We start from the raw sequence: 230,686 nt of genomic DNA on the forward strand, positions 1-230,686 counted from the left end.
CCATGCGTGCGTCCGCCGCACGTATGGGGGCCATGCGGACAACACGGCGGTGCGGCGAGTCACCAGGGGTAGTCACTCGATATCGTCGACCAGACATGGCGGTGGGGGACGAGCAAGCGGTACGGGAGGACGCCAGTGGTCTTCATCCTGGCCGCGGTGGCGATCATCTTCGCCGTCGGCGGTATCGCGCTCGCCTACCCGACGGGGGTGTTGCGCGGCTCGATCACCGCCCATTCGGACCAGAAACAGCGCCGCCGGCACGCTCTGGTCGGCCTGCTGTCCGCGATCGCGGTGGTCCTGGGGGGCGCCGTCGCGGCCAGCGCACTCGGCTTCTACCTGCACCAACGGACCAACCTGGCGATCACCCTGCTGGCGGCCATCCCGGCCGGGATCGTGCTGATCATCCTGTTGCTGTTCATCAGCAGCAAGATCGCCGAATCCTCCGAGGATAAGGCCCGCAACCAGTCACTGTCCTGGCGAGGCGCCGGCGCGCTGGCCAGGGCACGGGCGTACAACGCGGCCGCGGTGCAGCCCGCATCGGCGTATCAAGGCTCGTACGAGCCGGTCTCCGGCGGCCCGTCCTCCCCGATGCCGGGAAGTCCCGCGGGGATGCCGGCGCAGCTGCCAGTCGACATGCGGCCCGGCTGGGTCTATCACGCCGGCGGTGAGCACTACGTCCTCGCGCTGGGGCCCTCCCCGAGCTATCCGCAGGGAGCCGTCGTCGAGCTGCCCGGCTTCACGGTGGCCCGGATGCCGGCCACCGCGCTGGTGCCGGTCGGACCGATCGAGATCCAGGTGCTCACCGAGGAAGAGTAAAGGCCCGACATGGGCTCAGAATGGCCATCCTTAGCCTTACCTCTGGTCAGGCAAACCGGACACTCGTATCCTGATGCACATGCACCGGTACGTGAAAAGATAATGGCGAAGAAGATCTTGTTCCAGCCGAGGAGAAGTCCGTTACACTAGGTTTCTCCATCGGTTACTGTGCGTTAATCGACACGAAGACCGGGAAGGTCCGAAACGATGCTTAAGAAGGTTCTGACCTACGGGATCATCATCCTGCTGATCTTCTGGGTGGCTACCCGTCCGGATTCAGCGTCGCACGCGGTCAGCGCGATTGGTCAGGGACTCGCCAATGTCGGCAACGGACTGGCGAACTTCCTTTCCAACCTGACTTAGTTTTCGGCGTCACCGGCGATGGGAAGGACTCTGTCGCATCGCCGGTGCGGAGCACGATCTTCGCCACAGCTTCCGACGGTTTCCCGGCAGGCGATATTTGCCGACAAAGTCATCGTCAAAGCGTCAAGTACGCATTTCCACTGTCATTACGTACGGTAATGGCGGCTAGGCCGGAAACAGTCCCGCCGGGCGTCCCTTTCCAGGTGCGCCGGCGAATGCCTGGGCAATCGAAAGCCATTCGGTGGCGACCGGCCCGTGCACTGAGATCCGCGTGTCGGCGAGGTGCCGCCGCTGGGTCACGAGCAGGCAGAAGTCCAGCGCCGGACCCGTCACCCGGTCCGCCGCATCCTCCGGGCCCCAGGCCCACAGGCCATCCGACCATTCCAGCTCTACCCGTACCGGCTCGGTCGGTGCTGGTCGATCCCGTAGCAGAAAACTGAAGCCCATCGTGCGTACGCCCAGGTGGGCGACGTGCCGGAGGCGTTTGGTCGGGACCCGCGAAACGCCCACCGCGTCCGCGACATCCTGGCCGTGCGCCCAGGTTTCCATCAGCCGAGCGGTCGTCATCGACGCGATGCTCATGTCCGGGCCGTACCAGGGCGCCCGTTCCTTCGGGTCACGGACGGCCAACTCCTGGACCAACGCGGCTCGGGAGCGGCCGAACCACTCGAGCAACTGCTTGGCCGTACGGTCGCGGAGCTGTTCGGCGATGGTGTCCGGGTCGATCGTCCCGGCGGCCAGCATCTTCGCGAACTCGGCGCGGAAGGCGTCGGGGTCGGTGATCGCCCGCATGGCCGCGTCGTCGAAAAACGCCAGGTGGCTGACCTGGTCGCGGATGGCCCATCCCGGCGCCGGCGTCGGCAGCTCCCAGTCCCCCGTCGGCAACGGCTCCAGCAACGCCACTAGGTCAGCCGTCTCGGCCGCCAGATCATCTGCCAACTCCTGACTGCTGACCATTCTCCACCTCCACTCTTAGTAACCGCATTTTTGCCGCATCGACGCGACTACTCAGGGTGGGTTAGGCGGGGTCGCCGACGACGGCGAGGACCTGGCCGGTGTCGACCTGCTCGCCGGCGGCGACGCTGACCTCGGTGAGGACGCCGTCAGCGGGAGCGGCCACGGTGTGTTCCATCTTCATCGCCTCCAACACCAGGAGCGGCTGGCCCTTGCGGACCGAGCTGCCGGCCTCCGCCAACACCCGCAACACCGAGCCAGGCATCGGCGCCCGCAGCGAGCCGGTGTGCTCGGCCGCCTCCGGATCGCCGAACCGCGGCACCTCGGTCAGTGCGGTCGAGCCGACCGCACTGTCCACATAGGACACGTCAGCGATCCGGCGGACGGCGAACCGCCTGCGGACGCCGGCCACCTCCAGATCGACGGCGGTGGCGGTCGCGCCATGCACTCGTACGTCCACGACCGGCTGGCCGTCCGCACTCACCACCAGCCCGCCCCGGCCGAACCGGTAGCCGACCTCGATCGCCGTCTCGCCGGACCGGTAGGTGACCAGCTGTGGCTGGGTCACCACATTGCGCCAGCCGGACGGCACCGTCGGCAGCACTGTCAGGTCGCCGCGGCGGGCGGCCTCATCGGCGAGTGCCGCCGCGATCGCGTGCGTACGCACCACCTCCGGGCCACCCACGGGCTCGCTCAGCACGGCCGGGTCGTGCCTGGTCAGATAGCCGGTGTCGATGCGGCCAGCGAGAAACTCGTCCTCCCGCAAGATCGCTACCAACAGATCACGGTTCGTCGTGACGCCATGGATCCGGGCACCGGCCAGCGCGGTCGCGAGCAGCCGGGCGGCTTCGGTGCGATCCCGGCCGTACGCGATGACCTTCGCGAGCATCGCGTCGTAATGCACCGACACGACCGACCCGGACCGGACACCGGTGTCCACTCGTACGCCAGCGGCCTCCGGCACCTCGAAGGTGTGCAAGGTGCCGGTAGAAGGCAAGAAGCCGGCCGGCACGTCCTCGGCGTAAAGCCGGGCCTCGATCGCACTGCCAGTGATGCCCGCCCCGGTGGCCTCCGCCGGCAGTGGGCTGCCCTCGGCGACCCGCAGCTGGAGCGCGACCAGGTCCAGGCCGGTGACCAGCTCGGTGACCGGGTGCTCGACCTGCAGCCGGGTGTTGACCTCCAAGAAGAAGAAGTCGCCGGCCTGGTCCATCACGAACTCGACCGTGCCGGCGCCGACATAGCCGATCGCCTTGCCGGCCGCGACTGCCGCCTCGCCGAGCTGAGCCCGGAGTTTGTCGTCGACGACCGGCGACGGCGACTCCTCGATGATTTTCTGGTAGCGCCGCTGGATCGAGCATTCCCGCTCGAACAGCGAGATCACATTTCCCTGCTGATCACCGAAGATCTGCACCTCGATATGTCGCGGTGACTCGACATAACGCTCGATGAAGACCGTGCCATCGCCGAACGCGGACGCCGCCTCGCTGGTGGCCCGCTCCACCGCTTCGACCACCTCGGCCGGCTCCCGGACGATCCGCATTCCTCGGCCACCGCCACCAAAAGCGGCCTTGACCAGCACCGGGAAGCCGATCTTCGTGGCCACCGCTGCTAAATCCGTGTCACTGTCCACTGTGGAGCTCGGCAGCACTGGTACGCCGGCGTCGGCCATCAGCTTCTTGGCGGTGAGCTTGGAACCCATCGCGTCGATGGCAGTAGCCGGCGGGCCCACGAAAATCAGCCCGGCCTGCACGCATTTACGCGCGAAGCCCGCGTTTTCGGAAAGGAAACCATAGCCGGGATGGACGGCGTCGGCGCCCGTCGCGGCGGCCGCCGCGATGATCTTGTCGGCGTCGAGATACGTCTGCCGGGGACTCGAGCCAGGCAGCCGTACGGCTTCGTCGGCCTGCGCGACAAACGGCGCGTCGGCGTCCGGATCGGAGAAAACCGCCACCGTACCCATGCCGAGCGCGGATGCCGTACGCATCACCCGCGCGGCGATCTCGCCCCGGTTGGCGACCAACAACTTGTGGATTTGCGGCATGTTTTTGGTTCTCCTACATCCGAAAGACGCCGAAGTTGTGGCTGCCCCGCACGGGAGCCGAATGCACCGCCGACAGGGCGATGCCCAGCACCGTACGAGTGTCCCGCGGGTCGATGATCCCGTCGTCGTACAGCTGCGCGGTGACCGCCATAGCCTGCGACTCGCGCTCTATCTGCTCCTCGATCGCCTGCCGGCGTTTTTCGTCGGCCTCGGCGTCAAACGGCCGGCCAGTCGACTCGGCGGCGTTCTTCGCGACGATCGACATCACCCCGGCGAGCTGCTGCGCACCCATCACCGCGAGCCGCGAATGCGGCCACGCGAACATCAGCCGCGGGTCGTACGCGCGCCCGGACATCCCGTAGTTGCCGGCGCCAAAGGACGCGCCGATGTTGATGGTGATGTGCGGGACCTCGCTGTTGGCCACCGCGTTGATCATTTTGGCGCCGTCCTTGATGATCCCGCCCTGCTCGTACGACTTGCCGACCATGTAGCCGGTGGTGTTCTGCAGGAAGATCAACGGTGTGTCGTAGTGGTTCGCCAGCAGAATGAACTCGGACGCTTTCTTGGCTTCCTCACTGAAAAGGACACCCCGCGCGTTGGCCAGCACGCCGACCGGATAGCCGTGCACGGACGCCCAGCCGGTCACCAGGCTGGTGCCGTACGTTGGCTTGTACTCATCAAAAACCGAACCGTCCGCGACCCGTGCCAAGACCTCGCGGGGATCGAACGGAATGCGGAAGTCCGGCGAGATCAGGCCGAGCAGCTCTTCCGGGTCGTACACCGGCTCAATCGACGATTTCGCCGGTGCGGGGCCAAGTTTGCGCCAACCGAGGTCGGCGACGATCTGCCGACCTATCCGGATCGCGTCGAATTCGTCGATCGCGAAGTAGTCGCTAAGACCCGACACCCGCGAATGCATGTCGGCGCCGCCGAGCTCCTCGTCGTCGGCGTCCTCACCAGTCGCCATCTTCACCAGCGGCGGACCGCCGAGGAAGACCTTCGCGCGTTTGTCGACCAGCACGGCGTAGTCGCACATCGCCGGCACGTACGCACCGCCCGCGGTGGAGTTGCCGAAAACCAACGCGATCGTCGGAATGCGCTTCGCCGAAAGATCCGTCAGGTCGTGGAAGATCCGGCCGGCCTGGACGAAAACCTCGCGCTGGTTGGGCAGGTCCGCGCCGCCGGACTCGACCAGGTTGATCAGCGGCAGCCGGTTGAGCCTGGAGATCTCCATCGCCCGCAGGATCTTGCGTACCGAGATCGGGTTCATAGTGCCGCCGCGCACGGTCGGATCGTGCGCGATCATCACGCACTCCACCCCGGAGACGACGCCGATGCCGGTGATCACGCTGGCGCCGACGGTGAACTCGGTCCCCCACGCGGCCAGCGTCGACAGCTCCAGGAACGGCGCGTCACGATCCAGCAGCAGCTCGATCCGCTCGCGAGCCAGCAACTTGCCACGGTCACGGTGCCGCTGCACGTACTTCTCGCCACCACCGGCCACCGCGAGCGCCTGCTGTCGCTCGACCTCGCCAATCATCGTCAGCAACGCGGTCCGGTTGTCCCGGAAGACCTCCGACGACGGGTCCAGCTGGGAGCGCAGGACGGGCACGGCCGCTCCTCTCGTACGAAGACTCGAACGCCGTCACCTTAACGCACGTTAAGGAGGTGGTGGCCAGTCAGTGGCCCACCAGACAGCGTTGCGCCTGCCGGCAACAGGCATAGGGTTGGTTTCCGTGACCAACACCTACACCAAGCCAGTGCGTATCGGTGTCCAGCTGCAGCCGCAACACGCCGACTACGCGGAGATCCGCCGTGCGGTGGCCGAAGCCGAGGAAATCGGTGTCGACATCGCCTTCAACTGGGACCACTTCTATCCGTTGTACGGCGAGCCAGAGGGCAAGCACTTCGAGTGCTGGACCGTGCTCGGTGCCTGGGCCGAGGCCACCACCAAGGTCGAGATCGGCGCGCTGGTGACGTGCAACAGCTACCGCAACCCGGAGCTACTGGCGGACATGGCCCGTACCGTCGACAACATCTCCAACGGCCGGCTGATCCTGGGCATCGGATCCGGTTGGTTCGAGAAGGACTACGACGAGTACGGCTACGACTTCGGCACCGCCGGCGGCCGCCTGGACAACCTGGCCGAGTCGCTGCCGCGGATCGAGAGCCGGCTGAGCAAACTCAACCCGGCGCCGACCCGCAAGATCCCGGTGTTGATCGGCGGCGGCGGCGAGAAGAAGACGCTGAAGCTGGTCGCCAAACACGCGGACATCTGGCACGGCTTCGGTGATCCGGAGGTCATCGAGCGCAAGCACCAGATCCTCGACCAGCACTGCGCCGATGCCGGCCGCGACCCGGCCGAGATCGAGCGCTCCGCCGCGGTGAACGCGGGTATGACCCTCGGCGAACCGGGCGACCTCGGCGAGAAGCTGCATGCACTCGGCACCCGACTGTTCACCGTCGGCGTTGGCGGCCCGAGGTACGACCTCAGCCCGCTGCGCGACTGGGTCGCCTGGCGCGACGAGAAGAACAAGTAACCTTGGGCAGGTGACCGAGGTACTGGAAAAAATCAACCCGCCGGTGCGCGCGGTGCTGGAAATCTGCGCGCTGGTGTCGCTTGGGCTGGTGGGTTTCCAGTTCGGCCCTGGACTGATCGGCAGCCTGGTCTTCGCGGCGCTGCTGCCGGTGGCGGCGGCGGTCGCCTGGGCGATGTTCTGCTCGCCCAAGGCGACCATGCCGCTGTCGCTGGCCGGCCGAATCACGGTGGAGGCCGTCATCTTCGGTTGCGCGGCAGTAGGGCTCGCGCTGACCGGACGCCTGATCCTCGGCGGCCTGTTCGCGATTGTGGCGCTGTTGAGCGGCGCCTTCAAGCACTACATCGACGGCTAGCGCTACTCTCCGCTGGCCAGCTCCAGCAGCTGTTGAACCGTGCACGCGCATTTGCACGTTCATCGCGGATAACAAATGGGAAAAGATCGAAAACGACAGCTTTTCCAGTTACTCCTGGTTCTTTTCCGATTCCAGAGTGTTTACGCAGGTCGCACTCTACGGAAAAGTGAAAAGAGGTCTGACCACACACAAGTGTCGGATCATCAGTGACCTGTAGAAGGATGCGAACCGACGGTTCGGTCTGGCACAGTCTAGGCAGTCGGTGACGACACCGGAACAAACCGTCGCCAAACGTGTCGTTTCGCCCCGCACCCAGGGCCATCCCGGAGGGACACTGTCACCCATGCGAGTCGGCCGAGCCAGCAGCCACATCGACGGGGACGTCATCGAGTTCACCCCGAGCGCCGACCAGTACGCGTACACCTTCGGCGGCGCCGCGCCGGTGCTGGAGGTGCCGCCGGGCAGCGTGCTGCGGCTCTGGAGCGAGGACGCCTTCAACGGCAAGCTGCAGTCGACCGAGGACAAGCCCAGCGAGATGCTGAACATGGCCGAGGTCAACCCGCAGACAGGACCGTTCTTCATCACTGGCGCGGAACCCGGTGACACGCTCGCGGTGCACGTCGTCGATCTGGAACCGGCCCGGGACTGGGGAGCCTCCAGCGCGATCCCGCTGTTCGGCGGACTGACCAGCACCCCACTGAGCCCCACCCTGCAGGACCCGCTGCCCGAAGCGACCTGGATCTATCAGGTCGACGCCGAGCGACGGATGGTCCGGTTCGACGCCGTTTTCGGGGATTTCCAAGTGGATCTGCCGCTGGCGCCGATGCTCGGCACCATCGGGGTCGCGCCGCCGTCCCGGGAGGTGCGTACGTCGCTGGTCCCCGGCTCGTACGGCGGCAACATGGATTCGCCGGAGATCCGGCCGGGCGCTACCTGCTATTTCGCGGTGAACACGCCAGGCGCGCTGTTTTCCATCGGTGACGGGCATTACCGGCAGGGCGAGGGCGAAGCCTGCGGCACCGCCGTCGAGGGCGCCATGAACAGCACAGTGATCGTGGATCTGCTCAAGACCGGCGCGGCGCCCGCGTGGCCGCGGATCGAGACTGACGACGCGCTGATGGTGATCGGCTCGGCCCGTCCGCTGGAGGACGCCTGGCGGATCGCGCAGTTCGAGATGGTCAACTGGATCAGCGAGCTCTACGGCCTGGCGCCGATGGACGCGTACCAACTGGTCAGCCAAATCAGCCTGGCGCCGCTCGCGAACGTCGTGGACACCAACTACAGCTCGGTGGTCAAGGTCGAGAAGCATCTGCTGCCGGCGGTGCGGACGTACGGTGGGATGCATGACCACCTGCGCGACCGGGCGGCTCAGATCCGCGCCACCGGGCCGCGCGGCTTTCGTCCCGGTCCACTCGACCTGACAGACTGACCCTTCCTTTGGGGGAACCGTGGATCTGCGGCTGACCGGCACGCGGGCGATCGTCACCGGCGGCACCAAAGGCATCGGCAGGGCAATCGTCGAGCTGCTCGCCGCCGAAGGTGCCTCGGTGGCTTTTTGCGCCCGTACGGAGAAAGATGTCCAAGCCGCGACCACGCGGCTGTGTGCCGACGGCGCGACGGCGACCGGGACGGCCGTCGATGTCTGCGACGCCGCAGCGTTGCGAACGTGGGTCACGCAAGCCGCCGGCGAGCTCGGCGGCATCGACATCGTGGTCTCCAACGTCAGCGCGCTGGCCATCGGCGACGACGTGGACAGCTGGCAGAAGACGTTTCAGACCGACGTTCTTGGCACCGTTGGCCTGATCGCGGCGGCCATGCCGGAGCTGGAGAAGAGCACGGCCGGCTCGATCGTGACCATCGCCAGCGTGTCCGGCCGCGAGGTGGACTTCGCGGCCGGTTCGTACGGTGCGGCCAAGGCCGCGATCATTCACTACACCCAGGGGCTGGCTTTCCAGCTGGCTGGGAAAAACATCCGCGCGAACAGCGTTTCTCCTGGCAACACCTACTTCGACGGCGGGGTGTGGCAGCACATCGAGGCCACCAACCCGCAGCTGTACGCGCAGGCGCTCGCACTCAACCCGACCGGCCGGATGGCCGGACCAGACGAGATCGCGCGAGCGGTGGTGTTCCTGGCCAGCCCGGCCGCCAGCTTCATCACCGGCACCAACCTGGTCGTCGATGGAGCCCTCACCCGTGGAGTGCAGTTCTAAGCCTTACGCGATCAGTGCGTGACAGGGTTTAGCGCGGCAGCAGGCAGGGCGGTGTCGCCGGCCTTACGCAGCTGGAAAACGCCCCACCCGATCAGGGCCACCATCGCGACCACCAGGAGGACCTGGCCAACCACGTCCGCCGGGGTGACCTTCAGCGGCCCGATCACGTCGCCGGTGGCCACTCGCTCCACCCCGATCCACGCGTAGTTCAGGATCGCGCCAGTGGCAAGCGCCAGCACATGCCGGCCGTTCCAGCCGGGTTTGGCCGACCAGAAGGCGACCAGGACGAGGAATCCGACCCACAGAACCACGAACACCAGCGTCAGGCCCCAGGCGGGCAGGAGAGCCTGTGCATACCGCTCGACCAGCTGGAAGGCCAGTGCGGCGAGAGTTCCCACGACCCCGACCAGCCACGGGCTCGGCGCGGACCCGGCCAGCACCGTGCGCGGGCCGGCCAGCCGCGGCAGGAAGATCGCCAGCAGGATCAGCGCGACCAACACGACCACCACACCGGCGAGCTGCGGCAGCGAGGCGACGAACGGATACTGGTAGAGCGAGGACGCCGTCGTCACGGCCACGCCGACCACGAAGAACGCGGCCACCACCGAGAACCCGATCTTCCCCAGCCACGGGGTCGTCCGTCGAGTGCCGGCGACCGCCTCGACCATCGCGATCGGCGTTCCGATGCTCCACACCACGTGCAGGCTGAGCACGTAGATCGTCCACACCGGGGACATTCCCACCGCCGGAATCAGCCCGTACGCGAGGAGATGGTCGCCGGCGTAGTTCGGGTTGAAGAGCGACATCGTGGTGATGCCCTCCTCCAGCACGGCATACGCGAGCGCGAGGACCAGCATTGTTGGCCAGCCGCGGCCGGTCCGCCGGACGATCTCCCGGATCAGGATCGCGCCGCAGCCGTACATGGGCAGGACGAACAGCAGGAAGGCCACCTTGGTGATGGGGAAGTCACCCAGCAGGAACTCCGCCACCAAAGGGGAAAGAACAAGCAACAGCAATGCTGGAGCTACCCGGCTTAACGTACGCACGAATGCCTGCCCTCGACGTGATGAATAGGACTCCTGAACTTTCGCTGACCTTCGGCTTTCCCGCCCATGCCCAATGGCGACGGCCAGCCATGACATTTGTCCCGGCCGGCCGTCATCGATTTCGTTAGTGCTGCGACAAGATCGCGTTGTCGACCGGATCGGCCACTGCCTGACGGGCGTCCTTACGCAGCCCGAGGCCAATGCCGGCGAGCAACGCGACCATGAACACCACCAGTGCCGCCCAGCCGAGCGTCTCGCCCAGGCCTTGCTGATTGATCAACAGGTAGCCCACCCAGCCATAGACCAACACTCCACCGGCGGCGGCCGCGAACTTGTGCACCTGCGACCACCCGGCGGCCCGCGACCACCAGAGGATCAGCGCCACCAGCGCGACCGCCAGCACTACATTCAGCAGCACCTCGATCGCCGCCGGCACACCATACTGACCGCCGAACCTGATCAGCGCGTGGAAAATAGAACCGGCCACGAAGGTGGTCACTCCGACCAGCCAGGGACTCGGCGCGGTTCGGGCGGCGTCCGGCTGGGTCGTCCGAGCAGCGGTCGGCCGGAACAGCATGAAGGCCAGCACGACCAGCACCGCGGCGACCGACCCCGCCGCGACCAGCTGCGCGGGAGAGGCGAGGAAATGGTCCGCGGACAGCTTGATCGAGAACACCGCTGTCAGCGACACCCCGAGCACGAACAGCACGCCAATCACCACCAGACCGACCCGGCCGAGCCATGGCTGCGAACCGCGGTGGCGGAACATCGTCTCGGTCAGCAGCAGCGGAACCGAGATGCTCCAGGCGGTGTGCAGGCCCAGCATGTACGCCGTCCAGGGACCCGCGATGCCCAGCGCCGGCACGAATCCGTACGCCAGCAGATGCAGGCCGACATAGTTCGGGTTGAACAGCGACTGGGTGGCAATGCCCTCTTCGATCACCGCATACGCCAGTCCGAGCAGCACGATCGTCGGCCAGCCGCGACCGGTGCGCCGGGTCACCTCACGGATCAGCACCGCGCCGGTGCCGTACAGCAGGGCCATCATCGGCAGCAGGAACAGCCGAGACGGGGGGATATTGCCCAGCACATACTCGGCGACGAACGGCGCCAGAAGGAACAACACCAGCACCGGAACCAACCGGCGGACAACGCTCACAACGCGCCTCCATTCACAGCGGGCAGGTGACCGACTGTGCGCACGAGCGCCTGCCTTCAAAGTGACTAATCGGACACCTGAACTATGGCCGACCCAGCGCTTTCGCACACATGCGCAACGACGGTGACCGGCGGTTACATTTGTCCCGCCAGTCGCCGCCCATTCGTCATCGCCGGATCGACAGGTCACCCTTGCGCCAGGCGTTCATCGGATGCGAGTCCTTGGGCAACCACAGAAACGGCTGCTTGTTCCGGAAAACCCGGTCAAATCCCGGGTCGGGCGGGAACAGGCCGTCGTGATCGGACCACAACACCTGCTCGACCGGGACCGCCTCACTGCCGTAATGCAGCTCAAGCTGCGCGAGCAGATCAACCCGCCAGTTGTCGTGCACCGGCCGCAACACCACCTGATGCGGTGGCGGCACGATGCCCTCGATCGGCGTGTGGACCGGCATCACTTCACCGTCCCGCCGGCGGCCGCCGATGTGATTGAGCCAATGACAGGCATCGTCCGCTTCCAGACCGCCGACGAACAGCTCCGGCAGCCGGTAGCTCTGCCACAAGCCGACCGTGTACGACCAAGGAGGCGACTTCTTCCCACCGATCACGCTGACCACCTGCCAGCCGTAATCAGCGATCGCCGCGGCGATCTGAGCCCGCGCCCAGGCCGTCGGATCCACGATCTCCGGATGCGCGCACAAATAGCAGGAACAAGATGAGTTCGGTTCTTTCGTCATGCCCCAAACGCTAGAAACCACCCCCGACAAAACCGCGCCCCACGGCCCAACGGACCCACCCCGCCGCCCTCGCCCGCGCGGGACCGTCACCTCTAACCCAAAGTTGGCCCACTTCGACGAGACCCAGCCCCGCGTACCCACCCCGTGCGCAAACCACGACCTTCACCATCAAGTTGGTCAACTTAGACGGAACCCAGGCCCCGTCCGGCGCCATCGGCCGCCAGGCCGATGTTGTCGCCCCTCCGGCAGGAGCGTCCGCCTTCAAGGCCCCGCGGTCTTTGCGGGGCCTGGAAGGCGGACTTTCGTAGCCGTAGTCGACAGCGCCCGCGCCGAAGGCGCCAGAAACACAGGGCGGCATGGGCAGTAACCCCAAGAAAAACCCCGCCCCGCCACCAAAGACCGGTGGCGGGGCGGGGTTTTTCTTGGGGCTGGTAGAAGAGACGCCGCACCCTCACAGAAAACGCCCTTAACCAAGGCGCTCACCTCCACGGCAAACAACGCTTCTAACCAGCGCCCTCGCCCCCGCAGCACACACTGCTTTAACCAAGGCCGGTGCCTTCACGCTAACTACCTGACAGCCACCGGAAGCACCTCGGGGCCGCGGAGGTTGATGCGCCCATTCCACTCGACATCGCCGTCCAGCCGCAGGTCAGGGAACCGTCGTACGAGACGCCCCAGGGCCGTACGCCCCTCCAACCGTGCCAGCGCGGCACCCAAACAATGATGGACACCGCCACCAAACGACGTGTGGTGTCGTGCGTTGGCACGTTCGATCAAGACTTTGTCAGCATCCAGACCAAAAACAGCGGGGTCGCGGTTGGCGCTGGCGATGCTCAGAAGGACGGCGGTGCCGGGCGCGATGACGTTGCCGTCCACCTCGTACGGCTCGAGGGTGACGCGGCGGGACATCTGCACCGGCGAGTCAAAGCGGAGCAGCTCTTCGACGGCGTTGCCATCCAGGTCTGGGCGGGACGCGAGGAGCGCGCGCTGATCAGGGTGGTTGAGCAGGGCGAGGGTGCCGTTGCCGATCAGGTTGACGGTGGTTTCGTGGCCGGCCACGTAAAGCAGCACGACCTGGCTGACGAGTTCCTGCTCGCTCAGCTTGTCGCCGTCGTCCTCGGCGGCGATCAGCGCGGTGAGCAGGTCGTCGGCCGGATGCTGGCGCTTCCAGTTGATCGCGTCGATGGTCAGCTCGGTGATCTGTCGGTCCGCGTCAGCGATCTGCTGGAGCAGCTCCGGGTCGTTCACCGGCTCCAGCGAGCGTACGAGCGTGCCGGTCAGCTCGCGCAGCCGCACCTCGTCGGTCTCCGGCATGCCCATCATCTCGGTGATCACCCGGAACGGCAGCGGGAAGGCCAGTTCCTGGACCAGGTTGAACCGGCCGGCGTCGGCCATCCGGTCGAGTGCCTGGTCGACCAGCTCGACCACCCGCGGCTCGAGTTTTTCGATGGTACGCATGGTGAAAGCCTTGGTGACCAACTTGCGCAGCCGGTCGTGGTCGGGCGGGTCGCGGTCCAGCATGGACAGCCCGTCGGACCGCGGCGCCCCGTCGCCGTACGCGGCCTCGCGCAGCTCACGGATCTGCCCGACCGTGACGTTGTGCTCTTCGACGGACAGTTTCGCCCGCAGCAACTCGGTCACGTCGGCGTGCCGGAGCAACAGCCAGAAACCCATCGGGTGCTCGTGTACGGGCACCTGTTCGCGCAGCGTTTTCAGGTGTGGGTAAGGATTATCGGTGAAACCCGGCTCGAACGGGTTGAACATCACCGGCTGGTCGGTCTGGGTCATCGCACGCCTCCTGGTTGCGACTTTGCGAATTATGCGTGGAGAACGCGCCGGATCCGCCGGTCCGCCATCCCAATCAGCCACTGGCCGAGGGGGCAGTGGGTACGCCGGCCGTCCTCCCGCATGACGGGCATCGCCGGCATCGTGGTCACCCCGGTCGCGGCGACCAACTGACGCCACTGCCGGTCCTCGGCGGCGGCGAGCGCTGGGTTGTCGCTGTAGTAGTCCAGCAGCGTACGAAGACCCGGCCGGAGCGCCCGGAGCTCGGCGCAGATCCGCGCCAACCCGGTCGCCATGTCGTCGGGCGCCTCCTCCAGCAGCCCGTCCAGCCGGGCCGCGTACGCGGTGGACCAGCGTTGATGGGCGGCCAGCAGGAACTCGTCGAACCCGCCGAACTCTGCTTCGATCGCTGCTATGTGTACGGCCGGAACCTGCGCGGAACCGGTGCCGGTGATCTCGTCCAGCACCAGGTTCAGCAGGTCGGTGCGCCGATGCACCTGCTGCCAACCGGTCATCGCCTTCTCCCTGTCGGTCACATACACTGGGTACGTACTCTGAGTATGTCTTAGACTCGACGTATGTCAACCGTGAAAAGCCGCCGCGCGGAGTACTCGGACGCCACTCGCGCAGCCCTGCTGGATTCGGCCACCGAACTGTTCAGTGAGAACGGCTATGTCCACACCTCACTGGATGACGTGGCCCGTGCCACTCGGATGACACGCGGTGCGGTCTACCACCACTTCAACGGCAAACAGGCGCTCTTCGAGGCTGTTCTGGAAAACCAGGAGATCGCCATGCAGGTGGCGGTCGGTGAGGCGGCGGCGAAGGCGACCGGCCCGTGGGAGGCCTCGCTCGCCGGTCTGGACACCTTCCTGGACTTCTGCTGCGACCCGGTCTATGGCCGGATCGTCATGCAGGAGGGCCCTGTCGCACTCGGCTGGCATCGCTGGCGCGAGTGTGAGCAGTTGTACGCGTACGGGCTGACCGAGCAGTTCATCGTGCTCCTGATCGAGGCCAAACTGGTTGATCCGGTACCGCTGCCCAGCGCCACCCAGGTGATTTTCGGGCTGCTCAGCGGATCAGCATTGGCGCTGGTAGAGGCGCTGCCGGAGGACCGCCCACGGGTGCGCGAAGAGTGTGGCGCGCTGATCCAGAGGATCCTGGTCGGGCTGCATCCGAGGTTCACCCAGGCTGGCCCTGTCAACTGAGTGTGCGACACAAATACTGTGACGATTAACTCCCCCAATCGCGCGACTCGTCCTCTACGGTTCCGTCATGAGAGTCGCCGTACGGAAGGAACGGCGGCCCGGTGAACGCCGGGTCGCGCTGCTCCCACTACATATCGAACCGCTGGTCAAGGCTGGTTTCGACGTAGTCATCGAGTCAGGTGCCGGGCTAGCGGCACTGGCCAGCGACGACGCGTACGTCCAGGCCGGTGCCTCGGTCGTGGACCGCACAGCGCTGGCCGAAGCGGACGTGCTGTTGCACGTCAGACCCCTGGAGCCGGACGACATCGCGGGCCTGCGCCAGGGCATCGTGACGATCGGTTTCGCCACCCCGTCGGCCGAGCCGGACGGCGTACGAGCGCTCCGGGACGCCGGCGTGACATCGTTCGCCATGGAGCTGGTGCCACGGATCTCGCGGGCGCAGTCGATGGACGCGCTGACCTCGCAGGCGCTGGTCGCGGGCTATCGGTGCGTGCTCGAGGCGGCCATGCGGCTGCCGCGGTTCTTCCCGCTGTTCATGACCGCCGCTGGCACGATCCCGCCTGCCAAGGCGCTCATACTCGGCGCCGGAGTGGCCGGCCTGCAGGCGATCGCGACGGCCAAACGCCTCGGCGCGGTGGTCGAGGCGTACGACGTCCGGCCCGCTTCGGCGGACGAGGTCAAATCGATGGGCGCCACTTTTATCAAGCTGGAACTGGAAGCGATCGAGGGCACCGGCGGGTACGCCCGGGAAATGACCGAGGACCGCGCCAAGAAACAGCAGGAGCTGCTCACCCCCTACATCACCAAGTCGGACGTGCTGATCACCACCGCCGCGGTGCCGGGCCGGCCGGCGCCGCAGCTGGTGACCCGGCAGATGCTCGAGGGCATGGCGCCGGGGTCGGTGGTCGTGGACCTGGCGGCCGAGTCCGGCGGCAACGTCGAGGGTTCGGTGCCCGGTGCGGTGCTGGACGTGAACGGCGTGCAGCTGGTCGGGATGGCGGACGCGAGCTCGACCATGCCGGTGGACGCCAGTCGGCTCTACGGCAAGAACGTCACCGAACTGCTCAAACTCCTGGTCAAGGAGGAAAAGCTGGACATCAACCTGGACGACGAGGTGGTCGCCGGCGCATGCCTCACGCACGACGGCGCCATCAAACACGAGCCGACCCGGCAACAGATAGAAGGAGCCGACAGCTGATGGACGGCATCACTCTGCTGACCTTCTTCGTACTGGCCGTGGTGATCGGCTTCGAAGTGGTCTCTAAGGTGTCCACCACCCTGCATACCCCGCTGATGAGCGGCGCGAACGCCATTCACGGCGTGATCCTGGTCGGCGCCATCGTGGTCACCGGGCGTACGACCAACGTCTTCACGCTGATCCTCGGGTTGCTCGCGGTCATCCTGGCCACTGTCAACATGGTCGGCGGTTTCGTGGTCACCGACCGGATGTTGGAGATGTTCAAGGGCAGAGCACCCAAAACGGCTCCGGCGAAGAAGCGGGAGGACTCGTGAACCTGCTCTCGCCGGCCGCGACCGCATTGATCTACCTGGTCGCGGCGATCTGCTTCATCATTGCCCTGAAAGGCCTTTCGGCCCCTGGTACGGCCCGGCGCGGCAACCTGATCGGCGCCGCCGGCGCGGTCGTCGCCGTCCTGGTGGCGTTCTTTTCGGCCAATCTCAGCAACGTTCCGTGGATCGTGCTGGCGATCGCGGTCGGCACGCTGGTCGCCGTACCGACCGCCCGCCGGGTGGCGATGACCGCGATGCCGCAGCTGGTCGCGTTGTTCAACGGCGTCGGCGGCGGCGCGGCGGCCTTGGTCGCCGGCCTCGAGCTGACCGACAGCGCGCACGGCAGCGGCGCGATCGCCGCCATCGCCGCCGCGGCCGGTGCCTTCACCGTCCTGGTCGGCACCGTCTCGTTCTCCGGTTCCGTTGTCACGTACGCGAAACTCCAGGAACTGATGACCACCCGGCCGGTCACTTTCCCGGGCGGCCAGTACGTCTTCGGTGCCTCGCTGGTGGCGGCTGTCGCGCTCGCGGTGTCCGCGGTCGTGGTCGGCGCCAACGGCGGCTCGAACGGCCTGCTGCTGGGTGTTCTCGCGCTGGTCTCACTGGCGGTCGGCATCCTGTTCGTACTGCCGGTCGGCGGCGCGGACGTGCCGATCGTCATCTCACTGCTGAACGCCTTCACCGGCCTCACGGTGGCGGCCAGCGGGTACGTGCTGTCCAACACCCTGCTGCTGGTGGCCGGCACGCTGGTCGGCGCGAGCGGCACCATCCTGACCCGACTGATGGCGGCCGCGATGGGCCGCAGCATCACCAGCATCCTGTTCGGCGCGTTCAAACCGTCCACCATGGTGGCGGCCGGCTCGGGCGGCGATCGCCCGGTGCGGTCCGGCAGCCCGGAGGACGTGGCGATCCTGCTCGGCTACGCCCGCAAGGTGATCATCGTGCCCGGCTACGGCCTCGCGGTGGCGCAGGCGCAGCACACCATCCGGGAGCTGGCTGATTTGCTTGAGGCCCGGGACATCGAGGTGCTCTACGGCATTCACCCGGTCGCCGGCCGGATGCCCGGGCACATGAACGTGTTGCTGGCTGAGGCGAATGTGCCGTACGAGGTGCTGAAGGAAATGGACGAGGTGAACCCGGAGTTCAAGACCGCCGATGTCGCGCTGGTGGTCGGCGCGAACGACGTGGTCAACCCTGCGGCCAAAACCACACCGGGGGCACCGATCTACGGGATGCCGATCATGGAGGTCGACGACGCGCAGCAGGTCGTCTTCCTTAAGCGGTCGATGCGGCCGGGATTCGCCGGCATCGAGAACGAGCTCCTGTACGAGCCCAAGACGATGCTGCTTTTCGGCGATGCCAAGGAATCCCTGAGCAAGGTCGTGGCGAGCGTCAAATCTCTCTAGGAAAGACAACGAAACGGCGCCGGGATTTCCCGGCTCCGTTTTCGTTTGCTCGTACGATCAGCCCTCCTGCAGGCCGGCCTCGATCTCCAGGGTGATGGAGATCTTGTTGGCGACCATCAGCACGTCGGTGCCCGGGACCGAGCCGGTGAAGTTGACGCCAAAGTCGCGCCGGTCGATCTCGGTGGTGGCGGTGAAGCCGGCCACCGTGCCGGCCGGGCTCGGGCCGAAGCCGTTGACCTCCAGCTTGAGTTCGACCTGCTTGGTGACGCCCTTGATGGTGAGGTCGCCGGCCACGATGAAGTCGTCGCCGTCCTGGCGTACGGCGGTGGAGGCGAAGGTCAGCGTGGGGTGCTTGTCGGTTTCGAAAAAGTCGGCCGACTTCAGGTGCCCGTCCCGGCCCTCGTTGTTGGTGTCGATCGAACCCAGATCGATGGTCGCGGTGACGCTGGAGTCCAACGGGTTCTCGGTGGTGACAATCTCGCCAGAGAAGGTCTTGAACTCGCCCCGCACCTTGCTGACGGCCAGGTGCCGTACCGAGAACCCGACGTGCGAGTGCACCGGGTCGATTGCCCACTTGCCCGCGACGAAGCCGGGGATCTGCACAGATGCCGAGGTCATTGCACTTTCTCCTGTTCAGCCAGTTCCACAACCAGCGTCAGTTCCGATTCGTGTCATGGTTCCTATTGAGAACCAATAGGAACTGTAGGAAGGTTGAAGGATCAATGACAAGACGGCACTTTCACATACCTGAGTTACACGGAGGTAACCAATGAGCCTGCCGACCGATACTGCCGACGTTTATGTCGGAAATAGTACCTTTTCGGATCTTTCTCTGCCGGATATTCCCGACCAGCCAGTGCCGATGACCACGAACTGTAAGGCACGCGAGGTGGTCGGCCGGATTGGCAGCAAGTGGGCCATCTACGTGATCTCCAGCCTGGATGAGCACACGATGCGCTTCGGTGACCTCAAGAAGACCATCGACGGCATCAGCCAGCGGATGTTGACGGTCACCTTGCGAAGCCTGGAACGCGACGGCCTGATCCGTCGTACGGTCTATCCGGTCGTGCCGCCGCGGGTCGAGTACGCCCTTACCCCACTGGGCAGGACCCTGCTGGAGGTGGTCTCGACGATGGTGCACTGGACCGACGAGCACATGGCCGAGATCGGCGCCGCCCAGTCGGCCTACGACTCCCGCCCGGAACCCGAGCCCATCGAGCAGTAGTCCGGAACCGAACGCCTCACGCTCTCGTTGACCTTCTGACTTACCGGCCAGCGCCGTCCGTTTTGCTCTAGCTATCGGGCCCACTGACCGGCAAGATCAAGGCGCACGATGGCCCACGATCGAAAGGTGTGACGTGACTCTCGTACGAGATTTCGGTAGCCACCGTCACACCCAGAGGGCCAGCGCAGATACCCGAAGACCCGCGTTACCAACCGGTCGAGAACAACTATCGACGACAGCTTCACCCGGTACTTTTTTCCAAGCCCACACCCACAAACTCCCGGTACAACTACGAAAGCCGCATCGCGACCAGGGCGACCCGCAGCAATCGAGTTTGTTATCGGGGGGTCCAGGGGAACTCCCCTGGCGTGGGGGTCTGGGGGCTCAGGCCCCCAGGCGGCATCGCCGCCAGAACCCGGTCCGCGCTCTCCACGGACAGGGAAACCCCATTCTGGTGGGCAAGGGGGGAGTTGAACCCCCACGTCCTTTCGGACACACGGACCTGAACCGTGCGCGTCTGCCATTCCGCCACTTGCCCTCAGCGCTCGATCACCGTAGCAGACGGGCTACTGCGGACCTGACGGGTGTGCCGGGTCCGGATACCATCACTCCTGGTCAATAATCGGGAGGGCGATCGTGGGGGTGCTGCAGCGCTTCGAGAAGCGGCTCGAGGGCTTGGTCGAGGGGGCTTTCGCCAAGGTCTTCAAGGGTGTCGTGCACCCGGTCGAGATTGCCAGCGCGATGCAGCGGGAGGCTGACGCGCACCGGTCCATCCTGGGTGGTGGCCGGACGCTGGTGCCGAACCGCTACATCATCGACCTGTCCGCTTCGGATCATGACCGGCTTGAGCAGTACGCGGCGGCCTTGGCCCAGGAGTTGGCACAGGCGCAGGCGGAGTTCATCGGTGAGCAGGGGTGGACGGTCTACGGCGACGTGATCGTCGAGATCGAGCGCGGCGACGGGCTCGACACGGGCATGTTCCGGGTGGTGAGCGAGGTCTACACCGGCAGTGTGGAGCCGGAGCCGCCACCGTCGTACCAGCAGGGCGGCTATGGCGGCGGGCCCGCGCCGTACGCGCCGACCGGGCCGGTTCCGCCGGCCCAGTCGTCCGGCGCGCCGAACTCCGCGGTGCCCTATAGTCCGCCGCCACAGGGCGGCGGGTACGGTCAGCCGGTCGGGGCAACCGCGCGGCTGGTGGCCTCCGACGGCCGGCAGTACTCGCTGTCGATCGGTTCCACCGTGCTCGGCCGTGGCGAGGCGGCGCAGGTGCGGGTCGCCGACGTGGGTATCTCCCGGCAGCACGCCCGACTGGATTTCGACGGTTCCCGGGTGGTCGTCACGGACCTCGGGTCGACGAACGGCACGGCGGTGAACGGCTCGCGGATCAACGCGGTGGCGTTGCAGCCGGGTGACGTGATCCAGGTCGGTACGACGACCCTGACCCTGCGACTGGACAGCTAGGACACATGCCTGAGGTCGTACTCGCCGTCGCCCGTTTCGGGTTCCTGGCGCTGCTGTGGATCTTCGTGTTCGCGGTGATCGGTGTCGTTCGCCGCGACCTGTTCGGGACCCGGCAGGCCAGGTTGGTGGCGAGTCCGCGGGGCATCCCGTCGGCGTCCGCACGACCTGCGAAGGTCAAGCGCGGCAAGACGGCACGTACTGTGGTGGTCACCGAAGGTGCTCTCGCCGGAACTCGGATCACGCTAGGAGACAGCCCTATCACCATCGGCCGGGCGGACGACTCGACGCTGGTACTGACCGATGACTACGCTTCCACCCGGCACGCCCGGTTGGTTCCTCGGGGCGGTCAATGGCTGGTGGAGGATGTTGGTTCGACCAACGGGACGTACCTCGACCGAGCCAAGGTGACCGGTCCGACCCCTGTCCCCCTCGGTGCGGTCGTACGCATCGGCCGCACATCGTTCGAGTTGAGGTCATGACTCAGACTTCCCAGAGGCAGCGCAGCCTTGAGATCGTCCGAAAGATCGGACTGACCTCATGAGTCTGACCCTGCGCTACGCCGCCAAGTCCGACCGCGGACTGATCCGTGAAGGCAACGAGGATTCGGTCTACGCCGGACCCCGGCTGTTGGCGGTCGCCGACGGCATGGGCGGCATGGCCGCCGGCGAGGTGGCCAGCAACATCGTGGTCGCCGCGCTCGCGCCGCTGGACGAGGACGCTCCCGGCGCGGACCTGGTGGATGCCCTCAAGAACGCGGTGGCCGACGCCAACGACCAGCTCCGCCGGGCCGTGGAGGACAACTCGGCACTGGAGGGCATGGGCACCACGCTGACCGCGATGCTGTTCTCCGGCAACCGGCTGGCGGTCGTGCACGTCGGCGACTCTCGCGCGTACGTGTATCGGGACGGCGACGTCAACCAGATCACCCGCGACGACACGTACGTGCAGATGCTCGTCGACGAGGGCCGGATCACCCAGGAGGAGGCCGGCACCCATCCGCAGCGCTCGCTGCTGACCCGGGCGCTGGACGGCCGGGACGTGGATCCGGACTTCTCGGTTCGCGAGGCCGTGCCGGGCGATCGCTACCTGCTGTGCAGCGACGGCCTTACCGTGGTCGTCAGCGAGGAGACGATCGGCGAGACCATGGGCCTGCAGACGCCGGCCCAGGTCGCCGACCGGCTGGTGTCGCTGGCACTGCGGGCCGGCGCGCCGGACAACGTCACGGTGATCGTGGCGGACATCATGGAGCGCGAGACCGGCGACGACGCCCCAGTGGTGGGCGGTGCGGCGGCCCGGGACCGCGGCCGGGCCTCCGGCGCGCGACCGGACTCGGCGGCTGGCCGGGCGGCACTGGCCCGCCCGCATCCCGCGGTCGAGGAAGACGACGAAGAGGACGACGACCCGGCACCGCCGCGGCACCGCGTTCGTACGACCCTGCTGGTGGTCGCCGCGCTGATCGTGGTGGCCGCGATCGGTTTCGGCGGCTGGACGTACACGCAGAACCAGTACTACGTCGGCGCCACCACCGACGGGCATGTCGCGATCTTTCGGGGCGTACGGGGAACGGTGGCCGGGATAGGTCTGTCCCGGCTCTCCAGCGAGAGCGACATCGTGCTCACCGATCTGCAGCCAGTGGCCGCCCGTTCGGTGTCCGAGGGCATCACCGCGCAGGACGCCAGCGACGCCGAAGCGATCGTGAAGCGGCTGCGGGACCAGCTGAAGCCGTTGTGTGCCCCGATCGGGCAGACCGGCACCGACCCGGTCCGGCCGGGCGGCTCGCCCAGCCCACACCCCGGCGGCACGCCCAGCCCACATCCCGGTGGCTCGCCCAGCCCGCATCCGTCCGTGTCGCAGTCCCCCTCCCCGACTCCCAGCCCGAGCACTCCGCCAGCCGACTCGACCTGCCGACCACGATGAGCTTGCGATGAGTACGACCACCGCGTCCGCACCGACCGCCCGCCCGGCCGGTCGACGGCAGCCCACCCGGCGCAACGCCGAGCTGTTGCTGCTGCTCGTGGCGATGGCGATCGTGCTGATGGTGTCCGCGTCCATCCAGGCGGCACTTCAGGGCACCATCAACCTGAACTGCGTTTACATCCCGGCGGCGCTGACCGCGGTCTTCCTGATCGCGCACGTGGTCGTGCGGTTTTTCGCCTCGTACGCGGACCCGATCATCCTTCCGTGTGTCGCGCTGCTGAACGGCATCGGCGTGATCTTCATCCAGCGGCTCGGGCTGGTCTCGGCCACCGGCAGCGGCACGCTGCCGGAGACGTACGGCGGCCAGGGCCTGCGGCAAGTCATCTGGACACTGGTCGGGATCACCGCGTTTTGCGTGGTCCTGCTGTTCATTCGGGACCACCGGGTGCTCTCCCGGTATTCGTACACGCTGGGCATCGGCGGCCTGCTGTTCGTGATCCTGCCCGCGGTGCTGCCGTCCCGGATCAGCGACCCGAACAACAACGGCGCGAAGATCTGGCTCGCACTGCCCGGCGTCGGGCAGATCCAGCCCGGTGAGTTCGGCAAGCTGGCGCTGATGGTCTTCTTCGCGTCATATCTGGTCAGCAAGCGGGACGTGCTGTCACTGGCGAGCAAGCGGTTCGTCGGCATCGACCTGCCCCGCGGCCGCGACCTCGGCCCGGTGGTGACCGCCTGGCTGGTCTCGCTGCTGGTGTTGATGTTCGAGCGGGACCTGGGCACCTCGCTGCTCTACTTCGGCATTTTCATCACGATGCTCTACATCGCCACCGAGCGGACCAGTTGGCTGCTGATCGGCCTGGTCATGTTCATCGGCGGGTCGGTCTTCGCGTGGTCCGTGGTGGCTCGCGTTCAACTGCGAGTGGACATCTGGCTGCACCCGTTCGCGGACGCCGCCGGCACCGGCTACCAACTGGTCCAGTCACTGTTCGCACTGGGCAGCGGCGGCCTGTTCGGCACCGGGCCTGGAGCCGGTCATCCGGCCATCGTGCCGGTCGCCTCCAGCGACTTCATCACCACCACGTTGGGCGAGGAGGTCGGACTCTTCGGTCTGACCGGGATTCTGATGCTCTACGCGATCATCAGCCTGCGCGGCATGCGGACCGCCCTGGACGTACGGGACTCGTTCGGCAAGCTGCTCGCCGGCGGCATGGCCTTCTCGATCGGCCTGCAGGTCTTCGTCATCATCGGCGGGGTCTCCGACCTCATCCCGCTGACCGGCGTGACCACCCCATGGCTCTCGTACGGCGGCTCGTCCCTGCTGGCCAGCTGGATCCTGGTGGCCATCCTGCTACGCATCTCGGACACCGGCCGGCGGCCGGCCGTGACGGCCGCGCCCGCGGTGCAACTGCAAAGCGCACCGACGGAGGTGGTCCGGCTGTGAACGCTCCCATCCGCCGGGTGGCGGTGTCAGTGATGGTCCTGTTCGCCCTGCTGTTCATCAACCTGAACTACGTCCAGTTCATCAAGGCCGGGGCATACCGTACGGACCCGCGGAACCCGCGCACGCTGATCCAGGACTTCAACCGCAAGCGCGGCCAGATCGTGAACGCGGACGGGCAGGCGATCGCGTCGGTCCAGCAGACCTCCGGCAAGTTGAAGTACTTGCGGACGTACCCGGCCGGCCCGCTCTACGCGGCCGTCACCGGCTACGACTCGGTGAGCTACGGCAAGACCGGCCTGGAGGCGGATCAGGACCCGATCCTGTCTGGCGACTCCGACCAGTTGTTCGTCCGGCGGCTGTCGGACCTGGTCACCGGGCGGCAGCCGCAGGGCGGCAACGTGATCGTGACCGTCAAGCAGAAGGTGCAGCAGGCCGCCTTCGACGGGCTGGCCGCGCAGTCCCAGTTCCGCGGCGCGGTCGTCGCGCTGGACCCGCGGACCGGCGCGATCCTGGCCGAGACCTCCAGCCCGTCATTCGACCCGAACCAGCTCTCCACTCACGACTCCGCATCCGAGAAGAGCGCCTTCACCCGGCTCAACAGCGACGAAACCAACTCACCGCTGCTGAACAAGGCGCTCAAGGAGAGCTACCCACCCGGGTCGACGTTCAAGACGATCGTCTCGGCGGCCGCCCTCGCTAACGGCTTCAACCCGCAAACCAAGGTCCCGGCCGGTCTGCAGTACGTCGCGCCCGGCACTAGCACGCCGATCAAGAACGACGACGGAACGGCCTGCACCGGCGACCCGACCACGCTGCTCGACGCTCTGAGAGTTTCCTGTAACACTGCGTATGCGCATCTTGGGGTAACTTTAGGTACGGACAAAATACGCAAACAGGCCAACGCGTTTGGCTTTGACGCCGATATCTCCAATGATTCGATCCATGCGGCACAGAGCAAGCTCGGCGCGATCGTGGACCAGCCCTCGTTGGCACAGTCCTCGATCGGTCAGCGGGACGTCCGCATGACGCCGCTGCAGGGTGCCATGATTGCCGGCGCGGTGGCTAACAACGGCACCGAGATGAAGCCGTACCTGGTCAGTGACGTGCAGGGCCCGGACCTGTTGTCGCTGGGCAAGACCAGCCCGTCGCAGTACGGCCAGCCGATGACCCCTGCGGTCGCACAGCAGCTGCAGCAGATGATGCAGTCGGTGGTAAGTGACGGCACCGGCAAGAAGGCGCAGATCTCCGGGGTGACGGTCGGCGGCAAGACCGGCACGGCACAGAACGGCGACGGCAAGCAAGACACAGTGTGGTTCATCGGATACGCGATCGACGGCGGCAAGCCAGTGGCGGCGGTAGCCGTCGTGCTGGACCAGGCCGGCGGGTCAAGTTCGGTCCCGACTGCGATCGGCGGCAAGGTTCTCCAAGCCGCTGTTGAGGCTGCGAGGCAGTGATGAATGTGACCATGGGTGCGTTACTGGGTGGCCGTTACCGGCTGGACTCGCGGATTGCCGTTGGCGGCATGGGCGAGGTCTGGCGGGGACACGACGAGGTGCTGGGCCGCTCGGTCGCACTGAAGATCATGCACGCCCAGCTCTCCACCGATCCGGGCTTCGTCGACCGGTTCCGGGCCGAGGCGCGGAACACCGCGCGGCTGCACCACCCCGGCATAGCCGCCGTGTACGACTACGGCGAGACCTCGGTTGAGGGTGGCCCCCCACAGGCGTATCTGGTGATGCAGCTGGTCGACGGCGAACCGCTGTCCGACCTGCTGGCCCGGGTCGGCAAGCTGCCGGTGGACACCACTCTCGAGCTGATCGCGCAGACCGCCGAGGCGCTGCAGGCCGCGCACCGGGCCGGAGTCATCCACCGGGACGTGAAGCCGGCCAACCTGATGGTCCAGCACGACCCGGCCACCGGCGCAAACACCATCGTGGTGACCGACTTCGGCATCGCTCGTACGGTCGAGTCCAGCCACATCACATCCTCCGGTCAGGTCTTCGGTACGGCCGCGTACCTGCCGCCCGAACAGGCCGCTGGCAAGCGCGCCACTCCGGCCAGCGACCAGTACTCGCTCGGCGTGGTGGCGTACCTGTGCCTGTCCGGCCGCCGGCCGTTCACCGACGAGAACCCCACCCGGGTGGCGCTCGCGCACTTGCGGGACAAGCCGCCGGCACTGCCGTCGGACATCCCACCGGCGGCTCGGGCGCTGGTCACCCGGGCGATGGCCAAGGAGCCAGGCTCCCGGTTCGCCTCGATGGACGTGCTGTCCAGCGCGGCCCGGGCGGCCATGTCCGGGGTCGTCACGTCGTCCGGCAAGGCGCCGACCCCGCGGATCCCAAAGCCGGGCCGCGGCACGGTCGTACTGGCCTCCCCGACGGTGGCCAACGCGGCCGCGCTGGGCACCACCATCCGGCAACGCAGGGGCGGTCGCCGTACGGGTGCGTGGGCGATCGGCATCGCCGCCGCCTTCGCGCTGGTCCTGTTGGTCGGCGCCGGCTACGCGATCACGATGCACAACGTGAACCCGCAGGTGGTGAACTCGCAGAGCAAGGTGACCGGCAACCCGAACGGGAACGGCTCGGACACCGCGCCGCAGGGCGCCGGCACGGGCAGTGCCCCGGCCAGCCCGTCCGCCAAGGTCTCCTCACCCACCGGCCAGGCGCCGGCCGCGGGCCACTCGGTCGGCCCGGTCGTCCAGCCACCCTCCCAGCCCGGCGTGCCCGGTGGCGGCCACGCCGGCTCCGCGCCGCCGCAGCCCATCGTGCTGAACCCCGCCGACTATGTGGGCAAGCCGTGCGCGCAGGCGGAGAGCCAGATTCGCGCCAAGGGCCTGGCCACCCAGGAGGTCCTGAACGACAACCCGAACGGCACTCCGGGCACTGTCAACTCGGTCACGCCTACCCAGGCGATGCGCGGCCAGACAGTGACGGTCTACTGCCAGAAGGCGGCCCCACCGCCACCGACCAGCGCCCCACCGGCGTCTCCGACGCCGCCGGCTACGACGAATTCGTAGGAACTGTAGAGAGGTCAGGAAGAACGCAGATGTCCGTGCCAGCCAGGCGGCGTTCCACGCCCCGCGCCGGTGAACCAGACCAGCGGGGAGCCGTCTGCTGTCAGCCGGCAGATGAGATCCTTTCGGGGCAGTGGCATGACTGAGGCACGTCTGCTCGGCGGTCGTTACCAGCTCGGAGAGATTCTCGGCTACGGCGGCATGGCCGAGGTGCACCGCGGCAACGACCAGCGGCTGGGCCGTGACGTGGCGGTCAAGGTGCTGCGCGCGGACCTGGCCCGCGACCAGGGCTTTCAGGCCCGGTTCCGGCGAGAGGCGCAGAACGCCGCTTCGCTGAACCACCCGTCAATCGTGGCGGTCTACGACACCGGCGAGGAGACCAGCGCCGACGGCGTCCCGCTGCCGTTCATCGTCATGGAGTACGTCGAGGGCCGCACCCTTAAGGAAGTGCTCGCCGACGAGGGCCGCCTGCAGCCAGAGCGGGCCATGGAGATCACCGCCGACGTGTGCTCGGCGCTGGACTTCAGCCACCGCAACGGCATCGTGCACCGGGACATCAAGCCGGCCAACGTGATGCTGACGACCACCGGCGCGGTCAAGGTGATGGACTTCGGCATCGCCCGCGCGGTGGCCGGCGGCACGTCCACGATGACCCAGACGTCGGCGGTCATCGGTACGGCCCAGTACCTGTCGCCCGAGCAGGCCCGCGGCGAGACCGTGGACGCCCGGTCGGACGTTTACTCCACCGGCTGTCTGCTCTACGAGCTGCTGGTCGGGCATCCGCCGTTCACCGGTGACAGCCCGGTCGCGGTGGCGTACCAGCACGTACGGGAGAACCCGATCCCGCCGGGCCAGCTCAACCCGGACGTCACGCCGGACGTGGACGCGATCGTGCTGAAGGCGATGGCGAAGAACCCGGCGAACCGCTACCAGTCTGGCGCCGAGATGCGGTCGGACCTGCTCCGGGCCGCCGCTGGCCGGCCGGTGTCGGCAACCCCGGTGATGAGCGACGACGAGCGTACGCAGCTGATCAGCGCGCCGCCGCTCCAGCAGCAACACCATCGCCGGGTCGAGCCGGAGGAGGAGCACCGGCGCCGCCGTGGGCTGATCATCACCGGTGTGGTCTTCGCGGTGATCATCGTTTTCGCGGTCGCGGCGCTGGCCACCACCTTCCTGCTCAGCGGCTCGACTGTAGAGGTGCCGAGCGTGGTGGGACAGCCGAAGGCGCAGGCCGTCTCGACCATGAGCCAGGCCGGCTTCACCAACTGCGACACACCGACCGCCGCGGACCCCGCGGTCCCCGCCGGCAACGTGACGAAGCAGAGCCCGGACGGCAAATCCCAGGCGAAAAAGGGCGCGAGCTGCAGCCTGACCATCAGCACCGGCCCGGCCCCGGTCACCGTTCAGGACTTCACGGGGCAGCCGGTGACGGCCCTGCAGACGTGGGCAACCGGCAAGGGTGTGCATGTGGTGCAGACCGCGGACAACGCCTCGAACGCCACCGCCGGAACGATCACCTCGCAGGACCCCAAGACCGGCACGATCCCGGCTGGCGGCACCATCAACGTCAAGGTCGCCGGTGGCCTGATCCCGGTGCCGGACGTGGTGGGCAGCGCCCTCGTGGACGCTCGCAGCCAGCTCACCCAAGCCGGTTTCAAGGTGAGCGTGAGTTACAAGAACACCGACGACCAGTCCAAGGACAACACGGTCGCCAGCCAGACGCCGGACGGCAACTCCAACGCGGCCAAGAACACCACAGTCAAGTTGGTCGTCTGGCGCCACCAGCAAGTGACGCCCAGCCCCACGACCAGCTCCGGCACTCTCGTCGGCGGCCCCGGTGGTGGCACCACGACCAACCCGACCCCACCGACCACCACGACCGCCGGCGGCACGGGTACGAACACCAACTGATCGCCCGCAGGACAGTGGCCCATCGAGCGCGGACAGCGCCCGGTGGGCCACTGTCGTACGCCGCCAAGGTCGGTGGGTCCGTCGTACGGCAGGAAGCCCCTGAAAGCTGTCTGAGGCCGGTTTACGCACTTGCCCGCACGCGCCACAGCAGACGGAAAAGGGCCCCTCGCGCTGGCGAAGGGCCCCTGACCGACTGCGGGTGGCTCAGTTGACCGTCACGTCTCCGAACGGCAACAGCGGCTCCAGCAGTGGGAAGACCACGAGCCACAGTAACGCGATCGCGACCGCGAGCAGCACGATGGTGCCGATGATCTTGCCGGGCAGGCCGCCGGGCAGAACGCGCCAGATCCAGGTGTACACGGCGATCAGCTCCCGGTGATCTCGGGCGGCTGGCCGGCGGAGGTCGGCTGGGTGCTGGCCAACACCCCGTGGATGATCAGCCGCTGGTAGTTGTCCCACTTCGGGTTGCAGGTGGTCAGGGTGATCATCTTCTGAGTCGGCGTGGCACCTGGGTGGTGCGGCACCGGGTCGACCACCGACACCTCGTGCGGGCTGACGATCTCGGTCAGGCTGACCTTGTAGATGAACCAGTCCGTACGGGTCTGGACGACGATCTCGTCACCGTTCTTGAGCTGGTCAAGGTCGTAGAAAATGGCCTTGATCCGGTGACCGGCGACCGCGAAGTTGCCGACCTGGCCGGGCAGCTGGGATTTCGGGTAGTGGCCCGGCGCCAGCCTGATGTCGTGCGGGGTGACACCCTCCACCACGACCCAGTCCTTCTGCAGCCGGGGGATGTAGATCCGGGCGAGGCCCTGGCCGGGAATCGGGGTGCTCGCGGCCGCGCCGGTCTGGTGGCTCCACTGCTGGTTGAGCTGCGAGTTCAGGGTGTCCTTGTTCCCATCGACCTGCAGCTCCTTGCCATAGACCTCGTACCCGGCGAAGAGCATCACCACCAGGCCGAGGGTGATCAACGTCTGGCCGAACCCGCGGATGATCGCCCGCACGATGGTGCCCAGGCTCGCCGAGGCGGCCGCGTGGCTGCCGCCCTGTTGGTTCGTATGACTGCTATATGGACTTCCCCCGAGCGCAGCTGAGCTGCGATACACGGTCATTTCGTTCCTCCGGTCAGCGGCAAAGACACCTGGCCGATATAACCCGGCACCTTGAGATCGGTCTGGCTGGTGACCCGGTAGCCCAGACCGAAGTCCCTGGCCGCCTGGGTGAAGGCGAGCACCGCTGGAGCGCTGTTCAGCGCCGCCCGCATGCTCTCCGGTGGCCCGATCGCGGAGATCACGAACGGCGGTGAGTACGTACGACCGTACAGAAGCAGGACGTTGCCGACGCAACGCACTGCCCCGGTGGAGATCAACCGCTGCCCCATGACGCTGACCGCTTCGGCTCCGCCAGCCCACAATGCGTTGACCACCGCCTGCACGTCCTGCTGGTGGACGACCACGTCATTGACGGTGGCGCCGGGCGGCAACTGGCCGTCCGCGGTGTGCGGCGCGTCGTTCAGGCTGACGGTGAGGCCAGGTCCGGCCAACGCCGTCAGCCCGGCTGGCTGCTCCAGCCCGCCGGACTGTGACTGGGCCGCCGCGATCCGGCCGTCGGTGTGCGCGCGAGTGGCGGTGGACTGCTGGATCTGCCGGCGCAGCTCGCGGGCGGTGGCTTCCTGTGAAGTGACGGTGGCGTTGCGCGAGTTGATGAGTTGCTGCAGTTGCAGCTGGCGGCCGGACCGCAGGTCAGTGCCGTTGGCGGTCTCGGCGCTGGCCGCAAACAACATGCCGCCGCCGATCATCACCACCGGCACCACCACCGACCAGCGGGCCTGCCGGCGCCGCTCGGCCTTGCGGTCAGCGCTGCGAGTCCGCCCCGATGGCGCACCCGAGGACGCCGATTTAGGGTCGATTTGGCCCCGTTCGGCCCCAGGCTGAGATGACCCAGATGTGTTGTTAACACCACCTGCGGACACGTTGCCTCCTCATCGGCGCGAGATGTTGTCTACGCTAGCTGGCGAGGATCGCCTGAGGAGAATCCAGTGCCCAAGTCTCGTGTTCGTAAGAAGAAGGTCTACACCCCGCCGACGGAGTCACGTCCGTCAGCGATGGCGCGGGCCCGAAAGCGCCGGCCCAGCTCGCGGTGGGTGCCGATCACCGCGTTGACGCTGATCGCAGTGGGGATCGCCTGGTTGGTGACGTATTACATGTCCCAGGGCAGCTACCCGGTGGCGGCCTGGTCGTACTGGAACCTGGCGGCCGGTTTCGGCCTGTTGGTGGTGTCTCTGGGTGTCCTCACCCAGTGGCGCTGAGCAGCGGAAACACAGCTTTGTAGTTTTCCCCAGGAGTTATCCACAACTGTGGATGAGGACGGTGTGGACAACGTGCCCGAGGGTCTGACCACCCGGTGGAGGGTGCCGGTCCGTTTCACCGTCCTCAAGGCTGCCCTGACGGTGGTCTTCGTGGCGGCCGGGGTGCTGCTGACCGGCGGCGACCGGGCCGCCCTCGCGCTGGTGGTGATCGGTACGGTCGCGTTGGCCGCCTTCACGCTGCGGGATCTGCTCGCCCCGGTCCGGCTCTCCGCAAGCCCCGAGGGCGTCCGGGTGGTCACCGGCTTCTGTGGTCACCGCGAGCTGCCATGGTCGGCGGTCGAGCGGGTACGGGTGGACGTGCGCAAGCGTCTTGGCCTGCGGACCGAACTGCTCGAGATCGACACCGGCGAGACACTGCACCTGTTCAGCGCCAGCGAGCTCGGCGCGGACTGCACCGCGGTGGCCGAGCGGCTCAGCTCGCTGCGAACCGGTCGCTAAAAACACTTCAGGGCCTCCTCCCGCGTACGGGAGAAGGCCCTGATCTGTGCTGCCGTCAGCCTAGAAAATGCTGGAGGCGAGGGTTTTGCCGGCCACCAGGACGAAGAGCAGGATCGCGACCGCGACCATGGTGCCGACCTGCACCGGCAGTCTCATGGGTCCACGCGGCGCGTACGCCAGCCCGATTCCGAGCAGCGCGCCGGAGGCCATGCCGCCCAGGTGTCCCAGGATCGAGATCCCCGGCACGAAGAATGTGATCCCCAGGTTGATCACGATCATCCCGACCAGGCCGCCGAGGTTCGCCTTCAGCTTGCGGAAGAAGAAGAACATCGCGGCCAGCAGGCCGAACAGCGACGCGGACGCGCCGGCACTGCTGACGTTCTGGAACAGGTAGACCAGCGTGCCGCCACCAATACCGGTCAGTAGGTAGAGGACCAGGAACCGCCAGCGGCCCAGCAGCCGCTCGCACTCCCGGCCGAACAGGAACAACGCGTACATGTTCACGGCCAGGTGCAGGATGCCGATATGCACGAAGTCGGAGGTCAGCAACCGCCAGAACTGGCCGGTGTCAATCCCCCCGAACTGGCCGTTGTTCGCAGCACCCGCCAGGTAGTCCAGGTCCGGCCCGCCGCCGAAACCGGCGATCTGGATCAGCTGCTGCACCGACGCACCGGCCGCGGCCGACCAGATCAGGTTCGCCACGTACACGCCGATGTTGAGCGCGATCAACACATAGGTGACCGTGCCGCGCTCCCCGCTGAGCGACCCACCGAAGACAGTCTGGCCTGATCGGACGGTCCGGCTGCCCTCTCGTACGCAGTCGGGGCACTGAAAGCCGACCGAGGCGGCGTTCATGCAGTCCGGGCAGATGGGCTTGTTACACCGGATGCACCGGATATGGGTCTCCCGCGACGGGTGCCGATAGCACATCGGCGGCGACGAGAGACCCGACGGCGGCTGCATCGTCATGGGAGCGCCAATCGCAGGGTCAAGACGAGACCCGCTCGATGACGACCGACTCCAGGACCTGCTCGGTGGCCGGCCGGTCGCCGCCGCCGGTACGAGTGGTGGCGATCGCGTCCACGACCTTGCGGCTGTCGTCGTCCACGACCTCGCCGAAGATGGTGTGCTTGCGGTTCAGGTGCGGGGTTGGGCCGACCGTGATGAAGAACTGCGAGCCATTCGTGCCGCGGCCGCCCTGGATGCCAGCGTTCGCCATCGCCAGCAGATACGGCCGGTCGAAGACCAGGTCGGGGTGCGGCTCGTCGTCGAACTGGTAGCCCGGGCCGCCGATGCCCTGGCCCAGCGGGTCACCGCCCTGGATCATGAAGCCGGCGATCACCCGGTGAAAGACCGTTCCGTCGTACAGCTTGCGGTTCGTCTTCTGCTTGGTCGCCGGGTCGGTCCATTCCCGGGTGCCCTCCGCCAGCTCGACGAAGTTGCGCACGGTCTTGGGTGCGTGGTCTGGGAACAGCCGGAGCCTGATCTGACCCGATGTGGTGGTCAGGGTTGCGTAGAGTTCCTCGGCCAACGGTCTGCTCTCCTTGGGTTGAGTGAGTGTCGGACGCTGGCCGCGGTTGGGATTGGACCGCCCGATGCGGTCTCACCACTTGGACAACCTGGCACATCGCCAACTGATTACATTCTTCCACCCGGCCCGGCCAGCCCCGATGCGGCCCATGACCAGGCCACTGCCCCGTGTGGTGGCGCTGCTTGACTGGGTGGAAGATGGAGAATAGGACAGCCAGCGATCCGGCACCGAGGGGAGCAACGGATGGCTTTCGGTAGGAAGGCGACCGCGAGCAAGGACGAGATAGTGGCCGAGTTGGGCGAAGGCCTGGACCACTTGCGTACGGCGGCGGGCACCGCGACCGAGGTGGCCCGAGACGCCATCGCACCCAAGGTGGAGCAGGCCCGCGACGCGGTGCTGCCGACGGTAGAGAAGGCGCTCGCCGGGCTCGCCCCGATCGTCGAAGCGGCTTTGGAGGCCAGCGGTGACGCCCGCAAGGCGGGCAAGAAGGCCGGCAAGAAGCTGGAGAAGCAAACCCGCGGCGCCCGCAAGGACGCCAAGCTCGCGGTGGCCGAGGGCAAGCGCCGGGCAAAGGACGCCACCCTCGCGCTGCGCTCCGGCAAGCCGCGCCGCCGCTGGCCACTGGTGATCGGCGCGCTCGCGGTGGGCGCCGCGGTGGGTGCGGCCGCCGGCCTGCTGGCCCGGCGGACCGAGGAACCGCGCTGGGAAGACTACGACGCACCCTCGACCGACCCGGTCGGTACGCGGGTCGCCGACGTGCCGACGGCAGCGGCCCAGAAGCCTGTCGACGCACCCTCTGAGACCCCAGTCGCGAAGCCGGCCGCCGCGAAACCCACCCCGAACGGGACTCCCACTCCGAACGGCAGCCCGGCCGCCACCGGTTCGGCGAAGACCGCCGCGAAAACGCCGCGGTCCACGACCCGTACCAACGGCAGCACACCCAAGTAACTGGCCCGAAAGGGCGGCCGACCTACCTGGGGCGGCCGCCCTAACGGCTGTGCGGCCTCACAGCCAACCGCTGCGCCGGAACATCCGGTAGAGCAGCAAGCACACACCCGCCATCACCAACAGGATGGCCGGATAACCGTACGCCCACCGAAGTTCGGGCATGTGGTCGAAGTTCATACCGTAAATACCGGCGAGCATTGTTGGTACGGCGGCGATCGCCACCCAGGCGGAAATCTTGCGCATGTCGTTGTTCTGCTGAACCCCGATTTGCGCCAGGTCGGCCTGCAACGCGGAATTGAGCAGGTCGTCGAAGCCGAGCTGCATTTCGGTCACTTGCCGGACGTGGTCGGCGATGTCCCGGATATAGCGGCGAATTTCCAGCGGCACCCCGCCGACCTGGCCCGAATGCAGCGCCTCCAGCGGCCTGGCCAGCGGAATCACCGCGCGTTTGAACTCGATCACCTCGCGCTTGAGGTTGTAAATCCGTCGGACATCGGTGGCACCGGACGAAAACACGTCCGCCTCAATCTCGTCGATGTCGTCCTCGATCGCCTCGGCGACCTCCACATACCGGTCCACGATGTTGTCGCAGACCGCGTGGAAAACCGCCCATGGCCCCTGTTTCAACAGGTCCTCATGACTGTTGTCGAGGTCGGCCCGTACACCGGAGAGATGGCACGCGTCGCCATGCCGGACGGTGAGCACGAAATGCTTGCCGATAAACAACATCACGTCACCGGTCTCAACCACCTCACTGGTCGCGGTGAGCGCCGGATGCTCCACATAGCGGGCGGTTTTGAGCACGACGAACATGGTTTCGCCATAACGCTCCAGTTTTGGCCGCTGGTGCGCGACCACCGCGTCCTCAACGGCCAGCGGGTGCAGGCCGAAAACCTCTGCCAGTTCGTCCATATGCGCCTCGGTCGGCTCTTTCAATCCGAGCCAGACAAACGAGTTGTGGTGTTTTTCGGCTTCCCGCAAGGCTTCGCGGTAGTCCACAGTGCCCGGTTCGCGGACGCCCTCAATGTAGAGACCACAGTCGATAATCGGCAGCTCGGCCGATTCTTTCGGCTCGGTGCCGTGGTGATGGCCCGCGTTCGTACGCGGCAGCACCCTGCTGATGGCGCGCACCGGCACCCGCAGCGTGTGGGCGACGCTGCGACGGCGCGGACGCGTTGCCCTTGCGTTGCCAGTGGGTTTGGGCTCCGCCATGGCGCTCACCTCACATTCAGCTGTCGGCTTACGGCCGCGTTCAGGTTACGCCGCCGAGATGGCGACGCCAGGTCGCATCATGGCTGGGTGAGCCGCATCCGGAGGGTGACCCTGGGCGAGTACGTACGGCCGCCGATCGAGGTCGACGGTGTCCACTCGCGCACCGAACCGGTCTTGGGCTACCTGGTCGATCACCGCGATGGTCTGCTCCTGTTCGACACCGGCATCGGTGCGGTCGATCCGGAGACCGAGGCGCACTATCAGCCACGCCGGCGCCCACTCGGGCAAGCGCTGGCAGCGGCCGGTGCGACCAAGGACGACATCGCGCTGGTCGTCAACTGCCACCTGCACTTCGACCACTGCGGCGGCAACCCGGCGCTGGCCGGGCGGCCGATCCTGGTCCAACGGGCCGAGCTGAACACGGCCCGGACCAGCGGCTACACGATCCCGGAGCTGGTGGATTTCACCGGTGTCACGTACACCGAGCTGGACGGCGAGGCCGAACTGGGAGACGGGGTGTGGCTGCTGCCGACGCCCGGGCGCTCGCCCGGCCACCAGTCGCTGGTCGTACGACAGGCCGACGGCACGGTCGTGCTGGCAGGTCAGGCGCACGATTCGGCCGCCAGTTTCGGCCGCCAAGTCGGCGACGGCGGTGGTTCACCGTGGCTGGACCGGTTGCTCGCCCTCGATCCGGCCCGGGTGCTGTTCGCTCATGACGCCTCGGTGTGGACACCGTCGATGCGTACGCCCAACCCGGGATAGTCGATCACCAAGCCATCCCGGTCAAGGCGCAGGGAGGCCTGGAAGGTTCCGCTGCGAAAGTCGGCGTAGGCACCGCCGTCCGGAGCCGGGCCGCGGGTGACGTACGTCTGTGGTGAGACATGGACAGCGAGGTCCGGCACCGAAATCCACGCCATCGTGAAGTCCGCGGAGGTACCCGGCCCGGCCGCCACCAGGTCGTGTCGAAGCACCGGCATGGTGTTGGTCAGCGGGCAGAACGCCAGGTCACAGTCCAGCGCGCCGGCCAGCCCTGCCGGATCCAGAACACCGGCCGGGCCGAGGTGATCGTCCCGCTCCCCGGCCACCGTTGCCGTCCACCGGCCGTCGCCGTCCCGGCGAAGGTCGAGGGAACGCCACCAGCGGCGGGCCTCGACCCGTACCCGGATGCGGTCCGTAACCCAACTCGCGACGGTCTCCAGCTCGTACGACAGCGCGTAGTCCGCGGTAAGGCTCGTCCCGCGCGCTGACATCCGGCCGTCGCCGAACAAGACCGCGGCCGCGTCGATCCGGTCCGGGTCCACCCCGTGCCACACCACTAGCTGACCTGCCATAACCGCCTCCTCGTTACCGGCTAATCTCTTTACTGGTGAACAGCGAGTGTGTCGGGCAGATGTTCACCAGTCAAGAGTTATGCTGGTGAACATGGCAGAGGAAGCCGCGCCTGGCGGGCTCGAGGTGGTGAGGACGTTCCTCAACAGCTGGGTGATTCCGAACGACACGCGGGAAGCCGAGGACCAGCTGGAGACCGTCGACTGGGCGGCCACCTATCCGGATCTCGCGCCGCCGACCGACTTTCCCGAGCTGCGCGCTTTACGGGACGATTTGCGCGCAGCACTTGGCCAGAGCCATCCGGTGAGCCTCACCGACCAGCTGGCCCGGCACCGGCTCGTACCGATGCTGGCGCCGGCCGGCTCCGCGCGACCCGTCGAACTGGTGGCCGCCGCACCGACGGCCAGTGGTCAGCTGCTCGCGCGAGTGATCACCGCGATTGCCGATGGCCGATGGCGCCGGCTGCGAGCCTGCCCGGACTGCCGGTGGGTTTTCTATGACACGTCCCGAAACGGCAGCCGCACGTGGTGCGCGATGACCGCCGGCGGACCGTTCGGACGGGGTTGCGGCAGCATCGCGAAGACGCGCGCTTACCGCGCCAGGCACTGAAAAAGGAGCCGCCGGGAAATTCCGGCGACCCCTTTTGGTGGTACGTCTTACGGAAGCGGCCGCTTGGACGCGTAAAGATCCCCGTGCCCGGCATAAGAGGTGGACACGTGGATCAGGGTCCCGGACTCCAGCGCTTCCACGATGTATCCGCCGCCGAGCGCGATGGCGACATGGTGGATATTGCCCGCCGACGAGCCGTAGAACAGGTAGTCCCCGGCCCGGACATTCGCCGGAGCGATGTTCGGGAAGCCGCGATTGGTCAGGATGCTGTACTGCCCGGCCGCGGTCGCTCCCAGCAGGTCACTGCCGGTGGCCGCCCAATACGCCCAGCGCGAGAAACCCGAGCAGTCGAAACCCTTTACATGGCAATCGTTGGGGGCACCATTGCTTGGGTCGCAGATGCCGTATGTCTCGCCCGGCCCGGAACCAGCGTGCCCGCCGCCCCACGAGTACGGGACGCCGATTTTCGTACAGGCATTGTTGACCAGATTCACCGCGGCAGCCGAGGCGCCGCCCTCTTGTACGCCACAGGCCGGCATCGCGGATGCGGCGGTGGTCGTGCCGCCGATCAGCAGAACCGAGAAGGCCACCGTTGCCACCGCCAGAATCGCCGCACCGAAAATCCGAGGTCTGCGCATTTTTCCTTCTCCTCTCGGAAAACGCGCGGAGCCGTGATGGACCCGCACGAAAACACGCGGTGCCTACGAAAGGGCGCGGTGCCCTTTCGTACGTACCGACCGATTACTCCGCCTTTGGGCCCGAACGGGAGGCTACGAGGGATCCTGTGAGAAAGCAATGAAATCTCGCGCGCAGGTCGATTTTCGCGCCAGTTGACGGTCCCGCCTACCCAGTGAAGCGCGGCCGGCCGCCAGCTCCGTGCGACACCACACGCCCAGCAAAATTCCGCGGGGAAACGCTACAGACCCAGTGACCTGGCAATCAGCATCCGCTGCACCTCGGACGTGCCTTCGCCAATTTCCAGGATCTTGGAGTCACGCCACATCCGGGACACCGGGTATTCGTTCATGAAGCCATAGCCGCCGTGGATCTGCGTCGCGTCCCGCGCGTTGTCCACCGCGATCGTGGAGCTGTAGAGCTTCGCGATCGCCGCTTCTCGCTTGAAATCCTGGCCGGCGAGAAGTCGCTGGGCGGCGTCGTAATAGGCGGTACGGGCGACGTGTGCGCGCGTCTGCATGTCGGCGATTTTGAAGGCGATGGACTGGTATTTCGCGATCGGCTGGCCGAATGCGCTGCGCTCCTGCGCGTACTTCACGCATTCGTCGACGCAGCCCTGAGCCAGGCCAACGCCAAGCGCCGAAATCGCGATCCGGCCTTCGTCGAGGGTCTGCAGGAACTGCGCGTATCCGCGGCCGCGCTCGCCGAGCAGGTTGTCCGCTGGCACCCGTACGTCATCGAAAGAAAGCGCGTGGGTGTCCGAGCAGTTCCAGCCGACCTTGGAGTATTTCGGCGCCACCGTCAGGCCAGCCGTGCCGGCCGGCACGATGATCGCGGAGATTTCCTTGCCGCCGTTGGCTTTCTGCCCAGTCACCGCGGTCACCGTGATGATGCTGGTGATGTCCGTGCCGGAGTTGGTGATGAAGGCCTTCGACCCGTTGATGACCCACTGGTCACCGTCGAGCCGGGCGGTGGTCCGGGTGGCGCCGGCGTCCGACCCACCGTCGGGCTCGGTGAGGCCGAAGGCGCCGACCGTACGCCCAGCCACCAGGTCGGGCAGCCACTGTTTCTTCTGCGCGTCGGTACCAAAACGCATCAGCGGCACCGAGCCGAGACCGACCGCCGCCTCCAGCGTCGCGGCCACCGACGAGTCGATCCGGGCGATCTCCTCGATGGCGAGGCAGAACGCCAGGTAGTCGCCACCCTGGCCGCCCCACTCCTCACCGAAGGGCAGCCCGAAAATCCCCAGCTCGCCAAGCTGGGCGACGATCTCGTACGGGAACTCCTCCTTCACGTAGAGATCGCCGATCTGCGGCGCGATCACCTCGGTGGCGAACCGGCGGACCATCGCGGTCAGCGCCTGATGCTCCTCAGACAGCCCGTACTCAGACATCGCCACTCCCGGTCCACGCATCGAATGCCTTAACGATCGTTAAGGGTATCCGATGCAAGGCTCCACGACTAGGAGGCACTGGCTACCAAAGCGTCGGCGGTGGGCGTACGCATGTGAATGGCGCCCCGGCCGCGCCGGTCGGTGGTGACCAGGCCGGCGCCACGCAACACTCCGAGGTGCTGGGAAACGGCCGCCGGAGTGACCTCGAGCCGACGGGCCAGGTCGCCGGTCGAGGTCGGCCCGGCCAGCGCCACCACCAGGTTCGCGCGGGTCTCGCCGAGCAGCCGGGACAAGCCGTTCGGCGCCACTTTCCCGGTCTCCCAGAGCGTCGCGACCCCGCGCGGCGGATAGATCAGCGTCGGCTGCCAGGGCGGCGGCATGATCATCGCGCTCGGCCACGCCATCGCGCTGGGCACCAACACCAGCCCGCGGCCGGCCAGCTCGATGGAGTTCTGGTATTTCTTCTCGATCCGCAACACGTTGCCGGCCCACTCGATCTGGGAGTGCAGGTCCGCGAACAACAGGGTCGGGCCACCGCGGGCGAGCCGGCCGGTCCGGTACGACAGGTCCGCGTCGAGCAGCGTCCGGATCCGCGGCCAGTGTTCGGCCAACACCAGGTCCCAGTACGTGCGCAAAGTGCCAACGAGGTGCCGCAGAGTCCGCTGCGGATGGTCGTAGAAGGCACCGACCCGCTCTCCCATCCCGGCCCGGGACCTGCACTGCAACGGGGCGACGCCGACCGGCCGCAGGTCAGCGCGGATCACCGCGCTCGGGGTCTCCAGGACGGCCGCCAGCTCGTCTTGCAAGTTCGGCAGCGGAGTGGTCGGCGGCGGAGTGAGAAAGTCCGGGATATAGCCGTTCGCCGGCACCAGCGTGCGCATCAGTTCCAGGTCCGGTGACCCGGCCAGCTCGCTGTCCGCGATGAGTCGACGGGCGTGGGTGATCCAGGGTGCGTGCAGCGCGTGCCGGGCTGGCGTGTTCAGCACCCGGAAACTCGCGACCAGCTCCCATAACGGCGAATATGCGAACCGCAGCTGGGAAAGATCGGGCACGGTGAATACCAGCTCGAGCATCGGCGGACCTCCAACCATTAAGCGTACGCTAAACAGTTGGTAGAAGTGGACCTTGCTCGCGAGGCTTCAGGGGTGACTCAACTCGAACCCCGCGAGCAGGTGCCGGCGGTGACCCAGCGGACCAGCGACAGCCGGCTGCGGCAGGTCTTCACCAACGCGTACGGCGGCCTGCCGCGGGCCTTCTGGGTGCAGTGGGTGGGCGTGCTGGTCAACCGGCTCGGCACCTTCGTGGAGCCGTTCCTCGCGCTTTACCTGACGACCGCGCGTGGCCTCAGCATCGGCCAGACCGGCCTGATCCTGGCCATCCACGGCGCGGGCTGCCTGGTCGGCCCGGTGCTGGGAGGTTTCCTCGCGGACCGGCTCAGCCGGCGGGTCGCGCTGGCCGGCTCGATGGTCGCCGCCGCACTCGCGATGGTCGGGCTCGGTCTCGCGACGACTCCGGTCGCGATCACCGCCGCCGGTTTCGTGGTGGGCCTGACCGCCGACCTCTACCGACCGGCATCCGGCGCGATGGTGGCGGACCTGGTGCCGCTGGCGCACCGATCTCGCGCGTACGGCCTGCTGTTCTGGGCGATCAACCTCGGCTTCGCGATCGCCGCGGTGGGCGGCGGTTGGCTGGCCGAGCGCGGCTATGGCCTGCTCTTCGGGCTGGACGCGGCCACCTGCCTGGTCTTCGGCCTGCTGATCTTCTTCCTGGTCCGCACCCCGGAGCAGCCTCGAGCGCGGACCGACGAGCCGGCGGTGGGCTACCGCAGCGCCCTACGCGACCCGCTGGTGGTGGCCCTGATCGCGCTGACCGTCCTTTACTCGACGATCTACACGCAGGCGTACGTCACGCTGCCGCTGAGCATGCACATGCACGGCTTGTCGGCGGCCCAGTTCGGCGCCGCGATCGCCCTGAACGGCGTGGTCATCGTGTTGATCCAGCCGTTCGCGGCGGTCTGGTTCCAGCGGTTCCAGCCGCTGCACGTGCTGGCAGTCTCCGGGCTGGTGGTCGGGATCGGCTTCGGGCTGACCGCGTTCGCGCAGTCGCAGTGGGCGTACGCCGGCACCGTGGTGGTCTGGACGCTCGGCGAGATCGGGATGGCCGGCTATGCCCAGTCGCTGGTCTCCGAGCTGGCCCCACCGGCCGCCCGCGGCCGCTACCAGGCGCTGTTCACCCTCGGCTTCAGCTCGTCGATGATCCTCGCGCCGGTCGCCGGCACCACCCTGCTCGCCACCGTCGGCCCAGCTGGCCCATGGATCGGTTGCGTGGTTGGTGGGGTGGTGCTCTTCGTCGGTCATCTGATGCTCTCCGGACCGGTCAACCGTCGGCGGGAAGCCGCGAACAGCCGGACTGTGACCACCACCGCGTGATGGCACTCATAGTCATGACGGAAACACACGACGCCCGCCAAACGATTTAACTAGTGAAGACATCGAATTTGAGGAGAGTTCACCACATGCGTCGCCAGCTGATCCGGGCCGCCGCCGTCACTCGGAGCATCGGCCGCCGGTTCGACCACTGGACCCTGCACCACTACAACCCGCAGCCCCCGCTGCGGGTCTCCCTCTGGAACCGCGACTAGTCGTTCGAATCCGCACTGAGTGGTCGAAGCCACGCCCACAGCAGGAAAAGTCCGGCCAATACGAGCATCGAGATCCCGAGCCAGAGATTGATGCGGATGCCCTGCGCCTTGCTCAGCGCGGCTGAGCCGTCCAGGGCACCCACAATCACCAGAATCACGCCGTAGACGGTGAACAGCGCGCCGATCAAATAGCGCAGGTCGAAAAGCCTGTGAGGCTTGGCCTGCTGCTCGTCCTTCTCCGCCATCAGAACCACTCCCCTACAAGAAGAACAGAGTTAGGGCGATCGTCAACCCGAGTGCGGAGAAGCCCAGCAGCCGGGGCGACTCCCACCATTTGGGGGTTCGCTCGGCAGCCGCAGCAGCATCCGCCTCGGCGTCCGGAAGTCCCCAGACGAGCCCGCGCAACTCGGCGTCGGGCTTGGACTTGGTCACCATCGTCACCGCCACCGTGACCACCGCGTCGACCACGAAAGCGGCGATCGCGCCGTAGAAGTTCTGCGACTGGGTCGACTCGATCACGATCAGCGGTTTCCCACCGAAAAACCCGGTGAGGCAGAAATGCGCGACCGCGGCTCCGGCCGTACCGCTGACCAGGCCCCAAAAACCGGCCCATGGCGTCGTACGCTTCCAGAACAGCGCGATCAGGAACGTGGCGAACAGCGGCGCGTTGAAGAACGAGAACAACAACTGGATGTAGTTCATGATGTTGTTGAAACCAGCGGCGATAAAGGCCGTACCGACGCCGATCACCACCCCGGCCACGGTGGCCAGCCGGCCGATATTCAGGTAGTAGCGGTCCGGCCGGTCCTTGGCGAAGTAACGCTGCCACAGGTCGTACGTGAAAACTGTGTTGAACGAGCTGACATTCGCCGCCATGCCGGCCATGAAAGAGGCCATCAGGCCGGTCAACGCGATGCCGAGCACCCCGTTGGGCAGCAGTTTTCCCATCAGCGAAGGAATGACGTAGTTGTAGTCGGCACCGGCCTTCTGCAGGCTCGGCACCAGGACCAGCGCCAGCAGGCCAGGGATGATCGTCAGTGCCGGAATGAAGATCTTCGGGAAGGCACCGATCAGCGGCGTACGCTGTGCGGCGGACAGGTTCTTGGCCGACAGGGCCCGCTGCACCTCGGAGAAGTTCGTGGTCCAGTAACCAAAAGACAGCACGAACCCGAGACCGAAGACAATACCGATCCAGTCGCCGAGCGGATTGGTCGGATGCCCGACCGCGGTGCCGGCCCACTGGGTGAAGGCGGCGCCGCCGAGGGTGGTGCCGTGGGTGACCTTGTCGACCAACCCGTTCCACCCGCCGACCGCGACCAGGCCGACGATCACGATCGGAATCAGCCCGGCGATGATCACGAAGAACTGCAGGACCTCGGTGTAGATCGCGCCGGACAGACCACCGAGGGTGATGTACGCCAGCACGAAAGCCGCCGACACCAGGATCGCGATCCACAACGGCCAGCCAAGCAGGCTCTGGATGACGATGCCCAACGCATAGAGGTTGACGCCGGCGGTCAGCAGCATGCCGACCGCGAACGACAGCGCGTTGAAGAAGTGCGTCGGCCGGTTGAACCTGCGGAGCAGGAACTCCGGCACGGTGTGCACCCGGCTCTTGTAATAGAACGGCATCATGACCAGGCCCAGAAACACCATCGCCGGGACCGCGCCGATCCAGTAGAAATGCACCGTCGCCACGCCGTACTGAGCGCCGTTGGCCGCCATCCCAAGGATCTCGGTGGCACCCAGGTTCGCCGAGATGAACGCCAAACCCGTCACCCACGCCGGCAGCGACCGGCCGGACAGGAAGAAATCCTCGCTGGTGGTGATCGCCCGCCGGGCCAACAGCCCGATCGCGAGCACCACCAGGAAGTAGATCGCGAGGATTCCGTAGTCAAGACCGTTGACGCTGAGGCGGTCCACCGCCAGGCCGGTCACCGAGTCATCACCGTGTCACCAATGTGGCCCATGCCCCACCCCATTCCAGAGGGAACTTACGGACTTCAACCTTGGCAACCCTAATGCCCGTTAGCGGTTGGTACGACCTGATGCGTCGGTACTTATGCGAGGCTTACGCGAGCCCTTACGCAAGCAGAGTGGTGTCGTACCGGCCCAGCACGAACCGCTCGTTCTCCAGCAGCCGGGCGAAGAACGGGCCGGTGTGCCGCGGCCCGGTCAGCCGGAAGCCGCCGATCGCGGCCCGCGCCCGTACGATCGCGCTGGCCCGGTCGGCGCCGAGCGCGGAAATCGTGCCGATGGTTGTGTCGTCCGCGCTGATCACGCTGCCCGGCGCATAGCCGGCGTCCACCCGCACGCCGTCACCGCGAGGTGCCGTCCAGTCCGCGATCGGCCCCGGCTCTGGCGAGAACCGGCGCGGGTCCTCAGCTAGTACGCGCATGCCAATCGCGTGCCCAAGCGGCGCGAGGCCGCCCAGATCGAAGCCGGGCAGGTGGCCGGCGGCGACCCGCAGCTGCGCCTCCACCAGGTCAATGCCGAACACCTGCTCGGTGACCGGATGGAAGCCCGTCAGGTGCGGAGTGAGCTCGCACAGGAAGAACTCGTCGCCGGTCAGCAGGAACTCAGCCGTACCCACCCCCCGGAAGCCGACTGCCTCGGCGGCCCAGAGGCCAGCCGCAGTGATCTCTTCCCGTACGACCGGACGCAGCCCGGGCGCCGGACTCTCCGCGAACACGGGCGAGAACCGCCGCTGCACCGAGCAGTCGCGTTCGCCGAGTGCGACCACCGCGCCGTCGGCGAGGCCCAACACCTGCACCTCGATGCTGCGGACCCGCGGGTAGTGCCGCTGCACCAGGATCCGCTCGTCGCCGGCCGGCAGATGGGCACGCACCCGTTCGTACGCGCGCACCAGGTCCGCGGGCTTCTCGCTGACCGCGATCCCGACCCCGTTGCGTCCGGCGACCGCCTTCAGGATCACCGGATAACCGATCTGCTCGGCACCGGCGGCGGCATCCTCCACAGTGGACACCGGACCGACACTTTCCGGTGTCGGCACGCCAACATCGCGTACGAGCTGACTCAGCCGCACCTTGTCGCGGGTACAGGCGAGGGTGCCCGGCGACGGTCCGATCCAGATGTGGCCGGCCGCGATCACCGCCGCGGCCGCGTCCGGGTCGCCGGCCAGCGCCGAGCCACCAGGGTGAACAGCGTCGACGTCGTGGCGCCTGGCGATCTCCAGAATCTGCGCGATTTCGCTGTACGCGCTGGGTTTCTCGCCCTTGAGTTGCTCGGCGTGATGGGCCTCGGAGACGAACGGCCGGCCGCGGTCGGCACCGATGTGCACCGCGAAGGTGCGGATGCCCAGGCGCCGCGCGGTCCTGATGACCCGGCTGGCGAGGGCTCCGCGATCAGCGATCAGTACCGACCCGTACATGTGTGGTCAGCCTAGCCGTTAACCATGTAAAGCCCGGTGAACCATGTCGCGCAACACCGTGGCGACCTGGTCGCGCTGCAAATGTGAGCGCAGGAACGGTGTGGAGTTCATCAACCCGAACGCGGCCTGCGCTCGTACCCGAGCGGACTCCACGTCGAGCCCCGGGTTCAGCCGGATGAGCACGTCCACCCACTGCTCGACATATTCGCGCTGGGATTTGCGGACGATCCGGCGGGAGTCGTCCGGCAGTCGGTCCAGCTCACCGAAATGCAGCCGGATCACCGCCGGCCGGTCCAGCGCGAAGTTCACGTGGAACTCCACCAACGCGGCCAGTTGTTCGGCGGCGTCCTGATGGGCGGCCAGCCGGGCCCGGCCACCGTCCCGGAGCCCCTCGCTGACGGGAATGAGCGCGGCCGAGAGCATCGCCTCTTTACCCGCGAAGTGGTGGTAGAGCGCCGGCCCGGTGACACCTGCCGCGCTGCCGATATCGTCCATCCCGACGCCGTGATAGCCGCGGGTCGCGAACAGCTCGAGGGCGATCTCCAGGATCTGCTCTTTGCGGCTGGGTTTGCGTTGCCCGACCCGCACGGCCGCGTCGTCGGCTTTGTCGGCTGGCATGCGGACACCCTAACCGGACGGACAGCCAGTGCACGGCGACGTTGGTCACCGCCGGTACATTGGCCAGATGGCGATAAGACCCTGGCACGTCCTGTTGGTCGGCGGCGGCGGCCTCTGCTGCCTGCTGGTCATCGCGACGGTCGTGACAGTGGTGCTCGTGCTCAACAAGAAAAAGAACAACAACAACCCACCGGGAAACTGAGTGAAATGAGCGCTTCCTTGTTGCGTCTTCTGATCTACGGCGGATCGGTGCTCTGTTGCCTGGTGATCGTGGCAGCGATCGCCGGCGGCGTCTTTCTGCTCGTACGAAGGAAATAGTCAGCTTTCTCGGACCAGCTGGCGGAGTTTCTTGCGGTCCAGCTTGCCGACGCTGGTCAGCGGCACCTGGTCCACGATGTGGACTTGGCGCGGATACTTGCTGGCCGCCATCCGCTCCCGAGTGTGCTGGATCAGTTCCTCCTCGGTCGCGGTCGCGTCCGCGCGAAGGCTGACGAAGGCCACCACTTCCTCGCCGAGGCGCTCGTCCGGCCGGCCCACCGCCGCGGCCATCGCCACCGCCGGGTGGGTGACCAGCACGTCCTCGATGTCCCGCGGGTAGACGTTGAAGCCGCCCCGGATGATCAGGTCCTTCTTGCGGTCCACGATGTAGACATAGCCGTCGCTGTCCAGGTGGCCGATATCGCCGGTGTGCAGCCAGCCGTCCACGATCGCGGTCGCGGTGGCCTCCGGCGAGAGCCAGTAGCCGGTCATAATGCCGGGTGACCGCGCGCAGATCTCGCCGTCCTGCCCGACCGGCAGCTCCTTGCCTTCATCGTCCCGAATCGACACCTGGCAACCGGGCACCGGCAGCCCGACACTGCCGGGCTTGCGGCGGCCGTACGGGTTGGTGGAGATGATCGACGCCGACTCGGTGCAGCCGTACCCCTCCTGGACCTGCACCGACGGCACCCGCGCCTCGAACTGCTCGCGTACGGCCGCTGGCAGTGGCGCGGCGCCGGACGACACGGTCATCAGCGCGCTGAGGTCAGCGCTTTCCAGTGGCTGCGCCAGCAACATCTGGATCATGGACGGCACCAGCGCGGACCGATGCACCCGCTGGGTGCTCGCGAGGTCCAGCCAGCCAGCCGGGTCGAACCAGCGCATCAGCACCAGCTGGGACGGCTCGGTGGTGTGCATCCCGATGCAGGTCACCAGCAGTCCGTACGCGTGCGCCAACGGCAGCGGTACGAGTGTGCTGGTCGCGCCTTCGACGTCGGAGCTCTCATGGCCGGCCGAACCACACCAGAACAGGTTGCTGTGGGTAAGCGGCACGCCCTTGGACCGGCCGGTGGTGCCGCCGGTGAACAACAGCGCGGCCAGCTCGTCGTCGGCGCGGTCGACGATGTCGCCGGGCTCGCTGGCCTCCAGCTCCGCGTACGACACCACCGGCAGGCCACTGGGCTCGGCCGGTGGCAAGTCACCGACCACCGTGACGAACCGGACACAGGAGCCGGGCCGGACGGCCGCGGTCACCTTCGGCAGGAACTCCGGCGTGGTGATCACCGCGACGGCCTGCGAACTCTCCAGCGCGTATGCCAGCTCGTCCACGCTGACCAGGAAGATCAGTGGCGTGATGACCGCACCGGCACGCAACAGCGCCGAATAGCTGATCATCACCTCCGGGCAGTTCGCCATCAGGATGACCACCCGGTCGCCAGCCGACACCCCGCGGCCCTTCAGGCCGGCGGCCACTCGCGCGGCACGGTCCGCCATCGAGGCCTTCGTGTGCCAGCTGCCCTCGAAGAGCAGCGCGTCGTGATCACCCACCGCCTCAAGCTGCCGTTCGGCCTGCCGAGCCAGGTTGTGTCCTGCCATGCCGCCCTCACCCCTGTCTGGTCGTGACCCGCGCTCACCCTTTACAAAACATACCGACTTGTCAATGATGTGAGCCAGGTCATTCGTACAGGAGGATCCATGAGCGACCCTGCGGTACACCGGCAAGGCTTCCACGCCATCGCCCGCGGCGGGCTGAATTGGGACTCATTCCCGATGAGACTTTTCGTCAAGGGCAATGCGAAGTTCTGGAATCCGGCGGATATCGACTTCAGTCGGGAAAGAGCCGATTTCGACGGCCTCGACGAAATCCAACAGGCCAGCACGCTCAGCCTCGCCACCCTCTTCATCGCCGGCGAGGAGGCGGTGACCGAGGACATCCAGCCGTTCATGAAGGCGATGTCCGCGGAAGGCCGGCTGGCCGACGAGATGTATCTGACCCAGTTCTGCTTCGAAGAGGCCAAGCACACTGAGGTCTTTCGGCGCTGGCTGGACTCGGTCGGCGCGATGGACGACCTGCACACGTGGGTCGCCGACAACCCCGGCTACCGCAAGCTCTTCTACGAGGAGCTTCCGGAATGCCTACACGCACTGGACAGCGATCCCAGCCCACGCAACCAGGTCCGGGCCAGCGTCACGTACAACCACGTGATCGAGGGTTCGCTGGCGCTGACCGGCTACTGGCAGTGGAACCGGGTGTGTACGCAGTTCGGCATCTTCCCGGCCATGCGGGAGCTGATCAAGCGGATCGGCGACGACGAGCGCCGGCACATGGCCTGGGGCACCTTCACCTGCCGCCGCCACGTGGCCGCCGACGACAAGATGTGGGATGTCATCGGCGAGCGGTTCGCCGAACTGGTGCCGTACGCGATGCAGCTCATTCAGGCCGGCAACGACCGGTTCGAGGAGTCGCCGTTCGGGCTGGAGACCGACCAAATCATGAAGTATGCCGCCGACCGGGTGCAACGCCGGCTCGGCGCCATTGAGTCGGCGCGCGGCGCCCCACTCCAGCAAATTGACCTGGACGCGAGCCCGGAGGCGCTGGAGGACAAGTTCGGCGAGGAGGACGCCGCCGAGATCGCCGAGTTGGAGAGCGCGCGCTAACGAGGGCGCGGCTGCCTTGCTCTAGAACGGACAACCGTGGCCCAGGACGGCTGGTCGCGTTTTTTGTCAGTCGTCGCGGACACCATGACTGCACTGTCGAACGACGGTGAACTTAGGGAGGTCATGGTGCACATCAACTACTCCGACGAGTGTCAGATCGGCGACCTGACGTATGCGGTGCAGGCCGACAGCGACGAGGACGGGCTGGTCCGGCTGCGGCTGTGTGGCATTGACAGCGAAGGGGTGCTGACCGCCGAGGGCACCATGCTGGTGCCCACCTCGGCCCTCGTCGACGCCGGAAACGTCATCCGGCACACCCTGACCGGGCTCGGCCAGCTCGGGCCGGTCCGCCCGCGCGGCCGACTCAACCCGAGCGGTCCGACCAACAGCTACCAGCCGTGGACAAAAGACCAGGATGAGCAGCTGCTGGCGGCCTGGCTGGTCGAGCCGGAGACGGCGGCCGCGACCACTGTCATCGGAGTGCAGGCGCGGATGCATGGACGCAGTCGCAACAGCATCCGAGCCCGGCTGGCCCGGGTCGGCTGCGACCCGGACGTGCCCGGCCGGATGCTCGGCGGTGAACTCCCCGACGAACCGGGTGCCCCCGCTGTCCTTGACCTCGAGGATCTGGAGCTCGGCGGCTTGGCGTTCACGAGCACCAAGCCCGAGGACATGAACCCCAGGGGCACGGCGCAGGACAACGGGTGAGTCAGCCAGAGCGGGGCGCCCGCTGCGCGCCCCGCTCTCGGTCGCGGTCGCCTGTGTGAGCGACGGCTCACTGCCCGGGCTTTTCGTACGCGCCTGCCGTGGTGGAGATGAGGGGACTTGAACCCCTAACCCCTGCCTTGCAAAGGCAGTGCTCTGCCAATTGAGCTACATCCCCGGATCCCCCGAGTGACCGGTCAAAGCCAGCAAGGCGACCAGCGCAAAGATCGCGGGCCGCCATCGGGCACTTCATCTCGCATCGGCTCGCCGCACGAGCGGCGAGCCGGACCGGGACGACTAGCTGAGGTCGGTCTCCGGGGCGGTGGTGGCCTCATGCCAGAGGTCGCGCTCGTCGTTGGCGTCCTTGATCTTCTTCGCCACGAACGCGCCCAAGGCCAGCAGCGCCAGGATGATCAGAACCTTCTTCACGATCTGCTCCCTTTCACGGGGACTTGCGGAGTGGGGCTAGCTGGAATCGAACCAGCGACCTCATCGTTATCAGCGATGCGCTCTAACCGACTGAGCTATAGCCCCGCGGGCACGAAAAACGAGATTACCCTACGGTCGAGCGCGGCCTCGAAGCAGGATCCCTCTCAGCCGCGCCTTGCCCTTGCAATCCTACAAAACCGATGTCTAGTCGCGTTCAGCCAGGGTGATCTCAATGCCACCCACTAGATCGGCGCAGACGTTGTAGATGAACGAGCCGATGGTGGCCAGCGCGGAGAACAGCACCACGTTGATGAGACCGATCACGGCCGCACCACCGATCACCAGCTGCGGGCTGATCGAAAAGCTCGCACCGGAGGTGGAGTCGCCGGCAGTGAAGGTCTTGATCGTGCTGTTCACGTCGTCGAAGACGCCCATACTCCACAGCACCACGTAGAGCGCGGTGGTGGCGACGACGAAAACGATCAACAGCACACCGGAGACCGCCAGCGAGAACTTCAGCACCGACCACGGGTCAATCCGGCGCAACTGCAGCCGGGCTCGCCGCGGGCCACGCGCGGCCGCGGCCTGCATGGTGCTCTTCGCACTGCGGACCGCCCGGCCCAGTGGGTTGCTGGCGCCGACCGACGCGGTGCCGGTGGCGCCGGCTGGATCCGGGCCGTAGCTGGTGCCGATTGAACTGCTCGCGCCGGCCGACGGCGGGATCCCGTACGACGGCGCGTTCGGGTCGTTGAACCCGTAGTTGCCGGCGCCGGAGCTCGGCGCGTCGGTATCGGGCCGGTCGTCGTAACCGTCGCCATAGTTCGATGACCCGTACGACGACCCCGAGGAAGAGGTGGAGTCGCCACCGAGATAGCTGCTGCCGCCGGGACGCGAGCCGTTGCCGCCGAAGGCGGACGGCACGTTGATCGTCTGGGTGGCGGTGGACGGGACCGAGGCCCGGCCGGCTTCGCTGGAGGGAGCGTTCGAGTCGCTCGACGAACTGTTGCTGGGCGAGGTGCCGTTACTGCTGGCGCCGCTGGTTGGCGTGCTCACGGCCGTGTCGTCCTTGGTCTCGTCGGTCTGCGTTCCACTCGTGCCTATCTGCGAGCCGGCTGCCTTGCCGACGGCTGCCCGCCCGACCACCGGGTGGCCGCCCCCGCTCGGGGTTCCGTCGCTCATCGTCTCACCCGTCCTGTCCGTCCGCCTCGTCGGCGCTAGCATCCGGCTCGTCGGCGTTGCGCGCCACTGCGAGCAGGGTCACTCCGTCTGGCAGATCCATAAGCTTGACACCCTTCGTCTGCCTCTTTGACGACCGTACAGGCTCGACCGGGGTTCTGATGACTCCACCAGCAGAGGTGATGGCGAAGATCTCGTCATCAATATGGACGGCCAGGGCTGCCACCAGGTTGCCGCGACGTTCGTCATATTCGAAAGTCCGGACGCCCTTACCGCCCCGGTTGTGGGTCGGATACTCCTGCACCGGTGTCCGTTTCGCGTACCCGAAGGCGGTCGCTACCAGCAGTTCCATGCCTTCGCCCACCACCTCCATGGACAGCAGCTCGTCCTCTTCGTCGAACCGCATGCCGATGACACCCGAGGTGGCGCGCCCCATCGGGCGAAGTGACTCGTCCGACGCGCGGAACCGATTCGACTGACCCTGCGCACTGGTTAGCAACAGGTCGTCCTCAGACGAGATTAAGGCGGCACTGACCAGCTCGTCGTCATCCCGAAGATTGATCGCGATGAGTCCTCCCTGCCGAGCCGAGTCGAACAGGCTGAGCTCGCTCTTCTTGATCAGGCCTCGCTTGGTGGCCAGTACCAGGTACGGCGCGACCTCGTAATCCTTGATCTGCATAACCGACGCGATCTGCTCGTCCTGCTGGAAGGCGAGCATGTTCGCCACGTGCTGGCCACGGGCGTCCCGGTTGGCCTCGGGCAGCTCGTACGCCTTGGCCCGGTAAACCCGACCCTTGTTCGTGAAGAACAGGATCCAGTGGTGCGTCGAGCCAACGAAGAAGTGGCTGACAATGTCGTCCTGCTTGAGCTTGGCGCCGAGCACGCCCTTGCCGCCGCGACGCTGGGACCGGTAGAGGTCGACCTTCGTACGCTTGGCGTAGCCGGTCTGGCTGATGGTGACGACCACGTCCTCTTCCGGGATGAGGTCCTCGATCGAGCTGTCACCGTCGAACGGGATGATCCGGGTCCGCCGGTCGTCGCCGTTCTTCTCGACGATCTCGGCGAGCTCCTCGCCGATGATCTGGCGCTGCCGCTCCTCGCTGGCCAGGATCGCCTCGAGCTCGGCGATCTCGACCATGATCTGCTCGTACTCGTCGATGATCTTCTGCCGCTCCAGGGCGGCGAGACGGCGTAGCTGCATGTCCAGGATCGCGGTGGCCTGGATCTCGTCGATCTCCAGCAGCTGCATCAGGCCGCCGCGCGCGTCGTCGACGGTGGCGGACGCCCGGATCAGGGCGATCACCTCGTCCAACGCGTCCAGGGCCTTCAGGTAGCCGCGCAAGATGTGCGCGCGCTCTTCCTTCTTACGCAGCCGATAGCGAGTCCGCCGGACGATGACCTCGACCTGATGGGTGATCCACAGCCGGACCAGCTCGTCGAGCCGGAGCGTACGCGGCACCCCGTCCACGATCGCCAGGTTGTTGACGCCGAAGCTGTACTGCAACTGGGTGTGCTTGTAGAGGTTGTTCAGCACCACCTTGGCGACCGCGTCCCGCTTGAGCGTGATCACGATCCGCATGCCGATCCGGTCGCTGGACTCGTTCGCGATGTCCGCGATGCCGGTCAGCCGAGCGTCCTTGACCAGGCTGGCGATGTTCTCGATCAGGTTGTCGATGTTGACCTGATAGGGCAGCTCGGTGACCACCAGGATCTGCCTGCCGCGGCTGTCTTCCTCGGCCTCGATCACGGCGCGCATCCGGATCGAGCCGCGACCGGTCCGGAACGCGTCCGCGATGCCATTGGTGCCCACGATCAGGCCGGAGGTCGGGAAGTCCGGGCCCTTGATCCGCAGCATCAGCTGTGCGAGGGTCTCCTCGCTGTCCGCCTGCGGGTTCTGCAGCGCCCACTGGCAGCCGTCCGCGACCTCCCGCAGGTTGTGCGGCGGCATGTTGGTGGCCATGCCGACCGCGATCCCGGACGAACCGTTGACCAGCAGGTTCGGGAACCGAGCCGGCAGGATCGCCGGCTCCTGCGAGCGGCCATCGTAGTTCGGCCCGAAGTCGACGGTGTCCTCGTCGATCTCCCGCAGCAGCTCCATTGCGAGCGGGTCCATCCGGCACTCGGTGTACCGCATGGCGGCCGGCGGGTCGTTACCCTGCGAACCGAAGTTGCCCTGGCCGTCGATCAGTGGGTAGCGCAACGACCACGGCTGGGCCATCCGTACGAGCGCGTCGTAGATCGCCGTGTCACCATGCGGGTGATACTGGCCCATCACGTCGCCGACCACTCGTGAACACTTCGAGTAGCCGCGGTCCGGCCGGTAGCCGCCGTCGTACATCGCGTACAGGATCTTGCGATGCACCGGCTTGAGCCCGTCTCGCACATCCGGCAACGCCCGGCCGACGATGACCGACATCGCGTAGTCGATGTAGCTGCGCTGCATCTCCTGCTGGATGTCGACCAGCTCGATCCGGTCGCCCGCTGGGCTGTCCGGCGGCGTGGTCGGGGTTTCGGTCATCGGGCGGCCTTCCTGATCTGCACGCGGTGCGGCTGCGCTATCTGCGTACGGAGAGTGAGGGCGGTCGCCACAGTCAGCTCACAACTGCTGATCATGCTGCGAAAGACCGCCTTCCACTGTGGGTAATCCTGTGGAAACTGTGGATAATCTCGTTAAGACTCGTGATCAAAGCCACAAAATAACTAAACATCCAGAAAGCGGACATCTCTCGCATTCCGGGTAATGAAGAGACGACGAGACTCCACGTCCTCGCCCATCAGTACGCTGAACAACTCGTCAGCGGTGGCCGCGTCGTCCAACGTGACCTGCATCAGCAGCCGGTGCGCCGGGTCCATGGTGGTTTCCCACAGCTCCTTGGCGTTCATCTCGCCGAGACCTTTGTACCGCTGCACGCCGTCGTCCTTGGTGATCTTGCGACCCGCCTCGATGCCAGCGGCCATCATCGCGTCGCGCTCGCGGTCGGAGTAGACGTACTGCGGCTCGCTGCGCTGCCACTTGATCTTGTAGAGCGGCGGGCAGGCCAGAAACACGTTGCCCTCCTCGACCAGCGGCCGCATGAACCGGAACAGCAGGGTCAGCAGCAGCGTACGAATGTGCTGGCCGTCCACATCAGCGTCGGCCATCAGCACGATCTTGTGATAGCGCAGCTTGGAGAGGTCGAAGTCCTCGTGGATGCCGGTGCCCAGCGCGGTGATCAGCGACTGGACCTCGGTGTTCTTCAGAACCCGATCGATCCGTGCCTTCTCGACGTTGATGATCTTGCCGCGAATCGGCAGGATCGCCTGGAACATCGAGTCCCGGCCGGACTTGGCCGAACCGCCGGCGGAGTCACCCTCGACGATGTAGAGCTCGCTGCGGCTCGGGTCGGTGGACCGGCAGTCCGCCAGTTTTCCGGGCAGCCCACCAATTTCCAGCGCGCCCTTGCGGCGTACCAACTCGCGGGCCTTACGCGCGGCGATCCGGGCCTGCGCGGAGGACACCGACTTGGTGATGATGGTCTTGGCCTCGCCGGGATTGCGCTCCAGCCAGTCGGCCAGCCACTCGTTGGTGGTTTTCTGGACGAACGACTTCACCTCGGTGTTGCCGAGTTTTGTCTTGGTCTGGCCCTCGAACTGCGGCTCGGCGATCTTCACCGACACGATGGCGGCGAGGCCCTCGCGAATGTCGTCACCGGTGAGGTTGTCGTCTTTTTCCTTGAGGAGCTTCTTGTCTCGCGCATACCGGTTGATGACACCGGTGAGCGCGGCTCGGAAGCCCTCCTCGTGGGTGCCACCTTCCTGGGTGTTGATCGTGTTCGCGAAGGTGTGGAGGGACTCCGAATAGCCCTCGTTCCACTGCATCGCGACCTCGAGCTCCATCGCTTCGCCCTTGCCGCCGAAGGCGATCACGGACTGGTGGATGGCGCTCTTCGTACGGTTCAGGAAGCGGACGTAATCCTCGATGCCACCGGGGTAGTGGTATTCGACCGCGTTCGGCTCGTTCTTCTCGTTGTAGTGCTCGGGCCGCTCGTCCCGGAGCAGCATCGTGAGGCCACGGTTGAGAAAAGCCATTTCCTGCAGTCGGCGGGAAATCGTCTCGAAGCTGTATTCGACGGTCTCGAAAATCGAGGCGTCGGCCCAGAACGTGATCGTGGTGCCGTGCTCCTCAGTAGCCTCACCGCGGGCGATCGGGGCGGCTGGCTTCTGGTCCACGTACGGTTGGAACCAGCCGTAGCCGTCCTGCTTGACGAACACCTCGAGCCGCACGGACAGCGCGTTGACCACCGACACACCGACGCCGTGCAGACCACCTGAGACCGCATATGCCTTGCCGTCGAACTTGCCGCCGGCGTGCAACATGGTCAGCGCCATCTCCACGCCAGTCTTCTTGTGGACCGGATGGACGTCGACCGGGATGCCACGGCCGTTGTCGACTACCTTGACGCCACCATCGGCCAGCAGCACAACCTCAACGCGGTCGCAGTAGCCGGCCATGGCTTCGTCCACAGAGTTGTCCACAACCTCCTGCACCATGTGGTGCAGGCCGCGCTCACCAGTGGACCCGATGTACATGCCTGGACGTTTGCGGACTGCCTCGAGACCCTCGAGGACGGTGATGGAGTTTACGCCGTAGTCGTCGTTCTGCTTGTCGGCCACTGCAGACGTGCTCCTTCTATGGCGGCGCGGGATGCGCGATGCGGCGCGGCGGTAGAGTTAGTGCAGGTCCTCAACCCGTACGAACATCCAGACGGCATCCAGACGACACAGCCGCCGCCCGCAGCGAGTGCGCTGCGACGGTCGCCGAGCCGCCGGTCGCCGGCCCGCCGCCCTCATAGTGAGCGTGGCTGCGGCCGAATGAGGCACTCTTACGCCGATGTACTTCGTCTATCCTACCGCTCCGCCGGAGGATGACAGCGCATTGCCACCCCCTAATGTCCTCACAGCCGGCCGGAGCCCCCATCCGCGCATCCCCCCACGCGCCTTATGGCGTTCAGCAGCTCTCCGGAGGCTCGTAACGGTTGGGACACGTGTGACTTATATTCCGTTCAAATGCGTACGATCGCGACTTGGTGCTCTTTTGGGCAGTGTGGCTCCTCGACCAGTCGACTGAGGTCTTCCGGATCGCTGGTCAGCACGACGACCGGCCGTGACATCACCAGCGCCGTCGCCGCCACCACGGAGTCGACCGCGCAACGATGACCGGTGAGGCCGACCAGGCCGAGCAGTTCACCGGCCGCCCGGCCCAACGAGGCCGACACCGGCACGGTGATGATCCGTGACAGGACCCGATGCAGGGCCGCGTCACGTGCGCTGCCACGTAACACCTCGGCGAGGGTTATCGCGCTCACCACCACCTGCGCGCCACGAGCGACCGCGGAGTCGTGATAGGCCCGCGCCCGCTGATCCTTGGCGGCGAGTTTGCACAGACCATCGCTGTCAAGGACGAGGGTGCCGCCGATCGTCACTCGGCGTCTGGCCATGCGAGGCGCGCCTCCTCGAGATACTCAGCCGGCACCGGGCCGTCTTCGGACTCGAACAGGTCCGACAACTCGGCCAACAGGTCAAGCTCCAACTGGCGGGCGACCGCATCGGTCACATACTGCGAGAACTCGCCCTTGCCGAGCCGCTGTTGCAAGGCCATCGTGAGCTCCTCGGGTAGCGAAACACTGACCTTCCTGGCCCGACCAAGAGAGCGCTGAGCGACCGTCTCGGTGATGTCGCCGAGGTCCGTACTGAACAGGTTGCTCAAGTCGACCTCATACGCCGTGGCGCGGTGCGACTGTCGCATCGACGCCAACCGCCTGACCATGTCGATGACATCCCGGACATCTCGGCCGGGGTTGGCCGGGACAGGGCCGCTCAGATCGCTCGGAATCGTGACCATGGGGTGATGCTACCAGGGGTAGTAACGTGAGAGGTGGTCGGCCTCTCCCCGTTCCGCGGAACAGGTCGTGAAAGGAGCCGGTGGGCGCTGAGCCAGCCTCAGCCGTACGTGTCCCGGGGACCGCGGCCACGGACCGTACGGGGGCCCTTTTTCCAGGATGGGGCGGCCGGCCCGTGAATGGAGAGTTTGCTGACCACGCCGGCGCCTACTTCGGTGGCCAGGATGGCCAGCAGTCTTGGCGCCAGCAACCGCAACTGGGTGGCCCAGGCGGTCGACTCAGCCTGCAGCGTCAGCTGGCCTTGGTGCAGGCTGACCGGGGTGCAGTGCGCGGAAATGTCCGGTCCCACCACGCGGTCCCAGCTGCCCAGCACGCGCGCCTCGGCAGCCGGCCGTTCCCAGCCGCGATCGGCCACCATCCGGCGGATCAGCCGGCCAAACGGCTGCGGGTCGCGGGGATCCGGGCCCGAGCCGGTGTATCCCGAACGCCGTCCCGATTGGCGATTTGTCGATAAAGCGCTACGTCGCTTGTTCGACATTCCTGAGGACTTACCGCGCGCCGCCTCGAGCGCGGCGCGAGCCAGTTGCGGGCCGCTGGCCGATTGCTCGGCAGGGTCCGCCGGCGGTGCGGGGAGCAGCTCGGACTGCCCGTCGTCGGGCTCTTTCTGCTGGTCAGCGGACACGACGCACCTCTCCGGCGGCCACGTCGTAGCGGGCGCCCTGCAGGTTTTCCGGTACGTCGCCGGGCACCGCGGCCGTCACCAGCACCTGTTCGGCCGGCGCGACCAAGTCGGCGAGCCGGTCCCGTCGACCGCCGTCCAATTCGGCGAAAACATCGTCGAGGATCAGCATCGGCTGGCCGCCGTCACTGCAGAGCAGATCGTACGCGGCCAGCTTCAATGCCAGCGCGTACGACCAAGACTCGCCATGACTCGCATAACCCTTGGCCGGCAACTCGCCCAGCTGCAGGACCAAGTCGTCCCGATGCGGCCCGACCAGCGTAATCCCGCGTTCCACCTCGGACTGCCGGGCTCGGGCAAGGGCCGCCAACAGCCGGGCGATCAGCAAGTCCTTCTCCGGAGTGAGGTCCTCGACCCGCTCACCTTCGTCCAGGGCCGAGCATTTGTACGTCGTGGTGGCCGGCCCCGCCCCCATGCTGACCTGGTCATATCCCTTGACGACGAAGGGCTGCAGTGCGCTGACCAGCTCGAGCCGGCCGGCCAGCAGCTCGGCGCCGTGCACGGCCAGGTGGTTGTCCCAGACGTCGAGCGTTCGCAAATCCCCGGCCGATCCGGCCCGACGAGCCATCCCAGCGGTCTTGAGCAGCGCGTTCCGCTGTTTGAGCACCCGCTCGTAGTCGGCCCGAACGCCGGCATAACGGGGAGTGCGGGCGACCAGCAGCTCGTCGAGATACCGCCGCCGTTCGGACGGGTCACCTCGTACGAGCGAGAGGTCCTCGGGTGCGAACATCACCATCCGCAGAGCGCCGAGCACCTCTCGAGGCCGCACCTGTGTGCGGTTCAGTTTTGCGCGGTTGGCCCGGCCGGGCACGATCTCCAGCTCGGCGACCAGCTCGCGGTCGTCCCGTACGATCGCGGTCCGGATCACCGCGCAAGCCGCCCCCGACCGGATCATCGGCGCGTCCGTCCCCACCCGATGGCTGCCCAGGGTCGCGACGTAGCCGATGGCCTCCATCAGGTTGGTCTTGCCCTGTCCATTCGGTCCGACAAAGACACTCGGACCAGCGTCAATCGGCACTTCCGCGGTCGGGTAACTGCGGAAGTCGACCAGGCTCAGATGCCTCACCCGCACGAGCGCCGTGTCTCCTTAGTCCGACCGGGGTCAGCTTGGTTTCACGTGCAACATCGCGGCTTAGTCAGCCTTGACCGCGTGCCCACCGAACTGGTTCCGGAGCGCGGCAACTGCCTTCATGGCCGGCGAGTCGGGCTGCCGGGAGGAGAACCGAGCGAACAGCGCGGCCGAGATGACTGGCATCGGAACCGCGTTTTCGATGCCCTGCTCGACCGTCCAACGGCCCTCGCCGGAGTCATCCGCATAGCCCTTGATTTCGGACAGGTCGTCGTCCGACTCGAGCGCGCGCACCATCAGCTCAAGCAGCCACGATCGTACGACCGTGCCGCGGGACCACGCCTTGAAAATCGCGGCCACCTTGTCGTGGGTGACCGGCGAGGCCTCGAGGAGTTCGAAGCCTTCCGCGTACGCCTGCATAAGCCCGTACTCGATGCCGTTGTGCACCATCTTCGCGTAATGACCAGCGCCCACGCCGCCGGCGTGGACGAAGCCTTCCTCACGCGGACCTTCGGGACGCAACGCGTCAAAGATCGGCATCAGCTGCTCAACGATCTGCGGCGAACCGCCGGCCATCAGACCGTAGCCGAACTCCTGTCCCCAGACACCGCCGGAAACACCGCAGTCCGCGAAGTTGATCCCCTTCGCGGCAAGCTGCGTCGCGTGTTCGGTGTCACAGGTCCACTTCGAGTTGCCGCCGTCGATGACCGTGTCACCAGCCTCAAGCAGGTCGGCCAGCTCATCGATCACGCCGTCGGTGATCGCGCCCGCGGGCACCATCACCCAGACGGCCCGCGGCGCCTCGAGCTTGCCGACCAGGTCGGCCAGGCTCTCGGTGTCCGACACCTTGGGATCCCGGTCGTAGCCGACGACTTTGTGGCCGGCGGTCCGCAGCCGCTCGGCCATGTTGCCGCCCATCCGACCCAACCCGACCATGCCCAGCTGCATACGTCTCGCTCCCCTGGCTTCCGCGCCGGCTGGTGATCCGGCGCCGATTGACGATGGTGTGCCTGTGGCTGTGCGTTTAGGTGTCTGGTCAGCCGGTGAGGCGAACCGGCATCAACACGTAGCGGTAGTCGACCTTGTCCGAACCATTCTCGTCCGCACCGGTGATCACCGCAGGTTTCTGTGGCGCCGTGAACGACATCACCGCGGTATCCGACTCGATCGCGTTCAACCCGTCCAGCAGATACTGCGGGTTGAAGGCGACGGTCATCTCGTCGCCGTCGTAACTGGCACCGGTCGTCTCGGACGCTCGAGCGTCGTCGCTGCCACCGGCCTCCGCGATCAGCTCGTCCTTGGTGAAAGACAGCCGGATCGGGGTGTTGCGCTCGGCGACCAGTGCGACTCGCTTGATCACCTCGGTCAGCATCGCGGTGGGCACGGTTGCTCGAGCCGCGAAACTGTCCGGCAGCAGCGAGCGATACTTCACGAACTCGGCGTCCAACAGCCTGGTGGTGGAGCGGCGGCCCGCACCGGCGAAGCCGATGATGCCCTCGCCGGTCTCCGGCTGGGACAGCGCCAACTGCACTTCGTGCGCACCGGCCAACGCTTTCGCGGTGTCCGACAGCGTACGGGCGGGCACCAGCGCGGTGGTCGAAACGCCGGCCGAACCGGGGTGCCACGTCAGCTCTCGCACGGCCAGCCGGTAGCGGTCGGTGGCGGCAAGGGTGACCCGATCGCTCTCGAGCTCGAGGCGTACGCCCGTCAACATCGGCAGTGTGTCGTCCCGGCCAGCCGCGATGGCGACCTGGTGGACGGCATTGGCGAAGGTCGCGCCGTCCAGCGTGCCGGCAACGGTCGGCATGTTCGGCAGGCTGGGGTAGTCCTCAACCGGCATCGTCGGCAACGTGAACCGCGCACTGCCGCAGGTGATCTCGGCTCGAGCGCCATCCACGTTCACCTGGACGGGATGTGCCGGCAACGCACGGGTGATCTCGGCCAGCAACCGGCCGGACACCAGCACTTTGCCGGACTCCTCACCTTGCATGTCGATGCCGACCTGAGTGGACACCTCGTAGTCGAAGCCGGACACCAGCAACCTGTCCGCTTCGGAGGTCATCAGCACCCCGGCCAGGACGGGAACGGGCGGTCGGGCCGGCAGGCTCTTGGCTGTCCAAGCGACCGCGTCCGCGAGCGCCTCGCGCTCAACCCGGAATTTCATCGAGGCCCTCCTGCAGAAGCTGTTCGGTTCGTCAGTGTGCACGGCGGCGAAAACCTGTGATTCACCGGGACTGGTTCTCGGTGCGTTTTTGGGGTGCTCAGCCCAATTCTCGGCCGTTGTCCCCAGATCGGGCCGCACTGAAGGCTGTTGATGATTCCTCGATAGATAGATTTCGTCGACGTCTTCGCACCTGTGGAAACCGGGGACAACGGACGTACGGGCTGGTCAAATGCGAAGCGACCATGTGGACATCCGGTGGGGACAGCGGCCGAATCGGTGTGCGACCTGTCGACATCCGACACCTGTTCAGCTGTTGTCCACGTCCATCCACCGTCGTCCACAGTGTTATCCCCAGGCTGTGTACTCAGCTTGTGGACAGTCATCGTCGCCGCGTTCACTGCTGGGCTCGCTGTTTGATTCGGTTGGTCAGCTCGGCGATCTGGTTGTAGAGAGCACGGCGTTCGGCCATCTGCTGGCGGATCTTGCGATCGGCGTGCATGACGGTCGTGTGGTCCCGGTTTCCGAACGACTGGCCGATCTTGGGCAGCGACAGCTCGGTCAGCTCGCGGCACAGGTACATCGCGACCTGGCGGGCGTTCACCAGTACTCGACTGCGGGACTGGCCGCACAGGTCGTCCATCGTGACGCCGAAGTACTCGGCACTCGCGGCCATGATCTGGGTCGCGGTGATCTCCGGACCGCCGTCGGCCGGGATCAGGTCGCGGAGCACCACCTCGGCGAGGCCGGTGTCGACCTCCTGGCGGTTCAGGCTGGCGAAGGCGGTGATCCGGATCAGCGCGCCCTCGAGTTCGCGGATGTTGCTGGCGATCTTGCTGGCGATGAACTCCAGAACCTCCGGCGGCGCTTCCAGTCTTTCCTGAGCGGCTTTCTTACGCAGGATCGCGATGCGCGTCTCGAGGTCGGGCGGCTGGATGTCGGTCAGGAGGCCCCACTCGAAACGCGTACGCAGCCGTTCCTCCAACGTCGCCAGCTGTTTGGGCGAGCGATCGGAGGAGATGACGATCTGCTTGTTCGCGTTGTGCAGCGTGTTGAAGGTGTGGAAGAACTCCTCCTGGGTTCGTTCCGCACGTTCCAGGAACTGGATGTCGTCGACCAGCAGGATGTCCACGTCGCGGTAGCGGCGCTGGAAGATCTGCGCCTTGTCGTCGCGCAGCGAGTTGATGAAGTCGTTCGTGAACTCCTCGGTGGAGACGTACCGTACCGACTTCGCGTGGCCGAGCCGTTGGGCGTAATGCCCGATCGCGTGCAGCAGGTGCGTCTTGCCCAGTCCCGACCCGCCGTAGATGAACAGCGGGTTGTACGCCTTCGCGGGCGCTTCGGCGACCGCCACCGCGGCCGCGTGCGCGAACCGGTTGCTGGACCCGATCACGAACGAGTCGAAGATGTACTTCGGGTTCAGCCGAGCCGGTTCGACCGGTTGCGGGCGGTGATGCGAACCAAGTCCGGACGAATGCGAAGAACGTCCGGTGGCCGCGCCGGTCGGCTGGCTGTCCATCCCCGGCCGGTGCGGCTGGCTCATCGCGCCACTGGTGCCCTCGGGTCCCCGGGACAGTCCGGAAACTCCGCGTATCCCGCTCATCGGAGACTCGCCGGCGAGGGAATCGGCCGGGGCGTCGTGTTGGTACGTGTACGCGTCAGGTTGAGAGTCGACCGCCTCGGCCATCGCGTCAGGCGGAGCCGGCGAGGTCGGTGCGTCGTCCGGCAACACCGTCACCGCCACCCCGACCGGCCGGCCGATTCGTTCGGACAGCGCTTTGGCGATCAGCGGCAGCAGCCGTTGTTCGATCATGTCCTTGGCGAACTGGTTGGGCGCGGCCACCAGCGCGGTGTCCTGAACGAGCGCGAGCGGCCGGGTCAGCCGGAGCCACGCTCGTTGCTGCGCACCCAGCGACTCGCCACCGAGTCCCGCAGTGGCTTCCCCCCAGATGACGTCCAGGTTCGGCTTGTCGTCATCAGCCACCCGCGTTCCCCTCCCCAAAACTCAGTGAACCCGCCGTACCACGGACACGCGGTACGGAGATCGCGTCGAAACGGGTGTACCGGCCCGGTTGTCCACACAGATGTCCACACCCTGTGTACGTACCGCGTGACTGCCGCCCAGCCGATCGTCGCGGGCGCTGCGTCATCACGTCCCCATCGCCCCCTTTGATGGTCCGATGCCGCGCCGGCGACCAACAATTCGCAGGTCAACCGCTGGTGATGATCATTCCCCAAGCGCGCGGATCGCGCGCCCGCAGCCGCAGTTCGCGGCTACCACTGAGGACGAGCACGCTAACAGCGTGCGGCCGGACCGAACAAGGCGTTGTCCACAGGCTTGGGGATATCTTCGCGGACAGCTGGGGACAACCGCTCACCGAGGGGTGTGTTTGACCGTCCCGGGATCACTTACGTATCCTCGGTAGGACTATGGCCGTGTGCCGGCCACTTGTCGTGCCTCGAGAACGATCCAGCGAGGCCGACGGACATCCGGCAAGCGGAGCGATCGGCGGTAAAGACCGGTAGGAAACGGTCAACCGCGGTCGCGCCGGACGTCACCGACCCTGTGCATTCGCAGCACCAGCCGTAAATGGAGATCTCGACGTGAGCAAGCGCACCTTCCAGCCGCACAACCGCCGCCGCGCCCGCACCCACGGCTTTCGGCTGCGGATGAGCACCCGCGCCGGCCGCGCCATCCTGGCCGCCCGCCGGTTCAAGGGCCGGCAGAAGCTCTCGGCCTGACGGACCGCCTGTGCTGCCGGCCGCGTCGCGTCTGCGTAGTCGCGATGACTTCACCAGGGTTGTGAAGACTGGCCAACGAACCGGCCGGTCGACTCTGGTGGTGCACCTGGCCGTACGTCCCACCACCGCCTCGCCCGTGCAGGACCGACGGGCGGGCTTTGTGGTTTCCAAGGCGGTCGGCAATTCCGTGGTACGGCACCGCGTCCAGCGTCAGTTGCGTCACCTCGTACGCGACCGCCTGGACGTGCTGCCCGCAGGTTCCGACCTGGTGGTGCGAGCGCTGCCGGCGTCCCGGGACTGTCCGTCGGCCCGGATGGGCGAGGACCTGGACTCGGCCCTGCGTACGTTGATGAAGCGTCAGGGTGGCGGATCCAGATGAACGCCCCAGCCCGGCCCACTGACTCACGCAAGTGCGTCCACCAGCGCGATCCTGAGATTTCGCTGGGCCGGGACTGGCTGGTTCGGCTGCTCATCATTCCGGTGCTGGCGTACCGTCGGTGGATAAGTCCTGCGTTGCCACCGCGGTGCCGGTTCTATCCGACTTGCAGCGCGTACGCCGTCGAGGCGTTGCGCGTCCACGGCGCGTTGCGCGGGCTGGGGCTCTCCGCCTGGCGACTCGCTCGCTGCCACCCGTTCCATCCCGGCGGTTACGACCCCGTGCCTGACAAAGCGTCACCCGAGCCGCGCCGTATGACAACCGATTCTGGAGCTACCCGGTGAGTTTCAACCTGAACTGGATCTACATCGCGATCTCGTGGGTCCTGCTCAAATGGCACAGTCTCTGGGGCGCGCTGCTCGGCGCGGACAACGGCATCGCGTGGGTGCTCTCGATTGTCTTCCTGGTGATCACCGTACGAGTGATCCTGTTCCCGGTCTTCATGAAGCAGATCAAGTCCCAGCGGGCGATGCAGGCGCTGCAGCCGCAGGTGAAGGAACTGCAGAAGAAGCACAAGGGTGACCGGGAGACGCTCCAGCGGGAAATGATGGAGCTGTATCGCCGGGAGAAAGCCAACCCGCTGATGGGTTGCCTCCCGTTGCTGCTGCAGATCCCGGTCTTCCTTGGTCTCTTCCACGTGCTGAAGGGCATCAACCCGCTGGACGCGGTGTCCAAGAACGCGGCGATCAACGAGTACGGCTGGACGCTGGACCAGTTCAACGGCGCCTCGCACGCGAAACTACTGGGTGCGCCCATCGCGGCGGCGTTCAACGACCCGGCGGCCAAGGTGCTGAGCCTGGGCGGCGAGGCACTGACGGTGAAGATCGTCGCCGCCGTCCTGATCGCGATCATGGTCGCCACCACGTACATCACCCAGCGACAGATGATTGCCCGTACGGCGGCCGCTGCTGACCCGCAGCAGGCGATGATCCAGAAGCTGATGCTCTACGGCATCCCGTTGTCGTTGCTGGTGTCCGGTTCGTTGTTCCCGCTCGGCGTGGTCATCTACTGGGTGACGCAGAACCTCTTCTCGATGGGCCAGCAGTTCTACGTGCTGCACAAGCACCCCCCGGTCGGCGCGAACGCGAAGGCCGGCGAGAAAGCCGACCCGGACAAGCCCTCGGTGGGCCAGACGCTGGCGCCCAAGCCCGGTGCCAAGCCGGTCAACCCGAAGAAGGGTGGCCCGCGGCCAGCCACCACCACCTCGCTGAGCAAGGAGTCGGACGAGCCCGCGACCGCGGTGTCGAAGAACGGCACCGGCAAGACGGGTGCTGCCAAGACCGGTGTTGCCAAGACCGGGGCCGCGAAGAGCACCGCGGCCAAGTCGGCTCGTACGACGACGGGCAAGAGCAGCAATCTGTCGGCTCGGCGCGCTTCCATCAAGCAGCAGCCGGCCGCAGGTGCGGCGAAGAAGAACCCGCAGGGTGCCCGTGCCAACGGCACCAGCACGGCCAAGAAGAACGGCCGGCCAGTGGACAGCCCGGACGCGAGCCGCAAGTAGCCACACCTGGGACCAGGTGGCCGGCGGTGGCGGATGTCAGTTCGGCGCGCAGGCATACCCTGGTCGATCTGAGACTTGAGCGGCGGCTGTGCCGTACCGGCCGCCGGGAATACCCGAGAAACTGGAGTGTGCAGTGAGCGAAGAATCGTCGACCGTGGAGGCTCCGCCGGCGGAGCAACTGGTAGAGGGGGCGGTGGACGGCGGCGAGAGCACCGAGGACGGCACCGGCAAGACTGGGCCGAGCCGCTCGGAGCTGCTGATCCAGGAAGGTGACATCGCCGCCGACTATCTCGAGCGGCTGCTGGACATCGTGGACTACGACGGTGACATCGACATGGACGTGGAAGGCGACCGCGCGATGGTGGCGGTGGTTGGTCGCGGCCTGCAGTCACTGATCGGCCCGGGTGGCGCGACGCTGGACGCGCTGCAGGAGCTGACTCGGCTCGCGGTCGTCCAGGAGACTGGTACGCGCAGCCGGCTGATGCTCGATGTCGGTGGCTACCGGGATCGTCGGCGGGCGCAGCTGGTGGAGGTCGCGAAAGAGGCGGTCGTGAAAGCGAAACAGGATGCCGCTGACGTACGCCTGGACGCGATGAACCCGTTCGAGCGCAAGGTCGTGCACGACGCGATCGCCGACCTCGAAGGCGTCTGGAGCGAGTCCGAGGGCGAAGAGCCCGATCGGCGCGTGGTGGTACGCCTCGAGCGCTGATGGGCGCGGACGGCACTCCCCCGGAAGAAAACGCGGCGGCAGCACTCACCCTGTTCGGTGAGCGGCTGCCGCTTGCGGCGCAACTGGTCCGGTGGCTCACCGGGCCGGGGATCGAACGAGGGCTGATCGGGCCGCGGGAAGCGGACCGGATGTGGCCCCGGCACGTACTCAACTGTGCGGTCGTCGGTGAGCTCATGGAGCCCGACGCGACCGTGATCGATGTCGGATCTGGAGCGGGCCTGCCCGGCTTGGTGCTCGCCGTCGCCCGGCCGGATCTGCGGATCACGCTGCTGGAGCCGCTGGAGCGGCGAGTCACGTTTCTGACCGAGGCGGTCGAGGATCTGGCTCTGCACCAGGTGACGGTCGTACGTGGGCGGGCCGAAGAACAAGCCGGCCGGCTTAGTGCGCGGATCGTGACAGCGCGGGCAGTGGCCCCTCTCGACCGGCTGGCCCGCTGGTGCCTGCCGCTCGCTGAACCCGGTGGACTGTTGGTGGCGATGAAGGGCTCCTCGGCTGAGGCTGAGTGGGAGACGCATCGCGCAGCGGTCCGAAAGAGCGGCGGGCGTGACGGTCGAATCAGTAGGTGTGGTGCGGGCGTCGTGGACGAACCGGCGACTGTCATCGTGGTACGCAAGGATGAAGGCGCTGCGCTCGGCAGGGGAAGCCGGGCAGCCGACAAGGGGCGTCGGTAAAAGGGGGAAGTGTGGGTAAGGCTCGTAAGCGCAAAACAGCGCCGGACGGTGAGGCAGGACCGGTCGGCTGGTTGAATAGTGGGGCGAGTTCGGCTCGGGGGAAAGCAGGCTGCAAGAAGCGGGCCGGCGACCGGGGCGGCGGCTCCGCGCAGCGGGCCGACTCGTCGTCGGTCGGTCAACCCGGCGTGGATGAGCTCGCGGTGATTGAGCCTGCGATAGCTGGGCTCGATGGGCGATACAAGGAGTCGGAGACCTCGGTGGCAACGACGACGACGGGCGGTCCCCCTGTGAACGGCAGACCGACGCGATCCTCCTCTGGTGGAGGTGAGGACGAGAGTCACCGGCGGATCAGGCAGGCGTTGACCGACGCCACCGTTTCACGTGAAACGGGGATCGTGGATCAACACGTTTCACGTGAAACACGGGAAGACGACCTGCCGATCGCCAAAGAGGCCAAGCGGGCAGTGGACGTACTGCACCCGACCGGCCTTCCCAAGCCCCCACGCCGCCGGATCATGTGCGTGGCGAACCAGAAGGGTGGCGTCGGCAAGACGACCACCGCAGTGAACCTGGGCGTGGCACTCGCGATGAGCGGGCTCAACGTCCTGGTGATCGATCTGGACCCACAGGGCAACGCCTCCACCGGACTGGACGTTGACCACCGCGCCGGCACCCTCAGTGTGTACGACGCACTGATCAACGAGGCGACCCTCAAAGAGGTTGCCCAACCAGTCGAGGGGATGCCGACACTCAAGTGCGTACCGGCGACCATCGACCTGGCCGGCGCCGAGATCGAGCTCGTCTCGCTGGTGGCCCGAGAGTCCCGGCTGCAGCGGGCCATCGAGGCGTACCCGGATGAGGTCGACTACGTGCTGGTCGACTGCCCACCCTCGCTCGGTCTGCTCACCGTCAACGCGATGGTGGCCGCCGAAGAGGTGCTGATCCCGATCCAGTGCGAGTACTACGCGTTGGAGGGGCTCGGGCAGTTGCTCAACAACATCGACCTGATCAAGGCGCACCTGAACCCGAAGATCCGGGTGTCCACGATCCTGCTCACCATGTACGACGCTCGGACCAAGCTGGCCGATCAGGTCGCCAACGAGGTACGGGAGTATTTCAAGGACACCGTGCTCACCGCGGTCATCCCCCGCAGCGTGAAGGTGTCCGAGGCGCCCGGCTACGGGCAGTCGGTGCTGACGTACGACCCCGGTTCGCGTGGCGCGACCAGCTACTTGGCGGCGGCCAAGGAGCTCGCCGAGCGTGGCGCGGCCGGAGGTGAGCAGGAGTGAAGTCGCGACGAGGTGGCCTCGGCCGCGGCCTGGGTGCGCTGATCCCGACCAGTCCCCCGGACGAGATGGAGAACACTCCGGCGGCACGGATAGTCGAGCAAGCGAACACGCCACTCGGGGCGCCTCCCGTCGAGGACTTGGCGGCGGTGCCGGGCGCGTCGCTTCGCGAGGTCATGCTCAGCAGCATCCAGCCGAACGCGAAGCAGCCGCGGACCGCCTTCGACGAGGAGGCGCTGGAGGAGCTGCGGGCCTCCATCCTCGAGGTCGGCATTCTCCAGCCGGTGGTCGTACGGGAAATCGGCCCGGACAGCTATGAGCTGATCATGGGTGAGCGGCGCTGGCGGGCCGCCACCGCCGCCGGTCTGGAGAAGATCCCGGCGATCGTACGGGAAACCGGCGACGACCAGATGCTCCGAGACGCGCTGCTGGAGAACATCCACCGCAGCGACTTGAATCCGTTGGAAGAGGCAGCTGCGTACCAACAGCTGCTCGCCGAGTTCGGCGTCACGCATGAAGAGCTCGGGCAGCGCCTCGGCCGCAGTCGGCCGCAGATCTCGAACACGATCAGGCTGTTGAGCCTGCCGGCTCCCGTCCAGCGCCGAGTGGCCGCTCGAGTGTTGTCCGCTGGACACGCCCGGGCGTTGCTGGCCCTCGACGATCACGAGCAGCAGGACGCCCTCGCCCACCGCATCGTGGCCGAGGGGTTGTCCGTACGAGCGACCGAAGAACTGGTCGCGCTGGCGATCGCGGACGGCCCGGCGCCGAAGAAGACCGCGCCGGGCCAGCGTCGCCGGCAGCCCCAGTCCCCCGCACTCCACGAGTTGGCGGATCGGCTGTCGGATCAGTTCGACACTCGAGTGAAGATCGACCTCGGCCGCCGCAAGGGCCGGATCACCATCGAGTTCGGATCGGTGGACGACCTCGAGCGGATCGCCTCCGTGATGGGCGTCGAAGGTCGAGCCGAAAAACCGTAGTCAGAAACGCCATCGAGCGCGTCCCGGGAGCGATTTCGGTGACGCGCTCGATCTGTTTTCCCAGGAGAATCGTGTTCCTGCGCGATTCTGAGAGGGTTTTGTCCGGCTCGGTCCGAGCCGGACAGTCCAAATCGCACTGAGAAAGCCCGCTTTAGCGGCGCTCGATGGCCCTTTCGACCAGCGATCGGCAGACGATGCCGAGGTCGAGGTCGGCGGCGGCGACCGCCAGCGGGGTCAACGAGGTCTCGGTCATTCCGGGCGACACGCTGACCTCGAGGACATGGGCGCGGCCATCGGTGTCGATGATCGCGTCCATCCGGGACAGGTCACGCAGCCCCAGAGTGGTGTGTGCCTGCAACGCCATTTCGGCCAACTGCTGCAACTTCTCGGGCGAAAGCCGGGCCGGTGCGTGCCAGCGAGTGATGCCGGCGGTGTAGCGAGCGGTGTAGTCGTACACGCCGTCGGCCGGCTCGATCTCCACCACCGGCAGCGCCTGCGGGCCGTCCCCAGCGTCGATCACGCTGACCGCCACATCGATGCCGGAGATGAAGCGCTCGAGGAGGGCGGTGCCACCGTACGCGAAGCAGGACATCATCGCGGCCGGCAGCTCACCGGCGTCGAAGACCGGGGTCGCGCCGAGCCCGGAGCCGCCATTGACCGGCTTCACCATCAGCGGCAGGCCAATGCTCTTCACCACTCGCTCCAGGACAGCGGCGGCGCCCAGCTCGCGAAAGGTCTCGTGCGGCAGCGCCATCCAGTCAGGAGTATCGATGCCAGCCCGTCTGAGGAGCGTCTTGGCGACCGGCTTGTCCCAGGCGAGCCGTGACTCGGCGGCGGCGGCGCCCACATATGGCACGTCGGCCGCGTCCAGTACACCTCGCAGCGCGCCGTCTTCGCCGGGAGCGCCATGAAGAGCGATGAAAACCGCGTCTGGCTGGCTCGTGTGCAGTGTCGAGAGCAGGTCGGCATCCGCGTCGACGGTCGTGGTCTCCACGCCAACCCGACGAAGAGCGTCCGACACTCGGCGACCGGAGCGCAGCGACACGTCCCGTTCGTACGAGAGCCCCCCGGCCAACACCATCACGTGCATTTGCGTCCCTCTCATACGGTGCCCGGATCGGGGGTCTCGGTGCCGCGTGAGCGGGATCGGCCGGAGGTGCGGTTGGCCGCCGAGCCGCTGCCGAGCATCGGGCCGAACGTCTCCCGCAACTCGCTCTCCTCGCCGATCACCCCGGCCAGCCGGCGGATGCCTTCGGCGATCCGCTCCGGTGGCGGATAACAGTACGACAGGCGCATCTGCCGGACCCCGTCGCCGTCGGCGTAGAAGCCGATGCCCGGCACGTACGCGACCTTGTGGGCGAGCGCGCGCGGCACCATCGCCTTCGCGTCCCATCCTTCGGGCAGGGTGAGCCAGATGTAGAAGCCGCCGGTCGGCCTGGTCCAGGTGATCCCGGCCGGCATGTGCAGCTCCAGCGCGTGAAGCATCGCGTCTCGGCGCTCCTGGTAAACGTCGCGGAACACCTTGATCTGCTCGCGCCACGGGTACTTCAGCAGATACTCCGAGACGACCTTCTGGGTCAGGTTCGACGGCGACAGCACCTGCGCCTCGCTGACCATCGTCAGCTTGTCCCGGACGGCATGGGGCGCGAGCACCCAGCCGACCCGCAGCCCGGCGGCGAAGGTCTTCGAGAACGATCCGAGGTAGATGACCCGCGACTGCGACCGAGACCGCAGCGCGCGGCCGGGACTCGCCTCGAACCCCAGCAGTCCGTACGGGTTGTCCTCGACCACGAGCAAGTCGTACGCCTCAGCCAATGCCATGACCTCGTCGCGCCGGGACTCGGTGAGCGTGACGCCGGCCGGGTTGTGGAAATTCGGCACCGTGTAAAGGAACTTCGCTCGCCGGCCGTCTCGCCGGAGGCGCTCCAGGGTGGCCTTCAACTCGGAGGGGATCAGCCCGTCGTGGTCCATCGCCACGTGGACGACCTCGGCCTGCGCCGCTTGAAAGGTGCCGAGCGCGCCGACGTACGACGGGCCCTCCGCCAGCACCACATCGCCGGGATCCAGGAACACCCGTGAGACCATGTCCAGCGCCTGCTGCGAACCGGTGGTCACCACGATGTCGTCGGCCGAGGCCGCGATGCCCTCGAGGTCCATCACCTCGCAGATCTGCTCGCGCAGCTCCGGCAGGCCCTGCCCGGAGCCGTACTGCAGGGCCACCGAGCCCTGCGCGGAGACCACTTCGCTGACCAGCGCCGCGATCGACTGCAGCGGCAGGGCCTCCACATATGGCATGCCGCCGGCCAGCGAGACCACCTCGGGCCGGTTGGCGACCGAGAACAGCGCTCGGATCTCCGACGGGGTCATTCCCCGTAGGGCCGCCGAATAGCGATCGGTGTAGTCGTCCAGCGTCGTGCCGTGCGGCGGTTGCTTCTCCGCGTCCTCGCCGGTAGTCAAACCGGGCCTCCTGACCTTCTGGCTGCACAGTCCCCGACCACCGAGTTTACCGGCCATGCGATGGCCGTATTCCCTGCTCGCGGCGCTGGCCGTACGATCTTGGGGACAGCGACCGAAACCCATGGGGGGAGGGCGGGCCAACGATGTCCCGACGCCTGGTCAACTTGACGCTCGACACGCTCGAAGACCTTCCCGGTCAGTGCCGGAAGTGCGTTTTCTGGGAGCTCGACCCGGTCAGCCGGGATCGGGCCGTGGAAGGTGGTGACACCGGCTTCGAGAAGGAGTCGTGGGTCTCGGCCACCCTGCTCGACTGGGGATCGTGCGGGAAGCTGGTCTACGTCGACGGCGTGCCAGCAGGTTTCGTTATGTACGCGCCGCCCGCGTACGTGCCGCGTTCGGTCGCCTTCCCGACCAGCCCGGTCAGCCCGGACGCGGCTCTGATGATGACCGCCACCGTGCTGCCGGAGTTCGCCAGCGCGGGCCTTGGCCGGATGCTCATTCAGGGCGTCGCCAAGGACCTCACCAAGCGCGGCATCAAAGCGATCGAAGCTTTCGCCGATCTCAGATGGGACGGGCCGAGCTGTGTGGTGCCGGCCGACTTCCTGCTCTCGGTGGGCTTCAAGACGGTCCGCCCGCATCCGCGCTGGCCGCGGTTGCGATTGGAGCTGCGGACGGCCGTCTCCTGGAAGTCGGATGTGGAGTACGCGCTGGAAAAGCTGCTCGGGTCCATCAACCCGCAGGTCGCGCTCGGCGCGACCTCCCGAGAAGCGGCCGGCCAGATGCCCCGGAGCGATCGCTAACCACAGTGGAAGAGGGCGTTGCCCCAGTCCGCGTGGTCGTTGCCATTGCCGTCTCCGCCGTCACCGGTCACCAGCTGGACGGACTGAACACCGGTCAGCGGGACCTCCACCGCGGTGGCGGCGATGCCCGGTAGCTTGACCGGACTGGTGTAGATGGTGGCGCCGTCCGCCACCACGCTGAACTGCACCGAGCCGGGCGCTCCCTTCTCGTCGTCCTGGCCAACCTGCGCGGTGAAGCGCGTACATTTCCCGCTCAGTTGGTACGTGATCGAACCCGGTGACGCGGTGCCGAGGCCTTTGTCGAAACGTACGCCGGCGACCTTCAACGGCCCGCCGTCGCCGGCGGAGTCCTCCCCCAGACTATGGTCGCGTTCGGCCGGTCCCCAGCCGTTGGTCATCTGTGCCCAGGCCAGGTCGGATGCGTACGTGTCGGCACCTGGTGGTGCGGCGGCCAGCGGTTTGAGCGCCATCGCGAAGACGTGCAGAGCGGGTGCGTTGGGCAGGGTGACAGCCGCGATCGTCTTGGTCGGGTCGGCCGGGATGGTGTTGTAGTAGATCTTGTAGTGAGTGCCGAAGTGGCCGGGGCCGGTGGGCGTGTTGTTGTGGTCGGTGTCCACGGCGATCTTCGCGCCGTACCCGTTGTCGTCCGCGCAGCACCAGTTCGGGAAGCCCAGGTTGCCGGTGGAAGTGCTGCCATCGGTGTAGTGGATCGTCACGGTCGGCTGAACAGCGCCGGCTTCCGAGCCGAGGAACGCGATCTCGCCGCCCGATCCGCTCATCGCGACCGTCTGCCCAGCCGCGGTCACGTTGTCCGGCTGTCCAGCCGGCGCGCTCGGCCAGCCGAACTTGACGTTGTCCACCGTGACCGTGCTGCCGGGTGCTGCTCCCGCACTGGTCAGAGCCTGGGCGGAGAAGCTGTTGCCATAGCCGTCGAAGGTGCCGGCCGTGGTGGCCGACTCGTCGGTGATGCCGACGTTGTCGTACGCCTCCGCCAGGGACCGATAAGCCAGCACCGCGCTAGTGGTCGCGCCCGTACCAGCCTGATGGCCGTTGACCTCGTACGACGCGGTCGCCGTCAGCTGGTAGCTGCCACTTGGCGCGGTGGCCGGGGTTTGTACGGCGTACTTCACCTCGACTGTCGCCCCAGCCGCCACAGTCGCGAAATGGGACGGGGACTGCGCTGTCGCCGACCATCCGGCCGGCGCGACCATTCGTACGTCCACATTGGACAGTGGGCCGGTCGTAGAGTTCTGGAAGGCGGCGGTGACCGTATTTGGCTGTCCTCTTTCCGGTGCGAAACCGCTGAGTTTCACTGAGGCGACCGGGCTCGAGGGGCAACGGCTGGTAGCCGGCGCGGGACCGAGGTCGTCCACCACCAAGTCGTCCATTGTCATGGCCGCGTTGTCGTCGTGATTGTGGACTATTCCCAGCGAATAGTCGCCGCAGCCAGCGCCGCCGGTCGTGAAAGTCTGGTCGTACATCTGGTGGGGAGCTGATCCCTGCGGCGGAAGAATGTCCGTCCAACCGGCCGGCTTTGGATCCGTAGCCGGCGGCGGAGAATCCAGTGGCCGGTCGGTGGTCTGGGCGAGCGTGTCATTGAAGACCGCTTGCCCACCGCCATCGAAAACCTTGACGCTGTACGTATTGTCCGTGTCGCTCTGATAGTCGAACCGGACCCGATAGACGTGACTCGGGTCGAATCGCAGAGTTTGCGGCAAAGTCCGGTAAACCAGGCCGGTCCCGTCCGCCCAGGTCTTCAGCGACCATTTCCCGGAAATGGTGTCCCTGGTGTAACCGGCGTGCAGCTCGGAAAGGTGAGTACGCAGGGAGCCGCCATCGACCGTGTAGACGAAGGGGCCCCAGCCTTGGTCCACATGCTCGAAATCCTCGGTGTAGTAATGGCCGCCGGACGCGAGATTCGCACCTTCGTCCGCGACCACTCGTACGTCGTCGAATTCCACGGTCGCCGCGCCGGCCAATGCCGAAAGTGTGAGTGTGGCCGTACTGGAGGTGGGCGTGAAGAGGACTTTCATGCGCTGGTAATTCGTACCCGTCTTGTCATCGACGCCGGAGGTGTCGGCCTGTGGCGAAGAATCCGTCCAGACGCTGGCCGCTCCCCCGCGTACGTCCGAAACACTGAGCGTGGCCTTGCGTTTCGGTCCAGTCACCTGGACCCAGACCGATGCCGAATACTGCTTTCCGGGCCGCAGGCCGCGAAGTTGTTGGCTGACCGTACCAGCGCCAGACGCCATCTGCAGGTGGGTCTGACCGCGCGCATCATCCACAATGGACGGACGGGCACCGGTCGGATGCCAGGACGAGAATCCACCGGAGTCGAAGCCGGGGTCGGCGACCGGACCACCCTGTCCGAAGTCGACAGGCTGGGCCGTAGGAGCCGACTGGCCTCGGGTGATCACGTACGGAGTTTTCGCTGTCGCGGCCAGAGAGATCTGGCCGTTCCGGACCGGCACCTGGCGAGTTTGCTGGCGCCCGGTCTGAGTTAGCGTCGAAACGCTGACCGTCCGCAATCGTTGCCACGACTGCGGAAGTGTCCAGGTGGTCGTGCCGCCGGCCGGATTCCAGTGGTAGAGCTTGGCATCCGCGCCCGGCCATGGCAGCAAATAGGCGCCGCCGGTGGAGACGAGGTGACCATCGGACCAGATATCCCTGCCCGCGCCCGCCTTGGTGATCCGTACGCCCCCGGTGAAGTCAATGGCGTCGTCGGTCCATTTCGACACCTGGAAATGCTGGATCCATTTCGCCGGCAGGTCGTCGGTGAAGATCTTCGCCTCCGCCTGGGTGAAATCGACCCGGCCCTGCCAGCCGGTGAAATCCGCCAGCTGCGGGTTGGGCATCAGCGGATCGGGAGACCACACGTCCTTCTGGTCGTTGCGGAGGAACCGGATGATCCGGCTGTTGATCCCGCGATTGTTGTCGCCTCCGTAGGTCGGATCGTTCGCCCAGTGCGACCAGATCGACTCGCGCTCCCAGTCGCTGGGGAACTCGGTGGCAGCCTGCCAGCCGTCGGACCAAAGAGTGTGTGCCAGGTCGTACGCATCCCAGCCGCTGCCGGGCGTCACATCGACGTACAGATAGGAAAGGTTCGGGTCCGGAATCGCCTTTTTCAGCTGCGCCAGGCGGTTGGCCAGGTTGCCTGAGGTCTCATCTGCATGTTTGTTGTCGCAATAGCTTTGATCCAACCAGCCCCAGCACTGCTGGCCCGGATTCGCCAGCGCCCAGCTGAAGTTCTTCGCCTCCGGGTAAGCCTCCTGCCGGTTGATGTGCACACCGAAGGTCGCGCCGTACTTCTTCCCCTGCGAGATCAGCGTCTTCAGGTCGGCGAGGCCGCCGGCCCGGTCGTTGAAATGGTCGCCGTAGTCCGGATGCGCGGAGTCGTGGCCTTCGGACTGGTAGCCCTTGAGCAGCACGTTCTGGCCGAGGCCGTCAGTCACCAGCGAGACCTTCTTGACCTCGTCGAGGGCCTTCAAGAACGGCGTACCGGCGAGGGAGGCGAAGTTGTACGAGATGTACGGGACGACCCGGTCTTTCACGTCCGTTGAGCCGGGCGCGTTCACCATGATCGAACGGAACGCGATCGCGCCGTCCTGCCAGTCGACCACGTGATCGCCATTGCGGTCGCCAGTCACCGCGACCTTCGCCCATGGCAGCTCGGTGATCTTCTTCGTGTTGTGCTCGCGGTAGACCCACGGCTGACTGGCGATGCCCGTACGTTTCAGGTCGCCTTCGGCGGTGGTCGACACGGCCAGCCGGTACGGCTCGGTCAGCGTGTTCGTCTCGACGCCGGCGGCGAGCTTGTCGGTGGACAGGAACGCGTACGACTTGCCGGCCGGTTTGGTGGTCACCGGCAGGCTGCTGACCACGGCGAAACTGTCGCTGGTCTTGGCCGCGTCGACGGACAGCCCGGCGGACGCCAGCGTCGCGGTCGGCTGGTCGCTGCGTACGGACACCAGGGTCAGGTCCGGGAGGTCGAGCGTCTCGACCACTTTGCCCGGGTCGTCGATGCCGGTGATCCGGAAGGCCAGGGTCTGCCCGCTCACCCCGAGCTCGGCCCGGATCGTCACCTCGGGTTGAGTGACAACGAGCTGGTAGTGGGCCGTGTTGCCGGAGATCGAGCCGGTCACGGTCGGGTGGTAGTCGGTGCCGTTGAGGCGCAGGATGCCGGTGGTCCCGGTCGAGCCGCCAAGCTGGCCGCCGTCTGGCGTCGCATAGCCGAGCACCCGTGGGAAGGCCGGGTCAACCGTGACGGCCAACTGCGCAGAGCGCAGCACTGTCCCCGTTGGTACGAGTGGAGTGGCAGCCGCGGCCGTGGGCGGCGAAAACGTGCCAAGAGTGAGAATTGCGGCGGTGACGACGGCCAGCCGGCGGTGCCGGAAGCGGACGGAGTGCATGGACAGCCCCTCTGCGCAGTGGCGGCAGGACAGATGCATGAAACTGCTCAGTGTTTAGCAAGTGACGGCAGCTTTTGGCAATAGTTCGGGTTTTGACCGTAGCTGGATGGCTGACCAGATGGCCGAGGATGGCCAGTTCAAGTGTTCGAATCTGCGCGAAGCTTGACCGAATATCGCAGTTTCGAGCTCGATCGAGAGGGAACGCAGATGGTGTCTCGACGGCAACTGTTCGGCGTGGCCGCTGGAGTGGGCCTGGTGGGTGCGGTCGGTACGCCGGCGAGCGCGGCTGATGCGTACGACAGCCTGCGCGCGACCGTGGTGCGGCTGACCACCGGCGGTGTCTTCGATTCGGACGACCCGGACTTTCGGCACGGGCTGGATGCTCTGGATGCTGCGGCTGGCTCGTACTGGCAGCAGCTGGACCGCTCTTCGAACCGGACGGCGCTGTGGCCCGATCTGCCGCTGACCGCGACGGATGCGGTGAACGCGAACCTGAGTCTGAACCGGTTGCGGACCCTCGCCACCGCGTGGGCCACCAACGGAGCCGCGCTCGCCGCAAATGCGGACGTGCTCGCCGCGACCATCGACGGGTTGGCCTTCGTTTATCAGCGGCGCTATCACGAGGCCGCGACCGAAGTCGGCAACTGGTGGAACTGGGAAATTGGCGCCCCGCGTGCGCTCGTACAAACCTGCCTGTTGGTCGCCGACCATTTGCCGGCCACCGCGACCGCCGACTATCTCCGCGTGCTGGGTAAATTCGTCCGCACTCCGGATCGGCGGACGAATGCGCCGACCGTCCTGGAGACCGGCGCCAACCGGATGGACAAATGCGTCATCGTGGCGATGAGCGGCATTCTGGGCCGAGACCCGGCACGAATGACCATGGCCACGGACGGGCTCTCCGATGTCAGTGGCGGAGGGAAGAACAGCATTTTTCAGTACGTGGAATCCGGTGACGGGTTCTACCGCGATGGATCATTTGTTCAGCACACCAACATCGCCTACGTGGGCACGTACGGGAACGTGCTGCTGGGCGATGTGGGATTCCTGCTCGCATTGTTGGCCGGTTCACCGTGGCAGGTCACCGATCCGAATCTGAATGTCGTGCTGGATGCGGTCGCCGCGAGTTTCGCGCCCTTTGTGACGAACGGGCGGATGATGGACTGTGTCCGCGGCAGGGCGATCGCGCGGGATTACGAGTCAGACCACATTGATGGGCACGGGACCATCGCCAGCGTGCTGACTTTGGCGGCTGGGGCGCCGGCGGCGTACGCGGCGACATTTCGTTCCCTTGCCAAGGGATGGATTCTCCGGGACACCGCGTTGCCCTATCTGGCGAATGCCGCGTTGCCGGATCTTGGCCTGGCAAAACAGGTGTTGGCCGATCAAACGGTTGTCGCGGCTCCCGAGCCCAGCGACCACCGGCAATTCTCGTACCAGGACCGGATCGTGCACCGGCGGCCAGACTGGTCTTTCTCGATCGGACTTTCCAGTGCTCGGACGGCCAGGTACGAGGCCGGAAATGCGGAGAACCTGCATGGTTGGTATCTCGGCGACGGCCCTACCTACGTATATGACGGCGATCTCACCCAGTATTCGGATGGTTTCTGGCCGACGGTGAATGCGTACCGGTTGGCTGGCACGACCGTACAAACCACTGTGCGTACGCGTGCGGACGAGAATGGGTGGGTGTCTCCAGCCGGCTTGAATTCCTGGGTCGGAGGTGCCACGGACGGACAGGTCGGCGCGGTCGGAATGGATCTTCGTTCGTACGACAGCGCCCTGACGGCCAAGAAATCCTGGTTCTGCCTCAATGACGCGGTGGTTTGCCTCGGCGCCGGAATTAGCAGAACCGGTGCCCAGCCGGTGCGCGTCGAGTCGACTGTGGACAATCGCAACCTGCATGCGGCTGGATCGAATCGGCTGCTTGTCGACGGTCGAGAGCGTGCCGCGCAATGGGGAGAGCCGGAATCCATCGCGCACGTTGGTTGGGCACACCTCGACGGAATATGCGGATACGCCTTCGGGGCGGGCACCACCATTCACGCGCTCCGGGAAGAACGGAAGGCGGCCTGGTGGGATATTGATCAGGGCGCGGACACCGCCGGCAGCAAGACTCCCATCACGCGCCGGTACGCGACGATGTGGTTTGACCACGGGGTAGATCCAGCGAATGCCTCCTATGTTTATACGCTGATTCCCGGTGCGACGGTGGCGCAGACAATTCGGTGGTCGGCGTTGATGCCGGCGGTGGTGGCCGCGAACACCGTTACCGTGCAGGCGATCCGGCAGCCATGGCAGGGACTGTTGATGGCGAATTTCTGGGCGGCCGGGTCGGTGGATCGATTGGTCAGCAGCGGACCGGCTTCGGTGGTGTTGCGGCGTACCGGATCGACGCTCGAGGTCGCGGTGTCTGATCCGAGCCGGACGCAGGACAGCCTGACGGTCTGCCTGCCGTATCCGATCCGGAGTGTCGTGTCGGCGGATGCGACGGTCACGGTCGTTCAGTCGCGGCCTTTCGCCCAGCTGCGGATCGCGACCGGCGGGAGCCACGGGCGTACTCAGATGGCTACTTTGCGTCTCTGGTAAACGGTGTCCTGGGTCGGTGCAATCAAGGTCACTGTCGGATGGACGGGCCGATCGGGAAGGATCGGGTGATGGATCTGGTGACGATCGATGACGTACGGGCGGCCGCCAAGCGGATCGAAGGCGTGGCCGTACGAACGCCGTTGCTGCCTTGCCGCTGGGCCGACGGGCTGTGGCTGAAGCCGGAGAACCTGCAGCCGATCGGCGCTTTCAAGATCCGCGGTGCGGTGAACGCGGTCGGCGCACTGTCGGACGAACAGGCCGCCGCTGGCGTGATCACGCATTCCAGCGGCAACCATGGGCAAGCGCTCGCATTCGCCGCGGCCGCGCGGGGTATTCCGGTGACGATCGTGGTGCCGAATGTCGCTCCCCAGGTGAAGGTCGACGCGATGCGGGAGCTGGGCGCCCAAGTGTTGTTGGTGCCGCCGTCCGAACGGTTGACGATGACCGAGAAATTGGCGGCTGAGAGCGGCATGACGATGATCCCGCCTTTCGACCATCACGACGTGATCGCCGGTCAGGGCACCACCGGATGCGAAATTCTCGCTGACCTACCGGACGTACAGGCCGTCCTGGTGCCCATTGGCGGCGGTGGGTTGGCGTCGGGAGTCGCCGTTGCGATCAAGGAAACGAACCCAGCGGTCCAGGTCATCGGCGTGGAGCCGGAACTCGCCGCGGATGCGGCGGAAAGCCTGCGGGCCGGCCGTCTGGTGCGGTGGACCGACGAACAGCGCTACCGGACTTCGGCCGACGGCGTACGAACGAACATCTGTGAACGTACATTCGCGCACCTGAAGAAATACCTGGATGGGGTGGTGACGGTTTCGGAGGAAGAGATCACCGCAGCGATCGGGGTGCTCGCGCGGAAGGCCCACCTGGTGGCCGAACCCAGTGGTGCCCTCACTACCGCGGCCCACCTTTGTCACCGCGCTGAGCTGCCCACTGGATCAGTGGTGGCAGTCGTCAGTGGCGGCAACATCGAGCCGGCCGCACTGTTGGCCGCGCTGGCCTGAACCTTCGGCCTACCAAAAGGCTGCCGCCTACGACCTGATTGCCACCGTCCTTCACGCCAGGGGCTGACCACCCAGAAGTCGGCGCAGGATCTCGTCGACCGCGGCCGTACCGATCCGAATGGCTTCGGTGTGGTCGTCGGCGCGGGCGGTGACCAGCGCGATCTCGTTCACCGCGGCCATCACGACGTGCGCGAACAGGTCTGACTGCTCGGCTGGCAGCAAGCCTTGGGCGGCGCTGGACGCCATACCGGCTTTCATCGCGCCCAACACGTGCTTTTCGTCGTACTCACGCCAGCGGTGCCAGCCGATCACCGAGGGTGCGTCGATCAGCAGGATCCGCTGGACCACTGGATCCCCGGCGAGCTGGATCCAGGCCACGCAACCGGCCCGCAGGGCGGCCAACGGTTCCTTCTCGGCGGCGGCCGCCAGCAGCGTCTTGCGGCCGACGTCGGTCTGGACGACCTCCAGAACCGCTTCGAAGAGCGCGTCTTTGCCGGCGAAATGGTGATAGAGCGCCCCCCGGCTGAGTCCGGACTCCTGCAAAACCGCCTCAATGGACGTGCCGTCGTACCCACGCTCGGCGAAGAGCCGGGTAGCGATCTCGATGAGCTGCTCCCGGGTGGCCCGGCCTCGCTCGACCCGCTTGTTCATACGCTCCCGTACGCATATTGACATACCGACTGTCGGTCTGTAAATCTAAACCGACAGTCGGTCTGGAAACTACTGGCACCGGTGACTCTAGCGAAAGGACGATCAGGTGAACCTTGACGAGCATCGGCACGCGGTGGACACGGCCGGTGGGACGGTCAGCTACTACGACGTGGGACCGCATGGCGGGCGTACGGCGCTGTTCGTACACGGCGTGGGGACAAACGCGTTGCTCTGGCGTGGGGTGATCGCTCGGCTGGCCGGCGAGGTCCGCTGCGTGGCGCTCGACCTACCGCTGCACGGGCACACGCCGGCCGCGGCTGACCAGGACTTCTCGCTGCACGGGTTGGCGAAGGTGCTGGCCGACTTCTGTGCGGCCCTGGGCCTTACCGGCATCGACCTGGTGGCTAACGACACCGGCGGCGCTGTTGCGCAGGTCTTCGCCGTTGGGCGGCCGGATCTGCTGACCAGCTTCACGCTGACGAACTGCGACACCCACGACAACCTGCCACCGGAGGCCTTCAAGCCGGCGGTCGAGGCGGCCGCGAAGGGGCAGTTCGCGGTCACCGGGCCGGCTTTGGCCTCGATGCCCGCGGTGGGGCGCAAGGCGGCGCTCGGCCCTGGCTACCAAAGCGCAGACTTGCCGTCGAGCGAACTCGTACGAGCGTTCCTCAAACCGGTGATGGGCACGGTGAAGCGGGCCCGGCAGTTCGAAAGGCTGCTGGTGTCGCTCAAGGCCGAAGATCTGCTCGCGATCGAGCCCCAGCTCCGCGAACTGACCGTACCGACCCTGGTGGTCTGGGGCACCGCCGACCACTTCTTCGAGCTCAAGTGGGCATATTGGCTGGTGGAGACCATCCCCGGCGCTCAGCGGGTGGTCGAGGTGCCCGACGGGAAGCTGTTTTTCCCGGACGAGCGGCCGGACGAACTGGTCGCCGCACTGCGGGACTTCTGGTCCTAGTCTCCTTTGGGCGCTAGCCGAGCCGGCTGCGCAGCTCCCGCATGTCCATCGTGCCGGTCTTGAAGTCCACCTCGACCGGCAGGAAGACCCGTTGGACAGCGACCAGGATCGCTTCGGCGATGGTGTCCCGGAAGGCCGGCTCGATCAGCCGGGCCCGATCCACCGGCGAGGTCAGGTATCCGCATTCCACCCGCACGGCGGGCATTTGCGTCCGCCGGAGGATCTCCCACGTCTTGGGATGCGTACGACCGTCGACCAGGCCAGTCCGGGCGACGATCTCCCGGTGCACCAGGCCGGCGAGTCGCTCGCCGACCGTCGAGGAGGCGCCGGACTGGGTGCCGAAGTAGTACGTGGCGATGCCGCTGGCCTCTGGGTTGCGGTGGCCGTCGATGTGCAGGGACACCAGCACGTCGGCGCCGGCAGCGTTGGCGAACTTGGCCCGGTCCGCGTCGGAGAACCAGGTGTCGCGGCCGCGGGACAGATCGGTGTGCACGCCGAGCGCGGACAGTCTGCCCTCCAGCCGGGACGCGAGGTCCCAGGCCAGCTCGGCCTCGGACCACTCCAGCAGGCCCTCGGGCACCACCACACCGCGGTCCTGGCCGCCGTGACCTGGGTCGATGATCACGTGCTTGCCGACCAGCGCCGGGCCGGCGTGCCGCAGCAGGGCGGTCTCCCGGAGCAGCTGTGGTCGGCCGCCGACAACCTTGCGGCCGAGCTGTCGGAGCGCGCGCATGGTGCCGGGGCCGAAGCCGCCGTCCGGCAGCAGGCCAACCTCGCGCTGGAACTGCTGCAGCGCTCGCTCGGTGCTGGCGCCGAAGACACCGTCCGGGCGGCCCACGTCGTAGCCCATCTCGATGAGCCGCTCCTGCAGCGTTTCCACGTCGTCGCCGGCCATCGGCTCGGTGACTGACCGGGTCAGCAGCCGGTCGCCGAGCCGCCAGCGGGCCGCCACCAGGGCGCTCCACGTCTCGGCGCCGACCACACCGTCGACAGTGAGGCCGCGCTGCTGCTGGAACTCCCGGATCGCGAGCTCGCAGGCCGCGTCGAAGAGCACCGAGTCGGCGCTGGAGCCCTCGCCGTGCGGTCCGGCCGGGACCAGACCGAGGCTGGCGAGCGTGGCTCGCACCTCGGCGGCCGCCGGACCACTGTCACCACGGCGTACCGGCTCCATCAGCAGGCCCCCTTGCCAGCTTGGGAACAACATCGTTCACTTACACGGTAAGCGGTGGCCGCCAGCCGACTGTGGGCAGGGTTCGACACGCCGTAGTAGTCGACACGCCGGTGACTGTGCTCAGTTTCACTCTACGGTCGCCCCGCGCAGATGAGGTGCGGCGCGAAACTGTCGTACCTTCCGGGCAAATTAGCCCCCACCCAGAGCCCTGACCCAGTGACGGGTGGGGGGTGGGTTTGAGGACCGATGTTCAACTAAAAATTAAGGTCTACCTCTCGACCCACCCCCCACCCGTCACTGGGTGGGGGTGATTTTTCGGGGGTGGGGTGACAGTTTCGCGGCGGACGAGCAGGTGTCCGGCGTGTCGGACGGCGACACGCCGAGGTTTCGCGGTTGGGCCGTTGGGAATGGGGTCGGCGCGCCGACGATAAGGGTGTGAACGATCCACCTGGCGTACGGCCCGATCCCGCGATGCGGTTGTTGGGGCTGTACGACGAGGCGTTGCCGCGGGTGTACGGCTATTTGCTGGCCCGGAGCGGAAGTGCGGCGGTGGCCGAGGAGGTGACCGCCGAGGCGTTCCTCGCGGCGGTCGCGGCCTGCCGCAAGCCCGATCCGCCGCCGCTCACGGTGGGCTGGCTGATCGGGGTGGCGCGGCACAAACTCGTCGACCACTGGCGGGCGGTTGGGCGGGACCGGCAGCGTGTTGAGCCACTCGCCGACCATGACCCAGGGTGCGATCCGTGGGACGTACAGCTCGACATCACGGTCGCGCACCAGGTCCTCGCGACGCTGTCCTACCCACATCGTGCGGTGCTCACTCTCCGCTATCTGGATGGGTTGTCGGTGGCTGAGGTCGGCAGCTGTCTGGATCGCACGACACATGCAACTGAAGCGCTGCTGACCAGGGCGAAGCGCGCTTTCCGCAGCGCCTACGAAGGAAAGGAGGGCACCCGATGAGTACCGACCCGCTGGACGCCCTCCGTGACCCAGCCGGCCCGGTCGATCCCGATCCGGCCTTTGCGGCTCAGCTGCGGGGCCGGCTCGAGCGGCTGCTGCTGGCCAGACAGACTGGAGAAGATATGTCTCTGCTGACCCCTTACATCGCCGTGCGGGACGCGCGGGCCGCGATGGACTGGTACGCGGACGTGTTCGGTGCCCAGCGGCGCGGTGAGCCGTTGGTGGGGCCGGACCATCGAGTCGGGCACGCTGAGATGACCATCGGTGGCGCCGGCCTGATGATCGCCGACGAGTATCCGGACCTCGGCCTGGTCAGCCCGGACAAGCTCCCCGGGCGGCCGTTCTCGCTGCACCTCACGGTGTCCGATGTGGACGAGCTGACCAGCCGCGCCGAAGGGGCCGGTGCCACCGTCGAGCGGCCGCCGGGTGACAACCCGTACGGCCGGATCGCGGTGATCATCGACCCCTTCGGGCACCGCTGGATGCTGAACGGCCCGGTCAGCCGGTGATCTGCACCGGCTGGCCGTTGGCGACCAGCTTCCAGTCGACGGACGCGAACTTGGTCGGGTCGATGACCTTCTGCGCGGTCGCCCAGTCGATCAGCAGCTGACGGATGTCGATCTGCCGGTTGTAGAGCACCGGAGCTGTGTTGATGTGCGGGAAGCCGCCACCGCCGGACTGCCGGTAGTTGTTCACCGCCACTACGAACTGCCCGGCCGGGTCGATCGGCTTGCCGGCGTACGACAGGTCGACGATCCGCTTGCCGACCGGCTGCGTAATGTCGATGTCGTACGCGAGGGGGGCATCCAGACCGGAGATGATGTCGTAGTTGTAGTCCGGCGTACCGGTCGGCGCGGCCGTGGTCTTGGCGTTGGTGACCTGGTCCGCGGTGTACGGGCCGACGCCAGTGACCTGCTGGAAATACTCGACGGACTTCTCCAGGTAGTCCTTGACCTGGGCGCCGGTGAGCTGCACCGCGAGCAGCGTGTTGTCGTAGATGTAAAGCCCGGCCACGTCTCGGACACTGACCTGGCCGGCCGGGATCGCCGCGCCGCGGTTGAAAGGCGCCGCGATCGAGAGCACCGGCAGGTTCGGCGTACCGGCCAGCGCGGCCTTCACCGCATCGGCCTGGACGTAGTTGATGAAGTCGATGCAGGCGGCGTCCTGGTAGCGGGCGGTGGCGCAGGACATCGCGACCGTGCAGGTGGCGACCGGGGCGTTCACGTAGTCCACCACGGCCTGGTGGTCCGCGGTGAGCAGCTTCTTGATGTGCTCGTCCTCGGGCGCGGTGTTGCTGTTCAGTACGTGCGAGTCGGCGCCGCTGACCTGCCAGCCGTGCAGCAGCGAGTGCTTCAGGTTCAGCTCGATCACGGACAGGCGCTGGCCGAAGCACAGCGGCTCGGTGAGCAGCACCTGCTTGCCGGTGGCCTCGTTGGTGACGAACCGGTCGTCGATCTCCACGTGCGCGTGCCCGACCAGCACCGCGTCGATGCCCGGCACCTGCTGGGCCATCAGCGTGGAGGCGTTCTCTGGATACGGCAGCGCGTCGCCGTACGAAGAGGAGGTGTCGGCACCGGAGTGGGTCAGGACCACCACGACGTCACTGATCCGGCGCAGCCGCGGCACCCAGATCCTGGCCTGTTCGACCACGCCGTCGAAATGCATCTTGTTCTCGACGTTGGCCTTGTCCCAGATCGCCACGCCCGGGTTGGTCAGGCCGAGAATGCCGACCCGGACCGGGAAGAACGACCCGCTCGGCCACATCGTCTTGACCGTGTACGGCGGGAAGACCTGCTGCTTGGTCTTCCAGTCCAGGGCGTTGGCGCCCAGCAGCGGGAACCGGAGCTGCTTCTGGAAGGTCCGCAGCAGGTCGATGCCGTAGTTGAACTCGTGGTTGCCCAGCGCCGACGCGTCGTACTCCATCGCGTTCATGGCGGTCGCCATCGGATGGATCCTGGTCCGGCTGATCGGCTTGGTCTTCGCGTAGTACGTGCCCAGCGGGGTGCCCTGGATGGTGTCGCCGGCGTCCAGCAGCAGGACGTTGCGACGGCCGCGCTGCTTGCGCAGCGCGCCCACCAGGGTGGCGACCTTGGCGATGCCCTGGTCGTTGTGCGCGGCGTCGTCGTACTCGCGGTTGTTGTAGTAGTCCCAGTTGAAGACGTGCGCGTGCAGGTCGGTGGTGCCCAGCAGGGTGAGCTGCGCCGTCTGGTTGTGCAGGCTCGCGTCGGTCGGCTGGGGCGCCGCCTGCGCGGCCTCCGGCGACATGCCGGCGGCGGTCAGGATGGCCGCGGCCGATCCGCCGAAGCCGGCCAGCAGGCGGCGGCGGCTGACGGTACGACTGCCAGTCTTGTCGGGGGCGCTGGTGGGCTCAGCGGGCACAGGTCACTCCTCGGGTTTCCTTCGCTCGTACGACCGAAGGAAATCTACGCCGCCGGAGGGTTTTCAGTACCCGCTTTACCAGCCTTTTTGATTCCCGTACGAATACACGCAACGCCCCGGTCCCCGCTGGTGACACGAGGAACGGGGCGTTGCGGCGGCCTACTAGAGAGCGGCGTTGATCAGCTTCATGATCTCGGACTTGGGCCGCAGGCCAATGGCGGTCTGCACGGCCTGGCCGTCCTTGAAGATCGTCAGCATCGGGATCGACATCACGCCGTAGTCACGGGCGGTGTTCGGGTTCTCGTCGACGTTTAGCTTGGCGATGGTGATCTTGTCGCCCAGCTCGGCGGCGATCTCATCCAGGATCGGGGCGACCTTGCGGCACGGACCGCACCATTCGGCCCAGAAGTCGACCAGCACCAGCTTGTCGCTGCCGAGCACCTCGGTGTTCCAGTTCTGGTCTGTGACGGCGGTGGTGTTCGCGCCCATGTCGATATCTCCTTCTAAGAGTCGCGCTGCGAGTTTTATGTCTTTGCTGCTTAAGACTGCGCGGTGACCGGCACTTCGCGAGTCGGGCCCCAGGTGGCGCCCAGTGGCTCCTCGGAGTCACTCAGGCCCTCCAGGAAGCGCTCGGCGTCCAGCGCCGCCACACAACCGGAGCCGGCCGCAGTGATCGCCTGCTGGTACGTGTGGTCCACCAGGTCGCCGGCCGCGAAGACGCCGGTCAGGTTCGTACGGGTGCTCGGCGAGTCGACCAGCACATAGCCGTTCTCGTCCAGGTCGACCTGGCCGCGGTAGAGCTCGCTGCGCGGGTCGTGACCGATCGCGATGAACACACCGGTCACATCCAGCGTGGACTCCGCACCGGTGACCGTGTCGGTCAGCTTCAGGGCACTGACCTTGCCATCGGTGCCCAGCACCTCGGAGACCGCCGAGTTCCACTTGACCTTGATCTTGTCGTTCCCGAGCGCCCGGTCGGCCATGATCTTGCTGGCCCGGAACTCGTCCCTGCGGTGCACGATGGTCACGGTCTCGGCGAACCGGGTCAGGAAGGTGGCCTCCTCCATCGCGGAGTCGCCACCCCCGATCACGGCGATGTTCTGGCCCTTGAAGAAGAACCCGTCGCAGGTCGCACATGACGACACGCCACGGCCGAGGAACTCCTGCTCCCCCGGCACACCCAGTGGACGCCAAGCCGAACCGGTGGCGAGGATGACTGCCGGCGCTTCGTACGTCTGGTCGCCCACGGTGACCTTCTTGAGATCACCGGACAGGTCGACCGAAGAGGCGTCGTCGGAGATGAACTCCGCGCCGAACCGCTCCGCCTGCTGGCGCAGCTGCTCCATCATGTCCGGCCCCTGGACACCCTCCGGGTAGCCCGGGAAGTTCTCCACCTCGGTGGTCGTCATCAGCGCGCCACCGTAGTTCGCGCCCTCGATCACCAGCGGTGAGAGGTTCGCGCGAGCGGTGTATATCGCCGCCGTGTAGCCGGCCGGGCCGGACCCCACGATGATGACTGTTCGACGTTCGCTCACCAGTTCTCCTCGGCTGTGGACCATGCCTTCGTGACCTACCCAGTGAACGTCATGGTAGGGCCAGACATTCCGACGCGTACGTGACCTGCGCCTCCACCGTTCGTACGGTCGCGCCGGTGGGTTCAGCTGGCCGCGACCGGCCCGTAAATGGTGGTGACAGTCGAATAGTCCCCGCAGTCAGAAGTGACCGCGACCACCTTCTGGGTCGAACCGTTCGACAGCACCGCGAGCACCGCCGGGCCACCGTCGAACAGCGCCAGGTCGACATAGGTCGGCTCGCCGCCTCCCAGCCGTCCCAGTGCCTCCAGGCAGGCCTGCAGGACCGCTGGATTGGCGAACCGAGGCAGCGGCTCGGGGGCAGCCTTGGCCTGGTCCGCATGGGACCGGCCAGTGTCGGCCGTGCCGCTCGCCGCGGTTCGGCCCAGGGTGGGCAGCTGTTCGTCGGTCCAGTCGCGGCCGGAGGCGACCACTTGCACGCGGCCGGCAGCCAGCGGTTTCGGTGCGCTCTGCGGCTGCTTCGAGGTGCCAGCGCCACCGTTGGGGCGGCTGTCGCCGGACCCGGTGGCGGACATGTTCTTGGGCAGCGCGACCGGGACCAGTTGCTGGACGACCACCCCACCGCCGACCACCACGATGGCGACCACCGCGGCGGCGGCCAGCAGCACGGCGAACCGGCCCTTGCGCCGTTCCCGGGCGACTTCTAGCCGGGTGGGGGGCTCGCCTTCGTCGGGGAGCGACTGCGTCTGGAGATCTGTCTCGAGATCCGCGGCGGGTTGCTCGGCGAGCGCGGCCTCAATGCGGGCCAGTACGTCCGTCGGCACCGGCTCCGCGCTCGTACCGCCGGCGAGCTCGTTGCCCAGGTTGGCCAACTGCGTACGCACTGTGGCGGTGGCCGCGGGCAGCGACTCGTACGCGACCTGCCAGCGCGGGTCACTGGTCAGCCGGTCGGCGACCCGCTGCGCCTGGGCGGTGCCGTCGAGCAGGCCTTCCGCGTACTCGCCGAGCAGTTCGATGTCGACGGATTCGGCCAGGTCGGGGCCGCTGAGGGCAGGATCGGCCGGGCGTTCGTCAGCCATGCTTGCCCCCTCCTGCCACGTCGCTGGTGTCGTCGTTCTTCGATGGGACGCGCCTCGCGGTCGAACCGTTCCGGCCGTGATCGGATGCACTCGGTCTGAGCTGGTCCAGGAGGACGGCGAGCCGGGCTCGGCCGCGGGCGCACCGGCTCTTCACCGTGCCAGCCGGGATCTTCAGGATGTCGGCGGCCTGGTCGACGGGCAGTCCCTCCAGGTCCACCAGCACCAACGCGGCCCGCTGCTCGAGTGGCAGCGCGGCCAGCGCCTCCCGGATCGTCAGCCGGGTGGTCAGCGCATCCACCTGGTCGGCCGGATCCGGTGGGTCGACCTTCGTGTCGTCCAGTGGTACGGCCGGGCGAGCGGCCTTGCGGCGGAGCCGGTCCAGGCTGGCGTTCACCACAATCCGGTGCAGCCAGGTGGTGACCGCGGCGTCCCCGCGGAAGGACGCGGCAGCCCGGAAGGCGGACAGGCACGCGTCCTGTAGTGCGTCGGCGGCATCCTCGCGGTTGGCGGTGGTCCGCAGCGCGATCGCCCACATCCGGTCCTGATGCCGGCTCAGGAGCGTGGAGAACGCGGTCTTGTCACCGGCCGCGTGCGCGCTCAGCAGATCGATGTCGCTGGGTGTGACGGCCGTCGGATCGGCGGTCACCCGCCGGCCTCAGACCTTCGGGACAATCTCGTCGACCCCGATCCCGAAACCGTTCTCGTACGGCGGCAGCTTGGTGATCCAGATCAGCAGATACCGATACTGCTGACCGGAGGTGACGGCGAACGTGACGTTGGGGCCGGGCGAGTCGGTGACGGTCTGGATCGCGGTGCCGGACTGCAGATCGTCCGGGTTGTTGCCGCCGTAGAGAGACACGGTGGCACCTGCGCTGCTGAGGTTGGCCAGCACCTGCCGGACCGCGACCGGATGGCCCAGGTCCACCCGTACGCCCATGCCCTTCTTCAGGCCGCCGAAGTCAGGGCTGCCCTTGTAGGTCGCGGTCCGCCAAGCGCTGTCGCGGCTGCCGTCGATCGTCTTGCCGGCGCCGGCCAGCTCGGTGTGGTCGCCCTGCGGATCGATGATGGTGGCATCGGTCGGCCGCACCGCGGTCAGCGGTCTGGACGGGCCGTTCGCGGTGCTGGAGGCCGGCGTGGTGTTGGGCGACTGCGCCATCGGTACGCGCGCGACCAGCACGGCGAGCACCGCGAGGACGACCAGCATCACGCCAATCGGGATGCTGAGCTTGGCCCACAGCGGCATCCGCCGGATCCGGGACTCGCGCAGCCGGTTCAGTGGTTCGGTGAGCGGCGCCAGCTGGCCGGTGAGACCATCCAGCGGCCGCATCTCCTGCGCGTACTCGACCTGGTTCAGTTCGGTGGCGAGGTCCTGCGCGGCCGGCGCCGGCTGGTCCGGGTCCAGCAGCTGCATGGCGAGCGCGTCCAGCCGGGCCGGGATGCCGGCCCGCACCTGCCGAGGTGTGCACAGCCGGCCGTCTATCCGGGCGGCTGGGGTGACCCCTTCGGGCGTCGAGCCGTTCGCGGACGGCCACCGGGCGGTCAGCGCGGCATAGAGCAGCGCGCCGACGGCTCGTACGTCCGCCGCCGGCTCGGCGGTGACGTCCTCGCCGGCGGTGCTGGGCGGCGCCATCGTGAGGTCGGTGAGGGTGCACTCGAAGTTGCCGTTGACGATGACCGTGCTGGGCGTCAGGTTGCCGTGGGCGGCGCCGGCCGCGTGCAGGGCGGCGAGGCCTTCGGCGGCGCTGCGAGCCAGTGTGACGGCCTGGTGGGTGTCCAGCGGGCCGTTCTTGAGGAGGCCTCGCAACGGGCTGCCGGCGGCCCACTCGCGGACCACGTACGCCCGGTCGCTCTCCTCCACCGCGTCATAGATCGCCACCACGCCTGGATGGCGGATCCGGGAGATCGCCATGGCGGTGGAAAGCAGCTGTTCAGAGTCGGTGCCGACGGTGGCTTGGACCTCGACCGCCACGCCGCGGGCGAGCAGCAGGTCGGTAGCGCGCCAGAGTGCGCGCCCGGTGGTGGAATCTTCCAGGTGCTTGTCCAGCCGGTAACGCCCGGCGAGCACCTGTCCAGCCGCCAGCGCGGCGACAGTCGCCCCCCGTGGGCCTTCCCCCTCCACTGGCCCTCCCTGATCGGCCGGGGCCCGCGACGCTGGGGACCTTTCATCGGACTCGGCCGGCTGCTCCGGTTCGGAGCGGCTCGACTGTTCCGGGACCCATGATCGCACTTCGCTGCCAGCACTCGCTCGTCTTGACACGGATTCATTCCCTGTACGTCTGTTGATCGGACGTCATCGGTCATACGTAACAGGGGCACGATCCCCAACCGGGATCGTGCCCCCTCATGAGACGTTCCAGAGCTGCGATCGGTTGGCAGCCGATCGCTGTGATTCAGGAGACCAGGCGGCGAACCGTGTAGTCATTGCTCCAGATCCGGTGGCTTCCCACCGTCTGACCGGAGGTCGGCGCGTCCCACATGTTGCCCCCGCCAGCGTAAATCGCGGCGTGGTAGTACGAGCCCGGTCGGCCGAACAGCATCAGGTCGCCCGGCTTCATCGAACTCCGGCTGACCGACGAGCCATAGCCGGCCTGGCTGGTCGCGCTGTGCGGAAGTGACTTACCGAACTTCGCGTAGATGAACTTGGTGAAACCTGAGCAGTCGAACGAGTTGGGCCCCGCCGCACCGTACTGGTACGGCCGACCGCGGTACTGGGCGGCCGTGGAGACGACCATCTGGCCCTTGTCCTGAACGTAGACCGCGACGGCCGGCGAGACGCTGGAAGCGAAGGTCCGGCTGGTCCCGGCGGGAGCGGCTGGCGGGGTGGCGTCAGCGTTGTTGCTCACCTGCTTGGTGTTGCTGACCGGCTGCGTGTAGGCGGCCGGCTGGTTGTCGCCGGCCGCGCCATTGCCGTTGTTGGTGCTGGTCGAGCCATTCCCGTTGGCGTCGTTGCCATTCGTGCCGGAATCGGTCGACGGGGTGCCGGACGACTCGGCCGGGGTGCTCGGGGATGCCGAGTCAGCGGGCTTCGGGTTGGCCGGCGTGTTCTGTGCGGGCTTGTTCGGGGCCGCCTTGGTGGTGGCCGGCGCCGGGTTGGCGGGCTGCCCGCCGCCGCTGCTGACCGTGCCGCCGGCGTAACTGAGGATCCAGTAGGCCGAGTTGCCCGGGTACAGCTGGAACGTGACAACACCCTGGCTGTTCGTGGTGCCGCTGAGAAGGGCGTGGTAGTGCCCGTCAGCCTCGGTACGGGACAGCGTGGCTGTCACGTTGGGGATCGGCTGGCCCTCCGGCGTCTTGATGAAGCCCTCGAGGTTGACCAGCGAACCTGGCGAGGTGGTCGACGGGGTGTTGTACTTCCAGACCATCACTTTGGCCTGGTCGGCCGCGAACACCGAGGGCGCTGCCACCACACCAACGGCCATCAGACCGGCGGCGGCGACACCCAGAGAGGCGGTGAGCCACTTGTTCTTCAGCGGACGCGGGAGACTACGGCGGTGAGATCGCACCGTACGCAAGAGCGTTCCTTCCGGCACGCCTACGAAGTGAGCTGTCGGGTTCGGGAGGGAAGGCGTCCCGGCCATCGTTAGATGGCTTCACCCCAAGGAGTTTTTCCGACTGTCGCCGGATCACTCCGGAGAAACTTTGTTGGTTCCCCCGCTCCTGTCCGATTCATCCAATGCTCGTACTTTCACCTGGGCGGCGGGGACAGGACTCGGCGTGCCGTCTCCCAGGTGCGTGCACGGGTTGTGCACTTTGACCTCAAGCATCTTGGGGTCATCGTGATCGTATTCGCAGGCCAAGTGAGATCTGTTACAGGGTGGCCGTGTCGCATTATTTTATTTGCCCTAATATGTCCGCCCGTTCGGGTCGGTTTCTTTCTGTGCGCTCGATCACTAACAATTATTCGCGGCATACATGTGTTCACCGTGGTGCCTGTTCGCGGAAGGCTCGGTACGCTCCCAGCGTCCTTTTGGGTTCGGGTGGGGGGAGCGCATTCATGGCGGACCAGAGCAAGACTTCTCAGGGCGACCTCGCGGACAGGGTCCAGAAGGGGTACGCGTTCGCTGGCGAAGCGATTGAGCTGGGTGCGTTGGTCGGCGATGACGGTGCCGCCGTGCCAGCCGCGAAGGTGCGGATCCCGCTGTCGATGGTGAATCGGCACGGCCTGGTGGCCGGCGCGACCGGCACCGGCAAGACCAAGACGCTGCAGATGATGGCCGAACAGCTGTCCGCGAACGGTGTTCCGGTCTTTCTGGCCGACGTGAAGGGCGACTTGTCCGGGGTAGTGGCGCCCGGCGCCGATTCGGACCGGACGCGGTCCCGGGCGACCGAAGTCGGGCAGACCTGGACGGCGACTGGTTACCCAACCGAGTTCCTGGCGCTCGGCGGACTCGGCAAGGGCGTGCCCGTACGGGCGACCGTCACGGCCTTCGGTCCGACCCTGCTGTCCAAGGTCCTGGGTCTGAACGACGTGCAGGAGTCGTCGCTCGGACTGGTCTTCCATTTCGCCGACCAGCACGGCCTGCCGCTGTTGGACTTGAAGGACCTGCGCGCGGTTATCCAGTTCCTGACCTCCGATGAGGGCGCTGAGCAGCTCAAGGAGCTGGGCGGGCTGAGCAAGGCCACCGCTGGGGTGATCCTTCGGGAGCTGATCGGCTTCGCCGACTCCGGCGCGCAGGACTTCTTTGGCGAGCCGGAGTTCGACACCCACGACTTTCTTCGTACGGCCACGGACGGTCGCGGGATCATCAGCGTGCTGGAGCTGGCCAGCATCCAGGACAAGCCGGCGCTGTTCTCCACCTTCCTGATGTGGTTCCTCGCCGACCTGTTCGCGGACCTTCCAGAGGTGGGCGACGTGGACAAGCCGAAGTTGGTCTTCTTCTTCGACGAGGCCCACCTGCTTTTCAAGGACGCCTCCAAGGACTTCCTGACCGCGATCACCCAGACCGTCCGGCTGATCCGGTCAAAGGGCGTCGGCATCTTCTTCGTCACCCAGACGCCAAAAGATGTGCCGTCGGACGTGTTGGCGCAGCTGGGCAACCGCGTTCAGCACGCCCTGCGCGCGTACACGCCGGAGGACGCCAAGGCGCTCAAGGCCACCGTCTCCACCTTTCCCAAGTCCGGCTACGACCTGGAGGAAGTACTCACCGGCCTCGGCATCGGCGAGGCGGTGGTCACGGTGCTGTCCGAGCGTGGCGCGCCGACCCCGGTGGCCTGGACCCGGCTGCCCGCACCGCAGTCCTTTATGGGCCCGGCCGAGCCGGCCGTACTGGACAGCACGGTGTCCGGGTCGCCGCTGCAGGGCAAATACGGGCAGGCCATTGACCGGGAGTCGGCGTACGAGAAGCTGATGGCCAAGACCGCCCAAGGCGCGGCCACCCAGCGAGCCGAGGCAGCCCAGCAGCCCATTACCGCGCCTGCCCCACGGCCGGCCCCGGCCAGCAGCGGCGCGGGTGGGCAGGCGATGGGGGCGGTGACGGACTTCCTTGGCTCCCCAGCGGTCAAGAGCTTCATGCGCTCCGCCGCCTCTTCGGCCGGCCGCGAAATCATGCGCTCCGTCTTCGGCGTCAGCCGCCGCCGCTAACCCGCCCCTGGCCCGCACAATCGGAATCCGATTGGCGGTTCTCCATAGGGTGCGGCGCGAAACTGTCGTACCGACGTGAAATTTTGAGCCCCCGCCCTTTCAGAAGGGCGGGGGGTGGGTGGCGGGTTTTCATTACGTAAGTAAACGCGCGTGCGAGATAAGCGCGCGCTTCATGAAGCGACGGCTGCACAATCGGAATCCGATTGTGCCAGCGGTGGCAGGCTGACCTGGGTGAACTCCGGGGTGGTGACAATCGGATTCCGATTGTGCAGCCAGTCACCCGACCGACTGACCGAGCAGCCAGCCGGGGCCGCGGCTAGCGGATGACGACGGGGTTGACCGGGGCGCCGGTGCCTTCGACGACTTTCAGTGGGGCCGCGGTGTAGAGGAAGGTCCACCGACTGTCCGCAGCGCAGGCCGCGGCCAGGTCGTCCAGCCAGCAGATCTCGGTGAAGGCGACACCGAGGTTGCGCATCAGGGCGCTGTGCAGCGGCAGGGCGACCCCGGTGGCCGGCTCGGCGCTGACCTCGTTGCCGATGGTGTCGGTGACCAGGTTCGGGATCTCCATCCGCTGGAACCACTCGACCAGCTCCCGGGAGTAGGTGAGGCCCGGCTCGCAGTAGTGGTGGAAGAACTCCTTTGGCGTGGTCCGATACCACCAGCCGATCCAGCCAGTCCGGATCAGCAGGATGTCGCGCGGCTCGATCGTGACGCCCTGGCTTTCGGCGGCGGCGAGCAGGTCTTGGTGGTCGAAGGTCTCGCCCTTATCCAGTACGTCCTTGTCGCGGTGCCGGGCGATGTCGATGAGCACCCCGCGGCCGACCACGCCCTTCTCCCCAATCGGCAGGACGGATGCCTTCTTCATCCCGCCGACGGTGTTCTCGGCGTCGTAGCCGTTCCAGATTTTCCCGTCATACCAGACGTGGCCGAGCGCGTCGTATTGCGTGGAGCCCTGGAGATAAAGGAAGGCGGTGTCGTCGGCGTAGTGCATGCCGCCGGGAATCTGGCGCGCCTCGCCGCGCGTCCAGGAGCTCTCGTCGACCACGTTCTTGCGTTCGATGGGCGTACGGCCGGGCCACAGCGGGTCGCCGGGCGGCTTCGGATAGCCCATCTGGATCTGCAGGGTGAAGGTCTCCCCGGTGTGTACGTGCTGGACCCCACGCAGGACCTGCGCCGCGTCCAGGTAGTTCAGCGAACCCAGCTCGTCGGCCGGGCCCCACTTCCCCCAGTTGCTGGGGGTGTCCTCCCCCAGCAACTGGCGCAGCGGCGGCACCTCGGGTCTGTCGGCCATCGAGGATGCCTCCTGACGTGCGTTACGCGGCGAGGGCGTCGCGTAGGAAACGCTCGAAGCGCTCCGGAACCGAGAATATCGGCGAGTGGTCGGCTTCGGGTACGACCAGCAGAGTGGCTTCCTTGGCCTGGTCCGCGAGCCGCCTCGCCCACAGTTGGGTGCCGTCGAAGTCCCGGCCGCCGGTGAAGACGGCGATCGGCGGGACGATCTCGGCGAACCGGGTCTTGACCGGCGGGTCGAGCTCCATGCCGTGGGCCGTCTCCATCAGCAAAATGCGGTCGTTGGCGACGGCCCAACCGATCAGCCGGCGCCGGTCGTCGGGGTTGAGGGCCGGGCACCAGCCATCGACATCCCAGGTCGCGGCGGCGCGGGTGCCCTCGGTACGCAGCAGCTCCTCCACCTTGGCGAAGTGGGCTCGCATCTTTTCCCGGGCGGCGGCCTCGGCCGCGGTCGGGTCGGGGAACTCGCCGAAGGAGGCACCCACCGCACAGACCTTGGCCACCCGGTCGGGATGCTGATGGGCGAAGGCCAGCGCTTGCCGGCCGCCGTCGGACACGCCGACAAGCGTGGCGCGGGAGACGCCGACGGCGTCCAGTACGGCCGCGATGTCATCGAGTTCGCTAAAAGGCCCGTCGGACTGCGCCGACAGGCCGGTGTCGCGGTAGTCGAAGGTGGTCACCCGAGCGATGTCCGCGAGCCAGGCCACCGTCGTGTCCCACATGCGCAGGTCGGTGAGGCCAGCGTTAAGCAGCAGGACGTCTTGGCCCTGCCCGTGTTGTTGGTAATAGAGGTATCCGCCGGGAACATCCGCAAAGCCTTTGGTCACTGTCCTCATGATCAGTAACCCTTGGCCAGTTACGCCAGTCGAGCAAGCCAATTAGCCGAGTGCGTACATGACACCCAGATAGCTGCCGACCGCGGCGGCCCCGAGGGCGACTGTCCACAGGATCATCCACAGCAGGAACCGGCAGAACCGGACGAAGCCATTTCGCCGGCGGGGCGCTGGCGGCGGCGCGTACGGCGGTGCCTGATAGGGACCGGGCGCGTACTGCCGCGGTGGGTACGCCTGCTGTGGATACGGGTTGGGAGGGTACGGCTGGGGTGGGTACGGGCGTGGCGGGTACGGGTGGGGCATGCGCGTCTCCGTTCGGCTCGACCAAGATCACGCTAAGGCCGGCCGAGCCGGTACCACGAGGTCCGCGAGGGCAGCTGGCACGAATCCACGAGCAGACTTCTGGTTACCTGCGGACCACTCGGCGACGGATCTGGGCTAGTACGTCCCGGATCTCCCGGACTCGCAGCAGCACGGCGAGCCCGAGGTAGATGCCACCGCCGATGGTCAGGCCGAGGAACAGTGAGAGGCCGTTGCCGAGGCGGCCGACCGGGAAGAAGTGGCTGATGTAGACCTGGATCACCAGCGCGATCAGCATCGCCGGGGTGCTGGCGATGGCTACCCGTACGACAGTGGACAGCGTCTTGCCCAGATGCAGCCGGCCGAGTTTGCCGCGCAGCACCATGCCGCCGATCACCATCGCGGCGAGGTACGAGATGCCGTTGACGATCATCAGGCCCTGCAGCGCGAAGGCGGGAGTGACCAGGTATTGCACGACCAGCGCGCCGATCACCCGTACGGCCACCGCGGCCACGTTGACCAGCGCGGCCGTTTTGGCATCCCGCATCGCGTAGAAGACGAAGGTCTGCATCTGGCTGATCGCGAACGGCAGCAGGCCCAGGCCCGCGAAGGCGAACACCTGGCCGGTCAGGGTGGCTTCGACGTCGGAGGTCTGGCCGTAGCGGAACAGCAGTGCGCCCAGCGACGGGCCGAGGAAGAGCATGATGCCGGTCGCCGGGATGAGCAGAGTGGACGACAGCCGGGTGCCGAGCGAGAGGTCGTCGGCAATGGACCGCAGCCGGCCTTCGACCGCGGCCCGGCTCATCCGCGGCAGCAGCGCGGTGATCACGCTGACCGCGACGATCCCGTGCGGCAGCTGGAAAAGCATGAAGGCGTTGTTGTAGATGGTCGGCCCGCCGGGACCCGACCCACTCGCGTGGCTGGCCACCCGTTGTACGACGGTCAGCCCGATCTGGCTGAACAGCACGTAGAGCATCAGCCAACCGGCCAGCGAACGAGCCTCGCCGAGGCCAGCGCCCCGCCAGTCCCACCGCCACTTCCAGCGAAAGCCCAGCTTGCGCAGCGGGAACCAGAGGGCGATCGCCTGGACGGCGATGCCGAGGGTCGTACCGATGCCCAGTACTGCGATCTGGGTGGTGGTGATGTTCGTCAGCGAGAGGGTCTTGCCGCTGTTCAAGGCGATGAAGACGGCGGCCGTGAGGACCACGATCACGCTGTTCAGCACCGGCACCCAGGCGGTCGCGGCGAACTTGCCGCGGCTGTTCAGGATCGCCCCCAGCACTGCCGCGATCGCGTAGAAGACGATCTCCACCAGGATCAGGTAGCCGAAGGCGGTGGTCAGCGGGGCCGTTGCCGCGTTGTCGTTGACCGCCCTGGTCAGCAGCGGGGCGGCGAGCACGGCCAGCACGGTGACGAGGGTGCCCAGCGACACCGTGATCGTCAGCAGCCGCTGGATGAAAGCCTCGCCCTTGTCCGCGTCCGTCTTCTGGGCCTTGACCAGCAGCGGTACGACCACGCTGGCGAGCACGCCGCCGATCAGCAGCTCGTAGACCTGGTTGGGCAGGTTGTTGGCCTGCGTGTACGCGTTGCTGACCAGCCCGGACCCGATCGCGGCGGTCAGGATGACCTGGCGGAGCAGGCCGGCCAGCCGGGAGGCGAGGGTGCCCAGCGCCATGATCGCGGAGTTCTTGGCGACTCCGGCGGCCTCCGCGGCCGGCGCCTGGACCTCGTCGACGGCCGGGATCGGGCCACCGAGGTCGAGCAGGCCGGTCTGGTCCAGGCCGCCGGCGACGGCCTGCGGGATCTCCACGATCGAGACGATCGGGATCGCGCCCACGTCGGCGGCGCTCGCGTACTCACCGGCCCGCACCCACGACGACTGGTAGACGGCACCGACGGCCTTGCCGACCTTGGCCGTACCGACCGCGCGCCCTTCGGTACGCCGGCGGCGCCACCGACCGGTGTCGTCCGGTGCCCGTCCGGGCGGCATCTCGTCGGAGTCGTCGGGGGCGCTGTGCCTCATGCCGGACGGTCTAGCAGTTTGTGCACTTTCTCCGCCAACCGCCGCTCGTCCGGGTAGGCGAGCCGGGTATCCAGTTCGGAAAGCGGCACCCACGCCACCTCGGTGACCTCGCGGTCCTCGTCTGACAACTCCCCGCCGGTGGCCCGGAGCAGGAAATGGTGAACGGTCTTGTGGATGCGTCGGCCGTCGGCGACGAACCAGTACTCCACCGTGCCCAGGGCCTGTTGCACGAAGCCGATGATCCCGGTCTCCTCGTGGACTTCCCGCGCCGCGGTCTGCTCGAACGTCTCGCCGGCCTCGACGTGTCCTTTGGGCAGAGACCACACCAGCCGGCCGCGCCGGTCGAGCTTGCCGATCAGGGCCGCGCTCGCGGCCAGGCTGTCCCCGTCCAGGATCAGTCCGCCGGCCGAGGTCTCGTCCACCCGTACCAACCGGCGCCGGCCGTGCCGTGGGCCGCCGGCCGCACCGGTCTTCCCGGCGGCTGGCTGACCAGCCGGTTGCCGGGCGTGTCGCTGGCCGCCGCGCTGCCTGCCCCGGCCGCGGGACCGCCCGGTGCGGCCGCCTTCCGGCTTCGACTCGGTCGGCTTCTCGGTCGTTTCGGTCGTGTCAGTGCCGGTGTTCGCGCTGCTTTCGGTCCCTGTGGTGGCGTCCGGGTCGGCCGGTTTGCGTTTGCGGTGCCGTTGGCCGCCGCGCCGGCGGCCGCGCCGAGACCGACTCGCCCCGGCCGGCCTGGCACCTGACTCAGTAGCTGACCCACCAGCTGACCCACCAGCTGACTCAGCGGCCTGCCCGTCTGGCTGCCCGCTCGTGTTCTCGGCGGCGCCAGTGGGCTCTGTGCCCGTACCGTCGGCCGCGTTCGTAGTCGCCGTCGAAGCACGTCCGCGAGATCCGCGGCGGCGCCGTCCACCGCGCCGCGACCGCCGGTGCGGGCGGGTTTCGGTACCAGCGTTTTCGGGATTTTCCGACCCGCCGGCCGCGGCCGGCGGGCCTGCGCTGTCGGGAGCACTGGATGGGCCTGGGGCGGACGCCGCCGCCGACCCGGATGGGGATCCGGAGCCGGGTGGGCGTTCGCGGGTGGTCATCCCGGCAGGATATCGCGACCGAGATCGGGAGTCGGCCTGCTGAAGCACTGGCCGAGGCGGCTAAACTGGCCGGTCGTGTCCACCCCCGACCAGACCCGCCCCGATCACCGGCTCACTCGCGCGCAGCAGCTCGCCGTGACCGAGCTGATGCGAGTGTCCCCGATCGCCGACGAGATCGGCCGCCGGTTCACCGCCGCCGGCCACCAGCTCTACCTGGTCGGCGGGTCGGTACGAGACGCCCTGCTCGGCCGGCTCGGGCACGATCTGGACTTCTGCACCGACGCCAACCCGGAGAAGGTGCTGGAGCTGGTGACCGGCTGGGCCGAGGCGATCTGGACCACCGGAATCGAGTTCGGCACCGTCGGCGTGTCGAAACACGGCCTGCAACTGGAGATCACCACCTTCCGCACCGAGTCGTATGACCGGCAGTCGCGGAACCCGCAGGTCACGTACGGGACGACGGTGCAGGGCGACCTGTCCCGCCGGGACTTCGCGGTGAACGCGATGGCGGTCAGCGTGCCGCAGCACGAGTTCACTGACCCGTACGACGGGCTGGCCGACCTCGCCGCCCGCCGGCTGCGAACCCCGGGCGCGCCGGACGACTCCTTCCTGGACGACCCGCTGCGGATGTTGCGGGCGGCCAGGTTCGTGTCGCAGCTCGGCTTCGAGCCGGCGCCTGAGGTGGTGGCGTCGATCGAGCGGCTGGCTTCGGAGATCGACCGGATCACCGCCGAGCGGGTCCGCGAGGAGCTGGTGAAACTGGTGATGGGCGCCGACCCGGTGATCGGGCTGCGGCTGCTGGTGGACACCGGGCTGGCCGAGCGGGTGCTGCCGGAGCTGCCTGGCATGCGGATGGAAATCGACGAGCACGCCCAGCACAAGGACGTGTACGAGCACAGCCTGACCGTGCTGAAGCAGGCCATTGATCTCGAAGAGGACGGCCCGGATCTGGTGCTGCGGCTCGCCGCGTTGCTGCACGACATCGGCAAGCCGGCGACCCGGCGGACCGAGCCGGGTGGGAAGGTCAGCTTCCATCACCACGAGGTGGTCGGCGCCAAGATGGTCCGCAAGCGGCTGCGGGCGCTGCGGTTTTCCAAGGAGACCACCGAACAGGTCGCCAACCTGGTGTTCCTGCACCTGCGGTTCCACGGCTTTGGCCGCGGCGAGTGGACCGACTCGGCCGTACGCCGCTATGTCACCGACGCGCAGGACCTGCTCCCCCGGCTGCACAAGCTCGTACGATCCGACTGCACCACCCGTAACCGGCGCAAGGCCGAGCGGCTGGCCCGCGACTACGACGCGCTCGAGGAACGGATCACGGTCCTGCGGGCCCAGGAGGACCTGGATCGCGTACGACCGGACCTGGACGGCAACGCGATCATGGCGTTGCTGGGCCTGCAGCCCGGCCCGCTCGTCGGGAAGGCCTGGAAGCACCTGAAGGACGTAAGGCTGGACCGCGGGCCGCTCTCCCATGAGGACGCCGAGGCCGAGCTGCGCCAGTGGGCCGCCGAGCAGGGAATCGGCGAGTAAAGGGTCACCCAGTGTGCCTTTAGGTGAGGGTCATCACGGGTTATCCGGACCGAAAGGGCATTCTTCGATATTAAGGCTGGTCAGCGGCCCGACCCCGAGGTGAGACTCGGGCGATGAGCAGCGGAAGTCACCGATGACCCGCCGCCGGAGTAGGCCCGAGGCCGCATCCGGACCGGTAAGCCCCAAGGAAAATTGGCGTCCGGCCCGGCAATCGTCCGTCACTGATCGCGTACTGGCCTTGCAGGCGACGGCTGGAAACGGGGCGACCAGCCGGCTGCTGTCCCGGCCATCGGTCCAGCGGGATCCGGTGACGCCGGCACCGGCACCGGCCTTGGACAGTCGAGCGCTCGCGGTCATGTTGCAGCCGACCCTGCAGGCCGAGCGGGACAGCGCTTTCGCCGAATATCACAAAATCGACGGCCAGCTGGCCGAGCTGCAGCAGCTGGAGGACGCCGGCGACCTCACCGAGAAAGGTAAGGCCGACAAGCAAACCTTGGTGGCGACGCAGGCTGAGCAGGAGGCAAAACTCGGCCAGGCCGAGAAAGACCTGTTGCTACTGAACACCCCGGGCACCGCTGACCAGTCGTTGAACGAGCTGCTTGTCCGGCGCAAGGCCAATGTTTCGGTGCCAGACAGCACCGACAGCACCTCCAGCGGGTGGCGGTTGGACAACAGTGGCCTCACGTCCTCGGACAAGACCGTCACGACTGGCGTGGCCGACGGCAAGGCGGTCACCACCACCTCCGGGTCCACGACCACGATCGACTCCACCGGTTGGTCCAAGAAGGACTCGCAGTCCACCGCGACCACCGACGGCACCACCACGAATACCTCTTCCACCAGCGACAGCAAGAAAATCGACGTGTCCGGCGGAGATATCTCGTACGCGACTGGCCACACCGACAAGACCGAGACCGCAGGCCCACTGAACAGCACGTCGACGACCGCGACCAGCAGCAAAATCGGCACCGGCGGTTACACGAAAACGACGGAGCAGACCGAGACGGTCGACAGCACGGTCGCCAGCAACAAGTCGACCACGTCGTACACCCGCGGGGACGGGAAAGTCGGTACGAGCTCGAGCAGCTCGTCGAAATTCGGCACCCAGGACGCGCAGGGAAACCTGATCAAGGGCAACGAAAACACCAAGACCGTTGGCGTTGGTGTGATCGCCGGCCAGGACGGCGTGGGCGGTTACGGCTCGGCCAGCCAGGATCTTTCCCAAACGCACGCCAAAGGCGTGAAGACTGGGCAGAGCGTCGGCATGGACGGCAAGTTCGTCGTCAATGTCACGCAGGTGGCTGCAAAGGAACCAGCGCAATACCAGATCAGCCTGACTATCAGCCTCGGCGTCAAACTCAGCCTCAGCGGGAACGTGGACAAGGAGTCCGAGGCCGGCAACAAAGGCTCGTACGGCGTCACGGGTTCGGCCGCCGGCTCGGTCACCGGCACCTTCGTCCATGTGTTCGCCGAGCAGGAAACCCAGGCATATCTGGGATCCCTGGCGAACGGCTCCGGTGGCGTGCACAAGGAGCTCTCGGTCTTGCAGCTGGCCGCGGCCGGCAGCATGGACGAGGCGAAAACAATGTTGAACGGCCTGAAGGCGTCGCTGCTGTCGGCGGACGGCGCGGCCGGAATGAGTGACGGCGACAGTGCCGAGCTGGCGGTGGAGGGTAAGGTCAGCGGTGGGGCCAGCGGTGGCGCCAGCGAAAGTGGAGGGCTAGGCGGTAAAGCCGACGTCAGCATCAGCCACGGCGGTACGCTCAAGCGCTCGGTTGCCCACAAAGGTGGGAAAGTCGTCATCACCATTACCGTGCTTTCCAGCGACGGCGTGGGTGCTGGCGCCTCGGTTTCGTACGGCGCGGCCAGTGGCGGCTACAGCGGCACCGAAGGCACCAGTGCCGGGCAGTCGGTCAGTTTTACGCTGGATCCAGCGGATGCCTCGTACCAACAGCGATTCGCCCAGATCGCCGACACCAGTTCGATCGACGGCCTGCGCCGGCTCGCCGCCGACCATCCCGAGCTGGTCGGCGCGAAGACGACGAGTTCCGGATCTTCCAGCGGTGGCACCACTTCGGCCGGCGTCGGGCCGGCCAAACTGGAACTGACCGACACCCACAGCTATGACGAGTCGACGACCATCGACGCATCCGGGACGTCCCACACCTTCGCCGGCAGCACCGGCGGGGGCGCGGCCGTTTCGGTCGCGGGTGGGCCAAAAGTCAGCTACTCGGAGAAGGACGCGGTGGCCACTTCGGTGGGCGCGGACGCAAAGGCGTCCGGCGACGCGAGCCACGCCACCTCCGAGACGGACCTCGGCGCCAGCCTGGACAAGCTCGGCCAGAATCTCTCGAGCAATCCGCTCGGCACGGTGACCGGGTTGGTCACCGGCGGCACGAAGGTCATGCAGGAAAAGACCGATGTGGCCGGAATGAAGCTGTCGGACGATGATTTCGCGACTATCGCGGCGGTGGCGCGGGATCCGCACGGCTGGGACCGGCCGGTGGTGAGCCCTCGATTGCTGCCGGACTGGCGGGCGCTGCGTCGGGCCGTGGTCGCCGCGAACGGTGATCGCACCGAGATCGCGCGCTGCCTCGCCGCGTACGCGTCCCATGACGAAGGCGCCGCGCATGCGATCGAGCGGATCGTCCGGCCAGTCGGCTCCGCCGATGGTGGCGCCCGGTACGAATGGCCTGGCGACTTGTCGGCGGAGAAGTCGTCTTACGACTCGCTGGTTTCCGGCGATCCGCTGGCTGCCGTACGGTCGCTGGAAAAAGACGGCAAGAACGCGGCTGCTTTGGAGGCCGTCAACGGCGTACTGTCCAAATTGGACGCCATGGTGACGGCTATGCAGGCCAAGCAGGACAAGTTCACCGATGGCGCGGCTTTCGGCGAGATGCTGGCAAGCGCGGCCGTACGCCGTGGGGAAATCGCGCGAGAAGCGGCCATGATCGGGCACCGGATCTCGGCGGCCGGCACGACCGCCGACCTGCCGGCATCGGATGTCACGACCGTACCGACGGCCGACCAGATGAAGGCGCAGGACGAGATTGACCGGGCGGCGGCGAAGGCGACACTGGAGGGATATCGCCAGTCGTTGAACGGGTTCCTGGAAAAGCAGAAGCGTGCCTTCGGCATTGTGCAGGTGGAGCAGGCGAAAAAGGACGCGATCTTCAGCTCACCCGACATCACGCTGATCGCGACCACACTGACCGACTTGAAGAACAACCTCTATCCGCAGTGGGACGCGACCCTGGCCAAAGCCCGCGAGGCGGCCGGAAAAGCCGGCGTGGACGAGCACTCGGTCGAGCCGGCTCCGGCCAAGGAATACTGCAACTACCTGAACAAGCAGACCTTCGGCAGCAACCTGGTGTGAGAGCTTGGTGGGGCTGGCACTCGCCGTCACTGGCCTCGCGTTCGGCCGGGTCTGGCTCGGGCTGGCGTTGGTGCTGTTGGGATTTGCTGCACCACCCCGCGCGCCCGATCATCGGGGTGAAGGGGATTCCGCGCTGGTATGTGCCGTTCTGGGTGGCGTACGACATCCCAGCCGGCATCCTCGTCCTGCTGATGCTCTGATCCGCTCGGGTAGGAGTGCCCAGGCAACCGGCGCCGTACGCTCGCAGGTATGAGCACTGCAACCTGGGATCAGCTCGCCACCCGGCCCGGGTCACCGGCCGAGCTGGCCGCGGCGCTGGAAAAGACCGGTTACCTGGCCGACGACGGCATCGCCACCGCCGGCTTCCTGGCCCTGCGGATGCACCGGCCGCTGTTCTGCGAAGGCGAGCCGGGCACTGGCAAGACTTCGCTCGCGCAGGCGTTGGCGCAGGTCCTGGGCGTGCCGCTGATCCGATTGCAGTGTCACGAGGGCATCGACGCCACCCAGGCGCTCTACGACTGGGACTTCCCGCGTCAGCTGCTGCATCTGCGAGCCCTGGAGGCCGCCTCGAGCGGTCAGTTGGACGCCGAAGCGGCCGAGGCCTCGCTTTACAGTGAGCGGTTTCTGCTGGCCAGGCCACTGCTGCGGGCGTTGCAGGAGTCCCCGTGCGTGTTGCTGGTCGATGAGGTGGACCGGGCCGACGACGAGTTCGAGGCCTTCCTGCTGGAAGTGCTGTCCGAGCATGCGGTGAGCGTGCCGGAGCTGGGTGAGATCCGAGCCGACTGCCCACCGCTGGCCGTCCTCACCTCGAACCGCACCCGCGAGGTGCATGACGCGCTGAAGCGGCGCTGCCTCTATCACTGGCTGGAGCATCCGGACCTGGCCCGCGAGGTGGCGATCCTGCGCAGCCGGCTGCCCGGGGTCAGCGCCCGGCTGGCCCAGCAGGTGGCGACGGCGGTTCGACGGCTCCGCGAGATGGAGCTGCTCAAGCCGCCCGGGGTGGCCGAGTCGCTGGACTGGGCCGAGGCGCTGATGGCGCTCGGCCGGTCCGAGCTCGACGTGGAGACTGCCGCGGTGACGCTTGGCGCGGTGCTCAAATACCGCGAGGACGCCGACCGGGCGCAGGCCGCCGGCCTCGCCGCGCTGCTGGCTTCCTGAGTCGCGATGGCCGATCCGCTGAGCGGCCTGGTGGGCTTCGCTCGTACGCTCCGGCACGCCGGCCTCGCCGCCGATCCGCAGCGAGTGCAGGCGTACACCAGCGCGGTCGAGCACCTTGACCTGTCGTCACCGGTCGACCTCTACTGGGCAGGGCGTCTCACGTTGTGTAGTGAGCCGGATGACCTGGTCCGTTACGACGCGGCCTTCGCCGCCTGGTTCGGCCGGCTGGTCACGACCGGTGGACCCGACCGGCCGGTCATCCCACAGCCGCTGCGGAGCCGGATGGCTTCGCTGGTCAACCCGCCTGACGGCAAGGAGGGTGGTGAGGCGGATGACGACGAGCTGCGGGTCTTCGCCAGTGATGTCGAGGTGCTGCACCACCGAGACATCGCCGAGCTGACCGTTGCCGAACGTGATCACCTGCGGCAGTTGATGACTACCCTCCGGCTGGATCCGCCACGCCGGCGGGCGCTGCGGTCCAAGCCGTCCCGGCGGGGCCGGCTGGACGCCAGCCGTACGGTCCGGGCGATGCTCGCCACCGGCGGCGAACCGGCTCGGCTCCGGCACGTACGGCGGGGTGACCGGCCGCGCCGGGTGGTGCTGTTGATCGACGTCTCAGGTTCGATGAGTCCGTACGCGGACGCTCTGCTGCGGTTCGCGCACGCGGTGGCCCGACGCAGTCCGGGCAGCACCGAGGTCTTCACCGTCGGCACTCGGCTGACCCGAGTGAGCCGGCAGTTGCGGTTGCGTGACCCGGAGGCGGCGCTGGCCGCCGCCGGCCGGGCCGTACCGGACTTCCACGGCGGCACCCGGCTCGGCGAAACCCTGCGTGCGTTCCTGGACCGCTGGGGTCAACGCGGGATCGCCCGCCAGTCAGTCGTCGTACTCTTCTCGGACGTGTGGGAGCGGGGAGACACCGACCTGCTGGCCGAGCAGATGGCCCGGCTGCGCCGACTGGCCCGTGCGGTGTTCTGGGTGAACCCACACGCCGGCCGGCAGGGTTACGCTCCGGTGCAGTCGGGAATTGCGGCGGCGCTGCCGCATGTTGACCTGTTGTTAGCGGGTCACAGTTTGGCTACTTTGCGGCGGCTGTGGTCACATGTCCTGAATTCGGCCGCCCCAGCCGGGTCCGTCCGGACGGAGGTTCCGCATGCGTGATGTCCTGGACGAGCTCTATCGACGCTGGCAGGCGGGCGAGTCGGTGGGGTTGGGAACGGTGGTGTCCACCTTCCGCTCGGCGCCCCGCCCGGCCGGCGCTGCCATGCTGGTCGGGACCGATGGCACCGCCAGCGGCAGCGTCTCCGGCGGCTGCGTCGAGGGAGCCGTTTACGAGTTGGCGAACGAGGTGCTTGGCGACGGGGAGCCGGTGCTCCAGCGGTATGGCGTCAGCGACGACGATGCCTTCGCGGTGGGTCTGACCTGCGGTGGCATCCTTGACGTATATGTGGAAAAGATCGATTCCGGCACCTTCCCCGAGTTGTCGCGGGTGGTGGAGTCCGTCCGTACCGAAGAGCCGGTGGCCGTCGCGACCGTCGTGCGCCACCCGAATCCGCGGTGGCTCGGCCGCCGGTTGGTCGTCTGGCCCGACCGGGTCGCCGGCGGCCTCGGCTCCGAGCGGGCCGACGCGGCGGTCCTGGACGACGCTCGCGGCATGCTCAACTCCGGCCGTACCGGCTCGCTGCAATACGGCCCGGACGGCCAGCGGCGCGGTGAGGGCATGTCGGTCTTCGTGAACTCTTTCGAGCCACCGCCCCGAATGTTGGTTTTCGGCGCGATCGACTTCGCTTCCGCGATGGCGAAACTGGGCTCGTTCCTGGGATATCGCGTCACGGTCTGCGACGCGCGGCCGATTTTCGCTACCAACACCCGCTTCCCGGACGCCGACGAGGTGGTCGTCGACTGGCCACACCGCTACCTGAAGGCCGAGGCCGACGCCGGTCGAGTGGACAACCGCACGGTGGTCGCGGTGCTCACCCACGACCCGAAGTTCGACGTACCGGTGCTGGAAGTGGCCCTGCGGCTGGAGCTGGCGTACGTCGGCGCGATGGGATCCCGTCGCACTCACGACGACCGGCTCAAACGCCTCCGCGAAGCCGGGTTGACCGAAACGGAACTGGACCGGCTGGCCTCCCCGATCGGACTGGACCTCGGCGCTCGTACGCCGGAGGAAACCGCTGTCTCGATCGCCGCCGAAATGATCGCCCTGCAGTGGGGTGGCCAAGGTCTGCGCCTCGCCGAAGTCAGCGGCCCCATCCACAGCTGACGGCGGCAGTTCCGGCCGCTGGGCCGGTGCGGGACTCGATAGCGCGAAAAGTGGGTGGGGCGCGAAACTGTCGTACCCCTCCGGCAGATTTGCCCCCACCCAGTGACGGGTGGGGGGCGGGTTCGAGGACCGACGTTCAACTAAAAATTAAGGTCCACCTCTCGACCCACCCCCCGCCCGTTCAAAGGGAGGGGGAAAGAAAAACAGACACCTACGACAATTTCGCGCACCACTCGGCGTGTCGCGGGTGAGGTGAGTGGGCCGGTTGGTCACGAGCCCCGGGACTCCGGGTGGGGTGACCTGTCCGATCGGCGGGTTCTGTTCCGCAGGCAAGGGACAATCGGCGGAATGTCTCCGCACCTGCGGAAACGCGGCTCCCGGCCGGGTGATCGGCACTTGTCTGAGCAGTCCGGGCGGGGCAGGCTTCGGGGTGAGCCGGATCACCCTGAGGGTGACTCGGCCGGCCGTGTCCGAACCGCCGCGGCAGCGGCGGCGAGTCCAGCACTGGAGGCCGGAATGCGCATCACCGTCACAGTGGACGGCACCAGCTACACCGACGATGTCGAGCCGCGCACGCTGCTGGTGCACTACCTGCGCGAGCAGGTGGGCAAGACCGGCACCGTGATCGGCTGCGACACCAGCAACTGTGGAGCCTGCACCGTGCATCTGAACGGCCAGAGCGTGAAGTCGTGCTCGGTGCTCGCGGTCCAGGCCGACGCCGCTGACATCACCACCATCGAGGGCCTCGCCAAAGATGGCCAGCTGCACCCGGTCCAGCAGGCATTTCACGACAACCACGCGCTGCAGTGCGGCTACTGCACCCCGGGCATGATCATGCAGTCGATCGACCTGCTGACGGAGAACCCGGATCCGTCGGAGGAAGCCGTCAGGCACGGCCTGGAGGGAAACCTCTGCCGTTGTACGGGCTATCAAAACATCGTTCGAGCCGTGCAGGACGCGGCCGGCAAGGTCCGTGCCGCGCAGACGCCGGCCGAGCAGCCCGCGGGGAGCCAGTCATGACTTCCGTCGCCGAGCCCGAAGTCGGAAAAGCCCGTACTCGCAAGGAAGACGCCCGACTGATCACCGGCCGGACCCGCTGGACGGACAATCTCGTGCTGGCCGGCATGCAGCACATTTCGATGGTCCGCAGCCCGTACGCGAGCGCCCGCATCACCGGCGCCCATGTCGAGGCCGCTCGGGCGATGCCGGGTGTCAGCGCTGTCTACACCGGTGCTGACCTGGACGCAGAACAGTCCGGCCTGCCTTGTGGCTGGCCAATAAACGCCGATGACACGCCACCGCGGCACGTGTCGATCGCGGTCGACACGGTACGGTTCGCCGGCGAGATCGTCGCCGTCGTGGTGGCCCGTACGGCGGTGGCCGCTCGCGACGCGGCCGATGCGGTGGAGATCGACTACGAACCGTTGACGCCGGTCCTGGACCTGGAATCCGCGCTGTCTGAGGGATCCCCGCTCGTACACGCCGAAATGGGCAGCAACAAGTGGGCCTTCTTCCCGTTCGACGCGGCTGCGGCCGGCAGCGGTGGCGACGCCACCGTGGCGATCGCGGCCGCCGAAGCCGATCCTGACCAGATCGTGGTGAAACGCCGTTTCCGCCAGCAGCGGTTGATTCCGGCTTTCATGGAGCCGCGTTCTGTGGTCGTCGACCCGACCAGCGAACAGCTGACCGTGTGGTCGTCGACCCAGGTCCCACACATTCTCAAAACCATGATGTCGGTGACTTTGGGCCTGTCGGAAAGCAAACTGCGGGTCATCGCGCCGGACGTGGGCGGCGGTTTTGGCGGCAAGCTGCAGGTCACGCCGGAGGAAGTCCTGTCCGTGCTGGTGTCCCGCCGGCTCGGCCGGCCGGTGAAATGGACCGAGACCAGGTCCGAGTCGCTGGTTTCCGCGCACCACGGCCGGGATCAGATCCAGGACATCACCATCGCGGCGAAGCGGGATGGCACGATCACCGCGCTAAGGGCCGAGTTGATCGCTGACATGGGCGCGTATTTCGGCCTGTTCACCCCTGCCGTGCCGGTCTTCGGCTGCTTTATTTTCCCAGCCATCTACAAGATCCCGGCTTATTTGTTCACATGTACGGACGTGATGACCAACAAGACGCCGACAGACGCGTACAGAGGTGCTGGCCGCCCGGAGGCCACTTTCGCGATCGAGCGGATCGTCGACGAGCTCGCGGTGGAACTCGGCCGGGAACCGCTGGAACTGCGCGAACAGAACTGGATCAAGAACACCGAATTCCCGTATACGAACGCCGGCGGCCTGACGTACGACTCGGGAAACTACGAGGCGGCGACCGAAAAGGCGAAGGAGATCTTCGACTACGACGGGTTGCGTGCCGAGCAGCGGCGCCGCCGGGAAGCGAAAGACCCGGTGCAGTTGGGTATCGGGATTTCCACGTTCACCGAAATGTGCGGGCTCGCGCCGTCCCGGCTGTTGGGCGCTCTGGGCGCCGGTGCCGGTGGTTGGGAGCACGCGAGCGTACGAATGTTGGCCACTGGCAAGGTGGAGGTGGTCACTGGTTCGTCGCCACACGGCCAAGGCCACGAGACGGCATGGAGTCAGATCGCCGCGGACCAGTTGGGCGTTCCGTTCGAGGACATCGAAGTGTTGCATGGCGACACGCAGTCCTCCCCCAAGGGCCTCGACACGTACGGTTCCCGGTCATTGCCGGTCGGCGGCATCGCTTTGGTCAAGGCGTGCGAAAAAGTCGTCGCCAAGGCCAAACGAGTGGCCGCGCACCTGCTGGAGGCGTCCGAGGACGACGTCGAATTCGACGCCGGCAGGTTCAGCGTTCGCGGCACCGACGCCGGGGTGCAGATCCAGGAAGTCGCGTTCGCCACCTTCCTGTCGCACAATTTCCCGGAGGGTATGGAACCGTCGCTGGACTCCGATGCCACCTTCGATCCGGAGAACTTCTCTTTTCCACATGGCACCCATTTCTGTGCCACCGAGGTCGACACCGAAACCGGCAGGGTCCGCATTCGCAAGTACGTTTGTGTGGACGACGTGGGCAAAGTGGTCAATCCGCTGATCGTAGAGGGACAGGTGCACGGCGGTCTCGCGCAGGGCATCGCGCAGGCGCTCTACGAAGGTGCCACGTACGACGAAAACGGCACGCTCACCACCGGCACGTTCGCCGACTATCTGCTGCCGTCGGCCGCCGACCTCCCGCATTTTGATACTGACCGTACGGAAACCCCGGCGACCACGAATCCGTTAGGTGTCAAGGGAGTGGGCGAGGCAGGCACCATCGCATCCACCCCGGCGGTGGTCAACTCCGTATTGGACGCGACCCGCCACCTGGGTGTCTCCGATATCGAGATGCCGTTGACACCGATGCGAGTGTGGGCAGCTGTCCATAGTGGACAGTCAGCGGCCGGTGGCGGCCTCGGGTCGATCGACGCGAGTGGAGGTGCCCGGTGATCCCGGCGGCATTCGAGTACGTCGCACCGTCCACTGTGGACGAAGCGGTGCAGGCCCTGGTGGCGGCCGGTGAGGACGCGAAGGTGCTCGGTGGCGGGCAGAGCCTGCTGCCGGTGCTACGGATGCGCCTCGCCGCACCGGAAATGGTGGTGGACCTCGGAAAGATCGAGGAGCTGCGCGGTATTCGGGAGGATGGCGACGCGCTGGTGGTTGGTGCGATGACCACCCATTACGAGGTCGACCGCAGCCCACTGATCGCCGAGCACGCTCGGTTGATTGGGGCGGCTACCGCCACCGTCGCTGACCCGCAGGTCCGCCACCGCGGCACTTTCGGTGGTGCGCTGGCGCACGCGGACCCGGCCGGTGACCTGCTCGCACCCGCGCTCGCGGTGGAGGCCGAAATGGTCATCGCCGGCCCGGACGGGCGCCGGACGGTGCCAGCCGCCGAGTTCTTCGTCGACTACTTCACCACCGCGCTCGCCGCCGACGAGATCCTGGTGGAGATCCGGCTGCCGAAGCTGACCGGTTGGGGGGCGCACTACGAGAAATTCAACCGGGTGGCGCAGGCCTGGTCGATCGTGGCGGTCGGTGCTGCCGTACGAGTAGAGGGCGACACCATCGCGCAGGCCCGCGTGGGGCTCACCAACATGGCGTCCACTCCCGTACGAGCAACTGCCGTGGAGAACGCGTTGGTTGGCCAGCCGGCGACCGTGGAATCCATCCGCGCGGCCGCCGAACACGCCGCTGAGGGCACCTCGCCCGGCACCGACAGCAATGCGGACGCCGACTACCGCCAGCACCTCGCGAGAGTGCTGACCGGGCGTGCGTTGGTGGCCGCTGCCGGAGGCTAGTTCCGCGAGACAGTTAGGGTTGGTCGCGGAGCACATCCGACAAGGAGTCTGCGGCCCGCGGTGCCGCGGGGAGGTTGCACAGTGGAGCTGGAACACGAATTCTCCGTACCGGCGCCCATAGACGTGGTGTGGAAAGCGCTGACCGACCCGGAGAAGGTGGCGCCCTGCATGCCCGGCGCCACCCTCACCGAGGTCGACGGCAAGTCGTTCGCCGGCAACGTCAAGGTCAAGCTGGGTCCGATTTCGCTGCTCTACAAGGGCACCGGCGAGTTTGTGGAGATCGACGACGCGGCTCACAAGGCAGTCATCAAGGCGTCCGGCAAGGACAGCAAGGGAAACGGTACGGCCGCCGCCACCATCACCGTCACCCTGACCGAGGACGGTAAAGCCACCAAGGCCACGTCGACCACCGATCTGAACGTGACCGGCCGCCCGGCGCAGTTCGGTCGCGGGCTGATCAAGGACGTCAGTGACCGGCTGCTCGGGCAGTTCGCGGACGCGCTCGCGAAGCGGCTCGGCGACGAGCCGGCCGCCCCACCGCCGGCTGCCTCTGCGACCAAGCCAGCCGAGACCGCCGAGCCAACCGCAGTCGCCGGTCCGGCCGAGACCGCTGAGTCCGTACCGGCCGTGGCGCCGCGTCGGGACTTCGCGGACGAGCCCATGGTCGAGCCGATCGATCTGCTCGGCACCGCCGGCGGACCGTTGATGCAGCGGCTGGTGCCGATCGTGGCGGTGGCCGGGGTGGCCCTGCTGATTTTCGTCGTCGTACGTCGGCGCCGGAAACGCCGCGTCTAGCAGATTCGGTTTCGAGAGTCGTGAGGCATGTGCGGCGCGAAACTGTCGTAGGTGTCTGTTTTTCTTTCCCCCTCCCTTTGAACGGGCGGGGGGTGGGTCGAGAGGTAGACCTTAATTTTTAGTTGAACATCGGTCCTCAAACCCACCCCCCACCCGTCACTGGGTGGGGGTGATTTTTCGGATGGGGTACGACAGTTTCGCGCCGCACCTGGTGTTCGCGGGGACCGCGATCAGGCGCGTTTGGGGTCCGTACGGGAAAGCAACCGGCGGTCCCAGCGGGAGGCCAGCAGGCTGTACGCGACGCCGACGACCGCGTAGCCGAGGGCGACGCCGACCAGCACGGCGTAGGACTTTCCGGTGTCCGGCAGGGTCATCGCGCCGATCAGCAGGCCGGCCACCATCGCGACGTTGAAGAGCGTGTCGTATGCGCTGAAGACCCGGCCGCGAAAGTCGTCCTCGCATTCGACCTGCACCGACGTGTCCGTGACGATTTTGATGCCCTGGCCGGCGAGGCCGACCAGCAAGCCGCCGACGACCATGCCGGCAGGGTGAAAGGGCAGGCCGCCGGCGAGTTCGGCGGCTGCGGCGGCGACCAGCAACAGGGTGACCCAGCTCCGGGAAGCGATCTTGCGGGTCGCCCATGGGGTGACGACGGCGGCGATGAACGAGCCGGTCGCGATGGCGACGCCGACGTAAGCGACGCCGGTGAGGCCGCTGTGGAAGTAGTTGCGGCACAGCAGCAACGTAAGGATCGTCAGTACGCCGAAAAGCACCCGGTGGCCAGTGATCGCCAGCAGCAGATAGCCGGTGCTCCGCCGCTGGCCGACGTGCCGGATGCCGGCGGCCATCCCGCGTACGACGGACGACACGGTTTCCCGGCGAGCTCGTTCGTGTGCGTCGGGACCGAGTTGGTCCGATGTGAAGCCGGTCGCGAGCAGGGCCGCGATGAGGCAGCCGAGCAGCGCCGAAGCGGCCACCACCGCGTAGCCGTGATCGCCCCGCTCGGTGAAGTGTTTCAGGGCGATGCCGAGGCCGCCGCCGAGCGCGAAGAAAAGTGTGCCACCGGTGCTGGACACCGAGTTCGCGGTGACCAGTCGGTCCGGGTCGGTGACGTGCGGTACCGCGGCGGACAGGGCGGACAGCATGAACCGGTTGACGCTGAGAATCACCAGCGCGAACAGGAAAAACGGGATGCCCTGATCGCCGAACCACACCACGCCGGCGACCACCGGCATCATGAGCGTACGCAGCAGGCTCGCCACCACCAGGATGTTCCGCCGCCGGAAACGGTCGATGAGGACGCCGGCGAACGGACCCACGAGCGAGTAAGGCAGCAGCAGAATCGCGAACCCGAGGGCTACTTTCAGTGCGTCCGCCTGTCGATCCGGGTTGAACAGCACCGACCCGGCGAGACTGGCCTGGAAAACCCCGTCCGCGACCTGGGTGGCGAACCGGACGGCTAGCAACCGCTGGAAGTCACCGCGAGCGAGGATCGCCCGCAAGTCGGTGACTGCCGTGGTTGCCATCCAGTCAGCCTAGGCGAGCGGCGCACTCCGCCGATTCGCCCGCGAGAGCGATCCGCGACGACATCTCAGGTATCACTGAAAACTGTCCGAGAGTCCACCACCGGGCGGGTGATTTCTGGCAGCATCGCCGACCGTGGGAGAAACGGCGGTTTCGACAGGCTGGCGGACGTCGATGGTGGCCAGCGGCTTGGTGCTGCGACGCGGTCGTACGCCCGAGCAGGACCGGCTCCTGCTGGTACGGCAGAGCCGGGCCAGCGGCGAGCGGTGGGAGTGCCCCGGCGGCGGTCAGGAGCCTGGCGAGCTGCTGGAGCAGACGGTGGTCCGGGAGGTGGACGAGGAGGCCGGGATCCAGACCGTCGCCGGTCCGCTGGTCTGCAGTTACCTGCTGGTCAGGCCGTCGGTACGGCGAAACAGCGTCGGCGCGTTCTTCGTCGCCGAGCCGGTCGACGACGGTGTCGACCCGCTGACCCGAGTGCCGGATGAGATCACCGAGGCCGCATACCTGGACCCAGCCGACGTGCCGGCGGAGCAGCTCGGCCCGGTCACGTCGGTCGTCATCGCCCGCTGGTGGCCGCACCGGCGTGGCCAGCCGCCGGAGCCGTTCCACGTGGCGGTCCAGCGGATCGACTCCGGCTACCGCCGGCTGGTTTAGCGCTCCACCTCGCCGCGGATGAACTGCTCGACCGCGTCCCGTGCCTGCGAGTCGGAATACTGCTCCGGTGGCGATTTCATGAAATAGCTGGCCGCCGAGAGCAGCGGGCCGCCGACCCCGCGATCCTTCGCGATCTTGGCGGCCCGAATGGCGTCGATGATGATGCCGGCCGAGTTCGGTGAATCCCAAACTTCCAGCTTGTATTCCAGATTCAACGGGACGTCCCCGAAAGCGCGGCCTTCCAGGCGTACATATGCCCATTTACGGTCGTCCAGCCACTGCACGTAGTCAGACGGTCCGATGTGGACGTTGCCGGCGCCGAGGTCGTGGGACAACTGCGAGGTGACCGACTGAGTTTTGGAGACCTTCTTGGATTCCAGCCGCTCCCGCTCCAACATGTTCATGAAGTCCATGTTGCCGCCGACGTTGAGCTGCATCGTACGATCCAGCACCACCCCGCGGTCCTCGAACAGTTTCGCCAGCACCCGATGGGTGATGGTGGCACCGACCTGGGACTTGATGTCGTCACCGATGATCGGTACGCCGGCCTCGGTGAACTTCGCCGCCCACACGGGGTCCGACGCGATGAAAACCGGGAGGGCGTTGACAAACGCGACGCCCGCGTCGATCGCGCACTGGGCGTAGAAGCGGTCGGCCTGCTCGGATCCCACCGGGAGATAGGAAACCAGGACGTCCGCGCCGCATTCACGCAGTCTCCCGACCACGTCGACCGGATCGCCATCGGCTTCGGTGATTGTCTGCTGGTAGTACTTTCCCAGCCCGTCCATGGTTGGCCCGCGCTGCACGGTGACACCGGTCGGTGGCACGTCCGCGAGTTTGATGGTGTTGTTCTCGCTGGCGAGGATCGCGTCCGCGAGATCATGGCCGACTTTCTTCGCGTCCACGTCGAAAGCGGCGACGAACTCCACGTCATTAACGTGGTAGTCGCCGAACACCACGTGCATCAGCCCGGGCACCCGGCCACCGGGGTCCGCGTCCCGGTAATACTGCACGCCCTGCACCAGCGAGGAGGCGCAGTTTCCCACGCCGACAATGGCGACCCGTACCGATCCCATGTTTGGAGCCCTCCTGTTATTCGTTGTCAGTCTTGGTGATCCGCGGCGGCCGGCCGGCCCGCTCGGTGGCGATCAGTTCCTCCAGCCAGCGCACCTCCCGGTCCACCGACTCCAGGCCGTGCCGCTGGAGCTCGAGGGTGTACGCGTCGATCCGGTCCACCGTCCGGGCCAGCGCGTCCCGGAGGGTGTCCCGGCGCTCCTCGACGCGGCGCCGGCGGCCCTCCAGGATGCGCAGCCTGGTCGCCGCGTCCGTTCGGGAGAAGAACGCGAAGTGCACTCCGAATGCCGCGTCGTCGTACGTCTCCGGGCCAACCGCGGCCAGTAGGCCGGCGAACCGTGCCTTGCCGTCCGCGGTAAGCGTGTAGACCACCCGACCGCGGCGACCGGTCAGCGGTGGCGGCTCGTCGGCCGGATCAGGCTGGCGCTCGGAGATCCAGCCGGCGCACTGCATCCGGCGCAGGCTCGGGTAAAGCGATCCGTACGAAATGGCGGCCCGGAACGGACCGAGCAGCACCGAGAGCTGTTTACGAAGTTCGTACCCGTGCATGGGACTTCGGTGCAGCACCCCGAGGATGGCCAGTTCCAGCACGGCAACCCCCCTCGGACGCGCGATATATCGAGACGATACATCGAAACGAGACCCACCGGAACGCTGTGAATCCACTGTGGGTTGACCCGGTCCGTACGCGTGCAAGCTCCCCCAGGCCGTTATGGGCGCTGAGAATTTGATCACCGGACGAACGGGGTGGTCCCGGCGTAGTCTCGCCCCCGTGAGGACCCGACGACTGGTTGTTGACTACGCACTTCAGCGCCGTGCGCTGTTGCGCGAGGTCTACTCCGGCCGGGTCGGCACCAGCGAAGTCTGTGATGCGTCGCCCTATCTGGTAAGTGCCGCTAAGTATCACGGTGAGATGTCTGATGTTCATTGTCCGGTTTGTCGCCGCGAAAACCTTTGGCATGTTAACTATATTTACGGTGACGAACTACGCAGTTCGGCTGGTCAGGCCCGTGCTTCCGCGGAGCTGGCGACACTCGCGACGATCCACGATGCGTTCGACGTGTACGTTGTTGAGGTCTGCCGGGGCTGTTTTTGGAATCATCTCGTGGTGAAGTTCACCCTCGGCCATGATGGCCTCGGTACGTCGGACGAAGAGTCCACCCGCGCAACGGTGCGCCGCGCAGGCAGGGACGGCTAGAGCCTCCCTCCATCGGCCCACCGAGCGGGCGTCGGTTTCCCGCCCGGTGACATGCCGGCGGTTTGGAGATTGGAGCCGTCCTGTCGCATCGTGGGGCCATGGACTCTCCGAAGCCCATTCGCGGATCAGCCAGTGTCGGTTCCGGTCCGGGCGGCCCAGCCGACCCCACCCGCAGCCGACGCGAGTCGACCTACGGCTCGGCATCGGTGCCGCCACGCGGCACCGACAGCAGCCAACCGGGCCGCGCCTCGGTGCGTGGCTCGTCGAGCGTCGGCTCCAGCGGCGGAACTCCGCGAATCAACTCATCCAGCGGCAATCCCCCGCCACGGCCAGCCGCGGGGCGCTCCAGCGGCAGCGCCCGGGTCGGCTCGGCCAGCGTCGGTGGTGGCGGCACGTACGGCCGACCGCCGGCCGGGCTACCGCCCCGGTCCGGTGACTCCTCGCGGGGCACCGTCTACGGCAGCGGCCCTGCCGGCCCGGGGGGCAGCGGCCCAGGTGGACCGGGCCGTCCTGGCGGACCCGGTGGACCCGGTGGGCCTCGCAAGCCGGGTGGCAACGGCAATGACCCTGGTCGCGGCGGCAAGAAGAAGAAGGACCCGCGCAAGCGCAAGCGGCGGCGCCGGATCGCGCTGATCGCCAGCTTCGTGGTGCTCCTGCTGCTCTTCGGCGGTGTCGGCGCCGGCTTTGCGGCGGTCCAGGTGCCGCTGCCGAACCAGATCCCGAACAAGCAGGTCTCGACGATCTACTACGACGACGGCAAGACGGTCCTGGCCAGGATTGGCGCCCAGAATCGTACGGACGTCGACATCAGCCAGATCTCTAAGCCGATGCAGTTCGCGATGGTGTCGGCCGAGGACCGGACTTTCTACGAGAACAGCGGCATCTCCCCGACCGGCATCCTGCGCGCGCTGTGGTCCACCTTGACCGGCGGCGACGTGCAGGGTGGTTCAACGATCACCCAGCAGTACGTGAAGAACACCTATCTGACCAACGAGCAGACGGTCACCCGCAAGCTCAAGGAAATCGTGTTGGCCACCAAGGCCGACCAGAAGTACTCCAAAGACCAGATCATGGGGTTCTACCTGAACACGATCTTCTTTGGCCGCGGCTCGTACGGCATTCAGACCGCGTCGCAGGCGTTCTTCGGGATCAATGCCAGCCAGCTGTCGTACGCCCAGGGCGCGCTGCTCGCCGGCCTGGTCAAGCAGCCCGACGGCGGGTACGACCCCGGGCTGCACCCGGACGCGGCGCGCAAGCGTTGGGATTACGTGATGGACGGCCTGGTCACTCTCGGCAAGATCAGCAAGTCCGAGCGCGACTCGACTGCCTATCCGACGACGCTGCCCCGCAAGAACGGCTACGGCGTGTCATCGGGTCTGGACGGCTGGAAGGGCATCATCGTCCAGCGGATCGCCGCCGAGCTCGCTCAGCACGGCATCAACGAACAGCAGTTGGAGACCGGCGGTCTGCAGATCGTCAGCACCATCTCGCTACAGGCTCAGAACGCCATGGTCGGCTCGCGGACGACGGTGTTTTCCGACCAGCCCAAGGTGCTCGGCGCCGCGGCTGTGTCGGTCCAGCCCGGCACCGGGCAGGTCAAGGCTTATTACGGCGGCGAGGGTGGCTTCGGCGGGTTCGACGCCGCTGTCCACTCCCACCCACCAGGCTCCTCGTTCAAGGCGTACGCGCTAGCTGAGGCGATCAGCCAGGGGATCAGCATCAAGTCGGTGTGGAACGGCTCGGACAACCAGACCTTCCCCAACGAGCCCAAGCCGGTGAAGAACTCCGACGGCGAGTCCTGCGGCAACTGCACGCTGATCGAGGCGACGAAGATGTCGCTGAACACGACGTTCTACGCCGTCACCAAGAAGGTCGGGGCTTCCAAGGTCCTGGACCGGGCGGCCGCGTCGGGGATCCGCACTATCAACGACAAGCCGATCGCCGACCTGACAGACCCGGCTATCCGGGACGTCGCCCTCGGACAGCTCAGCATTTCGGTCCTTGACCAGGCTGACGGTTTCGCCACCTTCGCCGCCAAGGGCGTGCACGCCGACGCGTATTTCGTGCAGACCGTCAAGCAGAGCAGCGGTGGCATGGTCTACCAGGGCACGCCCAAGACCACCCAGGCATTCAGCGCGGACGTGGCGGCCGATGCCACCTTCGCCATGCAGACGGTGGTCGCGTCGGCGCCGCATGGCCCGCTTGACGACGGGCGGATCGCCGCCGGCAAGACCGGCACGGCCCAGTACAAGAACACCGACCAGAACGCGCACGCCTGGATGTGCGGGTTCACGCCGCAACTGGCCACCGCCGTGTGGGTGGGCCGTGCTGGGAATGACGGGCCCATTGTCAACAGCGCGGGCAACATCGTCTATGGCTCCGGCCTGCCGTATCTGGTCTGGCAGGGGACCATGAACGGCGCCCTGAAGGGCCAGGACGTCGAGGCGTTGCCGGACCCGAAGTACATCGGCGACGACAGCATGGGCAACGGCCATCTGGCGCCGCCCACCCCGACGGCCAACCCGAGCCTGAATCCGTCCGGGTCGCCGTCGCCGAACCCTGGTGGCCCGGGCGGTGGGATCCCGTCGGTGGGCCCGACAGGACGGCCCAGCCACGGAGTGCCAGGATTTCCAGGTGGCACGGATCAGTGAGTTCTCAGAACCCCCGCCCACCCGGCGGGGGTTCTTTCGTACGAGCGGGGGATCTTCGGCGTGAGTGAGGCCAGCGATACCGGCAGCGACACCGACAGCGGCACCACGGTGGTCGCTCCATCGCGTACCGACCGGTTCGTGGCCGGCATGTCGGGCCTGCTCGGCGGCCCGCTCGGCCAGCATGCCGGCGAGTCCGGCCGGCCGCGGTTCTGGACCCCGATGCGGGTGGTGCTGGCGATCACGCTGGCCGTGCTGGCGCTTGCCTGGCTGCAGAAGGAGCCCTGCGCGGACGGCCGGTGGACGAACAACAACCAGTACGTCCGCGGCTGCTACACCGACGTGTTGGCGCTCTACGGCTCGGAAGGGCTCGACAAGCACCGCATCCCATACGTACAGAAGCGGACCGACGACCCGAACGACACCCTGCAGTATGTGGAGTATCCGGTGCTGACGGGTGCCATGATGCTGCTGGCCGCGTTGCCGGTGTGGCTGGTGACCGCCCTGATCCCCAGCACCCAGGGCTCCCAGTTCACCATGTTCTACCAGGTCAACGCCCTGTTGTTAGCAATTTTCGCGGTGCTGGCAGTGTGGGCGGTCGTACGGATGCGCAGCCGACGTCCGTTCGACGCGGCGATGCTCGCGGCCGCGCCGGCGATGGTGGTCACCGCCTTCGTGAACTGGGACATGCTCGTGGTCGCACTGTGCACGCTGGGGCTCTACGCCTGGGCGCGAAGAAACCCGGCCTGGGCTGGGGTCCTGCTCGGGCTGGCGGCGGCGGCCAAGTTCTACCCGCTGTTCATCCTCGGCCCGCTTTTTCTGCTCTGCCTACGACATCGCAAGATCAGGCCGTTCCTGACCACCGCGGGCTGCGCGGTGCTGGCCTGGCTGGCGGTCAACCTGCCGGTGATCTTCGCGGCCGGGGTGCCGGCCTGGAGCCAGTTCTACCGGTTCTCCGAGCAGCGGGCCGTCGACTGGGGCACCTTCTGGTATGTCGGCGCCAACCTGACCGGCGACAACACCGGCCCGCTGGCCGGCATCGCGAACAACGTCGGCACCCTCAACACCATCAGCGGGCTCGTCTTCGTGCTGTGGTGCGGGGCCATCGCGGTGCTGATTTTCGCCGCGCCAACGCCACCTCGGCTCAGTCAGCTGGCGTTCCTGGTGGTGGCCGGCTTCCTGCTCACCGGCAAGGTCTGGTCGCAGCAGTATGTGTTGTGGCTGATCCCGCTGCTGGTGCTGGCCCGTCCGAAATGGGGCGCCTTCCTGGTCTGGCAGGCCAGCGAGCTGTGCTATTTCGTGGCTTTTTACCAGACGCTGATCCGGGCTTCGGGCGGCAAGACCGAGCTACCCGAGTCGCTGTTCCTGCTGGCTTCGATGGCCCGCTGGGCCAGCGTGGTGATGCTGTGCGGGTTCGTCGTACTGGAAGTGCTGGAGCCGTGGCGGGACGTGGTCCGGTCCGAGCGCGACCCGGACCCGGACGGCGGGGTGCTCAACGACGTGGTCGAGTCGTACGAAGAGCAGGATGACGGGTTGGCGATCACCAGAACGGCCTAGGGCGTGTCTCCTCATCCCAGGCGGCGAGGGCCGAGCCCAAGCGTCGTCCTGCGAGCACCGGACGATCACACCCATACAACAAAGGTATGAGCGCGACCGCCCGGCACTCGCAGGACGACGCTTGGATCTCGACCCTCATCCACCTGGAATGAGGAGACACGCCCTAGCACCACAGGCTCGGTCAGAGCGTGTAGATGATGGCGGTGCCGGCGTACGTCCGCTTGATGCCGAGCCCGTCGATCGGCTTGCCGGACGCCTGCTGCCATGGGGTCCCATACGTGCTGTCCGGCACGAGCACGACCGTACGAATGCCGGCCTTGCGGAGGTAGTCGACGCTGCCGGCGTCGGGGAAGGACTTTGCGGAGTTGCGGATCTCGTCGGTCGACGGCGGACTGAAGGACGCAGCGCCATTGACCATCCGCTGGAAGCCGGCGGTGTTCCACCACATGGCCCTGCTGTCCCACCAGGAGTCGCTGGGCAGCATCAGCATCGGCCCGGCGGCGGCCTGCAGTTGGGCTGGCGGCGGCTCCGGAGCCGGGTGGTCGAGGGTGTTGACGCCTTCGATCGCCACCAGCAGCGCCGGCACCACCAGCGCGGCCGCACGCCAGCGGGCGCCGAGCCCCGACCGGTCCGCCCAGCGGGCCTCGAGATCGTTCTGGACCTGGGTGAGGAAGCCAGCCGCGAGCAGCCCGAGCAGCAGCATCACCCAGAGGATCAGCCGGCCCGGGGTGCGCATGCCGTCCCAGCCCGGCAGCACCAGCAGCGGCAGGTAAGTCACCGCGCCACCGAAGAAGTTCGTGCCCAGGCAGAGCAGAGTGCCGACCGCGAGACCGATGCCCAGCCAGATCCGCTGCCGGCCGCGCCAGGCGCTGTAGCTCAGCCCGGCAAAGGCGAGGACAAGTACGACAAGCCCCGGGAAGAGCGCCATCTCAGCCGGCGCCACGAAGGTCTTATAGACCGAGCTGGTGGCGTTGCCCCAGAGCCACGAAGTGGTCGGCGCGGTGAAGAAGCCCACCGGCGACGGGGAGAAGAGCTGAAGTTCGGCGACCGTTCGTACGGCCGACGGGAAGGCGGTGGTCACCGCCAGATACGGCCGGGCCATCACGACCACCACGGCGGCGAACAGCAGGCCGCCCCCGAGCGTGCACCACAGCAGTGGTCGGCCCAGCGCCGGTCGGGCGCGGCCGGCCAACAACCAGCGGGCCGCCGCGACCAGGCAGCAGAGCAGCAGCAGGTAGACGAAGGGCAAGCCGATCGCGTACCCGATGGTGACCTGCCAACAGGCCACCAGCCAACCGGCGATGATCCAGCCCGGCCGGACCCGCTCGGGCTGGTAGCCGCGGCTGAACGAATAGCCGAAGCCACGCGCCAGCAGCGCCAGCGCCAGCACGATCCCGCCGCTGGAGAGCACGTTCAGGTGGCCGGCGTGGGCCAGCCGCCAGGGTGCGTACGCGAAAGCCAACCCGGCCACCAGCGCGCCCGGCACCCGGGAACCTAGCTGCCGGGCCAGCGCGTACGCGCTCACCGAGGCGAGGGCCGCGACCAGCCAGAACAGCAGGTTGTAGCGAACCAGCGCGGCGGCTGGGCCGGACCCGATCAGCCCGAACGGCGCATACCCGAGCATCGAGTCGGAATAGGCCAACGTCATGTGCTCGGGGAAGAAGTTACTGGCATCCCAGAGCCCTGCCGGGTTGGTCAGCAACGCGTGCCCGCCCCAGGCCACCACATACGACTGGGCCAGCGGGTCGCCCAGGTCGGCCGGCACGGTGCTGGCCGGATGCAACAGCGTCGGCCAGGTCAGCACAGCGCTGACCAACAGAGCGCCCAGGCATACCAGGAACAGCTCGCGGCCCAGCCTGCCCAGGCCCAGCCTGCCCAGGCTCATCCGCTGATGAGATGGTCGCGCAAATATGCGATATCGGCGGCTTGGCCGTCCACCCCGCCGGGCGTCTCACAGATCACCGGAGCACCGGCGGCCCGTACGACAGCGGCGATCGCCTGCGCTGAGATGGTGCCGGCGGCGAAGTTCTCGTGCCGGTCCCGGCCGGAGTCGAACGCGTCCTTGGAGTTGTTGGCGTGCACCAGGTCGATCCGGCCAGTGATCGCCTTCACCCGGTCCACCACACCGTCCAGGTCCTCGCCGCCAGCGTGCGCGTGGCAAGTGTCCAGGCAGAAGCCCGGCTCATATTCTCCGATCGCGTCCCACAGCATCGCCAACCGGTCGAACCGCCGGGCGATCGCGTTGTCGCCGCCAGCGGTGTTCTCGATCAGGATCGGCAACCCGAAGCCGCCAGTCTCGGCCGCCTTGGCGAACGCCTTCCGCCAGTTCTCGACCCCGACCGCCGGATCGGTGTCCTTGGTGACATGCCCGCCATGCACGATCAATCCGGCCGCGCCCAGCTCCGCGGCCGCCTTCGCGTGGTCGGCGACCAGGCCGCGGGACGGAATCCGGATCCGGTTGTTCGTACTGGCCAGATTGATCATGTACGGAGCATGCACATACACCGCGATGTCGGTGGACCGCAGCGCGTCCGCGTCCGCGCGCGGGATCGGCTTCTGCCACCCCTGCGGATCAGACAGGAAGAACTGCACCGCGTCGGCCTTCCGGGCAGCCGCCTCAGCCAGCGGATCCTCCGGCCCCACATGTGCCCCAATAGGTGGAAGTCCCATGCGGAGGAGCCTAGAGGGGTGGTCTGACAGATCTGGGCCTTGGTGGGGTTGGGCTTTGGTGAGTACGAGCGACTGGGGGGCTTTGGCGAGTGAGCGGCCGTTTGGTTGCGGCTTGGGTTTGGGGGCTTGGGCTGCGGGGTGGGTTTTGGTGATGGATGTTGTCGGGGTTGAGGGCGGTGTGTGCTGGGGGCCCCTGGTTCGGTGTTTGCCGCGGTCGTGAGCGCCTTGGTTAAGGGTGTTTGCTGCGGAGGTGAGTGCCTTGGTTAAGGGTGTTTTCTGTGTGGGTGCGGCGTCTCGTCTACCAGGCACGGGAAACCCCACCCCGACACCAAAGGGCGGTGTCGGGGTGGGGTTTCCCCGTGCTTACTGCCGATCCGCCCGATGTTTCTGGCGCCTTCGGCGCGGGCGCCGTCGACTACGGCTACGAGAGCCGGTCCTCAGACCCTGCAAAACCCGCAGGGTCTGAGGACCGGCGCCCCTGCCGGAGGGGCGACAACATCGGCCTGGCGGCCGATGGCGCCGAACGGGGCTGGGTCCGTCGAAGTGGGCCAACTTGATGGTGAAGGTGGTGGTTTGCGCACGGGGTGGGACGGGTTGGGTTCCGTCTAAGTTGGCCAACTTTCGTGTGAAAGGACGGTCCGGCGCGGGGTGGGGTGCGCGGGGCTCGGTCCTGTCTAAGGGGGGCGTCACGCGTGGGGTGAAGTCTGGCTATCGGACGGAAATGCGGGTATGCGCGGGGGGTTTTGGGTTGGGGGTGGCCTGAAAGTGTCGTTGTGGAGGGAATAAACGTATATAAATGCGCGGAAAAGGGCGGCGAGGTGGAGGTGGTTGGGGTGAGGGGCGCGCGGAGGGGGGCGGGGACCCGCTACCATCCGGTACGGTCAGTCGTTGGACTGGATGGCGAGCTTCGGTGGGAATGGGAGAATACGGCGTGTCGATGACAAAGAAGTCGTCTCGGATGTCGCGTCGCGTGGTTGCCGCGGCGGCCCTCGGCCTGATCGGCGGCGGGACCCTTCTGCTGGGTGGCACTCCGGCGCAGGCTGCGGACAACCCGACCGCGACCGTGAGCGGCGGCTGCCTGACCATCCTGGCGTGCAACATGAAGTTCAGCTCCGCCCAGTTCACCGTCCCGTCCGGTGGCCAGCTGGTGGTCAAGAACTCGATGAACGGCCTGCTGAACGGCCCGGTCACGGTGTCGGTTGGCGACCAGCGCAAGACAATCGGCTCCGGCGGCACCGCCACCTTCAGCTTCAGCCAGTCGGTCGACCAGCAGTCGTATTCGATGAGCGCCGCCAGCGCACTGATCAACAGCGGCGCGGCGTCGCAGGTGATGGTCGCTCCGATGGTGAAGCAGCCGACCCAGCCGAGCACGCCGCCCGCGTCGGCGCCGCCGGCCAGTGGTGGTTCGACTCCAGGCACCGGCAGCACCGGCTCTTCGACTGGCGGTGGCGTCCAGGCGCCTTCGCTGCCCCATGGTGGCGCCCCGCAGGGCCAGCCGCCGGCACTGCTGCCGCCCGGCCTCACCGGTCTGCCGACCAACCCGGCTGCCCGCCCGCTGCAGCAGCCCGCGCTGCCCAACGGTGCCGATGGCAACAGCACCCCGTCCGGAAACGTCGCTGGAGCGGGTTCGACCCCCAACGACCCGACCGCGACCGGTCGCTCCACCAGCGACACTCCTGGCCCGCTGACCCTGCTGGTGCTCGTCGCCGGAGTCGTGGTGGCCGGCGTCGGCTCCGCGGTGATCCGGACCATGATGGGCGCCCGCGGCCGGATGCGCGCTCTCACTCACTAGTCCGGAACACCTCTAGCCGACCGGTTAAACACCCTGCTAGAGCCACTGTTACGATCGTCCGGTTAGCTGTCTGCCTCCTGGTGGACGGCGACCGACGCTAATACCCTCCTGCCGCGGATGGACCGTGGCCGTTGAGACCACAGGAGGTGGGTACGCTGGCGCGTCACTACGAAGTCATGGTCATCCTCGATCCCGAGTTGGACGAGCGCACTGTGGCCCCTTCGCTCGACCAGTTCCTCACCGTCGTCAAGAACGACGGCGGCACCGTGGAGAAGGTCGACATCTGGGGCCGCCGTCGGCTGTCGTACGAGATCAACAAGAAGACCGAAGGCATCTACGCCGTTATCGACCTGCAGTCCGAGCCGGCCGCGGTGGCCGAGCTGGACCGGCAGCTCAACCTGACCGAATCCGTGCTGCGCACCAAGGTGCTCCGGCCGGAACTGCGATAGCTGTCCGCGCGCGGTTTCCGGCGGGGCCGGCAGTGATCGACCGGCGATGCCCGGCCAAACTGTCGTACCCGACAGGGATCGTCGATCGCATCGACGCGAAGACGAGCGCGCGCATGAGGAGGACATGACATGGCAGGCGAAACAGTCATCACCGTCGTCGGGAACCTGACAGAGGACCCCGAGCTGCGGTTCACCCCCAGTGGCGCGGCCGTGGCGAACTTCACCGTCGCGTCCACGCCGCGGATTTTCGACCGGCAGACCAACGAGTGGAAGGACGGCGACGCGCTGTTCCTACGCTGCTCGATCTGGCGTCAGGCGGCCGAAAATGTGGCCGAGTCACTCGGCCGGGGCACCCGGGTCATCGTGCAGGGCCGGCTGAAGCAGCGGTCGTACGAGACGGCCCAGGGTGAGAAGCGCACCGTGGTGGAGTGCGAGGTCGAGGAGATCGGCCCCTCGCTCAAGTACGCGACGACCAAGGTGAGCAAGACCAGTCGGTCCGGTTCGGGTGGTGGGTCGACCGGTGGCTACGGCTCCGGCGGTGGCGGCGGGCAGTCCCGGCCCAGTGGCGGCGGCGACGACCCGTGGGCCTCGGCCACACCGGCGGCGGCTCCGGCCGGTGGCGGTGGCGGCGGCGGTTACTCCGAAGAACCGCCCTTCTAAACAGACAGCTGACTTTTCCCGGTCGCGGGCCAGTCCCGCGGCCGGAGCATGGTGAAAGAGGAACGTATGGCCAAGCCCCCGGTGCGGAAGCCGAAGAAAAAGGCGAATCCGCTCGACAAGGACAAGATTAGTTATATCGACTACAAGGACACGGCTCTGCTGCGGAAGTTCATTTCCGACCGCGGCAAGATCCGGGCCCGCCGGGTCACCGGCGTGACCAGCCAGCAGCAGCGGCAGGTCGCGAAGGCGATCAAGAACGCGCGGGAGATGGCCTTGCTGCCGTACTCCAGCACGGCCCGTTAAGGAAGGGGAGAGACTGTGAAGCTCATCCTCACTTCCGACGTGACCGGTCTTGGTGCGCCCGGCGACATCGTCGAGGTCAAGGACGGCTACGGCCGCAACTACCTGGTTCCCCGCCGGCTCGCGATCTACTGGACCAAGGGCGGCGAGAAGCAGGTCGCCAGCATCAAGCGGGCCCGCGGTGCCCGTGAGGTCCAGGACCTCGGCCACGCCAAGGAGATTCGGGCGCGGCTGGACGGCCTGGACGTCAAGCTGATCGCCCGCGCCGGCAAGGGCGGCCGACTGTTCGGCTCGATCACCTCCGCCGACGTGGTGGACGCGGTCAAGTCGGCCGGCGGCCCGGACCTGGACCGCCGCAAGGTCGAGCTGGCCCGGACTATCAAGGCCACCGGCAAGCACGACGTGCACGTCCGCATTCACCCCGAGGTCGAGACCACCCTGACCCTCGAGGTCGTCGCGGAGTAAGCGACAGTCACACCAGAAACCCGGGCCGCCTGTTGGCAGCCCGGGTTTTCGGCTATGAGAACGGGAAGGAGCCTCATGCTGATCGTGACCACGCCGGAGGTGCCCGGCTACCAGATCCGGATGGTTTTCGGCCCGGTGATGGGCAGATCGGTATATGTGTCCACTGGCATCGCGTCACTCACTAGCAATCGCGCGAAAGCTTTCCAGGACCTGCACCATGACGCGGCGCGATACGGGGCGAATGCGGTCGTGTCGATCCGGTTCGACGCACCGTCCGACGGCCTTGACTGGGTGGTGGGAACCGCGGTCTGGGTGGACCCGGTCAGCGAGGACGCGCGTGCTCAGTACGCGGCGATGGTCGCTGCCCGGAGAGTGCCGTCGCAGGCACCGCCGGCCGGCACCCTGCCGGCGTATTTTGGACCACCCGTCTGACCCGAGTAAGGAACTTGGGCGCGGGACACTAGTGGGCGAGGCTGGACGCGCCCTCGTCCGTACGACCCTCCTGCGGCTGCGGCCGGCCGAATTTCTGGCCCTCCATCAACATCAGGTAAGTCGTTTCGATCTCACCCCACGGCAGCTTCTTCTGCATGTAGTGGATCTCCCAATAACGCTTCACCAGCTCGGTGTGCAGGTACTTGTTGGCCGCGTCCCAGGCGGTCTTGTGGATCTTGTCCTGTTGTTCGCCGGCCTTCTCGTCCATCACCGCGGCCGGCACCGGCAGGCCCTTCGCGTTGTCGCCGCTGATCACCTTCGCCCGCCATTCGGTCCCGCGCTTGAGACCTTCCGCGGTGTACTGGCTGCCGGACAGCTGTTTCCCGGTCGCGCCGGCGACGAAGCCGGCCACCAGCTCGTCCCGGCCCTGGCCGGCGGCGTCGATGGCCTTGGCCTCGTCCGTCCCGTCGTCGATCGTCGCCCAGAAGGCCGCGATAGTGGCCACTCCGACCAGGATCATGCTGCCGGCGATCAGCACCTCGCCGGTGATGACCTCGGCCGCTTCCTCCGCAAGCTTCTCGAAGATCTTCTTGTACTCCGGCTCGATGGAGCCCTTGAGCGTGAGCTTTGGGGTGACCTTGATCTTGGTGCCGTCGGCGGTGGTGTAGTAGCGCTCCTTCATCTTCCAGTCGACGCCGGCCTCGAGATTGAGGAACTTCACCTCCGCGCCTTCTCGCTCCATCAGGTTGAAGGCGAACTTCGGCTCGAAGGTGTCGCCCTCCATGGAGAACTCGATGCCGAGCTTGCCCTTGTCGGCGTTGCCCTCGCCGCCGAGTTTCGCCTTCGGGGTGCAGCCGGCGAAGATCCCGCTGGTTTCCTTCTCGAACTCGGCGGTGACCTCGGCCTGGTATTTGAGCCCTTCGGGGCTGGCCGACGCGCCGGCCGCTGGCTTCAGCTTCGTGCCGCCCTCATGTGGGGCCGCGCCTTCACCGCCGGCGTGTTCCCCGCCAGCGTGTTCCGCGGCCGCGTGCTCGCCACCTTCGTGGGCCGCTGCTTCGCCGCCACCGCTGGAGGGGGTGTATTCCAAGTCGTACGATCCGCCGGCGGCCAGCCCGAATTTGGCATAGCCGGCGTCTTTCTCGCCGATCTTCCAGTCCGGGAGGTTGACGGTGTGCTTGACCGTGGTCGCCTCGACCATGCCTTCGCGCTGCACCTGGGTCGCGGCGCGTTGGACGGCGGGCCGACGCTTGGTGAGCAGGCCCGCGACGGCGGCATTGCCGGCCGTACGTTGCAGCCCCAGGGCCGTACCAGCGAGCCCGACCTCCGGCTGGTCGACGCGGCGATGGGCCGGCGGCCGGTCGGGGCGCGCCGGGGTGACTGGTGGGACGAGCTCCATTGGCGGCCCTTTCGACTGGTGCGACCCAGCGATTTTGCCTCTTGAGAGAGGGCCGTTCGGGGGACCCTCGCGCGATCATCGGGGCAGTCGGGTTTGCCCGGAAAGGCGATGGTCGACGGACCGTCGCAGGCCGCTGACCAGGAGTGTTCTCGGTCGGTAACGAGTCATGAACTCTTGGTTTAACACATACCGATCGCCGAAGAAGCAGGGTTTTAAAGTCGACTGGTCAGTCGAGAGACCGGACGAACTTGGCCGCCTCGGGGTCGCCCATTCCGGTCTCGTCTCGGACGAGCCGGATCGCGTCCGCTTCACGGCCCTGGCGGCGCAGTCCGCGGGCTCGGTCGGCGAGGCTCGGCTGGGCCAGCCCTATCCCGCGCTCGGGTGGGCGGTGCCCGGCAGCGATCGCCTCGGTCAGATACTTGGCGTCCGCCAGCCCGAGGCCGGTGGCCTGCCGGAGCTGCTTGATCGCGAGGACGCGCTTGTTCGCGCCGAGGCTGGCGTAGATCGCGGTAAGCGCGGCCGAGTCGATGGGCAGGTCCTGCAATTCGCGAGCTGGGGGCCGGGCCGACCGGCTGGACTTGCTTGACCTGAGCAGGATCCAGGCGAGCACGAGGACGGCGATCACGCCGATGGCGATGTACAGGCCGGTCATGCTGTCAGCGTACGGACCTGCGCGGTCCGTCCTCGGCGGAACCACCGTCTCCGTCTGGCTTGGTCGCTGCCAGCGCGGCCAGCAGCGCGGCGGTGGCCGGCGGATCCGGCGGCCGGCCGTAAGTGGCGGCGTAGACCTGGCGCCGCTGGCCGGTCTCCTGCACGTACGCGAGCGGTTCGCCGGTGCCCAGGTGGGGATCGTGTGCACCGGCGGTAACGCCAGCCTGGCCGAGCTGCGGGCCGTACTGGCCGAGGACTAGGGCGTGTCTCCTGACCGCCCGGCACCGGCAGCCAACGCTTGGATCTCGGCCCTCATCCACCTGGAATTAGGAGACACGCCCTAGGCCGTTTGCGGCTGGCCCGGCAGCGGCGGCGCGGACGGTCCGCCGAGCGGGCCGGGTGGCACCTGACCGGCCGCCACCATCGCCGCGTACTGGGCGCGAGCGTCGTCGGTGACCGGTTCCACCCAGGCTGCCGTGCCGTACGCGCAGACCTCGTTCCATCGGCCGGCCAGCTCGCCGGTGTCGAACCGCATCGCGAGGATGGCGTTCGCGCCCCGCCGGCGGGCTTCGTAGATCAGCCGGTTCATCGCCTCGTTGCGGCCCTGTAGGACCAGGTTGGTCATCTCCGGGACCTCGCCACCGCCGATGGACCGGAATCCGGCGGTGAAGCTGGTGCCGGCGTTCAGGCTGCGTACGGTCACGCCGAACACCTCCCCCAGCACCCGGGTGATGGTGAAGCCGGGAAGGTCATTGGTTGTCACGATGAGCATCGCGGTTACCTGTCTGTCGGTGTTGCCCAGAGCGTATCGATCCGCCTCAACCGGCTCGGTGGCGGCGGCCACGGCGTGGAAATCTTTCTTCTGTCCCCAGGCCGTGGATCTTGTTTGACCTGCCCAGGGCGTGTCTGTTCGCGATCATTCACAGGTTGTCCACAATCAGGCACACACGCTGTACACAGGCTGGTGGGTAGTTGTCCACAGGCTGCCCACCGAATGCTCCACAGGGCGGTTCGCTCCACGGCTGCGTACCCCGTAACGTCGGCGGCTCCGCCTCATCCAGCCGGAGAGGTGCCGGTCCACGCTTCGCGGCCAGCGGCCATTCTCGTACGTATGTACGATAGAATTATCGTGTCCGCGACCCGGTCGCCTCGGTGACCTCGGTGGCCTCGCGCCCGGCTGGGAGAGCGGGCGAGCGGCCAGTCGCTCGTGTGGTTTCGGGCGTGTCATCGGGGATTTGCAAGGGGTAAGGAGCATCCGAGTGTCGGTGCAGGCGGCGGCTCCAGCCGGACGGTCCGATGACGAGCGGCCGCAGCTGTCCTCGCAGATGCCCGGGGTGCCGGAGTTCGACCGGACCCCGCCGCAGGACGTGGCCGCCGAGCAGAGCGTGCTGGGCGGCATGCTGCTCAGCAAGGACGCCATCGCGGACGTCATCGAGATCCTGCGCGACAACGACTTCTACCGGCCGGCGCACGCGATCATCTTCGAGATCATCCTCGACCTGTACGGCCGCGGTGAGCCGGCTGACCCGATCACCGTCTCGGCCGCGCTGACCGAGTCCGGTGAGCTGACCCGGATCGGCGGGGTTGGCTACCTGCACACTCTGATCTCCAGCGTGCCGACCGCGGCCAACGCCGGTTACTACGCTCGGATCGTGGCCGAGCGGGCGGTGCTGCGCCGGCTGATCGAGGCCGGCACCCGAATCGCCCAGCTGGGCTACTCCGGCACCGTCGGCTCCGGCCGGGACGTCGACGACGTGGTGGACCTGGCCCAGCAGGCCGTCTACGAGGTGACCGAGCGGCGTACCTCCGAGGACTACACGGTCCTGGAGGAGTTGCTGCAACCTGCGATGGACGAGATCGAGGCCATCGGCGCGCATGGCGACGTGATGAGCGGCGTGCCGACCGGTTTCGTCGACCTGGACCGCCTCACCAACGGCTTCCACCCCGGCCAGCTCATCATCGTCGCCGGCCGGCCGGGTTTGGGTAAGTCGACAGCTGGCCTTGACTGGGTCAGATCTTGCTCAGTGCGCAATCACTTGACCTCGTGCATCTTCTCGCTGGAGATGTCCAAGATCGAGATCGTGATGCGGCTGCTGTCCGCGGAGGCCCGGGTGCCGCTGCACAACCTGCGGTCCGGCCAGCTCTCCGAGGACGACTGGACCAAGCTGGCCCGGCAGATGGGCGAGATCTCCGAAGCGCCGCTCTACATCGACGACTCGCCGAACATGACGTTGATGGAGATCCGGGCCAAGGCCCGCCGCCTCAAACAGCGCCATGACCTGAGGTTCATCCTGGTCGACTATCTGCAGCTGATGAGCTCGCCCAAACGGGTGGAGAGCCGGCAGCAGGAGGTTTCCGAGCTGTCCCGTGGCCTGAAGCTGATGGCTAAGGAGCTGGAGGTCCCGGTCATCGCGGTCTCGCAGCTGAACCGTGGTCCGGAGCAGCGTACGGACAAACGCCCTCAGCTGTCCGACCTGCGTGAGTCCGGCTGCCTGCCGGCCGGCACCCGGGTGATGCGGGCGGACACCGGTGCCGAGATCACCATCGGCGAGCTGATGGCCAGTGGTCAGAAGAACATTCCGGTGTGGGCGCTGGACCCGTCGCTGCGATATGTGCCGCGGACGATGACCCACGCCTTCTCCAGCGGTGTGAAGGAGACGTACGAGCTGCGGCTGGCTTCTGGCCGCGAGGTGCTGGCGACCGCGAACCACCCGTTCCTGAGCTATGGCGGTTGGCGGGCGCTCGGCGACCTGGCCCCCGGGATGCGGGTCGGCGTGCCTCGGCACGTGCCAGCGCCATTGCGGACCCAGGCGTGGGCAGAGCCGGAGCTGCTGATGCTGGCGCATCTGATCGGCGACGGCACGTTCCTGCGCGGCCAGCCGATCCGGTATGCCAGCGTCGACCCGGCCAACCGGGCGGTGGTCACCAGGGCGGCACGGCATTTCGGCAGCGCCGTGGTCACCGAGGACCATCCGGCGGCTCGCCGGGTCACCGTGCGGCTGTCGGCGCCGGACCGGTTGCGGCGCGGGCTGCCCAACCCGGTGGCCAGCTGGCTCGATCAGCTCGGCCTGTTCGGCGTACGGGGCGATCGCAAGTTCCTGCCGGACACCATGTTCGCACTGCCCAAGGCGCAGGTCGCGGTTTTCCTCCGACATTTGTGGGCGACCGACGGCTGCGTCTGGTGGGACGACCGGACCGGCCAGGCGAGCGTCTACTTCGGCACTCCGAGCCGGCGGCTGGCGGACGACGTGGCGCGGCTGTTGCTGCGATATGGCGTGCGTACGAGCATCCGAAAGGCGATGGTCAAGCCGATCGCCAAGCCCGGTTACCGGGTCAGCTATCACGTGGTGATCGGTGACCCCGACGATCAGCTGCGGTTCCTGCGCGGCATCGGGGTGTTCGGCGCTCGCTCGGCCGAAGCCGATCGGTGCCGCCGCGAGCTGGCGGCACGAGCTGTCGCTGCCCGCCCGGACACCGGGCCAGCGCAGGTCTGGGATCGCGTGCGAGGCCTGCTGGACGAGCGTTCCGGCGGCAATGATCTGACCGGCAACGATCTGACCGGCGGCACGGACACCAAGGTCCGCCAGAAAGTGTGGACACACGGCCCGAGCAGTCAGCGGCTGCGTGAGGTCGCCGCCGCGCTGGATGACGCCGGGTTGGAGATGCTCGCGACCAACGACATCTATTGGGACGAGATCGTGTCGATCACCAGCGTCGGCGACCAGCCGGTGTTCGACGCGACCGTGCTCGACGGGCACAACTTCATCGCCGACGGGGTGGCCGTGCACAACTCCATCGAGCAGGACGCGGACATGGTGATCCTGCTGCACCGCGACGACTACTACGAGAAGGAGTCGCCGCGAGCCGGCGAGGCCGACTTCATCGTGGCCAAACACCGTAACGGCCCGACCGACACCATCACGGTCGCGTTCCAGGGCCACTTCAGCCGTTTCGTGGACATGTCCACTGGCGGCTGACCAGTGCGAACGGCGCCGGTTCGGGATCTCTCGAACCGGCGTTGCGGGGCGCCCCGGAGACCGGACAAGCGACCCGATTCCGGGCGTAAGCGCGACACGCCCAAGGCCGAAAACCAGCTGACATGACAGCAGGTCGGCTGTCCGCCACTGCCGGGTGAGACATAGCCGCAGGTCACGCAGTGTCATGGGACGATTCAAGTCGTACGGCCGAAATGTCTGCTTCTCGACGCCACGCCCGACACGCGCGGATCTGGGTTGTATTCGGGTGATCTTCGGGATACGTTCCGACGCATCGTCAGCACAGGGAGTCATGTGGACAGCGTGGTCGCACTGGATCAGAGCCGTGCCGGCTCCGTTCTGGGCTGCCCCTCTGCAGCACTCCTGCGCCGTCTTGGCCTGCTGATCGGTCTCGCGGTCGGCGGCTGGATCGCGCTGGCACTGCTCACCTCGGTCGCGGCGCATGCCGCGTCGACCGATCCAGGCAACGCTCGTACGGACGTGCTCACCGCCTCCAGCCGCGCCGCCACTGGCGCGGACCCGGCGGCCGCGCCGATCACTGGCCTTAGCCAGACCCTGAATGCACCCGCCACCACCGACACCGCCCCGGCCACCGACGTGGTGTCGCAGGCCAGTGCTCCGGTGGCCGGCACCATCGAGCGGCCGCTGACCGCGGTCGCGGCCACCGTTGGCAGCGTTGTCGAGCCGATCGGCTCAGCCGTACGACTGGTCACCGACGCCCTTCCGGCGCTTGGCCTCGGGTCTTCCCGGCTGGTCGCCGCGGTGCACGTCACCGCTCGTACGAGCGGCTTCGCCCAGACGGTCGCGACGACCGTCCCGCGGCATCCCGCCGGCCTTCCGGCGATCATCAAACTGGTCCGTCCGCACTCGGTGGGCACCGCGCCCATCGCACTGCCGCGGCACCCGGTCCCGGCCGGCACCGCCGGTCTCCCGGACCTCGCCTCCGCTCCTGCTGGCACCGCGCACGTCGCGGGCGGCTCGGCCGCCGCGGCGATCCCGGCCGCACGGGTGACCGTGCCGGCCCCCACCGGCCTGGCGGCGACCCGCCCGGCCGGTTCCTGGCGAGTGCGTAACACCGCGCTCGACCCGTCGGTCTCGCCCGACTAGCTCCGCCCTCTCACAAAACGCGATCTCCCAACTGATCGTCGCCGCCGCACGGGCGTGGGTGCGGCACGTCTTGGGGTCGCATTCCGGTCAAGAAGTTCTTCCGGTCCAAGACACAGTGAGAGAAGGGTTCAGCACTCCATGAACAAGTGGGTACGTCGATCGCTCGAAGCGGCGATTCTGACTGCCGGATTTGTTGTGGTGGGCGCCGGAGCCGCGCACGCGTCCGAACTGGGCGCGAGCGGGCATGACGGCACAGCGAGTGGTCCCTCCGTGCAGCAGCAGGTTTCACCTGTCGCGCTCGGTGGTTTGACCGACTCCATCGCCCCAGCCACCGATCTGGTCAGCAACACTGTTCACGTGGTCGCTCCGCAGGGGCAGGTGACGCCGATGCGTCACACCCAGCCGAGCACGCACGCCACTACTCCCCACCACGCCAAGCCCGCCGCGGCGACCACCGCGCCGAGCAACAGCCAGTACGTCCCGCCAGCAGCGCAGGACGCCATCTCGCGGGCCGGCCAGCCGGTCCCGATCAGCGCGCCGGCGCCGGCCAACCCGATCTCCGGGCTCGCCGGGTCGCCGCTGGGCGGCCTGCCGATCAACAGCCTGCCGGTCCGCGGACCGCTGGGCGTTCTTCGCCCGCAGGACCTGCCGCTCGTCTCGACGGTCGTCCCAACCGACTCCGGCATGCTGGTGCCGGTTCAGGGCGTACTGCTGAGCAACGGCACCAGCCCGCTGGGCCTGCCGCTCGGAGCGCTGCCAGCGCTGCCGACCGGGCTGCCCACGCTCCCCGCCGGCCTCCCGACGGACGCTCTTCCGGCGCTCCCGACCGGTCTGCCGACGGGCGCGCTGCCGGCGCTGCCGATCGGCGCCCTGCCGACCGGTGCGCTGACCACCGGCGGGATCCCGGCGCTGCCGGTGGCTGGCCTGGCTGCGCTGCCGCTCGCTGGCATGGCGCTGCCGACCGGCCTGCCGACCGCGGCCGTCCCGTCGCTGCCCAGCGGTGGACTGCCCTTCCTGTCGGGTATGCCGGTCGCGCTGCCAGCGCTGCCGATGAACCCGCTGGCAATGCTGCCGGTGTCCGCCCTGCCGGCGTTGCCGACTGGGACCGGCGTGGTGCCCAACCTGCCGCTGCCGACCGGGATGCCGATGCACACCCAGTCCGCGCCGGCCGGTCTGGGCCTGCCGACCACCGGCCTCCCGGTCTCCAGCCTGCCGGCTCTGCCCGCGGTGCCCGGCCTGCCGGGTCTGCCGGGCCTGTCCGGAATGCCGGGCGTGGCCGGGCTGGACGCTCTCGGGAGCGCCCCGACGCCGACTCAGCTCACTGGTGGCATCACCAGCATTGGCTCCAAGGCTCCGGAGCTGGCCCAGGGCATCCAGTACGTGCAGACCCAGAACGCGCACCCGGTGAAGGCACGGGACGGTCAGCTGATCGCCCCCGGGACCGGCGGCCTGCCGGTTGGCCTGGCCGTGGGCAGCGGGGTCATGGACGCCGCTAACCACGTGGACGGTGGCATCCCCGGCATGCTCGGGATGCTCAGTGGGTACGTCGTAGTACCGACCCAGACCGGTCACGAGATCGAGATCATCGACGCTGGCACCTCGCCTGACGCGTACGTGGGCGGACACCCGTCCTCGGGCGTACTGGGCGACTGGAACACCCCGCTGCACGCCACCGCGCTCGCCATCGACTCCGGTCGTGGCGTCCAGCAAGGTGCCGTCACGCAGGGCACGACCACCGACGGCGGCACCCGGCTGTTCGGCGCGTGGAACGTTCCGCTGGCCGCCAACGCGGGCACCATCGACGCCGGCAACGACGTGCAGAACAGCAACGTCACGCAGGGCGAAGGCGGCGGCTCCGGCGTCTTCGGCGTGGTGAACTCGCCGATCTCGGCGAACGGGCTGGCGCTGCACAGCGGCAACCACGCCCAGAACGGTGACGTGACCCAGGTCGCCGGCACCGACGCCAAGGGCTCCTCGTACCGGCTGATCGACGGCTGGAACGTGCCGCTGAACGGCCAGGGCATCACGGTCGACAACGGCAACGTCACGCAGAACGGCACCGTCGACCAGAGCCTCGCCGACTACAGCACCGGGTCGATCCTGACCGGTGGTGGCGACGTGAACCTGCCGGCCAACGCCAGCGGGATGTCCTTCGACTCGCACAACGTCACCCAGAACGGTGACGTCAAGCAGAGCGACATCCTCACCTCGTCCAACTCGATCGTCACGCTCGTCGACAACGCGAACACCCCGGTCACCGGCTCCGGCCAGGCCGGCGACATCGCGAACGTCGCGCAGAACGGCGACGTGACCCAGCAGAACACCACGTCGTCCGCGCCGAACGCGAACGGCTCGGTTGTCACCGGCGCCCGCAACTGGCGGATCCCGGTGGACGGCGCCGGCCAGGCCGGCGTGGTCGGCAACGGGTCGCAGAACGGCGACGTGTGGCAGACGGACAAGGCCACCGGCGGAACCGGCTCGGCCGTCTCCGTGGTGGACAACGCGATCCTCGAAGGCGCTGGCGCGGGCCAGGCCGGAGTCGTCGCGAACGGCGTCCAGAACGGCAACGTCAAGCAGTGGAACGGCACTGACAGCGCCGCGATGCCGATGTCGGCCGGCGGCAGTGGCCCGTCCGGTGGCAGCGGCCCGTGGATGCCGGGTGGCAGCGGTGGCTCCACCGTCACCGGTGCCAAGAACCTGATCCTGGAGGTCTCCGGCGCGGGTCAGGCCGGCGACATCGCCAACGGCGCGCAGAACGGTGACCGCAGCCAGCGGGACACCACCTGCGACGGCAGCGGCTCGGTGCTCAGCATCGCCGACAACGCGCTCGTCCACGGTGACGGCGCGGGTCAGGCCGGCGTGGTCGGCAACGGCGCGCAGAACGGCGACGTCAAGCAGACGAACCACTCCACCGCTGAGGGGTCGACCGGGCCGGCAGGCGCGGCCGGGTGGGGCTCGTTCGTGCAGGGCTTCCGGAACTTCGACGGACGCGTGGACGGCGCGGGCCAGGCCGGCGACATCGGCAACGGCTCGCAGAACATGACCGTCGGGCAGAGCGACGAGCAGCACGGACCGGGCTCGTTCATCAGCGCGGCGGACAACGCCAACCTGCTCGGCGTCGGTGCCGGCCAGGCCGGCATCATCGGCAACGGCGTCCAGAACGGCGGCCTGAAGCAGCACAACGAGTCGGGCCACGGCGCTACCGCCAAGGCCGGCGACGCGTACGGCTGGGGCTCGGCCGTGCAGGTCTTCCGCAACATCAACCTGCTCGCCGCGGGTGCCGGCCAGGCCGGCGACATCGCCAACGGCGCGCAGAACCAGTACGTCTCGCAGAGCGACGTGGCCGAGAACCCGGGCTCCTTCATCGGTGCCGCCGACAACGCGAACCTGGCCGCCGACGGCGCTGGCCAGGCCGGTGTGGTCGGCAACGGCTCGCAGAACGGCACGGTCAAGCAGCAGAACGCCGGTGGACCCGGTCAGCTGCACGGCTGGCAGTCGTACGGCTGGGGATCGGCGATCTCGCTGTTCCGCAACGTCAACCTGCCGATCATCGGTCAGGGCGACGGTGGCGTGACCGGCAACGGCTCGCAGAACTCCAATGTGAGCCAGCTGGCCGCGGCGGACAACCCCGGCTCGGTCGTCCGGGTCGCGGACAACGCTCGTACGCCAGTGGTTGGCCAGGGCGTCGGCGGCCTGCAGGGCAACGGTGCCCAGAACGGCAGCTCGTCGCAGGTCTACACCGCTGATGGCGGGCTGCTGACCGCGGACGGCAAGTCGTCCGGCTTCGGCTCCGCGCTGCGGGCGTTCGGGAACTGGGAAGTTCCGCTGAACGGCTCCGGCGTCGCGATCGAGGGCGGCAACGGCTCGCAGAACGCGAACGACACCCAGGTCGACGCTCCCACCGTGAACGGCGCGAGCCTCGGGCTGACCGACAACGCCAACGCGCCGATCGACGGCCAGGGCGTGGCCCTGTTCAACGGTGACGGCTCGCAGAACGGCAACGCCACCCAGGCGCATGTCGGCGACGGCGGGTACGGCCTGGACAGCACCCTGATCGGGCACAACGTCCGTACCCCGATCGACGCCGCTGGCGTCGCGGGCGCCACCGGGCATGGTTCGCAGAACGGCAACAGCGACGCGGTGAACGTCGGCAACGGTGCCAACGACACCAAGCTCGCCGGCAACTGGGACCTGCCGATCGACGGCAACGGGCTGATGATCCTCACCGGGAACGGCGTCCAGAATGTGGACACCTCCTTCGTGAACTCGGACCCGACGACCAACCACAGCGGGTTCCCGGGCTTCAAGCTGGACGAGAACTCGCACGACTGGTTCATCGGTGATGGCATCACGTTCCTGCACCAGGACCCGACTCCCGGGCACGCCGCCCAGGCGACCGGCCTGCCGGGCATCGGCGGCGCGCCGCTGATCCCGTCGCTGCCGGACGTGCCTTCGCTGAACGGCACCACGTCGGACGCTCCGGCTGGCAGCTCGGACGTCACTCCCACCAGCGGCCTTGGCGCCCTGCCGGCACTGCCCACCACGGGCGCCCTGCCGGCACTGCCGACCACGGGCACGCTGCCGGGCCTGGGCACCTTGCCGGCGATGCCGGCGCTGCCCGTCCTCGGTGGATAACTGAATAAGTACGGCTAGAAAACAGCAGGACCCGGGCAACGTCGCCCGGGTCCTGTTGTCTTTGTTCGTACGGGATTTGTACGAGGAAATCCTGAATCCAGGCGAGCGGGCCGTTTGGCGTGGGCCGACTCCAGCGGCCTCGACTGCGGGGTGGGAGCGGGTTGAACAGCGTCACTGCCGCGTACGGGCGTACGGATAGGTCGGTACGTTGGGGGCATGTCGACTACGCCGGGTGAGGGCCAGCCGAAGCGGGCCACGGGTGCGGTGCGCAACGCCACCGTCTTCGCGTCCGAGTTCGTTCACAACTTCCACACCACCGGCGCGATCGCGCCCAGCGGGAAGACGTTGGCGCGGGCGCTGAGCAGGCATCTGCACACCTGCCCGGCGGACGGGCCGCGGCGGCTGCTGGAGGTGGGGCCGGGGACCGGGGCGGTCACTCGGCAGATCGCGTTGCGGATGCGGCCCGGCGACACGCTCGATCTGGTGGAGGCGAACCCGCGGTTCGTGGACTGGATGACCGAGCTGTTGAAGACCGACCCGCAACTACGGCGAGTAGCGGACAGGGTCCGCATCCTGCCCGGCCTGGTGCAGGATGTTGATCTTCCGGATGGCTATCACGCGGCCGTCTCCGGACTGCCTTTCACCAACTTCGACGCCGAGACCGTTTCCGGCATTCTCGACATTCTTCTCAAGGCGCTGCAGCCGCAGGCAAGACTGTCATTCTTCACGTACGCAGCGTTGCGACGGCTGAAACTCCTGACGAGCCGCGAGCCCGAGTACGTCCGGATGGTGCGGGTCGAAGCAGTGGTGGCAGATCGTATGGAAAGCCACCAAACGGACCGCGAGTTCGTTCTGAGCAACCTCCCGCCGGCGTGGGTCTATCACCTTCGCGCATAATTTTCCGTTTCGGCGGAATGCCCTTATTTAGGGCGATTCAAACTGGCGTAATTCGGTCATCTCTGACACGCTTACGGCGGATTCGCTGGACGCGACACTCCCGGGCTTACCCGGCGTGTTTGGCGGGTCACCCGTGCCCTTGATAGCTTCCTCGTGCACTCACAGGGAGTGAGTCCAGAGGCACTACTGGTTAAGCGATCGGGGCGTGCGTGATCCACGGCAACGGAGCCACCGGCATCGAAAGTGATGCCAGCGTGCCCGCTATGCCCCGATCAATCCGCATAGTGCTCCAGCTGTCGCTGCTCGCCGCTCTCGCGGTCTGTGCGTGGTTGTTCGCGGGTGCTACCGCGGCTCAGGCCAGTACGACCGATGCGCCGATCGACACCACCCGGGCCAGTCAAACTGGTCTGACACCTGACCAGAATGTGACTGTCAGTCAGGCGGTCGACGCGGTGAAACGCGCCGAGCGGGCGCATCAGGCCGCGTTGGCCGAGCATCGGTCGGCGCTGCACCTTCGGCCGGTCCCCGCGACGCCGACGGACCGGCCGGTCTCGGCCGCCCGTACGGTCGCCACCCGGGTCACCGCGGCGGTGGTGCACGACATCGACCGGTCCGTCGTACGGCCAACCGGTCAGCTGATCGACGCGGTGTTGGGTCCCAAGTCCGCGATCGGCCGTTCGCCGATCACTGGACCGATCGTCCACCTGCTGCCCGGGCTCGGGGTTCGCAAGCCCACCCTGCCGTTGCCCGGCCAGGGACCGCTCGGCTGGCCGCCGCCACCGTTGGGCGGCATCCTGCCGCCGCCGGTGACCGCGGCGCCCGCTGCCCCGATCGCGGTCCGGCCGCCGGCCGCCCTCGCGCCCGGAGCACGGTCCGAGTGGGCCACCGAGATCCAACGCAAAGCAGCGCACCAGTCGGGGCACGGCAAGTCGTACCCAACGCTGCACACGCTGTCCACCGGCAATCTCCCGGCCGCGCCGTTCTGGCCCGGTGGGAAGTCGGACGAACTGCCCTGCGCCGTGATCAGCGGCGTGGGCCCGGCGGGATTCTCCGTCCCGACCGGAATCGCGACCAGCGCCGGCGGTGTCCCGCCGGCTGACCTGGTCCCGGCCAGGGTCGGCGCCCAGGCGCTCACCCTGCCGTTGCCGAGCGGCTCCAAGAAGCCGTCGGTTTCGCCGGACTAACGGCGGCATCCAGAACGTAGTGGCGACGCAGGGACGCGTACGCCCTGAGCACGGTCGCCGTGCTCGCGTTCGATGCCGAGAAATGTCATCTGTAAACCGATCTCAGAGGAGAGATCTGTGAACATCTGGTTACGTCGTTCCCTTCAGGGCCTTGTGCTGACCGGTGGATTCGTCGTCATGGGCGCCACCGCCGCACACGCTTCCGACACCCTCGGCAAGTCCGCCCCGGCGCTGGGCATAACGTCCGCGACCCACGCTCTGTCCGGCGGGACCACCGGGGTCGCCCCGGTGAACCTGCCGGTTTCCGGCCTGCAGAACGCGACCGCCGGCATCGGCAAGGCGCTGACCACCAAGGCGCACGCCCAGCCGCAGCGCAACGCGTCCAAGGCTGCCGGCAAGACCAGCGGCGCTGGCTCGCTGCTCGGCGGCAACCTCGTACAGGCTCCGGTGAACGCCCCGGTCGCCGTCGCCAACAACGCGATCGCGGTGCTGGGCCTCGCGCACTCCGCGGGTGACACCCACGGTGCCGCCGGCAGCTCCGCGGCCGCCGCGCAGACCAACGGCAGCCACTCGATCCTGGGTGGAAACATCGTCCAGGCGCCGATCAACGCGCCCATCACGGTCAGCCACAACGCGGTGGCGGTGGCTGGGATCGCGCTCGCCGGCAACGGTGGCGGCGCGAACGGTGGCGGTGCTCCGGCCGCGGCCGCGCAGACCGATGGCGCGGGCTCGGTGGGCGGCGGCAACGTCGCGCAGGCGCCGATCAACGTGCCGATCACCATCACCGACAACGCGATCGGCGGCGACGCGTTCGCCGGTGGTCACGGTGCTCCGCACCCGCTGAACCAGCAGACCACCGCTGGCCACGGCACCGCCACTGGCTCGACCAACGGCAGCCACTCGGTCCTGGGCGGCAACCAGGTGCAGGCGCCGGTCAATGCGCCGGTCACCATCTGCGGCAACGCCATCGCGGTGCTTGGCGTGGCGGCGGCCGGCTGTGACGTGCCCGGCGGCTCCGGCGGTCCCACGGCGTCCGGCAAGACGAATGGCGCTGGCTCGATCGCCGGCGGGAACCAGGTGCAGGCTCCGGTCAACGCGCCGGTCACGGTCTGCGGGAACTCGATCGCGGTGCTGGGCCTCGCGGCGTCGGGCTGCGACGTGAAGGGCGGCGCGGGCAGTGGCCCGAGCGCGTCCGGCAAGACCAGCGGCGCCGGCTCGGTCGGTGGCGGGAACCAGGTGCAGGCCCCGGTCAACGCGCCGGTCACCGTCTGCGGCAACGCGGTCGCCGTGCTGGGCACCGCGTACGCGGGCTGCGAGGTCAGCGGTGGCTCCAGCGGTGGCGGCTCCGGCCCATGGGGTGGCAGCGGTTCCGCTCCCACTGCCAACGCGACCACCAACGGCGCCGGCTCGGTGCTCGGTGGCAACCAGGTGCAGGCTCCGGTGAACGCGCCGGTCACCGCCTGCGGCAACGCGGTCTCCGTACTGGGCCACGCTTTCGCCGGCTGTGAGGTCGGCGGTTCCACCGGTGGTACGTGGGGCGGTGGTTCCGGAAGCAAGACCAGCGGCGCCGGTTCGGTCGGTGGCGGCAACCAGGTGCAGGCTCCGGTCAACGCGCCAGTGAACGCCTGCGGCAACGCGGTCTCGGTCATCGGCAACGCGGCAGCCGGCTGTGAGGTCACCTCCGGCAAGCCGGGCATGGGTGGCAGCGGCAGCACCAGCGGTGGCAGTTCAGTCGGTGGCGGCAACCAGGTCAACGCCCCGGTCAACGCTCCGGTGTCGGTCTGCGGCAACGCGGTCGCGGCGCTGGGCAAGGCCGGTGCTGGCTGCGACATCACCACCGGCACGTCGGCTCCGGGCACCCCGGGCAACACCAGCGGTGGCAGTTCGGTCGGTGGCGGCAACCAGGTCAACGCGCCGGTCAATGCTCCGGTGTCGGTCTGCGGCAACGCGGTCGCGGCACTCGGTACGGCCGGTGCTGGCTGCGACGTCAAGCCCGGTACCCCCGCTCCCGGCACCCCCGGTGGCACTAATGGTGGCGGCTCGGCCGGTGGCGGCAACGAGGTCAACGCGCCGGTCAATGCTCCGGTGTCGGTCTGCGGCAGCGCGGTCGCGATCCTCGGCCGGGCCACCGCGTCCTGCGAGGTCCTCACCCCGGTCGGCCCGACCCCGCCCGGTGGCGGCACCAGCGGTGGTGGCGGCGTCATCACCATCCCGATCACCATCCCGGTGACCGGCTGCGGCAACGCGATCGCCATCCTCGGCGACGCGACCGCTGACTGCGGCGGCAACCCAGGCAACCCCGGAAACCCGGGCAACCCAGGGAACCCCGGCACCCCGGGCACTCCGGTTTCGCCGGTGGGCAACACCACCCCGGTCGAGGGCGCCAACGGTGCCACCCTGCCGGTGACCGGCACTCCGGTCGGCCTGCTGGCCGGCCTCGGTTCGCTGTTCGCACTGCTCGGCGGTGGCCTGCTGGCCGCTACCCGGCGTCGCCGGATGGCTCGCGCGTAACAAAGACCCAGGAGGGCAACGGCGCCCTACCTGAGAGATGAAACAGCAAAAACCCGGCGGCCTACTCCGCCGGGTTTTTGTTTGTCCGAGGGCCGGGCTATGAGGCCTGGCGGAGGGTGGCGGCGTGCCGAGCGCAGGTGCGGCAGCCGAGCCTGGGGCGCAGGCCGAGGCCGCCGCGCCGGCGGACCCGGACTCGGGCGCCGCAGACGGCGGTGTTGGTTTTGTCGGAGACCGGTACGGCGTGCAGCACGGCGCGCCCGTCGGCGTACCGCTCCAGACCGATCATGAATCCGGCTTCCGGGGCGGCCACCGGTACGATGTTCAACTGAGTGGTCATGCGAACAATCGTCGGCCGTCAACGTGTCAGCCCGGTTTCGCGACAGTCAATTCTTGTGGTGCGCGACCTGTTTCACAGCCCGTGTCGGCGCCAGGACCTGCGCGCACACCTCCCTCTCGCGAGCGGCCGTGAACGGGTCCCGGTACGCGGCGACCGCGGCCCGAGTGTCCTGCGCGACGAGGTCCGCGTTGATCGCGGCACCGGCGCTCAGGCCGGCCGCGGCCGAGACGATGACCTGGGCCATCAGGTTGGCGACGTTCCCGGCCACCCAGACACCGGGGACCGCGGTCGCACCGGTCGGGTCGGCGGCGATGGAGCTGCCCATCAGCAGCTCGGTGGGCTGCAGCCCCAACGAGGACAACACGCCGGCGCGGGCGGTGAAGCGTGGCGCGACCACGATGGCCTGTCGCCCGATGACCTCACCGGACCGCAGTCGTACGCCGGTCAGCTGGTCGGCAGCCACCTCCACCGCCGCGACCTCGCCTTCCACCAGCGCGATGCCGCGGGCGGCCAGCTCCTCGCGTTCGGCCGCACTGGGCGGCGCAGCAGTGTGCTGGAAGAGGATCACGTCATCGCTCCATTGCCGGAACAGCAACGCCTGGTGCACCGCGGCCGGACCGGTCGCCAGCACCCCGATCCGCTGGTCGCGGACCTCCCAGCCGTGGCAGTACGGGCAGTGCAGCACCTCGCGGCCCCAACGCTCGGCCAGCCCAGGCACCTCCGGCAGCTCGTCCACCAGGCCGGTGGTCACCAGCAGCCGGCGCGCTCGTACGACGGCACCGCCGGCCAGCGAGACCTCGAAACCGCCGGCTACCGCGATGGCATCGGTGGCCGTCTCGTTGATCACCTCGGCGCCGTAGCCGGTCACCTCGGTACGCCCAATCGCCAACAGCTCGGCTGGCGGGGTGCTCTCGCGGCCCAGGTAGTTGTGGATGTGCGCGGCCGGCGCGTTCCGCGGCTCGCCACCGTCGACCACCAGCACCGAGCGACGGGCTCGGGCCAGCGTCAGCGCACCGCTCAGGCCGGCCGCGCCGCCGCCAATGACTACTACGTCGTACGTCTTCGTCTCCATGCGCAGGACTATGCGTCGGACCCTGCCGACTTGACAAACATAGTTGCCAAAGTGGCAAATAGAGGCATGGAAGACGACGAACCAGCTTTGGACGGGGTCTTGCAGAGCGTTGGACCCCGGCTGCGGGCCTTACGCCAGCAGCGGGCGGTCACGTTGGCCCAGTTGTCGACGACCACCGGGATCTCGGTCAGCACGCTGTCCCGGTTGGAGTCCGGCCAGCGCCGGCCCACTTTGGAATTGTTGTTGCCGTTGGCCAGGGCCCATCAGGTGCCGCTGGACGAGCTGGTCGACGCGCCGCCCACCGGCGATCCGCGGATCCACTCCAGGCCGATCACCCGCCACGGCATGACGATCCTGCCGTTGACCAGGCGTCCGGGCGGTCTGCAGGCGTACAAGATGATCATCCCGCCGCAGCCACTGGAACCGACGCCCGAGCTGAAGGTCCACGAAGGCTACGAGTGGCTCTATATCCTCTCCGGCCGGTTGCGGCTGATGCTCGGCGAGCACGATCTAGTGCTCACTCCGGGCGAGGTGGTGGACTTCGACACGCACGTGCCGCACTGGTTCGGCAATCCCGGGCCGGAGCCGGCGGAGGTCCTGAGCCTGTTTGGGCCGCAGGGCGAGCGCCTGCACGTACGCGCGCGCTCGACCTCTTAACCGAATTTTGCCGCCCCCGAATTCGATGATCCGCTCGATGGCCGACAGTTCTTGGCCGCGAGGCAGGATGAAGGCGTGGCGCAGCATGTGATTGACAGTGATGGGCGGCCGTACGATCCGGAGAAGTTGCCGGCGAAGCCGGAGATCGACCTCGGCACCTTCTTCTCGGTTGACCTGCGGGTCGGGCGGGTGCTGGCGGTCGACGACTTTCCGAAGGCTCGCAAACCCGCCTGGCGATTGACCGTCGACTTCGGCCCGCACGTGGGTGTCCTGCGTACGAGTGCGCAGGTCACGAACTATTCGCGGGACGAACTGCTCGGCCGTGCGGTGGTCGGCGCGGTGAACCTGCCGGCCAAGCGGATCGGCGGCTTCGAAAGCGAGTTCCTGCTGATGGGCGGCCTCGCGCCGGACGGCACGGTCACCCTGCTGGAGCTGCCCGGTGACCTACCGCCCGGGAGTACGGTCGCCTGACTCCGCGCCGGGCCGATAGGGTGGTTTGCAGCCGCACCTGCGGGTCGTAGGGTATCCCCTGTGCCGCAGTTCCGGATCTCAGAAGTAGCCAGCCTGTTGGGTGTCAGCGATGACACCGTCCGCCGCTGGGCCGAAGCTGGCCGCTTCCCCACCAAGCGGGCCGAGAATGGCAGGTTGGTGGTGGACGGCCGAGACCTCGCCGCCTTCGCCCAGAAACACGCTCACAGCCCCGATGTGTCGCTCCCCGCGCGCAGCGCCCGCAACACCCTCACCGGCCTGGTGACCAGGGTGATCGTGGACGGCGTGATGGCTCAGGTGGACCTGCAGTGCGGCCCGTTCCGGGTGGTGTCGCTGATGTCCCGGGAGGCCGTCGAGGACCTGGGCCTGGAGCCGGGCGTGCTGGCGGTGGCATCGATCAAGGCGACCCAGGTGGTCGTCGAAATTCCGGACACATCAAGAGAGCTGGTGACATGAGGGTCAAGGGCCCCCTGGTCCGGCGGGCATCGGGCCTGCTGGCAACGGTCGCACTGGTCGCCGCGACGGCCGCTTGCGGTGGTGGCGGTACGACCGGCGCGAACCCGTCGGCGAGCACCCCGTCCACGCACAAGATCACGGTCTTCGCGGCCGCGTCGCTGACCGAGTCGTTCGGCACCATCGGCAAGAACTTCGAGAAGGCCAACCCGGGCGACCAGGTGACCTTCAACTTCGGCGCCTCCTCGACGCTGGCCACCCAGATCACCCAAGGTGCCCCGGCCGACGTGTTCGCGTCCGCCAGCAAGGCGACCATGGACACCGTGGTGAAGGCGAACGACAACGATGGTGCCTCGCAGCCGTTCCTGACCAACACGCTGGAAATCGTGGTGCCCAAGGGAAACCCGGCGCACATCACCGGCCTGAAGGACTTCGCGGACTCCACCAAGAAGACGGTGTTGTGCGCGGAGAGCGTGCCGTGTGGTGCGCTGGCGAAGCAGGTCTTCGACGCCGCGCATATCACGCCGAAGCCAGTCGACCGTGGCACCGACGTGAAGGCGGTGCTGCAGAAGGTCGCGCTGGGTGAGGCGGACGCGGCGATGGTCTATAAGACCGATGTGCTGTCCGGTGGTCCGAAGGTGGAAGGCATCACCTTCCCCGAGTCGGCCAGCAAGGTCACCACGTACCCGATCTGCTCCCTCAAGGCGTCAAAGGACGCCTCGACGGCGAAGGCCTTCGTGGCGTACGTGCTGTCGCCGGCCGGTCGGCAGGTGCTCGCCGCGGCCGGCTTTGGCGCGGCGTAAGAAGTCGCGAGCTGGCGGCGGCGCCCTGAGCGCCGCCGCCGCTCCACGTCTGCTGCTCATTCCGGCGATCGTGGCGATCGCCTTTCTGGTGTTCCCGCTGGTCGGCTTGGTCGTACGAGCGCCGTGGTCGCAGGCTCCGCGGTTGCTGGTCAACTCCGAGGTGCTGGCCGCGCTGCAGCTCTCCGTGGTGACCGCCACCCTTTCCACCGCCATCTGCATGGTGGTCGGCGTCCCGCTGGCGTGGTTGCTGGCGCGTCCCGGCTGGCCGGGCCGGAGCGTGCTGCGGGCGCTGGTCACGGTGCCGCTGGTGCTGCCGCCGGTGGTCGGTGGTGTCGCGTTGTTCACCGTTTTCGGTCGTACCGGCCTGCTGGGCCGTCCGCTTTACGACTGGACCGGCTTCTCGCTGCCCTTCACCTCCGCCGCTGTCGTGGTGGCGCAGTCGTTCGTCGCGCTGCCGTTCCTGGTGCTGTCGGTGGAAGGCGCGCTGCGAGCCGCCGACCGCCGCTACGAGGATGCCGCCGCGACCCTGGGCGCGAGTCCGTGGCGGGTGTTCGTACGCGTGACGTTGCCGCTGGTCGCACCCGGGATCGCGGCCGGCGCCGTACTGGCGTGGGCACGGGCGCTGGGCGAGTTCGGCGCCACCATCACCTTCGCCGGCAACCTCACCGGTACGACCCAGACGATGCCACTGGCCGTGTACGAGGAGCTGGAAACCAACCCGGACGCGGCCGTGCTGCTGTCGGTTGTCCTGCTCGCGGTGTCCATCCTGGTGTTGGGCCTGCTCCGGGAGCGGTGGGTGAGTCAGCTGTGACGCTCACCGCCGACATCGGAGTCGGCCGCGGCGACTTCCAGCTGCGGCTGGCCATCGAGGTCGCGGCCGGCGAAGTGGTCGCGCTGCTGGGGCCCAATGGCGCCGGTAAGTCGACGGGGCTGCGGGCGATCGCCGGCCTGCTCCGGTTGGATGCGGGCCAAGTGCGGCTCGATGGCGAGGTTCTCGAAGACGTCGACGCGGGCGTACGACTGCCGCCCCACCGCCGGCGGATCGGCGTGGTTTTCCAGGACTACCTGCTTTTTCCGCATCTGAGCGCGGTGGACAACGTGGCCTTCGGGCCGCGCAGCCAGGGCGTACCCAAGGCCGAGGCCCGCCGGGATGCGGCGCACTGGCTGGACCGGGTCGGTGTTGCTGCGTACGCGGCCGCCAAACCCCGGAGCCTGTCCGGCGGCCAGGCGCAGCGGGTCGCGTTGGCGCGAGCGCTGGCGACCCGGCCCGGGTTGTTGCTGCTGGACGAGCCGTTGTCGGCGCTCGACGCTCGTACGCGGGTGCAGGTGCGCGGGGAACTGCGTCGGCATCTGACCTCCTTCGACCAACCGGCAATCGTGGTCACCCACGACCCGCTGGACGCGATCGTGCTGGCCGACCGGCTGGTGGTGATCGAGGACGGCGCGGTCGTGCAGGTCGGCACGCCGGCCGACGTGTCCCGCCGTCCCCGTACCGACTACGTGGCCCGGCTGGTGGGCCTCAACCTTGTCCGCGGCCGGTCCAGTGGTGGCCGGATTCTGCTGCCCAGTGGCGCGGAGCTGGTGGCGCACTCGGCGATCGAGGCCGCTGAGGTCTTCGGCTGCTTCCGGCCGGCGGCGGTGGCGCTCTACCGCGAGCGGCCTGACGGCAGTCCGCGCAACGTCTGGCAGGCCACCGTGGTCGGTCTCGAACCGACTGCCGATGGAGTACGCGTGGAGCTGAGCGGCGACGTACCAGCCACCGCCGACGTGACCGCGGCTGCCATCGCCGAGCTGGACCTGTTGCCTGGCACGGTGGTGTGGGCGTCTGTCAAGGCTGCTGAAATCGAGATCTACCCGGCATAACGGTTGGTAAAGTTAGAGTAATGAAATGGCCTCGGCGCCCTAGCTGTGCGGCTGTGGACAGGCTGTGTGATGATCGCGGGCATGAAGCGAATGACACAGTGGGTGGGACGCCTCTCGGTGGCGTTGTCGGGGGCGATCGTGGCGCTGGTGCTGCCAACGGTGGCCTGGGCACACGCCACTCCCGGCGTGAGCGAGGCGGTGGCGGCCGGCGGCGTGCTGACGAAATACCGGAGTCGCAGCAGCGGCAGCGGCATCGGCCTGATCGGTGGCGGCGTGGTCTGCTGCCTCATCGTGGTCGTCGGCATCGTTTTCCTGGTCGTCTTCCTGATCCGCCGCAACTCGAACTAAAGCTGCACAATCGGATTCCGATTGTGCAGGTCTACATAGGGTGCGGCGCGAAACTGTCGTACCAACGTGAAATTTTGAGCCCCCGCCCTTCAAAGGGCGGGGGTGGGTACGTGGGTTTTAGACGTCACGTAAGTCACCGCGCGGGTAAGCGCGCGCTCTATGCGATAGCTGGAACCGCCCACGCTCAGCGGCGATGATCCCACCGCTTCCAGGTAAACCCTCACAACCACGTCTCGCGACCACGGTGGCGATGCGGCAGCCTCTCGCCGACGCCGCGAAGAGGCGGGGCCGTACGCTTCGAGTGATGAGCGAGCTGAGTCATGTGGACGCCAGCGGGGCGGCGCGGATGGTGGACGTGTCCGCGAAGGACGTCACCGTGCGCACCGCCACCGCGACCGGGGTGGTGCGTACGACCACCGCCGTGATCGAGCTGATCGCCGCAGGTCAGCTGCCCAAGGGCGACGCGCTGGCGACGGCCCGGATCGCCGGCATCATGGCTACCAAGCGCACCCCGGATTTGATCCCGCTGTGCCATCCAATCGCGATCCACGGCGTGAGCGTCGAGTTGACGCCGGCGGCGGCTGAGGTGGGGATCAGCGCGACCGTACGAACCGCCGATCGGACCGGTGTCGAGATGGAGGCGCTGACCGCGGTCACCGTGGCCGGGCTGGCGCTGATCGACATGATCAAGGCCGTCGATCCGGCGGCGACCATCGACGCGGTCCGGGTCGAGCTCAAGACCGGCGGCAAGACCGGTCAGTGGCGCCGGCCGGCGGACCGATGAGTTTCACCGCGCGGGTGGTCGTGGCGTCCAACCGGGCCGCCGCTGGCGTGTACGCCGACACTTCCGGTCCGTTGCTGGTCGAAGGCCTGCGCGAGCTTGGCGCCGAGGTCGGTGAGCCGGTGGTCGTGCCTGATGGTGAACCGGTCGCAAAGGCGCTCCGGGCCGCGATCGCCGACGGTGTGAACGTGGTGCTCACCTCCGGCGGCACCGGGTGTACGCCGACCGATTTCACCCCCGAGATGACCCGGCCGCTGCTGGACCGCGAGGTACCGGGCATCGCCGAGGCGCTCCGGCACCGTACGGCCGACCGGGTGCCGCACGCGATCCTGTCCCGTGGGGTGGCCGGCATCGCCGGTCGTACGCTGGTGGTCAATCTGGCCGGGTCGAAGGGCGCCGCGAAGGACGGGCTGGTGGTACTCGGACCGATCCTCGCGCACACCGTCGACCAGATCCATGGAGGCGATCACTGATGCCAGTGACCATCGCGGAGGTCTCTGACCAGCCGCTGGACGTGGCCGCGCACGAGGCGGCCGTTGGCGACTCGCAGGCTGGCGCGGTGGTGTCCTTCGTCGGTGTCGTACGAGATCACGACGGTGGCCGGTCGGTGGCCGAGCTGGAATACACCTGCCATCCCAGTGCCAGCGAGCTGCTGGCCGCGGTGGCCGGCCGGATCGCCGCCGAGCCGGCGGTGCTCGCGGTCGCCGTCAGTCACCGGGTGGGGTTGCTGAAGATCGGCGACGCGGCACTGGTGGCCGCGGTCGCGTGTGCCCACCGGGGCGACGCCTTCGCCGCCTGTGCCCGGCTGGTCGACGAGGTCAAGGCGCAGATCCCGGTCTGGAAGCGGCAGGTCTTCGCCGACGGCACCGAGGAATGGGTCAACTCGGCCTGATCTGAAAGTCCCTCTGACCAGATTGTGGCGCCCCCGAATTCCACGATCCGGGTGGCGTCCGACAGTTTGGGCGACCAGCGCGGGTCGGTGAGGCGTAAAGAACGGCACCCGCGTACGGCGGAGAAATCGAACGAATTGGTGACGTCCGCGGGCGTGTGCTGCCCGGAGTTGCTGGTGCCGGGCACGATGGAGGTCTGGGCACGTGGAGGTGTTCGCCTCGGCGTGCTGTCATGGAGTTGTACGCCAATCAATCGCCTAGATCGGTCGTGTTTCGGTGCCCACTCGTACGGACCCGCGGTCCAGTTCGGCGGATACGGGCGGTAAGCATCCCCAGAGCACTGACAAGCTGCCTCCGGCGCGGATCGGGCCGCGGCTGCGTCTGCTGCTGAAGATGGCGCTCGGTCTGCTGGCGGCCGGGGTGGCGCTCGGTGTCGGCGAGCTTGTGGCGGTGGTGACCGGGCCGACCTCCGCACCGCTGACGGCGGTGGGCCAGGGCTTCGTGCGGATCACTCCTGAGTGGCTGAAAGAGTTCGCCACCAGCACTTTCTACGTGTACGACAAGCTGGCACTGGAAGTCGGCATGGTCCTCGTGCTGGCGCTGTTCGCCGCCGCGGTCGGCGTGGTGGCGTATCGCTGGTTGACCGTCGGCATGATTGGCGTCGGTGTGTTCGGGCTGGTGGGCGTGGTGGCCGCGATGACCGCGCCGGATGCCTCCCAACTGGACATCGCGCCGTCCGCGATTGGCGCGGCGGCCGGTGCGATCGTGCTGCGGATGTTGGTTCCCCGGCTGGTGGAACTGGCCGAGCCGGAGTTCGACGTGGAGCAGGCCCGGACCAACGTCCGGATGATGCTGAAGATGCGGGACCGGCGGTTCGACGAGGACCGGCGGCGCTTCCTCTACGCGGCCGGCGCCTCGCTGGGCGTCGCCGTGGTCGGCGGCGGGCTCGGTGGCGTCCTGCTGAACACCCGCGGCGATGTGTCCAAGGACATCGCCACCCTGAAGCTGCCGATGCCGGCGAGTAAGGCTCCGCGGCTGCCCGACGGGGTCGACCTGAACATCCCCGGCCTCGCGTCTTTCACCACCCCGAACCCCTCTTTCTATCGGATCGACACCGCCTTGGTGACGCCTCGCGTCGATCCAGCCACCTGGGAGCTGCGGATCCACGGGATGGTGGACCGAGAGCTGAAGATCAGCTTCGCCGAGCTGCTGAAACGGCCGATGATCGAGCGCGACATCACCCTGACGTGCGTGTCCAACGAGGTCGGCGGGAATCTGATCGGCGAGGCAAAATGGCTCGGCGCACCGCTGGCCGACCTCCTCAAGGAGGCCGGTGTCCATCCCGGTGCCGACCAGGTGTTCACCACCTCGGCCGACGGCTGGACCTGCGGCACCCCGCTGGAAGCCGTGATGACCACGCCGAACGCGATGCTCGCGGTCGGCATGAACGGCGATCCGCTGCCGGTCGCGCACGGCTTCCCGGTCCGGATGATCGTGCCGGGTTTGTACGGCTACGTGTCCGGCACCAAGTGGATCGTGGACATGGAGCTGACCACCTTCGCCGCTGGGCCGCAGGCGTACTGGATCCAGCGCGAATGGGCGCCGGCCGCGCCGATCAAGACCATGTGCCGGATCGACGTGCCACCGGCGAACGACGAGTTGCAGCTGGGTCAGTCAGTGAAGGTCGCCGGGGTGGCCTGGGCGCAGAACCGCGGCATCTCCATGGTCGAGGTGCGGCTCGGCGAGCAGGGCGAGTGGCAGCCGGCCCGGCTCGCGCCGGTGCCGAACAACCAGACCTGGCGGCAGTGGGTGTGGGACTGGACGCCCGGCGCGCGTGGGCAGCAGACGCTGTGGGCGCGGGCCACCGACGCGACCGGCGAGGTGCAGACCATCCAGATCGCCGACTCCTTCCCCGGCGGCGCCACCGGCCTGCCGAGCCTTCAGGTGTTGGTCAGGTAGCCACTGGCTCGGCCGGAGCCACCGGCCGGCCGGCGTGCGAGCCCGGATGGTCACAGATCTCCTGGGCAGTGGCCACCAGCGACCGAGCCGCCCGCTGCGAGATATGCAGGGCGCCCTGGACGTCGAGGGCACATCGCTGCTGGGCCTCCACCTGACTGGCGCCGGCCGACAGAGCCCGCCGCAGCTGCTCGGCGATGACGGCCAGCTGGCAGGCCTCGATCCGGGCGATGGACCACTCGTACGACCAGCAGAGGTCGACCAGCTGCCGATAGGTCAGCTGGGTCGGATCGGCGCCGAACGCGATGCCGGTGTCAGCCGCCAGCAGCCGCTCAACGCTGGCCGCCACCTTGGAATCGTCCCGGGACTGGAGTGCGTCAAGTTCTTCTTCGAACATGTGTTCGATATTACTTCACCCGAGGGTCCGATGGAAGAGCGGGTCGGGGTGAAATGTGACTAACCGTACGGGCTGAATCACGGCGCGTCCATGGTCGTGATCCGCCGGGTGTTGGCCACCAGGATGTCGGTCGTACGCCGAATCCAGTCGGCGATCGCGAGCACCTCGTCCTGGTTGTATTTCGACCCGAGCTCAGTCATGTCTTCGATGAACGGCCCGAACGCGGTGGCCATCAGTGCGGCGTTTCGCTCGTTCGGCACCAATTTCACGACGACCTTGCGGCGGTCGTGCGGATCGCGCTCGCGTACGACGTGACCGGCCTTTTCCAGTCGATCCACCAATCCGGTGACAGCGCCGGTGGTCAGGCCGGTGTGTTCCCCGATCGCGCCGGCGGTCACCGGGCCCAGTCGGCGGAGGGTGTCGAGGCATTTGCGCTCGACCGGGCTGAGCCCGAGCAGTTTGCCGACGGCCTCGTGGAACACCACCATCGCGGTCGCGAACTCGGCGCCCACCATCGCGCCAGCGTCACGCTGTTCGGGAGTCACTTGCGCCATGAGCACAACATACCTTACTCTCCCATTATCTTGGTAGCTAAGAAGTTAATTGGCTAAGGTAACTGGAAGGGGCTGAGATGCGAGTGGTCGTGGTGGGAGCCGGCCTTGGCGGGCTTTGTGTGGCCAACGGTCTGCGAAAGGCCGGCGTGGACGTCGAGGTGCTGGAGGCACAGGACGGGATACACGACTTCGGCCAGGGATACCGGATCAACGTCAACGAGACCGGGCACGACGGGCTGCGGGCCTGCCTGTCGAGCGAACGCTTCGACGCGTACGAGCAGTCGCTGCACCGGCAGAGCGACCCGGCGGTCTACCTCTACACCCCCGCATTGGACCTGCTGGCTCGGCACGACGCGCCAGGAGCGCCGGGCGCGATCGACCGCGGCACGGTCCGGCGGGTGCTCGCCCAGGGTGTCGCGGACCGGATCCGGTTCGGTCGGCCGGTCACGTCGATCGCGGATGTCGGTACGGCCGACCTGATCATCGCGGCCGACGGCGTCAGTTCGGCGGTGCGGCGGGAATTGCTGCCCGGCCGTGACCCGCTGCCGCTGGGCATTTCGGCGATCTTCGGGCGTGCTCCCCTGACCGCCGCGAACCGGCCATGGGCGGCCCCGGCGATCCTGCACGGCAGATTCTGCGGAGTCGTCGAGGGCTCCACAGTGCTGGCCCTTTGCGCGTACGACCCGCCCACCGCTTCCCAGCCGTACGTCATGTGGGTGCTGATGGGCCGGTCGGACGACTTTCCGCCGGGTGGCTCGTCCCCGGCTGAGCTGGTCCGATTCGCTCAGGAGCAGACGGCCGGTTGGGACCCTCGTACGACCACGGTGCTACCGGAAGCGATCGTGGCGGATACCTTCCTGACCCCGCTGCGCGCGATGCCGGAGATCCCCGAAATCCCGGCGCACGCCGGCGTGCCGGTCGCGTTCCTTGGCGATGCCATCCACGCGATGTCGCCGGCTCACGGCGAGGGCGCCAACACCGCGTTCGGCGACGCGGCCCTGCTGGTTTCCCACGTACTGAATGACAACACCGTCACCGATGCGGTGGCCGGCTATCACGCGGACATGCGCGTCACCGCTGGCGAAGCGATCCTGCGGTCGGCGAGCTACGGCGCTCCGGAGGCCTCAAATGCCTGACATCAGCACTGGCCGCAAGGTCCTCTACTTCGCGATCCTGATCGTGAACGCGGCGATCGACCTGCTCCTACCGACCCTGGTCCTGGTGGTCCTCGCGCCGCTCGGCGTGCCCGCCGCGGTAGCGCTGACGATCGGTGGCACCCTGCTGACCGGCAAGGCGATCGGCGGCCGGATCGAGACCGGCGAGTTCCGCTGGAGGCTGGCCGTGATCGCGGCCGGCGTGGCGACCGCGACCATCGTCGGCTGCTATCTCGCCGGTTTCGGCAACGTCCCGAGCATGGTTGCGGGCGCGGTTGTCTCTGGAGTGATCGTCATCGGCGACCTGGTGGTGACGCGCGTACGACACAAGACCGCGAGCAGGCTGGACGGCTTCGCGGTGGGCGTGCTGCTGGAGGTCGCTGCCAGCGTGGTGCTGACCTCAGTCAGTGGCGACGCGCGGTTCGTGCTGGCCCGGCCGGCGATCTACATCGCCATCGCGGGAGCTGTCATCCTCGCGACCACCTGGGCGCAGCGGCCGATCATGCGTACGGCCCTCAAACCGGTTGCTTCCCAAGGCGATCCGATCCGTGCCGAGGCCTTCGAACTGGCCTGGCAGCACTCGCGGCAGTTCCGCGGGCTGTATCGGGCGATGACCGCCAGCCTGGGCCTGGTCTTCCTGGTCGACGCGGTGTTGCAGGTGGTGATCATCTACAGCCGGCCGGCCAGCGCGGTCGTGCAGTCGTCCTTCACTTCCCAGGTTCCACTGTTCGTCCTGGTCGCGCTGTGGTTCGTCGTCGGCCGCTTCCTGATCGTCCCGCGCACCCTGCGGCTGTTGGAGGCGGAGCTGCCGAACGTGCCCGAGGCACCGCCCGTACAGCTTCCCGGCACCAGTAGCCCGCTGGCTGGTCATTAGGCTGTCAGCGTGGCCTACGACCACGCTTCACGGTGAAAGGGACTCCGGTGACCGCTCCAGCGTTGACCATCCAAGAGCTGACCGCCCAGCGTGACCGCGCTCGCGAGGATTTCGCGGCCCTGGTGGGCCGTGGTCTGAAGCTGGATCTCACCCGGGGCAAGCCGTCGCCACGCCAGCTGGACCTCGCCAACGAGCTGCTGGACGTACGAGCGCCGGTGGTGTCGGCCGACGGCACGGATCTGCGCAACTACGGCGGGTTGAACGGTCTGGCCGAGCTGCGGGCGATCTTCAGCCAAGCCCTGCAGGTGCCGGTCGAGCAGCTGCTGGCGGCCGGCAACTCCAGCCTGGAGCTGATGCATGACGCGGTTGTGTTCGCGCAGCTCAGCGTGCTTCCGGGTGGCGAGCGTCGATGGGCTGACGAGCCGGAAATCGCGTTCCTGTGCCCGGTTCCGGGCTACGACCGGCACTTCGGGATCTGCGAGCGCTACGGCATCACGATGATCCCGGTGCCGATGACCGAGACCGGTCCGGACATGGACGTGGTCGAGCGGCTGGCCGCCGACGACGCCCGGATCAAGGGCATCTGGTGCGTGCCCAAATACAGCAACCCGGACGGCACCGTCTACTCCGCCGAGACGGTCCGCCGGCTCGCCGCGATGCCCACCGCGGCCCCGGATTTCCGCATCTTCTGGGACAACGCGTACGCGGTGCACCACCTCACCGACAAACCTGCCGAGATCGCCGACCTGCTCGCCTCGTGCGCCCAGAGTGGCAACCCGGACCGGGCGTTCGTCTTCGGCTCCACCTCGAAGATCACCTTCGCCGGCAGCGGTGTTGGTTTCTTCGGGGCCTCCGCCGCCAACGTCAAGTGGTGGCTGAGCCACACCGTCAAGCGCAGCATCGGCCCGGACAAGATCAACCAGCTCCGGCACGTACGGTTCCTGAAAGACGCGGACGGGCTCCGCGAGCACATGCGCCAGCACGCGGCTCTGATCCGGCCGAAGTTCGACGCGGTGGACAAGATCTTGTCCACCGAGCTGAGCGGCACTGGCCTCGCGTCGTGGACCAGCCCGGCCGGCGGCTACTTCATCCTTCTGCGGGTGCCGGCTGGGTGCGCTGCCGCGGTGGTCGCGAAGGCGAAGGAAGCCGGCATCGCGCTCACTCCGGCTGGCGCGACGCACCCGCACGGCGACGACCCGCAGGACCAGCTGATCCGGATCGCGCCGACCTTCCCGGAGCTGGCCGAGGTCGAGGCGGCGATCGACGCGCTGGCCACCTGCGTACGACTGGTCGGCACCGAGAAGCTTCTCGCTGACCGGCAGTAGCTATTCAGACGGGCGGCTGCGCAGCCAGCGGCCGAAATGCGGGACGGTGAAGGCGATGCTGCCCCGCTCCGCGGAGTAGATCAGCCCTTTCTTGATCAGCCCGTCGCGGGCCGGGGACAGGCTGGAAGGCTTACGTCCCAACGAAGTCGCGAGGTCCGCGGTCGGGACGGCCTCGCCGGCCGTGTGCTCCCCCACGGTCGCCATCGTCCGCAGGTATTCCCGCTCGGCCGGGGTGGCCCGCTCGTACCGGGAGCCGAAGAACCCGACCGCGAGTTCGGCGTCGGCTTCCGGTGCCGCCACCGACACGTCCTCAGCCGTGATCGGTGAGGCCGGCGCGTGGTCCCAGGCCGCTTTCCCGTACGCCTGCACGAAATATGGATAGCCGCCGGAAATCTCGTGCATCGCGTCCAAGGCTTCGTCGGTCCAGCTGGCGTCCTCGCGCTTGGCCGGCGCGATCAGCGCATGGTCGGCGGCCGTACGATCCAGCCGGTCGATCCGGACGTACCGAAAGAGTCGCTCGGAATAGGACTTGGACGCGGACAACACGCTTGGCAGGTGCGGCAGCCCGGCGCCGACGACGACCAAAGGCGCGCCGTTCTGGGAAAGTTCGTGGCAGGCCGCGCACAGTGCCGAAACATCTACTGTGGACAGATCCTGCATTTCGTCGATGAACAACGCGACGCCCGCGCCAACGTCGGCGGCCAACGCGCCGGCGTCGGTGAACAACTCCAACAGGTCGATTTCCATGTCACCGGAGTCGGCCCGGCCGACCGCGGCCGGCACGTCGATGCCGGGCTGCCAGCGGTCCCGGATCTTCGCGTCCGCCGGGTTGGAACGCAACGCGAAAGCCTTGAGTACGGCCAGAAACTCCTCGACCCGCTCGGGTGCGCGATGGCGAGGTGCCAGCTCGCGGGCGGCCGCGTGCAGCGCGGCGGACAGCGGCCGGCGCAGCGACACCTCTGGCCGGGCCTCCAGCTTGCCGGTCCCCCACCGGCGATCCAGCGCGGCCGAGCGGAGGGCGTTGAGCAGCACGGTCTTGCCGACGCCACGCAGCCCGGTCAGCACCAGGCTGCGCTCGGGCCGGCGGCGCTCGACCCGTTCCAGGACCACGCCGAACTGGTCCAGCTCGCGGTCTCGGCCAGCCAGCTCCGGTGGCCGCTGGCCGGCCCCGGGCGCGTACGGATTGCGGATGGGGTCCATCTCTCGCACCGTATCGGCCCCTCTAGGGGATTCCCTAGAAATCGCTAGAGGCCACTATCGGCGTGTCGCGCCGATCAGTGGTCGTTGGCCTCCACACACAGGACGTACTTGACTGGTACGTCGTCGGAGCTGGCGTAGCTGCCGAAGCCATTGGCGGATTTGCATGGCGTCGAGTCCGTAGTGCCGTCGAGGCGCTGGATGACCCGCCAGGAGTTCGGCTCGCTGCACTGCACCGGCGCGCCTTCCTGGTATTCGGGCTGGCTTTCCACGTCCGAACCGAACTTCATGCACTGCCCGACCTTGAGGTCGCGGATGCTGACCGGGACGGACGAGTTGGCGGCCGAGCCGGTCGGCCTGCCGCTGGGCATCTGCCGGGACGTGTTGCCGCCGCTCCCGCCGCTGGTGGAGCGGTTGTTCGATCCGGTCGCGAAATACGTGATGCCGGCGCCGACTCCGCCGCCGCAGAGCAGCAGCAGGATGCCGCCGATGATGATGCCGGCGATGGCGCCCCCGCCCATCCCGCGCCGCGGCGGTGGCTGCGGCGGTCCGCCGTACGGTTCCCCAAAGCCCATCTGAAACCCCCTTGACTTTTGTCACATTTGTGCTGGTCACAGCACTGCTGCACGATACCGCCGGTGGAATCCGGTGGCGAACCAAGGTGTCGTGGGACGTCTAGGGAAGTATTGGGTATTCCCTAGAAGACCTTAGATGGCGGTATCGCCGACGCTGTTGGCGTTGAGGTTTCCGGCTGGCCACGCGAGGATCGGGAGGTGCTCTGCCGACAACTTCAGATCGGAGTGCTCAGGTGGCGAGAGAACATGGCTATGCGATCGAGCTGATCTGGACCGGCAACCGTGGCGAGGGAACCACCGGCTATCGGCGCTATGGCCGGGAGAACGAGGTCTGGGCGTCCGCGCCGCTGCCCATCGAAGGCTCCGCTGACCCGGTCTTTCGTGGCGATCGTGACCGGTGGAATCCCGAGCAGCTGCTGGTGGCCGCGCTCTCGGAATGTCACATGCTCAGCTATCTGGCCGAATGCTCACGGGCCGCGGTGGTGGTCAGCTCGTACGAGGACAGTGCCAGCGGCATCATGCGAATGGACGGCAAGGGCAGCGCGGCCTTCACCGAAGTTCTCCTGCGGCCACGGGTCATGGTGACCCAGGAGAGCATGCTGGGCAAGGCCACCGAGCTGCACGACGCCGCCCATCGGCTGTGTTTCATCGCCAACTCGGTGAACTTCCCGGTCCGGCACCAGGCGACTGTCACCCTGGAATGCCGCTGATTTACGACTGGTTCTTCAGGCAGAGCACGTAGCTGTTGGCCCGTACGCGATCGGAGTGGGTGAAGGCGAGGTTGAATTTCTTCCCGCTGCTCCGGCACACATTGCTGTTGGTGGTCGCGTCGAACCGGGCCACCACCAGCAAGGTCTGCGGCTGGGTGCAGTCGGCCGGCAGCGCGGACGGCCGCCCGTCGATGCTCCGGGCCTGGCGTACGCACTGGCCGACCTGAATGTTCTGGCTGGCCGGCGTGCCGCCGCCGGGCACCGCGCCCGACGGCGACGATCCGGCACTGGGCTCGGCAGTGGGCTGGGCGGACCCGGAAGCCTTCGCCGAGGGCGGGCCGGCCGCTGTCGCACTCGTCTTGCCCTGGTTGTTGAAGTAGTAGATGCCACCGACCACACCACCGGCGACCAGCAGGAGCAACACCACGGCGCCAATCACGATCCCGGTGATCGCGCCACCGGACATCTTCTTCTTCGGCGGTTCCGGCGGTGGGAAGAGCCCTCCGCCGTACGGGTAGCCGGGCGGTGGGCCGTACGGGTTTCCCCCTGGCGGGCCGCTGGCCGGCAACGCGTACGGATTGGGATTGCTATTGGCATCTGGTGGGCCACTGGCTGGCCCGCCGTACTGGCTCATCGTTGAACCTCCGCGGATCACGCTTTATCGGTCAATGCACTCAGTGGATCGTGACCCATTGTGCATTCCGACGGCTATGCCGGGGGGTGCGGTCAGCGGTGTAAGAGGGTTGATCAGCCGCCCGCGAAAGGCGGCAGGATGTCGACGGTGCCGCCACCGGGCAGTCGTACGGCCCGGTCGGAGGCGGCGATCCCGTCCACCAGATATGAGCAGCGTTCCAGCACGTCGGCGAGCTTTTCGCCGTGCTGGTCGGCAAGTTGGCGGACCAACTGGGCGACGGTGCTGTGCGGCGCGGTCTCGACCAGCTCGGCTTCGGTGCCGGCGGCGGCGCGGGCGGCGGCGAAATACCGAACCGTGACCGACGTTACTTCCACTGACGTACTCCCCAGAACAATCTGACTACTGAAAGTGACGAGCTATCCACCGATCGCCGACATTGGGCGGTCCGGCTGCAGGAAACTCGGGTCGTTGATCCCGTGGCCGGGCAGTTTCCCCCACATTGCCGCGCGCCAGCGGTCGGCCAGCTCGGCATCGCTTGCCCCCGATCTTAGCGGCGTCCGCAGATCGTTCTCGGACCGCGCGAACAGGCAGTTGCGGATCTGCCCGTCGGCGGTCAGCCGGGTTCGGTCGCAGGCACCGCAGAACGGCCGGGTCACCGACGCGATCACGCCAACCTTGACCGGCCCGCCGTCCACCAACCACGTCTCCGCCGGCGACCCGCCGCGCTCGCTCGGGTCCGGCGTGAGGGTGAAGCGGGTCGACAGTCGATCCAGGATCTCCTGGCTGGTGACCATTTCCTCGCGCCGCCACGCGTGTTGGGCGTCCAGCGGCATCTGCTCGATGAATCGCAGCTCCAGGCCGTGCTCGACGGCGAACGCCAGCAGCTCAGGAGCCTCATCGTCGTTGAGGTCGCGCAGCAGGACGGTGTTGATCTTGACTGGCCGCAGCCCGGCCGCGTTCGCCGCGTGTACGCCGGCCAACACGTCGTCGAGCCGGTGCCGGCGGGTGATCTGGGAGAACCGGTCCGCTCGCAAGGTGTCAAGAGAGACGTTGATCCGGTTCAGGCCGGCGTCCGCGAGCGGCTGGGCCAGCCGGGCCAGCCCAATCGCGTTAGTGGTCAACATCGTCCTGGGCCGTGGTTCCAACGAGGTGACCTGATCGAGAATGCTCACCAAACCGCGACGCAACAACGGCTCGCCACCGGTGAACCGGATTTCCCGGATCCCCAGCATGGTGACCCCGATGCGGGCCAGCCGGACGATTTCCTCGTCCGTGAGCAATTCCGGTTTGGGCAGCCAATCCAGCCCTTCGGCCGGCATGCAATAAGCGCAGCGAAGATTGCAGCGATCCGTCAGCGAAATACGCAAATCGGTAGCAATGCGCCCAAATTTATCGACGAGGCCGGTGCCCGGAATGGTGCTGGCAGGGTTTTCCACGGCCGTCATTCCCCGAGACTAGAGCCGATGTCCGGACGGCGACAGATGACCGGAAAATGCTTCCTCACCTGCGGCAGGGCCAGGAAATACCGGCCGCAGGTGCGGTTTTCGTGGCGAATCTAACAGCGTCGGCAAGGCTATTACGCTGAACCGATGAGAGTCGGGCCGACGAATTCCCTCACCGATGTCGCGGGCCTACGGGTCGGCCACCACGAACGGACCGGCGACGGCTGGCTGACTGGTACGACCGTCGTGCTGGCGCCGCCCGAGGGCGCGGTGGCCGGTGTGGACGTACGAGGCGGCGCCCCCGGCACCCGCGACACGGACGCGTTGGATCCGCGCAACGTCGTGGAACGCGCCCACGCCGTCGTCCTCACTGGCGGCAGCGCGTACGGCCTCGCGTCCGCCTGTGGGGTGGCCGACGCGCTCGGTGACGCCGGCATCGGCTTCCCGGTCGGCGTCGGCGTGGTGCCGATCGTGCCGGCGGCGGTGATCTTCGACCTCGGCCGCGGCGGCGATGCCCGCCAGCGGCCCGGCCCGGACTTCGGCCTCGCCGCGTACCAGAACGTCAGCGCGGACGCGGTCCCGATGGGGTGCGTCGGCGCTGGTACGGGCGCGGTTGTCGGCGCGTTGAAGGGCGGCGTCGGATCGGCCAGCGCTCGACTGTCGTCAGGTGCGACGGTGGCGGCGATGGTGGTGGTGAACGCGGTCGGCTCGGCGGTGGACGCCCGGACCGGCGAGCTCTACGGCGCCCGTTTCGGTCTGGACGGCGAGTTCGCCCTGCGTAAGCCGGACGAGAACGACCTCGCGGCGGCCCGTACGAGGGCTGAGCTGGGCGCGCACGGCGGCAGCCGGAAGGCTCCGCTCGCGACCACGATCGGCGTGATCGGCACGGATCTGACTCTGACCAAAGCCCACTGCGCGAAGATCGCTGGCATCGGGCACGACGGCCTGGCCAGGGCCCTTCGGCCGGTGCACACGATGGTTGACGGCGACACGCTCTTCACTCTCTCGACCACCGCCCTCCCGGCGCCCGATCCGGAGCGGATGTACGAGCTGATGGAGGCGGCTGGCGATTGCGTTACCCGCGCGGTCGTACACGCGGTGCTCGCCGCCACTTCGGTCAAAACGCCTGCTGTGGACCTTCGTTCTTACGCCGACGCCTTCCCGTCGGCGGTTTGCTGACCGGTCAGTCAGCTCGCGGTTCCCGTTCCGGCTACCATCACGGCAAAGCCTTGCCTCCCAAGGCCGCACGGGTGACATCCCGAGGGGACACCGTGACCATCTGGTTGCCGGATCGTACGAGCGCGCCGCCGGACACTGGTTTCTGGAAGTTCCTGGTGCCCGAGCTGGTGTTCGGTGAGGGCGCGCTGTCCGAGGCCGGGTACGCGGCTCGCCGGCTCGGCGCCCGGCGGGTGTTCGTGGTGACCGATCCCGGGCTGATCGAAGCCGGCTGGCCGGCCGCGCTGGCCGCCCAGCTGGGCGCCGCGGGGCTGCCGTACAGCTGCTGGTCAGGCGTCACCCCGAACCCCAAGGACCACGAGATCGCCGCTGGTCATGAGGCCTATAGCGCGTCCGGCTGCGATGTCATCGTCGGCATTGGCGGCGGCTCGGTGATCGACGCGGCGAAGGCCATCGCGGTGTTGTCCGCGAATGGTGGCCAGATCCTGGACTACGCCGGGGTCGACCAGATCGACCGGCCGATCCCGCCGTTGCTGATGATCCCGTCTACGGCTGGTACGGGCGCGGACGTGTCGCAGTTCTGCGTCATCACCGACACCACCGCCCGTCGCAAGGAGATCCTGGTCGGCCGGTCGCTGGTGCCGGACATCTCGCTCACCGACCCGCGGCTGCTCACCACGATGGCCCCGGAGCTGGCCGCCACCACCGGCCTGGACGCGCTCACACACGGCATCGAGGCCTACGTGTCGAAGGCCGCCAGCGGCCTGACGGACCTGCACGCGCTGCAGGCGGTACGGCTGGTCAGCCAGCACCTTGAGCGGCTGGTCGACTCCAGGTCGGACGCGGACGCCCGTACGGCCATGGCGCAGGCGAGCCTGAGCGCGGGGCTGGCCTTCACCAACGCGATCCTGGGCGCCGCCCACGCGATGGCCCACCAGGTCGGCGGTGCGCTGGACCTGCCGCACGGCACGCTCAACGGCATCCTGCTGCCGCACGTCATCCGTTTCAACGCGACTTGCGGCCGCTATCGGGAGGTGGCGCAGGCATTGGGGCTGGACGTGACCGGGATGGACACCGCGGAGGTCGCTTACCGGGTGGCTGATCACGTACGGGCGATGGCCGATCGCCTCGGCGTGCCGCGCGGACTCGCCGAGTTGGGCGTCACCGAAGCGGATTTTCCGGGGCTTGTCAGCGGCACCCTCAAGGACGTATGCCTGTCCACGAACCCGCGGGAGGCGTCGGCCGGCGATGTGACGGCGCTCTTCGCCGCGGCACTGTGACAGGGGTCCGCGTCGTGCCGTCAGGACCGTTACCCGAACCACCGCCCGTCGGTATCGCCGACCTGACCGGCATCCGGTCGTCGAAGCCGAGTTTCTACGCCGAATACCGTTCCGCGGCCGAGCACCTGAACCGTTCGCTGGCGTCCATGGAAACCATCTCCAGCGCCTTGGTGGCGACCGGCCGTGGCACCGAGGACCTCTGCCGGGCGGTGGTCAGCGCGACCGCGGAGCACCTGTCGGCGACCTGGGTGGTGCTCGCGCTCGCGGACCGCGCGTTGCCCGAGGCGGCGCCGCGGTTCCTCGGCCGGGACCCGGCTGGCGAGCTTTTCGTGGACCGCGGCCGGCTGCCGGCGGCCCAGCGGGACCGGGTCTGGCAGCTGCTGCGGCATGGTGACGAGCTGCGTCCGGTGGTGGAGGACGGCGACCAGATCACCGTGCTGGTGCCGATGGTGCTTGAGGACCATGTGCAGGGCGTGCTGGCCGCCTGGACCTTCCCGAGCAACGGCGGCCGGGAGCTGGTGGACCGCACGGACCTCGCGGTGCTGTCCGTGCTGGCGAACCAGACCGTCGTGTCGCTGCGTGCGGCGGACCTGCTCTCGCACAGTGAAGCGTTGCGCAGGCGTACCGAACGGCTCTACCGGGAGGCCGCCCGGCAGACCGCTGAGCTGGCCCGCGGCAACCGCGAGCTGCGGGAGGCGCAGGACCGGCTGCTCGCGGCGAACCAGCAACGGGCGGTCGACGAGGAGCGCCGTTGGCTGGCCCGCGAACTGCACGACCGGGTGGCCCAGCACGTACTCTCCGCCGGCATGGCGGTCGAGTGGTGCCGTTCCGAGGTGCCGGCCGATTCGCCCGTACGAGCCCAGCTGGACCGGGCCAAGCAGCTCAGCCAGACCGCGGTGGAGCAGCTGCGGTCGGCGATCGCGACGCTGTCGGCCGGCGAGGAGGACTCCGAACGAGACCTGGCTGGCCTGCTCACCCGGCTGGAAGTGCTGCACAGCGGCGCCGACGTGGACGTGGCGGTGAAGGTGGAGGGCCGGCCGCTGGTGCTGCCCGCCGCGGCTGAGCGGTCGCTCTTTCGGATCGCCAGCGAGTGCGTCTTCAACACCGTCGTCCATTCCGGCGCCGCCCATGCGGTCGTACGGTTGGTCTATCAGCCGCAGGGAGTTCAGCTGTCGGTGTCCGACGACGGCAACGGCTCCCCCGAGGTGCTCCGCCGGGTGGTCCGCCAGCAGGCCACCGGCAGCTCCGACGGCTATCACCGCGGCCTCGCGAACATCGCCGCCAGAGTCGGCGAACTTGGCGGCGTACTGCGGTTCACCCGGGCCAGGATGGGAGGCGTACGCGTGCAGGTCGAGGTGCCCGTACCAATCGAGGGAGACGGCGATGACTGAGCAGATCCGGATCGCGCTGGTCGACGACCACGCGATCGTCCGGCAGGGCCTGCGGTCGATGCTGGAACGGGAGCCCGGGCTGTCCATCGTGGCCGAGGCGGCCAGCGCGCCGGAAGCGTTGGCGCTGATCAACAAGACCGAGCCGGACATCGTGCTGCTCGACCTGAAACTGTCCACTGGCAGTGACTCTGAGGGTCTGTCCCTGTGCCGGCACATCGTGGCCGCTCATCCGACCATCGGCGTACTCGTCCTGACGACCTTCATCGACGAGCGTCTCGTGGTGGCCTCCATTCAGGCTGGTGCGAAGGGCTACGTCGTCAAGGACGTGGACCCGACCGAGCTGGTCAGCTCGGTACGCGCCGTCCATCGCGGCGAGAGCGCCTTCGACGCGCACGCGGCCGCCGTGGTGGTGAAATCCCTGCATTCAGGCGGAAACGAGGAGCGTGGCCGGAGCCTGACCGACCGGGAGCTGGAGGTGCTCCGCCTGCTCGCGCATGGCATGTCCAATGTGGACATTGGCAAGAAGCTCTTCATTTCCGAGACGACGGTGAAATTCCACGTCTCCAACGTGATGCGCAAACTCGGCGTGTCGCGGCGCGCCGAAGCCGTCTACGCGGCCAGCAAACTGGGCCTCATCTAACTACTCGCTGTCACTCCCACCTCCGAGGTCTTGTGCCGCGCCGGCCGCAGTGTTTAGCGTCAAGGCAAGATCCGCCGACTTCGGGAGGGCTCATGCCGGTGACCAGCGAGGCGTCTGTGGAGACCGAGGTGGCTCCGGCCGCCCCGGCGGCCGAAGTGGAGGTCGAGGAAGTGCTGGTCGAGGAGATCTCCATCGACGGCATGTGCGGCGTCTACTAGAGATCGGCCGTGGAGACCGGGTTCGACCTCGACCAGGCGTGGTCGCTGCACCGTCAGGTGGCGCTGCGGCCGGAGCCGTTCGGGGCGATGCTCTACCACTTCGGCAACCGCAAGCTGTCGTTCCTGAAGAACCAGATCGTGGTCACGATCCTACGATCGCTGGCCGACCATCCGACCGCGCGGTCGGCTTGCGTCGCGGCCGGGATCGGCGAGACTTCGCTGCCCACGTACCAGAAAGCGCTGGCCGCACTGGCCCGGACGAACATGATTTGCCCGCGGGAGGCGGCATGACCGCAGTGGCCCAGCCGACCCGGCTGGTGGAGCTTTTCGAGCGCGGGTTGGACGCCCCGATCTGCCTGACGTGGGAACTCACGTACGCGTGCAATCTCGCGTGTGTGCACTGCCTTTCCGCGTCCGGCCGGCGGGATCCGCGGGAGCTGAGCACGGCGCAATGCAAGGCGATCATCGATGACCTGGAGCGGATGCAGGTCTTCTACGTCAACATCGGCGGCGGTGAACCGACCGTACGAGCGGATTTCTTCGAGCTGCTCGACTACGCGGTCGAACGCCATGTGGGAGTGAAGTTTTCCACCAACGGCGTGAAAATCTCGCCGGAGGTCGCCCAGCGGCTGGCTGCCAACGACTATGTCGACGTACAGATTTCGTTGGATGGCGCGACCGCCGAGGTGAATGACGCGGTCCGTGGCACCGGCTCGTACGAGATGGCCTTGCGGGCAATGCGGAATCTCGCCGACGCCGGCATGCGGAATTTCAAGATCTCGGTGGTGATGACCCGGGAAAACGTGCCGCAGCTGGACGCATTCAAGGCGCTCGCTGACGCGTACGGTGCCCAGCTGCGGATCACCCGGCTGCGGCCGTCCGGCCGCGGCGCCGACGTATGGGACCAGCTGCATCCCACGGCCGTACAGCAGCGTGAACTTTATGACTGGTTGCTGGCAAACGGTGAAGGCGTACTCACCGGGGACTCGTTCTTCCACCTCTCCGCCTTCGGCGAACCACTGCCCGGATTGAACCTCTGCGGTGCCGGTCGGGTGGTCTGCCTGATCGACCCGATCGGCGATGTCTACGCCTGTCCTTTCGCTATTCATGAGGCATTCCTGGCCGGCAACGTCCGATCCGCCGGAGGTTTTCCCACGGTCTGGCGAGAATCGGAGCTGTTCACCGAGCTGCGGCAGCCGCAGACCGGTGGTGCCTGCACGAAATGCCAACACTACGACTCGTGCCGCGGCGGTTGCATGGCGGCGAAGTTCTTCACCGGCCTGCCGTTGGACGGACCTGATCCCGAATGTGTGCAGGGATACGGCGAAACCGCACTGTCCACAGTGGACAGTAAGCCACCGTCCGGTGCGGACCACTCACACCGCGGACCGGTCCGCGGCCAGCCGGTGCCGGTGACGATCGGCCGTCGCCCACCGGATTCCTGGTGTGACGAAAGCCCGCTCGCGGGTTTTGAGGCCAACCTGACCGCCTCATCGGGCAATCGACGGCTTCCTGAGTCCGGATCCGCGTAAAACGGGGAAAAAGATCGAAGGGACGCGGACATGGCAGAGCTGGACGGGAAAGTCGCGCTCATCACCGGAGCGGCTCGCGGGCAGGGTCGCAGCCACGCGCTGAAACTCGCCTCGCAGGGCGCGGACATCGTCGCGGTCGACTTCTGCGGGTCGGTGCCGAGCCTGGGATATGCCATGGCTGGCAAGGAGGATTTGGACGAGACGGTAGCGGCCGTCGAGGAACTGGGTCGGCGGGTGGTGCCGGCAGTTGTGGACGTACGGGACGCAAAAGCGCTCGCGGACGCCGTCGCGGACGCGGTCGGGATGCTCGGACGCCTGGACATCGCGGTGGCCAACGCCGGCGTCGCCGGGGTGTGGGAATGGGACACCATCACGCCCGAGGTGTGGCGGGACGTTATCGACATCAACCTGACCGGCGTGTGGAACACCTGTGTGGCGGCCGCACCGCACCTGATCGCGGCCGGCGGTGGCTCAATGATCATCATCAGCTCCACCGCCGGGCTGAAGGGCCAGCCGTTCCTCGCGCCGTACGTGGCCGCGAAAACCGGCATCGTCGGGTTGGCGCGCTGCCTCGCCAACGAGTGGGCCGAGCACCGGATCCGGGTGAACACCATCCACCCCGCCGGAGTTCAGACCGGCATGTCGGCCGCCTTCGCCAACCTGCAGCCGATGATCGACCGGCACCCCGCGCTCGGTCCGATCTTCTCGAACACCCTCGACGTCGAGGTGGTCGAGACTTCTGACGTGTCCGCCGCGGTGGCTTACCTCGCCTCCGACGACGCCCGCTACGTCACCGGCACCGAACTGAAAGTCGACGCCGGCAACACCATCCGCTGACCAGCCCGCTTACCTCTCCGCGAAACTCGACGTTTCGCTGCCGACCCGCCGGCGGATTCAACAAAACGTCGAGTTCGCGGAATCTGGGCAGGGGTGCGGCGCGAAATTGTCGTAGGTGTCTGTTTTTCTTTCCCCCTCCCTTTGAACGGGCGGGGGGTGGGTTGAGAGGTGGACCTTAATTTTTGGTTGAACATTGGTCCTCGAACCCGCCCCCCACCCGTCACTGGGTGGGGGCAAATCTGCCGGAGGGGTACGACAGTTTCGCGCCGCACCTGGGTCTGGCGTGGTTTTGGTCGTCGAGTGCCGCACAAAACCCCGCACTCGATGTCGAGTGCGGGACATTGTGCTGCACTCGATGAGCCTGGTGGCTGTCCAGTGGCGCGGAAAGTGCGGCGTTCGTCGAGTGGCACAGTTTGGCGCCCAGGGGCCGCGAGGTTGGTGTCGACCAGGTGACCCTGTTCACGTTGCGGCGCGACCCGGGCAGGTTTATAAACAGTACAGCACTGTTTACTAACTGCCCTGGAGGTGGATCATGGACACCACGGTTCTGGTTGTGGGTGCTGGACCGACTGGCCTCACGTTGGCTTGCGGGCTGGCTCAGCGCGGCATTGGCGTGCGGGTCATCGACGCGGCGGCGGCCCCGGCCACCAGCTCCCGGGCGCTTAGCCTGCAGCCGCGCGGCGCCGAGGTACTGGCCCGCCTTGACGCCCTGCGTGACCTGCCGGAACGGGCGATTCCAGCGCGCGGGACGACCCTCTATGCGGGTGACAACCGGCCGCTGGAGATTCCGATCTGGGCACCCGGAAAAAAAGGGCAGCGGCCCACCATGCTTACTCCGCAGACGTTCATCGAGCAGGAGCTGCGGGAGCGGCTGGCCGAACACGGGGTGAAGGTCGAGTGGGGTCACCGACTGCTCAGCTTCGAGCCGAATGCCGCCAGCGTGACCGCCGCGGTGGAGAGCGGCGGCGGGCAGGAGAGCGTACGGGCGGACTGGCTGGCCGGCTGCGACGGCGGGCACTCGATCGTCCGGAAGCTGACCGGAGTGGGGTTCCCCGGGAACCCGGTGTTGGAGAAGGTGCTGCTCGCGGACGTACGGGCGGACTGGCCGATGACGCGGACCGGCTCGGTGATGGTCAGCCGAGGTCACCAGGAGTTCGTGGGGATGCCGCTGCCGGGCGACATCTGGCGGCTGTTCGTACGGCTGGACGAAGACCGCGAGGACGCCGAGGCCACCGCGCGGGAAGTGTTGCGGGATCTGGTGTGTCCGCTGATCGGCGTCCCGGAAGACTCGGTGAAGTCAATTGTGTGGACCTCGATCTTCCGGATCCAGGAGCGGCTGGTCGACCATTACCGGTTCGGCCGGGTGTTCCTGGCTGGCGACGCCGCTCACCTGCACAGCCCGACCGGCGGTCAGGGCATGAACACCGGCATGGGCGACGCCGAGAACCTGGCCTGGAAGCTCGCGCAGGTGATCTCCGGACGGGCCGCCGACGGGCTGCTCGACACGTACGAGCTGGAACGTCGGCCGGTGGCCGAGGGCGTGCTGCGATTCACCACGTCAGGCACTCGGGTGCTCGCCGCGAACACCCGATGGACCCGGGCTCTGCGGACCGTGGCGGCCCCGCTGCTCTTCGTGCCGCTGGTACGAACCGCCCTGTGGCGGGCAGCCTCCGGTCTGACCGTTTCCTACCGCGGCGGTCCGCTCGGGGCTGGGCGTGTCGGCCGTTTCGCCGGCAAACCCGGCCCGGGCCGCAGCCCGATCGCCGGAGACCGAGTGCCGGACATCGCCTGCGTGGGCGAGGACGGCCGCCGTACGACCCTGCACCAGGGCGTGATGGGTGGCGCGTGGGCACTTTTGACCAGCGACAAAGCCGCCGCGGACCGACTGCTGCCGGTGGCCCGCGAACTGCTCGGACCGGACGTCGTGCCCGTATGGCCGGCGGCCGAGGGGCTCACCGATGCGATCCTGGTACGGCCGGATGCTCACGTTGGTTGGCGCGGCGAGCCGGACGAGGCGGCCCTGAAGGGGTGGTTGACCGAGGTGGTGCAAGCGCGATGAGCGAAGCCAAACGTGCCGGCGGTCGGCCGCGCGACCCGGACAACGACACGGCGATCCTGCAGGCGGCGCTGGAGCTGCTGATCGAGCGGGGTGCCGACGGCGCCAGCATCGAGCAGGTCGCGAAGCGGGCCGGGGTCGCGCGGCTGACCGTCTACCGGCGCTTCGCGAACAAGGAAGAGTTGCTCATCAAAGCGGTGGAAACGGCCCGTACGATCGCGGCGCCGCGACTCGCCGAGCTCGCCAGCCTGTCCGTCGAGGAGCTGGTCGAGGCCTGGGCACTGGCGATGGCCCAGCCGGGCGCGCGAAACCTGCTCGCCCGGCTGCTGGGCACCCTGCCGGACAATCCACGGCTGTTCGGAACGTACTGGGAGGCCTATATCGAGCCGCGCCGCGCGATTTTCGCCGTCGTGGTGGAACGCGAGCGAGACGCCGGCCGGCTGCCAGCCGACACCGATCCGGAGCTCTTCCAGGACACTGTCGCCGGCACGCTTTTCTACCGGCTGATGGTGAATCCGGTCGAGGTGACCGTGGACCAGATGCGCGACTACCTGCGCGCGGTGCTGCACCAACTCGGCTATCGGGCCGACCCGACGGCCACCGTTCCGAGGCGGCGGGATCCGCAAGCGGAGTGACGCCGTTCAGGCGACCGTGACAGTTCGGTCAGCAGAGGCCCTATTCGGCACCAAATCACCGGAGAAACGGCAGGTGCGGCGCGAAATTGTCGTAGGTGTCTGTTTTTCTTTCCCCCTCCCTTTGAACGGGCGGGGGGTGGGTTGAGAGGTGGACCTTGATTTTTATTTGAACGTTGGTCCTCGAACCCGCCCCCCACCCGTCACTGGGTGGGGGCAAATTTGCCGGAGGGGTACGACAGTTTCGCGCCGCACCCTATGAAGAGTTGGCCGATTCAGTGCCACTCGGCAGGCCTACGGGAACCCCTCAGCCGTGGATGGCGACGGCGAGTCTGCGGACGCCTTCGGACACGACCGCCGGTGCGGCTGAGCCGAAGGTCAGTCGCAGGTGTGGGGCAGGCGGGTCGTCCACGTACCAGGGCCGGCCGGCGTGCACGGCGACGCCTTGGCGGGCGGCCGCGGCGACCACCGACCGGTCGTCGAGGTTGTCCGGAAGTCGGGTCCATAAGTGCAGGCCACCGGCGGGTACGACGGCGGGTGTCAAGGACGGCAGGTGCGCCCGCAGGCCGGCGACCATCGCCTCTCGGCGGGCGGCCAGGGCCGGGCGCAGTGCGCGGAGGTGCCGCTGGAAGGCCGGCGACGACAGGAAATCCATCGAAGCCTCCAGCAAAGGACCGGAAACGAAGAGGTCGTCGCGTACGCAAGCGGTCCGCAGCCGGGCACCGGCCGCGCCGCGGGCGGCGATGCCGGCGATTCGTAGGCCCGGGGCGGCCGACTTGGTCAGCGACCGCAGGTAGACGACGTGTCCGTGCACGTCCTCGCTGGCCAACGGCAGTGCCGGGGTGCCGTCGATGGCCAGGTCACGAGCCCAGTCGTCCTCCAGCAGGAAGGCGCCGGCCGCGGCGACGATGTCCAGTACCAGGCCGCGGCGCCGCACTGACAAAACGCCGCCGTGCGGGTTGGCGTACAGCGGCTGGCAGTAGAACAGCCGTGATCCGGTCCGCTCGAAGGCGTCGGCGAGCAGGTCCGGCCGTACGCCGTCGGCGTCCGCTGGAACCGGGACCACTCGCATGCCGGCGCTGCGGGCGACCGCGATCGCGCCCAAATACGTCGGCGATTCCACCAGCACGGTGTCTCCGGGCCTCGCGAGTGCCCGGAAGGCGGTCGACAGCGCTGCTTGGCCGCCCGGGCAGACGACGACGTCGCCGGGTTGGAAGGCGCCGCCGGCCTGCCGGGCGAACCAGCCGCGCAGGTCGTCCGGCACGTCCGACCGCCCGCGCGCCCAGGAAGCGGGTCGCCGGGCCGCCCGGCCCAGCGCGGCTCCGAGCGCCGCGATCGGTTGCAGCGCCGGGTCCAGATAGCCGCCGGACAGCGCGATGGTGTCCAGTGGCGGCACGGCGAGCAGGTCGGGCAGGGCTTCGTCGCCGTCCGCGCGCGGGCCGAGAGCGACCGACTGCCACCGCAGGTCCGGGCTTTCCGGTACGGTCGCCGCTGGGGCGGCGAATGTGCCCTGACCAGGGCGGACCTCGATGGCGCCCTCGGCGGCCAACCGTCGCATCGCGTGTTGGACGGTGACTGGCGAGACCCGCAACCGCGCCATGAGGGAGCGTACGGACGGCAACCGCTCGCCAGGCTGCGCCGCGGCGAGTGTGACGCGCATCGCGCGGATAACGGCGGCCTCAGCGTTATCGTTATCCATGACGGTGAAGGATAACGTTACTGCTCCCAGTCGAGTAACGGCTGGACTGTTCCTCGGCGCTCTCGGAGTGGTGCTGTTCAGCTTCTCCCTGCCGGCCACCCGGCTGGCAGTCGTCGGCCTGGACCCGTGGTTCGTGGCCTTTGGGCGGGCCGCCGGCGCGGGCGTACTAGCCGCCGGCTACCTGACCGCCACCCGTGCCCGCTGGCCCAGCGCCGCTCAACTCGGCCGGCTGGTCGTCGTCGCGATCGGGGTGGTGGTCGGGTTTCCGCTGCTCACCTCGATCGCGCTCACCCAGGAGACCGCGTCGCACGGCGCCATCGTGATCGCCGCGTTGCCAGCCGCGACGGCGGTTTTCGCGGTCGTCCGCGGCGGGGAGCGCCCATCGGTACGGTTCTGGCTGGCGGCCAGCGCGAGTTTCCTTGCCGTGCTGGTGTTTGTCGGGGTGTCCGGCGGATTCGGCGGCGGCCTCGCGCTGCCGGACCTCTGGCTGCTCGCCGCGGTCGTCCTATGTGGACTCGGATATGCCGAGGGCGGCGCGCTGGCCCGGGATCTTGGTGGCGCGCAAACGATTTGCTGGGCATTGCTCATCTCGTTGCCGGTCACAGTGCCGGTGGCGACGGTTGTCTTCTCGCGTGGTGGCACCGAACAAGCGACGGCCGGCAGCTGGCTTGCCTTCGGTTATGTGACTGTGGCGTCGATGTTTCTCGGCTTCTTCTTCTGGTACGCCGGCCTCGCCCGCGGCGGAGTCGCCCGAATCGGCCAGGTGCAGGCGCTGCAACCGGTGCTGACGCTCGGTTGGTCGGTGTTGTTGCTGCACGAGACCGTCGGTCCGCTGGCCCTGGTGATCGGCCTCCTCGTCCTGGCCTGCGTTTTCCTCACCCAACGAGCTCGGTAAGACCGCTTTCCCAACCGCCAGGTGGGTTGCGTGTGACGATCCGGCTCCATAGCGTCGGAGGTCTGACTGGACGGAGGGGCGTGAGTGACGGATCGGGTCGCGGTGGCGGTCGTACGACAGGGTGTCTGGTGGGCTGGCATCGACCCAGCTGGGTCCCGGATGGCAGCGCTGTCTTTTGTCCGTACCAACGGAAATCACTCATGAGGTTGCAGTCGTTGCGGTGGAACGAAATCGACCGGGCCGGCCTGCTGTTGGTGCCGGTCGGTTCGCTGGAACAGCATGGCCCGCACCTGCCGTTGGACACCGACACGAGAGTCGCCACCGCGGTCGTGGATGCCGCCGCCGGGTCGGTCGACGGCCTGCTCGCGCCGCCGGTCGGTTACGGCGCGAGCGGCGAGCACGAGGATTTCCCTGGCACCATCTCGATCGGTACGGCCACCTTGCGGGCGCTGCTGGTCGAGTACGGCCGATCGGCGTGCCGCTGGGCGGACCGGTTGGTGCTGGTCAACGGCCATGGCGGCAACGCCGGCGCGCTGGTGGGAGCCGTCCAGCTGCTGCGGTACGAGGGCCGCGATGTCGCCTGGTGGCCGTGCGTGACGCCGTCCGGCGACGCACACGCTGGCCGCACCGAAACGTCGTTGTTGCTGCACATCGACCCGGCAGCGGTGCGGTCCGGGGCTGCGCCGGGCAACACCACGCCGATCGCTGAGCTGATGCCGCAGCTGCGTGCCCACGGCGTGCGGGCGCTCAGCCCGAACGGGGTGTTGGGCGACCCGACCGGCGCCAGCGCGCCCGAAGGCCGGGAACTGCTGGATGATCTGGTCGTTCGACTGGTGGAGGCGGTTCGCCGGTGGACGCCCGACGAGCGGGGGAAGTTGACGTGACGACCCGGGTGGCGGTGGTGACTGGCGCGGCCCGCGGGATCGGTGCGGCGGTGGTGCATGACCTCGCGAAGTCCGGCTGGGCGGTGGTCGCCGTCGACGTGTGCGCCAACAATCCGACGCTGCCATATGCGATGGCGAGCCGCGATGACCTCGAGGAGGTCGTCGAGCCGTACGGCGATGCCGTGTTGCCGGTCGTCGCGGACGTACGCGATCCGCAGGCGTTGGCCGCGGTCGTCAGCCAGGCCGTGACCAGGTTTGGTGGACTGGACGCGGCCGTCGCCGGCGCCGCGGTGCTCGCCGGTGGCGTACCGATGTGGGAGCTGCCCGACGCGACCTACGACGCGCTCTTCGACGTGGGCGTACGCGGCGTTCACAACCTGGCGCGGGCCGCCATCCCGGCGCTGCTGGAGCGACCGGTGCCACGGTCCGGGCGGTTCGTCGCGATCGCGTCGGCGGCCAGCGAGCGCGGGCTGTGGCACCTCGCCACGTACTGCGCTGCCAAGCACGCGGTGGTCGGCCTGATCCGCGGGCTGGCCGCCGACCTGCGCGGCACCGGAGTGCTCGCGTCCGCGGTGGCGCCCGGGTCCACCCGTACGGACATGTTGGACGCCACCGCCGCGATCTATCACCTCGGCTCGGTCGAGGAGTTCGCCGCGCACCAGCTCACCGACCGGATTCTGGAACCGGCCGAGGTCGCGGCGGCGGTGGCGTGGCTCTGCTCGCCGGCCTCGTCGGCGGTCACCGGGAGTGTCCTGCACGTCGATGGCGGCTTCATCGGATGAGCCGGCCGGGAGTGGGCGCCGCACCCGAGGCGGTCCGGCTGCCGAAGGGTTTCGCGATCCAGCTCGACCCCGGAGTGCGGGTGCAGCCTGGCGGCCGGGTGCTGATCGGTGGTATGCCACTGCGGATCCTGACCCTGTCACGGACCGCCGCCGGCATCCTGGCCGACGGGGCTTTTGTTGTCAGCGATGACCTTTCGGCGCGGCTCGCGGACCGGTTGCTGGCCACCGGGGTGGCCCATCCGCGGCCGGCGCCGGCCGAGCCGGAGCGAATCACTGTCGTCGTACCGGTCAAGGACCGTCCGGCCGGGGTGGATCGGTTGCTGACCCAGGTACGGGCGACGGTGACTCCCGCTCCGGAGCTGGTGGTCGTCGACGACGGGTCACGCGACCAGCTGGCGATTGCCCGGATCGCTCGTACGCATGGCGCCCGGCTGGTCCGGCACCGGACGTCGAAGGGCCCGTCCGCGGCCCGAAATGCCGGGTTTCTGAGCGCGGAGACCAGACTGGTCGCGTTTCTGGACTCTGACTGCGCTCCGCTCGCCGGCTGGCTGGAGCCGCTGCTGGCGCATTTCGCCGACCCGTTGGTCGCGGCGGCGGCGCCGCGCATCGTGCCGATGGGCGGCGAGTCGTGGTTGGACCGCTACGAGCGGGTCGCTGGTTCGCTGGATCGCGGCCCGGCCGAGGCGTCGGTGTTTCCCCGCAGTCGGGTGCCGTACGTCCCGAGTGCTGCCCTGGTGGTACGACGCGATGCCTTCGGCGCCGGCTTCGACGAGACCATGCGGGTCGCCGAGGACGTCGACCTGGTGTGGCGGCTGGTCGAGTCCGGCTGGCGGGTCCGCTACGAGCCGGCCGCGCAGGTCGCGCACGAGCACCGCACCCAGCCGGTCGAGTGGCTGCGCACGCGTGCCTACTACGGCACCGGGGCCGCGCCTTTGGCTCTGCGACACGGATCCGCGGTCGCGCCGCTGGTGATGGACCGCTGGTCAGCGGGCGCGTGGGCGCTGGCCCTGACTGGCGACTGGCGGGCCATGGTGGCCGCGCTCGGCGTCACCGCGGTCGCCGCCAGCAAGTTCGCCGTCCGGCTGCGCGAGGACGTGCCGGCTCTGGAGGACGCCGGCTCCACCGCGTACAGCCTCGTCCGCGGTGGCACCCTCGCCAGCGGCTGGCAGGTGGCCTCGCTGCTCACCCGGCACGCGTGGCCAGTCACGCTGGCCGCCGCCCTGGTGTCGCGCCGGGCCCGGCGGATCGCGCTGGCGGTGGCGGTCGGCGAGGGCGTCGCCGCGTGGATCCGGGACCGCCCACCGCTGGACCCGGTCCGATATGTGCTGGCCCGGCGCCTGGACGATCTCGCATATGGCACCGGGCTGTGGGTAGGGGCCGCGCGGCACCGCACCTTCGCCCCGCTGCGCCCCGACTTCACCAAGGTCACCCGCCCGCCGCGCCGCTAACCCCGACACGCCGATGGTGCGCGAAATTGTCGTAGGTGTCTGTTTTTCTTTCCCCCTCCCTTTGAACGGGCGGGGGGTGGGTCGAGAGGAAAACTGTAATTTTTAGTTGAATATTGGTCCTCGAACCCGCCCCCCACCCGTCACTGGGTGGGGGCAAATCTGCCGGAGGGGTACGACAGTTTCGCGCCGTACCGGTCATGTGGGCGGGGGTGAGCGAGAAAAGTCGAGCCCATTAGGGCAGCCGCCAGTCCACTGGCTCGCTGCCCTGTTCGGCCAGCATGGCGTTCGCGCGGGAGAACGGGCGGGAGCCGAAGAAGCCGCGGTCGGCGGACATCGGGGACGGGTGGGCGGACTCGACGCAGGGCACACCGGGCATCAGTGGGCGCAGGTTGCGGGCGTCGCGGCCCCACAGGATCGCGACCATCGGCCGGCCGCGGCCGGCGAGCGCCCGGATGGCCTGCTCGGTGACTTCTTCCCAGCCTTTGCCGCGGTGCGAGCCGGAGTCGCCGGGTGCGACCGTGAGCGACCGGTTGAGCAGCAGGACGCCGTGGTCGGCCCAGGGAGACAGGTCGCCGTTGGACGGCCGCGGCAGCTCCAGGTCCTCGCCGTATTCGCGGTAGATGTTCTGCAGGCTGCGCGGGATCGGGCGTACGTCCGGGGCCACCGAGAAACTCAGGCCGATGGCGTGGCCGGGGGTCGGGTACGGGTCCTGGCCGACGATCAGCACGCGTACGTCGTCGAAGGGCTGCGTGAACGCGCGAAGAACGTGCTTGCCGGCGGGCAGATATTGCCGACCAGCGGCGATCTCGGCGCGCAGGAAGTCGCCCATCGCGGTGATCCGGTCGGCCACCGGGTCCAGCGCCTTGGCCCAGCCCGGGTCCAGAATGTCGCCCAGGTTCTTGCGCGCTGCCTCGTCCATTCCAAGCCTCCGTCTACAGATACAGGCGGGCGTGCTCCCCTGCCCGAGCACCGTACCCACCCCCGAAAAGCGCCGCGTGCACGACCAGCGGGTGAATCTGGTGCAGCGCCAGCCGATCCCGCCAGCCGTCGGCCAGCGGGCGCTGTTCCGCGTACGCGGAAAGGACGCGGTCCAGGTGCGGCGGGCTGAAAAGCGTCAGCATGGCGAGATCGGTTTCGCGGTGGCCGCCGTACGCTGCCGGGTCGATCAGCCAGATGGTGCCGTCCTGTCCACAGTGGACGTTGCCGGCCCACAGGTCGCCGTGGATACGGGCGGGTGGCTCGGCCGGTCCGGCCACCTCGGCCAGTCGGTCGAGCAGTTTCTCCACTGACGCCACGTCCGCCGGGCCGATCCGGTGCCGGTCGACGGCGAGCCGCAGCGCCGGTTGGATCCGCCGCTGCGCATAGAACGTCGGCCAGTCGTCGGCTGGTTCGTTGCTCACCGGCAGCGACCCGACATAACCGGGCCACGGTGCGCCGAAAGAGTCCGCGCCGGCCGCATGCAACTGGGCCAGCTGCCGCCCGAACGTGGCCGCGGACTCGGCCGTGGGACGGCCGGGCGGAATCCATTCAAGTACCAGCAAATCGTCCGCCACCGCGATCACCTCCGGCACCGGTACGGCCCGCGGCTCAGCCAGCCAGCGCAGTCCGGCGGCCTCGGCCGCGAACAGGCCTGGTGGCGCGTTTTCCAGCGTCTTGGCGAAAAGATCCGCTCCGTCATCGAGAGTCAGTCGTTGGGCCACGCAGATATCACCGCCAGGCACCGGAGTCATCCGGATCCGCTGGTGCTCGATCAGCCGGCTCAAGGTGCCGCCGTGTGCCCGTACATACGCGAGATCTATGCCGCCCTCCATCGCATTACTATCGCAGCGGCAGCGGCATCGCCGCGCTCAAGGTCGTACATTAGGGCCGGGCCCAAAACCCCACCCTGAGGCTCCCCTAGGGATTTGGCCGTAGTACTTAAGACATAGGCCCTTACGCTCAATGTATAGGGTCAGGTCGCGACTAACGGATCACGACAGCGTGGGGTCCGACCGGCCAGGATTCTCGGTATGGCCGTCACCAGCGACTTCAACGACTCGTACGCGCTCAGCAAGGCTGCGCAGCAGAGTGAGTCCGCCGTACGAGCGCCAGTCAGCCCGGCGTTCCCGGTGCTTGCTGGCGTGGCCGCACTCCTGCTGGCGGTCCTGTCGGTGGGCTACCTGCACATGGTGGCGCCGGCGGCGCTCAGCCCGATCCGAGACACCGTCAGCGATTACGTCTACCTACATGGCGCCGGCGGGTTGTTCAACTTCAGCGCGGTCATGACCGCATTCGGGTCGGTCGGGCTGATGGTCGGGCTGCGATATTCCCGTTTGCGGGTGTCCAAGCTGACGTACGCGCTGATGGGACTGTGGTGTGCGGGCTTGGTCCTGCTTCCCACTTTCCCCACGGACCGGCTGCTGGCCGATCTGACGGTGACCGGCGCGGTTCACCGCTATCTCTCCCTTATTGCCTTCATCAGCCTGCCGCTGGCCGGGCTGGGAGTGGCTTCTGCGTTGGCCAGCAAGGAAAAGCTCCGGCCCCTCGCGCAGCGCTTACGAGTTATGTGCGCGGCTGGCTCGATGAGTGTGCTGGCCCTTCTCCTCACTCATCTGCCGGACCTGTATCCGCAGAAGTTCGGCAACCTGATGATCAGCGGTCTGGTCGAGCGGGTTTTGTTGGTGGTCGACTTCGGTCTGCTGGCCACCATCGCGATCGGCATCCTGGCCACCGGCCGAGCCGCTGTGTCCACAGTGGACGGTGGCCTTAAATGATCGCATTGGCGATCTCGTTCGCCGCGGTGGCCGCGGTTTTCCTCGCGCTGGCGGCGAGACTGCAGCATCGAGGCGTACGAGCGAGCGGCCCGTCCGAACGGGTGGGCCTGGGCACCATCGCGGCGATGCTGCGCAACCGGCAATGGCTGTCCGGCAGCGCGATGCTCGGCGCCGGCACCGGCCTGCACCTGGTCGCGTTGGCGCTGGCCCCGCTCGCGGTGGTCCAGCCGATCGGCGCGCTGGCGCCCGCGCTGACCACCGTCCTCAACGCCAGGGCGACCGGTCGGCGGCCCAGCCGGTCAGCGATCGCCGGCGCTCTCGCGGTTGCCGGTGGCATCGGGATTTTCGTTGTGGTGTCGGCGCAACAGCCGGTCGGCGGTACGACCGTACGGTACGCGGAGAGCATCGCCATCGGCCTGATCGGTTTGCTGGTCGCGGTGGCCGCCACGATCGCCTGGCGGACCAACGGCCGGATCCGGTGCCTGTCCAGCGCGGTCGGCGGCGGCATGGCTTTTGGCCTGGTCTCGACACTTGTACGGGCCGGCGCTCAGGAATTCTTCGCCGCGCAACGGATTCCGGTGTTGCTGGGGACCGCTGTCGGGATCGGGGTGGCCGTCACGGTCGGTGCGTATCTGGTCCAGCAGGCATATTCCAGTGGTGCGTCCGATGTGGTGATCGCGGCCGTCACGGTTTTCGACCCACTGGTGTCGATCGGCCTTGGCGCGGCTCTGCTGGGCGAGACGCCAGCACCGACTTCCGGTGTGCTGGCGCTGGAAATCCTGGCCGCGGCGACCGCGGTGGCCGGCATTGTTCTGCTCGCCCGGAACCGGGTCGCCATCGAACCGGTGTCCGCTCACTACGAACAGGAGACACTTGTGACCGCCGTCCCGCCGCGCCGCATTCTCATCGGCGCCGACACCTTCCCGCCGGACATCAATGGCGCGGCGAATTTCGGTGCCCGGCTGGCGATGGGGCTGGCCGCTCGTGGTCACGACGTGCACGTAATCTGCCCGCAGACAATTCAGCCGGACGTGCCGCTGCCGGCCTTACCGGGCGTCACCGTACACCGTTTTCCGGCTTATCTCACGCCTATCCACCCGACTCTGAGCACTTGCCTGCCGTGGCAAATCGCCGGCCCAGTGGATGCGCTGATCGACGAGCTGCGGCCGGATGTCATTCACGTTCAGGCGCATTTCGTGATGGGGCGGGTGTTGGCGAAAGTGGCCCGGCGTCGGCAGGTGCCGCTGGTGGCGACCAACCATTTCGTGCCGGACAACGCTTTCGGCTACACCCGGATGCCGAAATGGACCAGGTCATCGCTCAGCAAGCTGGCTTGGAGCGACCTGAATCGCTTCCTACGCAAGGCAAACGCGGTGACCACGCCGACTCCGCGGGCGGCTCAGCTGCTGACCGACCACCACCTGGGTCAGCCGGTCGTCCCGATTTCGTGCGGGATCGATCTCGACCATTTCAAGCCGTCCGGCGGCACCTCCGTCGAGCCAACCATCCTTTTCGTTGGCCGGCTGGACGAAGAGAAGCGGGTGCCCGATCTCTTGCGGGCATTGGCCCGGATGGAGCGTCCGGACGTACGACTGGAGGTAGTGGGAGACGGCGGCTGCCGCTCAGAATGGGAAGCGCTAAGTGACCGGCTCGGCCTCGCCAGCCGAGTGACTTTCCACGGCTTTGTCAGCGATGACGAGCTGACCGCCGCGTACGCTCGATGCGATGTTTTCTGCATGCCCAGCACCGCCGAGTTGCAGAGTCTGGTCACGATGGAAGCAATGGCCGCCGGTAAACCAGTCGTGGCGGCGAACGCGATGGCGTTGCCGCATCTGGTACGTCCCGGGAAAACAGGTTGGCTTTTCGAGCCGGGAGACGTCGACGAACTGGCCGCGAGGGTGCGCGAGTTGATTGACGATCCGGCCACCGCGACCCGGATGGGAGCCGCCGGCCGCCGGTTGGTCGCGCAACATGGCATCGACGAGACAGTGGCTCGGTACGAGCAGGTCTACGAGTCGGTTCAGCCAACGCGGTCCCGCGTCGAGCGGGAAACCCGTCGGCTCGTACGAGCGGCATAACGGTTTCCGGGCGGCCCTTGATTATTGCCGGGTCGCCCGGTTAACCTCGGCCCCGACAACAAAACTGAAGAGCATCGCGGGAGCTCGCGCCGAAGCGGGCTGAGAGGGCGGCTGGAGTCGACAGACCCCGGTGCCGCCGACCGCCCGAACCTGACCGGGTAATGCCGGCGTAGGAAGGATGTGGCGATGACCTCTCTCGACGCACGGGTCAGCCCTGCCGTGACCACCGGGCCGATCATCGGCTCGCATAAGGTCTACTTGGGAGATCTCCAGGTTCCGGTCCGCAGAATCGAGCTCACCGACGGCGATCATCTGGATGTCTACGACACTTCCGGGCCGTACACAGATGATTCGGCGACCATCGATGTCCACAGTGGACTGCGGGAAAAGCGGGCCGACTGGATCGCGAACCGCCGGCCGGTGGGTGGTGCGCTCACTCAGTTGGCTTACGCCAGAGCCGGTGTTCTCACCGAGGAAATGCGTTTCTGCGCGCTGCGCGAAGGCGTCGAACCCGAGCTGGTACGTGAAGAAGTCGCGGCCGGGCGGGCGGTCATTCCGGTCAACCGCCGGCATCCGGAGTCCGAGCCGGCGATCATCGGCAAGAAGTTCCTGGTCAAAATCAACGCGAACATCGGCAACTCGGCGGTGACTTCCTCGATCGCCGAGGAGGTCGACAAGCTGGTGTGGGCGATCCGCTGGGGTGCCGACACGGTGATGGACCTCTCGACCGGAAAGCGCATTCACGAAACCCGGGAATGGTTGCTGCGCAACTCGCCGGTGCCGATCGGAACCGTGCCGATCTACCAGGCGCTGGAAAAAGTCGACGGCGATCCGACCGAGCTGTCCTGGGAGATCTACCGCGACACCGTTCTGGAGCAGTGCGAGCAGGGCGTCGACTACATGACCGTGCACGCTGGCGTGCTGCTCAGATATGTTCCGCTGACGGCAAAACGGGTCACCGGGATCGTGTCCCGCGGCGGTTCGATCATGGCCGCCTGGTGCCTCGCCCATCACCGGGAAAGCTTCCTCTACAGGCATTTCGACGAGCTCTGTGACATTTTCCGGTCGTACGACGTGACTTTCTCGCTCGGCGACGGCCTGCGCCCGGGTTCGATCGCGGATGCCAATGACGCGGCCCAGTTCGCCGAGTTGCGGACCTTGGGCGAGCTCACCGCGATCGCCCGGGCAAAAGACGTGCAGGTGATGATCGAAGGCCCTGGACACGTGCCCATGCACAAGATCGTGGAAAACGTACGATTGGAGGAGGAACTCTGCGGCGAGGCGCCGTTCTACACCCTTGGACCGTTGGCGACCGACATCGCGCCGGCGTACGACCACATCACCTCCGCGATTGGTGCGGCTATGATCGCCCAGGCCGGCACCGCGATGTTGTGTTACGTGACGCCGAAAGAACACCTTGGACTGCCGGACCGCGATGACGTGAAGACCGGCGTGATCACGTACAAGATCGCCGCCCATGCAGCTGACCTCGCCAAGCAACACCCGCACGCGCAGCAGCGGGACGACGCGCTTTCCAAGGCCCGCTTCGAATTCCGCTGGATCGACCAGTTCAACCTGGCGCTGGACCCGGATACCGCGCGGTCCTTCCACGACCAGACGCTGCCCGCCGAGCCGGCCAAGACGGCGCATTTCTGTTCCATGTGCGGGCCAAAATTCTGCGCCATGAAAATCACCCAGGACGTACGCCGTTATGCCGACGAACACGGTCTGACGGACGAAGCCGCGATCGCCGCTGGAATGACCGAGAAATCCGTCGAATTCGCCGCCCGGGGCAACCGCGTCTACCTTCCGACCATCCAGCCGTAGCGGTCAGGAGAGCAGCCCCTGGAGTGATACGTCCGGGTTGTTGATCGCCTGGGCGAGTGCGTCGCAGGCGGTGCGGAGCCGGACCTCGCAGCGGTCGCGCAGGTCCGGGTCGGCCATTTCGGCGCGTACGCCGACAATGCTGATCGCGCCGTGACAAGCCTCGTCGGGGGTGACGATCGGGCAGGCCATCGCGGCGAGCAGCGGGTCGACGGTGTCGTCGAAATGCGTGACCTGTGCTCGTACGCTGCTCAACAGCTCAGCGAGCGCCGCCGCGGCTTCCGGCGACTCGGCGGATTTCAGCTCGGTCAGATAGCGACGGCGTTCGGGCTCGACCAGCTGGGAAAGCAGAACAATCCCGGCGACCGTGGAATGTGCCGGCCATCGCTCGCCTTCCCGATCGACCAGCCGGGCATATCGTACGGACCGGATCTCCGCAACGATCCGGGTGTCGAAGTTCTCCAGCACCTGCAGGTTGGCCATCAGCCCGAGCCGATCGGCCAGCCAGCGCAGCGCGACCCGGGACATCGCCGCCAGCGAAGTGGCGTGCAGCGGCGACCGGGCCAGCTTGAGCAGCGCCGGCCCGAGCAGGTAGCGATCCGAGCCGTCCCGGGCCACCCACCCCGCCTCAACCAGCTCCGCGACCGTCCGCAGCGCGGTCGGCGGCAGCATCCCGGTGCGTTGGGCCAGGTCAGCGAGTCGGAGCGGCTCGGTGCTGTCGGCCACCACGAGGCACACCGCCAGCGCCTTGGAAATCGGGCTGCGGGTCCGCTGCTTCGCCGGCTCGGTGCTCATTGTGGGGATTGTATGGGGAGGGTTCAGTGCTGAGCGGCTCCTACGGCGGCCACGAAGCGGCCGAGCAGGGAGGGCACGTCGAGGGGGTCGGTGTAGGCCTCGATGACTCGCAAGCCGTTGCCCGCGGCTAGTGCGGTACGGAGCTCTCCGACTGTACGCGCGGGCCTGACCTGCACGTTTGGGCCGCACAAGGCGCGTACGAGTGCGGTGTGGTCCCAGTGCGCGATGTCGTTATAGACCGCGGCCGGCCCGTTGATGGCGCGTTCGATGGTGTAGCCGGCGTTGTTGACCAGCACGACAGTGATGTTCGCGTGCTGTCGGGCCATGGTGCTGAGCTCCTGCGCGGTCAGCTGCAGCGAACCGTCGCCGATCAGCAGCAGCACCCGCCGGTCCGGCGCGGCCACCGCGGCGCCGAGCGCGGCGGGCAGCGAATAGCCGATCGATCCCCACAACGTGCCGGCCAAGTAGCTGACCCCGCTGGGCAGCCGGTGGTCCAGCATCCCGAACGACGGCGTGCCCTGATCGACCACGACGACGTCTCCGGGCTGAATCGCCGCGGCTACCTCTGTCCACAGTGGATCCTGGGTGAGTTTGTCAGTGTCCGCCGCGCGTTCGCGGGTGGTGACGGTCGTTGAGTGCGTACGAGTGCCGAAAAGCTGGGCCAGCGCACGCAAAGCGTCGGCGGCGGCCACCGGACCAAAAGGCTTGCCCGCCACAGTGGCGTTTTCCGGCCGTACGACGATCATCGCCGACTCCGGCAGGACGGCCGAGAACCCGGCCGTCTCGGTGTCCGAGAAAACCACTCCGAGGGCCAGCAGACAGTCCGATTCCTCGACCGCCTCCCGGATGCCGGGACCGCTCGCGGGCCCGAGGTAGGTGCCGATCCAGTCGACCGCCTGCTCGTCGAGTTGCCCCTTGCCGATGGCGGTCACCGCGACCGGCAGCCCAAGCCGTTGGACCTCGTCCGTGAGCCCCAACCGGGCCAGCTCGTGACCGAGCAGGATCACCGGCCGGCGCGCTTTGGCCGCCAGTTTGCCAGCGGCGGTGGCGAAAGCGGCCAGCTCGCCGGGCGAGGAGGTGAGGCCGCGAATCTCGGCCAGCGCGGGCGCGGCGGACGGCAGGTCGAGCATCGGCACATCCGACGGGATGCCGATATAGACCGGCCGACGCTCGGTCATCGCGATGTCCAGCGCGCGCGTCAGCTCAACCACCGCGTTGTCCGGCGTGAGGACCGTCTGCGCGGCCGTGACCTCGCCGTACGCGCGAATCACCCGGCGCCAGTCGGCGTCGCCAAGGCCGTGGTGCACGACCCGGCCGGCGTCCAGGGTGCGCCGCGCGGGCAGGCTGCCGAGCACGACCAGCGGCACCCGTTCGGCGTACGCGCCGGCCACCGCGTTGATCGCGGACAGCTCTCCCACGCCGTACGTGAGAGAGAGCGCCCCGAGCCCGCTGATCCGCGCGTACCCATCCGCGGCGTAGCCGGCGTTCAGCTCATTGCAGTTGCCGACCCACGTGACCTCCGGATGCGCCAGAACCTGGTCGAGGAACGCCAGGCTGTAGTCCCCGGGCACCCCGAACAAATGCCGGACCCCGCGCCCGGCGAGCTCGGCCAACAGGTAATCGCCGATCTTCATCCGCCACCTCCACAACCGTCGTACGTATTACGTTAGCCGCAATACCGGTTGCGTTGAAAGAAACAGATGCATCACATCTTGGGATCGTTACGGCCCGACAAAACAGACGAAAACCGAAAAATCAGTGCAAAATTTCCCTCTAACCCACCCCCCACCCCAGAAAGGGCGGGGGTAATGAGAGCACGCGCGTACGACAAAACAGCGCGGCCTCCGCAGGTTGTCGTACCCGTGGCGGATAATTCCCCGCCCCCTCGTCGATGCGGTCAAAACGCGGGGAAAGGCTGGAGCTACTGGGAGGCGTACGAGGTGCCGACGAGTTGGCTGAGGAGGGCGTCCAGCAGTGGTTGGCCGTCGTCGATGGCGTGCTGGAGGTGGCCGTTGACCTCCATCATGATCAGCCCGTAGACGCGCATCCAGTAGTCGAGCAGCGCGGCGGTGGCGGCGACGGACAGGTCGGCCACCGAGATCGGGATGCCAGCTTCGACGGCCCGGGTGACCAGCCGCTCGCGGTAGCCGACCAGGCCGGTACGCAGCTGCGGTGGCAGGGTGTCGTCGGCCGGGACCGGGAAGGGCTGGGTCGCCCACAGCCGCATGACGGCTTCCTCGAACACCCGGGCCAGCCGGGTGGCGGCCGGATACTGGTCGGTCGGCAGCGGGCTCATGCTGGCGAACATCAGGGCGAACTCCGGTCGGTGGCGCAGCGCCCAGGTCCGCAGCTGACGGCAGACGGCGACCACCTGGGCCGCCGGCTGTGCGCCGGACGCTGACTGGGCCTTCAGCAACTCGGCCGTGAGTTCGGCCGCGACCGCCTCGCGAACCAGCCCGAGCAGGCCGTCGCGGCCGTCCGCGTAGCGGTAAAGCGCGGGTGGTGTGACGCCGATCTGACTGGCCACGGCGGCAATCGTCACCGCGCCCGGTCCGTCGGCCACCACGAGGGCACGGGTGGTGGTGACGATGTCGGCCAACATCTCCTGGCGGTGCTGCTGCCGCCGGCCGGTGACCTCGCTCATGGTTCGCTGTTCCGCCTTGACGATCGTCCCGCCCACCTTCGCAGATTCGCGGTTGGGCGGTAGTGATGCTTGCACGGTGGACGCTCTTCGTACAGCGACGACACCGTGTGCCCGGCTGGTCGAGCGGGCCGGCATCGCGCCATGGCCGGCCGCGATCCTGGTGGCATCGCGCCAGCTTGGGCACGACCGTACGCGATCGGTGCGACAGCCTGTCACTGGCACCAGGGGAACGGCCCAGTGCAGTGGTTCGGCCGCGATCCCGCGATAAGTCATCGCGGCCGACTTTGCGGCTATCGGGTCAGGTAGATGACGATCAGCTGGTCACCGGCGACCAGCTGGACGGCTTCGGAGAAAGTGAGCGTGGTCTGTCCGTCGGTGGTGCTCAGCCGACCGTCCACCGTGCGCAGCCGCCGACCGTGTCGCAGCACGCTGATCGCTACTGATCCGCAGGTCGACGCCAGCTCGGTGGCGAAGGACCGGAGGGTGAGTTTTCCGTACCTTAGCTCGATGGTGCTGGTTTGCTCGTGCGGCCGGCGAGTCTGCCGATAAAGGCCCCAGCCGGCTGCCGTGGTAAATGCGCCGGCGAAGTTTTCCGGACCGATTTTCGGTGCGAAACCAAGCTTTCCGGCCGGCCCGTGATAGCTGTAGCCGCAGGCGGCGAGATAGACGGCGTGGCTGTTCATGGCCCGGGCATAATGATCGGAGCACTCGACTTCGTTGTACGGGTTGCGCTTGGCCGCCGCGTACCGGTCATAAATCGCCCGGGTGACGGTCAAACCTTCGGTGACGTGCCCCTCGGCGATCAGGTGCGCCGCCAACTGGTATTCCTGTCCGGTCCACACCTCGTCCAGGTAGCCGACCAGCCCGGAGACCTCGGTGTCGCCGTACGGCCAGGTGCCCATCAGCGTGCCGGCCTCGCCGGGCATCGTGTAGACGCGCGGGTTTCCGTACAGTCCATGGGTTTTCACCCAGTCCGCTGGGTCGGGCAGGAAGTTGTTCTTGAAGATGTTCTTCAGCGCGATGTCGGTTTTCGCTTTGTCGAAAACCCGCGGAAGGCCGAGCTGCAAGGCATAGTTTTGGCCGTGCAGCTGGTCGATGTAGCACCCTCGGTTGGAGTTGAGGTTGTTCGGGTGAGCTGAATCCACCGGCGAGTAGAAATAGCCGTACTGGTCACTCCACATGTCGGTGCCCAGATGGGTGGTCCCCTGCGCGGCGATGTTCCGGCAGGTGGCGGCGAAAACCGGGTCGGCCATCTCGCTGGCCATCGCCGCGGCGGCCTGCAGCATCGCCACGTAAAGGCCGCTGATCCATGGAATTTTGCCGTACCAGTCCTGGTCGTCGGTGTTGCCCTGGCGGCCTTCCAGCACGCCGTCCGGAGCTGTGCCGTCCTGGCCGATCATGAACTGGATCGCGAGCTTGGTTTTCGGCCAGAGTCGGCGCAGAAAGCCGCTGTCCTCGGACATCTGATGTTCGCGATAGATCCGCAGGATGGTGGCGGCCTGACCGTCGGCGGCCCAGTTCAGATCCTGCTCCTGCCGGAACCCCATCTGCCCGGTGGTGGTGTTGAAACCTGGACCGAGATCGCCCAGCTCGCGGGCCGACCGCTCCAGTTCCGGGAACAACCGCGCCACACTGTGTGCGTACGCCCAGACGTGCTCGCAGGTCCCGACGCAGCAGTAAATTCCCTCGTCCGCGTAGAACCGGCCGCTGTCGAAATACTGGCAGGTGAGTGTGCCGAGGGTGGAGGCCGGCGCGAACGTACGCTCCAGGAACCAGTGCGGCAGCGTCGAGTCCGCGTACCAGGTCTTCACCCAGTCGTCGGTTTGCTCTATCTGCTGGGAAACCGGCACGCCAGCCACCTGGCGAGCTGATGAGAAGGTGTTTTTGTAGTGCTTGCGCAGACTCGAGTACGACTGCACGCCGGCGTAGTTCTGGCTCAACCGTGGGAAGAACCACGACAACACGAAGGTGACCGATTTCGACTGGCCAGGCCGTAGGGTCACCGGCACGCTGACCGCGCCGGTGATGGTCTGGTCGTCGGCCGGCACCTCCGGCGGGCCGGGCTTGCCGGCGAAGATCGCATCCAATGAGGTCGCGCCCGCGATGGACGGCACCACGTGCGCGGCCGGATCCAGTGCGGCCAAAGCGAAAGTGCCACCATCGGGCAGGTCTTCGTACGCGAGCAACGGCTTGTCGGTGAAGGTGATCCGGTCGCAGTTGATATGCGCCCAGCCGCCGGTACGTTGGTCGACGATTTCGATGTGGGCCGTTTTTCCCTGGTGTTTGTGCACATCGGCGGCCTTGACGGTGAGCGGCTCGGCGTTGTTCCCGGTGAAGCTCGCGACGACTTGCCCGTCGACGACCACGTTCACGCAGGTGTCACCGGCCCAGGAGCCGCCGCCGACGTTCACCGTGAGATATCGCCGGGAAATGGTGAAGTCCGGGCTGGTCAGTTTGCCGGTAGCGCGGTCGGCGAGATCGATGTCGCCCTTGGCCGTACGGAAGTCGTGCGAGGTGACGAATCGACTGCCGGTGATATTCAGTGCGCCGAATCGCTTGAAATAGTCCGGGCATTCCGCTTCGGTGACCGGGCCGGGACCAAATGCGGTGCCTTCGGCGGTCCATGGCGCGTACGTGTCGCGTTCCCAGTCCTCGAAAACGATGTCGTCCTGGATCGGGCCGCCGTCGCCGCCGTCCGCGCCGGAGAATTCCACCCCGCGCGCCGATCCGGCGGTGAACGCAGCGCTGCGCAGCTTGACCGCCTGCTGCAGCCGCGCGCCCAGGCAGACCGGCGAGTCCAACCAGCCGGCGAGAGTGGCGCTGATCGGATGGTGACCGGTGTTGCGCAGTGTGTAAGTCACGTAGGTGGCTGGAATGCTGGAGTCGGCGACCGAGGTGGGTACGAACGGTGACCGGGCTTGCAGAGTGACCGCGAGGGAACTGCCGGCATCGCGATATTCGACCGTACCGACCGGATATTGCCCGACGAACCCGACCTCGGTGAAACCGCTGGCATCCAACGGGCGAATTTTTTGTTGCCCAGCCTCGGAAACCTGGACAGCGAATCCGTTCCGGAACGGGTTCGTGGCGGTCAGCGGGTGTGCGTAATGCGGCCCGTCGCCGGTCGCGCCACCCGGCCGGTAGTACGACTGGCTGTCCACGTCCCAGAGCCACAGCTGGCCGTCGCCGGCCAGGTAGACCTGGCCCGTGCAGACCCCGCTGACCGGCATCCCGACCTTGGCCATCGCGGCCGGATCGGTCACCCTGGTCGGGACACCCCGGGCGGTCAGAGCCGCCACGAACTCGCTCGACAGGTTCTTGTCCGCCGGCACCTCGACCAGGTTCTGCGGGCTGATGTTCAGCGCCGCGGCGGCCCGTTCGGGCAACGACATCGCGCCGACGCCCATCGCACCGAGTGTGAGAAAGACCCGCCGGCTGAGGGCGGCTGGGGCGGCCTGTGGTTCATGGTCGGTGGAGGTCATGGCTGGCTCCTGCCGTACGAACACGAGAAATCGATTTCTCGCGAAGGTAACCGGGACTGACGGCAGGGTCAAGGGCGTACGACCGCTTCTGGTCAGCAGCTGGTGTGCGCGGCGCCGAGGGTCGACAGCAGCAGCGAGAGCTTGCGGGTGTCGTCTTCGCCCAAAACCTCGACGACGTAGCGCCGAAGGCCGTCCGCATGCGCGGCCTGCGCCCGCTCGGCGACATCCCGCCCAGCGGGCGTGAGCTGCGCATATGTCATCCGGCGGTCACTCGGGCAGTCCCTGCGTACGAGCAACCCCGCGTTCTCCAGGCGGTCTGCCAGCTTGGTGAACCCGCCACTGGTGAGCGAAGCCTCGCGGGCCAGCCGGGTCATCGGGAGGCCGCGCTCGTCGTTCGCCCCCAGCAGCCGCATCAGCACCTCGAACCAGCCGGCCGGGAACCCGAACTCCTCGGTGAACTCGGCCATCAGCAGTTGGTGCGTACGCGCGAACCCGTCGATGACCTGACCCCACGCGGCGATGAGATCTCGATCCGAGATGGCCGCCTGGGTGCTCATACGGGCAAGTTTACCGCGCCGGACCGCTCCGAACGTCCGAAAGCGGACCCCTGACCAGTGCTTTCAACCCGTCCGAACGGCCGGTGCCGCCGACCGAGTAGCCGACCAGAAAGCCGGCTAACGGCCAGCCGCCAGCGCGCCGCGCACCCGTCGAGAAAGGCACTCCTGTGTGCCGCGGTCACCGACTCCGCCGGCGACTGGTCGGTGAGCGTCTCGGACGGTTGAGTTATCCCAGGTCGGGGACGGAAAAATCGGCGAAGTCGAAGCCTGGCGAGACCACGCAACTGACCAGCACCTCGTTGGCCGTGCCGTCCTCGATCGGCTCGGCGGACTGCCAGTGACCGGCCGGCACCAGCAGTTGTGGGCGTTGGCCGGCGACCAGCTCACCACCCAGAATGCGGGATTCCGGTTCGGCCGGACGCTCGTCGGTGCCGCCCAGCGTCAATCGCAGCGGCAGGCCCAAATGCCACAGCCACACCTCGTCCGACCGCACCCGGTGCCATGCCGAGAACTCGCCCGGCGCCAGCAGGTAGTAGATCCCGGTGGCGCTGGATCGCGGCCCCGGATAACCGTCCGGCTGGTACGTCGCAGTAGTTCGCCAGGTCTCGCCGTACCAACCGCCTTCGGGGTGAGGCAACAGATCCAGCGCCTCAGCGGTCGCCGACCGCGAGTCCAGCGACACATACGTGCCGGTCACGTCCCGCCGGGCGTAGCGGACCTCGACGACCGCGTCGCGGTCGATGGTTCCGTACACATGCGGGAAAAGCAGCCCGGGAGTGTCGTCGGGGGACGGCGGGTCGGCGGCCTCGAGACGTACCGGTGCGGAGATTTTGGCGGTGTCCAGCACCAGCGCGACCATCGGCTCGGCCGCGTCGGCGTAGAAACGGTTCGCCACCTGGAGCATCGTTCGCTCGTCCGGTGAGCAGTGCACGAATCCCTGCGTGGGCAGCGAGTCCGCGGTGATCGGGCCGGCCTGCGACCGATACGTGCGTAACGGGAGAAGGTGGATCACACGATCAGGTGACACTGTCGACGGACCTTCCGGTGGTACGGGTGCCGAGCACTCCGACGTTGATGATCAACAGCACCATAGCAACCGCCACCACGGTGAAAACCCAGCCGGCACCACCGGAGGTCAGCACCGGCAACAAAATGAAGGGCAGCGCGCCAGTGACGATCTTCGACAGCGAGTACGCCGTTCCAGCCGCCGTGCCACGCATGGCGGTCGGGTAGAGCTCGGACAGATATACGTGGTATGCGTTGGAAAAAACGTTGCTCGCCAGCGTGTAGAGGAAACCGAAGGCGACAATCACCGCTGGCTGTCCGGAAAGTCCGAAACCGAGGCCGAAAACGGCCATCAGGGCGGCCGATCCCATCACCAGGTATTTGCGTTCCACCCGCTCGACGATTGGCACCGACAACAGCGAACCGAGCGGATACCCCAAATAAGACAGGGCGGTGTAGCCGATGCTCGCGATAATGCCGTAGCCGCGGGCGGCCAGGATAAGGGGCGCGAGTGTTCCGAAACCGTAATAACCGAAGACCTCGAGCGCGGACAGCACCCACAACATCACCGTACGACGCAAATACCGCGGGCTGAAGAGCCGGCTGATGGGTACGGCTTGGGGTTCAGCCGGCCGCAGATCCGGATCGGGCTCGGGCAGTGGGTCGGCTGCCTCGGCTTCCATTCGTGTCACGATTTCCTCGGCTTGCGCCTGGCGGCCAGCGATTTCCAGCCAGCGCGGCGATTCTGTCAGGCGGCGGCGCAAAAACCACACGACCGCGGAGCCGAGCGCGCCCAGCACGAACAGCCAGCGCCAGCCGGCGATGCCCAGTGGCGCCTGTGGCACCAGCCACAGAGCCAGAAAACCCACCGCCGGCACTCCGCAGAAGGACACCGTGTAAGCCCACGAAATGAACCGGCCACGCTTGCCGGGCGGCAGCATGTCGGACAAGTACGAGTCGGCCAGCGCGTACTCCGCGCCAATTCCCAACCCGGCGCAGAATCGACTGACAATCAGCCAGGTGGCGTTCGGCGACAGCGCGCCGAGCAGCGAGAATCCGGAGTAGATGGCCAGGTTGATCAGGAAGGCCCGGCGCCGGCCGATCCGGTCGGCCAGCCGGCCGAGCACGATCGCGCCGAGGAACTGGCCGATGAAAGCGGACGCCAGCACCAGCTTCAGCTCGGTGCCGCCGAGCGCGAAGTCCTTCTGCAGCACTTTCGCGATGGTGCCGGCGAGGAAGTTCTCGTACGCGTCGAAGAAAAGTCCGATACCGATCACCGCGGTCAGCACCCGGTGGGTCCGCAGGATCGGCAGCCGATCCAGCCGGGCGGCCACGCTCACACTCGGCCGTACGGGCTCTGAACTGCTCGTATTCGTGCTCACAGCGAACGATCATCGCGCTTGGGAGGCCAGTTACCTCATAGGTCGTGACAAATGTCCGGCCGGGAATAGGCTGGCGGCGATGAACGGATCGGCCGAACGTGTCGACGTTTCGGTGGCGCATGCCGTCTGGCTCGCCGGCGATGCGTTCGTGGACGTACGAACGCCGGATGAATATGCGCATGGCCATGTGCCAGGCGCGCTGAACATCCCGCTGGACGACCTGCCCGTACGGCTGGCGGACCTGCCAGCGGGACAGCTGGTCACCGTTTGCACACTGGGAAACAGGTCCTGGCGGGCCGCGCGACTGCTCGCCGGACAGGGCAGGGACGTGCTGTGCCTGGCCGGCGGCACGAAGGCTTGGGACGCCGCCGGCTACCCCGTTGTTCGCGTTTCGGAGGCCGGCATGCGTACGCAGCCGGGGCATCGCCGCTGGTGGCGGATCCACCGCCAGGGCTGAAAATTCGTCGGTTCCATGGACGTACCTCGGGCGTACGATCAAAGACAGCAGAGGAGCCGGAAATGATCTTCGGAATTCTGATCGGGTTCGGTGTGGCCGTGGTGCTCGGGCTGAGCGCTGGTGCGCGGGTCGTCAAGCAGTACGAGCGGGGTCTGGTGTTCCGTTTCGGGCGGGTGCGACCGGCCGTCCGCGGTCCGGGCCTCGCGCTGATGATCCCGGCAGTGGACCGGCTGCAGAAGGTCAACATGCAGATCATCACCATGCCGGTGCCTGCGCAGGACGGCATCACCAAGGACAACGTGACCGTCAGGGTGGACGCGGTCGTCTACTTCAACGTCATCGATCCGGTGTTGGCCGCGGTGAACGTGCAGGACTACCGGTTCGCGATCCTGCAGGTCGCCCAGACCTCGCTGCGCTCGATCATCGGCAAGAGCGAGCTGGACGATCTGCTCTCGAACCGGGAAAAACTCAACGAGGGCCTGGAAATGATGATCGACAACCCGGCGCTCGCGTGGGGCGTCAACATCGACCGGGTGGAGATCAAGGACGTGGCGCTGCCGGAGTCGATGAAGCGGTCGATGTCCCGGCAGGCCGAGGCGGAGCGGGAGCGGCGGGCCCGGATCATCACCGCGGACGGCGAGTTCCAGGCCTCCGCGAAGCTGTCCGAGGCGGCGAAGGTGATGTCCGCGAACCCGGCCGCCTTGCAGCTGCGGCTGCTGGAAACCGTGGTCGAGGTGGCTGCCGAGAAGAACTCGACGCTGGTGCTGCCTTTCCCAGTCGAGCTGCTGCGGTTCCTGGAGCGAGCCGGCGGCCCGGAAGTGGCGTCCGCCGTCAGGGAAACGATGAAGAGCACCCCGCCGGGAGCGGAGCTGGAGCCGGTCGACCCGAGGCCGATCGTGCTGCCGGACGGCGATCTGCCGCAGCCGCGTACGTCCTAGGACTAGAGGGCTACTTCAGACGCCGTTTGGATCTCGACTCTCATCCGCACAAGAAGCCCTGTAGTCCTAACCGTGGTGGGAGCGGGCCACGATCGCCGCCTGTACGCGACTGCGCAGCCCGAGTTTGGCCAGGATGCGGCTGACGTGCGTTTTGGTGGTCGGCTCGGCCATCGCCAGCTCAACCGAGATGTCCTGGTTGGACAGGCCGCGGCCAATGCAGTCCAGGACCTCCCGTTCGCGGGCCGTCAGCGAGTCCAGGTCGGCCCCGGCGGCCAGCTCGGCGGGGGCGGAGACCTGCGCGAACGCCGAGATCAGCCGGCGGGTGACCGAGGGCGCGATCAGCCCGTCGCCGCTGGCCACCAGTCGTACGGCTGAGACCAGCTGGTCCGCGTCGGAGTTCTTCAACAGGAAGCCGGCCGCGCCGGCCCGGAGCGCGCCGAACACGTACTCGTCGATGTCGAAGGTCGTCAGGATGAGGACGTCACAGACGCCGGTCAGCTCCCGGGTCGCCGAGATCCCGTCCAGCCGGGGCATCTGGATGTCCATCACCAGCACGTCCGGCCGCAGCTCACGCCCGAGCGCCACGGCCTGCTCGCCGTCGCTCGCCTGGCCGACCACCTGCAGGCCGGCGGCCGCGTTCAGGATCATCACCAGCCCGGCCCGGACCGCCGGCTGGTCGTCGGCCACCACCACCCGGATCGTCATCGGGTCCCCTCCGGGAGTTCGGCTCGTACGCGCCAGCAGCCGCCGTCCGCGCCGGCGGTGAAGTCCCCGCCCACGGCCGCTGCCCGCTCGGCCATCCCGACCAGCCCGGCCCCGCCGCCCGGCGCCTTCGCGAGCGGGCCGCCCAGCGGGCTTTCGACGGCGATGACCAGCGACTCCGCCCGATAGTCCAGGCGTACGGCCGCCGTCCCGCTGCCGTGCTTGACCGCGTTGGTCAGCGACTCCTGGACGATCCGGTAAGCGGCGAGGTCAATCGCCACCGGCAGCACCCGGCTCTCACCAGTGACCTTCAGAGTCGCCTCGACGCCGGCCGTACGCGCCTGATCCAGCAGTTTCCGCACGTCGTCGATCCGTGGGGTCGGCGCCAAGGAGGCCGCGCTGTCGGAGTCCCGCAGCAGGTAGACCATCTCCTTCATCTCGGCCAGCCCGTCGTTGCTGCTGCGCCGGATCACCCGGAGCACCTCGCGGACCGCCTCGGTGTCCAGGCCCGGCACCGAGAGCGCCGCGGTCGACTGGATGGAAATCGCCGACAGGTGGTTGGCGATCACGTCGTGCAGCTCGCGGGCCATCCGGGAGCGCTCGGCGGTGATCGCGGCCTGCCGGTCCAGCTCGGCCAGCCGGGCCAGCTCGTGCGACCGGCCCCGCTCGGCGGCCGCGAGGTCCCGGTGCCGGCGAATGTCGAAGCCGGTCAGCACCGGCACCACCAGCACGAGTCCGAGCTGCAGCGGGATCAGCACGGCGGCCGACGGGTCGTGGGTGAACACCAGCGTCACCGCGGCGGCCAACACGGTGAGAGCGCTGACGCCGACGAGCAGGGGACGGCTGAGTTTGCGCGGCCCGTACACGGTCGCCGCGTAGAGCACATCGGTGAAGATCAGCGGCACCGCCAGCGACGGTCCGGCCGCGAGGTCGGCCAGGAAGGCAGCCGTACCCACCGCCAGGCAGAGCACCGGCGCGGATCGCCGGAACAGCTCGGCTATCCCGATGATCGCCAGCGTGACCAGCATGAACTGCACCGGCAGGATCTTCGGGAACTCCGGCGGGGAGCTGTACGCGTGCAAGGAGAAGAGCACTCCGCCACCGGTCACGCCGGCCACCGCGATCAGCGTGTCGCGGCGGTTGAACAGCGAGGCTACCTGCACGTACCCATCACACCACTGCTGTTGGGAAGCTGCCTCAGGCCGTCGGCCGGGTCGCGGTCCGTCAAAGGATGTACGCCGGGATCGGCAGTCACGCCGACGCGATCGACGGTCCTGGGCGGGACGCTGGAAGCATGATCGTTGCTGCCATCATCGCCGGCGAGGTCGGCTTCTGGGTGTTTCTGCTCGGCGGCCTGGCCGTGCGCTACCTGCTCCGCAAACCCAAGGCCAGTGCGGTCCTGCTGGTCTGTGTCCCGCTCGTCGACCTGGGGCTTCTCGCGGTCACCGTCCTGGACCTGTCACGCGGCACCACCGCCACTCTCGCGCACGGCCTCGCGGCCGCTTACATCGGCTTCTCGGTGGCCTTCGGGCATCGGATGATCCGGTGGACCGACCAGCGGTTCGCGCATCGCTTCGCAGGTGGCCCACCGCCGGTGAAGAACCCGAAATACGGCCGGGAGCGGGTCATTTTCGAATGGCAGGACTTCCGCCGTGCCGCGGTCGCGTGGGCCATCAGCTGCGGCCTGCTCGAGCTGGCCGTTCTGATCATTGGCGCACCCGCTCGTACGGCAGAGCTGTCGGGTTGGATCTCCCGGCTGACCGTCATCACCGCCATCTGGGGGATCTGGACGGTCTGCACCACCCTCTGGCCACCCAAACCCAAGGCCCCAGCCACCGACTGACCGCGGGTCCGGTGTGGCCGGTTGGGGACACCAAGAAACTTTGGTGAAGTCGCGCGCCATTGGCCCGGCATTTTGAGGCTTAACCTGCCGTAATGAGCCTCTTCTCGACTGCTCCGACCGGCATTTTCCGACGTAAGCCCGTGGACGCGATCGAACCGGAGACCGAGGGCGGCCAGCTGGCCCCGGTGCTCGGCCTCTGGCAGCTGGTCGCGTTGGGCATCGGCGCGATCATTGGCGCCGGCATCTTCGCGCTGGCCGGCGCGGTCGCCAGTACGACGGCCGGGCCGGGCGTGCTGTTCTCGTTCTTGATCGCCGGGGTGGTGAGCCTCGCCGCCGCGTTGGCCTATGCCGAGTTCACCGCGTTGATCCCGCGAGCGGGCACGGCCTACACGTACGGCTATGCGGTGCTGGGCGAAATCGTCGGCTGGTTTATCGGTTGGGATCTCCTGCTGGAATACACCGCGATCGTGGCGGTGGTGGCGATCGGGGTTTCCGGCTATGTCGGCAATCTGCTCGGTCAGATCGGCGTTCACCTGCCGGCCTGGATGCTGGGCGCGCCGGGCACCGGTCCCGGCCACGCGGTCGACCTGGTCGCGATGATTCTCTGCTTGCTGATCGCTTTTCTGTTGACGCGCGGGATCAGGTCCGCAGCCTGGGTGGAAACCGTGCTGGTCTGGATCAAGGTCGCGCTGGTTCTGGTGATTATCGGCGTCGGGGTTTTCTATGTGAACACGCACAACTACATCCCTTTCCTGCCGTACGGATGGAGTGGCGTTTTCGCTGGTGCGGCGGTGGTTTTCTTCGCGGTCTTCGGTTATGACGCGCTCAGTTCCGCCGCTGAGGAATCAGCGGATGCCCGTAAACACCTGCCCAAAGCGATGATGATCTCGTTCGCGATTTGCATGGTGCTCTACGTGCTGGTGTGCCTGGTGCTGACCGGAATGGTGTACTACCGGAAAATCGCGCCGCAGGCCGCGTTCGCGCACGCTTTCCAGGACGCTGGTTTGCCAGGCCTGGCCTCGATAATCTCGCTCGGCGCGATCCTGGGCATCGTCACGGTGATGTTCACGTTCATGTTCGCGGTGACCCGGATCTGGTTCGCGATGAGCCGGGACGGCCTGTTGCCGCGCTGGTTCTCCAAGGTCAGTGCGCGCCGACGCGTACCGGTCCGAGTGACCTGGATCGTCGGCGCCGCGGCCGCCCTGATCGCCGGTGTGACCCCCATCAAGGAAGCTGCCGAGCTGACGAATATCGGGATTCTGCTGGCCTTCGTGGTCGTCTGCGCGGCGGTCATCGTGCTGCGCTATCGCCGGCCGGACCTGGAGCGTACGTTCCGCTGCCCGGGAATGCCGGTGGTGCCGGCGATCGGCATCGTCGGTGCGATCTGGCTGACCGTCTACCTCGCGCCGCTCACGTGGTTCCGCTTCATCGGCTGGTTCCTGATCGGGCTGGTCATCTATGCCACCTACAGCTACCGGAAATCCGTGCTGGGCAAGCAACTGCGAACCGCCGCCGAGTCACGGCTCCCCACCAACCCGTAACTCTCAGCGGGGTGAGATGTAACGTGGGGTGAAGGGGCGGGAGCTACTTGGCGGCGGCCTTGCGGGCGGCGCGCTCGCGCATTCGGTCGCGCTGCTCCTCGAACTTCTTCGCCTGACCGTCCAGCGTGGTCATGAACGCCGACAGCTCCTCGCGAGCCTTCGCGCCTTCGCCGGTCAGGTCCTCACGCTCGAAGATCTTCCAGAACCGCAGGATCGGCATCACCACCTCGTCGTGGTGCAGCCGCAGGTCATAAATGCCGGCCTTGGCGATGGCCACTGCCTGGCGGGCGAAGTTGTCCATGGTGGAGCCGGGCATCTCGAAGTTCACGACCTCGTCGCGTACGGCCTGCATGGTTTCGTTGGGCGCCCGGTCGAAGGCGGCCTTGACCAGGTTCCGGTAGAAGACCATGTGCAGGTTCTCGTCGACCGAAATCCGGGACAGCAGCTGGTCGGCGATCGGGCAGCCGGCGGCGCGGCCGGTGTTGCGGTGCGAGACCCGGGTCGCGAGTTCCTGGAAGGAGACGTAAGCGACGGCCTCCAGCATCGTCTTGTCGCCGGAGTCGTAGCCGGCGATCATGTGCGCCATCCGCAGTTCTTCGAGCTTGACCGGGTCGACGCCGCGGGTGACCACCAGGTAGTCGCGTAGCGCGATGCCGTGCCGGCCTTCCTCGGCGGTCCAGCGGCCAACCCACTCGCCCCAGGCGCCGTCCCGGCCGAACCGGGTGGCGATCTCCCGGTGGTACGACGGCAGGTTGTCCTCGGTCAGCAGGTTGACGATCATGGCGGTCTTGGCGGTCTCGTCCAGCGCCGAGTCCTCGGGCTGCCAGTCCTCGCCGCCCAGGAAAGCGAAGTCGCGGCCCTGGCTCCACGGCACGTAGTCGTGCGGGTTCCAGCTCTTGGCAAGCTTCAGGTGGCGTTCGAGGTTCTGTTCGACCACCGGCTCCAGGTCGTACAGCAGATCCGACTGGAGCTTCGGGTCTTTCGCACGGTCAGCCGAGATCGTCACAGTTTCCTCCGGGGTCATGGGGGTGGCCCACTGACGGACAGGATGGCGCTTGCGGGGCGCTAACTTACGGGAACGTAGGTGTAGGTTACGGCACCGTAGGAAAGGCCGGCTAGCTACTGAGGTAGCCATCACTGGGTAATACCGAAGTACGAGGCAATCGGGGCCCGATTGCGGCCAGAAGTCCGGTTCTGGACCCCGATTGCACCCCTCACCAGCATATTCGCGCCGACCGCCGGTCCGGATGGGTCAGCTGACCGGTTCGGCTGGTTCGGTCGCGGACAGGGTGGCCGATCCGCTCGGCCGTTCCATCAACCGGGACAGGATGATCGTGCTCTTGGTCGAGTTCACGAACCTTTCCGCGCGCAGTCCCTCCAGCGCTTCCTCCAGTTGGGAGATGTCACTGACCCGCAGGTGCAGGATGGCGTCGGCGTCGCCGGACACCGTGTAGGCGGCTACCACCTCGGGATGCCGCAGCGCCGCCCGGCGGATCTCGGCCGGGGACGTACGGCCGGCGCAGAACAGCTCGACGAAGGCCTCGGTCGTACCGCCCAGCGCGGCCGGCGCCACCAGTGCGGTGAAGCCGGTGATGACCCCCTCGGCGCGCATCCGGTCGACCCGCCGCTTCACTGCCGGAGCCGAGAGCGACACCATGATGCCGATCTCCGCGTACGAGCGGCGGGCGTCCTCGCAGAGCGACGCAAGAATCTTGCGGTCAATGGCATCGATCTGCAACGAACCGCTCCTCCAGGGCAATAACAACGGCTGTCTCGAACGCCGAGGGTAGCCGAAACTGATCATTGTGCAGACACGTCTCTCCGCTCTCCCAGTCGCCGGCCCACGGACCCCGGTGTCGCCAGCGGTCGGCTACCAGCCGGCCGCCGTCCCCGCGCGGGTGGCGACCCCGCGGACGTACCTGATGTGCCGCCCGACGTATTTCACCGTCACGTACGCGATCAACGCCTGGATGGACCCGGCGATCGGGGTCGACACCGAGCTGGCGATCGCCCAGTGGGATCAGTTGCGTCGCACGTACGAGCTGCTCGGGCATACCGTGCACCTGCTGCCGGAGCGGCCTGGCCTGCCGGACATGGTGTTCGCCGCGAACGGCGGGTTCAGCGTCGGTGGCGTCTTCTACGGTGCCCGTTTCACCTTCCCGCAACGCGCCGACGAGCGGCCGGCGCACCTGGACTGGTACGAGCGACACGGTTGGCCGGCGGTCCGGCCCGGCACCTTCACCAACGAAGGTGAGGGCGACTTCACGTACCTGCCCGGCCCCGACCTGGTCCTGGCCGGCTACGGGTTTCGTACGGACCGGCGTGCGCACACCGAGGCCGCCGCCGTGCTCGGCCGTGAAGTGGTGTCGTTGGAGTTGGTTGACCCGCGGTTCTATCACCTGGACACCGCGCTTTTCGTGCTGGATGACGAGACAATCTGTTACTACCCGGCCGCGTTCGGGGCACAGTCGCAGGATCTGCTCGCCCGGCGATTCCCGAACGCGCTGGTGGCGACCGAGGCGGACGCGCTGGCTTTTGGCCTGAACGCGGTCAGCGACGGCCGGCACGTCGTCCTTTCGGCCAGTGCCATCGATCTGATCGACCGACTCGCCGGCCTCGGCTATCAGCCCGTACCGGTCGCCGACTCCGAACTGCGCAAGGCCGGCGGCAGTGCGAAATGCTGCACCGCTGAGCTGCGTCGGTAGGCAGGCAAGCGAATTTATCGGACAAAACAACAGAAAAGAACCGGCCATTCGGGGTGAAATTCCGGTTTGTCCGCGCGGTCGCGGCGGAGGGCGATAACGTCATCACGACCGATCCTGTGGACGGTATGCTCCGTCCACACTGGACGTTCCAGGGGATAACCAGCGGCAGTGGCCCGGATCACCGGATGGTCGTACGGGCCTTGGCGGTGGCGATCCCGCCGGGACGAACCTCGGCGAGTGAGTATGCGCAAGCCGGAGAGGCAGATTGTGTCGTGGGCAGGCGCGAGGCAGGCTGGAGGGGTGCTGTCCGACCGCACTACCCCGGTCGCCGGGGCCTCGAAGCTGCTCGAGACCGTCGAGCAGCTCCTACGCGTCGTCACCAGCACCCGGTTCCCGCTTGACCTGCCCGGTGCGCCAGCGGCGCGCAAGGGGCGTACGGCGCTGATCAACCAGGCCGAGGACTACCTGCTGCCGCGGTTGCAGCGAGCCGACGCGCCACTGCTCGCGGTGGTCGGCGGTTCCACCGGGTCCGGCAAGTCGACGCTGGTGAACAGCCTGGCCGGCAAGCAGCTCAGCCCGGCCGGAGTGCTGCGCCCGACCACTCGGTCGCCGGTGCTGGTCTGCCATCCCGACGACGTGCGCTGGTTCTCCGATGACCGGATCCTGCCCCGGCTGCGCCGGATCGCCGACCCGACCCGGCAGGACCGCCAGGAGGTCTCCCAGCTGGCGGTCGTCACGTCCGCCGCGCTGACGCCGGGGATCGCGCTGCTGGACGCGCCCGACCTGGACTCGGTGGTGGACGCCAACCGGGATCTGGCCGGTGAGCTGCTGGCCGCCGCCGACCTGTGGATCTTCGTCACCACCTCCAGTCGGTATGCCGACGCGGTGCCGTGGGACGCGTTGCGTACGGCAGAGTCGCGCGGCACCAGCGTGGCGGTCGTCCTGGACCGGCTGCCGGTCGGCGCCGAGGAGATCGAGCAGCACCTGAGCCAGATGCTCCGCAAGGAAGGCCTCGGCAACGCTCCGCTGCTGGTCGTGCCGCACAGCGCGCTGGCGGAGCGGCTGCTGCCGGCCGAGGCGGTGGCGCCGGTCAAGGCCTGGCTGGCTGAGCTCGCCTCCGACGGTGAGCAGTGGACGGCGATCTCGACCAAGACCCTGGACGGCGCACTCGCCAGCCTGCGGCCGCGGGCCACTGCGCTGGTCCGGCACGCCGTGGCGCAGGACGCGGCGGCGCAGGACCTGCGAGAAGACATCAACGGCGCGTACGCGCGCGAGTCCGAGCAGCTCTCCCGGACCATTGAGGGCGGCGACATCCTGCACGGCGAGGTGCTGGCCCGCTGGCAGGAGTTCGTCAGCACCGGCGAGCTGGCCCGTACGATCCGGGCCCGCGACGGCCGCTTCCGCAATCAGCTGGCGGCCGCGTTGTCCGGTCGTTCGCTGCCCGGCCAGGGGCTCAGCCGGGCGATCGCCGGCGCACTGACCGCGGCACTGGAACAGGCCGCCGAGCACGCCGCCGAGGCGGCGTCGCAGCGGTGGAGCTCCCGACCCGCCGGTGCCGCGCTGCTGGCCAGCGGCCCGGGCCTGGCCAGGGCGTCCAGTGGGTTCGGCGCGATGGCCCGGCAGGTAGTCACCGAATGGCAGCAGACCGTGCTTGATCAGACCGTGGTGTCTGGCGGCAAGGGTGCGGCCAAGTCCACCGCGTACGCATCCTCAGCCGCTGCCCTGGTGGTGATGACGGCCGCCGTGTTGCCGGTCGGTCAGCTGGTCGACGGGTTGCCGGAATCGCACCGACGCTCGAACGCCTCGGCCTCGCAGGAGCTGGTCTCAGCCGTAAGACGGACTTTCGAAGACGCGGACGCGCGTCGGCTGGCGAGCCGTGCCAGGTCCGCCTTGTTGCAGAGTGTCGGTGCTCTTATGGAGGGCGAGCGGCGCCGGTACGAGGCGCGGCTGACCGAAGCGGGTGTCGGCGAGCGGACCGGCGAGCGGCTGCGGGACGCGGCCGCCGGGGTGGACGAGGCGCGGATCGCGGCCGGCGGCCGGGACCGGCCCCGGCCGAGCCGGGCCGCCTCTCGGGACCACTGGTCGCAGCGGCATGCCGCCGCGCCGGCCCGCCGGGAGCCGCCGACGAATCCGCGATCAGTACGGACCCGGACGTGACAGTGACCGAATCGCCCGAGCTGAACGGGGCGCTGGAGCGGGAGTCCGCGCAGCGTCTGGCGACCGTGTCCAACCGGCTGGACGCGCTGCGCCGGCTGCTGGAGTCGGGCGCCGACCGGGTCGACGACACCTTCCTCGCGCCCGGCCACCGGCTGCTGGAGCGTTCCGGTGAGCGGCTCGGGCTGTCCACCATGCACACCGTGGTCGCGTTGGTCGGCGCCACCGGGAGCGGCAAGTCGTCGCTGTTCAACGCGCTGAGCGGGCTGGAGCTGTCGGCCGTCGGCGTGCGCCGGCCGACCACCTCGCTGCCGCACGCCTGCATCTGGGGACCCGATGGCGCCAAAGAGCTGCTCGACTGGCTCTCCATCGCGGCGCGCAACCAGGTGGTCCGGGAGTCCGTGCTGGACGGCGACGAGCAGGCCGAGCTGCGCGGGCTGGTGCTGCTTGACCTGCCCGACCACGACTCGACCAACGTGACCCACCGCCTCGAGGTGGACCGGATGATTGGCCTGGTCGACCTGCTGGTCTGGGTGCTGGATCCGCAGAAATACGCCGATGCCGCAATCCACCAGCGTTACCTGCGGGAGATGGCGAACCACGAACAAGCCACCGTCGTGCTGCTGAACCAGGTCGACACGCTGGAGCCGGCGGACGTTGGCGCTTGTCTTCAGGACGTACGCCGGCTGCTGCATGAGGACGGGCTGGGCGAGGTCGCGCTGCTGCCGGTGTCCGCTCGTACCGGCGCTGGCCTGGACGACGTACGCAAGCTCTTCGCCGCTGCGATCGCCGAACGGCGGACCGCGGTGGACCGGATCTCCGCCGACCTGGACCGGGTGTCGGTGGCGCTCGCGTCACTGTCCGGCCCGCCCGTGCCGGAAGAGGTCGACCGGGCGAACCAGAACGCGATCGTGGACGACCTCGCGCAGGCCGCCGGCATCCCGGCACTGGCCGAGGAGGTGCACGGCAGCTACCTGTGGCGGGCCGGCCGCTACACCGGCTGGACCTTCGCCCGGCTGGTCGGCCGGCTCCGGCCGGACCCGCGCTCGGCCGCCGAACGTGAACACGGCAACGGCCGCGCCGGCGCCAGCGGCGGGGTCGTGGTGCCGCGCGCGATCGGCCGGGCCGAGGTCGACGGCGCTCTGCGCGGACTGTCCGACCGGCTGACCGAGACGATGCCACCGGCCTGGCACCCGACCGTTTCGCGCGCCACCCGCGTACACGCCGACGCCGTACAACCCGCCCTGGATCTAGTGCTCAGCGACACCGACCTGGGTCTGGACCAGCGGCCCGGCTGGTGGCGGGCGATGTGGCTGGCCCAGTGGCTGCTCGCGCTGGTCGCGGTGGCCGGCGGTGCCGACCTCATCGTGAACGCCGTCCAGCCGCACCTGCTGGCGGCGGTGCCGGCCATGCTCCGGGTGATCCTGCCGGCCGCGCTGCTCGGCGGTGGTTTGCTGCTCGGCGTGTTGTTGGCACTGATCACCCGCTCGATGGTCCGCAGCGGCGCCCGCCGCGCGCAGGCCCGGGTCGTCCAGCGACTTCGCGAGGGCGTGGTCGCCGCGGTCCGCGAATACGTGGTGGGGCCGATCCGCGGGGAGCTCACCGCTTACGCCACCGCCCAGGACGCGTACCAGGTGCTGACCCGCCGCTAAATCGCCGACCCGGCGGATTCGCTTCCGGCGGCTCGTGAGTGCCACCCAAATGGGTGTCGCTCGCCGAGTGCCACCAAAACCGCTCTACTGAGGTGTCGAATAACGCGATTTCGGTGGCACCCGCCGCACTTTTCGTGCCACTGGACCAACCTGGCTCATCGAGTGAGGCACAATGTCCCGCACTCACCATCGAGTGCGGGACATTGTGCCGCACTCAACACCAGCACCGAACTCCGAGAGCCAACTCGCCTTCGACGGGGCTGCTATCTAGGGTGCGGCGCGAAACTGTCGTACCCCTCCGGCAGATTTGCCCCCACCCAGTGACGGGTGGGGGGTGGGTTTGAGGACCAATGTTCAACTAAAAATTAAGGTCCACCTCTCGACCCACCCCCCGCCCGTTCAAAGGGAGGGGGAAAGAAAAACAGACACGTACGACATTTTCGCGCCGCACCTGGGTTTTGGGGAGTGGCACTGAATCGGTCTCGTTCCGAGAATGACACCGCGTGCCGCGGGGGCGTCGAGTGATCTGATTTCGGTGGCGTTCGGCGACTTCTCCGTCAGCAGGCCCAGCGATTTCCGAAAATGCCGCCCCCGAATTCGAGTCTTCCCGGTGGGGCTGACATTTTCGCGCCGCACTGGGTAAAGCCCGCAAACGTGAATTCGGGTCAGCGCCGGGGGTGTGGGGCGCGCCAGTTGTAGCGCAGGGCGAGCATTCGCAGGGCGAAGGTGACCGCGGCGGCGCCGACGGCGAGGGTGGGAGTGTCGATTCGCGCCCACTGGCCGAGGGCGATGACAGTGGCGCCGAGCAGGGCCGGGATGGCGTACATCTGGCTGTCCTTGCGCAGTACGGTCGGGTCCTGCCGGGCCAGCAGGTCGCGGAGTACGCCACCGCCGACCGCGCTGGTGGCGCCGAGGATCACTGCCGGCAGCCCGGCCAGCCCGAACAGCAGCGCCTTTTGGGTGCCCACCACGCAGAAAAGGCCGACTCCGGCGGCGTCGACCACCAGTACGAACCGTGCGACCCGTTCGAGTCGGCGGTGCCAGACGAAGACCACCGCGGTCGCGACGAGCGGTGTCACGAGGTACGCCGGCTGGGAGAAGGCGGCGGGGGTGGTGCCCAGCAGTACGTCCCGCAGCACCCCACCGCCCAACGCGGTGGTCTCGGCGAGGACGGCCATCCCGACCAGGTCGAAGTCCCGTTCGACGGCCAGCGACGCGCCGGACAGCGCGAAGGCGAAGATGCCGACCAGTTCCAAGATGAGAGACGCGTTCACGGCGGCAGCGTACGAGCCGCCGCGGGTTACGAGCCGGAGCTGGGTGGGGCGGGCGTGTTGCCGCCGGAATCGCCGGAGCCAGCACCCGAGTCGCCCGAACCAGAAGTGCCGGACGGGCTCGGGTCCGACGAACCTGAGCCGCCCGAGCCACCGGCCGGCGGGGTGCTGGAACCGTTCGGATCGGTGGAGCCACCCGAGGGCGGGCTCGGCGGCGGGTCCGCCGGCGGCGGGGTGGTGGAGCCGGTCCCAGTGGTTGGTGGCGTGCCCCAGGAACCAGTTGGCGGGGTCGGCTGCCCGAAGGAGATCGACGGCGGCTGGTCCGGCGTGCGGTGCCGGCCGTCGACCGGCTTGCGGTGCCGGCCGGCGTACGGATCGGGGGCGCCGGTCGGCAGCGGGCCCGACCCAGGCGATCGGACGCCACCGGGCAGCGTCGCGCTCGGTGAACCGGTCGGGGAGCCACTGGGGTCCGGCGTCGGCCCGTCGGAGCCCGGCCGTTGGGCCGGGATGGGCGGCTGGTCGCAGGCGTTGGACGGCAGGACCACCGGATACGGCAACGGCCCAGCCGCCGGGTCAAGCGAAGGATCGACAGCGGGGTCAAGCGACGGGTCCAGTGCCGGCGTCAGCGCCGGGTCGGTGGCGGGCCTGGCCAGTTGCGGACTGGCGTTGGTCGTACGGCTGGCGGGCTGGGCGAACGGCACCGGAATGTGGATCTTGATGAAGCCGAGATCGATGTCGAAGCCGTTGTCACCGGGCGGGACGGGGAAGCTCGGCGACGACGGCCAGTCGCCGGTCGGCACTCCACGGCCGGGCACCTGGGCGACCGGCGGCTGGTTGGCCGGGCCACCGGGTGGCACCGGTCCGGCGCCGGGACCGCCGGGCCGCGGACCGATCGGGTTGATGATGACGATGCCGGTCTGGCCACCGGGCACTCCGGGACGGCCCGGCTGGCTGCCGGTGCCACTGGTCCCGCCCGACCCACCTGGGCCGGTGCCGGGCGGCGCGGCTGGCACCGAGTCGCCGCCGGCGGCGCTCACCCACGGGGTACTGGAGACGAGCGGGAAGTTCAGCTGCGAAGTGCCGAGGCCGATCAGGACGGCGCTCGCGCCGGTCGCGATCGCCGACAGCCCGGCGATGCCCGCGAGCGGCCCACGTCCGGCCAACGGGCCGCGACGGATGGGGCGCGGCGTCAGCCGATCCGCTGTCCCCGCCACGACATCAGCCCCCTCCAGCCGCGTTCAGCTGCCGTGGGAACGGCAGTCGGCGCGCCTTCGCCTGCATACAAAACTGACCGTACGGACTGTTTCGCGAGTCCGGCACCGCGCGAACGATTCGAACGCACCGTCCGATCGGCCGAGGCCACCTCCCCCGGATGACCGACTTGTCCCTGCACGGGACGTGTTTCCGGTGTCCTCTACCTCACCAGCCGCAGCTCAGTCTGACATGCTGGGAAACAGGGTAAGCGACAAGGCAGTCACGCGTTGTCGCGGCACGGTAACCCCGGTCGCGACACGCCGAAAACGGTGTTCTCACCCCGAGCGCACCGAAGGGTCCGCACCCGCGTACGGCGATCCCGTGCCGGGCGGTTCATGACGAGGAGAAGGCATGTCAGGCATGTCAGGGGGCGATCCCCGGCTCGTGCAACTGCTCACCCCGGAGGGTGAGCGAGTCGAGCATCCGGACTATCACCTGCAGCTCACCGACCAGGACTATCGCGACCTCTATCGCGATATGGAACTGATCCGCAGGGTCGACTTCGAAGCCACCGCCTTACAGCGGCAGGGCGAGCTGGGCATCTGGGCCTCGCTGCTGGGCCAGGAGGCCGCCCAGATCGGCTCCGGTCGGGCTCTACGGCCGCAGGACATGGCCTTCCCGACCTACCGCGAGCACGGCGTGGCGTGGTGCCGCGGCGTCGACCCGGTCCGCATCCTCGGTACGTTCCGGGGCAACGACCAGGGCGGCTGGGATCCGGCCGACCACAACTTCCAGCTGTACACGATCGTGATCGGCGCGCAGACCCTGCACGCGACCGGCTATGCGATGGGCATCGCCAAGGACGGCCGGGTGGGCGGTGACGACCCGGCCAAGGACGAGGCCGCGATCGTCTACTTCGGCGACGGCGCCACCAGTCAGGGCGACGTGAACGAGGCCTTCATCTGGTCGAGTGTCTTCACCGCGCCAGTGGTCTTCTTCTGCCAGAACAACCAGTACGCGATCTCCGAGCCGCTGGAGCGCCAGACCCGGGTGCCGCTCTACCAGCGGGCCAGCGGGTTCGGCTTCCCGGGCGTACGGGTGGACGGCAACGACGTGCTCGCCACGTACGCGGTCACCCAGGACGCACTGAACAAGGCCCGCGGTGGCGAGGGACCGAGCCTGATCGAGGCGTACACGTACCGGATGGGCGCTCACACCACCAACGACGACCCGACCAAATACCGGATCGCGAGCGAGGTGGAGTCCTGGAAGCTGAAGGACCCGATCGCCCGGATGAAGTCGTTCCTGATCCGCCAACAGGTCGCCGACAACGACTACTTCGACTCGGTCAAGGCCGACGCCGACGCGCTCGCCGCCAAGCTGCGCGCGGACTGCCTGTCGATGCCAGAGCCGGCGCCGGACAGCATCTTCGACCACGTCTACCCGCACGGTTCGCCGGAGCTGGACGCGCAGCGCGCCACCTTCACCCGCTACCTGGACAGCTTCGCCGACGCACCGGCTGGAGGACACCGATGACCCGCACGATGACGCTGGGGAAAGCGATAAACGCCGGCCTGCGTACGGCCATGGAAGACGACCCGAAGGTCATCCTGATGGGCGAGGACATCGGCCGTCTCGGTGGCGTCTTCCGGGTCACCGACGGTCTGCAGAAGGACTTCGGTGAGGACCGGGTGATCGACACCCCACTGGCCGAGTCCGGGATTATCGGCACCGCCATCGGCCTGGCGCTGCGCGGCTACCGGCCGGTCTGTGAGATCCAGTTCGACGGCTTCGTCTATCCCGCGTACGACCAGATCGTGTCGCAGCTGGCCAAGATGCACTACCGCTCGGCCGGCCGGCTGACCCTGCCGGTCACCATCCGGCTGCCGTTCGGCGGTGGCATTGGAGCGGTGGAACACCACAGCGAGTCCCCGGAGGCGTATTTCGCGCACACCGCGGGCTTGAAGGTGGTCGCCTGTTCGAGCCCGGCCGAGGCCAACGTGATGATTCGGCAGGCCATCGCGTCCGACGACCCGGTGATCTTCCTGGAGCCCAAGCGGCGCTATCACGAGAAGGGCGAAGTCGACCCGGAAATCTCGGTCGAGGGTGCCTTCCCGTTGCACGCGTCCCGGGTGCTGCGTGAGGGCACCGACTGCACGGTTGTCGCGTACGGGCCGATGGTCCGGGTCGCTATGGACGCCGCTGCGGCCGCAGCCAGCGAGAGTGGTCCGTCGCTGGAGGTCATCGACCTGCGGTCGCTGTCGCCGCTGGACATGGACCCGATCTTCACCTCGGTACGCAAAACCGGCCGGATGGTCGTGGTGCACGAGGCTCCCGGCACGCTCGGCCTCGGTTCCGAGCTGGCCGCCCGCGTACAGGAGGAGTGCTTCTACTCGCTGGAAGCGCCGGTCCTGCGAGCCACCGGCTTCGACACCCCGTACCCGCCGGCCCGGGTCGAAGAGCACTACCTGCCCGACCTGGACCGGGTGCTGGATGCCGTCGACCGCTGCTTGGCGCATTGAGGAGCCTGATTTGTCGAGCGTGAAAGAATTCAAGCTTCCCGACCTGGGCGAAGGCCTGACCGAGGGCGAGATCCTGCAGTGGCTGGTCAAGCCCGGCGAGACGATCGTGCTCAACCAGCCGATCGTCGAGGTGGAGACCGCGAAGGCGGCGGTCGAGATCCCGTCGCCGTATGCGGGCGTGGTCGCCGAGGTGATGTTCGAGCCGGGTACGACGGTGGATGTCGGTTCCACGATCATCCGGATCGAGACCGAGCCCGGCACTGCGTCGGCCGAGGTGTCGGCCGCGCCGACGGCCGCACCGACGGCCGCTCCGGCCGCGAAGAACGGTGACGACCCGGACGAGGGCAAAACCGCTCTGCTGGTCGGCTATGGGCCGAAGGCGGTCAGCGCCAGCCGCCGGCCGCGCAAGCAAGCGGCACCGCAGGTGCCGGTGGACGGGCCGGAGCTGCCGCTGCTCCCCACCATTCCGGACTCGGTCGCCAAGCCTGTTCGGCACGGCGGGCTGGAGGTCGGCCGGGCCTTCGAACGAGCCGCCGCGGCCGCGAGCGCGCCGGTACGAGCCAAGCCGCCCGTACGACGGCTCGCCCGTGACCTCGGCGTCGACCTCGCCACTATCCGGGCCACCGGACCGCACGGCACGGTGACCAGGGACGACGTACAACGGGCCGCCGAGGTCGCCACCGAGCCGGTTCCCGTACCAGCGCCACCAGCGGCCGTACGGGTCGCGGTCGGGCCGCGGGAGGAGCGGCGGCCAGTCAAGGGCGTCCGTAAGTTGACCGCGGAGGCGATGGTCAGCAGCGCGTTCACCGCCCCACACGTCACCGAGTTCATGGCGGTCGACGTGACCCGCACGATGGAGCTGGTCGAGCGGCTGAAGAAGGCGCGCGAGTTCGACGGGCTGCGGGTCAGCCCGCTGCTGGTGGTCGCCAGGGCGGTGCTCGCGGCGATCCGCCGGCATCCGGACGTCAATGGCGTGTTCGACGCGGCCGCCGGCGAGATCGTCATCAAGCACTACGTGAACCTCGGGATCGCGGCGGCTACTCCGCGCGGGCTGATCGTGCCGAACGTCAAGGACGCCGACGCGATGACACTGCCCGAGCTGTGCGCGGCGCTGAACAGGCTGGTCGCGGTCGCCAAGGAAGGCCGGACACCGCCGGCGGAGATGGCCGGTGGGTCGATCACGATCAGCAATGTCGGCGTGTTCGGCGTGGACGCTGGTACGCCGATCATCAACCCGGGCGAGGCGGCGATCCTCGCGATCGGCGCGGTCAAGCTGATGCCGTGGGTGCACGACGGCGAGGTGAAGGCGCGGCAGGTCATGCAGCTGTCGCTGTCCTTCGACCACCGGATGATCGACGGCGAGCTCGGGTCGCTCTTCCTGGCCGACATCGCCCGTGTCCTGGACGACCCGCAGACGCTCCTGCTCTGGAGCTAGTGTCCTGCCCGTACGTCCGCAACGCCTCGTTGCTTGTGCTAGCCGCAAGCACCGGGGCGTTGCGTGCTTCAGGAGGACAGATGGTGAACAGATCGTGGGTGAGTGAGCGTACTCACCTTCGAATCGCTGGAAATCTAGGCGGATGAGCGGTGTAATTAGCGGGTAGCCAAAGACGCCTACGAGAGGGTTACACCGTGGAGAGCATCGTTCGTAAGTACCGCCAGAACCGGGCTGTCGCCCGTCGCAACCGCGCGATCAACAGCGCCATCGCCTCGGCCACCTCGCCCTCGATGCGCGAGGAACTACTGGCGATCGCCAACCGCGACTTCTCATAAGACCGGGCGTTCCGTCTGTCCCCCGATCGGCGGGACGCCCTCCAGATCGGTGTCATGTACAGCCACCGATCGCACGCGCACCGGCATCTGCCGCCGGTGCGCGTTTCTTTTTGTGATGACCCGGCAGTAGGGACATCGCCAACCGGCCGAGGGCCTGCTTGGGTGACTCGATACCGTTGCCCGTAAGGGCTTGGCCATCATGCCGGTGGACCCGCCCACAGCAGGGAGGAGTCGAGGTGCCCGACGCAGGCGACACCGAATCGCGGCCGTCGGCCGGGACCCCGTCCCGGCCCGGTGATGCGGGCTCGTCGCCGGCCGAGAGCTGGCCGGTGGCGCCGGCCACCGACGCCGCCGCGGCCGAGGGGTCCTTGGGGGAGGCCGACGAGGGCGAGACCCAGGCGATCGACCCGGCACTGCTTCGGGTGGCCCGCAGCGAAGCGGCCCGGGCAGCGGCCAACACCCAAGTCTCTGAGGTTGGTCGTACGCGCGCTGAGCCCGTCGATCCGGCGCGTACGAGCGCTGAACCCACGGCGTTGTCGGAGCCTGCGAGTACGACCAGTGAGCCTGATGGCACGGCTGCCGTGGCGCCGCTAGGGCTGGACAAACCGCCGGCCGGGGCCACTGGCCTGGAGCCGACCGAAAAGCCCGCAGCATCAGCCTCGGCGGCGACGGCCGGTGAAATGCCCACAGCGGAGGCCAAGCCCAAGCGGCTCGGCCCCAAACCGCCGGAATTGCGTGGCAGCCGGGTGCCGGAGCCGAATCTGCCTCCCAACGCCTTGCCGCCTGGTCCGATGCCACCGAGCACCATGCCGCAGACCACGATGTTGCCGCAGCGTGGTGGCTACCGCCCGGCCCCCGGACCGCCGCCTGGTCGTCCGATGCCGCCACCGCCGATGCCCCCGCCTCCGATGCCTGGTGCCCAACCGCCGCACGGCCAGTTACCGTCTGGGCCGGTCCCCCCAGGTCCGATGCCGCCGCCGATGCCCGGCGGTCCCGTACCAGCCGGTCCGCCGCCGTCGCCCTGGGCGCGTCCCGGCGGCCAGGCCGGCCCGCTGACCAAGGCCGGACCGGGGATGGCACCGCACGGCGGCATGTCGCATCCCGGCACCGGGATGACCGGCCAGCAGCCGGCCATCCCAGCGTCCGCCGCCCCCAGCCCGTACTCAGCCGGCGGATACGCAGTGGCTCCCCCGGGCCCTGTCCCACCCGGCATGCCGATGCCCGCTCCGCCGCGGCGAAAGTCCGGGAAACTCTGGTGGATCATCGCGATCGTCGCGGTCGTGCTGGTGGTGCTCGGCGCCTGCGGCGTCGGAGCCGCTTTCCTGATCATTCCGGACATGGCGACCCCACTGATCGAAAAAGGCGACTGCGTCCGGCGTACCGCCAACAGCACCCTGATGCTGGCCCAGTGCAATGCGTCTGGTGCCCTGAAGGTGGAGGACCGTCTGGAGGACACCACCGACTCGGCCAAGTGCCCGAAGGCGACCACGGTCACCGTCTTCACCCACCGCGAAGACGGGAACAACTACGTCCTCTGTCTCGGCAAGCCGTAGTTTGCGTCCAGGGTTTGCGAGGGGCTTTGTCCAAGACTGTACGCATGAATGTGATCAGGTCTGTGGCGGAGCAGGTGGCCGCGTTGCCGCACGAAGGTGTGGTGAAGGTCGGCGTCGATGGTGTCGACGGCGCCGGCAAGACAGTCTTCGCCGGAGAACTCGCGGACGCGATTTCCGGGCGGCCGGTCATCCGGGCCGGTGTGGACGGTTTTCACCAACCGCGTTCCGTTCGGTACCGGCGTGGACGGACCAGCCCGGAGGGCTATTTCCGCGATTCGTACGACTATCCGGCTTTGCACGCGGCACTGCTTGATCCGCTGTCCACTGGCGGCGACCGGAAATATCGACGTGCCATGTTCGACCACGTCGCGGACCGACCTGTCGAGGTACCGGTGGAACAGGCGGCCCCGGACGCTGTGTTGGTGTTCGACGGCATTTTCCTGCATCGCCCGGAACTGGCCGGATACTGGGATTACAGCATCTTCCTCGACGTCCAGTTCGCGGCTTCTTTCGCCCGGATGGCCGGCAGGGACGGCTCGAACCCCCATCCGGACGCCCCCGCCAACCAGCGCTACGTCCGTGGCCAGATGCTCTATCTGGCCACCTGCCGCCCAGCCACTCTCGCGTCCATCGTCATCGACAACAGCGATCTTGATTGTCCGCGTGTTGTCCGGTGTCAGACGTAGAAATAGGGGTCGAGCACGCGCACCTCGGTGATCCGATCGACCGGAATTCCGTTATTGTCGGCCGCTGCTCGGATCGCCTCCGGCGATGGCGCGTCGTAAATACAGAAAGTCGTGGTTTTGTCGGTGGTAACGTACGAATGCACCCAGGTGACATCCTGCTTCGTATTGGTGTCCACGATAGTCCGGCAGGCCTTGGCGCCGTCCGCGGTCATTGGGATGGCGAGGCCGTCCTGGAATGTGCGCTCAACGAGATAACGAGGCATTGTCTTCTCCCTGTATGGACGTGAGCCCGTCGCCCAGGTGGGCGGCGGCTCCTTCTTCCTGCGGTCGGTAAGAAGCGCGTGACACAGGTGTGCCATTGCCTGTTCGGGAAGGCAGCCCTGCCTGAAGCTCCACAAAGGCGACCGTGTCGTGAAGATTTGCCCGGATTTCCAGCGCAGGTCTGCGAATCGCTTGTATTCCTCGGCCGCCCAGCATCCCAGTGCGGCGCGAAACTGTCGTACCGACCCCGAAAAATCGCCCCCACCCAGTGACGGGTGGGGGGTGGGTTTGAGGACCGATGTTCAACTAAAAATTAAGGTCCGCCTCTCGACCCACCCCCCGCCCGTTCAAAGGGAGGGGGAAAGAAAAACAGACACGTACGACAGTTTCGCGCCGCACCCACCCGTACGAAGGGACAAAAAAACTCGGGCCCCGAGTCCGCAGCGGTGTGCGGGACTCGGGGCCTGAGAGGGAGACGTGATCTAGTGCCGGACGACGGCGCCGGTCTTGGGGTCGAGGATCAGTGGTCGGGTGTTCGGCCACTGGTAGAAGTTGAACATTCCGCCCCAGTTCGCGGCGAGGCTGGTGGCCTTGGCGTCGTAGGAGCCGCCGCCGACGCGGCCGACGTTCCAGTTGTCCTCGACGAACTTCAGGATCGAGGTCTGGTCGGTGAGCCGGTGGTCAACCGCGTTCGTACGGCTGTAGGGCGAGATCACCAGGAGCGGGGTGCGGGGGCCGTAGCCGCAGCGGTCCTGCTGGTCGTTGCCGACCGGCTTGCCCTGGCAGGCGGCCTGGTCCAGGTTCGGGTCCTTGGAGCCGTTCACCAGCGGCGGGGTGACGTGGTCGTACCAACCGTCGGAGTCGTCGTACGCGACGACGACGGCGGTGGACTTCCAGTCCGGGGACTTCTGCAGCTGGTTGATCTCCCGTACGACGAAGGCCTGCTCGTCCAGCGGGTCGGAGTAGCCGGCGTGGCCGTCCTGGTATTCGCCGGCCTTCAGGAAGCTCACGGCCGGCAGGTGGCGGGACGCGACAGCCTGGTCGAAGTCGCTCAGGTCGTACTGGTGGTTCGCCTGGTCGGTGCTGCCGATCGCGGCCACCGACGACGGCGGCAGGTGCTGGGGATTCGAGGTCGACTGGTAGTACTGGAACGGCTCGTGGTGCGCGCTGTAGTCGACGACGGAGTTGCCGCCAACGTTGGTGTGGGTGGCGCCGCACACTGAGTAGCCGTTGGCGGTGCCGGTTGGCCGGAAGCCGCCCTGGAACCAGCCCCAGCTGACCTTCTTCTTGTTCAGCAGGTCGCCGACGTTCGGACCGGTCATCACGCCCAGCGCGTTCTTGCTGGTGTGGTTGCTGTCCGAGCAGTTGTCGAAGGCCGGGTCGGGGTCGTTGGTCATGGTGCCGACGCCGTTCGCGTCCGGCGACTGCACCGTGTACGCGTCGCTGACCTTCGCGCCAGTCACCGAGTCCACCGCGTAGATGCCGTGGGTCTGACCGGAGATCAGGTTCACCGCGCCGGGCGAGGACGGGCCGTAGACGCTGTTGAACGAGTTGTCGCTCATCGCATAGTTCTGCGCGTAGTTCCACAGACCGGTGACGGTGTTGCCGTCGTAGTAGTCCATCACCAGGCCCGGCTCACCGAACAGGATCGGCTGGCCGGTGCACTTGTCGGTCTCGGTGTGCTGGACGAACTGGTCGGCCTTGCCGCCGTTGTACGCCTGCTGCTCGTTCTTGTAGTTGTGGTTCTGGTCGCAGGTCATCGCCTGCGACGGCGACAGCCGTTTGGGGTTGTAGAGGTTCGGGTTGTGGTTGAGCAGCGAACTGCTCAGCCCGTTGACCCGCGGGGTGTCCCACTTGGCGCGGAACGGCGTGCCGTTTTCGTTGGTGGCGTGCGGGTACGTGCCGAAGTAGTGGTCGAACGAGATGTTCTCGTCGAAGATCACCACCACGTGCTTGATAGGCGTCGCGGTCCGCGTCTGGCTGGCCAGCTGTGCCTGGGTGACCGAGCTGCCGGTCACCTGCGCATAGGCCGCCCCGCCGGTGGCCGCGAGCAGCAGCGCCGAGGCGCCGGCCACCGCGATCGCCACCGGGTGGCGTTTTCGTAGCACCTGCATTTTCTTGATCATGTGCGGATTTACCCCTCTGATCGGACCGAGAACATGCTCCGCCCCAGGTAGTCGGTGCTGTCCCGTACGCCTGGCAGCACATAGAAATAGCCGCCGCCGTACGGGGAGATGTAGTCGACCAGCGGCTCGTCGGCGAGCCTGGTCTGTACGGCCTCGAACTGCCGCACCAGATCTTGCTGATAGCAGATGAAAAGCAGCCCCATGTCCAGGTTGCCCACGGAGTCGACACCGTTGTCGTAGTTGTACGGCCGGCGCAGCATGCGGCTGGCGTCGGTTTGCGGGGTCCGCGGATTGGCCCGCCGGATGTGGCTGGTCAGCGGGATCGCCGAGCCGATCGGGTCGGCGGCGAAATTCGGGTTGTCGAGTTCGTGGTTGCCGTCCAGCGGCGCGCCGGTGTCCCGGCGCCGACCGAACATGTTCTCCTGCTCGGAAATCGCCACCCGGTCCCAGAATTCCACCAACATCCGGATCAGCCGGACGACCTGGTAGCTGCCGCCGCTGACCCAGGCTGGCTCGGTGGCGGTTTTTCCGACCCAGACAAGCTTTTTCATCAGCGAAATGTCAGCGGTGCTCGGATTGGCTGTGCCGTCCTTGAAACCCATCAGGTTCCGCGGTGAGCCATCCGGCCGAGATGGTGACATGAATCCGTCGGCGCGCCAGCGGATCTGCATTCCGCCGCGAGTGTGCCGGGCAAGGTCACGCAGGGCGTGTACGACCGTGTCGGCATTGTCGGCGCAGAGCTGGACGGAAATGTCGCCGTGGCACAGGGCTGGGGTCAGATCGTCGTTGGGAAACATCGTCATCGGCTTCAGTCGAGCCGGTTTCTGGGCGGCGAGACCGTAGCGCTGGTCGAAAAGGGACGACCCGACGCCGACGGTGACGGTCAGCCGGTCCGGCAGTACGTCCGGTCCGAGCACGCCGGAGTCGTTCGGTGGAGCCGAAATCCCGGCGTCGAAGGGCGTTCCGCCGGTGGTCAGGAAACGCGCCCGCTCGGTGATTGTCTTGAAAAGCTCGACCAGGTCGTCTCGACTGTCCACAGTGGAGTCAAAGGAGACGATCGCGCCTTGGCGCTGTTGCGAGGTGACGATGCCGGCCTGGGTGACGCCGTGGAAAGGCACTGACGCGAGGCCGGCTGGCTCAGCGGCCGGTGCGGTCGTACGACTGCCGAAGCCGGCATCCAGTCCGACCGCGGCACCCGCCGCGGCGGCGAGGCCGGCGCCGCCGAGCGCACCGGCGATCAGCCGCCGGCGGGGAATCTGTGGGCCGCTCATGAGGTCCTCCGCGAGTCGCAGATGACCGCGATCGGGGCCAGCCGCTCCAGGGCGTCGCCGAGAGCGCCGTTGACGGCCTCCCGCTGTGCCGTGGAGAGGTCGTTGACCGACTTCCATGCCGCTCCCGTACGACCGGCATCCAGCGCCTTCTGCAGCCGGTTAAGGGACGCGTCCAGGGCCGGCAGGTCGGCGTACCGGCCCTGCAGCACCGGCCGCAGCACGCCGAGCACCATCCGGGTGCCGTCCAGGTCGGCGGCCGCGCTGGCCAGCATGCTGGCACTGCCCTCGTCGGTCTTGCCGGTCAGCTCGAACCGCAGCGCGTCCTCCAGGATTTCGTGCGTACGCAGCCCGAGGTCGCGCGGATCGACCTGTGCGTCGGCGAACTGGGACTGCAGGCTCTGGGTGTCCTTCAGCAGCTGGTCGGCGAACGGGGCCAGCGAGGCCATCGGCGCGTTGTGCCACAGCCCGTACTCGATCCGGTGGAAACCGGTGAAGCCCGCGTCCGCCACCCCGCCGGCCAGTCCGGCCGTGGTGCCGTTTATCGAGCCGTCCAGGTCACCGAAGGCGTCGTACGCGGCGCCGAGGCGCTGGTACGCGAGGTGGGCCGTCAGCCACCAGGCCTGCGCCGCGTTCCGGTCGCCACTGGCCACCGCCTGTTTGAGGGCGCCAGTATTCTGTACGAGCGTGCCGATGCCGGCCAGGACGAGCCGTTGGTAGTCGCGTACGGGACCGACCAGGTCGTTCTGGGTGACCGGCTTGACGCCCACGCTCGCGGCCTTCGCGGCGCCGGCGATCCTGACTGTCGGGCCGGTGATCGGGTCGTTGTCCTCGACGACACAGCGCAGCGCGTACGCGCCGGCCGGCAGCGACACCCGCAGCGGCCGGGTGGTCGCCGGTCCGAGGCCCTCGGCCTCGGCATAGATCGCGCCGTTGGCGGTGTCCACGATGTCCGCTTCGGCGCTCAGGCTGTCGACGTTGTGTACGTAGAGTGTCTGGTCGCCGGCTTGCGGAGCGTTCCAGCCCTGCCCGCAGCCGCTCCGGGAGACCGTCAGCACGTTCGAAGGTTGCGCCGGGCCGGACGCGACCGCGCGGGCGACCAGGAAGGCAGCCACGAACACCACCAGGGCGGCCAGCAACGCTACCGGCCAGCCCCAGCGGCGGGCGGTCAGAGCGAACACCGGGTTGGGCAGCGCGCCACCGACGGAACCTCCACGACTTCTTTACCTTTTCATGACGTAAGATTTACCACGATTCGCGTTCCGTCGGATATCTTGACTGGCCGTCGGGTCCGAGGCAAGACACAGGCAGATACACGCGAAGTGAACAGTGCCGAAAGAAAGCAAATAATTCGAGGAGCTAATAGGGGCAAATGTCCCGAGCGTTGTATTTCTGGCGGGAGTGCCTGTCGCGACCACTCTCATTCGCGACTGACTTCGGGCTGGGTGAGCCGAGCTACCGACTGAGCTGTGCGGTCTGCTCGTCGTAATGTTCCCGAGATGCGAGGATGCGGTCGAAATTGGTCTGTGACCAGGTGCTGAGCGCTGTCAAGTATGCGGCGACCTCGGTGCCCATGTCGGTGAGGGCGTACTCGACAGTCGGTGGCGTGGTCGGGTGCACCGTCCGGCTGACGAGTCCGTCCCGTTCCAGCTGACGCAGATTCTGGGTCAGCATCTTCTGGCTGATGCCGTCCACCGCGCGACGCAACTCGCCGAACCGGTGCGAATGACGGGCGAGCGCCCCCAGCATCAACGCCGTCCATTTGTTGGCCACCAGGTCCAGGACGTCACGGCAGGGACAGTTTCGCAGGTAGACGTTCCACGGCCCGCCCTGCTCAACGGTGGTTTCCATCAGGTACCTACTTTACCGAGAAGTGCCTTCTAGCCAAGAGTGACTACCTCTGGCCAGCATAGAGACCTCAGGATGACGGAAGAAGGAGCTTTTGATGCGTATCGTGACTCAGCAGGTCCTCGGTGGACCGGAGGTGCTGCAGGTCAGCGAAGCAGCGCGCCCGGAACCTGGGCCTACCGAGGTCCTGGTGCGGGTGGTGGCCGCTGGAATCAATCCGGTGGACTGGAAAGTACGGGCCGGTGGCGGGTTCCTCGGCACGCCACCGTTCACGGTGGGCTGGGATGTCGCCGGCGTGGTTGAGGAAACCGGGTTCGGTGCCAGCGGGGTCGGCAAAGGTGACGAAGTCCTCGGCATGCCCTGGTTTCCGCGACCGGCCAATGCCTACGCCGAGTACGTCACCGCCCCTTCTCGCCATTTCGTCCGCAAACCGGCAGAACTGTCACACGTCGAAGCAGCCGCACTTCCGCTGGCCGGGCTTACGGCATGGCAGGGGCTGGTCGACATCGGCGCGGTTCAGAGCGAGCAGCGGGTGTTCATCGACGCCGCCGCGGGTGGAGTCGGACACCTCGCGGTGCAGATCGCCAAGGCTCGGGGCGCGTACGTCATCGGCACGGCGAGCGCCGGCAAGCACGATTTCCTCCGCGAACTCGGCGTCGACGAGCCGATCGACTATCACGACAAGACCGCCACAACATCCGACGTAGATGTCTTTTTCGGCTTGGTTGGTGAAGAAAGCGACTTGCGCTGGCTGTCGGCAATCAAGGAAGGCGGTCTGCTGATTGGCGTACCCGGCGGCGTTGCTGAACGCGTTGAAACCGCTGCCGCCGTGCGGGGTGTGCGGACGACGAACATTCTGGTCGAGCCCGACCGCGTCGGTCTCCTCGGCCTTGTCGAGCTTGTCGAGGCGAAGCAGCTGCGGGTGCAAGTCGAGCAGACTTTCCCGCTGGATGACGTTGCCAAGGCCCACGAACTCGGCGAATCCGGGCGGGTCAGTGGCAAGCTCGTCCTGACAATCTGACGCGGACGGGGAAACCCGCCGGCAAGCCGTTGGTCAAAGTCAGCCCTTGAGGCCTGAGGTCTTGATCGACTCCACCAGCCGGCGCTGCAGGAAGAAGAACAGGATCATGGTCGGCAGCGCGGTCAGCGTCGAGCCGGCCAGCAGGTACGACCAGTTGGCGCCGCCGCCGACGGTGACCTGGTCCTGGAGCAGCTGCAACCCGACCTGCACGGTGAAGTACTTGTCGTCGGCGAGCACGATCAGCGGCCATACGAAGGCGTTCCAGTTGGCCAGGAAGAAGAACACCGTGAGCGCCGCGAGGATGGGCCGGGACAGCGGCAGGATCATGTTCCAGTACACCCGCCAGTAGCCGCAGCCGTCCACGATCGCGGCTTCTTCCAGCTCCTTCGGGATGGTGATGTAGTACTGCCGGAGCAGGAAGATACCGAAGGCGTTGAACAGCGCCGGCACGATCAGGCCGGCGTAGTTGTTCAACATGTGCAGCTCTCGTACGACCACGAACAGCGGCACCAGAATGACCGGCGCGGTCACCAGAAGGGTCGCGAAGACCAGCATGAAGACCGTGTCCCGGCCGCGGAATCGGAGCCTGGCGAGCGCGTACGCGGCCATCGAGTGGAAGAACAGCGCGACCACGGTGACAATCGCCGAGACGAAGAAGCTGTTCAGCAGATAACGCAGGAACGGCACCTGGGTGAAGATGAAGACGAAGTTGTCCAGGGTCGGGTGGGACGGCCAGAAAGCGCCGGTGCTGGCCTCGGTCTGGGTCTTGAACCCGCCGGTGAACAGCCACAGCAACGGGAAAAGCGCGAAGACGGCGACCGCGATCGCGGCGACCAACTGGAACATGGTGGCCGGCCGCATCCGCCGCCGGGCCGGCACGATTCGCTCAGTCGCCATAGCTGAAACGCCCTCCCCGGGTGGTCACGAAGATGGCCGTCGAACAGGCCAGCATGATCAGCACCAGGAAAGTGCCGATAGCGGCCGCGTAGCCGTATTCGCCGTACTGGAAAGCCTGTTGGTAGATATAGAAGATCAGCACGTTCGTGCTGTTCGCCGGGCCACCTTTGGTGAGTACGTAGATCATGTCGAAAGCGCCGGTGAGGGCGGCCACCGTGGAAGTCAGGAGTACGAAGAAACTGGTCGGCTTCAGCAGTGGCCAGGTGATGTGCCGGAAATTCGCCCACGCGCTCGCGCCGTCGATTCGGGCCGCTTCGTAGAACTCGGTGGGAATGTCCTGCAGGCCGCCGAGCAGGATGACCATGTAGTAACCCATCTGCACCCAGATGGTGACCACCACCGCGGTGCCCAGGGCCAGCTGTGGGTTGCCCAGCCAGGACTGCGGCGGGATACCGACCCAGCCGAGCACCTGGTTCACCACGCCGACCTGGTCGTCGAGCATGAAACGCCAGATCAGTGCCACTACGACAATGCTGATCGAGAACGGCAGGAAATAGGCCGTCCGGAAGAAGCCTACGCCGGGCAGTTTCTGTCGAACCAACAACGCCAACAGCAGGCTGGCGACGAAGCCGCCAGGGACCAGGCAGACCACGTAGATGAGGGTCGTACGCAGGCTCGAGTAGAACACCGGGTCGGCGAAAATCCGTTGGTAGTTGGCGAAACCGATGAACGTGTACTGGCCGAAGCCGCTGACCTGGAAAAGGCTCAGGACGAACGACAGCACCATCGGCAGTCCGATGAAGATGGTCAGGCCGATGACATCCGGGGCCAGGAAAAGCGCGGCGGCCCAGCCTTCGCGCTGCCGCCGGTTGAGCTTCGGGCTTTTGGCCGCGGTCGCGGGCAGCTCGCTGGACGCCGTCTTGGAGGCTGTTCTGGCCGAGGTAGGTGCGGTCACAGGATTTTCGCCCCCTCATAGGACTTCAGGTAAGCGTCGATGGACGCGCCGGCGATTTCGGCTTCGTCGGCCGCTTTGTGGCCAGCCAGCATGGTGTTCTGGATCGCGTCGGAGATCGCCTTGTAGATGACCGGTGGATAGCGCGGTTCACCGCGCGTACCAGGATAGATGTCGTCCTTGAACTGTTTCATGATCGGCGTGCTGTAGCCGCCTCGGGCGGTGCCCAGGTCCAGCGCCGACTTTCGCGGCGAGATATCGCTTTTGGCCACCGTGCACCAGTCCGCGACGCGCTTGACCGAGGCCGGGTCCATCGAGCCGACCGCCTCCACGCAGAACTTCGCGGCGGCCTCCGGATTGCGGCCGTTCTTGTTGGCCACGAAGGCCCATCCGCCGGCGATGGTGGCGTACCGGCCACCCGACGGGGTCGGCAACCGGAAGATGCCGTATCTCGTTTTGGGTAGCCGCAAGCGAAAGTCCGCGACATTCCAGATACCGCTCTGCCACATCGCGGCCTGGCCCTTGTCGAGCGCTGCTGGCAGGTCGCCGGCGGCCGGGTTGGTACGCGGCGACACTCCCTTGACGACACCGTCCTGGAACAGCTGCAGGGCCTGGATCGCCCCTTTGGTGTCGAAAGCCGACTTCCCGTCGCCGCCGACCGCGTCCGCGCCGCCCTGCCACATCCACGGATACCAGGTGAAGTTCTGGAAATAACCCTGGCCCGGCTCGAAAACCAGCCCGGCTCGATCCTTGGTTTCCAGTTTCGCGGCCAACTCCAGCATCGCGTCCCAGGTCTTCGGGATGTCCCCTTCGGAGAGGTGGGCGTCCTCCCAGACCTTTTCGCTGTAATAGATGGCCAACGGTTCCTGTTCCATCGGCAGCGCGTAAACATGGCCGTCGACCGTACGAGTGTCCAGCGCTCCGGGCAGGAAGTCGGCGATCGCTTCCTTGGTCATGTACGGCGTGAGGTCCTGCAACACGCCACCGTTGTAGTAGCGCAGGAAATCGCCGGGGCTCATCAGGAAGATGTCCGGCCCGCTGCCGGCCGCGAACGAGGTCTGCACCTTGTTCGTACCGGTGTAGTTCGGGATGAAAATCGGCTTGACCTGCTGTTTGTTCTTCTTGTTCCAGTCCGCGATGAACGTGTCGAACCAGCCGCCCTGGGCGATGGACGTGGGCGTACGCAACGGGTTCGGCGTGTAGAAGTTCCAGAACTCCAGCGGTTCGGAGCTGCCCGCGGTCGTACGCCCGCAGCCGGCCAGCGCCGCAGCGCCGGCCGTCGCTGCGGCGGCCGTGCCGATTCCCGCCTTCAGCAGGGTGCGGCGGGAGATGCCGTTGGCCATGTGGCCTCCAGAAATGCTAGATGACCTCAATGTGGTCACGGTGCGGGGTAGCCGGGTTGGCGCCGGCCGGCTCCGCCTGATACCAGAACGCGGTGGAGGCGATGTCGTCCTGCAGCGGCAGGTATTTGCCACTCGGGCCGCGCCAGCCCAACGCCTGGATGGTCACCTTGATGTCCTGCGCGAACCGGATCGGGTCCGGAACATGCCAGCGATACATGCCAAAACGCTGTTGGCTCTGATAGAGCCCGTCCGGCTTGATGACCTGGTTCAGCCCGAGGAACGGTGTGGTGAAAACCTGGTAGCCGATTTCCGGGAGCTCGAAATCCCAGGCACCGCCGAAGTAGTCCTCGGTGCCGGTGCCGCAGATGGTCGGGAATTCCTGGTCGCCGTCCAGGTAGAACTTGATCTCGCCCTCGCCCCACCAGCCGTTGTTGTTGACGCCCCAGGCAAGGTACGTCCCGACGTAATGCCCGGCACCTTGGACGCCTTCCAGGATGGTGTGCACTTCGCCGTACGGCAGCGGATTGTTCCGCCGCCACTGGGCGTGGAAATAGCTGGCCTGCTCCGGCACCTCGGTTTCGCTGTAATCGACCTGGTAATAAAGCACCACCTCGTCGTCGCCGACGTTTTCCAGGGTGATCTTGGCGGCCGTCCGGAACGGCATTTCCCAGTAGCTGTTGAAACCGCCGTTCGGGTTGACCGCGATCGGCAGCGAGCTGACCTGGCTGAACTCGCTCCAGCCGTTGCAGAAGAAATCACCCAGTGGCACCTCCACCGCGGGGGTGGCCTCGCCGTCCCAGTAAAACCGCAGAATCGTGCGCCGCCACGCCTTGTAGTGGGTGGTGAGCCACATGTGCTGGATAACGCCCGGACCGGTGATGTCGGCGATGGTGTACGTCTGGCCGGCGGCGATCTTCACGCTCGGCGAGACTTTCCAGCCGCGGCCAAGGTCGGAGGCCGCGTGCGAGCCGGTGCCCTCGGTCGCCATCGCGCCGCGGCCCTTTTCGCCGGTGACGTTCTCGGCGCTGATGGAGCGGGTTCGCGCGGTCGTACGCACCGACAGCTGGCCCAGACCTCCGCCCACGAAACCTGATGTCACGGTCATCCCTTTGTTAACCCGGAGTAAGTAAACCAACGTGAGTAAACGATTTCTCGTGACCCTAGGTCCGCCATGTGACCTACGTCAAGGACTCCCGTCCCAGGCCTCCCGTTATGGCCGGAATGCGGGCCGCAACCGGTCTCCCAGCTTGCGAAACCCGGTCACCCGGTGAGCCCGTACACACGCTGCGCGGTGCCGGCCCGGACCGTGTGTTGTTCGGTTGGCGAGAGGTCTTTGATCAGGTCGTCAGCGGTGGCCAGCACGCGTTCGTACGAGCCGGCCAGCGTGCACACCGGCCAGTCCGAGCCGGCCATCAGCCGGTCCGGCCCGAAGGCGGCCAGCACCACGTCCGCGTACGGGCGCAGGTCGTCGAGCGTCCAGCGGGCCCAGTCGGCCTCGGTGACCAGCCCGGAGAGCTTGGAGGTGATGTTGGGCCGGCGGGCCAGATCGCGGATGAGCGAAGCCCACGGCTCGATCTCGCCAGTCGCTACCGGTGGCTTCGAACAGTGATCCAGGACGAACCGCACGTCCTCCAGCGCCGTCACCGTCTCGGTGGCGGCCGCCAGCTGCGAAGGCAACGTCAGCAGCTCGTACGCGAGCCCCGCCGCGCCCACCGCGCGCAGGCCCCGGCGTACGTCCTCACGGCAGAGCCACCGGGGGTCGGGCTCGCCCTGCACCTGATGCCGGATCCCCTTGAGGAACTCCCCGCCAGGCAGCTCCCGCAGCTCCGCCAGCCGCTCGGCCACACCGTCCGCGGTGAGGTCCACCCATCCCACCACTGCCGCTAGCAGCGCCTCCTCGGCGGCGATCGCCAACAGCTCAGGTGTCTCTTCCGCCACCGACACGGTCTGGACGACCACCGTCGCATCGACGCCGGCCTTCGCGGCCAGCGGCTTCAGGTCCTGAATCCCGAAACTCCGCCGGATCGGTGCCATCGCCGCGCCGGTGATCCACTCCTGATCCCGTACGTCCAGATCCCACAGATGATGATGCGCGTCGACCACCATCTCAGTTCTGCGACTTCCCACTGGTGAGGCGGGTCAGGATCAGGGCGACCAGGATGATCGCGCCGTTGATGGCCGGATTCCACAGCGGATCGACGCCGGCCAGCAGCAGGATGTTCTGGATCAGTCCGAGGACGATGACCCCACACAGGGCGCCGAACAGGGTGCCCCGCCCACCGTTGAGGCTGATGCCACCGATCACCGCCGCGGCGAACACCGTGAAGATCATCCCGTTGCCCTGGCTGGCGGCCACCGACCCGAGCCGGCCGGCCATCATCACGCCAGCGAGGGCGGCCAGAAACCCACCTATCGCATAGACGCCCCATACTGTGCGGCCGGTACGAATGCCCGCTGCGCGGGCCGCGTCGACGTTGCCGCCGATCGCGTACAGCGCCCGTCCGGCACGGAAATACCGCAGTGTGACGATGCCAATCGCGTACGCCGCGATGCAGACCAGGATGGAGACTGGAATGCCGAACCAGCTCGCCGAGCCCAGGTAAGAAAAAGACGCCGGTTCCTGGAAAAGGCTCTTGCCGGCGCTTGTACCGGTCTGCAGACCGCGCAGCACGATCAGCATGCCGAGCGTGACAATGAACGCGTTCAGCCCGAAACGGACCACCAGGGTTCCGTTGAAGACGCCGATCAGAATGCCGACGCCCAGGCAGATTGGGACCGCCCAGACCGTCGGCAAGCCAAAATACATCGGTACGAGCAGGCCGAGTGCGGGTGCCAGACCAATGGTGGATTCCAGCGAGAGGTCGAAACGGCCGGTGATGAGGATGCACGCCTCGGCCAGGACGAGCAGCGAAAGCTCGCTCTGTTGCTGAAGGACGTTCATCAGGTTCTCGACACTGAGGAACGTGTCCGGCGCGATGATGAAGCCGACGATCATCAGCACGACGATGACTGGGATCATCGCCATCTCGCGTAACCGGTTGACCCAGATGATCGCGTTGGCGCGACGGGCTATCGGCACCTCATTACTAACGGTCGTCACGCGTACCTTCCATTCCGGCCACGAGGTCGGCGTCCTGCCAGCCCTTGCTCTGTTCCGCGGTCAGCCGGCCGGCGAACATCACCAGCACTCGGTCGCAGCCGCGCAGGTCGTCCAGCTCGTCGGAGACGATCAAAGCGCCCGCGCCGGCCGCGGCCGCGGCGTCAATGGCGGCCAGAAGTGTTTCCTTGGCGCGAATATCCACCCCGGCGGTGGGGCCGATGAGGACCAGGGCGCAGGGTTCACTGGCCAGTGCTCGGGCCATCACGACTTTTTGTTGGTTGCCGCCGGAAAGGCCGTAGAGCGGGGTAGTGATCGACGGCGTCTTGATGTCCAGCGTTCGTACGGCTTCGTTCGCCAGCGCCGCTTTTCGGCGCGGGGAAAGGAAACCGGCCCGGCCGA

The 230,686-nt window shown here is 67.5% G+C and carries 212 protein-coding genes, 3 tRNA genes, 1 pseudogene and 2 riboswitches (1 of these 218 cut by a window edge); of the genes and pseudogenes, 115 read left to right on the forward strand and 101 right to left on the reverse strand.

The genetic code is table 11. The features are described 5' to 3' along the window. The first annotated feature begins 135 nt into the window (after positions 1-135). Together ABD301_RS14050 and ABD301_RS14055 are read left to right on the forward strand one after the other, a co-directional pair. The gene (locus tag ABD301_RS14050) at positions 136-816 is read left to right on the forward strand and encodes a hypothetical protein (RefSeq protein ID WP_163568242.1); all 681 of its coding nucleotides are present in this window, start codon (positions 136-138) and stop codon (positions 814-816) included. Between the two features lie 207 nt (positions 817-1,023). Further along, positions 1,024-1,179 carry a hypothetical protein gene (locus ABD301_RS14055; protein WP_344310515.1) on the forward strand — a complete coding sequence of 52 codons (156 nt, stop codon included), beginning with the start codon at positions 1,024-1,026 and terminating at the stop codon, positions 1,177-1,179. Positions 1,180-1,344: 165 nt separating this feature from the next. On the opposite strand, the gene ABD301_RS14060 is transcribed toward ABD301_RS14055, so the two are convergent. From ABD301_RS14060 to ABD301_RS14070, 3 genes are all read right to left on the reverse strand, one after another. Continuing rightward, positions 1,345-2,136 (reverse strand): TIGR03084 family metal-binding protein, encoded by a 792-nt coding sequence (locus tag ABD301_RS14060; RefSeq protein ID WP_344310517.1) that lies wholly within the window; start codon positions 2,134-2,136, stop codon positions 1,345-1,347. Positions 2,137-2,197: 61 nt separating this feature from the next. Then, positions 2,198-4,174 carry an acetyl/propionyl/methylcrotonyl-CoA carboxylase subunit alpha gene (locus ABD301_RS14065; protein ID WP_344310519.1) on the reverse strand — a complete coding sequence of 659 codons (1,977 nt, stop codon included), beginning with the start codon at positions 4,172-4,174 and terminating at the stop codon, positions 2,198-2,200. Positions 4,175-4,187: 13 nt separating this feature from the next. After that, positions 4,188-5,786: an acyl-CoA carboxylase subunit beta gene (locus ABD301_RS14070; protein WP_344310521.1), complete on the reverse strand. Its 1,599-nt coding sequence runs from the start codon at positions 5,784-5,786 to the stop codon at positions 4,188-4,190. Between the two features lie 124 nt (positions 5,787-5,910). On the opposite strand from ABD301_RS14070, the gene ABD301_RS14075 reads away from it, so the two are divergent. From ABD301_RS14075 to ABD301_RS14090, 4 genes are all read left to right on the forward strand, one after another. Further along, on the forward strand, positions 5,911-6,714 hold the full coding sequence (locus tag ABD301_RS14075) for an LLM class F420-dependent oxidoreductase (protein WP_344310523.1): 804 nt from the start codon (positions 5,911-5,913) through the stop codon (positions 6,712-6,714). A 10-nt stretch (positions 6,715-6,724) separates the two neighbouring features. After that, positions 6,725-7,066, forward strand: coding sequence for a YrdB family protein (locus tag ABD301_RS14080; protein ID WP_344310525.1), 342 nt, complete (start codon positions 6,725-6,727; stop codon positions 7,064-7,066). Positions 7,067-7,409: 343 nt separating this feature from the next. Next, positions 7,410-8,495, forward strand: a complete 1,086-nt coding sequence (locus ABD301_RS14085; RefSeq protein ID WP_344310527.1) for an acetamidase/formamidase family protein — start codon at positions 7,410-7,412, stop codon at positions 8,493-8,495. Positions 8,496-8,514: 19 nt separating this feature from the next. Continuing rightward, positions 8,515-9,276 carry an SDR family NAD(P)-dependent oxidoreductase gene (locus ABD301_RS14090; protein WP_344310529.1) on the forward strand — a complete coding sequence of 254 codons (762 nt, stop codon included), beginning with the start codon at positions 8,515-8,517 and terminating at the stop codon, positions 9,274-9,276. A gap of 11 nt (positions 9,277-9,287) precedes the next feature. On the opposite strand, the gene ABD301_RS14095 is transcribed toward ABD301_RS14090, so the two are convergent. From ABD301_RS14095 to ABD301_RS14115, 5 genes are all read right to left on the reverse strand, one after another. Further along, positions 9,288-10,322 carry a hypothetical protein gene (locus tag ABD301_RS14095; RefSeq protein ID WP_344310531.1) on the reverse strand — a complete coding sequence of 345 codons (1,035 nt, stop codon included), beginning with the start codon at positions 10,320-10,322 and terminating at the stop codon, positions 9,288-9,290. Positions 10,323-10,446: 124 nt separating this feature from the next. Further along, entirely contained in the window at positions 10,447-11,481 is a 1,035-nt protein-coding gene (locus tag ABD301_RS14100; protein WP_344310533.1) for a hypothetical protein, read from the reverse strand. Positions 11,482-11,647: 166 nt separating this feature from the next. Next, positions 11,648-12,217 carry a DUF4262 domain-containing protein gene (locus ABD301_RS14105; protein WP_344310535.1) on the reverse strand — a complete coding sequence of 190 codons (570 nt, stop codon included), beginning with the start codon at positions 12,215-12,217 and terminating at the stop codon, positions 11,648-11,650. A gap of 567 nt (positions 12,218-12,784) precedes the next feature. Then, positions 12,785-14,005 (reverse strand): cytochrome P450, encoded by a 1,221-nt coding sequence (locus ABD301_RS14110; protein WP_344310537.1) that lies wholly within the window; start codon positions 14,003-14,005, stop codon positions 12,785-12,787. 29 nt (positions 14,006-14,034) lie between these two features. Continuing rightward, positions 14,035-14,538 (reverse strand): hypothetical protein, encoded by a 504-nt coding sequence (locus ABD301_RS14115; RefSeq protein WP_163568234.1) that lies wholly within the window; start codon positions 14,536-14,538, stop codon positions 14,035-14,037. A 42-nt stretch (positions 14,539-14,580) separates the two neighbouring features. On the opposite strand from ABD301_RS14115, the gene ABD301_RS14120 reads away from it, so the two are divergent. The 4 genes from ABD301_RS14120 to ABD301_RS14135 all read left to right on the forward strand — a co-directional run bounded on the left by ABD301_RS14120 (position 14,581) and on the right by ABD301_RS14135 (position 18,125). After that, entirely contained in the window at positions 14,581-15,210 is a 630-nt protein-coding gene (locus tag ABD301_RS14120; protein ID WP_344310539.1) for a TetR/AcrR family transcriptional regulator, read from the forward strand. Between the two features lie 67 nt (positions 15,211-15,277). After that, entirely contained in the window at positions 15,278-16,408 is a 1,131-nt protein-coding gene (locus ABD301_RS14125) for a Re/Si-specific NAD(P)(+) transhydrogenase subunit alpha (RefSeq protein WP_163568233.1), read from the forward strand. Beyond that, a complete protein-coding gene (locus tag ABD301_RS14130) occupies positions 16,408-16,722 on the forward strand; it encodes an NAD(P) transhydrogenase subunit alpha part 2 (RefSeq protein WP_344310542.1) in 315 nt (104 codons plus the stop codon). Before ABD301_RS14125 ends, ABD301_RS14130 begins: the two co-directional genes overlap by 1 nt. Beyond that, entirely contained in the window at positions 16,719-18,125 is a 1,407-nt protein-coding gene (locus tag ABD301_RS14135) for an NAD(P)(+) transhydrogenase (Re/Si-specific) subunit beta (RefSeq protein ID WP_163568231.1), read from the forward strand. Before ABD301_RS14130 ends, ABD301_RS14135 begins: the two co-directional genes overlap by 4 nt. Before the next feature lie 57 nt (positions 18,126-18,182). Here ABD301_RS14135 and ABD301_RS14140 read toward each other — a convergent pair whose 3' ends face one another. Further along, positions 18,183-18,743, reverse strand: coding sequence for a YceI family protein (locus ABD301_RS14140; protein ID WP_163568230.1), 561 nt, complete (start codon positions 18,741-18,743; stop codon positions 18,183-18,185). Between the two features lie 244 nt (positions 18,744-18,987). Here ABD301_RS14140 and ABD301_RS14145 point away from each other — a divergent pair, with 244 nt between their 5' ends. Beyond that, positions 18,988-19,350, forward strand: coding sequence for a winged helix-turn-helix transcriptional regulator (locus ABD301_RS14145; RefSeq protein ID WP_163568229.1), 363 nt, complete (start codon positions 18,988-18,990; stop codon positions 19,348-19,350). Between the two features lie 452 nt (positions 19,351-19,802). On the opposite strand, the gene ABD301_RS14150 is transcribed toward ABD301_RS14145, so the two are convergent. Further along, a tRNA-Leu gene (locus ABD301_RS14150) sits at positions 19,803-19,888 on the reverse strand. 98 nt (positions 19,889-19,986) lie between these two features. On the opposite strand from ABD301_RS14150, the gene ABD301_RS14155 reads away from it, so the two are divergent. The 7 genes from ABD301_RS14155 to pknB all read left to right on the forward strand — a co-directional run bounded on the left by ABD301_RS14155 (position 19,987) and on the right by pknB (position 29,093). Then, complete coding sequence (locus ABD301_RS14155; RefSeq protein WP_344310546.1) at positions 19,987-20,811, forward strand: FHA domain-containing protein; 825 nt, start codon at positions 19,987-19,989, stop codon at positions 20,809-20,811. 5 nt (positions 20,812-20,816) lie between these two features. After that, on the forward strand, positions 20,817-21,290 hold the full coding sequence (locus ABD301_RS14160) for an FHA domain-containing protein FhaB/FipA (protein ID WP_163568227.1): 474 nt from the start codon (positions 20,817-20,819) through the stop codon (positions 21,288-21,290). A gap of 58 nt (positions 21,291-21,348) precedes the next feature. Beyond that, on the forward strand, positions 21,349-22,728 hold the full coding sequence (locus ABD301_RS14165; RefSeq protein ID WP_163568226.1) for a PP2C family protein-serine/threonine phosphatase: 1,380 nt from the start codon (positions 21,349-21,351) through the stop codon (positions 22,726-22,728). A 7-nt stretch (positions 22,729-22,735) separates the two neighbouring features. Continuing rightward, on the forward strand, positions 22,736-24,169 hold the full coding sequence (locus ABD301_RS14170) for an FtsW/RodA/SpoVE family cell cycle protein (protein ID WP_344310550.1): 1,434 nt from the start codon (positions 22,736-22,738) through the stop codon (positions 24,167-24,169). Next, positions 24,166-25,623, forward strand: a complete 1,458-nt coding sequence (locus tag ABD301_RS14175) for a peptidoglycan D,D-transpeptidase FtsI family protein (protein WP_344310552.1) — start codon at positions 24,166-24,168, stop codon at positions 25,621-25,623. Before ABD301_RS14170 ends, ABD301_RS14175 begins: the two co-directional genes overlap by 4 nt. Then, the gene (locus ABD301_RS14180) at positions 25,623-27,185 is read left to right on the forward strand and encodes a serine/threonine-protein kinase (protein ID WP_344310554.1); all 1,563 of its coding nucleotides are present in this window, start codon (positions 25,623-25,625) and stop codon (positions 27,183-27,185) included. Before ABD301_RS14175 ends, ABD301_RS14180 begins: the two co-directional genes overlap by 1 nt. A gap of 135 nt (positions 27,186-27,320) precedes the next feature. After that, positions 27,321-29,093, forward strand: a complete 1,773-nt coding sequence (pknB, locus tag ABD301_RS14185) for a Stk1 family PASTA domain-containing Ser/Thr kinase (protein WP_344310556.1) — start codon at positions 27,321-27,323, stop codon at positions 29,091-29,093. A gap of 204 nt (positions 29,094-29,297) precedes the next feature. Here the strand turns inward: pknB and ABD301_RS14190 are convergent, their stop codons facing one another. From ABD301_RS14190 to ABD301_RS14200, 3 genes are read right to left on the reverse strand one after another with little or no spacing between them, the layout of a single operon-like run. Continuing rightward, positions 29,298-29,453, reverse strand: a complete 156-nt coding sequence (locus tag ABD301_RS14190; protein WP_344310558.1) for a hypothetical protein — start codon at positions 29,451-29,453, stop codon at positions 29,298-29,300. A 5-nt stretch (positions 29,454-29,458) separates the two neighbouring features. Then, positions 29,459-30,205, reverse strand: coding sequence for a class E sortase (locus ABD301_RS14195; protein ID WP_163568222.1), 747 nt, complete (start codon positions 30,203-30,205; stop codon positions 29,459-29,461). Continuing rightward, positions 30,202-31,065, reverse strand: a complete 864-nt coding sequence (locus tag ABD301_RS14200; RefSeq protein WP_344310560.1) for a DUF881 domain-containing protein — start codon at positions 31,063-31,065, stop codon at positions 30,202-30,204. Before ABD301_RS14200 ends, ABD301_RS14195 begins: the two co-directional genes overlap by 4 nt. 66 nt (positions 31,066-31,131) lie before the next feature. Between ABD301_RS14200 and ABD301_RS14205 the strand changes: the two genes are divergently transcribed. After that, positions 31,132-31,401: a cell division protein CrgA gene (locus tag ABD301_RS14205; protein ID WP_163568221.1), complete on the forward strand. Its 270-nt coding sequence runs from the start codon at positions 31,132-31,134 to the stop codon at positions 31,399-31,401. Between the two features lie 48 nt (positions 31,402-31,449). Beyond that, positions 31,450-31,899 (forward strand): PH domain-containing protein, encoded by a 450-nt coding sequence (locus tag ABD301_RS14210; RefSeq protein ID WP_279580154.1) that lies wholly within the window; start codon positions 31,450-31,452, stop codon positions 31,897-31,899. A 60-nt stretch (positions 31,900-31,959) separates the two neighbouring features. Here ABD301_RS14210 and ABD301_RS14215 read toward each other — a convergent pair whose 3' ends face one another. Then, the gene (locus ABD301_RS14215; RefSeq protein ID WP_344310564.1) at positions 31,960-32,868 is read right to left on the reverse strand and encodes a rhomboid family intramembrane serine protease; all 909 of its coding nucleotides are present in this window, start codon (positions 32,866-32,868) and stop codon (positions 31,960-31,962) included. 19 nt (positions 32,869-32,887) lie between these two features. After that, entirely contained in the window at positions 32,888-33,430 is a 543-nt protein-coding gene (locus ABD301_RS14220; RefSeq protein ID WP_344310566.1) for a peptidylprolyl isomerase, read from the reverse strand. 243 nt (positions 33,431-33,673) lie between these two features. Here ABD301_RS14220 and ABD301_RS14225 point away from each other — a divergent pair, with 243 nt between their 5' ends. Then, on the forward strand, positions 33,674-34,378 hold the full coding sequence (locus tag ABD301_RS14225) for a hypothetical protein (protein WP_344310568.1): 705 nt from the start codon (positions 33,674-33,676) through the stop codon (positions 34,376-34,378). A gap of 57 nt (positions 34,379-34,435) precedes the next feature. Here the strand turns inward: ABD301_RS14225 and corA are convergent, their stop codons facing one another. Continuing rightward, positions 34,436-35,509 (reverse strand): magnesium/cobalt transporter CorA, encoded by a 1,074-nt coding sequence (gene corA / locus ABD301_RS14230; protein ID WP_425551946.1) that lies wholly within the window; start codon positions 35,507-35,509, stop codon positions 34,436-34,438. A gap of 168 nt (positions 35,510-35,677) precedes the next feature. On the opposite strand from corA, the gene ABD301_RS14235 reads away from it, so the two are divergent. After that, on the forward strand, positions 35,678-36,352 hold the full coding sequence (locus ABD301_RS14235) for an MBL fold metallo-hydrolase (protein ID WP_344310572.1): 675 nt from the start codon (positions 35,678-35,680) through the stop codon (positions 36,350-36,352). On the opposite strand, the gene ABD301_RS14240 is transcribed toward ABD301_RS14235, so the two are convergent. Continuing rightward, the gene (locus tag ABD301_RS14240) at positions 36,301-36,921 is read right to left on the reverse strand and encodes a putative glycolipid-binding domain-containing protein (protein WP_344310574.1); all 621 of its coding nucleotides are present in this window, start codon (positions 36,919-36,921) and stop codon (positions 36,301-36,303) included. The two genes, ABD301_RS14235 and ABD301_RS14240, sit on opposite strands and share 52 nt — an antisense overlap. A gap of 91 nt (positions 36,922-37,012) precedes the next feature. On the opposite strand from ABD301_RS14240, the gene ABD301_RS14245 reads away from it, so the two are divergent. Then, positions 37,013-37,528, forward strand: a complete 516-nt coding sequence (locus tag ABD301_RS14245; protein WP_163568215.1) for a CGNR zinc finger domain-containing protein — start codon at positions 37,013-37,015, stop codon at positions 37,526-37,528. Positions 37,529-37,575: 47 nt separating this feature from the next. Here ABD301_RS14245 and ABD301_RS14250 read toward each other — a convergent pair whose 3' ends face one another. From ABD301_RS14250 to ABD301_RS14260, 3 genes are all read right to left on the reverse strand, one after another. Next, on the reverse strand, positions 37,576-38,166 hold the full coding sequence (locus tag ABD301_RS14250; protein ID WP_344310576.1) for a C40 family peptidase: 591 nt from the start codon (positions 38,164-38,166) through the stop codon (positions 37,576-37,578). 278 nt (positions 38,167-38,444) lie between these two features. Beyond that, the gene (locus ABD301_RS14255; protein WP_344310578.1) at positions 38,445-39,596 is read right to left on the reverse strand and encodes an acyl-CoA dehydrogenase family protein; all 1,152 of its coding nucleotides are present in this window, start codon (positions 39,594-39,596) and stop codon (positions 38,445-38,447) included. 68 nt (positions 39,597-39,664) lie between these two features. After that, entirely contained in the window at positions 39,665-40,669 is a 1,005-nt protein-coding gene (locus ABD301_RS14260) for a DUF5937 family protein (protein ID WP_344310580.1), read from the reverse strand. Between the two features lie 72 nt (positions 40,670-40,741). On the opposite strand from ABD301_RS14260, the gene ABD301_RS14265 reads away from it, so the two are divergent. Together ABD301_RS14265 and ABD301_RS14270 are read left to right on the forward strand one after the other, a co-directional pair. Next, positions 40,742-42,025: an MDR family MFS transporter gene (locus tag ABD301_RS14265; protein ID WP_163568211.1), complete on the forward strand. Its 1,284-nt coding sequence runs from the start codon at positions 40,742-40,744 to the stop codon at positions 42,023-42,025. A gap of 86 nt (positions 42,026-42,111) precedes the next feature. Continuing rightward, the gene (locus tag ABD301_RS14270; RefSeq protein ID WP_279580146.1) at positions 42,112-42,237 is read left to right on the forward strand and encodes a hypothetical protein; all 126 of its coding nucleotides are present in this window, start codon (positions 42,112-42,114) and stop codon (positions 42,235-42,237) included. On the opposite strand, the gene ABD301_RS14275 is transcribed toward ABD301_RS14270, so the two are convergent. From ABD301_RS14275 to ABD301_RS14290, 4 genes are all read right to left on the reverse strand, one after another. Then, complete coding sequence (locus ABD301_RS14275) at positions 42,234-42,482, reverse strand: hypothetical protein (RefSeq protein ID WP_163568210.1); 249 nt, start codon at positions 42,480-42,482, stop codon at positions 42,234-42,236. The genes ABD301_RS14270 and ABD301_RS14275 overlap by 4 nt on opposite strands. Positions 42,483-42,495: 13 nt before the next feature. Next, positions 42,496-44,166, reverse strand: a complete 1,671-nt coding sequence (locus ABD301_RS14280) for a sodium:solute symporter family protein (protein WP_344311130.1) — start codon at positions 44,164-44,166, stop codon at positions 42,496-42,498. A 154-nt stretch (positions 44,167-44,320) separates the two neighbouring features. Continuing rightward, complete coding sequence (locus ABD301_RS14285; protein ID WP_344310585.1) at positions 44,321-45,628, reverse strand: ATP-binding protein; 1,308 nt, start codon at positions 45,626-45,628, stop codon at positions 44,321-44,323. A gap of 18 nt (positions 45,629-45,646) precedes the next feature. Further along, positions 45,647-46,246 carry a TetR/AcrR family transcriptional regulator gene (locus ABD301_RS14290; protein ID WP_344310587.1) on the reverse strand — a complete coding sequence of 200 codons (600 nt, stop codon included), beginning with the start codon at positions 46,244-46,246 and terminating at the stop codon, positions 45,647-45,649. 67 nt (positions 46,247-46,313) lie between these two features. On the opposite strand from ABD301_RS14290, the gene ABD301_RS14295 reads away from it, so the two are divergent. Further along, positions 46,314-46,448 carry a hypothetical protein gene (locus ABD301_RS14295; protein ID WP_344310589.1) on the forward strand — a complete coding sequence of 45 codons (135 nt, stop codon included), beginning with the start codon at positions 46,314-46,316 and terminating at the stop codon, positions 46,446-46,448. 116 nt (positions 46,449-46,564) lie between these two features. Here ABD301_RS14295 and ABD301_RS14300 read toward each other — a convergent pair whose 3' ends face one another. Continuing rightward, positions 46,565-48,100 (reverse strand): class I adenylate-forming enzyme family protein, encoded by a 1,536-nt coding sequence (locus ABD301_RS14300; RefSeq protein WP_163568206.1) that lies wholly within the window; start codon positions 48,098-48,100, stop codon positions 46,565-46,567. Between the two features lie 99 nt (positions 48,101-48,199). On the opposite strand from ABD301_RS14300, the gene ABD301_RS14305 reads away from it, so the two are divergent. Continuing rightward, positions 48,200-49,162, forward strand: a complete 963-nt coding sequence (locus ABD301_RS14305; RefSeq protein WP_163568205.1) for a R2-like ligand-binding oxidase — start codon at positions 48,200-48,202, stop codon at positions 49,160-49,162. Positions 49,163-49,288: 126 nt separating this feature from the next. Next, the gene (locus tag ABD301_RS14310) at positions 49,289-49,870 is read left to right on the forward strand and encodes a hypothetical protein (RefSeq protein ID WP_279580143.1); all 582 of its coding nucleotides are present in this window, start codon (positions 49,289-49,291) and stop codon (positions 49,868-49,870) included. Positions 49,871-49,969: 99 nt separating this feature from the next. Here ABD301_RS14310 and ABD301_RS14315 read toward each other — a convergent pair. From ABD301_RS14315 to dnaA, 13 genes are all read right to left on the reverse strand, one after another. Further along, positions 49,970-50,045: transfer RNA gene (locus ABD301_RS14315), tRNA-Ala, on the reverse strand. 119 nt (positions 50,046-50,164) lie between these two features. After that, positions 50,165-50,296: a DLW-39 family protein gene (locus ABD301_RS14320; RefSeq protein ID WP_279580142.1), complete on the reverse strand. Its 132-nt coding sequence runs from the start codon at positions 50,294-50,296 to the stop codon at positions 50,165-50,167. Positions 50,297-50,327: 31 nt separating this feature from the next. Beyond that, positions 50,328-50,401 (reverse strand) — tRNA-Ile (locus ABD301_RS14325). 99 nt (positions 50,402-50,500) lie between these two features. Beyond that, positions 50,501-51,475, reverse strand: a complete 975-nt coding sequence (locus tag ABD301_RS14330) for a DUF3566 domain-containing protein (protein WP_344310592.1) — start codon at positions 51,473-51,475, stop codon at positions 50,501-50,503. Between the two features lie 4 nt (positions 51,476-51,479). After that, positions 51,480-53,990 carry a DNA gyrase subunit A gene (gene gyrA / locus ABD301_RS14335; RefSeq protein ID WP_344310594.1) on the reverse strand — a complete coding sequence of 837 codons (2,511 nt, stop codon included), beginning with the start codon at positions 53,988-53,990 and terminating at the stop codon, positions 51,480-51,482. Positions 53,991-54,172: 182 nt separating this feature from the next. After that, complete coding sequence (gene gyrB / locus ABD301_RS14340) at positions 54,173-56,125, reverse strand: DNA topoisomerase (ATP-hydrolyzing) subunit B (protein WP_344310596.1); 1,953 nt, start codon at positions 56,123-56,125, stop codon at positions 54,173-54,175. Between the two features lie 389 nt (positions 56,126-56,514). Continuing rightward, complete coding sequence (locus ABD301_RS14345; RefSeq protein ID WP_279580139.1) at positions 56,515-56,949, reverse strand: type II toxin-antitoxin system VapC family toxin; 435 nt, start codon at positions 56,947-56,949, stop codon at positions 56,515-56,517. Beyond that, positions 56,931-57,353, reverse strand: coding sequence for a hypothetical protein (locus ABD301_RS14350; protein ID WP_344310599.1), 423 nt, complete (start codon positions 57,351-57,353; stop codon positions 56,931-56,933). The genes ABD301_RS14345 and ABD301_RS14350 overlap by 19 nt, the downstream gene beginning before the upstream one ends. Before the next feature lie 98 nt (positions 57,354-57,451). After that, entirely contained in the window at positions 57,452-58,033 is a 582-nt protein-coding gene (locus ABD301_RS14355; RefSeq protein WP_344310601.1) for a DciA family protein, read from the reverse strand. After that, positions 58,023-59,162: a DNA replication/repair protein RecF gene (gene recF, locus ABD301_RS14360; protein WP_344310603.1), complete on the reverse strand. Its 1,140-nt coding sequence runs from the start codon at positions 59,160-59,162 to the stop codon at positions 58,023-58,025. The genes ABD301_RS14355 and recF overlap by 11 nt, the downstream gene beginning before the upstream one ends. A gap of 60 nt (positions 59,163-59,222) precedes the next feature. After that, positions 59,223-60,155, reverse strand: a complete 933-nt coding sequence (gene gnd / locus ABD301_RS14365; protein ID WP_344311131.1) for a phosphogluconate dehydrogenase (NAD(+)-dependent, decarboxylating) — start codon at positions 60,153-60,155, stop codon at positions 59,223-59,225. Between the two features lie 40 nt (positions 60,156-60,195). Further along, positions 60,196-61,323, reverse strand: a complete 1,128-nt coding sequence (gene dnaN, locus ABD301_RS14370) for a DNA polymerase III subunit beta (RefSeq protein WP_163568203.1) — start codon at positions 61,321-61,323, stop codon at positions 60,196-60,198. 394 nt (positions 61,324-61,717) lie between these two features. Then, positions 61,718-63,280 carry a chromosomal replication initiator protein DnaA gene (gene dnaA, locus ABD301_RS14375; protein ID WP_344311132.1) on the reverse strand — a complete coding sequence of 521 codons (1,563 nt, stop codon included), beginning with the start codon at positions 63,278-63,280 and terminating at the stop codon, positions 61,718-61,720. 644 nt (positions 63,281-63,924) lie between these two features. Here dnaA and rpmH point away from each other — a divergent pair. The 8 genes from rpmH to ABD301_RS14415 all read left to right on the forward strand — a co-directional run bounded on the left by rpmH (position 63,925) and on the right by ABD301_RS14415 (position 69,663). Beyond that, on the forward strand, positions 63,925-64,062 hold the full coding sequence (gene rpmH, locus ABD301_RS14380; protein WP_163568202.1) for a 50S ribosomal protein L34: 138 nt from the start codon (positions 63,925-63,927) through the stop codon (positions 64,060-64,062). A 10-nt stretch (positions 64,063-64,072) separates the two neighbouring features. Then, positions 64,073-64,441 carry a ribonuclease P protein component gene (gene rnpA / locus ABD301_RS14385; RefSeq protein WP_163568201.1) on the forward strand — a complete coding sequence of 123 codons (369 nt, stop codon included), beginning with the start codon at positions 64,073-64,075 and terminating at the stop codon, positions 64,439-64,441. Further along, a complete protein-coding gene (gene yidD / locus ABD301_RS14390; RefSeq protein WP_279580136.1) occupies positions 64,438-64,782 on the forward strand; it encodes a membrane protein insertion efficiency factor YidD in 345 nt (114 codons plus the stop codon). The genes rnpA and yidD overlap by 4 nt, the downstream gene beginning before the upstream one ends. Next, complete coding sequence (gene yidC, locus ABD301_RS14395) at positions 64,779-65,999, forward strand: membrane protein insertase YidC (protein WP_163568200.1); 1,221 nt, start codon at positions 64,779-64,781, stop codon at positions 65,997-65,999. The genes yidD and yidC overlap by 4 nt, the downstream gene beginning before the upstream one ends. A 133-nt stretch (positions 66,000-66,132) precedes the next feature. Continuing rightward, positions 66,133-66,708, forward strand: a complete 576-nt coding sequence (locus ABD301_RS14400) for a Jag family protein (protein ID WP_344310608.1) — start codon at positions 66,133-66,135, stop codon at positions 66,706-66,708. Then, on the forward strand, positions 66,708-67,400 hold the full coding sequence (rsmG, locus tag ABD301_RS14405; protein ID WP_344310610.1) for a 16S rRNA (guanine(527)-N(7))-methyltransferase RsmG: 693 nt from the start codon (positions 66,708-66,710) through the stop codon (positions 67,398-67,400). Before ABD301_RS14400 ends, rsmG begins: the two co-directional genes overlap by 1 nt. A 359-nt stretch (positions 67,401-67,759) precedes the next feature. Next, the gene (locus ABD301_RS14410; protein WP_425551936.1) at positions 67,760-68,689 is read left to right on the forward strand and encodes a ParA family protein; all 930 of its coding nucleotides are present in this window, start codon (positions 67,760-67,762) and stop codon (positions 68,687-68,689) included. Beyond that, a complete protein-coding gene (locus ABD301_RS14415; RefSeq protein ID WP_344310614.1) occupies positions 68,686-69,663 on the forward strand; it encodes a ParB/RepB/Spo0J family partition protein in 978 nt (325 codons plus the stop codon). Before ABD301_RS14410 ends, ABD301_RS14415 begins: the two co-directional genes overlap by 4 nt. 151 nt (positions 69,664-69,814) lie before the next feature. Here the strand turns inward: ABD301_RS14415 and ABD301_RS14420 are convergent, their stop codons facing one another. Then, positions 69,815-70,768: a D-alanine--D-alanine ligase family protein gene (locus tag ABD301_RS14420; protein ID WP_344310616.1), complete on the reverse strand. Its 954-nt coding sequence runs from the start codon at positions 70,766-70,768 to the stop codon at positions 69,815-69,817. After that, positions 70,765-72,120, reverse strand: a complete 1,356-nt coding sequence (locus tag ABD301_RS14425; protein WP_344310618.1) for an aminotransferase-like domain-containing protein — start codon at positions 72,118-72,120, stop codon at positions 70,765-70,767. The genes ABD301_RS14420 and ABD301_RS14425 overlap by 4 nt, the downstream gene beginning before the upstream one ends. 143 nt (positions 72,121-72,263) lie before the next feature. Between ABD301_RS14425 and ABD301_RS14430 the strand changes: the two genes are divergently transcribed. After that, entirely contained in the window at positions 72,264-72,920 is a 657-nt protein-coding gene (locus ABD301_RS14430; RefSeq protein WP_163568197.1) for a GNAT family N-acetyltransferase, read from the forward strand. Here the strand turns inward: ABD301_RS14430 and ABD301_RS14435 are convergent. Then, positions 72,917-77,329: an endo-alpha-N-acetylgalactosaminidase family protein gene (locus ABD301_RS14435; RefSeq protein WP_344310621.1), complete on the reverse strand. Its 4,413-nt coding sequence runs from the start codon at positions 77,327-77,329 to the stop codon at positions 72,917-72,919. The genes ABD301_RS14430 and ABD301_RS14435 overlap by 4 nt on opposite strands. A 207-nt stretch (positions 77,330-77,536) precedes the next feature. Between ABD301_RS14435 and ABD301_RS14440 the strand changes: the two genes are divergently transcribed. After that, a complete protein-coding gene (locus ABD301_RS14440; protein ID WP_344310622.1) occupies positions 77,537-79,918 on the forward strand; it encodes a polysaccharide lyase 8 family protein in 2,382 nt (793 codons plus the stop codon). A gap of 38 nt (positions 79,919-79,956) precedes the next feature. Then, positions 79,957-80,928, forward strand: coding sequence for a threonine ammonia-lyase (locus tag ABD301_RS14445; RefSeq protein ID WP_344310624.1), 972 nt, complete (start codon positions 79,957-79,959; stop codon positions 80,926-80,928). Between the two features lie 51 nt (positions 80,929-80,979). Here ABD301_RS14445 and ABD301_RS14450 read toward each other — a convergent pair whose 3' ends face one another. Then, positions 80,980-81,579: a TetR/AcrR family transcriptional regulator gene (locus tag ABD301_RS14450; protein ID WP_344310626.1), complete on the reverse strand. Its 600-nt coding sequence runs from the start codon at positions 81,577-81,579 to the stop codon at positions 80,980-80,982. Positions 81,580-81,685: 106 nt separating this feature from the next. Here ABD301_RS14450 and ABD301_RS14455 point away from each other — a divergent pair, with 106 nt between their 5' ends. Continuing rightward, on the forward strand, positions 81,686-82,537 hold the full coding sequence (locus ABD301_RS14455) for an alpha/beta fold hydrolase (protein ID WP_344310628.1): 852 nt from the start codon (positions 81,686-81,688) through the stop codon (positions 82,535-82,537). A 13-nt stretch (positions 82,538-82,550) separates the two neighbouring features. On the opposite strand, the gene ABD301_RS14460 is transcribed toward ABD301_RS14455, so the two are convergent. Beyond that, complete coding sequence (locus ABD301_RS14460; RefSeq protein WP_344310630.1) at positions 82,551-83,708, reverse strand: N-acetylmuramoyl-L-alanine amidase; 1,158 nt, start codon at positions 83,706-83,708, stop codon at positions 82,551-82,553. Between the two features lie 471 nt (positions 83,709-84,179). Here ABD301_RS14460 and ABD301_RS14465 point away from each other — a divergent pair, with 471 nt between their 5' ends. Both ABD301_RS14465 and ABD301_RS14470 read left to right on the forward strand, forming a co-directional pair. Next, positions 84,180-84,665: an RNA polymerase sigma factor gene (locus tag ABD301_RS14465; RefSeq protein ID WP_344311133.1), complete on the forward strand. Its 486-nt coding sequence runs from the start codon at positions 84,180-84,182 to the stop codon at positions 84,663-84,665. Next, positions 84,662-85,174: a VOC family protein gene (locus ABD301_RS14470; protein ID WP_344310632.1), complete on the forward strand. Its 513-nt coding sequence runs from the start codon at positions 84,662-84,664 to the stop codon at positions 85,172-85,174. Before ABD301_RS14465 ends, ABD301_RS14470 begins: the two co-directional genes overlap by 4 nt. Here the strand turns inward: ABD301_RS14470 and ABD301_RS14475 are convergent. The 7 genes from ABD301_RS14475 to ABD301_RS14505 form a co-directional block, all read right to left on the reverse strand. Beyond that, positions 85,164-87,044 (reverse strand): bifunctional metallophosphatase/5'-nucleotidase, encoded by a 1,881-nt coding sequence (locus tag ABD301_RS14475; protein ID WP_344310634.1) that lies wholly within the window; start codon positions 87,042-87,044, stop codon positions 85,164-85,166. The two genes, ABD301_RS14470 and ABD301_RS14475, sit on opposite strands and share 11 nt — an antisense overlap. Before the next feature lie 162 nt (positions 87,045-87,206). Beyond that, positions 87,207-87,533: a thioredoxin gene (gene trxA, locus ABD301_RS14480; RefSeq protein WP_163568191.1), complete on the reverse strand. Its 327-nt coding sequence runs from the start codon at positions 87,531-87,533 to the stop codon at positions 87,207-87,209. A 50-nt stretch (positions 87,534-87,583) separates the two neighbouring features. Continuing rightward, a complete protein-coding gene (gene trxB, locus ABD301_RS14485; protein WP_425551937.1) occupies positions 87,584-88,579 on the reverse strand; it encodes a thioredoxin-disulfide reductase in 996 nt (331 codons plus the stop codon). A gap of 122 nt (positions 88,580-88,701) precedes the next feature. Beyond that, on the reverse strand, positions 88,702-89,655 hold the full coding sequence (locus ABD301_RS14490; protein ID WP_344310638.1) for a hypothetical protein: 954 nt from the start codon (positions 89,653-89,655) through the stop codon (positions 88,702-88,704). Then, on the reverse strand, positions 89,648-90,301 hold the full coding sequence (sigM, locus tag ABD301_RS14495) for an RNA polymerase sigma factor SigM (RefSeq protein ID WP_163568188.1): 654 nt from the start codon (positions 90,299-90,301) through the stop codon (positions 89,648-89,650). Before sigM ends, ABD301_RS14490 begins: the two co-directional genes overlap by 8 nt. Positions 90,302-90,310: 9 nt before the next feature. Then, complete coding sequence (locus tag ABD301_RS14500) at positions 90,311-91,774, reverse strand: protein kinase family protein (RefSeq protein WP_344310641.1); 1,464 nt, start codon at positions 91,772-91,774, stop codon at positions 90,311-90,313. 271 nt (positions 91,775-92,045) lie between these two features. Continuing rightward, positions 92,046-93,158 (reverse strand): C40 family peptidase, encoded by a 1,113-nt coding sequence (locus ABD301_RS14505; RefSeq protein ID WP_344311134.1) that lies wholly within the window; start codon positions 93,156-93,158, stop codon positions 92,046-92,048. Positions 93,159-93,170: 12 nt separating this feature from the next. Further along, a riboswitch (cyclic di-AMP (ydaO/yuaA leader) is annotated at positions 93,171-93,337 on the reverse strand. Positions 93,338-93,649: 312 nt separating this feature from the next. Between ABD301_RS14505 and ABD301_RS14510 the strand changes: the two genes are divergently transcribed. Continuing rightward, a complete protein-coding gene (locus tag ABD301_RS14510; RefSeq protein WP_344310643.1) occupies positions 93,650-95,236 on the forward strand; it encodes a helicase HerA-like domain-containing protein in 1,587 nt (528 codons plus the stop codon). Positions 95,237-95,552: 316 nt separating this feature from the next. Here ABD301_RS14510 and ABD301_RS14515 read toward each other — a convergent pair whose 3' ends face one another. The 5 genes from ABD301_RS14515 to ABD301_RS14535 all read right to left on the reverse strand — a co-directional run bounded on the left by ABD301_RS14515 (position 95,553) and on the right by ABD301_RS14535 (position 100,764). Further along, on the reverse strand, positions 95,553-96,527 hold the full coding sequence (locus tag ABD301_RS14515) for a cyclase family protein (RefSeq protein WP_163568183.1): 975 nt from the start codon (positions 96,525-96,527) through the stop codon (positions 95,553-95,555). Positions 96,528-96,549: 22 nt separating this feature from the next. Next, entirely contained in the window at positions 96,550-97,362 is an 813-nt protein-coding gene (locus ABD301_RS14520) for an alpha/beta fold hydrolase (protein WP_344310645.1), read from the reverse strand. A gap of 42 nt (positions 97,363-97,404) precedes the next feature. Further along, the gene (locus tag ABD301_RS14525) at positions 97,405-97,662 is read right to left on the reverse strand and encodes a hypothetical protein (protein WP_163568180.1); all 258 of its coding nucleotides are present in this window, start codon (positions 97,660-97,662) and stop codon (positions 97,405-97,407) included. A 103-nt stretch (positions 97,663-97,765) separates the two neighbouring features. Then, positions 97,766-99,682 carry a murein biosynthesis integral membrane protein MurJ gene (gene murJ, locus ABD301_RS14530; protein WP_344310647.1) on the reverse strand — a complete coding sequence of 639 codons (1,917 nt, stop codon included), beginning with the start codon at positions 99,680-99,682 and terminating at the stop codon, positions 97,766-97,768. Beyond that, a complete protein-coding gene (locus ABD301_RS14535) occupies positions 99,679-100,764 on the reverse strand; it encodes an NUDIX hydrolase (protein ID WP_344310649.1) in 1,086 nt (361 codons plus the stop codon). Before ABD301_RS14535 ends, murJ begins: the two co-directional genes overlap by 4 nt. 75 nt (positions 100,765-100,839) lie before the next feature. On the opposite strand from ABD301_RS14535, the gene ABD301_RS14540 reads away from it, so the two are divergent. The 9 genes from ABD301_RS14540 to ABD301_RS14580 all read left to right on the forward strand — a co-directional run bounded on the left by ABD301_RS14540 (position 100,840) and on the right by ABD301_RS14580 (position 114,183). Next, entirely contained in the window at positions 100,840-102,294 is a 1,455-nt protein-coding gene (locus ABD301_RS14540) for a CCA tRNA nucleotidyltransferase (RefSeq protein ID WP_425551938.1), read from the forward strand. A 238-nt stretch (positions 102,295-102,532) separates the two neighbouring features. After that, entirely contained in the window at positions 102,533-105,670 is a 3,138-nt protein-coding gene (locus ABD301_RS14545; RefSeq protein ID WP_344310651.1) for a serine-rich family protein, read from the forward strand. Positions 105,671-105,919: 249 nt separating this feature from the next. Beyond that, entirely contained in the window at positions 105,920-106,828 is a 909-nt protein-coding gene (locus tag ABD301_RS14550) for an AAA family ATPase (RefSeq protein ID WP_344310653.1), read from the forward strand. Between the two features lie 6 nt (positions 106,829-106,834). Then, positions 106,835-107,986 carry a vWA domain-containing protein gene (locus ABD301_RS14555; protein WP_344310655.1) on the forward strand — a complete coding sequence of 384 codons (1,152 nt, stop codon included), beginning with the start codon at positions 106,835-106,837 and terminating at the stop codon, positions 107,984-107,986. Next, positions 107,979-109,091 (forward strand): XdhC family protein, encoded by a 1,113-nt coding sequence (locus tag ABD301_RS14560; RefSeq protein ID WP_344310657.1) that lies wholly within the window; start codon positions 107,979-107,981, stop codon positions 109,089-109,091. Before ABD301_RS14555 ends, ABD301_RS14560 begins: the two co-directional genes overlap by 8 nt. 516 nt (positions 109,092-109,607) lie before the next feature. Further along, positions 109,608-110,111: a (2Fe-2S)-binding protein gene (locus tag ABD301_RS14565; RefSeq protein WP_344310659.1), complete on the forward strand. Its 504-nt coding sequence runs from the start codon at positions 109,608-109,610 to the stop codon at positions 110,109-110,111. Continuing rightward, positions 110,108-112,537 (forward strand): xanthine dehydrogenase family protein molybdopterin-binding subunit, encoded by a 2,430-nt coding sequence (locus ABD301_RS14570; protein WP_344310661.1) that lies wholly within the window; start codon positions 110,108-110,110, stop codon positions 112,535-112,537. Before ABD301_RS14565 ends, ABD301_RS14570 begins: the two co-directional genes overlap by 4 nt. Beyond that, on the forward strand, positions 112,534-113,388 hold the full coding sequence (locus tag ABD301_RS14575; RefSeq protein WP_344310663.1) for an FAD binding domain-containing protein: 855 nt from the start codon (positions 112,534-112,536) through the stop codon (positions 113,386-113,388). The genes ABD301_RS14570 and ABD301_RS14575 overlap by 4 nt, the downstream gene beginning before the upstream one ends. Positions 113,389-113,469: 81 nt before the next feature. Continuing rightward, the gene (locus tag ABD301_RS14580) at positions 113,470-114,183 is read left to right on the forward strand and encodes an SRPBCC family protein (RefSeq protein WP_163567887.1); all 714 of its coding nucleotides are present in this window, start codon (positions 113,470-113,472) and stop codon (positions 114,181-114,183) included. Positions 114,184-114,413: 230 nt separating this feature from the next. Here ABD301_RS14580 and ABD301_RS14585 read toward each other — a convergent pair whose 3' ends face one another. Further along, the gene (locus ABD301_RS14585; RefSeq protein ID WP_344310667.1) at positions 114,414-115,709 is read right to left on the reverse strand and encodes an MFS transporter; all 1,296 of its coding nucleotides are present in this window, start codon (positions 115,707-115,709) and stop codon (positions 114,414-114,416) included. 133 nt (positions 115,710-115,842) lie between these two features. Between ABD301_RS14585 and ABD301_RS14590 the strand changes: the two genes are divergently transcribed. Further along, complete coding sequence (locus ABD301_RS14590; protein ID WP_344310669.1) at positions 115,843-116,361, forward strand: NUDIX hydrolase; 519 nt, start codon at positions 115,843-115,845, stop codon at positions 116,359-116,361. On the opposite strand, the gene ABD301_RS14595 is transcribed toward ABD301_RS14590, so the two are convergent. Further along, on the reverse strand, positions 116,358-117,437 hold the full coding sequence (locus ABD301_RS14595) for an inositol-3-phosphate synthase (protein ID WP_344310671.1): 1,080 nt from the start codon (positions 117,435-117,437) through the stop codon (positions 116,358-116,360). The two genes, ABD301_RS14590 and ABD301_RS14595, sit on opposite strands and share 4 nt — an antisense overlap. A 16-nt stretch (positions 117,438-117,453) precedes the next feature. Then, positions 117,454-118,026: a PadR family transcriptional regulator gene (locus ABD301_RS14600; protein WP_163567884.1), complete on the reverse strand. Its 573-nt coding sequence runs from the start codon at positions 118,024-118,026 to the stop codon at positions 117,454-117,456. A gap of 181 nt (positions 118,027-118,207) precedes the next feature. Between ABD301_RS14600 and ABD301_RS14605 the strand changes: the two genes are divergently transcribed. The 3 genes from ABD301_RS14605 (at position 118,208) to ABD301_RS14615 (ending at position 122,838) form a co-directional block, all read left to right on the forward strand. Further along, positions 118,208-118,633: a DUF5318 family protein gene (locus ABD301_RS14605; protein WP_163567883.1), complete on the forward strand. Its 426-nt coding sequence runs from the start codon at positions 118,208-118,210 to the stop codon at positions 118,631-118,633. Between the two features lie 98 nt (positions 118,634-118,731). Then, positions 118,732-121,284: a transglycosylase domain-containing protein gene (locus ABD301_RS14610; RefSeq protein WP_344310674.1), complete on the forward strand. Its 2,553-nt coding sequence runs from the start codon at positions 118,732-118,734 to the stop codon at positions 121,282-121,284. A gap of 60 nt (positions 121,285-121,344) precedes the next feature. Then, on the forward strand, positions 121,345-122,838 hold the full coding sequence (locus ABD301_RS14615; RefSeq protein ID WP_344310676.1) for a glycosyltransferase family 87 protein: 1,494 nt from the start codon (positions 121,345-121,347) through the stop codon (positions 122,836-122,838). 181 nt (positions 122,839-123,019) lie between these two features. Here ABD301_RS14615 and ABD301_RS14620 read toward each other — a convergent pair whose 3' ends face one another. Together ABD301_RS14620 and ABD301_RS14625 are read right to left on the reverse strand one after the other, a co-directional pair. Next, entirely contained in the window at positions 123,020-124,723 is a 1,704-nt protein-coding gene (locus ABD301_RS14620; protein ID WP_344310678.1) for a hypothetical protein, read from the reverse strand. Then, positions 124,720-125,508, reverse strand: coding sequence for a deoxyribonuclease IV (locus ABD301_RS14625; protein ID WP_163567876.1), 789 nt, complete (start codon positions 125,506-125,508; stop codon positions 124,720-124,722). The genes ABD301_RS14620 and ABD301_RS14625 overlap by 4 nt, the downstream gene beginning before the upstream one ends. 958 nt (positions 125,509-126,466) lie before the next feature. On the opposite strand from ABD301_RS14625, the gene ABD301_RS14630 reads away from it, so the two are divergent. The 6 genes from ABD301_RS14630 (at position 126,467) to ABD301_RS14655 (ending at position 129,606) form a co-directional block, all read left to right on the forward strand. Then, entirely contained in the window at positions 126,467-127,300 is an 834-nt protein-coding gene (locus tag ABD301_RS14630) for a hypothetical protein (protein WP_344310681.1), read from the forward strand. A gap of 155 nt (positions 127,301-127,455) precedes the next feature. Next, on the forward strand, positions 127,456-127,749 hold the full coding sequence (gene rpsF, locus ABD301_RS14635) for a 30S ribosomal protein S6 (protein ID WP_279579933.1): 294 nt from the start codon (positions 127,456-127,458) through the stop codon (positions 127,747-127,749). Between the two features lie 129 nt (positions 127,750-127,878). Next, positions 127,879-128,409 carry a single-stranded DNA-binding protein gene (locus tag ABD301_RS14640; protein WP_163567874.1) on the forward strand — a complete coding sequence of 177 codons (531 nt, stop codon included), beginning with the start codon at positions 127,879-127,881 and terminating at the stop codon, positions 128,407-128,409. Between the two features lie 48 nt (positions 128,410-128,457). Then, entirely contained in the window at positions 128,458-128,712 is a 255-nt protein-coding gene (rpsR, locus tag ABD301_RS14645) for a 30S ribosomal protein S18 (protein WP_425551939.1), read from the forward strand. A 15-nt stretch (positions 128,713-128,727) separates the two neighbouring features. Next, positions 128,728-129,174, forward strand: a complete 447-nt coding sequence (rplI, locus tag ABD301_RS14650) for a 50S ribosomal protein L9 (protein WP_344310684.1) — start codon at positions 128,728-128,730, stop codon at positions 129,172-129,174. A gap of 75 nt (positions 129,175-129,249) precedes the next feature. Continuing rightward, a complete protein-coding gene (locus ABD301_RS14655) occupies positions 129,250-129,606 on the forward strand; it encodes a heavy metal-binding domain-containing protein (protein ID WP_344310686.1) in 357 nt (118 codons plus the stop codon). Between the two features lie 28 nt (positions 129,607-129,634). Here ABD301_RS14655 and ABD301_RS14660 read toward each other — a convergent pair whose 3' ends face one another. Together ABD301_RS14660 and ABD301_RS14665 are read right to left on the reverse strand one after the other, a co-directional pair. After that, positions 129,635-131,002 (reverse strand): hypothetical protein, encoded by a 1,368-nt coding sequence (locus ABD301_RS14660; protein WP_344310688.1) that lies wholly within the window; start codon positions 131,000-131,002, stop codon positions 129,635-129,637. 226 nt (positions 131,003-131,228) lie between these two features. Then, positions 131,229-131,654, reverse strand: a complete 426-nt coding sequence (locus ABD301_RS14665) for a ribosomal protein L7/L12 (RefSeq protein WP_163567871.1) — start codon at positions 131,652-131,654, stop codon at positions 131,229-131,231. Between ABD301_RS14665 and ABD301_RS14670 the strand changes: the two genes are divergently transcribed. Next, positions 131,653-131,913, forward strand: a complete 261-nt coding sequence (locus ABD301_RS14670; RefSeq protein WP_163567870.1) for a hypothetical protein — start codon at positions 131,653-131,655, stop codon at positions 131,911-131,913. The genes ABD301_RS14665 and ABD301_RS14670 overlap by 2 nt on opposite strands. Positions 131,914-131,993: 80 nt before the next feature. Here the strand turns inward: ABD301_RS14670 and ABD301_RS14675 are convergent, their stop codons facing one another. Then, positions 131,994-132,425, reverse strand: a complete 432-nt coding sequence (locus ABD301_RS14675; RefSeq protein WP_163567869.1) for a YbjQ family protein — start codon at positions 132,423-132,425, stop codon at positions 131,994-131,996. A 553-nt stretch (positions 132,426-132,978) separates the two neighbouring features. On the opposite strand from ABD301_RS14675, the gene ABD301_RS14680 reads away from it, so the two are divergent. From ABD301_RS14680 to ABD301_RS14705, 6 genes are all read left to right on the forward strand, one after another. After that, the gene (locus tag ABD301_RS14680) at positions 132,979-135,630 is read left to right on the forward strand and encodes a replicative DNA helicase (RefSeq protein ID WP_344311136.1); all 2,652 of its coding nucleotides are present in this window, start codon (positions 132,979-132,981) and stop codon (positions 135,628-135,630) included. A 321-nt stretch (positions 135,631-135,951) separates the two neighbouring features. After that, positions 135,952-136,755, forward strand: coding sequence for a hypothetical protein (locus ABD301_RS14685; protein ID WP_344310691.1), 804 nt, complete (start codon positions 135,952-135,954; stop codon positions 136,753-136,755). Between the two features lie 138 nt (positions 136,756-136,893). Beyond that, positions 136,894-141,390: a beta strand repeat-containing protein gene (locus ABD301_RS14690; protein ID WP_344310693.1), complete on the forward strand. Its 4,497-nt coding sequence runs from the start codon at positions 136,894-136,896 to the stop codon at positions 141,388-141,390. 216 nt (positions 141,391-141,606) lie between these two features. Further along, the gene (locus tag ABD301_RS14695; protein WP_344310695.1) at positions 141,607-142,287 is read left to right on the forward strand and encodes a class I SAM-dependent methyltransferase; all 681 of its coding nucleotides are present in this window, start codon (positions 141,607-141,609) and stop codon (positions 142,285-142,287) included. Between the two features lie 263 nt (positions 142,288-142,550). After that, the gene (locus ABD301_RS14700; RefSeq protein ID WP_344310697.1) at positions 142,551-143,471 is read left to right on the forward strand and encodes a hypothetical protein; all 921 of its coding nucleotides are present in this window, start codon (positions 142,551-142,553) and stop codon (positions 143,469-143,471) included. Between the two features lie 117 nt (positions 143,472-143,588). Then, positions 143,589-145,982: a chaplin family protein gene (locus tag ABD301_RS14705; RefSeq protein ID WP_344310698.1), complete on the forward strand. Its 2,394-nt coding sequence runs from the start codon at positions 143,589-143,591 to the stop codon at positions 145,980-145,982. Between the two features lie 97 nt (positions 145,983-146,079). Here the strand turns inward: ABD301_RS14705 and ABD301_RS14710 are convergent, their stop codons facing one another. Both ABD301_RS14710 and ABD301_RS14715 read right to left on the reverse strand, forming a co-directional pair. Further along, positions 146,080-146,319 carry a hypothetical protein gene (locus tag ABD301_RS14710; protein WP_163567855.1) on the reverse strand — a complete coding sequence of 80 codons (240 nt, stop codon included), beginning with the start codon at positions 146,317-146,319 and terminating at the stop codon, positions 146,080-146,082. Positions 146,320-146,365: 46 nt separating this feature from the next. Then, positions 146,366-147,391, reverse strand: a complete 1,026-nt coding sequence (locus ABD301_RS14715; RefSeq protein WP_344310701.1) for an NAD(P)/FAD-dependent oxidoreductase — start codon at positions 147,389-147,391, stop codon at positions 146,366-146,368. A 66-nt stretch (positions 147,392-147,457) separates the two neighbouring features. Between ABD301_RS14715 and ABD301_RS14720 the strand changes: the two genes are divergently transcribed. The 11 genes from ABD301_RS14720 (at position 147,458) to ABD301_RS14770 (ending at position 155,634) form a co-directional block, all read left to right on the forward strand. Further along, entirely contained in the window at positions 147,458-148,048 is a 591-nt protein-coding gene (locus tag ABD301_RS14720) for a helix-turn-helix domain-containing protein (protein ID WP_344310703.1), read from the forward strand. A 75-nt stretch (positions 148,049-148,123) separates the two neighbouring features. Further along, positions 148,124-148,519 carry a tRNA-binding protein gene (locus ABD301_RS14725; RefSeq protein WP_163567853.1) on the forward strand — a complete coding sequence of 132 codons (396 nt, stop codon included), beginning with the start codon at positions 148,124-148,126 and terminating at the stop codon, positions 148,517-148,519. 60 nt (positions 148,520-148,579) lie between these two features. Further along, positions 148,580-148,993 carry a TOBE domain-containing protein gene (locus ABD301_RS14730; protein WP_344310705.1) on the forward strand — a complete coding sequence of 138 codons (414 nt, stop codon included), beginning with the start codon at positions 148,580-148,582 and terminating at the stop codon, positions 148,991-148,993. Next, positions 148,990-149,793, forward strand: a complete 804-nt coding sequence (modA, locus tag ABD301_RS14735; RefSeq protein WP_163567851.1) for a molybdate ABC transporter substrate-binding protein — start codon at positions 148,990-148,992, stop codon at positions 149,791-149,793. The genes ABD301_RS14730 and modA overlap by 4 nt, the downstream gene beginning before the upstream one ends. After that, the gene (locus tag ABD301_RS14740; protein ID WP_425551940.1) at positions 149,780-150,604 is read left to right on the forward strand and encodes an ABC transporter permease; all 825 of its coding nucleotides are present in this window, start codon (positions 149,780-149,782) and stop codon (positions 150,602-150,604) included. The genes modA and ABD301_RS14740 overlap by 14 nt, the downstream gene beginning before the upstream one ends. Then, complete coding sequence (locus ABD301_RS14745; protein WP_344310707.1) at positions 150,586-151,656, forward strand: ABC transporter ATP-binding protein; 1,071 nt, start codon at positions 150,586-150,588, stop codon at positions 151,654-151,656. The genes ABD301_RS14740 and ABD301_RS14745 overlap by 19 nt, the downstream gene beginning before the upstream one ends. A gap of 81 nt (positions 151,657-151,737) precedes the next feature. Beyond that, the gene (locus ABD301_RS14750; protein WP_344310709.1) at positions 151,738-152,004 is read left to right on the forward strand and encodes a hypothetical protein; all 267 of its coding nucleotides are present in this window, start codon (positions 151,738-151,740) and stop codon (positions 152,002-152,004) included. Positions 152,005-152,308: 304 nt separating this feature from the next. Further along, entirely contained in the window at positions 152,309-152,788 is a 480-nt protein-coding gene (moaC, locus tag ABD301_RS14755) for a cyclic pyranopterin monophosphate synthase MoaC (protein ID WP_163567849.1), read from the forward strand. Then, the gene (locus tag ABD301_RS14760) at positions 152,785-153,258 is read left to right on the forward strand and encodes a MogA/MoaB family molybdenum cofactor biosynthesis protein (RefSeq protein WP_163567848.1); all 474 of its coding nucleotides are present in this window, start codon (positions 152,785-152,787) and stop codon (positions 153,256-153,258) included. Before moaC ends, ABD301_RS14760 begins: the two co-directional genes overlap by 4 nt. Then, entirely contained in the window at positions 153,258-153,677 is a 420-nt protein-coding gene (locus ABD301_RS14765; RefSeq protein ID WP_163567847.1) for a molybdenum cofactor biosynthesis protein MoaE, read from the forward strand. Before ABD301_RS14760 ends, ABD301_RS14765 begins: the two co-directional genes overlap by 1 nt. 274 nt (positions 153,678-153,951) lie before the next feature. After that, on the forward strand, positions 153,952-155,634 hold the full coding sequence (locus ABD301_RS14770) for a molybdopterin-dependent oxidoreductase (protein WP_344310712.1): 1,683 nt from the start codon (positions 153,952-153,954) through the stop codon (positions 155,632-155,634). On the opposite strand, the gene ABD301_RS14775 is transcribed toward ABD301_RS14770, so the two are convergent. Beyond that, a complete protein-coding gene (locus ABD301_RS14775; RefSeq protein WP_344310714.1) occupies positions 155,627-156,028 on the reverse strand; it encodes a hypothetical protein in 402 nt (133 codons plus the stop codon). The genes ABD301_RS14770 and ABD301_RS14775 overlap by 8 nt on opposite strands. Positions 156,029-156,105: 77 nt before the next feature. Then, a complete protein-coding gene (locus ABD301_RS14780) occupies positions 156,106-156,582 on the reverse strand; it encodes a MarR family winged helix-turn-helix transcriptional regulator (RefSeq protein WP_163567845.1) in 477 nt (158 codons plus the stop codon). A 77-nt stretch (positions 156,583-156,659) separates the two neighbouring features. Between ABD301_RS14780 and ABD301_RS14785 the strand changes: the two genes are divergently transcribed. Genes ABD301_RS14785 through ABD301_RS14795 form a run of 3 tightly spaced genes read left to right on the forward strand, consistent with a single transcriptional unit; the run spans position 156,660 to position 159,935 of the window. Further along, positions 156,660-157,718 (forward strand): FAD-dependent oxidoreductase, encoded by a 1,059-nt coding sequence (locus ABD301_RS14785; protein ID WP_344310716.1) that lies wholly within the window; start codon positions 156,660-156,662, stop codon positions 157,716-157,718. Then, positions 157,711-158,610, forward strand: coding sequence for a VC0807 family protein (locus ABD301_RS14790; protein WP_163567841.1), 900 nt, complete (start codon positions 157,711-157,713; stop codon positions 158,608-158,610). The genes ABD301_RS14785 and ABD301_RS14790 overlap by 8 nt, the downstream gene beginning before the upstream one ends. A gap of 47 nt (positions 158,611-158,657) precedes the next feature. Further along, positions 158,658-159,935 (forward strand): aspartate aminotransferase type Ic, encoded by a 1,278-nt coding sequence (locus ABD301_RS14795; RefSeq protein WP_344310718.1) that lies wholly within the window; start codon positions 158,658-158,660, stop codon positions 159,933-159,935. Here the strand turns inward: ABD301_RS14795 and ABD301_RS14800 are convergent, their stop codons facing one another. Next, positions 159,936-161,135, reverse strand: coding sequence for an AAA family ATPase (locus ABD301_RS14800; RefSeq protein ID WP_344310720.1), 1,200 nt, complete (start codon positions 161,133-161,135; stop codon positions 159,936-159,938). It lies immediately after the preceding gene. Between the two features lie 74 nt (positions 161,136-161,209). Then, positions 161,210-161,707, reverse strand: a complete 498-nt coding sequence (locus tag ABD301_RS14805; RefSeq protein WP_344310723.1) for an LppU/SCO3897 family protein — start codon at positions 161,705-161,707, stop codon at positions 161,210-161,212. Between the two features lie 233 nt (positions 161,708-161,940). Here ABD301_RS14805 and ABD301_RS14810 point away from each other — a divergent pair, with 233 nt between their 5' ends. Beyond that, positions 161,941-162,417: an OsmC family protein gene (locus ABD301_RS14810; protein WP_163567837.1), complete on the forward strand. Its 477-nt coding sequence runs from the start codon at positions 161,941-161,943 to the stop codon at positions 162,415-162,417. A 1-nt stretch (position 162,418) separates the two neighbouring features. Here the strand turns inward: ABD301_RS14810 and ABD301_RS14815 are convergent, their stop codons facing one another. The 3 genes from ABD301_RS14815 to moaA form a co-directional block, all read right to left on the reverse strand. Further along, on the reverse strand, positions 162,419-163,051 hold the full coding sequence (locus ABD301_RS14815) for an LppU/SCO3897 family protein (protein WP_163567836.1): 633 nt from the start codon (positions 163,049-163,051) through the stop codon (positions 162,419-162,421). Between the two features lie 113 nt (positions 163,052-163,164). After that, complete coding sequence (locus ABD301_RS14820; RefSeq protein ID WP_425551947.1) at positions 163,165-163,440, reverse strand: MoaD/ThiS family protein; 276 nt, start codon at positions 163,438-163,440, stop codon at positions 163,165-163,167. Between the two features lie 27 nt (positions 163,441-163,467). Further along, a complete protein-coding gene (gene moaA, locus ABD301_RS14825) occupies positions 163,468-164,496 on the reverse strand; it encodes a GTP 3',8-cyclase MoaA (protein ID WP_344310728.1) in 1,029 nt (342 codons plus the stop codon). Positions 164,497-164,640: 144 nt separating this feature from the next. Here moaA and ABD301_RS14830 point away from each other — a divergent pair, with 144 nt between their 5' ends. From ABD301_RS14830 to ABD301_RS14875, 10 genes are all read left to right on the forward strand, one after another. Continuing rightward, complete coding sequence (locus ABD301_RS14830) at positions 164,641-165,672, forward strand: P1 family peptidase (RefSeq protein WP_344310730.1); 1,032 nt, start codon at positions 164,641-164,643, stop codon at positions 165,670-165,672. A gap of 98 nt (positions 165,673-165,770) precedes the next feature. Beyond that, positions 165,771-166,949 (forward strand): iron-containing alcohol dehydrogenase, encoded by a 1,179-nt coding sequence (locus ABD301_RS14835; RefSeq protein WP_425551948.1) that lies wholly within the window; start codon positions 165,771-165,773, stop codon positions 166,947-166,949. A 14-nt stretch (positions 166,950-166,963) separates the two neighbouring features. Then, positions 166,964-168,340, forward strand: a complete 1,377-nt coding sequence (locus tag ABD301_RS14840) for a sensor histidine kinase (protein WP_344310734.1) — start codon at positions 166,964-166,966, stop codon at positions 168,338-168,340. Beyond that, positions 168,333-168,980 (forward strand): MadR family response regulator transcription factor, encoded by a 648-nt coding sequence (locus ABD301_RS14845; RefSeq protein ID WP_163567897.1) that lies wholly within the window; start codon positions 168,333-168,335, stop codon positions 168,978-168,980. The genes ABD301_RS14840 and ABD301_RS14845 overlap by 8 nt, the downstream gene beginning before the upstream one ends. Before the next feature lie 92 nt (positions 168,981-169,072). Continuing rightward, complete coding sequence (mftA, locus tag ABD301_RS14850; RefSeq protein WP_163567833.1) at positions 169,073-169,198, forward strand: mycofactocin precursor MftA; 126 nt, start codon at positions 169,073-169,075, stop codon at positions 169,196-169,198. A gap of 9 nt (positions 169,199-169,207) precedes the next feature. Further along, a complete protein-coding gene (gene mftB, locus ABD301_RS14855) occupies positions 169,208-169,489 on the forward strand; it encodes a mycofactocin biosynthesis chaperone MftB (protein WP_344310737.1) in 282 nt (93 codons plus the stop codon). Continuing rightward, positions 169,486-170,730 (forward strand): mycofactocin radical SAM maturase, encoded by a 1,245-nt coding sequence (mftC, locus tag ABD301_RS14860; RefSeq protein WP_344310739.1) that lies wholly within the window; start codon positions 169,486-169,488, stop codon positions 170,728-170,730. Before mftB ends, mftC begins: the two co-directional genes overlap by 4 nt. Before the next feature lie 30 nt (positions 170,731-170,760). Next, complete coding sequence (locus tag ABD301_RS14865; protein WP_344310741.1) at positions 170,761-171,567, forward strand: mycofactocin-coupled SDR family oxidoreductase; 807 nt, start codon at positions 170,761-170,763, stop codon at positions 171,565-171,567. A gap of 532 nt (positions 171,568-172,099) precedes the next feature. Beyond that, entirely contained in the window at positions 172,100-173,626 is a 1,527-nt protein-coding gene (locus ABD301_RS14870) for an FAD-dependent monooxygenase (protein WP_344310743.1), read from the forward strand. Further along, on the forward strand, positions 173,623-174,258 hold the full coding sequence (locus ABD301_RS14875) for a TetR/AcrR family transcriptional regulator (protein WP_344310745.1): 636 nt from the start codon (positions 173,623-173,625) through the stop codon (positions 174,256-174,258). Before ABD301_RS14870 ends, ABD301_RS14875 begins: the two co-directional genes overlap by 4 nt. Positions 174,259-174,562: 304 nt before the next feature. On the opposite strand, the gene ABD301_RS14880 is transcribed toward ABD301_RS14875, so the two are convergent. After that, entirely contained in the window at positions 174,563-175,954 is a 1,392-nt protein-coding gene (locus tag ABD301_RS14880) for an aminotransferase-like domain-containing protein (RefSeq protein ID WP_344310747.1), read from the reverse strand. Between ABD301_RS14880 and ABD301_RS14885 the strand changes: the two genes are divergently transcribed. The 4 genes from ABD301_RS14885 to mftF all read left to right on the forward strand — a co-directional run bounded on the left by ABD301_RS14885 (position 175,953) and on the right by mftF (position 179,963). After that, positions 175,953-176,849, forward strand: a complete 897-nt coding sequence (locus ABD301_RS14885; RefSeq protein WP_344310750.1) for a DMT family transporter — start codon at positions 175,953-175,955, stop codon at positions 176,847-176,849. The two genes, ABD301_RS14880 and ABD301_RS14885, sit on opposite strands and share 2 nt — an antisense overlap. Before the next feature lie 200 nt (positions 176,850-177,049). Beyond that, positions 177,050-177,733, forward strand: a complete 684-nt coding sequence (mftE, locus tag ABD301_RS14890; protein WP_344310752.1) for a mycofactocin biosynthesis peptidyl-dipeptidase MftE — start codon at positions 177,050-177,052, stop codon at positions 177,731-177,733. After that, positions 177,730-178,515 carry a mycofactocin-coupled SDR family oxidoreductase gene (locus tag ABD301_RS14895; RefSeq protein ID WP_344310754.1) on the forward strand — a complete coding sequence of 262 codons (786 nt, stop codon included), beginning with the start codon at positions 177,730-177,732 and terminating at the stop codon, positions 178,513-178,515. Before mftE ends, ABD301_RS14895 begins: the two co-directional genes overlap by 4 nt. Further along, positions 178,512-179,963, forward strand: a complete 1,452-nt coding sequence (gene mftF, locus ABD301_RS14900; RefSeq protein WP_344310756.1) for a mycofactocin biosynthesis glycosyltransferase MftF — start codon at positions 178,512-178,514, stop codon at positions 179,961-179,963. The genes ABD301_RS14895 and mftF overlap by 4 nt, the downstream gene beginning before the upstream one ends. A gap of 232 nt (positions 179,964-180,195) precedes the next feature. On the opposite strand, the gene ABD301_RS14905 is transcribed toward mftF, so the two are convergent. Then, complete coding sequence (locus tag ABD301_RS14905) at positions 180,196-180,882, reverse strand: uracil-DNA glycosylase (RefSeq protein WP_344310758.1); 687 nt, start codon at positions 180,880-180,882, stop codon at positions 180,196-180,198. 13 nt (positions 180,883-180,895) lie between these two features. Beyond that, positions 180,896-181,774, reverse strand: a complete 879-nt coding sequence (locus ABD301_RS14910) for a fructosamine kinase family protein (RefSeq protein ID WP_279579903.1) — start codon at positions 181,772-181,774, stop codon at positions 180,896-180,898. 198 nt (positions 181,775-181,972) lie between these two features. Between ABD301_RS14910 and ABD301_RS14915 the strand changes: the two genes are divergently transcribed. From ABD301_RS14915 to thiC, 3 genes are all read left to right on the forward strand, one after another. Beyond that, positions 181,973-182,716 carry a DUF998 domain-containing protein gene (locus ABD301_RS14915; RefSeq protein WP_344310761.1) on the forward strand — a complete coding sequence of 248 codons (744 nt, stop codon included), beginning with the start codon at positions 181,973-181,975 and terminating at the stop codon, positions 182,714-182,716. After that, positions 182,713-184,794, forward strand: coding sequence for a glycosyltransferase (locus ABD301_RS14920; RefSeq protein ID WP_344310763.1), 2,082 nt, complete (start codon positions 182,713-182,715; stop codon positions 184,792-184,794). The genes ABD301_RS14915 and ABD301_RS14920 overlap by 4 nt, the downstream gene beginning before the upstream one ends. Before the next feature lie 66 nt (positions 184,795-184,860). Continuing rightward, a riboswitch (TPP riboswitch) is annotated at positions 184,861-184,988 on the forward strand. Beyond that, complete coding sequence (gene thiC, locus ABD301_RS14925) at positions 184,981-186,621, forward strand: phosphomethylpyrimidine synthase ThiC (RefSeq protein ID WP_344310765.1); 1,641 nt, start codon at positions 184,981-184,983, stop codon at positions 186,619-186,621. Its footprint overlaps the riboswitch before it by 8 nt. A 3-nt stretch (positions 186,622-186,624) precedes the next feature. On the opposite strand, the gene ABD301_RS14930 is transcribed toward thiC, so the two are convergent. The 8 genes and pseudogenes from ABD301_RS14930 to ABD301_RS14965 form a co-directional block, all read right to left on the reverse strand. Further along, positions 186,625-187,413: an IclR family transcriptional regulator gene (locus tag ABD301_RS14930; RefSeq protein WP_344310767.1), complete on the reverse strand. Its 789-nt coding sequence runs from the start codon at positions 187,411-187,413 to the stop codon at positions 186,625-186,627. Between the two features lie 23 nt (positions 187,414-187,436). Beyond that, entirely contained in the window at positions 187,437-189,047 is a 1,611-nt protein-coding gene (locus ABD301_RS14935; RefSeq protein ID WP_344310769.1) for an alpha-keto acid decarboxylase family protein, read from the reverse strand. Between the two features lie 287 nt (positions 189,048-189,334). Further along, positions 189,335-190,330, reverse strand: coding sequence for a TetR/AcrR family transcriptional regulator (locus ABD301_RS14940; protein ID WP_344310771.1), 996 nt, complete (start codon positions 190,328-190,330; stop codon positions 189,335-189,337). A gap of 17 nt (positions 190,331-190,347) precedes the next feature. Further along, positions 190,348-193,539 carry a GH116 family glycosyl hydrolase gene (locus ABD301_RS14945; RefSeq protein ID WP_344310773.1) on the reverse strand — a complete coding sequence of 1,064 codons (3,192 nt, stop codon included), beginning with the start codon at positions 193,537-193,539 and terminating at the stop codon, positions 190,348-190,350. Positions 193,540-193,631: 92 nt separating this feature from the next. After that, positions 193,632-194,096 (reverse strand): MarR family winged helix-turn-helix transcriptional regulator, encoded by a 465-nt coding sequence (locus ABD301_RS14950; protein WP_163567812.1) that lies wholly within the window; start codon positions 194,094-194,096, stop codon positions 193,632-193,634. Between the two features lie 226 nt (positions 194,097-194,322). Beyond that, the gene (locus ABD301_RS14955; RefSeq protein ID WP_279579932.1) at positions 194,323-194,772 is read right to left on the reverse strand and encodes a cupin domain-containing protein; all 450 of its coding nucleotides are present in this window, start codon (positions 194,770-194,772) and stop codon (positions 194,323-194,325) included. A 51-nt stretch (positions 194,773-194,823) separates the two neighbouring features. Beyond that, positions 194,824-195,123, reverse strand: a pseudogene (locus ABD301_RS14960) (DUF952 domain-containing protein); the annotation flags it as partial. Next, positions 195,113-196,483 (reverse strand): MFS transporter, encoded by a 1,371-nt coding sequence (locus ABD301_RS14965; protein ID WP_344310775.1) that lies wholly within the window; start codon positions 196,481-196,483, stop codon positions 195,113-195,115. The gene ABD301_RS14965 and the pseudogene ABD301_RS14960, both read right to left, overlap by 11 nt. Positions 196,484-196,562: 79 nt before the next feature. Between ABD301_RS14965 and ABD301_RS14970 the strand changes: the two genes are divergently transcribed. Then, positions 196,563-196,940: a rhodanese-like domain-containing protein gene (locus tag ABD301_RS14970; protein ID WP_163567809.1), complete on the forward strand. Its 378-nt coding sequence runs from the start codon at positions 196,563-196,565 to the stop codon at positions 196,938-196,940. A gap of 62 nt (positions 196,941-197,002) precedes the next feature. Continuing rightward, a complete protein-coding gene (locus tag ABD301_RS14975; RefSeq protein ID WP_344310777.1) occupies positions 197,003-197,878 on the forward strand; it encodes a slipin family protein in 876 nt (291 codons plus the stop codon). Between the two features lie 66 nt (positions 197,879-197,944). On the opposite strand, the gene ABD301_RS14980 is transcribed toward ABD301_RS14975, so the two are convergent. Together ABD301_RS14980 and ABD301_RS14985 are read right to left on the reverse strand one after the other, a co-directional pair. Next, on the reverse strand, positions 197,945-198,583 hold the full coding sequence (locus ABD301_RS14980; RefSeq protein ID WP_344310779.1) for a response regulator: 639 nt from the start codon (positions 198,581-198,583) through the stop codon (positions 197,945-197,947). Beyond that, complete coding sequence (locus tag ABD301_RS14985) at positions 198,580-199,743, reverse strand: sensor histidine kinase (RefSeq protein WP_344310781.1); 1,164 nt, start codon at positions 199,741-199,743, stop codon at positions 198,580-198,582. The genes ABD301_RS14980 and ABD301_RS14985 overlap by 4 nt, the downstream gene beginning before the upstream one ends. 131 nt (positions 199,744-199,874) lie before the next feature. On the opposite strand from ABD301_RS14985, the gene ABD301_RS14990 reads away from it, so the two are divergent. Together ABD301_RS14990 and ABD301_RS14995 are read left to right on the forward strand one after the other, a co-directional pair. Continuing rightward, positions 199,875-200,423, forward strand: coding sequence for a hypothetical protein (locus tag ABD301_RS14990; protein ID WP_344310783.1), 549 nt, complete (start codon positions 199,875-199,877; stop codon positions 200,421-200,423). A gap of 92 nt (positions 200,424-200,515) precedes the next feature. Beyond that, on the forward strand, positions 200,516-201,964 hold the full coding sequence (locus ABD301_RS14995) for an amino acid permease (RefSeq protein ID WP_344310785.1): 1,449 nt from the start codon (positions 200,516-200,518) through the stop codon (positions 201,962-201,964). 43 nt (positions 201,965-202,007) lie between these two features. Here the strand turns inward: ABD301_RS14995 and ABD301_RS15000 are convergent, their stop codons facing one another. Further along, the gene (locus ABD301_RS15000; RefSeq protein WP_279579893.1) at positions 202,008-202,970 is read right to left on the reverse strand and encodes an acyl-ACP desaturase; all 963 of its coding nucleotides are present in this window, start codon (positions 202,968-202,970) and stop codon (positions 202,008-202,010) included. A 246-nt stretch (positions 202,971-203,216) separates the two neighbouring features. Beyond that, positions 203,217-203,696 carry an Lrp/AsnC family transcriptional regulator gene (locus ABD301_RS15005; RefSeq protein ID WP_344311138.1) on the reverse strand — a complete coding sequence of 160 codons (480 nt, stop codon included), beginning with the start codon at positions 203,694-203,696 and terminating at the stop codon, positions 203,217-203,219. Positions 203,697-203,817: 121 nt separating this feature from the next. Between ABD301_RS15005 and ddaH the strand changes: the two genes are divergently transcribed. The 3 genes from ddaH to ABD301_RS15020 all read left to right on the forward strand — a co-directional run bounded on the left by ddaH (position 203,818) and on the right by ABD301_RS15020 (position 208,475). Next, a complete protein-coding gene (gene ddaH / locus ABD301_RS15010) occupies positions 203,818-204,669 on the forward strand; it encodes a dimethylargininase (protein ID WP_425551949.1) in 852 nt (283 codons plus the stop codon). 300 nt (positions 204,670-204,969) lie between these two features. Continuing rightward, entirely contained in the window at positions 204,970-206,826 is a 1,857-nt protein-coding gene (locus tag ABD301_RS15015; protein WP_344310788.1) for a dynamin family protein, read from the forward strand. Then, the gene (locus tag ABD301_RS15020; RefSeq protein WP_344310789.1) at positions 206,823-208,475 is read left to right on the forward strand and encodes a YfjP family GTPase; all 1,653 of its coding nucleotides are present in this window, start codon (positions 206,823-206,825) and stop codon (positions 208,473-208,475) included. Before ABD301_RS15015 ends, ABD301_RS15020 begins: the two co-directional genes overlap by 4 nt. Positions 208,476-209,140: 665 nt before the next feature. Here the strand turns inward: ABD301_RS15020 and ABD301_RS15025 are convergent. Further along, positions 209,141-209,749 carry a trimeric intracellular cation channel family protein gene (locus tag ABD301_RS15025; protein WP_344310791.1) on the reverse strand — a complete coding sequence of 203 codons (609 nt, stop codon included), beginning with the start codon at positions 209,747-209,749 and terminating at the stop codon, positions 209,141-209,143. Between the two features lie 26 nt (positions 209,750-209,775). After that, the gene (locus tag ABD301_RS15030) at positions 209,776-210,960 is read right to left on the reverse strand and encodes a hypothetical protein (RefSeq protein WP_344310793.1); all 1,185 of its coding nucleotides are present in this window, start codon (positions 210,958-210,960) and stop codon (positions 209,776-209,778) included. Between the two features lie 400 nt (positions 210,961-211,360). Between ABD301_RS15030 and pdhA the strand changes: the two genes are divergently transcribed. The 6 genes from pdhA (at position 211,361) to ABD301_RS15060 (ending at position 217,471) form a co-directional block, all read left to right on the forward strand. Continuing rightward, positions 211,361-212,476, forward strand: coding sequence for a pyruvate dehydrogenase (acetyl-transferring) E1 component subunit alpha (pdhA, locus tag ABD301_RS15035; RefSeq protein ID WP_425551950.1), 1,116 nt, complete (start codon positions 211,361-211,363; stop codon positions 212,474-212,476). After that, entirely contained in the window at positions 212,473-213,462 is a 990-nt protein-coding gene (locus ABD301_RS15040; protein WP_163567800.1) for an alpha-ketoacid dehydrogenase subunit beta, read from the forward strand. Before pdhA ends, ABD301_RS15040 begins: the two co-directional genes overlap by 4 nt. Before the next feature lie 19 nt (positions 213,463-213,481). Then, entirely contained in the window at positions 213,482-214,897 is a 1,416-nt protein-coding gene (locus tag ABD301_RS15045) for a dihydrolipoamide acetyltransferase family protein (RefSeq protein ID WP_425551951.1), read from the forward strand. Between the two features lie 194 nt (positions 214,898-215,091). Then, positions 215,092-215,232 (forward strand): hypothetical protein, encoded by a 141-nt coding sequence (locus tag ABD301_RS15050; RefSeq protein WP_344310799.1) that lies wholly within the window; start codon positions 215,092-215,094, stop codon positions 215,230-215,232. 236 nt (positions 215,233-215,468) lie between these two features. Then, complete coding sequence (locus ABD301_RS15055) at positions 215,469-216,785, forward strand: LppU/SCO3897 family protein (RefSeq protein WP_344310801.1); 1,317 nt, start codon at positions 215,469-215,471, stop codon at positions 216,783-216,785. A 44-nt stretch (positions 216,786-216,829) separates the two neighbouring features. Next, entirely contained in the window at positions 216,830-217,471 is a 642-nt protein-coding gene (locus ABD301_RS15060) for a nucleoside/nucleotide kinase family protein (protein WP_344310803.1), read from the forward strand. On the opposite strand, the gene ABD301_RS15065 is transcribed toward ABD301_RS15060, so the two are convergent. The 5 genes from ABD301_RS15065 to ABD301_RS15085 all read right to left on the reverse strand — a co-directional run bounded on the left by ABD301_RS15065 (position 217,462) and on the right by ABD301_RS15085 (position 222,977). Then, positions 217,462-217,734 carry a DUF4242 domain-containing protein gene (locus ABD301_RS15065; RefSeq protein WP_163567797.1) on the reverse strand — a complete coding sequence of 91 codons (273 nt, stop codon included), beginning with the start codon at positions 217,732-217,734 and terminating at the stop codon, positions 217,462-217,464. The genes ABD301_RS15060 and ABD301_RS15065 overlap by 10 nt on opposite strands. 480 nt (positions 217,735-218,214) lie before the next feature. After that, the gene (locus tag ABD301_RS15070; RefSeq protein ID WP_344310805.1) at positions 218,215-219,846 is read right to left on the reverse strand and encodes a phospholipase C; all 1,632 of its coding nucleotides are present in this window, start codon (positions 219,844-219,846) and stop codon (positions 218,215-218,217) included. Between the two features lie 20 nt (positions 219,847-219,866). Beyond that, entirely contained in the window at positions 219,867-221,129 is a 1,263-nt protein-coding gene (gene efeB, locus ABD301_RS15075; RefSeq protein WP_344310807.1) for an iron uptake transporter deferrochelatase/peroxidase subunit, read from the reverse strand. Continuing rightward, complete coding sequence (locus ABD301_RS15080) at positions 221,126-222,307, reverse strand: EfeM/EfeO family lipoprotein (RefSeq protein ID WP_344310809.1); 1,182 nt, start codon at positions 222,305-222,307, stop codon at positions 221,126-221,128. The genes efeB and ABD301_RS15080 overlap by 4 nt, the downstream gene beginning before the upstream one ends. 274 nt (positions 222,308-222,581) lie before the next feature. Further along, positions 222,582-222,977, reverse strand: coding sequence for a winged helix-turn-helix transcriptional regulator (locus ABD301_RS15085; protein WP_344310811.1), 396 nt, complete (start codon positions 222,975-222,977; stop codon positions 222,582-222,584). A gap of 133 nt (positions 222,978-223,110) precedes the next feature. Between ABD301_RS15085 and ABD301_RS15090 the strand changes: the two genes are divergently transcribed. After that, entirely contained in the window at positions 223,111-223,995 is an 885-nt protein-coding gene (locus tag ABD301_RS15090; RefSeq protein WP_344310813.1) for an NADP-dependent oxidoreductase, read from the forward strand. Between the two features lie 39 nt (positions 223,996-224,034). Here ABD301_RS15090 and ABD301_RS15095 read toward each other — a convergent pair whose 3' ends face one another. From ABD301_RS15095 to ABD301_RS15125, 7 genes are all read right to left on the reverse strand, one after another. Further along, the gene (locus ABD301_RS15095; protein WP_344310815.1) at positions 224,035-224,892 is read right to left on the reverse strand and encodes a carbohydrate ABC transporter permease; all 858 of its coding nucleotides are present in this window, start codon (positions 224,890-224,892) and stop codon (positions 224,035-224,037) included. Next, positions 224,882-225,847, reverse strand: coding sequence for a carbohydrate ABC transporter permease (locus tag ABD301_RS15100; RefSeq protein WP_279579885.1), 966 nt, complete (start codon positions 225,845-225,847; stop codon positions 224,882-224,884). Before ABD301_RS15100 ends, ABD301_RS15095 begins: the two co-directional genes overlap by 11 nt. Beyond that, entirely contained in the window at positions 225,844-227,187 is a 1,344-nt protein-coding gene (locus tag ABD301_RS15105; protein ID WP_344310818.1) for an ABC transporter substrate-binding protein, read from the reverse strand. The genes ABD301_RS15100 and ABD301_RS15105 overlap by 4 nt, the downstream gene beginning before the upstream one ends. Before the next feature lie 16 nt (positions 227,188-227,203). Then, positions 227,204-228,292 carry a glycoside hydrolase family 172 protein gene (locus ABD301_RS15110; protein ID WP_163567793.1) on the reverse strand — a complete coding sequence of 363 codons (1,089 nt, stop codon included), beginning with the start codon at positions 228,290-228,292 and terminating at the stop codon, positions 227,204-227,206. Between the two features lie 155 nt (positions 228,293-228,447). Continuing rightward, positions 228,448-229,293 (reverse strand): amidohydrolase family protein, encoded by an 846-nt coding sequence (locus ABD301_RS15115; protein ID WP_344310821.1) that lies wholly within the window; start codon positions 229,291-229,293, stop codon positions 228,448-228,450. Between the two features lies 1 nt (position 229,294). Continuing rightward, complete coding sequence (locus tag ABD301_RS15120; RefSeq protein WP_344310823.1) at positions 229,295-230,287, reverse strand: ABC transporter permease; 993 nt, start codon at positions 230,285-230,287, stop codon at positions 229,295-229,297. Next, positions 230,274-230,686 carry the 3' end of a sugar ABC transporter ATP-binding protein gene (locus ABD301_RS15125; protein WP_163567792.1) on the reverse strand. It continues 1,099 nt past the right edge of the window, so the window shows 413 of its 1,512 coding nt (coding positions 1,100-1,512); its start codon lies off the right edge, out of view — the gene reads right to left on this strand; its stop codon occupies positions 230,274-230,276. Before ABD301_RS15125 ends, ABD301_RS15120 begins: the two co-directional genes overlap by 14 nt.

The sequence above is a fragment of the Fodinicola feengrottensis genome, from assembly GCF_039530045.1.
Lineage (GTDB): Bacteria > Actinomycetota > Actinomycetes > Mycobacteriales > HKI-0501 > Fodinicola > Fodinicola feengrottensis.

Excerpts from the sequence above, each read along its gene's own strand:
- ABD301_RS14055 (WP_344310515.1), top strand. The coding sequence starts at position 1,024 with ATGCTTAAGAAGGTTCTGACCTACGGGATCATCATCCTGCTGATCTTC.
- ABD301_RS14060 (WP_344310517.1), bottom strand. The coding sequence starts at position 2,136 with ATGGTCAGCAGTCAGGAGTTGGCAGATGATCTGGCGGCCGAGACGGCT.
- ABD301_RS14065 (WP_344310519.1), bottom strand. The coding sequence starts at position 4,174 with ATGCCGCAAATCCACAAGTTGTTGGTCGCCAACCGGGGCGAGATCGCC.
- ABD301_RS14085 (WP_344310527.1), top strand. The coding sequence starts at position 7,410 with ATGCGAGTCGGCCGAGCCAGCAGCCACATCGACGGGGACGTCATCGAG.
- ABD301_RS14105 (WP_344310535.1), bottom strand. The coding sequence starts at position 12,217 with ATGACGAAAGAACCGAACTCATCTTGTTCCTGCTATTTGTGCGCGCAT.
- ABD301_RS14110 (WP_344310537.1), bottom strand. The coding sequence starts at position 14,005 with ATGACCCAGACCGACCAGCCGGTGATGTTCAACCCGTTCGAGCCGGGT.
- ABD301_RS14120 (WP_344310539.1), top strand. The coding sequence starts at position 14,581 with ATGTCAACCGTGAAAAGCCGCCGCGCGGAGTACTCGGACGCCACTCGC.
- ABD301_RS14125 (WP_163568233.1), top strand. The coding sequence starts at position 15,278 with ATGAGAGTCGCCGTACGGAAGGAACGGCGGCCCGGTGAACGCCGGGTC.
- ABD301_RS14130 (WP_344310542.1), top strand. The coding sequence starts at position 16,408 with ATGGACGGCATCACTCTGCTGACCTTCTTCGTACTGGCCGTGGTGATC.
- ABD301_RS14140 (WP_163568230.1), bottom strand. The coding sequence starts at position 18,743 with ATGACCTCGGCATCTGTGCAGATCCCCGGCTTCGTCGCGGGCAAGTGG.
- ABD301_RS14145 (WP_163568229.1), top strand. The coding sequence starts at position 18,988 with ATGACCACGAACTGTAAGGCACGCGAGGTGGTCGGCCGGATTGGCAGC.
- ABD301_RS14160 (WP_163568227.1), top strand. The coding sequence starts at position 20,817 with ATGCCTGAGGTCGTACTCGCCGTCGCCCGTTTCGGGTTCCTGGCGCTG.
- ABD301_RS14165 (WP_163568226.1), top strand. The coding sequence starts at position 21,349 with ATGAGTCTGACCCTGCGCTACGCCGCCAAGTCCGACCGCGGACTGATC.
- ABD301_RS14170 (WP_344310550.1), top strand. The coding sequence starts at position 22,736 with ATGAGTACGACCACCGCGTCCGCACCGACCGCCCGCCCGGCCGGTCGA.
- ABD301_RS14180 (WP_344310554.1), top strand. The coding sequence starts at position 25,623 with ATGAATGTGACCATGGGTGCGTTACTGGGTGGCCGTTACCGGCTGGAC.
- pknB (WP_344310556.1), top strand. The coding sequence starts at position 27,321 with ATGACTGAGGCACGTCTGCTCGGCGGTCGTTACCAGCTCGGAGAGATT.
- ABD301_RS14195 (WP_163568222.1), bottom strand. The coding sequence starts at position 30,205 with ATGACCGTGTATCGCAGCTCAGCTGCGCTCGGGGGAAGTCCATATAGC.
- ABD301_RS14215 (WP_344310564.1), bottom strand. The coding sequence starts at position 32,868 with ATGACGATGCAGCCGCCGTCGGGTCTCTCGTCGCCGCCGATGTGCTAT.
- ABD301_RS14225 (WP_344310568.1), top strand. The coding sequence starts at position 33,674 with ATGGCTTTCGGTAGGAAGGCGACCGCGAGCAAGGACGAGATAGTGGCC.
- ABD301_RS14240 (WP_344310574.1), bottom strand. The coding sequence starts at position 36,921 with ATGGCAGGTCAGCTAGTGGTGTGGCACGGGGTGGACCCGGACCGGATC.
- ABD301_RS14245 (WP_163568215.1), top strand. The coding sequence starts at position 37,013 with ATGGCAGAGGAAGCCGCGCCTGGCGGGCTCGAGGTGGTGAGGACGTTC.
- ABD301_RS14250 (WP_344310576.1), bottom strand. The coding sequence starts at position 38,166 with ATGCGCAGACCTCGGATTTTCGGTGCGGCGATTCTGGCGGTGGCAACG.
- ABD301_RS14255 (WP_344310578.1), bottom strand. The coding sequence starts at position 39,596 with ATGTCTGAGTACGGGCTGTCTGAGGAGCATCAGGCGCTGACCGCGATG.
- ABD301_RS14260 (WP_344310580.1), bottom strand. The coding sequence starts at position 40,669 with ATGCTCGAGCTGGTATTCACCGTGCCCGATCTTTCCCAGCTGCGGTTC.
- ABD301_RS14270 (WP_279580146.1), top strand. The coding sequence starts at position 42,112 with ATGCGTCGCCAGCTGATCCGGGCCGCCGCCGTCACTCGGAGCATCGGC.
- ABD301_RS14275 (WP_163568210.1), bottom strand. The coding sequence starts at position 42,482 with ATGGCGGAGAAGGACGAGCAGCAGGCCAAGCCTCACAGGCTTTTCGAC.
- ABD301_RS14285 (WP_344310585.1), bottom strand. The coding sequence starts at position 45,628 with ATGTACGGGTCGGTACTGATCGCTGATCGCGGAGCCCTCGCCAGCCGG.
- ABD301_RS14290 (WP_344310587.1), bottom strand. The coding sequence starts at position 46,246 with ATGCCAGCCGACAAAGCCGACGACGCGGCCGTGCGGGTCGGGCAACGC.
- ABD301_RS14295 (WP_344310589.1), top strand. The coding sequence starts at position 46,314 with ATGGCGATAAGACCCTGGCACGTCCTGTTGGTCGGCGGCGGCGGCCTC.
- ABD301_RS14300 (WP_163568206.1), bottom strand. The coding sequence starts at position 48,100 with ATGGCAGGACACAACCTGGCTCGGCAGGCCGAACGGCAGCTTGAGGCG.
- ABD301_RS14305 (WP_163568205.1), top strand. The coding sequence starts at position 48,200 with ATGAGCGACCCTGCGGTACACCGGCAAGGCTTCCACGCCATCGCCCGC.
- ABD301_RS14330 (WP_344310592.1), bottom strand. The coding sequence starts at position 51,475 with ATGAGCGACGGAACCCCGAGCGGGGGCGGCCACCCGGTGGTCGGGCGG.
- gyrA (WP_344310594.1), bottom strand. The coding sequence starts at position 53,990 with ATGACCGAAACCCCGACCACGCCGCCGGACAGCCCAGCGGGCGACCGG.
- ABD301_RS14345 (WP_279580139.1), bottom strand. The coding sequence starts at position 56,949 with ATGGCCAGACGCCGAGTGACGATCGGCGGCACCCTCGTCCTTGACAGC.
- ABD301_RS14350 (WP_344310599.1), bottom strand. The coding sequence starts at position 57,353 with ATGGTCACGATTCCGAGCGATCTGAGCGGCCCTGTCCCGGCCAACCCC.
- dnaN (WP_163568203.1), bottom strand. The coding sequence starts at position 61,323 with ATGAAATTCCGGGTTGAGCGCGAGGCGCTCGCGGACGCGGTCGCTTGG.
- yidD (WP_279580136.1), top strand. The coding sequence starts at position 64,438 with ATGAACGCCCCAGCCCGGCCCACTGACTCACGCAAGTGCGTCCACCAG.
- rsmG (WP_344310610.1), top strand. The coding sequence starts at position 66,708 with ATGGGCGCGGACGGCACTCCCCCGGAAGAAAACGCGGCGGCAGCACTC.
- ABD301_RS14420 (WP_344310616.1), bottom strand. The coding sequence starts at position 70,768 with ATGAGAGGGACGCAAATGCACGTGATGGTGTTGGCCGGGGGGCTCTCG.
- ABD301_RS14430 (WP_163568197.1), top strand. The coding sequence starts at position 72,264 with ATGTCCCGACGCCTGGTCAACTTGACGCTCGACACGCTCGAAGACCTT.
- ABD301_RS14435 (WP_344310621.1), bottom strand. The coding sequence starts at position 77,329 with ATGCACTCCGTCCGCTTCCGGCACCGCCGGCTGGCCGTCGTCACCGCC.
- ABD301_RS14440 (WP_344310622.1), top strand. The coding sequence starts at position 77,537 with ATGGTGTCTCGACGGCAACTGTTCGGCGTGGCCGCTGGAGTGGGCCTG.
- ABD301_RS14445 (WP_344310624.1), top strand. The coding sequence starts at position 79,957 with ATGGACGGGCCGATCGGGAAGGATCGGGTGATGGATCTGGTGACGATC.
- ABD301_RS14450 (WP_344310626.1), bottom strand. The coding sequence starts at position 81,579 with ATGAACAAGCGGGTCGAGCGAGGCCGGGCCACCCGGGAGCAGCTCATC.
- ABD301_RS14460 (WP_344310630.1), bottom strand. The coding sequence starts at position 83,708 with ATGGAGCCGGTACGCCGTGGTGACAGTGGTCCGGCGGCCGCCGAGGTG.
- ABD301_RS14465 (WP_344311133.1), top strand. The coding sequence starts at position 84,180 with ATGCGGTTGTTGGGGCTGTACGACGAGGCGTTGCCGCGGGTGTACGGC.
- ABD301_RS14470 (WP_344310632.1), top strand. The coding sequence starts at position 84,662 with ATGAGTACCGACCCGCTGGACGCCCTCCGTGACCCAGCCGGCCCGGTC.
- trxA (WP_163568191.1), bottom strand. The coding sequence starts at position 87,533 with ATGGGCGCGAACACCACCGCCGTCACAGACCAGAACTGGAACACCGAG.
- ABD301_RS14490 (WP_344310638.1), bottom strand. The coding sequence starts at position 89,655 with ATGGCTGACGAACGCCCGGCCGATCCTGCCCTCAGCGGCCCCGACCTG.
- ABD301_RS14510 (WP_344310643.1), top strand. The coding sequence starts at position 93,650 with ATGGCGGACCAGAGCAAGACTTCTCAGGGCGACCTCGCGGACAGGGTC.
- ABD301_RS14515 (WP_163568183.1), bottom strand. The coding sequence starts at position 96,527 with ATGGCCGACAGACCCGAGGTGCCGCCGCTGCGCCAGTTGCTGGGGGAG.
- ABD301_RS14520 (WP_344310645.1), bottom strand. The coding sequence starts at position 97,362 with ATGAGGACAGTGACCAAAGGCTTTGCGGATGTTCCCGGCGGATACCTC.
- ABD301_RS14525 (WP_163568180.1), bottom strand. The coding sequence starts at position 97,662 with ATGCCCCACCCGTACCCGCCACGCCCGTACCCACCCCAGCCGTACCCT.
- murJ (WP_344310647.1), bottom strand. The coding sequence starts at position 99,682 with ATGAGGCACAGCGCCCCCGACGACTCCGACGAGATGCCGCCCGGACGG.
- ABD301_RS14535 (WP_344310649.1), bottom strand. The coding sequence starts at position 100,764 with ATGACCACCCGCGAACGCCCACCCGGCTCCGGATCCCCATCCGGGTCG.
- ABD301_RS14550 (WP_344310653.1), top strand. The coding sequence starts at position 105,920 with ATGAGCACTGCAACCTGGGATCAGCTCGCCACCCGGCCCGGGTCACCG.
- ABD301_RS14555 (WP_344310655.1), top strand. The coding sequence starts at position 106,835 with ATGGCCGATCCGCTGAGCGGCCTGGTGGGCTTCGCTCGTACGCTCCGG.
- ABD301_RS14560 (WP_344310657.1), top strand. The coding sequence starts at position 107,979 with ATGCGTGATGTCCTGGACGAGCTCTATCGACGCTGGCAGGCGGGCGAG.
- ABD301_RS14565 (WP_344310659.1), top strand. The coding sequence starts at position 109,608 with ATGCGCATCACCGTCACAGTGGACGGCACCAGCTACACCGACGATGTC.
- ABD301_RS14570 (WP_344310661.1), top strand. The coding sequence starts at position 110,108 with ATGACTTCCGTCGCCGAGCCCGAAGTCGGAAAAGCCCGTACTCGCAAG.
- ABD301_RS14585 (WP_344310667.1), bottom strand. The coding sequence starts at position 115,709 with ATGGCAACCACGGCAGTCACCGACTTGCGGGCGATCCTCGCTCGCGGT.
- ABD301_RS14595 (WP_344310671.1), bottom strand. The coding sequence starts at position 117,437 with ATGGGATCGGTACGGGTCGCCATTGTCGGCGTGGGAAACTGCGCCTCC.
- ABD301_RS14610 (WP_344310674.1), top strand. The coding sequence starts at position 118,732 with ATGGACTCTCCGAAGCCCATTCGCGGATCAGCCAGTGTCGGTTCCGGT.
- ABD301_RS14620 (WP_344310678.1), bottom strand. The coding sequence starts at position 124,723 with ATGAGCCTGGGCAGGCTGGGCCTGGGCAGGCTGGGCCGCGAGCTGTTC.
- ABD301_RS14625 (WP_163567876.1), bottom strand. The coding sequence starts at position 125,508 with ATGGGACTTCCACCTATTGGGGCACATGTGGGGCCGGAGGATCCGCTG.
- ABD301_RS14630 (WP_344310681.1), top strand. The coding sequence starts at position 126,467 with ATGTCGCGTCGCGTGGTTGCCGCGGCGGCCCTCGGCCTGATCGGCGGC.
- ABD301_RS14640 (WP_163567874.1), top strand. The coding sequence starts at position 127,879 with ATGGCAGGCGAAACAGTCATCACCGTCGTCGGGAACCTGACAGAGGAC.
- rpsR (WP_425551939.1), top strand. The coding sequence starts at position 128,458 with ATGGTGAAAGAGGAACGTATGGCCAAGCCCCCGGTGCGGAAGCCGAAG.
- ABD301_RS14655 (WP_344310686.1), top strand. The coding sequence starts at position 129,250 with ATGCTGATCGTGACCACGCCGGAGGTGCCCGGCTACCAGATCCGGATG.
- ABD301_RS14660 (WP_344310688.1), bottom strand. The coding sequence starts at position 131,002 with ATGGAGCTCGTCCCACCAGTCACCCCGGCGCGCCCCGACCGGCCGCCG.
- ABD301_RS14670 (WP_163567870.1), top strand. The coding sequence starts at position 131,653 with ATGCTGTCAGCGTACGGACCTGCGCGGTCCGTCCTCGGCGGAACCACC.
- ABD301_RS14665 (WP_163567871.1), bottom strand. The coding sequence starts at position 131,654 with ATGACCGGCCTGTACATCGCCATCGGCGTGATCGCCGTCCTCGTGCTC.
- ABD301_RS14675 (WP_163567869.1), bottom strand. The coding sequence starts at position 132,425 with ATGCTCATCGTGACAACCAATGACCTTCCCGGCTTCACCATCACCCGG.
- ABD301_RS14680 (WP_344311136.1), top strand. The coding sequence starts at position 132,979 with ATGCCCGGGGTGCCGGAGTTCGACCGGACCCCGCCGCAGGACGTGGCC.
- ABD301_RS14690 (WP_344310693.1), top strand. The coding sequence starts at position 136,894 with ATGAACAAGTGGGTACGTCGATCGCTCGAAGCGGCGATTCTGACTGCC.
- ABD301_RS14695 (WP_344310695.1), top strand. The coding sequence starts at position 141,607 with ATGTCGACTACGCCGGGTGAGGGCCAGCCGAAGCGGGCCACGGGTGCG.
- ABD301_RS14700 (WP_344310697.1), top strand. The coding sequence starts at position 142,551 with ATGCCCCGATCAATCCGCATAGTGCTCCAGCTGTCGCTGCTCGCCGCT.
- ABD301_RS14710 (WP_163567855.1), bottom strand. The coding sequence starts at position 146,319 with ATGACCACTCAGTTGAACATCGTACCGGTGGCCGCCCCGGAAGCCGGA.
- ABD301_RS14715 (WP_344310701.1), bottom strand. The coding sequence starts at position 147,391 with ATGGAGACGAAGACGTACGACGTAGTAGTCATTGGCGGCGGCGCGGCC.
- ABD301_RS14720 (WP_344310703.1), top strand. The coding sequence starts at position 147,458 with ATGGAAGACGACGAACCAGCTTTGGACGGGGTCTTGCAGAGCGTTGGA.
- modA (WP_163567851.1), top strand. The coding sequence starts at position 148,990 with ATGAGGGTCAAGGGCCCCCTGGTCCGGCGGGCATCGGGCCTGCTGGCA.
- ABD301_RS14750 (WP_344310709.1), top strand. The coding sequence starts at position 151,738 with ATGAAGCGAATGACACAGTGGGTGGGACGCCTCTCGGTGGCGTTGTCG.
- moaC (WP_163567849.1), top strand. The coding sequence starts at position 152,309 with ATGAGCGAGCTGAGTCATGTGGACGCCAGCGGGGCGGCGCGGATGGTG.
- ABD301_RS14760 (WP_163567848.1), top strand. The coding sequence starts at position 152,785 with ATGAGTTTCACCGCGCGGGTGGTCGTGGCGTCCAACCGGGCCGCCGCT.
- ABD301_RS14765 (WP_163567847.1), top strand. The coding sequence starts at position 153,258 with ATGCCAGTGACCATCGCGGAGGTCTCTGACCAGCCGCTGGACGTGGCC.
- ABD301_RS14775 (WP_344310714.1), bottom strand. The coding sequence starts at position 156,028 with ATGTTCGAAGAAGAACTTGACGCACTCCAGTCCCGGGACGATTCCAAG.
- ABD301_RS14780 (WP_163567845.1), bottom strand. The coding sequence starts at position 156,582 with ATGGCGCAAGTGACTCCCGAACAGCGTGACGCTGGCGCGATGGTGGGC.
- ABD301_RS14785 (WP_344310716.1), top strand. The coding sequence starts at position 156,660 with ATGCGAGTGGTCGTGGTGGGAGCCGGCCTTGGCGGGCTTTGTGTGGCC.
- ABD301_RS14790 (WP_163567841.1), top strand. The coding sequence starts at position 157,711 with ATGCCTGACATCAGCACTGGCCGCAAGGTCCTCTACTTCGCGATCCTG.
- ABD301_RS14800 (WP_344310720.1), bottom strand. The coding sequence starts at position 161,135 with ATGGACCCCATCCGCAATCCGTACGCGCCCGGGGCCGGCCAGCGGCCA.
- ABD301_RS14805 (WP_344310723.1), bottom strand. The coding sequence starts at position 161,707 with ATGGGCTTTGGGGAACCGTACGGCGGACCGCCGCAGCCACCGCCGCGG.
- ABD301_RS14815 (WP_163567836.1), bottom strand. The coding sequence starts at position 163,051 with ATGAGCCAGTACGGCGGGCCAGCCAGTGGCCCACCAGATGCCAATAGC.
- moaA (WP_344310728.1), bottom strand. The coding sequence starts at position 164,496 with ATGACGGCCGTGGAAAACCCTGCCAGCACCATTCCGGGCACCGGCCTC.
- ABD301_RS14830 (WP_344310730.1), top strand. The coding sequence starts at position 164,641 with ATGAGAGTCGGGCCGACGAATTCCCTCACCGATGTCGCGGGCCTACGG.
- ABD301_RS14845 (WP_163567897.1), top strand. The coding sequence starts at position 168,333 with ATGACTGAGCAGATCCGGATCGCGCTGGTCGACGACCACGCGATCGTC.
- mftA (WP_163567833.1), top strand. The coding sequence starts at position 169,073 with ATGCCGGTGACCAGCGAGGCGTCTGTGGAGACCGAGGTGGCTCCGGCC.
- mftC (WP_344310739.1), top strand. The coding sequence starts at position 169,486 with ATGACCGCAGTGGCCCAGCCGACCCGGCTGGTGGAGCTTTTCGAGCGC.
- ABD301_RS14865 (WP_344310741.1), top strand. The coding sequence starts at position 170,761 with ATGGCAGAGCTGGACGGGAAAGTCGCGCTCATCACCGGAGCGGCTCGC.
- ABD301_RS14870 (WP_344310743.1), top strand. The coding sequence starts at position 172,100 with ATGGACACCACGGTTCTGGTTGTGGGTGCTGGACCGACTGGCCTCACG.
- ABD301_RS14875 (WP_344310745.1), top strand. The coding sequence starts at position 173,623 with ATGAGCGAAGCCAAACGTGCCGGCGGTCGGCCGCGCGACCCGGACAAC.
- ABD301_RS14885 (WP_344310750.1), top strand. The coding sequence starts at position 175,953 with ATGACGGTGAAGGATAACGTTACTGCTCCCAGTCGAGTAACGGCTGGA.
- ABD301_RS14880 (WP_344310747.1), bottom strand. The coding sequence starts at position 175,954 with ATGGATAACGATAACGCTGAGGCCGCCGTTATCCGCGCGATGCGCGTC.
- mftE (WP_344310752.1), top strand. The coding sequence starts at position 177,050 with ATGAGGTTGCAGTCGTTGCGGTGGAACGAAATCGACCGGGCCGGCCTG.
- mftF (WP_344310756.1), top strand. The coding sequence starts at position 178,512 with ATGAGCCGGCCGGGAGTGGGCGCCGCACCCGAGGCGGTCCGGCTGCCG.
- ABD301_RS14905 (WP_344310758.1), bottom strand. The coding sequence starts at position 180,882 with ATGGACGAGGCAGCGCGCAAGAACCTGGGCGACATTCTGGACCCGGGC.
- ABD301_RS14910 (WP_279579903.1), bottom strand. The coding sequence starts at position 181,774 with ATGGAGGGCGGCATAGATCTCGCGTATGTACGGGCACACGGCGGCACC.
- ABD301_RS14915 (WP_344310761.1), top strand. The coding sequence starts at position 181,973 with ATGGCCGTCACCAGCGACTTCAACGACTCGTACGCGCTCAGCAAGGCT.
- ABD301_RS14920 (WP_344310763.1), top strand. The coding sequence starts at position 182,713 with ATGATCGCATTGGCGATCTCGTTCGCCGCGGTGGCCGCGGTTTTCCTC.
- thiC (WP_344310765.1), top strand. The coding sequence starts at position 184,981 with ATGACCTCTCTCGACGCACGGGTCAGCCCTGCCGTGACCACCGGGCCG.
- ABD301_RS14930 (WP_344310767.1), bottom strand. The coding sequence starts at position 187,413 with ATGAGCACCGAGCCGGCGAAGCAGCGGACCCGCAGCCCGATTTCCAAG.
- ABD301_RS14935 (WP_344310769.1), bottom strand. The coding sequence starts at position 189,047 with ATGAAGATCGGCGATTACCTGTTGGCCGAGCTCGCCGGGCGCGGGGTC.
- ABD301_RS14940 (WP_344310771.1), bottom strand. The coding sequence starts at position 190,330 with ATGACTTATCGCGGGATCGCGGCCGAACCACTGCACTGGGCCGTTCCC.
- ABD301_RS14945 (WP_344310773.1), bottom strand. The coding sequence starts at position 193,539 with ATGACCTCCACCGACCATGAACCACAGGCCGCCCCAGCCGCCCTCAGC.
- ABD301_RS14950 (WP_163567812.1), bottom strand. The coding sequence starts at position 194,096 with ATGAGCACCCAGGCGGCCATCTCGGATCGAGATCTCATCGCCGCGTGG.
- ABD301_RS14970 (WP_163567809.1), top strand. The coding sequence starts at position 196,563 with ATGAACGGATCGGCCGAACGTGTCGACGTTTCGGTGGCGCATGCCGTC.
- ABD301_RS14975 (WP_344310777.1), top strand. The coding sequence starts at position 197,003 with ATGATCTTCGGAATTCTGATCGGGTTCGGTGTGGCCGTGGTGCTCGGG.
- ABD301_RS14980 (WP_344310779.1), bottom strand. The coding sequence starts at position 198,583 with ATGACGATCCGGGTGGTGGTGGCCGACGACCAGCCGGCGGTCCGGGCC.
- ABD301_RS14990 (WP_344310783.1), top strand. The coding sequence starts at position 199,875 with ATGATCGTTGCTGCCATCATCGCCGGCGAGGTCGGCTTCTGGGTGTTT.
- ABD301_RS14995 (WP_344310785.1), top strand. The coding sequence starts at position 200,516 with ATGAGCCTCTTCTCGACTGCTCCGACCGGCATTTTCCGACGTAAGCCC.
- pdhA (WP_425551950.1), top strand. The coding sequence starts at position 211,361 with ATGTCAGGGGGCGATCCCCGGCTCGTGCAACTGCTCACCCCGGAGGGT.
- ABD301_RS15040 (WP_163567800.1), top strand. The coding sequence starts at position 212,473 with ATGACCCGCACGATGACGCTGGGGAAAGCGATAAACGCCGGCCTGCGT.
- ABD301_RS15060 (WP_344310803.1), top strand. The coding sequence starts at position 216,830 with ATGAATGTGATCAGGTCTGTGGCGGAGCAGGTGGCCGCGTTGCCGCAC.
- ABD301_RS15065 (WP_163567797.1), bottom strand. The coding sequence starts at position 217,734 with ATGCCTCGTTATCTCGTTGAGCGCACATTCCAGGACGGCCTCGCCATC.
- ABD301_RS15070 (WP_344310805.1), bottom strand. The coding sequence starts at position 219,846 with ATGCAGGTGCTACGAAAACGCCACCCGGTGGCGATCGCGGTGGCCGGC.
- efeB (WP_344310807.1), bottom strand. The coding sequence starts at position 221,129 with ATGAGCGGCCCACAGATTCCCCGCCGGCGGCTGATCGCCGGTGCGCTC.
- ABD301_RS15085 (WP_344310811.1), bottom strand. The coding sequence starts at position 222,977 with ATGGAAACCACCGTTGAGCAGGGCGGGCCGTGGAACGTCTACCTGCGA.
- ABD301_RS15095 (WP_344310815.1), bottom strand. The coding sequence starts at position 224,892 with ATGGCGACTGAGCGAATCGTGCCGGCCCGGCGGCGGATGCGGCCGGCC.
- ABD301_RS15105 (WP_344310818.1), bottom strand. The coding sequence starts at position 227,187 with ATGGCCAACGGCATCTCCCGCCGCACCCTGCTGAAGGCGGGAATCGGC.
- ABD301_RS15110 (WP_163567793.1), bottom strand. The coding sequence starts at position 228,292 with ATGACCGTGACATCAGGTTTCGTGGGCGGAGGTCTGGGCCAGCTGTCG.
- ABD301_RS15115 (WP_344310821.1), bottom strand. The coding sequence starts at position 229,293 with ATGGTGGTCGACGCGCATCATCATCTGTGGGATCTGGACGTACGGGAT.